This window comes from Mesorhizobium sp. WSM4312 (assembly GCF_002294875.1).
Lineage (GTDB): Bacteria > Pseudomonadota > Alphaproteobacteria > Rhizobiales > Rhizobiaceae > Mesorhizobium.
The window spans coordinates 109,981-328,526 of the sequence record NZ_NSFU01000008.1; the positions used below are offsets into that span (position 1 = coordinate 109,981).

The window sequence follows — 218,546 nt, forward strand, 5'->3', positions numbered from 1 at the left end:
GCTCGCTGCTGCCCTATGGCGCCATAGTGCTGCAGGAGATCATGGCGGCGATGCAGCCGTCGAAGATCATCGTCTCGGCGCTCGGCGTGCGCGAAGGTTTTCTCTACTCGCTGCTCGACGAGGTCGAGCAGAAGGCCGATCCGTTGATCTCGGCGTCCGAGGAACTCGCCCGTTTGCGCTCGCGCTCGGTCACCCATGCGCATGAATTGGTCGACTGGACTGCCAAATCCTTCGCCGCCTTCGGTATCGACGAGACCGAGGACGAGGCGCGCTACCGCCACGCCGCCGCATTGCTGGCCGACATCGGCTGGCGCGCGCACCCCGAATATCGCGGCAGGCAATCGCTCAACATCATCGCGCACGCCTCTTTCTTCGGCGTCGACCATCCCGGCCGTGCCTTCCTGGCTTTGGCCAACGCCTATCGTCACGACGGCATCTTCAACGAATCCATCGCACCTGAAATCAAGGCGCTGGCTACGCCGCGCTATCTCGAGCGGGCTCGCGTGCTGGCGGCGATGATGCGGGTGGTCTACCTGCTGACGGCCTCGATGCCCGGCATCATGCCCAGGCTGAAATGGGAGCAACGCGCCAACGGCGTGCTGGCGCTGGTGCTGCCGGCATCGCTCTCAGATCTCTACGGCGAGCGGCCGGCCGGCCGCCTAGCGCAGCTGGCGCGGATCACCAACCGCAGGCTCGTGCTGGCCGTGGAGGGTGGACCGAGCGTGTCGGTCAAATAGGGCGTTCTGCTGACCGAGGCTCAGGTTACGTCCGCACCGATAGCGAAACCGCGACCGTCGGCCGACCAAGTGCCGGCACCGGCCATCGCCAGCGCCAGGAAGCCGCCTGATATGGCAATGTCCTTCATCAGCATCTGCTGGTGAAGGAAGGCGAGTGTTGCATCGCCGGCCCCTTGGCCGTGATGGCCGATGAAGCCGGCAACGACGCAGAAGGCCGCCAAGAGCAGCGCCACGATCCGGGTCTGAAAGCCGATGAGGATCAGCAAGCCGGCGACCAACTCGAACAGGCCCGTGCCCCAGGCGGCGAGCGTCGGCAGCGGCAGGCCGAGGCCGGCGAAATAATCGGATGTGCCGGCAATGTTGGCGAGCGCCTGGAAGCCGGATGGTACGAACAGCACGGCAAACAGCAGTCGCGAAACCAGAAGCAATGCATCGCGGGTCATGGCCAGCTCCCTTGCCGGCGCCCTTTTGGGCTCGAGCCGGCTGCCTCGAAGTCTACGCCTGTGAGGCCTCCGCCGAAACCGGACCGGCTATTCCGGACAACGAAAAAGCGGCGCGGAAAATTCCGCGCCGCTTCTGTCGAGGCCTGGGAGGAAGGTTCAGCCGCGCTTGGCGTCGATCGAATAGGCGCCGGCGCCCGATGAAGCCAGCAGCAGGAAGCCGCCGGTGATGGCGAGGTTCTTGAGGAACTGGATCATCTGCATCTGGTCGGCCCAGCCGGTATGGGCGACCAGCCCGGTGGCGACGGTGAAGATCGCGAGCACCCAGGCGGCGACACGGGTCTGGAAACCGACGAGGATCGCGAGGCCGCCGAGTAGTTCAATCAAGCCGACGACCACAGCCGTTAGGGTCGGAACGGGCAGGCCGAGGCCGCCAAAGTAGGCAGCAGTGCCAGAAATGGCGGTGAGCTTGCCGAAACCGGAAAGCAGGAAAATGACCGCGAGCAGGATGCGGCCGAGCAGGATGGTGACAGAGCTGTTGGACGCGGTGCCGGCGCCGGCGGCGGAAGTGTTGATGGACATGGTGTCTCTCCGAATGGGTTGAATGACCTTCAGATAGACGATAGCGACTGTTCACCAAAGCCGCCGATGCGGCGACACATTGTTCACAGGCTATACATTTCCGTGAACGGCGAAAAGGCGCGAAATTCGTGTCGGTGATGCGGAGGCGGGAGCAAATTCTCCCGCCGAAAAGCACCTTACCCCGGATGCGTCATGTCCTCCGGCCGCACCAGCCGGTCATAATCGGCCTCGCTGACCAGCCTGGTGGCCAGCGCTTCCTCGCGTAGCGTGGTGCCGTTCTTGTGCGCCGTCTTGGCGATCTTGGCGGCGTTGTCGTAACCGATGGTGGGCGCAAGCGCCGTCACCAGCATCAGCGAGCGGTCGAGCGCCGCCTTGATGTTGTCCTCACGGGCCTCGATGCCGACGACGCAATTGTCGGTGAAGGAGACCGACGCATCGGCAAGCAACTGCACCGACTGCAGGAAGTTGTAGGCCATCAGCGGATTGTAGACATTGAGCTCGAAATGGCCCTGGCTGCCGGCGAAGGTCAGCGCCGCATTGTTGCCGAACACCTGCACGCAGACCTGCGTCATCGCCTCGCACTGCGTCGGATTGACCTTGCCCGGCATGATCGACGAGCCGGGTTCGTTTTCCGGCAGCGACAATTCGCCAAGGCCCGAGCGCGGGCCTGAACCGAGGAAGCGGATGTCGTTGGCGATCTTGAAGAGTGCTGCCGCCGCCGCGTTGATGGCGCCGTGCGAGAACACCATGGAATCATGTGCCGCGAGCGCCTCGAACTTGTTCGGCGCGGTGACGAAGGCGATGCCGGTGATGGCGGCGATGCGATCGGCCACCCGCTCGGCGAAGCCGACCGGTGCGTTGAGGCCGGTGCCGACGGCGGTGCCGCCTTGCGCCAGTTCCTGCAGGCCGGGCAGTGTCATTTCGATGCGCTTGATCGAGGAGGCGACCTGCGCGGCATAGCCGGAAAATTCCTGGCCCAGCGTCAGCGGCGTGGCGTCCTGCGTGTGGGTGCGGCCGATCTTGATGATGTGGTTGAAGGCCCGGGCCTTGGCGTCCAGCGCCTTGTGCAGGTGCTTCAGAGCCGGCAGCAAATCGTGCACGATGCGCTCGGCGCAGGCGATGTGCATGGCCGTCGGATAGGTGTCGTTCGACGACTGGCTCATATTGACGTGGTCGTTGGGATGCACCGGCTTCTTCGAGCCCATGGCGCCGCCCAGCATCTCGATCGCCCGGTTGGAGATCACCTCATTGGCGTTCATGTTGGACTGCGTGCCCGAGCCGGTTTGCCAGACAACCAGTGGGAAATGGTCGTTGAGCTTGCCGTCGATAACCTCTTGCGCGGCCGCGATGATCGACTTGCCGATCGCCGGATCGAGCCGCTTCAACTCCATATTTGCTTCCGCCGCCGCCCGCTTGACGATGCCCAGCGCGCGCACGATCGATGCCGGCTGCTTTTCCCAGCCGATCTTGAAATTGCCCAGGGAACGCTGCGCCTGCGCGCCCCAATAACGGTCGGCGGCAACCTCGATGGGGCCGAACGTATCGGTTTCGGTTCTGGTCTTTGCAGCGGTCACGGGTCTCTCCTTGTCGAAGTCGGCAACGGCGTATCGCGTTGCACAAATGGCTTCAAGCGGAGATTGCGGGTGGGCCGGATGCAAATCGGTTGAAGATGGGCGCATCTCCCATCTCCCCTTGCCGGAGAAGGGAAAGGGCGCATCTCACCCCACCGTATACCCGCCGTCGATCGCGAAGATCCCGCCGCTCGTCCAGGCCGCCTCGGCGCTGGCGAGGTAAACCGCCATCCCGGCGAGGTCGTTCGGGCGGCCGATGCGGCCCAGCGGATAGCTGCGTTCGACATAGGCCTTCAGCTCGGCCTTTGCCTCCGCTGGCAGGTTGTCGACGGTCCTGCGCCGCATGGCGGTGTCGACCGTGCCAGGCGCGATGGCGTTGACGCGGATGCCGCGCGGGCCGAGCTCGAAGGCCAGCGATTTGCTCAGCGAGTTCAACGCGCCCTTGGACAGGGAATAGAGGCTCGATGGCCGCTTCGGGATCATCTTGCTGGCGAAATAGGAAGAGATGTTGATGATTGATGCACCGGCGCCGAAATGCGGCAGCAGCCCCTGGGTGAGGAAGAACGGCGCCGTCACATTGAGCGCGAAGGAGTGCTGGAACTGCGCCTCGCTGACGCTCTCGAACGGCAGGAGGTAGGCGACAGCGGCATTGTTGACGAGAACGTCGAGCGGCTGGCCGGTCCCTTTCACGTGTTCGACAACAGTTGCGATGCCGGAGCTGGCGGCAAGATCTGCGGATAGCGTCTCCACCGCGCCGGGCGAGCCGAGAGCTGTCAGCTTCCGACGCGCGGCGTCGAGCTTGCCGGCGTCGCGGCCGGCGATCAGGACATCGGCGCCCTCGCGCAGGAACGCCTCGGCGATTGCCAGGCCGATGCCGTCCGAGCCGCCGGTCACCAGCGTGCGCTTGTCCAGAAGTCTCATTGGGCACTCCGAGGTCGCCTTGGCCAATGCCAGAGCACTGCATAGTCGCGGCCCTGGTCAAGCAGCCGGCCTATCCCACGGTATGAACTTCGCAGGTTGCCGATGCCCGGATGGGACAGTGCGCCCAGCTGGCAGGCCAGGGCAAGTCTACGCGCCGACGGTTGCAGGTTGGTGCATGGCCAGGCGCGCGGCAACGAAATCCTTGACCTGGCGGATCGCCTGTTCGCGCGAGACGCTGCCTGGTTCCAGGCCGAGCCGCAGCCAAAGCCCGTCGATCAGCGCGGTGACGCCAAGCGCGATGTCGCCGGCATCGCCGGGCGAGGCAAGGCCGTGCAGGCCGGACAACAGGTTCGAACGCATGCGCGCGTGCAGCACCTTCTGGATACGCGCCAGCTTCTCGTCGCGCGGCACCTCGGCGCACAGCGAAAGCCAGGCATGGCAAAGCGGCGGCAGGAACAGATGTTGCTCGAAATTGCCGTCGATCACCGCGTCGAGCCGCTCCATCGGCGTGCGCGCCTGGCGAAGCCGGGCGACGACGGCGTCGCGCAGCACGGCGTTGGCCTCCCGCATCGCATGCTCGAACAATTCCTGCTTGTTGCGGAAATAGTGCAGCACGATGCCCTTGGAGGCGCCGGCGTGGGCGGCCACCTTTTCCAGAGTAGCACCCGCAATGCCTTCGCGCTCCAGCACCGCGAAGGCAGCCTGCCGCAACTCCTTGCGGCGTATGTCGCTGAGGCGCTTGAGTTTCACGGCTTCCATCCAGGTGTTGCGAATCCATGTTGACATTTTCGTCCGCTCAGATCAACAATTGACCATTGGGACAATAAAAAGACCAATTGGTCAATCAAACGATGGCGACCGTGATGACGAGGAGAATCGCAATGGTCCGCTTGCTTGCAAATGGCATCTGTCTTGCGGCCCTGATGTTGGGCGTTCATACGGCTCAGGCGGCCGAGGCCGAGCAGTGCAGGGTGGTCCGCATGGCCGAACCGGGCTGGAACGATCTTGCCTTCACCACCGGCGTCGCCAACGTCCTGCTCGATGCGCTCGGCTACCAGCCGCAAAGCTCGGTGCTGGGCATCAACGTCATCTACGAAGGCATGAAGAACAACGACCTGGACTTGTTCCTCGGCTATTGGGACCCCGCCATGGTCACCTATTACGAACCCTACAAGAAGGATGGCTCGGTCGAGAATGTCCGCGTCAATCTCGAAGGCGCCAAATACACCTTCGCCGTTCCGACCTATGTCTGGGATGCCGGCGTCAAGGATTTTGCCGACCTGCACAAATTCGCCGACAAGTTCGGCAAGAAGATGTACGGCATCGAGCCCGGTTCCAACCAGTTGATGATGGATGCCATCGCCGACCCGTCGCTCGGTCTTGATGGCTGGCACGTGGTCGAGTCGAGCGAGGCCGGAATGCTTTCCGAGGTCGGCTATGAGATCAAGGAAAAGCAGTTCATCGTCTTCCAGGGCTGGGCCCCGCATCCGATGAACACCATGTACGATTTCAAATATCTGACTGGCGGCGACAAGTTCTTCGGTCCGAATTTTGGCGCGGCAACGGTGACGACGCAGGTGCGCAAGGGCTATCTGCAGCAATGCCCCAATGTAGCGCAGTTCCTCAGGAATCTCGCCTTCGACATCGATTTCGAGAATGTCGGCATGGGCTATCTCATCAATGACGGCATGAAGCCGGAGGGCGGGGCGCTGAAGGCGATCACGGCGAACAAGAGCCGCCTCGACGCCTGGCTCGCCGGCGTCACCACCTTCGACGGCAAGCCCGGCCTTGCAGCCGTCAAGGAGAAACTCGGCCTTTGACATCGGTCACGCTGGAAGCGGCCTCGGATCCCTGGGCGGAGCAGAATGCCTGGGCCGGCCGCAAGCAATTCATCAATTGCGGCGGCCTCGAGATGGCCTATGTCGAGATATCAGGCGCCGAACCGGCGCTGGTTCTTGTGCACGGCTTCACCGACACCAGCCGCAGCTTTTCGCTCTTGGCGCCGCATCTGGCCGGCCGCCGGCTGATCATGCCCGACCTGCGCGGCCATGGCGCCTCGCCGGCGGGCAAGGGCTTCGGCATCGCCGACTTTGCCGATGACATTGCGGGCCTGATCCGGCATTTGCACCTCGATCGGCCCGTTGTGGTCGGCCATTCGCTGGGCGCCATGGCGGCCGTCGCCTTGGCTGCGCGGCACAACGACCTCATCGCCGGAATGGTGGTGATGGCCGGCACGTTGAAACCCGATTTCGCATCGGATCATCCCCTGGTCGCGGTGGTGCAGGCTCTGCGCGATCCGATATCGCCGACCGACCCGTTCTATGACTGGTGGCATGACTGCCGGCCCGGCGTGCCCCAGCCGTTTCTCGCCTGCCTGGCGAAAGACGCATCGGCCATGCCCGCGGCGCGCTGGCGCGCCATCGTGGACGAGATCCGCCGCGCCGACCTGACAACTGCGGCACAGGGAGTGCGAACCCAAACACTGATCATCGCCGGCGCGTGCGACCCGCTGTTCGGCGATGAGCACCAACAGGCGCTTTCGCGTTGCCTGTCGGAGGCACGCCTCGTGCGTGCCGAGGCGTGCGGCCACAATCCGCATTGGGAGGACCCGGCCTTTGTCGCGCAGGCCATCACCGGGGCATTCGACGCCTAGCGCCCAACCAGGGATCGCGACGTGGGCGACAGCCGCAAGGTCTCGGTTGGTTTGGTCAGATCAAGCTGAACTGCTCGCAAAAAGCGCTGCCATGCCGGCGCGGCGGCGAGGGCGGCTTCCTGGCTTGCATGCGCCTCGGCGCTGTCGAACCGGGCGACGGAAACGAAGACGTTCTCGCTGGCCCGCACCGGCAGCCGCGGAAAACTGTTTTCGGCATGTTCGGTGACAAAGGCGGCGAGGAGGCGCACGCCGGGCGCCTTCATCAAGGGCGCCGCCTCCGCCGCGAACCGACTGGCGAATTCGGCCTCAGCTCCTGATCGCAAGTGGTGAATTCGGACGACAACAACACCGCCCAAACGGTTCTCATTGCTGGAGTTTTCGTGCTCGGCAGAAAGCGGCCGCTGAAGTCCTGACAGGTCGAAGCCGGCGCTCGGCCATACCGGCTTCAGCAGCAGCACATCGTCCGAATCGATCATCGTCGCATTGGCCGCGTCGCGGTGCGCCGCCCAGATCGTGCCGTCGTAGAAGGCGGCCAGCGCCTCCTTGCGTGTGTCCATGCTGTCGAAGCCGCGCAGCCAGACGAACATGTCCGGACGGTCCAGATCGCGGAACTGGCCGATGATGGTCATTCCAGCCGCCTCCTGGCTTTCGATGAACTCGCGGTCAAACAGGGCAATCAATGTTTCGCGCTGCCCGGGCCTCAACGTGTACTGCCGCAATTCGACGACAGGCGAGGCAAGCATTGCAGCCTGCGGAGCGGCGTTCAGGGGCAGGTTCATCGGAAGTCTCCAAAAAACAGGGTGATCATCCTGTTTATAAACAAACCGGTTGTCCTGTTTTGTCAACATGCTATTCTCTGACTATGTCAGCAGAGACGACCATTCGATCTGGCCCAAGGCCACGAAAGCGCGTCAACGACCCCGAGGGCATGCGCTGCAAAGTGCTCGACGTCGCCGAGGCCGCGTTCCAGGCGCGCGGCTATCACGCGACCAGCTTCGGCGATCTCATGACAGCGGCAGGGGTCAGCGGCGGCGCGTTGCATCATCACTTCCCGACCAAGAAGGCGCTGGCCCTGGCGGTGATCGAAGAGCGTGTGGCGGCAGCGGTCGAGGCGACATGGATCGCGCCGGTAAAGGCAGCGGTTTCTGCACGCAAAGGAGTGCGGGCTGTGTTCGAGGCTGTCGCGGCGGAACTGGAACAGCAGGGTTTCGTGCGCGGCTGCCCGCTCAACAATCTGGCGCATGAACTGTCGCTCGCCGATCCGGATTTCCGCGCTGCCCTTGCCGGCATCTTTGCGGCATGGCGCCAGGCGATCGCCGACAAGATCAGAGCCGACCAGCAGGAGGGCAGGGAGCAAGGCACCGATCCCCAGCATTTTGCGGCACTTGCCGTCGCCAGCTATTCCGGCGCCATGTCGATGGCCAAGACGGCGCAGGACGCGACCATGCTGCGCGACTGTCTGGCGGCACTCGGCCAAGCCTGAGCCGCAGCTAGGCGCGCTTGATGATGGCGTTCGGGGGCGGACCAACCGACCCGCGCTAGAAGATCGATGTTGGCAGAATGAGCCTTTCCGCCGGACGCGGATCTCCCTTCAATCGCCGGATGAGCAATTCCGCGACGGAGCCCTCGCGCTCGATTCCGCCTGGTCTGAAGAAGAGGTGATGGTCAATTCGGACGGCACCTATAGCGTAAAGGCTTCGACCATTCAGGGCTTCTCAACGAGGCCTCGAATGTCATCGAGGGACATCCAAAGTTGGAACTGCAAAGCTACGGTGTCGGACCCAAGCCGATCTCAGGAGACGGCGAGCCGGTCTTCGGCCAGTTGAAGGACATCCAGGGATATTATGTTGCCTTCAGCCATAGCGGCGCAACGCTTGGCCTGATCGCGGGCGAGTTGCTTGCCGGCGAGATCGCCGGCGGCATTGAGCATCCGCTGCTTGCGAACTTCCGTCCAAGCCGCTTTTGAACAGACCCGTCCAAAGGCTTCCTGCGCGCCATGGACCTCTACTCGGCCAGCGGCTTGATCGTCTCGTAGCCGTTGACCGATTCCGCGCTGGTGCCTTCATCATAGCGCCGGGCAAGGGAGGCTTGCAGATCGGGCGCATAGAGCGCGGTGAACGTGTCGAGCGTCTCGCCGGCTCCGTTCTTGAAGGTCTCCTTGACCGCCAGGACGTTGTATTTGCAGCCGCCGAGGCTGAAGGTTTCCTTGCCCTTGACGACCAGGATCAGCGTCTTGGTGGCCTTCGGCTGCTTGTCCGGCGACAGCTCGACGAACTCGATCGTGCTCTTGGTTCCCGCCTTTAGCGGAAACAGTTTTCGCAGGTCGGAAAACGGGATCATTGCCAGCCGGCCGGTGTTGCTGTCGCGAAAAACCTCGATCAGGCCGGCATACAGGAACTGCTTTTGCGGTGATTGCGACTCATAGCTGTTGGCGACGGAGATCATCCCGCCCGCGGCGGGCCGAAACTCGCTTTGGATGCCTGGCCTCGCCAGAATGAACCCGTTTTTCGCGGACTTCGCATCGACGCATGGACCGGCAAACGCAACACTCGCCGGCAGCAGAACCTCCAATGCCATGCCGATAAGCGCGCGCTTCATGACGCTTCTCCGTTTCGTGCGAATACAAGTGCAGGTAGAAATTGACAGACGTTCATGGCGATGTCGATGGTCAAGGCAGTGACGGTATTGCCGAAACTGGACGGACGGACGTCGCCTGTGCTGAAATTCCGCCGATGATGAATCACTGGGCGCCACAATTGCTTTCACGACGCAGCTTTCTGATGCAGGCCGCGGGTCTTGTCGCGGCCGGCGCGCTTTCACGCCCGGCGCTCGGACAGACCGGGCAGCGCATCCAGCCCATCGATGCCACCTTCCTGTTCATCGCCGATGTCCATGCCTGCCGGATGGCGAGCGGCCTCAGCCCCAACTGCCGGCAGGAGGGCAAGACCGACGTCGCGCTGCTGCGCAATGTCGCGGCGCTGAATGCCATCAATGACAAGCACTGGCCGGCCGAGATCAACGGCGTCGCCACCGGCTTGCGTTCGGCCGGCAACCGGATCGGCATGCCGCTCGGTCTTGTCGTCGGCGGCGACATCACCGACGATGGCGGCGGCCAGATCACCCAGCCGAGCGAGGGCACGCAGCTGCTGCAGTTCAGCCAGCGCTATAGCCAAGGCGTTGGCCCGGATCGTGTCCACATGCCGGTCTATGTCGGGCTCGGCAATCATGATCTCGACCAGAACGGTCCGCCGCATCATGTCGATTGGTACCGGCGTGAACTGCGCGACTACGTCGAGGTCAACCACCGCCCCGGCGTGTTCTTCAAACCACCTGTGCCGGCCACCAGCTACGATGTCGACACCGACTGCTATTCATGGGACTGGGGCGGCCTGCACCTTGTCCAGACGCATCGTTTCACCGGCGACATCGGTCATGGCGCCGATTCGAGCCTGCCTTGGCTCAAGCAGGATCTCGCGACCTACGCGGCGGATGGCCGCCCCGTCATCCTGTTCCAGCACTATGGCTGGGACATTTTTTCGACGGAGCGGTGGGATCCTGCCAAGCGCACCTATGACGATGACGGCGCCGGTGCGCCGCACTGGTGGGGCGAGGCCGACAGACAGGCGCTGCTGGCGGCGCTGAAGGGCTACAATGTCGTCGGCATCTTCCACGGCCATCAGCATGACACCCCGCTGATCTACCACCGTGACGGGCTCGACCTGTTCAAGCCGAAGGCCGCTTATATGGGAGGGTTCGCCGTGGCCCGGGTGACCAGCGATGGCATGGACGTGGCGCTGTGCGAGGCGACCGACGACCATGGCGAGGTCACCTTCACCAACGCTTTCAGCAAGGGCTGGAGCACTTGAAAAAGGCGGCCCTGGCGGCCGCCTTTCCGATTGCCACGACATGTCTCGATGCGGGATCAGAGTGCCTTCCTGACTTTGTCCTTCACGTCGCCATAGGCCTTCTGCACCTTGCCGGCGACCTTGTCGGCCATGCCCTCGGCCTGGGTCCGTCGGTTGCCGGTCGCCTTGCCGGCGGCCTGTTTGACCGCGCCCTTGACCTGCTTGGCCAGACGGCGACCTGATCCTTGTTCACCATGTTCCGCATCTCCTGGAAGTTTGAATTCGGGGGAATTCGTCCGCCGCGAACAAACGGGCCGCCGTCGATTAAAATCCAGGCGCTGTTGCGGAATAGGATGACTGCGCGACCCGCTTCCGGTGGCAAGGCTGGCGGGATAGGTTGCGCGGACGCACCGCGCGCATGGAGAGAAAAATGGCGGAGTTCACGCTCTACATCGGCAACAAATGCTTCTCCTCGTGGTCGCTCCGGCCATGGGTGGCGATGAGGCATCTGGAGATACCATTCGAGGAAGGTTTTGTGCGGCTGCGTACGCCCGAGACCTTTGCCAATCTGGCGAAAGTGTCGCCGACCGGTCAGGTGCCCGTCCTGAATCACAAGCCGTTGCAGGGAGGGAGCAGGATCGTCTGGGAAACCCTTGCCATTCTTGAGTATCTCGCTGACCTGTTTCCCGAGAAAAAGCTCTGGCCGACCGGTATCGGCGCCCGTGCCTTGGCGCGCGCGGCGGCGACCGAGATGCATTCCGGTTTTCGCGAGGTGCGCTATGGCTGGCCGATGAATTTGCGGCGGCCGAAGGGGCACAAGCCGCTCGACGCCGAAGGGGAGGTGCAGCGGGCACGCATCGAGGCGCTATGGCGCGAATGCCGCGAGAAATACGGCAAGGGCGGTCCGTTCCTGTTTGGCCATTTCACCGCGGCCGATGCCATGTATGCACCGGTCGTCACCCGCTTCGACACCTATGGCGGCGAGCTCGCGCCCGAGACCAGGGCCTATGTCGACGCCGTGCTGGCAATGCCGGCGATGCGGCACTGGTATGCGGAGGCGGCGAAAGAGCCATGGCCGGAGCCGGGGCCGGACGAATAGACCGAACGACGGACAGCAATCAGGTTTCGCTCCTGGAGGAGGACCGATGGCCAGCAACGAAGCACCACGTGAAGCTGCGACGACAAGGATCTTCCATTGCCGGCTGATCCCGCCGCGGCCGGACTTCGCCTTTACCATGACGGACGAGGAAAGGGAGCTGATGAGCCGGCATGCCGACTACCTGCGCGCCAAGCTGCGCGAGGGCACCATGATCTTGGCTGGCCCGGTCGCCGATCCGGCCGGTCCTTGGGGCCTGCTGATCCTGCGTGCCGGCAGCGAGGCCGACGCAAAGGCGATAACCGATGGCGATCCAGTGGCAAGGTCAGGCCGCGGCTTCCGCTACGAGATCCTGCCGATGATCAGCACGATCATGTAGGGCGACACCGAAAGCTAACGGTCCGGCTCCGGCCACAGCGCCTCCAGCGTGCGAGCCCCGCTCGGCCGCCACCGTGATCCGGGAGAGGGCCTGACACAAATAAGAACGCCCCTCGCACCGGTTATTGTGCGGGAGGCGTCCTTTCGTCAGCATTCCTGAGATCGCTCTCTGAAACTGCTGACCCCAATGGAATGCGCTGGCAGGGGATTGGTTCCGGGGGTGGTGTGATTTTTTTGGGAGGAGCCTGGCCTTTCTGCCGTTCATCGGTTGAGGCTCTATTCGTGTGACAACCTGAAATTGAAGACGGGCTTTTGGAAAACCAGAAATTGACTCGGCGGCAAAAGCAGTCTAAAAGAACTATGTCGATATTTGTTTGACCGACTTTTGTTATCCGCGCACGCATGCGCGCCTTTGACGAACTTCCCCATCAAAAATCGAGACAAAAATCGCTGTGCAGTCGCACCGCGATTAACGAATATTTGCCATGGAAAGGGTTCGTTTATGAGCACCGGCACAGTTAAATGGTTCAACGCCACCAAAGGTTTTGGTTTTATTCAGCCTGACGACGGCTCGGCCGACGTTTTCGTCCACATCTCGGCCGTAGAGCGCGCCGGCATGCGCGACATCGTCGAGGGCCAGAAGCTTGGCTACGAGATGGTCCGCGACAACAAGTCGGGCAAGATGTCCGCCGACCAGTTGAAGGCGGCCTGAAGAACGAATTCAGCCCTCCCGGTGACCACGGATGTACTGGCACCGGTGCAGAGCGAATTCCGACGCGTGGCCCTGGAAACCTGAGTTTCCAAGGCGCATCATGCGCATGAGAGGAGCGTTTCCTGCGGATCCAGCCCTGTGCATCCTTCCGGATGTCACTGGATGCGCGGTACTCCCCAGGGAAGGTCAGGCGGTGCCTGGCCTTTTTCATATTACGCCTGCTGCCGCCGAAAATGCGCTGCGCATCGGGCTGAACGTGCTAAGGGACGGCTTGGCAATTTGAATCCGCCGCCGTATTGCCCCGATGCCGTGTTGCTTTGTGCGTGGTCCCGACCGACGACCCGGTCTCGCCCTACCGGCACCAGGCTCCTGACAGGAGAAAGATTTTGACCGACCATTCGAAGACCGCCGCCGATCCGGCGGTGTCGCTGTTCAGCAAGACGCAAACCCAGTCGATGTCGCTCAACCGCATCCTATCCGAGCGCGACGCCGTCAGCGAGGCGCGGGAAGCCAAGACGGCCCGCTTGCGCGAGCTGCGCCTGGAAAAGGAAGCCGAAGAGATGGCGGCGGCCGCCGCACTTGCGGCGCGCCCGAAAAGAGCCGGAAAACGCTGATGGCCACCAAGCGCGTACCGCCAACGCCGATCGCGGCCGATGCGACCATCGCCGACATGGTCGAAACCCTGGACAAGCCGGTCGAATATGTCCGGCGCGTGCTGGAAAAACTCGAGCGCTGCAAGCGCGCCCATGGCGATGCCCAGGTGCGAGTCGGCGTACGCGGCCGCGCCGAAGCCCCGAACTACCTGATAGAATACGTTCGCGAGGACAAGAAGACCCTGGAGCGGGTCACCTATCAGGATGCCGCCTATAGCGGCAGCACCCATCGCGAACTGGCGCCGCATCACATCGCGGAAGCCAGGAACTGGTCGCCAGAGGAAATGAACATCACGGCGGTTTCGGCGCTGATCGGCCGCTTGCGCAATCCACGCGCCCCATCATCGCGTTTCGCCGACGAGGACTGACATGGCCATAAAATTCTCCGCCAAGGACCAGCCGGCGGCGCCGGCTCCCGCAGCAAAGCCGGCCAAGCCGGCCGCCGCGAAGGCCGGCGAAGCCGCCGACCCCGCGACCGATCTGTTCAAGTCACCGGTCGAAGCGCCGGCGCGCAGGACAGGCAAGAAGAAATAGCGCCTTGCCGCGGGACGCCGATCGCAATCCTGCCGCGCCGGGGCTGCTCGCCCTGGCCGCTGCCGCAAGCCTTTCCTCACAACGTGACGCCTCGCCGCTCTTCGACTGCCAGAGCTGCGGCGCGTGCTGTTCCTATTCGGCCGAGTGGCCGCGTTTCTCCACCGAGGATGACGCGCAGCTCGAACGCATTCCTGAAAAATATGTTGCCCTCGACCTGTCCGGCATGCGCTGCGAGGGCGTGCGCTGTTCGGCCCTGACCGGCGAAGTCGGCAAGTCGACCGCTTGCGGCATCTATGAAACGCGCCCGGATGTCTGCCGTGCCTGCATGCCTGGCGACGAGGAGTGCCTGATGGCAAGGGCCGCGCACGGGCTGGCGGTGGGGTAGTTCCATCCCCCGCTTTGCGGCGCAAGGAAAACACCAATCGCCGTCGCTTGCCTCGACTTGCGCCACCCGATAGCTTCCTTGCCGGGCAGGGCCGTGGAGGAAATCATCGTGAGCATCGAGTTTCTGTTGACGTCGCTGATCGTCGTTGCCTCGCCCGGCACCGGCGTTCTCTACACGCTGAGCGCGGGACTTTCGCGCGGTGCGCGGGCTTCGATCATTGCCGCCTTCGGCTGCACGCTCGGCATCATCCCGCACATGGCCGCTGCCATCACCGGCCTTGCGGCGTTGCTGCACACCAGCGCGGTCGCCTTCGAGACGCTGAAATATCTCGGCGTCGCCTATCTCATCTACATGGCCTGGAACACGCTGAAGGAGAAGGGCGGCCTCAGTGTCGAGGATAATGTCGCGCCGCGCTCGGCCGGCAAGGTGATTGCCACCGGCATACTCGTCAACGTGCTCAACCCGAAACTGTCGATCTTCTTCTTCGCCTTCCTGCCGCAGTTCGTCAGCACCACCGAGCCCAATGCGCTGTCGAAGATGCTGGAACTCAGCTCCGTCTTCATGCTTTTGACCTTCGTGGTTTTCGTCGGCTACGGCATCTTCGCCGCTTCGATCCGCCGCCATGTCGCCTCGCGGCCGATGGTGCTGACCTGGATGCGCCGAACCTTCGCCGGTGCGTTTGTCATGCTCGGCGCCAAGCTGGCATTGGCTGACCGGTAGCGGCGACCGGCCAGCTATCCCTTCACATAGCCCATCGCCTCGACGATGCGTCCGTCCTCTACACGCATGAGATTGACGCCACGGACGGAGTTACCGTCGGCCATCCAGTAGCGCCAGCGGATGGTCGCCCGGTCGCCGGCGACAAAGGTCTCCTCGAGGTCGAAGCGCGTGCCTGGCTGGGTGGCGATCGCCGACCACAGCTGGACGCATGCTTGCCGCCCCGCATGACGCGCGCCATCAGGTGCCGGCACGGTGTTTTCGATGACGCATTCTTCGGCAATCAGTTCGGGAAGTGCGGACGGGTCGTGCAGCTGGAACACGTCGTTGAAGCGCCGCATGATCTCGGCCGTCTGCCCGGAGCGGTCGTCTGGGTTGAGAGTGATAATGCTGTCCTGTTTCATCTCGTGCTCCTGATGTCAGTGTGCCGTGGTGGTGGTTGCGAGGAGCTCGGCCTTGAGCGTGATCGAGGCCACGCCGGCCAGGGCGCGCGAAACGAGGCGTGTCGTTTTCGCCCTTTCCGCGAGGTTCTGGAATTCATCCGGAACAAGCCCCGGAATCTCGGCTTGCGTCTCAAGCTCGATACGGGTGATCGTCGGTCCCGCGGCGGTTGCACCGAGATGCACCTTGGCGACGGTGCTGATGCTTGTCGGTATGTGATGGGCTGTGCCCAGTATGGCGCTCAGGGCCATGGAGAAGCAGCCGGCATGCGCCGCGGCGATCAGCTCTTCCGGGTTGGTGCCTGGACCGTTTTCGAAACGCGAAGGGAAGGAATAGGCGCCTTCGAAGACCCCGCTACCGAGCGTCACCTTGCCCGAACCCTCTTTCAGCGTCCCTTGCCACTTCGCCTGGGCTTCGCGAATTGTCATTGTCGTTCTCCTTTGGTTTGAGGCATCGATTGGTCAGGCGCCGTCGACGACCACTTTTCCGAAGACGTCGCCCTGCTGGAAATGGCGATAGGCATCGCGGGCCTCGCTGAAGGCAAAGACCTTGTCGACGACAGGCCGCAGGCGGTGCTGCGAAACAGCGCGCAGCATGGCTTCGAGATTGCTCCGGTTGCCGACGAAGAGGCGGCTGATGGTGGCGAGGCTGCGCTGGTAGAGTGCCGCCGGGATCTGGATCGATCCGCCTTTCGCATCCTGCAGCGTGAGCAGCACGATGTGTCCGTAAAGCGTGCTGGCGATCAGCGACTGCGCGAAGGTCGCCGGGCCACCGGTCTCGACGACGAGATCGATGCCGCCGGTCTGGTCGCGGACGGCCGCACCCCATTCGAGCATGTCCGACGTCGAGATCACAAGATCGGCGCCCAGCATCCGTAGCCTGTCGGCCTTCTCTGCGCGCGAGGTGACGGCGGCGACGCGGCAGCCGAGCAGCTTGGCGAACTGCAGCGCAAAGAGCGAGACGCCGCCTGAACCGATGACTAGAACCCATTGGCCTGGCTTTGGAATTCCGGCACTCATCACCGCGTTCCAGGCGGTCACGCCGGCGCAGGTCAGCGTCGCCGCCTCACGCCATTCGAGATGATCGGGCAGGCGCGCCGCCCATTGTTCGTCGAGAACCGCGTATTCCGCCAGCATGCCGTCCAGCGTGCAACCGAGCTGGTCGATGAGACCGGCGTTGATGCGGCCGTCGATCCAGCGGGCGAAATAGCTGCCGGTGACACGGTCACCGACGGCGAAGCGGGTGACGGCATCGCCGGTGGCGACAACGTCGCCAGCCCCGTCGCTCAATGGAACGACACCCTGGCGCGGCTGCAGCGGATAGGTGCCGTTGAGGATCATCGTGTCGCGGCGGTTGAGCGAGGCGGCACGGACACGCACCACGATCTCATGCGGTTTTGGCTGAGGCTGTGGCTCGTCCCGCATCACCAGGCATTCTGTCCCGCCCGACCCTTCAAGACGATAGCTGCGCATGGTGTTGCCTCCGATATGTAGACTGATCTACATATTATGTAGACCGATTGTCATATTCTGCGCAAGGCCTATAATGATTGCTGCTGACAGAGGTTGACATGGCGAACGACACCCGCACCCGCATACTCGACACGACCGCGCTGCTGCTCCGGCAGCGCGGCTATCACGGCACATCGCTCAACGACATATTGAGCGCCAGCGGCGCGCCGCGCGGTTCGCTCTACTTCCATTTTCCAGGCGGCAAGGACCAACTGGTGATCGAGGTGACGCGTGACAGCGTTGCCGGGGTGACGGCGAGACTGGGCGAAGCGCTGGCCGCCGAAAGGGATCCGGCGGTGGCGGTCCATCAGATCTACCAGGCGGTGGGGCGCATGCTGGAAGACAACCAGTTTTCGCTCGGCTGTCCGATCGCGCCCGTCGTGCTGGACTCACCGACCGACGTGCCGGAGTTGGCGGATTTGTGCCGCGCGGCCTTCGAGCAGTGGATAGGGCTGTTGCGTGAGGCCTTCGTCAGGGCCGGAGTGCCCGAACGCCGCGCCCACGCTCTGGCGCTGCTGGTCGAATCGTCGCTGGAAGGGCTGATGGTGATCGCCCGCGCCACCCGGGACCGCGCCCCGCTACAGGCGGTGGCGGACGAGGTCGCGGCGCTGATCGAAGCCGCGGTGCTTGCCGGCGAGGTTCAGCGACGCGCGGAGGCCGGTGTCTGAAGTCAAGCGCCCTGGTTCGGGAAGCAGGCGCTGGCGCTGAGGTTCGGGCCGTTAGCCAGCGACGTCAGGAAGGCCGGCAGCACGGTCGTGAATTTGTAGGAAACCTGGACGCTCGAAAAGCCGGACAGGCCCGAGCAGGCGGTGTTGTTGCTGACGGTGATGTTGGCGTTGCTGAGCACGATGCCGTCGGTTGCCGCCCGACTGCTGATATAGCTGATGGCGCTGGCGGCATCGTAGACGCCGTTCTGCGCGCATCCGCTCTGCAGCACGCCGACGCAACGCGCCCCTGCCGCGGCGATTTCATTCAGCACATGCTGGGCCCAGTACATGCGGCCGAACTCGAACGTGCCCATCAGCACGAGCAGCAACGGCACTGACAGCAAGGCGAACTCGACGGCGTTGGCACCGGATCTGTCGCGCAGGAAGGATCGGCGGCGGCTCATTGCGGCTGCGCCACCGACTTGACCGTGATGTTGCCGTTGCTGACGATGCCGAAGCCGCCGAAAAGCGGCGTATAGGGTTTGCTGGCCGTGATCGTTACGAATTTCCCCGCAATGCCGCCGCCACTGCAGATGCTGCCGCATGCCATCGGGGTGCTCCAGGCCACGGCCCCGGAACTGCCCGGGCAATAGCAGAGATCGGCATTGGCGACCGTGCCGCTCTGGGTGGCCGTGGATGTGGTGGCATTGTAGGCAAGTGCCGCACCGTTGTTGATAACGACCTGAATGCTGCCGCCATTGCCGCCCAGACCGCTGGTGACCACCGTCGCAATGTTGCCGGCCAGCGCGCCGCCGCCGGTGGAATTGACCTTGTCGCCATTGAGCAGCGCATAGTTCGAACCAGCCGAAACCGCCGAGCTCAGTTCGAATTTGGCCTTCAATGAGCCGCCTATGTCGACGGTTCCGGCCAGGATGACCAGCAGCACGGGGCTGACCAAAGCGAACTCGACCGCCGACACGCCGGTTTTCTGGCGCCGCAGGAAGTCTGTGAACGCGAAACGCCGGCTGGCGTGGCCGAGGCGTGACTGCTTGCTCATTGCACGAGGCTCACCTTGCTGCTGCCACCGGCACTCGAGGCCGCGATGCATTCCGATGCGGCTGTGGTGCCGCCCGATAGCGTGATGCGTGAGCCGATCATCTGCAGGCACTTGCTCGGGTCGGTGTTCGATCCCAGCACGCTCGAGCCGCCATTCATGATGATCGGGCCATAGGGAAAATAGAATGCGCCCGATATCTGGGCGTTGGAGCTGCCTTCGGCGAAGGTCGCGCCGCCGGTGTTGGAACTGCCCGTGGGGCCGATCACCGCCAGCTTCGCCGTCGCTCCCGACTGGGGTGCGGTGAGCGCGATGTTGCTATAGCCGGCGGCCACGCAGAAAACATAGCCGTTACAACTTCCCGAACTGGATTTGGCCTTGCCTGACAGGACAAGCGTCACATTGGCGCCGCTGACGCTGATCGTGCTGCCGTTGCAGTTGGCGCTGCCGCCGCCATTGCCGCCCAGCGCGAAATAGCCGTCCACGGTGTAGACGCCGGCGCCGAGCAAAATGGCGCCCGAGCCGATGAAGTTGCCGGCGATGTCGTGCTGCGCCGCGACCGGGACCACAAAGCAGCTGCCGCCGCCGCCGCCGTTCACATTGCCGACGACCTGGAAAACGCTGCTGGCGCCCGTCGCATCGGCCATGATCGTTGTCGAACCGCCGCCGAGCGTGATCGCGTCGCCATTGCTGCCTGGCCCGATCTTGTAGGAATTGGTCGTGCCCGAGCCGAAGGTGAGCGTTCCGGTGTTGGTATAGCCGCCGGGGAGCTCGAAAGTGCTCGGTCCACCAAAGGTCAAGGCGGACGCGTTGCAGATGCTGACCTGTCCCGAGCCGTTGCAGGCAGTGTCGCTGCGGCCGATCTTGAAGGTGCCGGCGCCGAAGGTGGTGGTGCCGTAGCCGGTGGTCAGCCCCTTGGCGAAGTTGAACGTGCCGGCGCCAAAGGTCGTTGTGCCGGCGGCGGTCACCTGCTTGCCGAAATTGTAGGTGCCGGCCCCGAACGTCGTGGTTCCGGCCGTGGTGAGGGTCTTGGCGAAGTTGTAGGTGCCTGGCCCGAAATTGGTGGTGGCACTGGTCGTGAGATCGCCGGCGATATTGTAAACTGTCGTTGCCGCGCCGCTTGTAGCGAAGTTGAGGTTGATGCCGCCGCCGATGGTGACGGTGCCCAGGTTGACCGTGGTTTTGCCGCCGCAGTCCAGCGTCCAGGTCGATGACGACGATGCCCAGCTGGCGGTGCAGCCGAGCGCGTTTGCCTGGCCTTGGGTGGGGCCTGTGTTCCAGCCGAAGTCGATGTTGTTGCCGTTGGGAGTGGTTGGCGCTGTTGGCGCGGCTGTCGTCGAAAGCGCCGCAACCGTTGCAATACGGGCCACGGCGGCCGTGACCGCGGCATTGCCGGCCAGCGGGTCGGGGGTGGATTTCTTGGTGATCACCGCGGTCGCCCCGCCTGGGCCGGTGATGCCGTTGCAAGGCTGGCTCGGGGCAGCGGCGGAATTGTAGTTGACGCCGAGCGCCGAAATGCTGGTGCCGCAGGGGACGGTCACCGTGTTGTTGGAAGAGACGGTGCATTTCTGCGCCGAGATCGAGGTACCGCCGCTCAGCGTCAGGCCGGTCTGCGTGCCGTCGAGCGCGAGCATGCATCCGGGCGTTTGCGGCTGCGCACCAAGCTCGGCCACCGAATTGGCATAGATCTGCAATTGCTGGCGATCGTTCAGGACGCGTGCCAGGAACAGCGTCCTGTAGGTGTTGATCGACACCGAAACCGCGTTGACGCCGGTCGTTTTCGGGGAGGCGACCAGGCTCACCTGTACATTGGCGGCGGGAACGCCGTTGAGCACCGCGACGCCGACGGCGGTAGCAGTCATCTGCGAGGTGGACTTGTTCACATTGTAGGCGAGGGCGCCCGCATAGGCCGACAGGTCGGCCACGCGCTGATTGTCGGCGCGCTCGACGAGGGCTGCGCCATATTCGGTCACCAGGGCGGCCATGCCGATCAGGAGCGGCATCACCAGTGGCGAGATGATCAGCACGTTGCCGTCGCGGTTTCGCAAAAATCGCCGGAAAAATTGCATCGATGGTTACCCGACACGCCGCACGCGGAGCAACCTCGCCATGCTCTCGCCCTTTAGTAATCGCGAATGTGTTAAAAAATATTGTCTGACAAATTCACCTAGCGCCATCAAAGCTTAGTCGAAACCTCTGATTTTGCTGGAAAACTGCTCAAGAAAGGGGGCGAGTGCCCCGTCGAGTGGTGCAGACCTCGATGGTCGCTACCGTTGCAGGAGGCAATGAAAAAGGGCGGCATCGCTGCCGCCCTTTCGTATGCATAAGCCAGGTGGCTTGGATTAGAAGTCCATGCCGCCACTCGAGCCCGCTTGCGGGCTCGAGCAATGTAAGTTGATGGGCGTGCTTTATGGACTTCTTAGAAGTCCATGCCGCCACTCGAGCCCGCTTGCGGGCTCGAGCAATGTAAGTTGATGGGCGTGCTTTATGGACTTCTTAGAAGTCCATGCCGCCCATGCCGCCCATGCCGCCGCCGCCCATGCCGCCAGGCATGCCGCCGCCAGCCGACTCCTTCTTCGGAGCCTCCGCGATCATGGCTTCGGTGGTGACGAGCAGGCCGGCGACCGAGGCCGCGTCCTGGAGAGCCGTGCGGACAACCTTGACCGGATCGACGATACCCATGGCGATCATGTCGCCATATTCGCCGGTCTGGGCGTTGTAGCCGAAGGTCGCGCCCTTGTTCTCAAGGATCTTGCCGGCAACGATCGAGGCTTCCGCACCGGCGTTAGAGGCGATCTGGCGGGCCGGAGCCTGCAGAGCGCGACGCACGATGTTGATGCCAGCGGCCTGGTCGGCATTGGCGCCGGCAGCCTTGATGTTGGCCGAAGCGCGCAGCAGGGCCACGCCACCGCCGGCAACGATGCCTTCTTCCACGGCCGCGCGGGTCGCGTTCAGCGCATCGTCAACGCGGTCCTTCTTTTCCTTGACTTCGACTTCCGTCGCACCGCCGACGCGGATCACCGCAACGCCGCCCGCCAGCTTGGCGAGACGTTCCTGCAGCTTCTCCTTGTCGTAGTCCGAAGTGGTCTCTTCGATCTGCTGCTTGATCTGGGCAACGCGGCCCTGGATCTCGGCCTTCTTGCCGGCGCCGTCGACGATGGTGGTGTTCTCCTTGGAGATCGACACCTTCTTGGCGCGGCCGAGCATGTTGAGGCCGACATTCTCAAGCTTGATGCCGAGGTCTTCCGAGATGACCTGGCCACCGGTGAGGATGGCGATGTCTTCCAGCATGGCCTTGCGCCGATCGCCGAAGCCCGGAGCCTTGACGGCGGCGATCTTCAGGCCGCCACGCAGCTTGTTGACGACCAGCGTGGCCAGGGCCTCGCCTTCGACGTCTTCCGAGATGATGAGCAGCGGCTTGGAGGTCTGCACGACGGCTTCGAGAACCGGCAGCATTGCCTGCAGGTTGGAGAGCTTCTTCTCGTGGAGGAGGATGTAGGCGTCCTCGAGATCAGCGACCATCTTGTCGGCGTTGGTGACGAAGTAGGGCGAGAGATAGCCGCGGTCGAACTGCATGCCTTCGACGACTTCAAGTTCGGTCTCGGCGGTCTTGGCTTCCTCGACGGTGATGACGCCTTCGTTGCCGACCTTCTGCATCGCTTCCGCGATCATCTTGCCGACCGACTCGTCGCCATTGGCCGAGATGGTGCCGACCTGGGCGACTTCCTCGGAGGTCTTGATCTTCTTGGCGGCCTTGCCGAGCGCCGCGACGACCTCGGTGACGGCCAGGTCGATGCCGCGCTTCAGGTCCATCGGGTTCATGCCGGCGGCAACCGACTTGTGGCCTTCCTGGACGATCGACTGCGCCAGAACGGTCGCGGTCGTGGTGCCGTCGCCGGCGATGTCGTTGGTCTTCGAAGCAACTTCGCGGACCATCTGCGCGCCCATGTTCTCGAACTTGTCCTCAAGCTCGATTTCCTTGGCGACGGTGACGCCGTCCTTGGTGATGCGCGGGGCGCCGAACGACTTGTCGATGACGACGTTGCGGCCCTTGGGGCCGAGCGTGACCTTCACCGCATCGGCGAGGATGTTGACGCCACGCAGCATGCGCTCACGGGCATCACGGGAGAATTTTACGTCTTTAGCAGCCATTTTTAGCTCCTGGCAGGGGCTTGCGATAAAGCCCGGAATTCAGTTGACGGTGAGGCCGATGATCAGCCGATGATGCCCATGATGTCGGATTCCTTCATGATCAGAAGGTCTTCGCCATTGAGCTTGACTTCGGTGCCCGACCACTTGCCGAACAGGATGCGGTCGCCAGCCTTGACGTCCAGGGGGACCAGCTTGCCGCTTTCGTCGCGCGCGCCGGAGCCGACGGCGATGATCTCGCCTTCCTGCGGCTTTTCCTTGGCCGTATCCGGGATGATGATCCCGCCGGCGGTCTTGGATTCGGATTCGACCCGGCGAACGACCACGCGGTCATGAAGCGGGCGGAACTTCGACTTTGCCATTTTTTCTTCCTCGAATGAGAACGGTGAGAAACAGTTCCTCCGTCCGGCGAAGCCGGACATATAGTTAGCACTCACCAAGGGCGAGTGCTAACGTGGCGCTGAAATAGGCCGCCGACCTGCGAGAGTCAAGGCGCGCGGCAGCCTCGAAAGGCGGTAATTTTTTCCACGGATTGCGGCTTAGAGAAACAACCGCAACTGCGTGTGGATGATCGACCGGTAATCCTCGATGGTCCGGCGGCCTTCCGGCTGGCCCTGCGCGAGCGCCAGGCGCACCACGCCACCGGCGAGCTGGAAGATCAACAGGACCATGCGTTCGAACTGCTCATGCTTGCCCGGCTCGATCAAGGTGGTGACATGGTCGCAGAACATCCTGGCCTGATGCCGGGTTTCGGCGATGTCGAGATTCTTCAGCGCCTTGTCGGCCTGGATGGCGTTCTGCAGGTCCTGGATGGCCGGATCGCCGGCGACGCGGCCGAGGTAGTCGTCAAGCAACCGGTCGGCGGCGGCGATGACGTCCTTGGCTTCGCGGACATCGGCGAGGATATCAGTCAATCGCGCGCGGCTCACCTCCGAAAACCGCTCATAGAGCATCGCCAGGATCGCCGACTTGTTGGGGAAGTAGTGATAGACGGTGGCGATTGGTCCGCCCGCCAATGCGCCGACTTCCTTCATGGTGACGGCGTCGATGCCCTTCTCGCCAATCAGCCGCATGGTCGTCGACAAGATGGCATCGATGCGCTCGCGGCTGCGCTCCTGCTTGGGCTTGCGCCTCGGTTCGGTCGCTGTTCGCCTTGCTTCCACCATACACCGGTCTTTCGCACGAATTGCCAAATTCTGGTTGACAAAAAATATGATCAAGTATCAGTTTCTAAAATACTGACAGATTGTCAGCTTTTTTGTCGTGCGACAAGGGACGTTGGGAGGCGGCTTTGGCATCTGGTGACGCGCATGCCGGAAGCGGCGACTGGCTGGTCGGCAATCCGACCGGCGGGCAGCTTGCCTCGGCGCTGTGGATCGGCTCGGTCGGCCTGCTCATTCTCGGCCTGCAGCCAGTGCTGCTCGGCGCTCTCTACACGGAGGGCCATGTCAGCGGCGACGAACTGGCGCTGGTCGCCACCGCCGAGATGATCGCCATTGCCATCGGTTCGGCGATCGTCGCGATGCTGCTATCGGCCCGCAACATGCGCTGGAAAAGTGCGGTGCTGCTGCTCCTGCTGGCGCTGGCGAATGTCTGGACGGCCTATGCCGCCGGGGCCAATGCATTGATGGCGGCACGCGCCTTGGCCGGCCTTGCCGAAGGCGGGCTTGTCGCGGTCGCCACCGAGCTGATCGCCCGTTCGCGGCGCGCCGAACGCATCGGCGGCTTTTTCGTCACCATGCAGACGCTGGCGCAATGCGCGCTTGCCCTGCTGCTGGCGCTCTATGTCATCCCGGCCGCCGGATCGGCCGGCGGCTTCCTCATTCTCGCGGTCGTCTGCGTCCTGTCGCTCATCGTCGCCTTCGTCGTCCCCACCGATTACGCCATTCTGCCCAAGGACGAGAACCTCGCCAATGTGCTGACGATTCCTTCGATTGCCGCCCTGTTGTGCGTCTTCTGTTATTTCATGTTCTTCGGCTCGGTCTGGGCGTTTCTGGAACCGGTTGGCGCCCAATTCGGCATTGACGGCCGCACAGTCGGCCTGATCGTCTCGGCCAGCCTGGCGGTTCAGGTCCTGGGCGCGATGACGGCGACCGTGTTCGAGGCGCGCATCGATTATCGGGTTGCCATCGCACTCATTGGTACTGTCGCGCTTGTCGCCTCGCTCGTGCTGGCCAGCGGACCTGGCCTCACCACCTTCTGGGTCGCCGCCCTGGTCATGGGTTTCATTCTCCTGTTCATCGTGCCCTACCAGATCCGCCTGGCGATCACGGCCGATGACACCCGCACCGCCGTGCTCCTGGTGCCGGCCGCGCAGCTCTTCGGCCTGGCGATCGGGCCGGTTGCGGCGTCGCTGCTCATCGACGGCAAGGATTTCCGCCCGGTTCCGGAATTCGCTGCCGGCAGTGCCTTGGCCAGTGTGCTGTTGCTCGGCCTGTTCATCCTCGTGGCGCGGCGTCGCCGGGTTGTTGCGTGAGCGCCATGTCGAACATCTGGAGCAACTGGTCCGGTTTTGTCACTGCCGCGCCGCGGCTGATCGCCAGCCCCGCCGATGCCGGCGAAGTTGGTGACCTCGTTCGCAACGCACCCGGCCCGGTCCGTGTCGTCGGTGCCGGTCACTCCTTCACCCCACTGGTGAAATCCGAGGGCACGATCCTGTCTCTGGATAAGCTGGAAGGGCTGGTCTCGCATGACGCTGAAAAGCATCAGGCACGCGTGAAGGCAGGGACGCGGCTTGGTCCGCTCATGCACATCCTGCACGGCATCGGCCAGGGCCTGCCCAATATGGGCGACATCGACCGCCAGGCAATCGGCGGCGCGCTGGGAACCGCCACCCACGGCTCGGGGCCGACGCTCGGCGCCTATCACACGCAATTGGAGACGGTGCAGATCGTCGACGGGCTCGGCAAGGTCCGCGACTTCACCATGGCAGGGGATCAGGACATGATCCACGCCATCGGCGTCGCGCTCGGCGCTTTCGGTGTCTTGAGCGAAGTGACGCTGAACAACATCGCGACCTACCGGCTGCGCCGCCGCAAATGGGTGCTGCCGATCGGTGACATGCTGCGCGATTTCGAAAAGATGATGACCGCGCACCGCTCGGCCGAATTCTACTACATTCCGTTTTCCGGCTACGCGCAGTTCATCGCCAGCGACTTCAGCACCGAGGCGACCACCACGCGCCCGACCGACGATGACGAAGGCTCCTTGCGCACGCTGCGCCGGTTGCGCACCGGGCTCGCCTGGCTGCCGTCACTGCGCCGCCGCCTGATCCTCGGTGCCGTCGCGAAAGTGCCGGCCGAGGATTATGTGCAGGACTGGCTCAACGTCTATGCCAGCGACCGCCAGACCAAGTTCAACGAGATGGAATATCACCTTCCCTTCGAGGAGGGGCCGAAGGCGCTGGCCGAGATCATCGCGCTCACCGAAAAGCACTTTCCCGAAGTCTATTTCCCAATGGAGGTGCGCAGCGTCGCGGCTGATCGGTTCTGGCTCTCGCCCTTCTACAACAGGCCGACCTGTTCGATCGCCGTCCACCACGACGCGGCGAGCGATCCGTTGCCCTTCATGCAGGCGGCCGAGCCGATCTTCCGCAGGTATGGCGGCCGGCCGCATTGGGGCAAGATGCACAGCCTGAAGGCGGCGGATTTCAAGAAGCTCTATCCCCGTTGGGACGACGCCATGGCGGTTCGCCGCGACATCGATCCGCAAAACCGATTCGTCTCGCCCTACATGGCAGGGCTGTTCGGCATTGAACCCAGTCCTTTTGGCATCGAACCCAGTCCTTTTGGCATCGAACCCAGTCCTTTTGGCATCGAACGATGAGTGCCTACTTTGCCGCGCTCTCCGAAGCACTGAAGACCGCCGGCATCTTCCAGCCCTGCCTGCTGCTCGACCTCGACCGGCTGGATGGCAACATTGCGCTGGTCAAGGCCAGGCTTGACCCGAGTCTTGCCGTGCGGCTGGTCGACAAGTCGCTCGCTTGCCTGCCGCTGCTTGCGCATATCGGCAAGACGCTCGGAACCGGCCGCTTCATGACCTTTCATCCACCGATCAGTGAGGCGGTGCTGGAGGCGTTTCCGGATGCGGGTCTCCTGTTCGGCAAGCCGATGCCGATCGGGGCGGCCAGGGCGGCACTGGTGAAGGGTGGCGCCGACTGGTCGCGCGTCTGCTGGCTGATCGACAGTGACGAAAGACTGGCGGAATACGGCGCTCTCGCGATCGAACTCGATATCGAACTGCGCATCGCCTTCGAGATCGATGTCGGGCTGCATCGCGGCGGCTTCGCCAACCCGGAGGCCTTGTCGAAAGCGTTAAGCGCCATGGCGGCCCACAAACGACTGCGCTGCGAAGGCGTCATGGCCTATGAGGCGCACGCGCCGCATATTCCCGGCCTGTTCGGCGGGCCGGCCAAGGCGTTGGCGCAGGCTTCGGAGCGGGCCGCCGCTTTCGTGGCGCGCCTCGGCCCGGACCGGCGCCGCATCCTGAACATTGGCGGCAGCAAGACCGCGCTGCTGCATCACGGCAGCATTGCCAATGAAGTGTCGATGGGGTCGGCCTTCGTGCTGCCCAGCGATTTCGACACGCCTGGCCTCGACGGTTTCCAGCCGGCGGCCTTCATCGCGACGCCGATCCTGAAGATGGCCGAGCCGATGCTGCCGGGTCCGCCGGCTGTTTCCCGCCTGCTGCAGGCGCTCGGCCGGTTCCCCCGCAAGGGCTGCTATCTCTATGGCGGCAAATGGATGGCCGAACCGGTCTTTCCCCAGGGCATGAGGACGAATGGCCTGCTCGGCCTGTCTTCCAACCAGCAATTCATGGGCCTGCCTGCCGATAGCGTCGCCAAACCAGGCGACTACGCGTTCCTGCGGCCGACGCAGAGCGAGGCCGTGCTGCAGCAATTCGGGCCGATCGCGGTGCTTTCCCAGGGCAGGATCGTTGATCGTTGGCCGGTGTTGCCGATGATGTGATCGCGTCGGGTAGGTCGATATAGTTGACTAAGTCAAGTAAATGGTTGATCCTGTGAAGGCAGGAGATGACCATGACGATTCACCATCACCCCAAGAACGAAGCGCCGAACAAGCAGCTGATCGATGCGGTGCGGGCTTTCAACCGCTTCTACACCCGCCAGATCGGCCTGCTCGACGAAGGGTTACTGAAAAGCGCCTTCTCACTGACCGAGGCGCGCGTGCTTTACGAGCTGGCGCACCGCGACGGTTTGACCGCGACCGACCTTGGGCGCGATCTCGGTCTCGACGCCGGCTATGTCAGCCGTTTGCTGAAGAAGTTCGAACGCCATGACCTCATCTCCAGGTCGACGCTGGTTTCGGATGCCAGGCAATCCTCGATTGCGCTGACGCCGGCGGGCAGGAATGCATTTGCGCCGTTGAACAAGGATTCGCATGACCAGGTCGCGGCCTTGCTCGATCGGCTGCCTGTTTCGGAACAGGACCGGCTGGTGAAGTCCATGCGGACTGTCCAGGCACTGCTGGACGAAAGCGCAGAGCCGAAAATTCCCTATCTGCTGCGGCCGCTGCAGATCGGCGACATCGGCTGGATCACCCGCCGGCAAGGGATGCTCTACGCGCAGGATTATGGCTGGGACGAAACCTACGAGGCGCTGGTTGCCGAAATCCTCGCGGCCTTCGTCAAATCCTTCGACCCGAAATGGGAGCGCAGCTGGATCGCCGAGCGCGATGGCGAGGTCGTCGGTTCGGTCTTCGTCGTGCGCAAGTCGCCCGAGGTGGCGAAGCTCAGATTGCTTTATGTTGAGCCTTCGGCACGCGGCCTTGGCATCGGCGGGCGCTTGGTCGACGAGTGCATCGCCTTCGCGCGAGCCAAAGGTTACAAGACGCTGACGCTTTGGACCAACGATATACTGGGCTCGGCGCGCCGCATCTATCAGGCGGCTGGCTTCAAGCTGATCGACGAAGAGCGCCACCATTCCTTCGGCAAGGATCTGGTCGGGCAGACATGGGATTTGGAATTATAGCGCCGATCAACCCTTGATCGGTATCCAGATCTCCAGTCCGCCATTGCCGCTGCGCGGATCGAACTCCGGGCCATAGCGTTCGAATTCCGGCGCGTCCGCTATTTCGTGTCCGGAGCCTGGCAGCCATTTGTTCCAGATCGTGTTGACGGTGCGGCGGATGGTCGAAATGTGCTCGCGATGCGAAAACACCGCATATTTCTGAGCCGGTATGCGCACGCGGCTGAATTCCCCGGGAAGGTCGGAAAAGTCCGAGACCTCGACGCCGGCGATGTAGTCGAAATTGCCGGCATCGTCGCCGTTGACGCAGACGCCATAGGCGACGTCACCGGTCTCGCCCGGAATGTTGCCGATAAAGGGGCTGAAGCGTTGCCATTGCATCGGAATGGCGGCGCTGGTCTCGCAGCTGTAGCGCTCGCCGAGCCCCGCGATGAGGAACGGCCGGCTGGTCTCGAAGCGTGGCGGTTCGAGCTTGGCAAGAAAGGACTGGTCCATCAGGATCGGCTCCACGAGTTCGAGGGTCTTTGTCGAGCCTTGCGCTCGCACCAGTTCCGGCGTCGTGTCGAACTGGTCGCGGAAGGCCCGGGTGAAGGCCTCATGCGAGTTGTAGCCGGCATCGAGCGCCACCGAGAGGATATCGGGCGCCCCGTCGGCGAGCCTGCGTGCCGCCTCGGTCAGCCGGCGCGCGCGCATATAGCCCATGACAGAGCGGCCGGTGGCGGCACCGAAGGCGCGCGTCACATGAAAGCGCGATACACCGCTGCTTTGAGCGACGTCGTCGAGCGAAATCGCCTCCGGCAGATGGCTTTCGACAAACCACAGCGCTTTCTCGGTCGGGTTCATGGGCTTCTCGCATTGGGTCGGACCATCTTGCCGCTTTCTTCCGTGACAATTTGATCGAAATTGCGCAGCGCGCGAATTTCGTCGAACAAAGTCATCGAATCGATTGCGCAAACGTTTCGATGACAATATGCTCTGCCGAAATCCGCCAAAGCCAATGAGAGCGGACTGGACGCATCATCAGGGAGGAGCGCTTGCCAGCACTCCATTTGAGCCGCCATGCCGACAATGGCTGAGGTCGCGCGCCGCGTCGGCGTATCGGTTTCGACCGTCTCGCATGTCATCAACCGCACCCGCTTTGTCTCGCCGGAGAAGGCGCGGCTCATCAATGACGCGATCGCCGCGATGGGCTATCAGCCCAACGAGCTGGCGCGGTCACTGAAAGTGGCCTCGACCAACAGCGTCGGCCTGGCGATCTCGGCGATTTCCAACCCTTATTTCACCGACATCATCTGCGCGGTGGAGGCCGAATGCGCGCGCCTCGGCCTCATGGTCTTCCTCTCCGACACGCAGGAGGATCCCGACCGCGAGCTTTCGGTGGTGCGCGCGTTCCACCAGCGTCGCGTCGACGGTGTCATCCTGGCGCCGTCGGGCGCGCCGCAGCGCGCTATCGATTACCTGGCCGAGAAGAAGCTGCCCTGCGTGCTCATCGACCGTTTCGCCGACGAGCGCTTCGACCAGATCGGCGTCGAGAACCAGTCATCGATGCGCGCGCTGATCGACCATGTCGCCGCCTTCGGCCACACGCGCATCGGCTATATCGCCGGCCAGCCGGGCCTGGCGACGACGCGCGAACGCGTCGAGGCCTTTCGCGCCTCGCTGGTCGCCAATGGACTTGAATGCCTGCCGCACTATGTCTCGCCGGAGAATGTCGACACGGCGAGCGCGACCGCATCGACCCATGCGATCCTGTCTCTGCCGTCGCCGCCCACCGCACTGGTCACGGGCAACAACATGACGACCATCGGGGCAGTTCGCGCCATCCGCGAGAGGGGGCTCTCCATCCCCGGCGACCTCTCGCTAGCCGGCTTCGACGACTTCGAATGGGCCGATTGTTTCGAGCCGCGGCTGACACTGGTCGCGCAACCCTGCACCGAGATCGGACGGCAGGCGGCCGCCCTGCTGTGCGCTCGCATCGCATCGACCGACCTGGAGCCGCAGGCGGTGCGGTTGCGGGCGGCGCTGCAGGTGCGAGAGTCCTGCGCGAGGCCGGCCTCCCATGAGGTCAGCCCCATGAGGTCGGCATGAGCGCGCCGCTGCTTTCCGTCACCGGCGCGGTCAAGCGCTTCGGCGGCGTCCAGGCGCTGCGCGGCGTCGACTTCGACCTCAAGGCGGGCGAGATCCATGCCCTGCTTGGCGAAAACGGCGCCGGCAAATCGACGCTGATGAACCTGTTGTCGGGCGTCTACACGCCGGACGAGGGCACCATCCACATCGACGGCAAGCAGGTAGCCTTCAACAACCCGCGCGAGGCGCAGGCGGCCGGCATCGCCACGATCTTCCAGGAACTCGACCTGGTGCCGACGCTCGACGTCGCCGCCAACCTTTTCCTTGGCCGCGAGTTGATGCGGCCGGGTGGTTTCCTCGACGTGCCGGCAATGCGCAGCGAAGCGCGCAAGCGTCTCGAAGCCATCGAATTGGCCATCGATCCGGCCAGCATGGTGGCGAACCTGTCGATCGGCCAGCGCCAGGTCGTGGCGATCGTCAAGGCGCTGTCCTACGCCTCGCGCGTGCTGATCATGGACGAGCCGACGGCGGCACTCACGGTAGGTGAGGTCGACAGGCTGTTCGACATCATGCGCAAGCTCGCCGCCAGCGGCGTCGGCATCGTCTACATCTCGCATCGCCTAGAGGAGGTACCGCAGATCGCCGACCGGGTGACGGTCATGCGCGACGGTCGCGTCGCCGGCGTCACCGAGCCGCACGCGCCGCAGGCCGAACTGGTCCGGCTTCTGGTCGGCCGGCCGCTGGATGAGCTTTATCCCGAGCGGTCGACGAAGGCCGGCAAGACGCTGCTCAGCTTGCGCGATGCCAGCTTCAGGCTCGCCCATGAAAGCGCCGGCTGGCAGCCGCCGAGCGGCGTCTCGCTCGACGTCAAGGCGGGCGAGATCGTCGGGTTGGCCGGCATCATGGGGGCTGGGCGCACCGAATTGCTCAGCGCGCTCTATGGCACCGGCCTGTCCGGCCGTTGGGAAGGCGAGGTCGCCATCGATGGCCGGCCTGTAAGGCTGGATTCGATCAGGGCGGCCCGCGCGGCCGGCATCGCCTTCGTCACCGACGACCGGCGCGGCAGCGGGCTGATGCTCAGAATGGCGGTGGGCCTCAACCTGGTGATGTCGGTGATCCGCCGCATCTCGCCCCTCGGCCTGATGTCGCAGCGCCGCCAGGCGGATGCGGTAAAGCAGTCCTTCGGCCAGTTCGATATCAGGCCGAAGAATCCCGACATCGCCGTCGGCGCGCTTTCCGGCGGCAACCAGCAGAAGGTGGTGCTGGCCAAGGAGATCCTCGGCAATCCCCGTCTGCTGCTGCTCGACGAGCCGACTCGCGGCGTCGATGTCGGCGCCAAGGGCGAGATCTACGCGCGGCTGAGGCAGTTGGCGGCGCAGGGGCTCGGCATATTGGTCGCGTCCAGCGAGATGCCGGAGCTCATCGGCCTGTGCGACCGGATCGTGGTGCTGCGCCAGGGGCGCAACGTGGCGGAATTCATCGGCGGCGTCGACGAGCACACAGTGCTTGACGCGGCAAATGGCAGGGAGGCCTGATGTCTGACCAGAAGATTTCGGTGGCAGCGAGCCCGGCTGTGCCGGCGGCAGCGCCAAAGCATCGCGATCCGCTCGCCCTTGTGGTGCGCTTCCAGAGCCTGATCGGCCTGGTGGTGGTGGCGATCGGCGGCATCATCTTCTCGCCGCGCCGGCACGGCCAGATCCTGTTCCTCGATCCCGACAACATCGCCAACATCGTGCGCGCCGTCTCGGAGACCGGAATCATCGCCATCGGCATGACTTTCGTCATCATCACCGCCGGCATCGACCTGTCGGTTGGCGCGGTGCTCGGGCTGTCCAGCGTCGTCACCGCATCGATGATGATCTCGGGTGGCTTCGGGCTCATTCCCACCATCCTCGCCGTGCTTATCATGGGCATCGTCTTCGGCGCCATCCAGGGCACCATCTCCACCCGCTTCCGGCTGGAACCGTTCATCGTCACGCTCGCCGGCCTGCAGGCGGCGCGCGGCCTGGCGCTGGTCGTCTCGGGCAACCAGTACATCAACATTTCCTATGGCGACGGACCGGGCCTGGCACCGCCGGTGTTCGCGATCCTCGGCGAGCGGTTGTTCAACAACACCGTGCCGGTCGCCACCATCGTCTTTATCGTCTTTGCCGCGATCGCAACGATCGTGCTCAACACGACGCGCTTCGGCCGCTATGTCTTTGCCGTTGGCGGCAATGAGCGCGCGGCGCGAATTTCGGGCGTGCCCGTTTCGATGGTGAAGATCTCGGTCTATGCCATCACCGGTTTTGCCTCGGCCCTTGCCGGCATCGTCCATGCCGGCCAGTTCAATTTCGGCAGCGCCAATGACGGCATGGGCTACGAGCTCACCGCGATCGCCGCCGTGGTCATCGGCGGCACAAGCCTGTTTGGCGGCGCCGGCTCGATGGTCGGCACCGTTGCCGGCACCATCATGCTCGGCGCGCTCGCCAACATCCTGCAGCTGAACAACATCACGCCCGCCATGCAGTTGCTCGCGACCGCCGCGATCATCGTGCTGGCGGCGGTGCTTCAATCCCTCGTTCGCCGCCGCGAGGGGTTGGGTCGTTAGGAGGAAGGCGGCAACAAAGTCGAAGTCAAACCAAGGTCTGGCCCCCCGGCCCGACGAGGAGGAGAGCGAGTATGAAAACCACAAGACAAGGAACGAGGAACACGCTTCATGCCGTGCTTCTGGCAGGCGCGGGCCTGTGCATTGCAGGAGCCGCCCAGGCCGCCGACCCGATGGTCAAGGCCTGCGCCAAGGACGGCCAGTTCATCATCGGCTTCTCGCAGGCCAACAACGCCGAACCCTATCGCCAGCATGTCAATGACGAACTGACGGCGGCGGCCAAGGCCGTGCCGGGCTTCACGCTGCAGATCGCCGACGGCGCCGGCAACGTCAACACGCAGACCTCGCAGGTCGACAATTTCATCACCCAGAAAGTCGATCTGCTGCTGATCTCGCCCTTCGAGGCGGCACCGCTGACGCCGGCGGTGAAGCGCGCCATGGATGCCGGCATCCCGGTCATCGAGCTCGACCGCAAGACGGTCGGCGATCCCGGCAAGGACTACACCGCCTTCATCGGCGGCGACAATTACAAGATCGCGCTCGAGGCCGGCAAATACACCGCCAAGACCTTGCTGCCGGATGGCGGCGAGGCGGCGGTGCTGGAAGGCTTGCCGAGCTCGACGCCGGCGGTGGAGCGGCTGAACGGCTTCAAGGACGGCGTCAAGGGGAATGCCAAGATCCAGGTCGTCGCCGAGCAGGCCGCCGACTGGGTGCCGGACAAAGCCCAGACCGCCTTTGCCGCCATGCTGCAGGCGCATCCCGACATCAAGGTGCTCTATGCCTCCAACGACATGATGGCGGCCGGCGCGCTGCTTGCCGCCAAGGGAGCCGGCAAGGACGTCAAGATCATCGGCACCGACGGCCTGCCTGGACCGGCCGGCGGCATCGAGGCCGTCGCCAAGGGCGACTGGGCGGCAACCTTCACCTACCCGACGGGTGCGAAGGAAGCGATCGAGATGTCGAAGAAGATCCTGCTCGACTGCTCGACCTCGGTGGAGCCGACGGTAACGGTCGAGACGACGGCGATCACGGCGGAGAATGCCAAGCAGCTGATGGGGAAGTGAGGGGCGATTAGAGCTCGGCGCTGAGGTTGAGACAGCAAGGCCCCGCGCGGGGCCTTGCTTTTTTGCTATTGCTAGATCTGGTCGTGCTCGTGCCAGCTTCGGCCCGCCACCCCAGTCGCTTACTTTGCGTTTAGCCCCGTCATGTAAGGATCCGTAATCCCAAGGGGGCGCGAATGCTGGATAATTACGAGGCCGACCGGTTTGGCGTGATTCACCAGATCGACGTCACACCGATCAAATACGACAAGCAGTACATTTCCTATTACGAGGATCTGAGCGACCGGACCATCAAGCTCGGCTATCAGCGGCTTGGCTGGGTGCTGGGGATCACCGGTGAACTACCGCGGTCCGTGCTGGAGATTGGCTATGGCACCGGCACCTTTGTCGAGGCCGCCAAAATTACCGGGGTTGCCGACTGTGCCGGCTGCGACATCACCAGATTTCCGCTGCCCGAGGGCGTCCGCTTTGTCGATTGGGACGAGGCGCTCGCCGGCTCGTGGGATCTGGTCGCCATGTTCGACGTGCTCGAGCACATTCCGGATCTGGGTTTCCTCGCCCGCCTTCAGACCCGCCACCTGGCCATCGCCGTCCCTTACTGCCGCTGGCGTGAACTCGGCGCCGACGGCGAAGCGTGGTTCCGGGCGTGGCGCATGCGTCTGCCCAACGAGCACCTGCACCATTTCGACCGTGACTCGCTGGTGGCGCTCCTCGCGCATTACGGCTTCGAATGCGTGACGCTGAATTGCTTTGAAGACGGGATCAGACTGCGGCCGGGCGAAGCGGGTCCGAATATTCTGTCAGGCTTTTTCAGAAAGCTATAGGCCGGTTCCTCGGCGACCGCGGCCAGGTGTCGTGCCTCCTGCCTGGTGACCGCTCGCGGCTGAAAACCGCAGCCGCGCCGAAGCCGCATTGCGCGACGACAGGGGTTGACATCGCCGCGAAACATCGCTTCAAACGTAATGTTATTACATATGGGGCATGTGGCGACGGCGTCGCAAAAAACTCATTGCGATGCGATCGACGGAAATCTACGGTGGGTGCGTGATGGTCCCCGCGCCGAAAGGCAAGGGGTGAAAAGGGAACACGGTGAGACCTCAAAAGGTCGAGGCCGTGGCTGCCCCCGCAACTGTAAGCGGTGAGCAAGATCCGACATGCCACTGGCCGGCAAGGCTGGGAAGGCTGGATTGCGCCGAGACCCGCGAGCCAGGAGACCTGCCATCAACTGAGTTGACCGGACGGGGTGTGCCGGGAGGAGGCGTGGACGTCGGTCTTGTCGGCCGGCTCGCCAACATCCTTCCGTCGCCAGTTTTGAAAGTGACGGAAAGTTGGACGGCGCCATCGATCATCGTATCATCGTGTGCACGCTTTGCCGCGACGTTCCGACCGGCATCAGGTCGGGCGAAACCCTGTGCGTCGATTTGCGCTCCCGGCTCGCAGCCTGCCATGAACCCGCCGTGGCGCATGGCTTCACGGTCGAAGGCGTCGAATGCATGGCGGCCTGCGCGCGGCCGCTGACGGTGGCCTTCCAGGCGCCGGGCAAGGCCTCCTATCTCTTCGGCTCCATCGACGCCGAGGCCGACGCCGGCGATCTCCTGCGATTTGCCCGACTTTACGCCTCGCTCGCCGACGGCTGGTGCAATTCCGGACAACGTCCGCCGCGACTGGCCGGCAAGACACTGGCCCGCATTCCCGGGCCGGCCAAGTTTCCGGGCAACAGCCGATGACAATGCCACTCCTCGAAGCGCGCGACCTCAGCGCCATGGTCAATGGCCGGCATCTGGTCCACGCCGTCAGCCTGTCGGTGGCCTCGGGCGATCGCCTTGCCATCATCGGCCCCAATGGCGCCGGCAAGACCACGCTGCTGCGCATGCTGTCGGGCATGCTCAGGCCAAGTGCGGGCGAGGTGAAGCTTGGCGGGCGCCGCCTGGACCGTATCGCGACCGCCGAGCGGGCCCTGCATATCGCCGTCGTCGGCCAGACCGACCAGCCGGACCCGCGGCTGGCGGTGATCGACTATGTCGAGCTCGGCCGCGTCCCGCATGCCGGCCTGAGACGCAGGAGCGAGGAGCGCGACATCGTCGTCGACGCGTTGCGCCGGACCGGCCTGTTGCCGCTGCTTGGCCGCACCATCGGCTCGCTGTCGGGCGGCGAACGCCAGCGCGCCCAACTGGCGCGCGCCATCGCGCAGCAACCGAAAGTGCTGTTCCTCGACGAGCCGACCAACCATCTCGATCCGCGCGCCCGCGGCGAGCTGCTCGAGCTCGTGGCCGGCTTCGGCATGACGGTGATCGCCGTGCTGCACGATCTGGCCCTGGTGGCGCCCTTCGCCACCAGGGTCGCGGTGATGAACGAGGCGCGGCTGCATGCGCTGGCGGCACCCCGCGAAGCGCTGACGCAAAAGCTGATCCGCGAGATTTTCGGCGTCGACGTGTTTCGCCTGCGCCATCCGACCGAAGACCGCGAACTCACGGTGTTCGATGTTCCGAACCGCGCCGCGCCGCCATCCTGATCGAGCCCATCCCTCATCCGACACTGTTCAGCCAAGGAGCAAAATCCGTGAAACGCCTCGCCCTGTCGCTCGTCTTCTTGCTGCTGGCCCCGGCAGCCTTCGCCTTCCCGGTCACCGTCGACAGCTGCGGCAAGCCGCTGACCTTCGACGCGCCGCCCAAGCGCGCCGTCATCCATGATCTCAACATGGCCGAAATGGCCTTCGCGCTGAAGCTGCAGCCGTCGATCGTCGGCCTGACCGGCATCACCGGATGGTACAAGGTCGGCCCCGAGTTCAAGGCCGAGCAGGGTTCCATCCCGGAACTGGCGCCCAAATACCCGACGCTCGAAAACCTCGTCGCCGTCGAGCCCGATTTCTTCTTCGCCGGCTGGTACTATGGCATGAAGCCGGGTGGCGACGTGACGCCCGACACGCTCGCCCCGCACGGCATCAAGACCCTGGTGCTGACCGAAAGCTGCGTCCATCTCGACAAGAACCGTCCGGCCGCCTCGATGGACCTGCTCTATGGCGATGTCGAAAAGCTGGGCAAGATCTTCGGCAAGGACGCGGACGCGGAGAAGCTTGTCTCCCGCTGGAAGGCGCAACTCGCGGAAATCATCGCCAAGGTTGGCGACCGCAAGGGGACGCGGGTATTCCTCTATGATTCCGGCGAGGACAAGCCGTTCACATCAGGCAAATTCGCCATTCCGAGCGCCATGATCGCGGCGGCGGGTGGCGACAACATCATGGCCGACATGGACACCAGCTGGGGCAACACGGACTGGGAAACCGTGGCGTCGCGCAATCCGCAGTTCCTCATCCTGCTCGATTACCAGGATGGCGGCGGCTACAAGAAACTGCTCGATTTCTTGAAGGCGCATCCGGCGATGAAGGAGACGGACGCGGTCAAGAACGAGCGCTTCGTGGCGCTGCGCTATGCCGAACTGACGCCCGGGCCGGCAAACATCGAGGCGATCGGCAAGATCGCCAGGGCGATGCATCCGGAAGCGTTCTGATGCTTGTTGCCCCTGGGCATAAATCCGGCGCGCTTTCGGGACACAAGGCATTCGCGCTAGCGATGGTGGCGGGCACGATGGCGATCGTCGCCCTCGTGCTGCTGTCGATCGCCTATGGTTCGACGCTGATCCCACTCACCGACGTCATCGCCTCGCTTGGCCAGGCCGTTGGATTGAACGAACACCAGGTGTCTGGCCCGGTCGGCAAGATCGTCGTCGATCTCAGGCTGCCGCGCACGATCCTGGCGGTGTGTGTCGGCGGCGGCCTCGGCATAACAGGCGCGTTGCTGCAGACGGTGACCCGCAACGATCTTGCCGATCCCTTCCTGTTCGGCCTGTCGTCGGGGGCGGCGGCCGGTGCCGTTTCCGTCATCACCGTCTTTGGTGACACTTTCGGCATCTGGACCTTGCCGGTCGCTGCCTTCACCGGCGGCACACTGGCCGCCTGCATCGTCCTGCTGCTGGTCGCGCGGGTGAGGGGGCAGGGACCCGAACGGCTGATCCTCGCCGGCCTTGCCGTCTCCTTCCTGTTCACGGCCTTGACCAACTATCTGGTTTTTGCCGGTGACCAGCGCGCCGCCCATTCGGTGCTGTTCTGGACGATGGGCGGGCTCGGGCTGGCGCGCTGGGACAATGTCTGGCTAGGCGCCTTGGGCGCCGGCACGATTGCAGCCTACGGGCTGTGGAACCACCGCAGGCTGGACGCCTTCCTTGCGGGTGAAAGTGCCGCCGAAAGCCTTGGCGTGCCGGTGGCGCGGATGCGCAGGGCGACGTTTCTCGTCGCCGCCTTTTCGACGGCAATTCTCGTCTCGGTTGCCGGCGTCATCGGCTTTGTCGGGCTTATGATCCCGCATCTGTCGCGGCCGCTGGCCGGTCCCTTGCATCTGCGCCTGATCGCCAGCTGTGCGCTGTTCGGGGCGGTGCTACTGCTGGCAAGCGATCTTCTGGCGCGGACCCTGCTGCCGCCGCAGGAACTGCCGATCGGCATCATCACCAGCTCGCTCGGCGCCCTCTTCGTCGTCACGCTGGTCGTGAGAAACCGGCTCTGACCGCAAGAGCAATTCCAGGAAAAGTGTGAAGCGGTTTTCCGTCCGGAATTGCGTTAAAACAAAGAGGCCAGAGCTTGCCGTCTCAGACCGTCCAGAAATAGCGCACGATGTGAAAGAAGATGGGGGCAGCGAAGATCAGGCTGTCGGTACGGTCCATCATGCCGCCATGGCCTTCTATCAGATGGCCCCAGTCCTTGACGCCCTGGTCGCGCTTGATGGCCGAGGCGACCAGCCCTCCCAGAAACCCCATCGAACAGACGACGAAGGCGACACACGCCGCCTGCAGGGGCGTGAATGGCGTCACGAACGACAGCAGAGCGCCGAGCAGGCTCGCCGACACCACTCCGCCGATCAGGCCCTCCCAGGTTTTCGACGGCGATACGGTCGGCGAAAACCGGTGTTTTCCGAACAGCTTGCCGAAGATGTATTGCAGCACGTCGCTGCCTTGCACGACGATGACCAGGAAGGCGATCAGCAACAAATTGCGGCCTTCGAAGCCCGGCACGTCGAGCGTCAGCAGCGCTGGAACATGGCTGACGCAATAGACGGAGATCATCACCGCCCATTGCTGCGCGGCGATCCGCTCGAGAAAGCGTTCGGTGTCGCCATGCAACGCGGTGATGGCCGGCATCAGCAGGAAGCAATAGACCGGAATGAAGATGACGAAGAGCCCGTACCAGGCGGTCCAGACCAGCCAGTACTGAAACGGGATGATGATACCGAACATGCCGAGCAGCACCCAATGGTCGCTCCGGCTCGTGTGCGTCAGCGTCACGAATTCGCGCAGCGAGGCGAAGGAAATCAGCGCGAACAGGATGGTCAGGCCGTACCGGCCGAAGAAGAAGGCGACCGTCATCAGTGCGACCATCACCCACCAGGCATTGATACGCTGGGTGAGATTGACCAGAGTCGAGCTGAGTGGCTTCGGCGCCCGTGCCGAAAGTATCGCGGCCACGATGCTGGCGGTCGTCAGCACCGCCAGCAGGCCGATGATCAGGATGGAGATGTCGTGGCGCATCAATCGTCTCGTTCGGGACGCGGGTTGAGCGCCAGAAGCGTGGCGTGGGCTCGCTCGAGAAAGGCGCGCCGCTCTTCGCCGGGGGCAATCGCCACCGGCGCGCCGAAGACGACGCGGCATAAAAGCGGGACCGGCAGGAACTGGCCCTTGGGCAGCACGCGCGACATGTTCTCGATCCAGCACGGGATCAACTCGACCTGCGGCCGTGCCATCGACAAATTGTAGAGCCCGGAGCGGAAAGGCAGCAGCGGCTCGTCGGTCATGTTGCGGGTGCCCTCGGGAAACAGGATGAGCGAATGGCCCTGGTCGAGAACCGACAGCATGATCTCGATCGGGTTTTCCTCGGGCTTCGTCCATTGCCGGTTGATGAGCACGGACGACAGCATGTCTTCGGCGATGAAGCGGCGCAGCCGCGATTTTCCCCAATATTCGCCGGCAGCCACGGCATGGGTGATCGCGCGCTCCTTTTCGTTGAGGCACGCCGACAAAAGGATGAAGTCGCCATGGCTCGTGTGGTTGGCGAAATAGATGCGCTGCTTGTCCGACGGCAGACTGCCATTCCAGATCGGACGCACCCCGGTCACCACCCAGGCAAGCGCCGAGAGGCCGACGGAGGTCGCCGTCTGCAGCAGGGTGAAGGTCTTGAGCGAGAGCTTGTTCATCGCGGCGCCCAAAATCCGGCCGCCAGAAGCATCGCCACGAACAGGCCAAGGGCTATGCGTTGCCTGGTCAGCAGCCGGCGCGTGCCGGCCATGCGTTCGTCGAGCGAACGTGCGGAAGGCGGCAGCGGCTTCAGGCGCATGCGCGCCAACATGTCATCCACCGCGGCGCCAGCGGAAGCCTCGTCGTCATGGCTGGCCATCAGCCGGAACAGCAGCGCGTCGAATGCCAGCAGGGCCGACAGCGCCAGCACCGCAACCGCGCTGACGGCAGCGAGCGACAGCGCCACGGCCGCGGGCAAGGTCTCGAAGGCGCCGCGCGCCCGGGCGGCCAAGGGCGCCAGCATGTTCGCGGCCAGAACGAGTGCGGCCGGCCACGCGGCCTGCCGCATCAACAGGTGGGCGAAGCGATCGGTGCTTTGCTGATAGGCATTGCCGGTCATGATGCCGCCCGCTCCGTTGCCTCGACAAAATGGACCGGCCGGCCGGCGTCGCTCAGCATCTCGCGGGCCAGGGCCGGTGTCCTGGCCCTGCCGCTCGCCACCAGCCATTCGGCAACGACACCGGCGCTGCGCTGGAAACCGAGCGCGCAGCAGACAAGCACCGTGCCGTCGCGGCGCGCTTTCTCCAGCGCGCCGGCTGCCTGCTGCTGCATCATCAACGGCGGCGGCAACAGGTCGACCATCGGAAAGGCGATCCAGCGGCAAGTCGCTCCCGCCGGCCTTTCAAGTTCGGCGGCGAGGTCGATGACCGTGCCGAAGCCGTTGGCCTCGCTTGCCGTGGGAAAACGCCCGAGAAAGACGCCGTCGGCAACCGCCACCTGCGGAGCAAGATTACGCGTCCAGGCCCGAATGTTTATTCTGGCGCCAAGTCGGTACGGCAAGAGCAGGATGCGGCTTGCGAGCGTGATGCTGCCATCCGCGGATTTCTGGAACACTTTCGGGCCGGCCCCGGCATAGGCAAGCGCGACGATGGCCAGCGGCAAGGCTGGCCAAAGCAGGAAGAGCGCGACGGCTGAAAAGAGCGCGCCGAACGCGGCGGCAGCCAGCGCAAGGACGGCGCCCAGTGCATAGGACAGTGCCAGCCGGCGGGCTTTCCCATCGCTGGTCAGCCGGGCATCTGAAAACGGCAATTCGCCGTTGCGCGGAAACAGCCAGAGCGCGAAAAGACCGAGCAGCGCACCAGTCGGGATGTCGATGAAATGATGCTGCCACGTCGTCAGCACCGAGGCACCGATCAGGAAGCACCAGCCGTGCCAGAGCGGCAGAAGAAGGCGACCGAGCCGGTGGCGCCAATGGTCCCAGATGATCACCAGCAGGGCGATGTGCAGCGAGGGCGCCTGGTTGAACGGTTTGTCGAAGCCGCCAAGCACGGCAAACATGAAGCCCGGCAGGCCGGTCGTTTCCGGCCGCACGAACGTCGCGGTCAGCGGGAACAGGATGAAGCAGGTGACGGCGACGAGTTGCGCTGTGAGATAGCGGCCGGCCAGGCGGTCGACCCCTTGCCGGTTGTCGTTAAGCAGCAGCGACAGGCCGTGGAACAGGTTGATCGACCAGTAGGGCAGGATGGTCCAGGCGACGAACGGGATGCTGTGTTCCCAGGAGAACACGATGCTGCCGACATCGTCGCGCCGCGACGCCAGCCAGTTGGCGAAGCCATAGGTCAGGTAGAAGAACGGCGCCAGGAACGCCAGCCACAATGCAGCCCTGACGACCACACGGCCATAGGGTTCGGCGGCGAGGATGGCTGCGGGTTGCGAAGCGTCGGGGTTAGTCGGCATGCCTCGGCTGGTCCTACAGGCGCCGTGCGACCGAGACGGTGAAGATGCCCCATTGGTCGATGCGCTGGTCGAGCTTCTCGAAACCGGCGGCTTCGACGAGCTGGTCCATTTCGCCTTGCGTGCGCCGGCGCATGACCCATGCCTGTCCGCCGCGATGGGACGTCAGGCTGCGCGCGATCATCTCGAGCTGCGGATGCCAGGGCTGGTTGGTGTAGATGAGCAGGCTGCCCCGCTGCATGGCGCGGGCCAGTCCGCCAAGCGAGCGGGCGATCATGGCATTGTCGGAGAACAGTTCGTAAAGGCCCGAAACGATGGCGAGGTCCGGCGCCGGATCGATAGCGGCGAGCATGTCGGCATCGAAAGCGTCGGCGCGCTGGAACGAGATGCTGGCCGGCAATTGCCGCTCGGCGATCAGCTTGCGGCCAAGCCCGACATTTAGGTCGGAATAATCCTGCAGGCGCACGCTTGCCGGCTGGTCGGGGCTCTTCACGATCGCATCGAGAACATAGCGGCCGTGGCCGGCGGCGATGTCGAGAATGTGGGCGGCGCGGCCGGCGGCCTTGAGTGTCGACAGCGCGGTGCCGATCAGTTCTTCCAGATGCAGCTTGCGCTGACGGATACCGCGCCAGCCGATGGCCTCCAGGAAGATGCGGTCCACGAAGCGGCCAAGCGGCGTCAGCCCTCGCGCGTTGTTCTCGTAGACATAGTCCAGCGTTGAGCCGGAATCGAAGCCGGTGCTGACGCCGGCCTTCATGCCCGACGAGACCCAGGCGCCCATGCGGATGGAGGCGCGGCTGAATGCCCAATAGAAGCCCCTGGGCGACAACAGATCCAGTGGCGATGCAAGCTTGTCGGCCTCGTCGCGCGTGTAGCCGGCGATGTCAGCCTGCTTCAGGTCAACCGGTGCATCGCGCGCCGTGAACTGCCTGGCCAGGAACGGCCGGATCAGGTCGAGGGCCTGCGCCCGGTCGCGCTCGCCCAGCGTGTCGTGGAAGAAACCCGGCAGCACGTGGCGCTCCTTGGTCCGGCTGCCGAGATTGACGAAGAATTCGTGCTGCGGGGCGTGGCGCACCACCCAGTCACTTCCCGAAAGCAGAAGTTGCGTCGGCACGGTGATGGCGCGGGCGTCCGAAACGATGCGGGCGGCATGCTGGTAGAGTTCGACCAGGATGTTGGAGGCGATCGGCCGCGTGATCAGTGGATCGCTCTCGAAGGAGGCGATGCGCACGGGATCGTGGGTCAGTAATTTCGCCTTGACGTAGGAGTTGACGAAAAAACGGCCCTTGAGCTTTTGCCAGAGCGCGATGCCCTCCTTGGCGAAGGGCACGTAGAGCTTGACCGAAAAGGCCGGCGAGGCCAGCACCATGGCGCGCAGTTTCGGCGCATAGTCGTGCACCCAGGCGGCGGCAAGCACGGCGCCGAAGGACTGCGCGATCAGCGCGATGTCCTGCGTGGCGAAGCCATCCCTGGCGGCGATCTCGCGCATGAAGCAGTCGATGTCGCGCACCAGCGCCGAGAAGGACGGAGCATAGCCGCGTTCGCCGGACGAACGGCCATTGCCGCGGGCATCCCAGGCATAGAAGGCATGATCCGGCATCTGCAGTTCGTCGACGAGATGGGCCATGCGGCCGCCATGTTCATGGCCGCGATGGAAGAGCACCACCGCGCCCTTGGCGTCGGCGGAGGCCGCCGGCCAGAACCGGTAGAAGATTTCCGTTCCGTCATGGCTGTGGAAGACACGCTCTTGTGCCTGCCGCCCAGGGCTCTCCGCAACCGCTGCAATTGGTCCGTGCATCATCGTCTTCCCCTCTGGCGGCATTGCGAGCCCCCGGTGCTCAGCTGGCGCTGCCAATAAGACCGGCGCGTATCCGGTTTATGGCGGTCAGCAGCGAAAGCGTTGCCATGGCCGGAAACACAAAAGGCGCGATGGATACCGGCCACAGCCCGGCAGCGCACAGGACCGCCACCACGCCCAGCGCCAGCGCCCTGTCGCTCTTGCCGAACGGACCGGCATAGTTGCGTCCGATCCCGGCGGCGATGCCGAGCACGCCGGCGAACTCGGCCAGCACCGCGGCGATGGCGAAGGCGATGACGCCCCATGCGCTGAACTGCGCAAAGGCCGCGAAAGGCAGGGTGAGTGCCAGGTCCGAAACGACATCGCAAATCTCGTTCAGATACATGCCGAGCGTCGAAGCCTGGCCATGTTCGCGTGCCAGCATGCCATCCACCGCATTGAGCGCCATGCGCACGAACAGCACCACGGGAATGAGCAGCAGCAGCCAGCGCCATTCGTGCAGGGTCGCGATGGCCGCTCCAGCCACGATCGACATCAGGGCCGCCAGGATGGTGATGCTGTTTGCGGTGACGCCGTTCGCCGCCAGCTGGTTGACCAACGGCCGCAGTCTTCCCTGGAAAGCCGGCTTGAGCGCGTAAAGCGTCGGCATGGCGTCGATCCCCCGATCCTGACCTGCGGCTGTACATCAATATGTCATATGCGACCAGCGGCTGCAGCGCCCAAAACAGCGACTCTCGCTGCCCGGCTGCCGCGCATCGGTTGCTGAGGCGTCGACCAATCGTCGAACGGTCACGATGGGCATGCACATTCGCCGGCTTTTGAACGACGCGGTGCTTGAATAGTAAGCACGCTTATTATATATACCGCTCATGGTTTCCGACGGCATCGACAGATTGGGATTTTTGATCCACGACGTGCAGCGCCTGATGCGCAAGCGTTTCGAGACGCGTGCCAGCGGGCTCGGCCTGTCGTCGGCGCAATGGCGCCTGATGGTGCGCGTCGCCAAGGAAGAGGGCGTTACCCAGGCCCGTCTCGCGGAGTTGCTCGAAATCGAGCCGATCAGTGTCTCGCGCCTCGTCGACCGGATGGAGGAGGGCGGCTGGATCGAGCGCCGCGCCGACGCCGCCGACCGCCGCGTACGCATGATCTTTCCGACGGCCAAGGCGAGCGCCGCCTATGCCGAGGTCAAGAGCCTGGCCGGCGAGGTCTATGAGGAATCGCTCGTCGGCGTTTCGCCGGAGGACCGTCGCGTCCTGATCGGGGCGCTCGATGCGATGGCGCAGAACCTCGCCGACGGCGATACCTCGGAAAAAATCGAGCCTACGAAAGGCGCAGCAGCATGAACGCGGTAGCCAAAGTCGACGAAAACGCCGCCAAGGTCGAGATGGAAGCCCCGGCCCAGCCGGCCGCCGCTCCCGTCGCGGTAGCTCCGCCCGCGGAGTCGGTTCCGGCGCCGAAGAAGAAGCGCCGCATGGGCCGCTTCCTCCTGATGCTTGTCTTGCCGGCGGCGCTGGTCATCGGTGGTGGTTATGTCTGGGTGACCGGCGGCCGCTATCAGGGGACGGAGAACGCCAATCTGCAGCAGGCCAAGGTGTCGATCGCCTCGGACACGGCCGGCCGCATCGTCCAGGTTGCCATATCAGACCATCAGATGGTCAAGCAGGGCGACCTTCTGTTCACCATCGATCCCGAGCCTTACCGGATCGCGCTTGCCCAGGCCGACGCCGCGGTTGCCGCCGCGCGGCTCAATGTCGAGCAGCTGCGCGCCGCCTACAGCCAGTCGATGGCACAGGAGAAGTCCGCCGGCAGCGAGGTCGACTACGCCCAGTCGCAGTATGACCGCGCCGCCGATCTCGCGCAGAAGGGCATCAACGCCAAATCGTCTCTGGACGAGGCCCGCAACGACCTCGACAAGGCAAAGCAGCAGGTCGCCGTCGCCCAGCAGGGCATCATCAGCGCCAAGGCCGCGCTCGGCGGCAACCCCGATATCGAAACCGACAAGCATCCGACCGTGATGGCCGCGCTCGCCGCTCGCGACAAGGCCGCCTACGACCTGGCGCGGACCACGGTGAAGGCGCCCGCCGATGGCGTCATCTCCCAGGCCTCGTCCTTCAAGGTCGGCCAGTTCGTCGGCTCCGGCACGCCGCTGTTTTCGCTGGTCGAGACCAACGACACCTGGATCGATGCCAATTTCAAGGAAACCCAGCTCACCAACATGAAGCCGGGCCAGAAGGCTGAGATCGTCGTCGATACCTATCCGGGCAAGACGTTCGAGGCGACGGTCAAGGCGATCGGTGCGGGAACGGGGGCAGAATTCTCGCTGCTGCCCGCCCAGAACGCCACCGGCAACTGGGTCAAGGTCACGCAACGCATCCCGGTGCGACTGGAACTGACCGATCCCGACGCCAAGATGGCGCTGCGGACCGGCATGAGCGCCTCGGTCACCGTCGATACCGGCGTTGCCCGCGGCTTTCCCGCCATATTCGGCCACGCCACGGCTGGCGAGGTCGTGCAGTAAGTCGGCGGAAGTCCGCGGCGCCAGGCAGGTGAAGCGGACAGCCAAGGATTGGTCTGAGGGGAGGAGTGAGAAGGATCAGCGTTCGGTTCAAGCCGCGTCGCGGCCTGGCTGAAATCTGAATTCTTCGACACGGACCCTTCGGTCCTCGTGTTTCCGGGCGGCAGGCATCCGCTCATCAGAGACTTTCGGTCGATGTAACCCCCACATCGATAATCGCGTCCCACCGCGATGAAGGTCTCTCAACGGAAGGCTTTTGCCGCCCGGAAACCCCTGTGTACACGGTTTTGTTACCTGCTGGAAGTTCCGCATCATGAGCACGCCAGAGCCATTTCGAGAAGTGCCGCATCGCGGCCTGATCACGGTTGCGCTCATGCTGGCGACGATCATGCAGGCGCTCGACACCACCATCGCCAATGTCGCGCTGCCGACCATGACAGGCGACCTCGGCGCCTCCCCGGACAACATCAACTGGGTGCTGACCTCCTATATCGTCGCCGCCGCCATCATGACGCCGGTCACCGGCTGGCTCGCCGACCGCTTCGGCCGCAAGGAATTGTTCCTGACGGCGGTGGTCGGCTTCACCATCTTCTCCATGCTGTGCGGCCTGGCATGGAGCCTTGAAACCATTGTGCTGTTCCGGCTGATGCAAGGCGTGTTCGGCGCCGCCATCGTACCGCTGTCGCAGACATTCCTGCTCGACATCAATCCCAAGGAGCGCCACGGCCAGGCAATGGCGATCTGGGGCGCCGGCATCATGCTGGGGCCGATCCTGGGCCCGACGTTGGGCGGCTGGCTGACCGAGAATTTCAACTGGCGCTGGGTGTTCTTCATCAACCTGCCGGTCGGCATCGTCGCCTTCCTTGGCATGGCGGCTTATCTACCGGCCATTGCCCGGCGGGTGCGCAGCTTCGACTTCTTCGGCTTTGCCATGATATCGCTCGGCGTCGGCGCGCTGCAGCTGATGCTGGATCGCGGCGGCGAGGTCGACTGGTTTTCCTCGGTCGAGATATGGATCGAACTCGGCTTGGCCATCACCGGCTTCTGGGTGTTCATCATTCACACGATGACCGCGGAGCATCCTTTCATCGATCCGAAGATTTTCCTCGACCAGAATTTCGTGACCGGGCTGGCGTTCATCTTCGTCATGGGTGTGCTCATCCTGGCCTCGATGTCGCTGCTGCCACCGATGCTGTCGACCATCTTCGGCTATCCGACCATCACCATCGGCATCGTCATCGGTCCGCGCGGTATCGGCACGATGATCTCGATGCTCGTCGTCGGGCGCATCATGGGAAAGATCGACGCCAGGATTCTCGTCGTCATCGGTTTTCTGCTGACCGCGCAGTCGCTCTACACCATGGCGAGCTTCACCCCGCAGATGGATAACTGGCTTATCATCAGCTCCGGCGTGATCCAGGGCCTGGGCATGGGAATGGTGTTCGTGCCGCTGTCGACGGTCGCCTTCGCCACGCTCGACGCGCGCTACCGCACCGACGCAACCGCGCTCTTCAGCCTGGTGCGCAATCTCGGCTCGTCGATCGGCGTCTCGGTCGTGACGGTGCTCTTGGTGCGCAACACGCAAATCAACCACGCCGAGCTTTCGGCCTTCATCAGTCCGTTCAATCCCAATCTCTGGGCCGTCTCGCCGGCCGCCGCGGGCGGCGATCCGATGGCGCTGTCGGAGGTCGATCGCATGGTCAATCTCCAGGCTATGATGATCTCCTACGTCAATGACTTCAAAATACTGATGGTGATGACGCTGGCCGCCATCCCGTTCGTCTTCCTGCTGCGCAAGCCAAAGGCTGGTCCGGCCGGCGGCGCACCTGCAGCGCATATGGACTGAGCCGTGGGCGGGCGGTCCGCCTGCCGTCTAGATGGACTGGGATTGGCGTGCCGGTTGGTGCTGGCGAAATAGCCGAAGCGGCCTTGGCAAGACGCTACCTGCCGAGCACCAGCGACCAATAGCGCAGGTTGGGATCACGTCCGTCGCGGACATAGGCGAGCCCGAAGCGGCTGAAATCCTGATCGAGCATGTTGCGTCGGTGGCCCTGCGAATGCATCCAGATGTCGAACAGTTTTTGCTGGTCGAAGCGGCCTTCGGCGATGTTCTCGGCCGCAGCGCCCCGCACGCCATTGTCCTTCATCCGCGATGCGAAATCCTTGCCCCAGCCCGTGGTGTGGCTCATGCGCTCGCGCGACGCCATATAGCCGGCCTGCTGCAGCGCCGCCTGTTCGAGCTGGGCGTCCGGCGTCAGCGGGCCGAGCCCGGCTGAGGCGCGCAAGCCCGACAGAGTAGCCGTGGCGGAGGAAGAGACGCCGGCACCTTCGCCCGTCGGTACAGAGACGGTGCTGCAGGCGGAAAGCGCGGCAATGGCTGCAAGGCCGGCGACCTTGAGCAACGTGCGCCAGTTCGGATGCGGGATTGGGGAGTTTGCAGTTTTCGCGATTATCATGCCCACCTGACATAATGGCGATCATGGCTTTTGCCGGGCAGGGCCGTAAAATCCGAGATGGAAATGCAGGTTGGCCTCTCATTTCACAAGCGTGATGAGGCGGCTGGCATACATCTCGCGATTTCCAAACACGGCGGTGCAGTCGGTTTTGATGGATGAGTTTCCGGTCATCTGCACGGTGGAGCCAACAAGCCTCAGACAATCGCCCTGACCGCTCATATCCGAGTTGCCGACAAAGGATATCGCCGCGTCCGGCGCATAGACGAACCCGCTGATCGCGGAATTTGCACCGCCATTCAGCGTCAGGGCCGAGGTGTTGCCGCTGTTCTCGAAAATGGTGATGCCGGCGTAGGGACCGCTGGTGGGCGGGGACAGGTTCACCTGTTCATTGGCATTTATGATGATCTGTGAGCCCTCCACGAGGAATAAGGTCACGCCCTGACCGGTCAGGCTGCCATTGCCGCCGGGTTTTAGGGTGACGCCTCGGAAGATGTAGACGCCCGGATTGAGCGTGATGTTTCCCGACAACGTCTTGTCGCAATAGGTTCCAGGCGACAGCGTATAGGTTCTGCCGTTCGGGACCGGCAGGCACAATGTGTAAGGGGGAGGAACAACGTCCGCCAGAGGATCGAAAGATGCATATTGATGTTCGAGCGGGGCTCCGCAGGTGAGATTGGCGCTGGGCGGCGAAAGCCCGTAAGTGCCGCCGACGGTCGAGACGCAGCCCGCCGAAATCTGCGCGGAACCGCCCCTGCTGACAGCGTCGGACGCATCCGAGTTTGCCGCGATGACGCAACTGCTCATGGAGACATCGGTCGAGCCCTGTAGGCTTACCGCGGCCGACGCATGTGGATCGAGCGCCAGAACGCAGGCCTGCGCACCGGGATTCATCTTGACCGTGGCCGAGCGGTGAGCTGGCCACGGGGCCGCGCCATTGATGAAGCTCGGACGGTTGATGCTGGACGAAAGCGAGATGTAATAGGCGCTCGGGTCGCCGCTGGCGGTTGCCGAAAAAGCCGAGACGCTGTCTGCGTATTCCTGCTGGTCGGCGAGGCTCAAATTGGCCGCAAAGAATGTCGACCCAAGTGCCTCGACATCACTCGCGGCCATGCTGGGCAGGTACTTCGTGCCGACGGCAAGTCCAGCCGCGTCCAGCGAGTTTTGCAATTGCGCGGCGTCGTCACTCGTGCCTGTCAGATCGATCGCGCCGGCCACCACAACCATTATCGGCAGCATCGCTATGGCTGTCGCCATGGCAAAGTTGCCGCGCTTCGAAAGCCAGAAGCCTCTCAATGTGAACATCGTCCGCCGCCAAGGTTTGCAATGCCCAGGTGATACGCTCGGGATATCTAAGAGTAATTTAAGCAATTACTAAAATGCATGGGTTCTAAAATGAGGCGAGGCGGCTCGCCAAACGTGGCCCTCAAGGGCACCATGATTTCCGGATGTTCGGCCGTCTGGTTGAACACGTTCCGTGAATTGAGCACTGGCTGCCGCCACAAACGAAGCGGTCGACAGCAGCCAAGGACAAGGATTTTCCAGGACATGCTGCACCACGTCTCTTTCGGCGTCTCCAACATCGAGCGCTCGGCGGCCTTCTACGACGCCGTGCTGACGCCATTCGGCTATGTCAGGGTCTGGGATGATTTGAGGCCCGGCGAACCCGACCAGGCGGTGGGCTACGGGATTCCTGGCGGCGGCGACAAGCTGGCGATAAAACTTCGCCCGAAAGGGCAGCGCCCGCCTGGTCCGGGTTTTCATCTGGCCTTCGCCGCCCCGGATCGTCAAAGCATCGCGCAATTTCATGCGGCGGCACTTGCTCTTGGCGGCCGTGACAACGGCGCCCCGGGCCTGCGGCCTGACTATGGTCCGCATTATTATGCCGCCTTCGTCGTCGACCGGACGGCCATCATATCGAGGCGGTCTTCAACGCGCGGCAGTAGGTTCCGCGCGGCCGGCTTTTGCCGGCAGGCGATGACAATCCCGTGAGGGCCCGACCAAGATCATCGATTCGGCGACAACCCCTGGCAAATCGGCTATGCTGCCACATCTACTAGTGGCAGCTGCGGGCGGCCATCACGGCGGTGACCGCCCCCGACACACGGGAGGATGGTTATGGCCGGCTTTCATGTCATGGCGGACGCCCACGGGATGCATGTGCAGCCCGCGGTGCGCCGCATCACCACGGCGGATCTCTGGGACGCGCTCAGGCTCGGCGCCGGGGATTTCTGGGCAAAACCGTCCCACTACGTGTTCCTGTGTTTGATCTACCCGATCGTCGGCTTGATCCTTACCCAGTGGAGCTCGGGTTCCAACGCCATTCAGCTCGTCTATCCCCTGATGTCGGGCTTTGCCCTGGTCGGGCCCTTCGCCGCGATCGGACTCTACGAAATCAGCCGCCGGCGCGAACTCGGCATGAACACGAATTGGCGCCATGCGCTGGATGTGCGCCGTTCGCCGGCATTGCCGTCGATCGCGGTCATCGGCGTCATGCTGTTTGCGCTGTTTCTATTGTGGCTGTACACCGCACAATCGATCTACACCGGCCTGTTCGGCGACCAGCCGCCGGCCTCGATCGGCGCCTTTGTCCGCGACGTGCTGACGACGAGCAAGGGCTGGACCCTGATCTTGCTTGGCAATGCGGCCGGTTTTGTCTTTGCAGTGGTGGTGCTGGCCACGACGGTGATCGCCTTCCCGTTGCTGCTCGACCGTGATGTCGGTGCCGTCTCGGCAATCGAAACGTCGGCCCGGGCGGTGATGGCAAACCCGTTGCAGATGGCGCTGTGGGGCCTGCTGGTTGCCGTGCTTCTGGTGATCGGCTCGATCCCGCTGTTTGCCGGTCTGGCGGTGGTCATGCCCATCCTGGGCCATGCCACCTGGCACCTCTACCGCAAGGTAGTCGAGCCGGCGCAGATCCGGCCGATCCGCCGGCCGATGTAGGGAACCATATCTCCGGCAACCAGGCGGACGCCCAAGTCTGTAACGTCGGCCAAGGGCGTCGCTGGCACCCAATGGCCGGAGTCTGCCGATGGCACGCAAGATGCTGGGGCTCGTGAAAAGAATCGTTTGGCTGGCCTGCTTCGGCATCGCAGGGCACAACGCCGCGCATGCGGATGCCAGCCAGATGGTGCAATTTGAAAGTGCCGCGATAACGCCAACGCCTTTTCAGGTGCGCAATGCCCAGGCAAGCGGCAAGGTCCTGGAAGCTGTTCCCGGCACGCCGCTTAGGGGGTATTTGACGCAACCTCAGGGTAATGGACCGTTTCCTGCGATAGTACTTCTCCACGGCTGCGCGGGTGTGCTCTCGAATGACAGGCAAACTTGGCCTGACCGACTGTCCTCCTGGGGTTACGTCGTACTCGTTGTCGACAGTTTCAGCACGCGCGGCATTCACGAGACGTGTGATCGCGGCGTGCTTGCTGATCGTGTCTACGATGCCTACGGGGCCGAGGAGTTCCTGTCGAAACACAGTTTTGTCGATCCGCGGCGTATAGCCTTGCTGGGATTCTCCGCTGGCGGGATAGCAACGCTCGAGGCCGTGCAACTTGGTGGCGCCGAGCGGCTGGCGGAACGCAAATTCAAGGCGGCGATTGCCTACTATCCAAATTGTTCCGTAGCAAATGGCGACATGGCGGTCCCGACCTTGATTCTGGCCGGTGAGCTTGACGATTTCAGCCCCGCCGAGAAGTGCCGAGAGATGATGGCTCGGCGCAACGGCAAGGGAAGCCCGGTCCTTCTGAACGTCTACGAGGGGGCTCGCCATGCATTTGATGCCCCGGAGTTCAAGGTCGGAACCGAGGCCTACGGCCATCGGGTGGAGTACAACGCGGCCGCGGCCGATCGATCCATAAACGACGTTCGTGCTTTTTTGAAAAAAGCCTTCAGCGGCTAGGAACGAGGCCCGGCGCCTGGATATCAGCGCTGTGCGTCGGTCGCCATCTTCAACGCCAGCGCCGTCAGCACGCCTCCCATCATCCAACGCTGGATGACCAGCCACAATGGCCGTCCGGCAAGGAAGGTGGCGATCGAACCGGCCGTCACCGCGATGATGGCATTGACGGTGAGGCTGATTGAGATCTGCGTCGCGCCCAGAACCAATAGCTGCGACAGCACATGGCCTTTGCCGATGTTGATGAATTGCGGCAGCAGCGACAGATAGAGAACGGCCACCTTGGGGTTGAGCAGATTGGTCATCAGCCCCATGGCGAACAGCTTGCGCGGCCGGTCTTTCGGCAGATCGCGCACCTGGAACGGGGAACGTCCGCCCGGCTTCACCGCTTGCCAGGCAAGCCACAGGAGATAGAGCACGCCGGCAAAGCGCAGCGCGTCGTAGGCATAGGGCACGGCGAGCAGCAGCGCGGTGATGCCGAACGCCGCCGACAGCACATAGAACAGGAAACCGACCGCGACCCCGCCAAGCGAGATCAGTCCAGCCTTCGGCCCTTGCGACAGCGAGCGCGAGATCAGGTAGATCATGTTCGGGCCTGGCGTCAGCACCATGCCGAGGCAGACCAGCGCGAAGGCGATATGGTTGGCGGTATCCGGCATTGTTCGTCCCCAAGCACGCCCGCGATCGATGTGCCATCCCGCGAGCAGCCAATATCTGCGTGTCACGGCAGGCGCCCGCAAGGGCTTGCCGGCATCAGGCGTTACGCCAGAGAAGCGGTTGCTGCATGTCGTTTCAAGTGCCTCCGGTTTCGGGACAACGACATGCATGAAGAAGGACCCAAAGCGCCGTTCGACGCGGCGCCTTAGCCGACCACCCGCAGGTTAGACAGTTCGTTGCCGATTTCCTTGAAGTCGTTCGACAGGCTGGCGCCGGTCGCATTCCAGAACAGCTTCGCCGGTTTGCTCGGATCCGTCGGGTCCTTGCGGAAGCGCGAGTCCGACGAGCAGGATTTCAGCGCATCGATCGCCAGCTTGTCGCTGGCCTTGGTCGTCGACAGGTCGAGCGCTACCGTCATCACCATGATGTTGGCCGCCTTGGCGTTGTTGCAAAGCGTTGCCATCTGCTCGTTGAGCGCATTGGTGTAGTTGCCATTCGAATAGTCGAACTGACCGATGGCGCCCGACGTGCCCATGAACATGCGGCCGACCGAGGTGCCGTTGTAGCCGGGGTTGAGATAGCCGTAGGACGCATAGGTCGATTTCGAGTCGGCGGGGTCCGAATAGCCAAGCGAGGACGGCGTGTAGTAGGTGTTGGCGCCGTCGGTCAGCACGATCACCACCTTGTCATTGCCTTTTTCCGTTTCCTGGCGCCCTTGCGTGAACGGTTCGCCGCTTGAGACCACCCGCCAGCCCCACGCCATGCCCTCGGGAACATTGGTGCCGCCATTCGGCTGCATCAGGTCGATAGCCGCCTTGATCGCGGTGGCCCCATCGGCGACGCTCACATCGGTCAGTGGTGTGATCGGATTGGTGGTGCAGCTGTAGTTCGGGCCGTTGCCGGCGGGCAGCGCCGGCGCATCGATCGGCCGCGGCTGGAAATATTTGGCCATGTTTCGCAGCCGCGCTTGACCGGTGCTGCTCGTAGGATCGTCGTTCCACCAGCTGTTCACCGAGCCGTAGGTCACCGGGGCGGCCTCGTCGGGATCCTGCGTGAGCTTCCAGTGGTTGCCGGGTTCGTCCGGAGCGAACATCGGCACGAACATCGTTGCCGGATCGCCGACACCTATGCCTGTGGTGGCCGAGCCGCCGGACGGCGAAGCGTCGTTGACATTGTAGGGATAGGGCCGGGCCTCCACGCAGCCTTGCCAGCTGGCGAACGGACCGTAGGAATCGATGTAGTCATATTCGTCGTGGCTGCGTTTGCAGGTGTTGTTCGAATTGTACTCGTCGCAAACCACCCGCTTGCTGTTGACGACACGCTCGTGGTTGGTGACGACCTTCATGTCCCGGTAGAGTGAAAACCGGGTCAGCATCTGCCCTTCCTCGCTGCCCCAGCCGGTGCCACGTTTGTACCAGATGCCGTTGGTCTGCTGGGCATATTTGTTCGCCGCGTTCAGGGTCGACCAGTCGAAATTCTCGTTCGACACCGGCGACAGGCCCTCCGTGTCCATCCACGAGGCGTTGCCATTGGCGGGGCCGACATTGACCGAAGCGGCAAAGGGCACGAGGCCGAACTGTACCGGCTTGTCGACCTGCTTGATCATGACCGCCTGTTGGGCCAGCGTGTCGACCAGTTGTTTGGCCGCGGTCTTGAGAAGGTCGATGCGCTTTTGCCCCGAGCCCGTGCCGAGCGTGGTCATCGATCCGGAATTGTCGAGCACCAGGGCAACTTCCAGCGTGTTCTTCAGCCTGACCTGAGAGGTGACCCTGAAGTTGATCTTCTGGTTCGCATCGGTTGCCGATTTGCCGACGAGCTGGGCGAAGGCAGGATAAAAATAGGGCTTGTAGGCCAGCTGCGCCGTCATAGTGAGCAGGCCGCCGCCGCTGGTGTTGCTGGGCAAGGTGACGTTGAGCGTCGCGCTGGCCGGATCGATATCGTTCAGATTGGCATTGAAGAAGTCGAGCGCATAGGCTCTCAGCTGGTCATCGGTCGCGCCTTCCGTCAGCCGGCGCGCCGTAGCGAAGTTGGCGGCGTCGAGCGCATTCGTCACCATCTGCTTTTCGCGGTTCATTTCCGTGAAGTCGACCGCGATCGCCAGGCCACCCATCAGCGGCACCATCGCCACAACAGTCATGAGAGCATAGTTGCCGCGCCTGTCGCGGCGGAACTGACGCCAAAGTTCATGCATGACTTGCAGCGGCCCCCGCCTGCGGATTCTCGATTGACGCCAGCTTTTCACAAAACGCTGAAGGACGGATTTGGGAAACCGCTCTATTGCTTGGTCGGCGCTTCACCAACCGCTAACCAATGCAGGCCTGCGGCCCCGATCCGATCTAAGGCGAACGCCCATCGGGGAGGGCGTTCGCGGCCTGGCGATCAGCTGACGATGCGCAGGTTGGACAGTTCGTTGCCGATCGCCTTGAAATCGTCGGAGAGTGTCGCTCCGGTCGAATTCCAGAACAGTTTCATCGGCTTGCTCGGATCGGTCGGATCCTTGCTGAAGCGGGAATCCGACGAACAGGCCTTCAGCGCATCCATCTGTGTTTTTTCCGCCGTATTGCTAGAATCCAGGTCGAGCGCGATCGTCATGACCATGACGCCAGCCGTCTTTGCGTTGTTGCAAAGCGTGGTGAAATGCTCGTTCATCGCCTTGCTGTAGTTCGAATTGGAATAGTCTGTCTTGCTTATGCTGCTGCTGGTACCGAGGAACAGCCGGCCATATGTGTAACCGCTGCTGAAAGGCAAGATATAGCCGAGCGACGAATAGATCGCTTTGCTGCCCGCCAGGTCGTTGCCGCCATAGGCCCAATTGGTTCCTGAGTAGGTCTGGGCCGTCACCGAAGTTGGTGTGTAATAGGTGTTCGCACCATCGGTTAGGACGATCAGAACCTTGTCGTTGCCTCGTTCCGTCTCGGGCCGCCCATCGGTGAAGGGAGCGGTGCTGGAAAGGGTTCGCCAGCCCCAGGCCATGCCTTCCGGCACATTGGTGGCGCCGTCGGCGGCCATGGCGTCCACAGCCGCCTTCACCGACGTCGCGCCGGCTGTCGTGGAAACATCGGTCAGCGGCGTGATCGCCGTGGTGCTGCAGCTCGTATTGGGGCCGGCATCCATGCCATAGGCCGGCGTAACCGTGTTGCCCGGAGAGGCGAAATATTTCGGCATGTAGCGCTGACGTTCCGCGCTGGTGCTGTTGCCGGGCGTGGTGTCGGTACGCCAATTGTTGTTGGCGGGACGGCTGCTGGTGTCGGTGAGGTCGGTTTCATCAGGTGCGAACATCGGCACGAACAGGGTTGCGGGCGTTCCGGTCGAAGCTGGCGTATCCTGGATATTGTAGGGGTAGGGACGGGACTCGACGCAACCGCCCCAGTTGGCGACGGTGTCATAGGTATATGTCGCGTTCGAAGCGCAACTGCCGTCCCAGTTCTTCGAACTGCACGCCGAAACCCGTTTCATCTGCTTGTAGAGCGAAAACCGTGTCAACGGCAGGTCTTTCTGGGTTGCGTCCCAACCATTGCCTTTCGCATACCAGACGCCGGCGATGTTCTGGGCATATTTGGTGGACGAATAGGAAGAGCTCATGGTCGTCCAGTCGAAATTCTCATGATGGATCGGCGAGATGCCGGTCGTGTCCATCCATGCCGCCGAGGCATTGCCCGAGCCGACATTGACCGAGGCGGCGAAGGGAACCAGACTGAACTGGACCGGTTTGGTAACCTGCTTCATCATCTGCGCCTGGCCGGCCAACTGGTCGACCAGCTGCTTCGCGGCACTCTTGAGGAGATCGAACCGCACCTTGTTGGACCCGTGGCCGAGTTCCGTCATCGAGCCGGAATTGTCGAGCACCAGCGATACTTCCAGCGTATTCTTCAGGCGGACTTCCGAGCAGGCATCGAAGCTGATGTCGCTGTTGGCGGCGCTTCCGCCTATCAGCATTTTTGCCGTTGGCAGGAAGTAGGGCTTGTAGGTCAAGGTGCTACAGAGCTTCAAGGTGCCGCCGCCGGTATTATTGTTGGGCAGCGTCACGGCCAGCATGGTGTTGGCCGGATCGACATGTGCGAGATTGGCTTCGAAGAAATTCTTGGCGTAGGCCTTGGCATCGGCATCGCTGGCGCCGGCAACGATCTGCTGGGCAGTGGCGACGCCGGCAGCGTCCAGCGCGTTCAAGGTGGTTTGTCGCTGCCGCGTCATTTCCGTATAGTCAACGCCGATTGCCAGGCCACCCATGAGCGGTACCATGGCGACGACGGTCATGAGCGCGTAATTGCCACGCCGATCGCTTCCGAATCTCCGGATCATTGCTTCAAAATTCCCCCGCCAAATCGATAATCGGTGGGGATCGTGTCATAAATCGTTAAATTTCACATTGCCGTAATACCTGCAAGGTCGAGCCGCCCTTTCAACGCGCGTTAACCAAACGCTGTCCAGTGGTGGCTCGGGCGCCAACAGATAGCGCCGTTTGCGCGCATAGGGGCGCCTTCGCGTCGATCTCCAGGTGAAAGCTGGTGACAGCGTGGATCGGTTCGGATAATTCGAATCCGCTGCGGCGAACCGTCGGCCGCGGCACTCGCAACGCTCATATTGAAGGAAACGGCATGGCGGATTCGCCTGACATCGTCGGCTCGCTCGAAGACGTCTCAGAAGCCTATTCGGCAATTCTTTGCGATGTCTGGGGCGTGGTGCACAATGGCGAATGGCATTTCCCGGCGGCCGCGGTGGCGCTGGCCAGGTCAAGGGCAGCCGGCATTCCCGTTGTTCTCATCACCAATTCGCCCCGCCGCAGCGCCGATGTCGTGGCCCAGATGAGTGTGATCGGCGTTCCGCCGTCAGCTTACGACCGTGTGGTGACCTCGGGCGACGTGACCCGCGACCTGATCGCGGAAGGCCCGCGCAAGATCTTCCATATCGGCGCCGACCGCGATCTGACCCTCTATGACGGCCTCGATGTCGACCTCGTCGAGGAATTCGAGGCCACCGGCGTCGTATGCACCGGGCTGTTCGATGACGAGGTCGAGAAGCCTCAGGATTATACCGACCTTCTGCGGCGATTGCGTGCCAGGAACCTGCCATTCATCTGCGCCAATCCCGATATCATGGTGGAGCGCGGCGAACGCATCATCTGGTGCGCCGGCGCGCTGGCGCGCGACTATGCCCAGCTCGGCGGCCGTACGCTGATTGCGGGAAAGCCCTATGCGCCGATCTACGACCTTGCGATGAAGGAGGTGGCCGAGGTGCTTGGCCGGCCGGTCGAGCGTTCTCGGGTATTGGCCATCGGCGACGGGATGATGACCGATGTGAAGGGCGCGGCCGACAATGGTTTCGACGTTCTCTATGTCTCCGGCGGCATCCATGCCCGCGACTATGGCAATGCATCCCGGCCGGATCCGGCCAAGCTCGGGCTCTTTCTGGAGCGGCACGGCTATCGTCCGGTGGCCGTCATGGTCAGACTGCAGTAGGTGGCGATGGTAGGCTTCCAGCATCTCACCGCGACCGCGCCGCTGCCCGCCGATCTGCGTGGCGGCGTTGTCGCGATCGGCAATTTCGATGGCGTCCACCGTGGCCATCAAGCGGTGCTCGAACGGGCGTTGGCCGAGGCTCTGCGGCGTGATGTGCCGGCCTTGGTGCTGAGCTTCGAACCGCACCCGCGAAAGGTGTTCAGGCCCGACATGCCGCTGTTCGTGCTGACGCCGCCGCCGATGAAGGCGCGGCTCTTGTCCTTGCTGGGTTTTGCCGCGCTCGTCGAGCAGCCGTTCACGCGCGACTTCGCTTCGCTGTCGGCGGAAGCTTTCGTCACCGACGTGCTGGAGAGGACGCTCGGCATCACCCACGCCGTGACTGGTTTCGATTTCCATTTCGGCAAGGACCGCCAGGGCGGACCGGCCTATCTGATGGCAGCCGGCGAACGCCATGGCTTTGGCGTCACGCTGGTCGACGCTTTTCGCGACGAGGGCGCCGAGGTGGTTTCGTCGAGCCGGATCCGGGCCCTGCTCTGCGAGGGCGAGGTAGTCGAGGCCGCCGGTCTGCTCGGCTATCGCTTCACGGTCGAGGCCGAAGTGATCGGCGGGCAGCAACTCGGCCGCACACTGGGCTTTCCCACCGCCAATATGAGGCTTTCACCGGAAGCGACCCTGAAGGAAGGGATTTATGCCGTCCGCTTCCGCCGCGCCGACGGCACGCTGCATGACGGCGTCGCCAGCTTCGGCCGCCGCCCGACCGTCGACGACAATGGCGCACCGCTTCTGGAAACCTTCGTCTTCGATTTTTCCGGCGATCTCTACGGCGAGACCTGCGAGGTCTCATTCTTCGGCTTCCTGCGCAGCGAGATCAAATTCGACGGCCTCGATGCATTGGTGGTGCAGATGAAGCGCGATGAAGCCGAGGCCCGGGCGCTGCTCGCCGGCGTCAAGCCGCTGTCACAGCTCGACGCGGCCATTGCGTTCTAAGGCATGATCCCGAAAAGCGGATACCGGTTTTCTCGGACAAACGGTTTCCGCTTGCCCACAGATCATGCTCGGCAAGACTCTACTTTTTCAGCGCCAGGCCGACCGCGATGAAGGTCCAGCCCTGGAAGATCAGGTCGATCGCCAGGAACAGTCCGAGCACCCACAGGCTGTTGACCGGCCACCCCATGGCGATGATCAGGCCGGCAAGCACGCTGATGAGGCCTGCCGCGACGATCCAGCCCCAGCCCTGTTCCGGACGGTGGCTGTAGCCGACCCAGGCCCGCAGCGCGCCGGAGGCGACGAGCGCGACGGCCAGCAGGAAGGTCAGCACCGCCGAGGCCAGCAGCGGATTGTCGAAGGCGAAAAATCCGGCGACCGCGTAAAGCAGCCCGCTGAGCAGCCAGTAGAGGAAGCGGCTCCAGGTCTTGACCCCGAAAGCATGCATGATCTCGATGATGCCGGCCACCAGCATCAGCCAGCCGACGACATAGACGGAAGCCACTGTGGCGATGAACAGATTGCCGAAAGCAATGCCGCCGAGGATCAGCAGCACCACGCCCAGGCCGACAAACCATCCCCATTTTTCCCGCGTCAGGCCGATCGCGTTCTTCAGTGTATCGCCGTGCAAGGTCATGATCCATCTCCCTCCACATCTGGCCGCGCATCCTGCGGTTGAAGGAAGGTAATCCCAATGGCACTACCCGTCCAGCGCGGTGGCTATTGCAAAGGCGCGGCGAAGCTGGTGTCATCCCGCTTTGCATCAGGGAGGTATGACAATGAAGCGATCCCATGGGCTCGCCCTGTTTTCCTCAACTCTCGCCCTGTTCGCTGCCACTGCGGCTTCCGCATTCGCAGCGCAGCCCGGCGAGCCGCCGGATGGCATCACCAAGATAGAAACGGTGGTCGTCATCTTCGCCGAGAACCGCGCCTTCGACAATCTCTATGGCCATTTTCCCGGTGCCGAAGGCATCGACAAAGCCAGCCAGGAAAGCCTGCAGCAGCGCGACCGTGACGGCTCGGTGCTGTCCGAACTGCCGCCGGTGTGGGACGGGCTGACCGCCAAGGGCGTCACGCCGCCGGTGACGCAGGCGATGACCGAGCACCTTCCAAACGCGCCGTTCACCGTGAACGACGCGAAGGGTTTCAACGTGCCGCTCAGCGTCACAACGCACGATCTCTGGCATCGCTACTACCAGAACCAGATGCAGATCAACGGCGGCAAGAACGACATGTTCGTTGCCTGGGCCGATTCAGGCGCCATGCCGATGAGCAACTGGGACGCTTCCAAGACCGACATGTGGGCGATCGCGCAGAAATACGTGCTGGCCGATCATTTCTTCATGGGTGGGTTCGGCGGCTCGTTTTTCAACCACCAATGGCTGATCTGCGCTTGCGCGCCCTACTACGCCGATGCCGACAAGAGCCCGGCCAAACCGTCGATTTCGGTGACGGATGAGAGCGGCACAGCGCTGAAGATCGCCGACAATTCGCCGAAATCGGCGCGCGACGGCATTCCGAAATTTGTCTCCGATGGCAATCTGACGCCGGACTTCCACGTGGTGAACACGATGCAGCCGCCTTACCAACCAAGCGGCAACGATCCGGCGCCTGGCGGCGATCCGCTCCTCGCGGATCCGGCCAAGCCCACCACGCTGCCGCCCCAGACGGAGCCGACCATCGGCGACATGCTTAGCCTCAAGCACATCACCTGGGCATGGTATTCGGGCGCCTGGCAGTACACGCTCGACCACGGCAACAACTCGCCGGTTCCGAATTTCCAGTATCACCACCAACCGTTCAACTATTATGCCAATTACGCGCCGGGCACCGAAGCCAGGCGCGAACATTTGCGCGACGGTGGGCTGGGCGGCGTTAGCTTCATCCAGGCGATCGACGACGGCGCCCTGCCACAGGTCTCCTTCTACAAGCCGCAGGGCAATCTCAACGAGCATTCCGGCTATGCCGACATCGAGGCTGGAGATCGCCATGTCGCCGACGTCGTCGCCCATCTGGAGAAAAGCCCGCAATGGCCGCATATGCTGGTCGTCGTCACCTATGACGAGAATGGCGGCATCTGGGATCACGTCCCTCCGCCCAAGGGCGACCGCTGGGGGCCGGGCACACGCGTCCCCGCCATCATCGTTTCGCCCTTCGCCAAGCACGGCTATGTCGATCAGACGCCCTATGATACGACTTCGATCCTGCGCTTCATCACCGAGCGCTTCGAACTGCCGGTGCTGCACGGCATCGTGGTTCGCGACCGGGCCGTCGCCGCGCATGGCGAACCGCAGCTCGGCGATCTTACCGCCGGGCTCGACCTCAATTGAAGGCCCGTGTCCGTAGGAAAACGATGAACGCTGACGGGATCGTCGCCCTTGTCACCGCTGCCGGCATCGAGCTTACCGACCGCCGCCGTAACGCCAAGGGCGACGGCTGGTCGCTAAGCTTTGCCAACGGTGCAACGGTGGAGGTGGGTGACGACGGATCGGCGCGCATTGCCGGCAAGGGCAGCAAGGCCGTGAGAGGGCTGCTGGACCTGCCGACCGCGCCGCGCCGCGCCTGATCCGGCGCGGCCGGACACTAAGTTGGCCGACTCAACTGTTACCGATGTTAAGTCAAATTTTACCGAACTGGCGCCATGGCTTGAGCGATGCCGGGTGTTTGTTCCGGCGTGTTTCGCGTATGGGGTATCGATGCGTATTGTCCGGGCGATTCCGCTGCTTCTGACCGCCTCCTTGCTGGGCGCTTCCGCGGCCGAGGCCGGCGACGGCCCTTTCGGCTGGCTGTCCGGCGACTGGTACCTGACGGTTGGCGCCACGGGCATGGTCGCGCCGAATTTCGAGGGCGGCAAGAAATACATGCTCAGCGCCAAGCCCATCATCTCCCTGGGCAAGGCCGGTCCCCAGGCTCGCTTCACCTCGCGCAACGACAATATTTCGCTGGCGCTGGTCGATGATGGCGGCGTTCGCGCCGGCCTGACCGGCAAGTTCCTGTTCTCGCGCGATGACAGCGATGCCGACGAGCTCAAGGGTCTCGATCCGGTGCGCTGGGGCGGCGAAGTCGGCGGCTTCTTCGAATTCTATCCGACGGACTGGATGCGCGCGCGCGCCGAATTGCGCCACGGCATCCGTGCCCATAACGGCTTTGTCGCCGATATCGCCGCCGACGCTTTCTACGATGTGACGCCAACCGTCAGGATTTCGGGCGGCCCGCGCGTGTCCTTTGCTTCGGCGAACTATTTCGACGCCTACTATGGCGTCAATGCGCAGGAGGCGGTGGCCTCCGGCCTGAGCCAGTACAATCCCGGTGGCGGACTGAAATCCGTCGGCCTCGGCGGCGCGGTGACCTGGAAGGTGACCGATCCGATGACCGCCAGCCTGTTCGGCGAATATTCGCGCCTGGAGGGGCCGGCAGCCGATTCCAGCCTGGTCAGGGAGCGCGGCGACCGCAACCAGTTCATGGTCGGTGTGTCGACCACCTATCGCTTCGACTTCAAGATGTAGGCGAATTGAACGAGACGCTTTATTCCTGCGTCCATCTCCGCTAAAAGCCACGCCATGATGAGCTTTTCGCGCCTTTTCGCGATCGCGATACGAATTACTGGCCCGGTGTTCCGGGTGGCCTGAGCGCCGCCGGAACCGCCGGGAGTTTCGCGCGCGCCCTCGCGCTTTTTTCAGAACATCGACGCATATCGCCCAAAGGTGGGATCCGGTTTTGGGAAAACGATATGCGCCAATCAAAGACCTCAACGCCCGGGCTTTGTGCCGACGGGCTACGCAGATGGCAGATCAATGACCGACACTGTTGAAACGATCGACTATTCCAAGACGCTTTATTTGCCGCAGACGGATTTCCCGATGCGCGCCGGCTTGCCCGAGAAGGAGCCGGTGCTGGTCAAGCGCTGGCAGGACATGGACCTCTACGCCAAGCTGCGCGAGAGTGCCGCCGGCCGCACGAAATATGTGCTGCATGACGGCCCGCCCTACGCCAACGGCAATATCCATATCGGCCATGCGCTGAACAAGATCCTCAAGGACGTCATCACCCGCTCGTTCCAGATGCGCGGCTACGATTCGAACTATGTGCCTGGCTGGGACTGCCACGGCCTGCCGATCGAGTGGAAGATCGAGGAGCAGTATCGCGCCAAGGGCAAGAACAAGGACGAGGTGCCGGTCAACGAGTTCCGCAAGGAATGCCGTGAGTTCGCGGCGCACTGGATCACGGTGCAGGGCGGTGAGTTCCAGCGGCTTGGCGTCATCGGCGACTTCAAGAATCCCTATACGACGATGGCTTTCCATGCCGAGTCGCGCATCGCCGGCGAATTGCTGAAATTCGCCATGTCGGGTCAGCTCTATCGCGGCTCGAAGCCGGTGATGTGGAGCGTCGTCGAGCGCACCGCATTGGCCGAGGCCGAAATCGAGTACCAGGATTATGAGTCGGACACGATCTGGGCGAAGTTTCCGGTGGCCAATCTTGTCGTCGCCAATATCGTGGACGGGCAGCCGGCGGAACTCAATCCAGACCTGAGCGGGCGGTCGCTGGATTTGCTGGACGCCCATGTCGTCATCTGGACGACGACGCCGTGGACCATCCCGGGCAACCGCGCCGTCAGCTATTCGCCGCGCGTCGCCTACGGGCTCTATGAGGTGACGGCGGCCGAGAATGCCTTTGGCCCGCAACCAGGTGAGAAGCTGATCTTCGCCGACGCGCTGGCCGAGGAAAGCCAGGCCAAGGCCAAGGTCACCGTGAAGCGCCTTCACGGCGTCAGCACCGAACAGCTTGGAAACCTTGTGCTTTCGCACCCGTTCAAGGGTCTCGGCGGCGGTTACGAGTTCCCCGTGCCAATGGTTGCGGGCGATCATGTGACCGACGATGCCGGCACCGGCTTCGTTCACACCGCGCCTGGCCATGGCCGCGAGGATTTTGACGCCTGGATGGACGCCGCGCCACAGCTGCGCGCACGTGGCATCGACACGGTGATCCCCTTCACGGTCGACGATGCCGGCTTCTTCACCAGGGACGCGCCAGGCTTCGGCCCGGATCGCGAGGGTGGAGCCGCGCGTGTCATTGACGACAATGGCAAGAAGGGCAACGCCAACCAGGCTGTCATCGACGAGCTGATCAAGCGCAACGCGCTCTTCGCGCGCGGCCGCCTGAAGCACAGCTACCCGCATTCCTGGCGGTCGAAGAAGCCGGTGATCTTCCGCAACACGCCGCAATGGTTCGTCTACATGGACAAGGACCTCGGCGACGGCACGACACTGCGCAGCCGCGCCCTGAAGGCCATCGACGACACGCGCTTTGTGCCGGCTGCCGGCCAGAACCGCATCCGCGCCATGATCGAGGAGCGCCCCGACTGGGTGTTGTCGCGTCAGCGCGCCTGGGGCGTGCCGATCGCCGTTTTCGCCGATGAGGACGGCAACGTGCTGAAGGACGCGGCGGTCAACCTGCGCATCATGGACGCCTTCGAGGAAGAGGGCGCCGACGCCTGGTTCGCCGCCGGCGCCAAGGAACGCTTCCTCGGCAACCACGATGCGTCCAAATGGAAGCAGGTGATGGACATCCTCGACGTCTGGTTCGATTCGGGCTCGACGCATGTCTTTACGCTGGAGGATCGCCCAGACCTGAAATGGCCGGCCGACGTCTATCTCGAAGGGTCCGACCAGCATCGCGGCTGGTTCCACTCCTCGCTGCTCGAAAGCTGCGGCACCAGGGGCAGGGCGCCTTACGACACCGTCGTCACCCATGGCTTCACCATGGATGAGGACGGACGCAAGATGTCGAAATCGCTCGGCAACACGGTGGTGCCGCAGGACGTCATCAAGCAATCCGGTGCCGATATCCTGCGCCTGTGGGTGGTGACGACGGATTATTGGGAAGACCAGCGGCTCGGCAAGAACGTGCTGCAGACCAATATCGACGCCTACCGCAAGCTGCGCAACACCATCCGCTGGATGCTGGGCACGCTCGCCCATGACGATGGCGAGACCGTACCGCTGGAGGCGATGCCGGAGCTGGAACGGCTGATGCTGCATCGGCTGGCCGAGCTCGACGAGGTGGTGCGCCAGGGCTACGACGCCTTCGAGTTCAAGCGCATCACCCGCGCGCTCGTCGATTTCATGGTGGTCGAGCTGTCGGCCTTCTATTTCGACATCCGCAAGGACGCGCTCTACTGCGACGCACCGTCGAGCGTGAAGCGCAAGGCCTCGGTGCAGGTGGTGCGCCATCTTTTCGACTGCCTGGTGAAATGGCTGGCGCCGATGCTGCCCTTCACCATGGAAGAGGCCTGGCTCGACCGTCATCCCGATGCCGTTTCGCTGCATCTCGACCAGTTCCCGGAAATCCCGGCGGATTGGAAGAACGAAGCGCTGGCGGAAAAGTGGCGCAAGGTGCGGCAGGTGCGCCGCGTCGTCACCGGCGCGCTCGAGATCGCGCGTGCCCAGAAGGTGATCGGCTCCTCGCTGGAAGCGGTGCCGGTCGTCACCATCAACGACGCAGCGCTCGAAGCGGCGATATCGGACGTCGACATGGCCGAGATGGCGATCACCAGCGACCTCGTCATTGCCCATGGCCAGGCGCCTGAAGGCGCCTTCACCCTCGACGATGTCAAGGGCGTCGCCGTAGTGGTCGAGAAAGCCGAGGACCGCGGCCTCACCAAATGCGCGCGTTCCTGGCGTTACACGGCCGATGTCGGGCAGGATCCCGCATTTCCCGATGTCTCCGCACGAGATGCCGCCGTTCTGCATGAGCTGAAGGCGCTCGGTCGGGTTTAGGTCGACGTCGCCGAAGAGCGTGCCGCGGTTCTGGGAAACGACGTGCACCCGATCAACAGTGCACAAATGCCACGCCGGGCGGTGCAAATCCGCCCGTGCGTTGCCCTTAAAGAGCGGTTGAGGTAAACACGCGAAACTCCGGAAGACAAATTGTCGCCGGATTTCCGTCGCAAGTGCTTGGACGATGGGGACCGGTCACAGGACCGGTGGCGATCGAGAGGCTGTCTAGAGTGGGACTTTTTGGCATGACCGAGAGATATAAGGCGCGCCTTGCGCTGCTGGCGCCGCTTGTCGCATCGGGCCTCGCTCTATCCGGCTGCATGGGCTCTCCGACCTATGGCACCGACAAGACCGCTGCCGAACAGCTGGCCGGCGATCTCTCGGGCGCCGTTTCCTTCGCGCCGAAGCGCAAGGATCCGATCGACTACAAGCCGCGCCCCACCTTGGTGAAGCCCGCTCCCGGACAGAAGGAAGCGCTGCCCGCACCGCAGGAAAGCATCCAGACGGCAAGCGCCGAATGGCCCGAATCGCCTGAACAGCGCCGCGCGCGCCTGCGCGCCGACGCCACCGCCCATCAAAATGATCCGGGCTATCAGGCTGAAGTCGTCGACGACGTGCAGACCGATCCGGCCTCGGTCAAGAAGGCGATGGCGGATTCAGGCTCCAGCCACCCGCCGGCCTGGACACCCGCTGATTCCGACAAGGGCCGCGCCGCCGAGATCCAGCGTCGTCTTGCCGCGAGCAAGCAGGGCGACCCCAACACCCGCAGATATCTGAGCGAGCCGCCATTGGCCTATCGCGTCGCGGCCGGCACGGCGCCGCAGAACGAACTCGGCGAGGACGAATACAAGAAGGAACGCCGCCTGAAGAAGGAGGCGGAAGGCAAGAAGTCCGGCTGGTTCGACTGGTTGCCGTCCCTGTAAGAACGCCCGCGCTGCCCTTTCGGGCGGCACATCGCGGTTCAGTCGCGACGTTCCTTGAAAAAATCCTTCAGCAGCAGCGCAGCCTCCGTCTCGCCCATGCCCGGATAGATGTCGGGCGTGTGGTGGCAGGTCGGCGAGGCGAAGAAGCGTACTCCATTGACCACCGCGCCGCCCTTTTCGTCGGCGGCGCCGAAGTAGACACGGCGTAGCCTGGCGAAGGAGATGGCGCCGGCGCACATGGCGCAAGGTTCCAGCGTCACATAGAGATCGTGGCCGGTCAGCCGCTCGCTTGAGAGTTTCCCGCAGGCTTCGCGAATGACAAGCATTTCGGCATGCGCCGTCGGGTCGGCAAGCTCGCGGGTGCGGTTGCCGGCTTTCGCAACGACCGTGCCGCCGTTGGCGATGACGGCGCCGACCGGCACTTCGCCACGCAAGGCTGCCGCCTCGGCCTCCTTGAGCGCCACCGCCATGAAATCCGGCCGCTTCACGCGGTTTCCATTCCGATTATCTCCTCGCCACTCAGGCGTGATCCTGTTATGGAGCGCATCAACCCGAAAATCGGACTCGATTTTCGGAAAAGATCATGCGCCAAATCAAAGTGCTACAGCGTTCGTTGCGCGCCCGAAAGGATGCGCCACGCTGTAGCAGCGCAAACGGACAAAGGCCACATGGACGACAACGACAAGAAATCTCCGCGCCAAAAAGGACCGGGCAAGAAACCTGCGGCTCCGCGAGGCGATAGGAAGCCATCCTTCGGCGCCAAGAAACCCTATGCGCCGCGCGGCGATCGGCCGATGGCCGCCGAGGGCGAACGGCCGAAGCGCGACTTCAAGGGCGGCGACAAGCCATTCAGCAAGGGGCCACGCGCCGCGGGCAAGGCCTACGAGAAGCGCGAAGGGCCACGCAAACCCTACGCGCCAAGGGGAGACCGTCCGACGGCGGCCGAAGGCGAACGCAAGCCGTATGAGAAGCGCGAAGGGCCACGCAAACCCTATGCGCCGCGTGGCGACAGGCCAATGGCAGCCGAAGGCGAACGCAAGCCGTATGAAAAGCGCGAAGGGCCGCGCAAACCCTATGCGCCGCGCGGCGACCGTCCGGTTGCCGCGTCGGCGGAGGGCGGCGGTAAGCGTTTCGACCGTCCCAAGCGTGATTTCGGCGATCGCCCGAAGCGCGACTTTGCCGACCGTCCCAAGCGCGACTTTGGCGGTGACCGCCCCAAGCGTGATTTCAGCGATCGGCCCCAAGGGGCATCGGCCGGCTTCAAGCCGCGCCCGCGTCCGACGGAGGCCACGGAAGAGGCCGGCGAACGCATCGCCAAGCGGCTGGCGCGCGCCGGGCTTGCCTCGCGCCGCGACGCCGAGGAGTTGATCGCCGCCGGCCGCGTCAAGGTCAACGGCCGCGCCCTGACTTCGCCGGCCTTCAACGTCATGCCGGGCGACATCATCCATCTCGACGGCATGGAGATCCCGCCGATCGAGCGCACGCGCCTGTTCCTGTTCCACAAGCCCGCCGGCGTCGTCACCACCAACCGTGACCCCGAAGGCCGCAAGACTGTCTTCGACGTGCTGCCGGCCGAATTGCCGCGGCTGATGACCATTGGCCGCCTCGATATCAACACCGAAGGCCTGCTGCTGCTCACCAATGATGGCGGCCTGTCGCGCGTGCTCGAACTGCCCGCCACAGGCTGGCTGCGCCGCTACCGCGTGCGCGTCCACGGCAAGGTCGAGGAAAGCGCGCTTGCGGGCCTGCGCGAAGGCATTGCCGTCGACGGCGTCTTCTACGGTGCCATCGAAGCCAGCCTCGACCGCGAGCAGGGCTCCAATGCCTGGCTGACGATCGGCCTGCGCGAAGGCAAGAACCGCGAAGTGAAGAACATCCTCGGCGCGCTCGGCCTCGACGTGACCCGGCTGATCCGCATTTCCTATGGCCCGTTCCAGCTCGAGGATCTCCCCGAGGGCCACGTGCTGGAGATCAAGGGCCGGGTGCTGCGCGATCAGCTGGGCGAGCGCCTGGTGGAGGAATCCGGCGCCAACTTCGACGCCGAGATAGCAAAACCCTTCTCCAACAAGCCGGTGCGGCGCACCGAAGTTCGCGAAGCGGAACCCGAGCGGCCGAAATTCACGCGCGACGGCGAGCGGCGGCCGATCGGCGAGGGCGGGCTGATCAAGAATCGCAAGCGCCGGGAAGGCAGCCGCGACGAGGCATTGGGCAAACTGTCGACCAGTCCCGACAGAGGCGAGCGGCCGGAAAAGAGCTTCGGCGAACGCGGACCCCGGCCCGAACGCGGCGGCTTCGGCGACAAGCCACGTGGCAGTTTTGGCGACAAGCCGCGTGGTGGTTTTGGCGGTAAGAAATCCGAGCGCGAGCAGCGGCCGATCGAGCCGCCCGGCCAGCGCAAGGCCAATGTCTGGATGGCGCCAGGAGCCCGGCCGATCGGCAAGGGCAGGGCGGAAGCCGACGCCGCCAAGGCGGCGGAGGCCAAGGCGCGCAAGGCCTCGTTCAAGCCGTCCTATGGCAAACCCGCTGGCAAACCGGGCGGCGCAAAGCCTTTCGGCAAGCCGCGTGGCGAGCGTCCGGCTGGCGGTGAACGGCCGCGTGGCGGCCCCAAGGGTCCCCGCACAAGATGAGGATCGTCGGCGGTGAGTTTCGTGGGCGCCCGCTGGCGACGCCCCGCGGTAGCGCCATCCGTCCGACGACCGACCGCACCCGCGAGGCCGTCTTCAATGTGCTGGCGCATCGCTTTGCCGAACAGCTGGACGGCGCGCGCGTGCTGGATCTGTTCGCCGGCACCGGCGCGCTTGGTCTGGAGGCGTTGTCGCGCGGCGCGTCCTACGGCGTCTTCATCGAGGAATCGGCCGAAGGCCGCGGCCTGATCCGCGACAATGTCGAGGCCTTCGGCCTGACCGGGCGCACCAAGATCTTTCGCCGCGACGCCACCGGCCTTGGCGAGGCGGGCACGCTGGCGCCGTTCGGCCTGGTCTTCGCCGATCCGCCCTACGGCAAGGGGCTGGGCGAGCGCGCCCTGCAATCGGCGAAAGCCGGCGGCTGGCTGCGCCCCGGCGCGCTCTGCGTGGTCGAGGAGGCGGCGGCGGTTCCCTTCGAGCCAGGCCCCGGCTTTTCGGTGCTGGACGAGCGCAACTACGGCGAAACCATCATCCGCTTCATCGAAGCCGCCTGATCGCCTGCGTTCATCGGTGGCCTCTTTGCCGCCGCCTTTGCCGGCAACAACAATTCACTTTGCTTGTCGCAAGCACCTTGCCTATCGTCTTGAAGAGAAAACCGGAGCCATTGATGACATCCAGGGCTGAATGGCTGCGGACGACACTGCTGGCAACCTCGCTGGCCTTCACGCTCACCGGCCCGACGCTGGCCGACAGCGCCGCGTCGCCCAACACGAAGCCGGCCGAGTTCAAGGTGACGGATTTCCTGCTCGACAACGGCATGGAGGTGGTCGTCATTCCCGACCATCGCGCGCCGATCGTTACCCATATGGTCTGGTACAAGATCGGCAGCGCCGACGAGCCGCCCGGCAAATCCGGCATCGCCCATTTCTTCGAACATCTGATGTTCAAGGCGACGACAAATCACGCCGCCGGCGAGTTCGACCGCGCCGTCTCCGACATTGGCGGCTCCAACAACGCCTTCACCTCCTACGACTACACCGCTTTCCACGAGACGGTGGCGCCCTCGGCGCTCGAGCAGATGATGGGCTTCGAGGCCGACCGCATGCGCAACCTCATCCTCACCGATGACGTCATCAAGACCGAGCGCGATGTGATCCTCGAGGAGCGCCGCTCGCGCATCGACAACAATCCGCAGGCTGTGCTCGATGAGGAAGTCGATGCCACGCTGTGGCAGAATCAGCCCTATCGCATTCCGGTCATCGGCTGGATGCAGGAGATGGAGCAGCTCAACCGCACCGACGCCGTCGCTTTCTATGACAAATACTACCGGCCCAACAATGCCGTGCTGATCGTGGCCGGCGACGTCGAGCCGGAGACGGTCAAGGCGCTGGCCGAAAAGACCTACGGCAAGGTGGCGCGCGGCCCGGACCTGCCGCCGCGCATCCGCCCCGTCGAGCCGGAGCAGAACACAAAGCGCACGGTCACGCTCACCGACGCCCGCGTCAGCGTGCCGAGTTTCTCGACGCAATGGGTGGTGCCGTCCTATCACACCGCCAGGCCGGGCGAGGCCGAGGCGCTCGACCTCCTGGCCGAGATCCTCGGCGGCGGCAACCGCAGCCGGCTCTACCAGGCGCTGGTGGTCAAGCAAGGCATCGCTTCCAACGCCGGCGCGTATTTCCAGGGCACCATGCTCGACGACACCAATTTGACCGTCTATGGCGCGCCGCGCGGCGACGCCAGGCTGGCCGACGTCGAGGCCGCGGTCGATGCGGAGGTGGCGCGCGTCGCCAGCGGCGGCGTCACGCCGGATGAGCTGGAAAAGGCCAAGGACCGCTACATCAGGTCGATGGTCTTTGCCCGCGACAAGCAGGACTCCATGGCCGAAATCTATGGCTCGACGCTGGCCACCGGCGGCAATGTGCAGGATGTCCAGCAATGGCCGGACCGCATCCGCAAGGTCACGGCGGACGAGGTCAAGGCCGTCGCCGCGCGCTATCTGGTGTTGTCCCGTTCGACGACCGGCTATCTCTTGCCGCAGCAACAGGCGGGGAATTGATGATGACGAACCAGCACCGCGTCTCTGTCCCTTCTCCCCTCGTGCGGTCCGAAGGCCGGGGTGAGACCCGTGGCTCGCCCCAGGGCGGTGGCCTCGCGAAGCGAGGTCGGATGAGGGGTGTTCCAGCTTGGCAAGAACGGCGATCCTTCACCGACCCCTCAACCGTCTCGGCGCTGCGCGCCGATCCACCTTCTCTCACAAGGGGAGAGGGGAAGGCCCTGCACGCCCTCGCAACCCTCTTCCTCTCCATCCTCTTCCTGATCCTGCCCGCACTGGCCGCCCGCGCCATGGACATCCAGCAGGTGACCTCCTCCAAAGGCATCACCGCCTGGCTGGTCGAGGATTATTCCGTACCGATCGTCGCCGTCCGTTTCGTCTTCGGCGGCGGTTCGACGCAGGATCCGGTGGGCAAGGAGGGCGTCGCCAATCTGATGACCGGCCTGTTCGACGAGGGCGCCGGCCCCCTCGATTCGGAAGCCTTCCAGGTCAGGCTCGACGATGCCGGCGCCGAGATGAGCTTCGAAGAGACCCGCGACGGCGTCTATGGCTCCATGCGCATGCTGGCCGAACAGCGCGACGAGGCCTTCGATCTGTTGCGGCTGGCGGTCAACGAGCCGCGCTTCGACCAGGCCCCAATCGACCGCATCCGCGCCCAGATCCTGTCCGGCATCATCGCCAACGAGAACGATCCCGACACCGTGGCGCAGAACAAATGGGCGCGCGCCATCTATGGCGACCATCCCTATTCGCGCTCCGACCAGGGCACCAGGCAGAGCATCGCCGCCATCACGCAGGCCGATCTGAAGGCCCTGCACAAGGCGGTGTTCGCGCGCGGCGGCCTGCATGTCGCCGTGGTCGGTGCCATCGACGCGCAGACGCTGAAGAAGAAGCTGGACATGGTGTTCGGCGACCTGCCGCAGACCCAGGCGCTCGCCCCGGTCGCCGATGTCGAGCCGAAGCTGGCGCAGCGCGTCGAGGTCAATTACGACCTGCCGCAGACCTCGCTGCAGCTCGCCTGGCCGGGCGTGAAGCGCAAGTCGGCGGATTTCTTCCCCGCCGTGCTGATGAACGAGATTCTTGGCGGCGGCACCTTCACCTCGCGCCTGTTCGAGGAGGTGCGCGAAAAGCGCGGGCTGGCCTACAGCGTCAATTCCTCGCTGGTAAACCAGGACCATGCCAATGCGCTGATCGTCACCACCGGCACGCGCTCCGACCGCGCGGCCGAGACGCTCGGCATCGTGCGCGATGTCGCCAGGCGGTTGGCTGAGGATGGTCCGACCGAGGCTGAACTGGCGGCGACCAAGAAATATTTGATCGGCGCTTATGCCATCACCAATCTGGACTCTTCGAGTTCCATCGCCGCGACGCTGGTCGAATTGCAGCTCGACGATCTCGGCATCGACTACATGCAGCGCCGTGCCGGTTACATCAACGCGGTGACGCTCGACCAGGTCAAGGCGGCGGCCAAAAAGCTGCTGACGGCCGAGCCGACCATCATGGTGGTCGGGCCGCCGCTGGCCGGAGCCGGCAAGGGATGAGCCCAACTTTCGGCATAGCTTTTGGCGGCGGCGGCGCGCGCGGCCTGGCGCATATCCATGTCATCGAGGCGCTGGACGAACTCGGCATCAAGCCGGTGGCGATCGCCGGCTCGTCGATCGGCGCCATCATGGGCGCCGGCATGGCCGCGGGCATGACCGGCAAGGAGATCCACGACTATGCCCGCTCGATCCTCGGCCGCCGCGCCGAAGTGGCGAGCCGCATGTGGCGCGCGCGGCCTGGCACGATCGCGGAGGCCATGCAGAATGGCATCCGGGTCAGCCAGTTCAATGTCGAGCGCATCCTGAAGGCGTTCCTGCCCGAGGCCATTCCCGAAACCTTCGCCGAGCTGAAAATCCCGCTGAAGGTGACCGCGACCGATTATTTCGGCCACAAGCTCGCCGTGTTCGATGAAGGCGATCTGCACTCGGCCCTGGCCGCCTCGGCCGCCATCCCCGCCGTGTTCCGCCCGGTGACGCGCGACGGCAGGCTGCTGATCGACGGCGGCATCTACAACCCCGTGCCGTTCGATCTCATCGAGAACGACGCCGACATCATCATCGGCGTTGACGTCGTCGGCGCGCCGGAAGAGGCTGACCGCAAGCACCCCACCTCCGTCGACCTGATGTTCGGCGCCACCCAGTTGATGATGCAGTCGATCATCGCCAACAAGCTGAAACAATGCCGCCCCGACATTCTGGTCCGCCCGGCCGTATCAAAATACCGCGTGCTCGATTTCCTGAAGATCGACGCCCTGATGAACGAGACGGCGGACATCAAGGATCAGCTGAAGCGCGAAGTGGCGAGGGTGGTTGAGGCGCGCAATGGCGCTGCCATCAAGGGGAGGCGAGGGAAAAAGGCCGGTTGAGTGACGGGACGCCGCAATTGGCAGTCCTGTGTCGAACTCTGTGTCATCCAGCCTGGAAAGCCCGCTATGACTTCGCCGTCACCGGCGCATACTCCAGCGCAACAACGCCGTTGCTGAAGGGCGTGGCCGAAATCAGCTCGAGCGGCACTTGTTCGCCCGGCGGGAACAGCGGCTTGCCCTGGCCGACAGCGCCGGGATAGCTGAGCAGCCTGACGCGGTCGACCAGCCCGTGGCGCAGCAGGTCCTGCGCCACGCTGAGGCTGCCATGCACATAGATGTTGCCGCCGCTGCCTTGCTTCAGCGTCCTCACCGCGTCCGGCAGCGAGCCTGTGAGCAATTCGGCCGGTTTCCAGTCGAGCGCCTTCAGGCTGGTCGAGGCGACGTATTTCGGCAGCGCGTTGAACCGGTCGGCAAAATCCCCGGTTTCCTTGGGCCATGAGCCGGCAAAGATCTCATAGGTCGTGCGCCCCAGAAGCATGGCGCCGCTGTCGGCGAGTTCATCCTCCTTGAACCTGTTCATCTCGTCGTTCCAGGTCACGCCAGGCAGTTTTTCGACCTCGGCAATGCCATCGACGCTGATGAATTCGGTGACGATGAGTTTTCGCATGGCATTCTCCTGCTTCGCTCAAAGGACGAACCGCATGGGCCTTTTGCTACATGCTCTGGAAAAATCGCGGGTGGTTTGTCACAGAAGGAGTTTCCCTAGCCTAAACCAGGCTCCAAAGTCGAATTTTGGTGCTACATCTCAGCCGATATTCCCAAAGCTGCAGGAAGATCATGGGGTTCGGGGTATTCGTCCACCGCTCTGATTCGATCTACGATGACAGCCCCGCTGAGCGATATCAGTTCCCCAGCCAGTATCTGCGCCGTGTGGAAGCATGTGTCGGCGATTGGATCATCTACTATGAACCTAGCAAGGTAGAAGATACTCGTGGCTATTTCGCCCTGGCGAAAGTCCAGCAGGTTATCCCTGATCCCGTGGCGCCTGGTATGTATCTCGCTTTGATCGAGCCGGGATCATACCTCGATTTCGCCAATCCCGTTCCATTCAATGGGATGGACGGGCTCGCTGAGCGAGGTTTGCTTAACGACCAAGGACGGATTTCTGGTCGCGCTCAATCGGCCGTCCGACCGGTCAGCCCGAGCGACTTCAACCGCATCCTCGATCTGGGCCTTGACGCCCGTGAGCCACTGCTGCCGCGCGTCGATGAGATCGGCATTTCATCCGGGTTTCGGGATGAAGAAGCCCCGTTCCAGTTTGAGCACAGCCGCGACCGCATAAGTTACATCGGATCGCGAATCGTGCGGGACCGCATTTTCCGTCGCATCGTCTTGCGCGCTTATGACGAGCGTTGCGCGATCACGGGACTCAAATTGATAAATGGCGGTGGTCGGGCGGAAGTTGCCGCGGCACATATTAGACCCGTCGAAGCGAACGGGCCCGATGTCGTCAACAATGGGCTCGCACTATCAGGTACGGCGCATTGGATGTTCGATCGTGGATTGATCAGCCTCTCCGACGATCTGGAAATCCTGATCTCGCGGCAGGTCAATGACCTCGAGAGCGTGCAAGGGTTCATAAACAAGACCCGCCGCGCGCTTCCGCCTCGCCGACAGCTCGAACGCCCGCATCCTCATTTCCTGCAATGGCACCGCGAGCACTGCTTCAAGCAGTGAGGTGACGAGTAGTTTCCGGCCTGGGGCTGGCAGAGTGGAGAGTCCCCCTCAGTCCTTCGCCCGCTCCACATAGGACCCATCGGCCGTCATCACCACCACGCGGGTGCCGGGCGCGATGTGCGGCGGCACTGCGGTGCGCACGCCGTTGGAAAGCACGGCGGGCTTGTAGGAGGACGATGCCGTCTGGCCCTTGGTCGTCGGCTCGGTCTCGACCACTTCGAAAGTGGCGCGCTGCGGCAGGACCAGGGAAATCGCGATGCCGTTGAACTGGGAAACCTGCACCGGCATGCCTTCCTGCAGATAGGGTGCCGCGTCGCCGACCACGGCTTCGCTCACCGCCACTTGGTCGTAGGTTTCCGGGTTCATGAAGTGAAAACCTTCGCCGTCGGCGTAGAGGAAGGTGTGCTCGCGCTCCTCGACATAGGCGCGCTCCACCTGCTCGGTGGTGCGGTAGCGCTCCGAAACCTTCACCCCGTCGCCGATGCGGCGCATGTCGAGCTGCGTCACGGGCGTGCCCTTGCCTGGGTGGATGTTTTCGGCAAAGAGGATCACATAAAGCTTGCCGTCCTTGTCGACGACATTGCCTTTGCGGAGCGAACTGGCGATGACTTTCACCACGGTTTTAAATCCTGCGAGAGTTAGTGGGCGTTTGCCGGCTTGTGCGGCGCTGGATGGGGGCCTAGCGCATCTTGGCGCGAACCGCCAGCCCCCCAGGGGCCTCGGCACGCCTTCAAATCGCCCATGACCGCCGCTTCGCCCTGGTGGACGCCGCATGTCCACGCCGACCGCCGCCCGCGCCTGATGCTGCGCAATGGGCTCACGTCAGCCTTGCGCGAGTGGTTCGCTCGTCACGATTTTGTCGAGGTGGAAACCGCGGCGCTGCAGGTCTCGCCCGGCAACGAGGCGCATCTGGCGGCATTCGCAACGGAAGCGGTCGGGCCTGATGGCGCGTGCGCGCCGCTCTATCTCCACACCTCGCCGGAATTCGCCTGCAAGAAGCTGCTCGCCGCCGGCGAGAACAGGATTTTCAGCCTCGGCGCCGTCTGGCGCAACCGCGAGCGCGGCCCCTTGCACCATCCCGAATTCACCATGCTCGAATGGTACCGGGTGGGCGAGACCTATGAGAGCCTGATGCACGATTGCGCCGACCTGCTGGCGCTGGCCGCGACGAGGGCAGGGGCCACGCGCTTTTCCTTCCGGGGCCGCGAGTGCGATCCGTTCGGTGAGCCGGAACGGCTGACGGTGGCGGATGCCTTCTTGCGCCATGCCGGCATCGATCTGCTGGCCACGGTCGCCGCCGATGGCGGCACCGACCGGGACGCGCTCTACGCCGCGCTGGTTCGGGCAGGCCTGCGCACGGCGCCCGACGATAGCTGGGCCGACCTGTTCAGCCGGGTGATGGTGGAAAAGATCGAGCCCAATCTCGGCCTTGGCCGCGCCACCATTCTTTGCGAATATCCGGTCGCCGAGGCGGCGCTTGCCCGGCCAAGCCCGTGCGACCCGCGCGTCGCCGAGCGCTTCGAGCTCTATTGCTGCGGCGTCGAACTCGCCAACGGCTTTGGCGAACTGACCGATGTCGAGGAGCAGCGCCGGCGCTTCATGCTCGAAATGGACGAGAAAGAGCGCATCTATGGCGAGCGTTATCCTCTGGACGAGGATTTTCTCGCCGCGCTTGCCATCATGCCGCAAGCCAGCGGCATCGCGCTCGGCTTCGACCGGCTGGCTATGCTGGCCACTGGCGCGCAGAAAATAGAGGACGTGATCTGGACGCCGGTCGCCGGCTCTTGAGCCACGGGCCTCGTGGTGCCCCGTCTTAGTGCGCGAAAACCTGCTCCAGCGAGCGGAAACCCTTGAATTCCAGGGCGTTTCCGGAGGGATCGCGGATGAACAGCGTCGCCTGTTCGCCGGGCTCACCCTTGAAGCGGACCATCGGCCGTTCCAGCCAGTCTATATCGTCGCGCGCTTCCAGCCGGGTCGCCAGGCGCTGCCAGTCATCCATCAGCAGCACGGCGCCGAAATGCGGGATCGGCACCAGAATGCCGTCGACCTTGCCGTCGCTGGCGGCTTGCGTGGCCTGCGGCCGCAAATGCGCCGACATCTGGTGGCCGTAAAGATCGAAGTCCACCCAGGTCGCCGACGAGCGGCCGATCGCGCAGCCCAGCACTTCGCCATAGAAAGTGCGGGTTTCATCGAGATCACGGACCGGGAAGGCGAGATGGAAAGGCGTCATGAAGGATGCTCCGTGCGGGCTGCGGCCTGTTTTTGCGTCACAGGGTTCGCGATGGGAACCATGTAGTGGTGCATTTTGATTGAAGCCTATGCCATTGCACAAGCCGGACCGGAACAATAGATGGGTGGGCGCGGCCGCAAGCTGGCCGCGACAAGCAGGATCACAGGCATGGCCGACACATCAGACGCTAAAAAACTGACCGACCGCGTCGCGGCGCTGGTCGAGGCCGCCAAGAAGGCCGGCGCCGATGCCGCCGACGCGGTCGCTGTGCGCGGCCGCTCCACCGGTGTGTCGGTTCGGCTCGGCAAGGTCGAGGCCACCGAATCGTCGGAGGCCGAGGATGTCTCGCTGCGCGTCTTCGTCGGCCGGAAAGTGGCGAGCGTCTCGGCCACTGCCGCATCCGATCCGGCGATGCTCGCCGAGCGCGCAGTTGCCATGGCGAAAGTCTCGCCCGAGGATCCCTATCAGGGTCTCGCCGATCCCGCGCTGCTGGCCAAACAGACACGCGATCTCGACCTGTTCGACGCCACCGACGTGTCGGCCGACCAGTTGAAGGAAGCAGCCCTTGCGGCCGAAGCGGCGGCACTTGCCGTCAAGGGCGTGACCAATTCGGCCGGCAGCGGCGCCAGTGCCGGGCTGGGCGGTATCGTGCTGGCCACCTCGCACGGCTTCATCGGCCACTATGTCGGCTCGCGCTTCTCGCGCTCCGCCAGCGTCATCGCCGGCGAGGGCATCGGCATGGAGCGCGACTATGAATTCTCCTCGCGTCAGCACTTTGCCGATCTCGACGCGCCGGAGGATATCGGCCGCAAGGCCGGCGAACGCGCCGTGCGCCGCATCGGCGCGCGCAAGGCGGCGACGGGGCCGGTCGACGTGGTGTTCGACCCGCGCGTCGCGCGCGGCATCGCCGGCCATCTTGCCGGCGCCATCAACGGCGCGTCCGTCGCCCGCAAGACCTCGTTCCTGCGCGACATGATGGGCAAGCAGGTGGCCGCGTCCGCAGTCACCATCACCGACGACCCGCTCAGGCCGCGTGGCCAGGCCTCGCGCCCCTTCGATGGCGAGGGCGTCGAGGGCGAAAAGCTTCTCATGGTCGAAAAGGGCGTGCTCAACCACTGGTTCCTGTCGACCTCGGCCGCGCGGGAACTGGGATTGATCACCAACGGCCGCGGATCGCGCAGCGGCTCCTCCGTGTCACCATCCTCCACCAATCTCGCCATCGAACCGGGCGAACGCTCGCCGGAGGATTTGATCAAGTCGCTCAAGAGCGGCTTCTATGTCACCGAAGTGTTCGGCCAGGGCGTCGACATGGTGACCGGCGAATACAGCCGCGGCGCCTCGGGTTTCTGGATCGAGAACGGCGAACTTGCCTATCCGGTCGCCGAAGTCACCATTGCCTCGAACCTGAAGACCATGTTCCTCAACATGGTGCCGGCTGATGACCTCGACCGCAATTTCGGCACCGCCGCGCCGACGCTCCTGATCGAAGGCATGACCCTTGCCGGAGCCTGAACTGACCGCTGCCTCTTCCGGCGCCATTGGCGATCTGCCGTTGCTGCGCGACGCCGCCCGCGAGGCGGGTCTGATCGCCATGCAGTACTTCGGCAACAGCCCACAAGTCTGGATGAAGGGCGGCACCTCGCCGGTCAGCGAAGCGGATCATGCCGCGGACGCCTATCTGCGCCGCACGCTGCTGGCGGCGCGGCCGGACTATGGCTGGCTGTCGGAAGAGACGGTCGACGATCCAGCGCGGCTTTCGGCGCGCCGCACCTTCGTCGTCGATCCGATCGACGGCACGCGCGGCTTCCTCGAGGGACAGCGCACTTGGTGCGTCAGCGTCGCTGTGGTCGAAGCGGGCCGCACGCTTGCCGGCGTGCTCGAATGCCCGGCGATGGACGAGACCTACTGGGCGCTGCCCGGCCAGGGCGCGTTCCGCAACGGCAAGCGCATTGGCGTGCGCACGCTTGGCGACAAGGCCGAGATTTCAGGGTTGAAGCAGCTGATCGAGCTGGTGCCGGCTGGCTGGCAGAAGCGGCTGGTGCGTGCGCCCTACAGCCCTTCGCTCGCCTACCGCCTGGCGATGATCGCCAACGGCGCGCTCGACGCCACCTTCGTCAAGCCGAACGCGCATGACTGGGACATCGCCGCCGCCGATCTCATCCTGCGCGAGGCCGGCGGTCGGCTGCTCGACCCGCATGGCCGCGCGCCGCTCTATGCCGGCGAGGTGACCCGCCACGGCGCGCTCGCCGCCGGCAGCGGTGAATTGCTGGCGGTGCTCGTCGATGTCATCGCCGGGCTGGATGCGTGAAAGCACATTCGCAGGTTCCAAAGTCGGCGGCTTTGGTCTAGACCTGTCACAAACTCACAATATGTGAAGGACCGACATGACCGCGGAAGACGGGAAGAAACAGCTTTTGCATCTGGTGTTCGGCGGCGAACTGAAGAAGCTTGGGAGCACCGAGTTCCGCGATCTCGACGGGCTCGACATTGTCGGTATCTATCCCGATTATCAATCCGCGCACACGGCGTGGAAGGCCAAGGCGCAAGCCAGCGTGGACAATGCCCATATGCGTTATTTCGTCGTTCATCTGCACCGTCTGCTTGACCCCGACAACAAGGCTGCCGGTTGACTTCGATGGAGCATGACCTGGCGAAAGGGCCAGCCAGCGACACCGCGCCGACTCGCAGGGGCGGCAGCCGCGCGACCAAAACGTTCTGGCGCAAGGTGCGCGAACCGCTCGCGCAGTCACGATTCGTCAAGAACGCCATTGCCAGCCTGCTCGCGCAGTTCGTACGGCTGGTTCGCCTGACCAGCCCGCTGGTCGCCGGATCGGCGCGCTTTGCGGGCGGCGCCTATGCCGAATTCGAGCCCGGCATCATCGCCCTGTGGCACGGCCAGCATCTTTTGACGCCGGCCTACTACCCCAAGCGCAAGCCGCTGGTCGCCATGGTGTCGCGCAGCGCCGATGCCGAGCTCAACGCGCTGATGCTGGAGAAATTCGGCATCGAGGCGGTGCGCGGGTCCGGCGGGCGCGACAATGCCCGCCATCTCGACAAGGGTGGCGCCAAGGCCCTGATTGCCCTCAAAAAGTCGCTCACCGCCGGCAAGAACGTCGCCATGATCGCAGACATTCCGCATGGCACGCCGCGCGACGCAGGGCTCGGTATCGTTCTCCTGGCGCGCCTCTCGGGCCGGCCGCTGCTGCCTGTCGCCATCGCCACCAGCCGCCGCAAGGTGCTGGAAAAGAGCTGGGACAAGACCACCATCAACCTGCCTTTCGGCCGGTCCGCCGTGACCATCGGCGCGCCGATCTTTGTCGCGGCCGACGCCGATGACGCCGAAATGGAGCGCAAGCGCCAGGAAATCACCACCGCGCTCAATGCCGCGACGGCAGAGGCTTATCGTCTCGTGGATGGCCGGCGATGAGCGGTCGCTGGGCGCGCGCCATGCTGACCGCATACCGTTTCGCCGGTGCCGCGGCCTATCCGCTGGTCGGACCCTATGTCGCCTGGCGCACCTCGCGCGGCAAGGAAGACCGCCACCGTCGCCGCGAGCGCTACGGCGTCGCCGGTCGCCCGCGGCCCGAAGGACCCGTGATCTGGATCCACGCCGCGAGCGTCGGCGAGACCCTGGCCGTGGTGCCGCTGGTCGAGAGCATTCTCGATTATGGCGTCAACATCGTGCTGACGACCGGCACGGTGACATCGGCCCAGGTCGCGGACGAGCGGCTCGGCGACCGGATCATCCACCAATATGTGCCGCTCGACCTCAAGCCGGCGGTCAGCCGGTTCCTCGATCACTGGCAGCCGGACCTTGCGATCATCGCTGAATCCGAGATCTGGCCGATGACCATCCTCGAGCTTGGCGCGCGCCACGTGCCGCAGGTGCTGGTCAATGGCAGGCTGTCCGACCGCTCTTTCACCTCGTGGAAGAAGCGCGCCAACATCGCCGAGGCGCTGTTCGAGAATCTCGCCCATGTCGTTGCCCAGTCCGATGTCGACGGCGAGCGTTTTCGCGTGCTTGGCGCCCGGCCGGTCACGGTGTCGGGCAACCTCAAGGTCGACACCAACCCGCCGCCCGTCGACGAACGGGTGCTGGCCGGCTTGCAGCGGCAGGTCGGCGGCCGCCCGACCTGGGCGGCGATCTCGACCCATGACGGCGAGGAAGTGGTGGCAGCGGAAGTCCATGCGATGCTGCACAAGCGTCACCATGGTCTGTTGACGATCGTCGTTCCGCGCCATCCTGATCGCGCCGAAAGCCTTGCCGCGCAGATTTCCGGCATGGGGCTGAAGGTCGCGCGCCGCAGCAAGGGCGACCGTATCGGGCCCGACACCGATATCCTGCTCGGCGACACGATCGGCGAGATGGGGCTCTATCTCCGGTTGACCGAAATCGCTTTCGTCGGCCGCTCGCTGACCTCCGAGGGCGGGCAGAATCCGCTCGAGCCGGCCATGCTCGACACAGCGGTTCTAGCCGGCCGCAATGTGCAGAATTTCCGCGAGGCCTATCAGCGCCTGATCGACAGCGGCGGCGCCAAGCTGGTGCGCGATCGCGACATGCTGGCCGGGGCCGTCAACTTCCTTTTGACCAACGAAGTGGCGCGCCATGAGATGATGGCGGCCGGTGTGGCGACCGTCGACGAGATGCGCGGCGCGCTGGCGCGCACGCTGAAATCGCTCGAACCCTATATCCAGCCGCTGGTCGTCAAGTCGCGCCTGAAGGGCGCCAACGGGCGCTAGCGTGGCCTCCGAAGCACCACCATTCTGGTGGGAAGAGCCGGACTGGAAAGTCCTGGCGCTGTCGCCGCTGTCGGCCGTCTATGCGCTCGTTGCCGGCCGCGGCATGCGGCGGGCCAGGCGTGAGAAGATCGAGGCACCGGTCCTGTGCGTCGGCAATTTCACCGTTGGCGGCACCGGCAAGACACCGGTCGCCATCGCGCTCGCCCAACAGGCCAAGCGCATGCGGCTGAAGCCCGGCTTCCTGTCGCGCGGCCATGGCGGTTCGTTCGCCGAACCGCATGTCGTCGATATCAATCACGATGCCGCCAAGCATGTCGGCGACGAGCCGCTGCTGCTGGCCGAACACGCCCCGGTCGCGGTGACGCCGAACCGCGCCGCCGGCGCCCGGCTGCTCTTGGCAAAGCATGGCTGCGATTTCCTGATCATGGATGATGGCTTTCAGAGCGCGCGCATCCATATCGACTATGCGCTGATCGTCGTCGACGCCCGCTACGGCATCGGCAATGGCCGCGTCATTCCGGGCGGCCCGCTCAGGGCAAAGATCGTTGACCAACTGGTCTTCACCAGCGGGCTGTTGAAGATGGGCGAGGGCACCGCCGCCGATGCCGTGGTGCGCCAGGCGGCGCGTGCCGGTCGGCCAATCTTCGAGGCGCACACGGAGCCCCGCAGCAAGACCGGGCTTGCCGGCAAGCGGTTCCTGGCCTTCGCCGGCATCGGCCATCCCGACAAATTCTTCGACACGGTGCGCGAGGCCGGCGGTGAGGTGGTCCTCTCAAAACCCTTTCCGGACCATCATTTCTACGCCGAGGACGAACTCGGCGAACTGGCGGTGACGGCGCGCGCCGAAGGGCTGGGGCTCATCACCACGGCCAAGGACGCCGCCCGGTTGCGCCACGGCGCCTCGCAGGACTTTCTCGACAGGCTCGAGGTGCTGGAAATCGACACGGTTTTCGAGCTCGACCATGTGCCCGAGCGCATCATCGAGGAAACGCTCGATGCCTGGCGGCAGCGCAGGCTGAGAAGCTAGCTACGCTTGCGCAGCTCCGGATGCATCTCGATTTCGCGGCGCAGCGAAGCGGTGGCGTTGACGTAGGGCTCCTGCCTGGCGACGCTCCAGTATTTCAGCTCGTCCAGGGGAATGTTTTCCCCGGTCACCGCACAGCGCACGAACGAGCCGGGACTGGTGACCTGGAAATCGCCATCGAGATAGCGGATGCGGGCTTCCTTGCCGCCCGGGCCTTCGAAACGGTTCATCATGCGGTGGTGCCAAGTGTCATACAGATTTCATCGCCACAAATCCGCGGCCGGGTCAAGCTTGCGACAAGCCTCGGACAAATGCTGAGGCACTAGGACAGGTGCGAAAAGCGCTTTTATCGGGGGCATGATGGATATTTCTTCCGCCCGCCTGGCTTCCTTGCTCAAGGAGGCGATGACGCCGCAACCCGTGCCGTCGGCGAAGGCCGATCCGGTCAGGACGGCGCTGGTCAGGGAACTGGTCCAGCCCGCCGCGCCCTCTTTGTTCGCGCAACGCACGGCGCCCGCTTTGCTGGCGATGCCGGCGGCGCCGATGGCCGTCAAATCGCAGCAGATTGCTTCTTCCGGCATCGTCGAGGCCTATCAGGCCCAGCTCGACACACGGGACGAGGCGGTGTTGGCAACGGTACTGGCGAGGAGAACAGCGCCCGAAGCCGAAACGCAGCGCGGCGCCGTGCCGCCTTCGGCAACGGCCAATGACAACGCGCCCGCCAGGGCTGCCGGGGTGTCCTTGTTGTCGTTTATCCCGTCGCAGGTTCCGGTGCCGCAAAACGCCGCCATGGGGATGTCGTCGGGACGGCGAAGGCCAGCCAATCAATCTCACGCCGCCACCGTACCCAATCCCGAGGGCCTGCTGGTGAGAATCGGCTTTGTTTCGATCATGACCGGTTTGCTGGCAACAATGATGTTCGGATTCGTTCTGCTGCTGCTTCGCTGAACGAATCGAAGATAGGCCGGGAGACCTATCGCTCCGCTTCGATGAACGCCTCGATCTTGTCCGGCGCCAATCCGGCCTGCCGCGCGATGCGGCGGGCAAGGTCGGCCGCCGCCGTGCGCGGCCGCCCCAGCGGCCGGTCGAGCCAATAGGAAACCGGGTTGCGCGCGGTACGCTCGTCGACCGCGGTGATGCGGCCAGACTGCAGCTGATGTCCGGTCAGCGGCGGACGCGCCAGCGCGATGCCGAGCCCATAGGCTGCGGCATCGAGCACCAGGTTGTAGTCCTCGAAGCGGCGATCCTGCGGGCGCGGGCGATAGTCCATGCCTTGCGCGGCGAACCAGGCACGCCAGCCGGAGGCGTCGGAATCGTTGATCAGCGGAAATTTAAGCAGCCGGGCCGGGTCGCCGCGCCCGATGTCCCGTGCCAGCTCGGTCGATGCGACAGGGAAGACATGTTCCTCGAACAGCTGCACCGAAACACGGCCCGGAATGACTCCACGGCCACAGCGGATCGACAGATCGATGCCTTCATCGGCAAGGTCGGCCTGGCGGATGTCGACATCGAGCACGATGCGCAGCTTGGTCGGATTGTTCTCCAGTGCCGCCATGCGCGGCATCAGCCACAGCCCGCTGACCGAGGGGATCGAGGTCAGCCGCACCACCGCCGTGCCGCGCGGCTCGACCCAGCGGTCGGAATGGCTCGAAATCAGCGCGAAAGCCTCCGACGTGCGCAGATGCAGCCGGTTGCCTTCGATCGTCAGCGTCACGCCGCGCGCGCCGCGATCGAACACTTTCAGGCCCAGCCAGTCCTCGAGCTTGGCGATCTGACGGCTGATGGCCCCGTGGGTGATGTTGAGCTTTTCGGCGGCCGCGGAAAAACTGCCGGTTCGCGCCGCCGCGTCGAAGGCACGCAGGGTTTCGAGCGGCACCATTGTGTCTGAGCTGTGATCCATAGTCACAGGTGATCCTCGATTTGGTCGTTTGTCAACAGGCGGGAAAAGTCGTTTTGTGGCCTCCAGGACGGGAACAGCATGAGGACGGTGAGATGAGCGCGATGACGGGCACGTTGAATCAGACACAGCGGATGGACACCACGGCCGCCATCGCCGTGGCGCTGACGGTGGTCGGCTGGGCCTCTGCTTTTCCGGCCATCCGCGCCGGCCTTGCCGCCTTCGGGCCGCTGGAACTGGGCTCCCTGCGCTTTGCCATCGCCGCGGTGCCGGCGGCGATCTTCCTTGCAGTCAAGCGTCCGGCGCTGCCCAGGCTCGACGAGGTGTGGCGCCTCGTCTTTGGCGGGGCAATTTTCGTCGCGCTCTACACCGCCATGCTCAATTTCGGCGAGCTGACCGTCTCGGCTGGAGCCGCCGGCTTCATCATCAATGTCAGCCCGATCTTCACCGCCATCATGGCGATGGCGCTTCTGGGCGAACGCTTTTCAAGGTGGGCCTGGGCTGGCACGGCGATATCCTTCGCCGGCATCGGCGTCATAGCAATGGCAGACGGACAAGGCTTGCATTTCAATGCTGGCGCACTGCTCGTGCTTGGCTCCGCGCTCTGTTCGGCCGTCAACACCATCGTCCAGAAGCCGCTATTTGCCCGCCATCACCCGCTGACCATCTCGGCCTCCAACATGGTGCTCGGAGCACTTTGTCTGTCCCCCTTTCTGCCGAGCGGCTTTGCGCAGGCTGCGGTAGCCAACACCGCCGGTCTCGGCGCCGTCATCTTTCTTGGCATCGTGCCCAGCCTGATCGCCTATGCCGCCTGGGCAACAGCGCTATCGCGTCTGCCGGCCGCACGAGCCTCGAACTTCCTCTATCTGGTTTCGCCGATGTCTGCCCTGATCGGCTTCTTTTGGCTGGGCGAAGTGCCGACACTGCTCGGCATCCTCGGCGGCGCGCTGGCACTCGGCGGCGTCATCGTGGTGAATTTGAAGAGGTGATGCGAGCGGTACTTGACTGTTGGCGGGGTACTCAGCTGACTAGAGATACGGGCGCAGCAGCGAGTTGAGAATGCCGAAGACGTTTTTTCGGGACGCATCGACGTTTCGCCCGATCGCGATTGGCTACGGCAGCTGTATTGCTGCTGACCGGATCACCGTGGACGGCGCGCAAGTCGGCTATCTCTACCGCGAAACGCCAGATCATCCGGCCGACAGCGGTTGGCGCTTTTTCGCCGGTGATGAATCTGACGAGTACACCGATAACCCAAATAATTTTGGCTTGTACGATGTCAATACAATTGCGAATTACGACCCGCTTATAGCGTCCTGCTTAGAAGCTCCTTTCGGAACTGCCTTTTTTAGAGTCGAAGGAAAATTCGTCCGTGAGAAGTTCGAACCTCTGGACGAAGTTTGAATTCGTAAACGACCGAAGAGAAGCACTGCGGCGAGCATCCACCTACCGTCGCCCGAACAGCCGCTCGATATCCGCCAGCTTGAGCTCGATATAGGTCGGGCGGCCATGGTTGCAGGTGCCGGATCCCGGCGTCGCCTCCATCTGGCGCAGCAGCGCGTTCATCTCCTCGGCCTTGAGCAGGCGTCCTGAACGCACCGAGCCATGGCAGGCCATGGTGGCGGCGATCTTGTCCAGCCTTTCCCTGAGTGTATCGACCGTGTCGTTGTCGGCGATCTCGTCGGCGAGGTCGCGCACCAATTGCTGGACATTGGTCTCGCCCAGCATTGACGGCGTCTCGCGCACCGCGACGGCGCCCGGGCCGAAACGCTCGATGCCGAGACCGAAGCGGGCGAGCGTTTCGGAATGCATGGCGAGCCGCTCGGCGTCCTCTTCCGGCAGATCGATGATCTCCGGCAGGAGCAGCATCTGCGAGGGCACGGGGCGCGAATGCAGGGCGTTCTTCAGCGCTTCGTAAACCAGCCGCTCATGCGCCGCGTGCTGATCGACGATGACGAGCGAATCCCTGGTCTGGGCAACGATGTAATTCTCATGCACCTGCGCGCGTGCCGCTCCGAGCACCGTGCCGAGCAGCGTCTCGGCCGCCTCGCTCTGCCCGGCGCGCGCGTCGGCGCTGGCAAGCGCGCCGGTATCGAACGCCGCCTGATCGGGTTCGCCAAACCCGCCATGCCTTTTGCCGGCGCGCTCGAAGCCCGCACCTTCGAATTGCATGTCCAGCGGCCGCTGCGGCGAGCGCGAGGGATCGAAACCGGAGCCGGATGCATGGAATGATGCTTCGTAGCTGCGATGGCCATTGGCCGGGCCGCCATGATTGTAGGGTGCGGCACCCGGCCGGAACGCCGCCATCATGCCCGCGGCTCCCGTCGTGGCTGAGCGGATGCCGGCATCGGCCAGGGCCTGGCGGATGGCGCCGACGATCAGCCCGCGCACCAGGCCCGGATCGCGGAAGCGCACATCGGCCTTGGCCGGGTGGACATTGACGTCGACGATGGCCGGATCGAGCGAAAAAAACAGCACCGTCACCGCGTGGCGGTCGCGCGGCAGCACATCGGCGAAGGCGCCGCGGATGGCGCCCGCGATCAGCTTGTCACGCACCGGCCTGCCATTGACATAGGCATATTGCTGCAGCGCGTTGGCGCGGGTGAAGGACGGGATCGACACATGGCCGGTCAGGTGTACGCCTTCGCGCATCGCGTCGATGGCGATGGAATTGTCGGGAAACTCGCCCCCCATCACCTGGGCGACGCGGCGCAGGCTGCCTTCCGGACTGTCATCGGTCGCCGGCAATTCCAGGGTCGAGCGGTCGGAACCGGTTAGCGTGAACCGCACGGCCGGAAAGGCGATGGCGATGCGTTTGACGACATCGCTGGTCGCCGAGCTTTCAGCCCGCTCGCCCTTCATGAATTTGAGCCGCGCCGGCGTGGCGAAGAACAGATCGCGCACCTCGACGGTTGTGCCGCGGTTGGCTGCCGCCGGTCTGACGGGCAGCACGCGGCCGCCCTCTATGCCGATCTCGGCGGCGCTGTCGCCCAAAGCCGTGCGCGAGCGGATCGACAGCCGCGATACCGAGCCGATCGACGGCAGCGCCTCGCCGCGAAAGCCGAGCGAGCGGATGTCGTTGATATCCTCGGCGAGTTTGGAGGTGCAGTGGCGCGCGATCGCCAGCGAAAGCTCCGGCTCGGGGATGCCGGAACCGTCATCAGTGACGCGGATCAGGTTCAGCCCGCCACCTGAGGTGACGATTTCGATGCGTGATGCGCCAGCATCGAGCGCATTCTCGACCAGTTCCTTGACCACGCTCGCCGGACGCTCGATGACTTCGCCGGCGGCGATCTGGTTGATCATCGTTTCGGAAAGCTGGCGAATGGGCATGGCGACAGTATAGGAGGATTCGTGTCGTGCGGGCGAGGGCGAACTGCGGTGGAACGGTGAAACGGCTTTATGCCTGCGCCGCCAGCCAGTCCCTTACCTTGCGGACATTGTCGCTGAGCTCCCGGTTCTTCGGCCACACGACGTAGAACGCCTTGCCGGTCTTGAGCACGTGGTCCGTCACCTGCACCAGCAGTCCCGTCGCCAGCAGCCGCTCGGCAAGGTGCCGCCAGCCGAGCGCGATGCCTTGCCCCTCCATCACGCCCTGGATGACCAGGCCATAATCATTGATGCGCAGGCCGCGCGCGGCGTCGCCGAGGCTGCCGCCGGCCGACTGGAACCATTCGTCCCAACTGGCCGCCTCGCGATACGGCTCCTCCAGATGGATGAGACGGTGCTTGGCCAATTCCCCGACGGTCTTCGGCATGCCGAACTTGGCCAGGTAGCTGGTTCCGGCGACGGGGAAGATCTCCTCATCGGCAAGCGGCAACGAGTGGTAGTCCGGCCAGTCCCGGGGCTCGCCGCCGCGCACGGCGAGCGGGATGCCTTCGGCGATGATGTCGAGGTCGCGGTCGGCGGTCTGGATGCGCAGATCGATGCCCGGCAATTCGTCACGGAACTGCTGCAGGCGCGGCATCATCCAGAACGAGCCGAAGGCGGTCGATGCGGCAAGCGTCACATGGCCGCCCGTCGCCTGCAGGCGCAGATCCTCGGCCGACTTGCGGATATGCGATAGCCCCAGCGAGACATCGGCGTGGAAGCGTTCGCCGGCTTCGGTCAGGCTGACTTGCCGGTGGCGGCGCTGGAACAGCTTGGCGCCGAGCTGCTCTTCCAGCCCGCGCACCGCGTAGGAGACGGCGGCCTGCGTCATGCCGAGCTCGCGCCCGGCGGCGGTGAAGCTCGACAGCCGGCCGGCCGCCTCGAAGACGATCAGGCTGCCGGCGGAGGGCAGGAGGTGGCGCAGGCTTCGCATAAGCACAGCTTATACAGAAGATCAGGATTTTCCAGCGTCACAGCCATATTTCGGGTCGCTAACGTGGTGGCCGGAAGAAGGAGGCTCCATGAACGTACCGGCCGTCGAATTGACCGAACAGACCCACCGCCGCGGCGGTGGCCGTGTTGGCCGCAAGGCGCTCAGAAGCGCGCCGATCGCTTCCTTTCCGACCTTGGTGCGCAACATCCCCGTCTATGAGATCGTGCCTAACGAGGCGGTGGAACTGATCCACGAGGAATCGCTCAAGATCCTCGAGGAGGTGGGCTGCGAATTCCGCGACGACGGCGCGATCGAGCTCTGGAAGGCGGCCGGCGCAGATGTCAGGGAGACGCGTGTCCGCATCGACCGCGCGCTGCTGATGGAGCTCGTCTCGAAGGTTCCGTCGGAGTTCACGCTCAATGCACGCAACCCCGAGCGCACCGTGCGCGTCGGCGGCAAGAACTCGATTTTCGTGCCGATGTATGGCGCGCCCTACGTCCGCGACCTCGATAATGTCAGGCGCTATGGCACGCTCGCCGACCTCAACAATTTCCACAAAATGGCCTACATGGCGCCGGCGCTGCATTCCTCGAGCTCGGTTATCTGCGAGCCGATGGAAATCGCGGTGCCGAAACGGCATCTGCACATCATCCACTCGGCGCTGAAGCATTCCGACAAGCCGTTCATGGGCATCGTGACGTCGAAGGAGCGCGCCGAGGACACGATGGCGATGGCCGGCATCGTCTTCGGCGAGGCGTTCGTACGTGACAACCCTGTGCTGGTGGCGATCACCAACTGCAATTCGCCGCTGGTATGGGACGCCACCATGATCGACGCCATGCGGGTCTACGCGAGCCACAACCAGCCGCTGATCCTGGCGCCTTTCGCGCTGTGCGGCGCTTCGACCTCGGCTTCTGCCGTCGGCGCGGTGGCGCAGGTCAACGCCGAGGCGCTTGCCGGCGTGGCGCTGACCCAGCTCATCCGCCCAGGCTCGCCCCAAATCTACGGCCAGTTCATGGTCACGGTCGACATGAAGACCGGCGCGCCGATGGGCGGCACCCCGGAGGCCGCCCAGATGATGTATCTTATGGGCGCGCTGGCGCGGAAATACCGGCTGCCGTGGCGCACCTCGGGATTCCATGTCGGCTCGAAGCTGAACGACGCTCAGGCGGGTTACGAATCGAACATGCTCATGCATGCCGCCATCCTGTCCGGCGCCAACTACATCTGGCATTCCGCCGGCTGGCTGGAAGCCGGCCTGACTTGCGGCTATTCGAAATTCGCGACGGACTGCGAGCAGCTCGTCGGCTGGTACAAATACGCCGGGGGGGTGTCCTTCGACGATTTCAAGGAGGCCATGGCGGCGATCCGCGAGGTCGGACCGCAAGGCCATTTCCTCGGCACCCAGCACACGCTCGAACATTTCGAGTCCGCCTTCTTCATGCCCTCGATCATGGACTTCAACTCCTACGAACAATGGAATGCCGAAGGGGCGAAGGACCACGACACGCGCGGCCGCGAGAAGGCGCGCAACATGCTCGCCGATTACGAGGAGCCGAAGCTCGACGAGGGCATTGCCGAGGGTCTCAGGGATTTGATCGCGCGGCGCGAGGAGAAGCTGCCGGATACGGTGAGTTGACGCAAAGGGCGAAGACCCGACGGGAACCATAAGGGAGGAAGAAAATGACACTTTTCACAAGCAATGGCGATCGCGTCCCCAGCGCTATCGAGGCCATGGCGCAGGAGGCGCGTGCCGGCCGCATGGACCGGCGTGAGTTCCTGGCGCTGGCAAGCGCCTTCGGTGCGTCGACGGCTCTCGCCTATGGCATGATCGGTCTTGCCGCGCCACGACAGGCCCAGGCTGAGGAGCCGAAGAAGGGCGGCACGCTGCGCGTCTCGATGTCGGTCAAGGCGCAGAAGGACCCGCGCACCTACGACTGGGTGGAACTGGCCAACATTTCGCGCAGCTGGCTGGAGCCGCTGGTGCGCTACACCAGGCAATTCACCTTCGAGCCGGTGCTGCTCGAAAGCTGGGATATCAACGACGACGCCACCGAATATGTCCTGCATGTGCGCAAGGACATCACCTGGAACAATGGCGATGCCTTCAATGCCGATGACGTCGCCCACAATCTGGCGCGCTGGTGCGAGAAAGGCGTCGCCGGCAATTCGATGGCCGCACGCGTCGGCGCGCTGATCGACGCAAAAACCGGCAAGGCGAGGGACGGCGCGATCACCAAGGTCGACGACCACACCGTCAAGCTGAAGCTTAGCGAACCCGACATTTCGCTGATCCCGAACTTCACCGATTATCCCGCGCTCGTCGTCCACCGCAACTTCGATGCCGACGGCGCCGATCCGGTCAAGAAGCCGATCGGCACGGGTCCGTTCGAACTCGTCTCTTACGATGTCGGCCAGAAGGCGGTGGTGAAGCGCCGCGAGAACGGCAAATGGTGGGGTGGCGAGGCGCCTCTCGATGGCGTCGAATTCGTCGACTACGGCACCGACTTCAATGCCACGGTGAACGCTTTCGATTCCGGCGAGATCGACCTCAATTTCGAGAGCCCGGCCGATTTCATCGACATTCTCGACAAGATGGGCCTGCAGAAATCCGAGGTTGCGACGGCAACGACACTAGTTGCCCGCACCAACATCACGCACAAGCCCTATGACGACAAGCGGGTGCGCAACGCTCTGCAGATGGCCGTTGACAACAATGCCGTCTTGCAGCTCGGCTATGCCGGGCGCGGCACGGTCGGCGAGAACCATCATGTCAGTCCGATCCATCCGGAATATTATCCCCTGCCAAAAAAGGAGCGTGACGCTGCCGGCGCCAAGAAACTGATGGCGGAAGCCGGTCAGGCCGACTTCGAGCACGAACTGATCACCATCGAGGACGATTGGCAGAAGAACACCGGCGACGCGATCGCCGGTCAATTGCGCGACGCCGGCATCAAGGTGAAGCGCACGGTGCTGCCGGGGTCGACCTTCTGGAACGACTGGACGAAATATCCTTATTCGATGACCATCTGGTACATGCGTCCGCTCGGCGTCCAGGTGCTGGCGCTGGGTTATCGCAGCGGCGAGGCGTGGAATGAGTCGGCCTATTCCAATCCCGATTTCGACGCCAAGCTCAAACAGGCGCTCTCGCTGATCGACGTCGCCAAGCGCAAGGAGGTGATGAAGGATGTCGAGCAGATCCTGCAGGACTCCGGAGTCATCATCCAGCCGTTCTGGCAGAAGCTCTACAGCCACACCAGCAAGAAGGTGAAGAACTACGGCGTCCACCAGACCTTCGAGATGGACCTCCAGAACGTTTGGCTCGACGGCTGAAAGGAGGCCGGGCAGGGGCTTCATGAGCGGCAAAAAAGCCGGTATGCAGGATGCGTGGTATTGATTGCGACAAGCCATCAAAAGCCGGAGATTCTGCATGAGACGGACAGTGCTCCTTGCCGCCCTCGCGATAGCCTTACCCGCGGCCGCCTTCGCCGGACCGGCGTCGGACGCCGTGAAGTTCTTCTATGTTCCGGCGGTCAAATTCGAGGCCGATGCACAATACCGGGATCGCTTCACCGTGCCGGTGACGAAACTGTTCGATCTCAATGACCAGGCGACCAAGAAGAATCCCGACCAGGTCGCCTGCATCGACTTCGACCCCGGTCTTGATGCGCAGGATTTCGATCAGAAGACGGTCTCCAAGACCCTGAAATTGTCCGAGACGGTGGATGGCGACACGGCACAAGTGGTGGCAAGCTTCAAGCTGTTTTCGGACGGTGACGATTCGCAACGCGAAATGCACTGGTCATTGAAGAAGGTCGACGGCAAGTGGAAGGTATCGGACATTGCTTCGAAGACCAGCGACTGGACGCTGAGCCAGCTCGAATGCATGGCGGGCCAAGATCCGGAGTGATGCCATGGGCCTTGGCCGTTCCGGCCGGGGTGTCGAATCGACGGTTTCGTGTCGCCACTCGGCATCCCCGACGCGCGAAGCTTTCTAAATTTCGTGGAACGCCAAGCACTTCGAATGTAGTGTGAAGGCGATGTAACAATGGCATGATGGCGGTTGCGTAGCTTGGCGGATCGCCACGCGCACGAGAAATTCAAATCAGCGATCCGGTTTTGACATCACGTTGCTTTTGACAAGGCGAAGCGCTAGACTTCCTCCGCTTGGTTGTGAACGAATCTCTTGTTCCATTTAGGGGGAATGATCATGAAAATTCTGGGCTACCTATTATCTTCGCTGTTTCTCGCCTTGGCGACGGCGGTGATCGCCACGCCGGCTTCCGCTCAAGCGACCCGGACCTGGGTTTCCGGCGTCGGCGACGACGCCAATCCGTGCAGCCGCACGGCGCCTTGCAAGACCTTTGCCGGCGCGATCTCGAAGACGGCCGTCAGCGGGGAGATCAACTGCCTCGATCCCGGTGGCTTCGGTACGGTGACAATCACCAAGTCGATTACGATCGACTGTGTCTATACGGAAGGCGGGGTTCTCTCCGCCGGAACCAATGGTGTCATTGTCAACGCTCCGGCTGGAAGCGTTGTGCATCTCAGGGGGCTGGATATCGATGGCGTAGGCACAGGCCTAAATGGCGTACGCTTCCTTGGTCAGGGCCAACTGCATATCGAGGATTCGATCATCCAGCGGGTCACTGGCCAGGGCGTGGAAGTCGCGCCGAACGGACCCACCGAAATCTATATCAGCAATACCCGGATATCCGAGGCAGCCACGAATGGCATCCTGATCAAGACGACTGGCGCCGTTGGGATAAATGCTGCGTTCACGCGAACGGAGGTCACAAACAACGGCGCCGGTATCACCGTCGATGGCACGGGTGACACCCTGGCCATAAATATGGCGTTGACAGCGAGCCTGGTCAGCGGGAACGGCGGCAACGGCGTGACCGTGAAGACGGTTGCCGCAGCCTCCCAGGTCCGCGCCACGGTAACAAATACGACGGTGTCGTCCAATGCCGGCGTGGGCGTGAATGCCAATGGTGGGGCTGCCAGCGGCGCCGGCAGTTCGATCGTCACTCTTGGCGGATCGACCGTGTTCGCCAACGTGACCGGTGTCGGCTCTAGCGGATCGGGTGTGGTGCAGTCTTTCAAGAACAACATGATTTCCGGAAATGTCTCGGATGGCACGCCGCTGACGGCATTCCCTGGACCTGGAGGCGCACCGCTGCAATAAGCGCTCTGTTGCATGACACACCATTCCACCGGGCCGTGCTCGCTGTCCGGTGGAATGCAGTAAGACCTGAAGACCAAGCTTTCCACGGACTTTGGGCGTGCTTCAGCTAGCCACGCGGTGTCGGTGTTGCATGGCGCCGCGCTGGCAGCCTTCAGGCTGCCTGGCCGCAAGCAACATCTTGAAACCCGATCGATCGCGTTTCGCCGGCGACCGGCAATCAACCCTGAAGCGATTGCAGGATAAATGGAACCATACCGGCGCGCGGCTTTCCCTGATAAAAGCAATGATATGAAGGCCTGAGATAGGGACCGCCAAAGATTGCCTCGTATTCGCTGGCAAAAGCCTCCCACCTGTTTTTGCCCGAGGTCGCCACGGAATCATGGACCTGGTGAAACGTCCCCTCGCTGAGCAGGCAGACATTGCGCGCGTCAGGGCGCGTCACGTAGCGACGAAATATCTCGAGATTTGCCAAGCCGCCGCCTGGGGACGTGAAACGTTCGTCGAAGCCGCCATGTCGGTCGAACAATGTGCGGCTTATCGAGAAAGAATTGCTTTCCGTGATGCCGCCGAAGAAACCACTGCTTGAGGAGCCGGCAAATACCGAAATCCCGAACAGCCCGTCCGACTCGTCGGGCCAGCGCACGGCACGGATCAATCCATCTTCGATCTCCGCCCCATATCCTTCCGGCACCGACTGCATCTGCACCTTGGGACCAATGTGCCAGGACAGCGAGAACACAAAGGCATCCTCCATCCTGCCATGAGCTTTTACACTCTCATCGATCAGTCGTTCGGAGAATATGCGGGCACCATCGATGGCAAACAACAAAATATCCCCCTTGGCGATTTCGCGCGCAGCCCAATTCAGAGCAAACACCGGGGATTGCCTGGGGTCTGGTGCTCTTACGATTTGCGCATTTGGCGGCAGATTTTCGTATGTGAGCGGCGTGCTTGAGCCGTTGTCGACGACGATGACTTCGTATTCATCCGACCTCAGTCCCTTCTGATAGGGAGCGGTCGCGGACAGGATCGTGCGGGGTGCCTCGCGCGCCATCTCGTAGGCACAGATGATGACCGAGAGGCGCGGCCTGCGCTGCGACAATGCTGGCACCACGCGCCGGTCCGATTGCATCGAAGCCTTGGTCGCGCGCTGTGCCGCGATGATCCCAAGATCGTTAGCCAACAGATCCGTGGCGCGTGGTTGCATGTGGTCGCGGATGGCTGCGACGGTTGGAAATGACCACTTCCCAGCCAGTATCTCGGCTTCGATGGCGCCATAGTTGGCGGTGAGCACGTCCGACGACGGATCGAGCCGGGTCACCAGGCCGAAACCCTTCATGTCGACATCATAAACCCGAATGTCCAGATCGGGCCGGTAGTGGCGAAGAATAGGTATCAGGCGATAGACATCGCCAGTCCAGATCGTTGTATTGCGTTGCCGTGACGCGTAATCCATGTGCTGCGGCAGCAGGTCATTAATGACAATGACGCTGTCTGGGCTGGCATGCTTCTCCAGATTCATGAAATCGCGCAGTGCGAATTCGACAAGATGCAACCCGTCGATGAACGCCAAATCGATGGGTGCCCCGAGAATTTGCGCCACGTCGTCGCGTGCGAAGAAACTGTCGCTGGTGGTGTTGAACAACCGCGTGGGGGCGGTCAACGCGACCTTGATCTCGTAGTCGGGATCTATGCCTATGGCCGGAACTCTTGACAGAGCCAGGCTATAGCCCAGTCTGCAGCCGATCTCGCAATAGTTGGCCGGCCGAAGCGTTTCATGGGTTAGCCCCAAGGCGTCTAGATAGTTCAAGAGACGGTCTTCCTTGTTGACGGAACCTGCCAGGGTACTGGCACAATATACGCAAACCCGCCAGCCAGACATGGCTGTAGGTTTCTTGGTGCCGGCAGGCATTGGCGTCGTTTGCGTTGCCGATGATTCGCCGATGATCTGCCGATAGTTCCGCTGAAACGATTGTTCTTGAACGGTTGGCGCGGGCAGCCGCGCGAACCGTTCGCCTCGAAGTGCTTGTTGGCTTCCTCAAATTCTGCATCTTTGTGACTAGGTTTCGACGACCAAAGGCTGGACATTCCGCCGGCCTGAACGCATGACCTTTCGAAGCCTGGAGTGATGCGATGGCCCGTCTTATGGCCCTGGTGATCGTGTGCGTTTTGACCTGCGCCGCCGCCGCTCAAGGTCTGTTCGGCTCACCGCCGCCGAACGCGCCGTCCGCCGGCGGCCAGCCTCCAGACAGCACCGCTACGCCTCCTGCCGCAACGCCGGCGCCGCAGGAAAAGCCGGTCGAGTTGCCGCCGGCGGCGCCCGTTCTGCCGGGATCGCCGACGGCAGTGGTGAAGCCCTTTTACGAACATCCCGGGCTGGAACTCGATCCAGCCCAACGCAAGAACTTCATCGATCCAGCGAAAACCGTGCTCGACAAGAGTGACGCGCTGCGCGCTTCGGGTGAGGGCGAATGCCTCGACCCCAACATGGCACTCGACAACGCCGACTATGACAAGCTCGCCGTCGACCGGAGTCTGCGTTCGGTCGAGGCCGTCAACGACGACGAGGCCAAGGTGGTCGTCGCGTTCGTTGTCGAAGGTCACCAGCACCGTCTCGAATGGAAGCTCAAGAAGGTAGCCGGTGACTGGAAGATTTCCGATCTTCTGTCGGTGACCGGAGAATGGGCGCTCAGCCAATATCAGTGCGAATGAGGGGCTCAGCCGCGCCCGCGATAGGGGGCGACGCCCGTGTCCGGCAGCCAGGCGCCTTCAGGTGGAGCGCCGGTCTGCCAGAAAACGTCGATCGGAATGCCGCCGCGCGGATACCAATAGCCGCCTATGCGCAACCACAGCGGCTTGGTTGCTGCCACGATGCGGCGGCCGATCATGACGGTACAATCCTCATGGAAGGCACCGTGGTTGCGAAACGAGGTCATGAACAGCTTCAGCGACTTCGATTCCACCAAAGCCGCATCGGGTGCGTAGTCGATGACGATATGGGCGAAATCCGGCTGGCCGGTCACCGGGCACAGCGAGGTGAACTCCGGGCAGGTGAAGCGCACGATCGCCGGCGGGCCGTCGCCGCGCGAAAACGGCACGGTTTCCAGGACCGCTGCTTCGGGGCTCTGTGGCGTCTCGACGTGCGCGCCGAGCTGGGTAAGGGTTTTGGTATCGATCATGGGCAGGGTTCCTTCGAATTTTCCGCTCATTAGCATCGGACCGAAACGTGCGCAGCGGTTTTCAGACGAATCCGATGCTTAAATTAGGGAATGCTGCAGCACCTGCTCCAGCGCAATTTGAAACCGCAGGAAGACGATGACCAGCAACGACCCGCTTCTTCAGCCCTACCAGCTCAAGCATTTGACGCTGAAGAACCGGGTGATGTCGACCAGCCACGAGCCGGCCTATTCCGAGGACGGTATGCCGAAACAACGCTATCGGCTCTACCATGCCGAGAAGGCCAGGGGTGGCATGGCGCTGACCATGACCGCCGGCTCGGCCATCGTTTCGCGCGACAGTCCAGCGGCCTTCGGCAATCTGCATGTCTATGATGACCGCATCGTGCCGTGGCTGGCCGAACTCGCCGATGCCTGCCACGAGCATGACTGCAAGGTGATGATCCAGATCACCCATCTTGGCCGCCGAACCGGCTGGAACAAGGCCGACTGGCTGCCGGTGCTCTCGGCCTCGCCGGTGCGCGAGCCGGCGCACCGCGCTTTCCCAAAAACCATCGAGGACTGGGACATCGAACGCATCGTTGCCGACTATGCGTCGGCTGCGCAGCGCTGTCAGGCCGCCGGCCTCGACGGCATAGAGTTCGAGGCCTACGGCCACTTGATGGATGGCTTCTGGTCGCCGGCCACCAATCATCGCGATGACGAGTATGGCGGCTCGCTCGACAATCGCCTGCGCTTCACCAACATGGTGCTGGATGCGGTGCGCGCGGCAGTCGGCGAAAAGTTCGTCGTCGGCATCCGCATGGTCGCCGACGAGGATTTTCCGCAAGGCCTGTCGAAGGAGGAAGGCGTCGAGATCGCCAGGCGGCTGGCCGGCTCCGGCAAGGTCGATTTCCTCAACATCATCCGCGGTTCGATCGAGAGCGACGCGGCATTGACCAAGGTTATTCCGGTGACCGGCATGCGGTCTTCGCCGCATCTCGATTTTGCCGGCGAGGTGAGGGCCGCGACAAAGTTCCCGACCTTTCATGCGGCGCGCATCTCCGATGTCGCCACCGCGCGCCATGCGATCGCTACCGGCAAGCTCGACATGGTCGGCATGACCCGTGCGCATATCGCCGATCCGCACATCATCAGGAAGGTGATGGAAGGCCGCGAGCACGAGATCCGCCCCTGTGTCGGCGCCACCTATTGTCTGGATCGCATCTACGAAGGCGGCGAGGCGCTCTGCGTTCACAACGCGGCGACCGGCCGCGAGGCCGAGATTCCGCACATCATCGTCAAGACCGAAGGGCCGAAGCGGAAAGTGGTCGTCGTCGGTGCTGGGGCCGGCGGACTGGAGGCGGCGCGTGTCGCAGCCGAGCGCGGCCACCAGGTCACGATCCTGGAGGCATCCTCGCAAGCGGGTGGCCAGGTCCGTCTGGCAACGCAGAATCCGCGCCGCAAGGAGCTGATCGGCATCATCGACTGGCGGCTGGCCGAACTCGATCGGCTCGGCGTCGAGATCCGCTACGACACCTGGGCGGAAAAGGACGATGTTCTGGCACTGGCGCCCGATGTTGTGGTCGTCGCCACCGGCGGCCTGCCGCAGAACCCGCCGTTGACGAGCGGCGACAATCTCGTCACGTCGAGCTGGGACATCATGGCCGGCAGCGTCAAGCCGGCCGAAAACGTTCTGCTCTTTGACGACAATGGCGGCCATCAGGGCATGGGGGCGGCCGAGCTGATCGCCAACAGCGGTGCGAGGCTGGAGCTGGTCTCGCCGGAGCGTTTCTTCGCCCCCGAAATGGGCGGCATGAACCACGTGCCGTATATGCGCGCTTTCCAGGAGAAAGGCGTCACCATCACCATCAACACGCGCCTGCGCTCGGTGCGGCGCGAGGGCAACCAACTGGTCGCCGAACTCGCTTCGGACTTTGCCGATGGTTGGCGCGGGGAACGCAGGGTCGACCAGGTGGTGGTCGAGCATGGCACGGCGCCGCTCGACGATCTTTACCTCAGCCTGAAGCCGCTTTCGAAGAATGGCGGCGCGATCGACTATGAACGTCTGGTCGCCGGCGGCGACATTTTCCCAGCACGCAACCCCGAAGCAGGCTTCGTGCTGTTGCGCATCGGCGATGCGGTCGCTTCGCGTAACATTCACGCCGCCATCTATGACGGCATCAGGTTCGGCTTGCGGTTCTGATGCAAGGCCAGCTCGGGCTGGCGCAATTTGTGGTGTTGGTGGCGCGCGGTCGGACCTGCATACGAGAGCCCATGTATGCCGGCCTGGCCGCGCGCCCGCACGTCACTGGCTCATCGCCGGGCAACGTGCGATCTCGGAGCTTTTTGGCGTGGACGGTGCTCAGACCATCCTGGCGATCGCCATGCACAGCACCGTGACCACCAGCAGCCACGCAGCGATGCGTTCGCCCAGGGCCATTCTGGCCCGCAGTTGCGTTTCGATTTCCGCATTGGCGCCGGCAAGCCGCCGGCTGGGCGCCCTGACCATGGCGCCGAGCACGCCGGCGGCGGCGAAAGCGGCCAGGATACCCAGCGCCAGCACCATTTCCATCGAGCCGAAATAAGCGCCATGGAAGAAATACCACAGCAGCGCCCCGGTCAGGAAAACCATGCCGGCCGCGCCCATCTGCGGCTGGATGAAGCGTTCCGCCTTGATCTCGGGATCGCGGGCAAGCGTGATGGTGGTGCCGGCCCAGAACACCCCTGTCATGACGTGAAGACCGATGACGACGATGTAGACATATTCCATGACGGCTCTCCTCTCATCTGTGGGGGGTATCTAACAATTAGATATCTAACAGTTAGATGTCAATGTATAAAGCGGGAGTCAGTTCCATCTGGGAAAAACACCGTCTAGTGTCCGGCAATGACGCCCTTTGAACGCCCGCCAATCGGCATGAACCTCGGCCGCACCGCCAAACTTGTCGCCCAGGCCTTCGACGCCGCTTTGGTCGAAGCGGGCGGCACCTTGCCGGTCTGGCTCACGCTGCTGTCGGTCAAGTCGAGCGAGCTCGCCAATCAGCGCGAACTTGCCGGCATGATCGGCATCCAGGGGGCGACGCTGACCCACCACCTCAATGCGATGGAAGCGCAGGGCCTGCTGACTCGCCGACGCGATCCCGTCAACCGCCGGGTCCATCAGGTCGAACTGACGCAAGCGGGAGAAGCGCTGTTCGAGACGTTGCGGCAGGCCGCGCTTGCCTTCGACAGGCGGCTTCGCACAGGGCTGCCCGACGAGCGCCTGGCGGAGTTTGCGCAGGTACTGGCGGCGCTACGCGACAATGTCGAAAGCTAGGAATACCGGACCATCGGCTCAGTTGTCATAATTCGGGATCGCTCCGAAGGCGTAATGGCGCAGCTTCAGCGCGGTGACCAGGTCGGTAAGCTTCGTCTTGCCGTCAAAGCCGTCCTGGAACATCTCGTCATGCATCAAGAGGATCAGCCTGCCGGGCTTGTCGAAGTGGCCATAGCCGAACAGATGATCGATCTCGCTGACCAGATGATCGACGCTCTGCACCGGCTCGCCGTTGTCCTTGTGCACCCATTCATGATCCCAGCCATACAGATAGAAGCCGGAAGCGGCGACGAACTCGTAGTCGGGGTCCTCGCGGCCGGCTTGCGCGGGTCCGAGCGAGTTGTCGTCCTTTGACATAGAGGGCAGCCGGAACACATCGCGCCCCGGCAGTCGTGCATGCACCGCAGGCTTCAGGCCCAGCACGGCATTCGCCATGAGCATGTCTGCAACCACCCCTTCCGTATCGCCATAGAAGTGCCGGTAGTGATTATAGGCGTGGCTGTAGCTGTGGTTGCCGATCGTCACCAGCGGCATCGCCTTGGCGCGCCGCACCAGCGCCTTGGTGGACGCACTGGCCTCGGCATGCATGCCGACCATGAACAGTGTTGCCGGAACCTGCTGTGCCTGCAGCACGTCGAGGATGTTGCTGGTGCCGTTCAGCGGGCCGTCGTCGAAGGTGAGATAGATGATGCGGTCCGCCCCATGGGCCGGCAGCGCGGACATCAGAATGGCCGCCAGGACAAACCGAAAGAATGTCATAAGCTCCAGCGATCCGGTTGCACTTGCCGCAGGCCGCCATTTCGGCGGCTGATTGTCAAGGCGGGCAGTTACGCCAGGCTGCCCTGCAAGACCCGCAGTTTGGCCTTCTTCGGCATGCGGGCGGTCAGCCATTCCAGCGCCTTGTCCTGCGGCATCGGAAAGGCGATGGAATAGCCCTGTACCTGGTCGCAGCCGATCGCCATCAGCGAGTCGAGTTCGGCCTCGGTTTCAGCACCCTCGGCGACGATGGAGATGCCCAGCCCCCGGGCAAGCTCGGTGATGGCGCGCACGATCTTCGAGTTGTCGCCATTCTCATGGATATTCTGGACGAAGCGGCGATCGATCTTGAGCCGGTCGATCTCATTGGGATTGACGTGGCTGAGCGACGCATAGCCGGTGCCGAAATCATCGAGTTCCAGGTGGACGCCGGCTGCCCTGATGTGACGCAGTTTCGCCGCGATGCCTGTCTTCTCATCGTCGAGAATGACGGATTCGACGATTTCCAGCGACAGTTTCTGCGGCGGCAGTCCGGCCTTTTCCAGCGTCTCGAACAGAAACGCATCGAAATCGTGCTCGCGCAGCTCGGTGCCCGAGACATTGACGGCAAGCCGTCCGAAGGCAATCCCGGCGCGGTTCCATTCGGCGGCTTCGTTGATCGCCTTGCTGATGACGATGCGGCCGATCTCCGGCATGAAGCCGCATTTCTCGGCGACCGGAATGAATTCGCCCGGCGAGATCATGCCGCGCTCGTGATGGTTCCATCGCACCAGGGCCTCGATGCCGCTGATCGTGCCGTCGGTCAAGGAAACCTGCGGCTGGAAATAAACCTGGAATGCCCGCTCGGAGATGGCGACCTTGATGTCGTGTTCGAGCTGCTTGCGGTAGTCGAGCTCGCGGCGCAACTCCTCCGAGAAGAACGAGAAGTTGCCGCCGCCCATTTTCTTGGCGGAGTATAGCGCCAGATCGGCATGGACGAGCAGGTCCTGCGCGTTGTCGGCGTCGATCGGATAGACGGCGATGCCGCCGCTGGCGCCCGGAAGGATGGTGGTGCCCTGGAAGACGATCGGTTCGTTGATATGCGCCAGGATGCGCCGCGCTAGCATGTTGATGTCCTCGGTGCTGCCCGCTCCGTTGAGGATCATCACGAATTCGTCACCACCGAGCCGCGCGCACAGATCCGACGCCCGGCAGGAATCGCGCATGCGCTGGGCTGTGACGACCAGGACATAGTCGCCGGCGGCGTGGCCGAGCGTATCGTTGATCTGCTTGAAGCGGTCGAGGTCGAGCTGGACCACCGCCAGCCGTTCGCGCCGGCGGTGCGCGCCCTTGATCAGCGTGTCGAAATGATCGGTCAGGAAGGTGCGGTTGTGCAGGCCGGTCAGGCCGTCATGGACCGCGATGAAGGCCATCGAATTGCGCGCATCGACCAGTTCACGTGTCTTGCGCAGGATCGCGTTGGACATCGGCCTGAAGATGAACAGCGCCACCAGCAGGATGACGCCGAGGGTGGCGTAGAACAATGTGCGGTGGAGCGCGAGCAGCTTTTCGGAGCGCTCGTCGGCATCGGCGCTGATGCGCTGTCCGAGCGCGGCATAGCCCGACAAGGTGGCGTTGGCGACCGAGGCATCGAGGTTGACGCGTTCTGCGCTGCCTTTGTAGCCGTCATTGTCGAGATTGAGTTGCGATTCAAGGGCTGAGATCAGGCGGTCGCCATTGGCGATCAGCCCGACCGAGAAATAATCGAGATGGAAGGGTTTGGCGAAAAGCACGCTCTCGATCGACTTCGCATCGAACTTGGCCGGCGATTGCGGATCCGCACCGGTCTGCTCGAGCAGCAGATCGTAATTGGTCTCGAACTCGGCGGTGGCCTGCTTCAGTGCGCTGACCAATGCCGGCCGCTTGTCGCGCGAGGCGGCACCGGTTGCACCGGCCAGGAAGACGATGCGCTGCGACAAGGTCTTCTGCGTGCCGACAATGTCGAGCAAGGTGTTGTTGTGCTGCTGCGTGGCCATCGTCTGCTGCAGCAAGACGAAGGACGCCGCCACCATGGCCGCAATGATCAGCAGCGCCAGCCAATAGCCCGCCTTGATCAGCAATATGAGCTTGCCTGAAACGGTTTGCACCGGCTGCTGCGACATGTTCGGGGGCGGCCCTTTTGCCAACGGATTCCTGTATGACCACCATTGAGCCGCAAACGTTAACAGGACTGGAAACCGACAGCCTGACGGCAAGGGGAAGATGCGGAAAGATCGCGAAATGGTTATCGGCTCCTTTCGCCGCCGGCCCGCATTTGAACATTGGTTGGCGCGAGTGTTCCCAACTGGTGGCCTGGGCTGTACCCGTGCGTCTCATCCGATGCTGCCCGGCCACCCCATCCGGTCGCTTTTGCGATGGATTTTTTGCGCGGGCCGGACGACAGTCTGGCCACGTCAAACGAGGCCCGATCATGACCGCAGCATTTCTCTCCCATATCGACAGCGAGCTTGCCGGGCTCAAATCGGCCGGCCTCTACAAGTCCGAGCGGGTGATTTCCTCGATGCAGTCGGCCCAGATCGAGGTCGGCGGCGAGAAGGTGCTGAACTTCTGCGCCAACAACTATCTCGGCCTCGCCGATAGCGCCGACCTGCGAAAGGCGGCCGCGCAGGCTCTGGATCGCTATGGCTACGGTATGGCGTCGGTGCGCTTCATCTGCGGCACGCAGGTGGAACACAAGGAGCTCGAAGCGACGATCTCATCCTTCCTTGGCCTGGAAGACACCATCCTCTATGGCTCCTGCTTCGACGCCAATGGTGGCTTGTTCGAGACGCTGCTTGGCGAGGAAGACGCGATCATCTCGGATGCGCTGAACCATGCCTCGATCATCGATGGCGTCCGGCTGTCGAAGGCCAAGCGTTTCCGTTATGCCAACAACGACATGGCCGATCTCGAGGCGCGGCTGAAGGAAGCCAGGGATTGCCGCTTTAGGCTGATCGCCACCGATGGCGTGTTTTCGATGGACGGCATCATCGCCAACCTGAAGGGCGTCTGCGACCTCGCCGACAAATACGATGCGATGGTCATGGTCGACGACAGCCACGCTGTCGGCTTCGTCGGCAGACAAGGCCGCGGCTCGGCTGAGCATTGCGGCGTCGAGGGCAGGGTGGACATCATCACCGGTACGCTGGGCAAGGCGCTCGGCGGCGCTTCGGGCGGCTACACCTCGGGCAAGAGGCAAGTGGTCGACTGGCTGCGCCAGCGCTCGCGACCCTATCTGTTCTCCAACACGCTGATGCCGGCGATCGCCGGCGCCTCGATCAAGGTGTTCGAGCTGATCCGCAATGGCGACGCCTTGCGCGAGCGCCTCTATGCCAATGCGGCGCGGTTCAGGTCGCAGATGGGCAAACTCGGCTTCACGCTCGCCGGGGCCGACCATCCTATCATTCCGGTGATGCTGGGCGATGCGACGCTGGCGCAGGAGATGGCGGCGCGCATGCTGAAGCGCGGCATCTATGTCATCGGCTTTTCCTTCCCGGTGGTGCCGAAAGGCCAGGCGCGTATCCGCACGCAGATGTCGGCGGCGCATTCCAGTGCCGATATCGACAGGGCGGTCGAGGCCTTCGGCGCGGTCGGCAGGGAGCTGGGCGTGATTTCGTGAGCGGCCAGCGCCGAAAAGCGATTCCGGATCAAGAGATTCAAGGGACAAAAGAATGTCGAACATGATGAAGGCGCTGGTAAAGGCCAAGGCCGAACCAGGCATCTGGATGGAAGAGGTGCCGGTGCCGGAGATCGGCCCCAACGACGTGCTGATCAAAGTGAAGAAGACGGCGATCTGCGGCACCGACGTGCATATCTACAATTGGGACCAGTGGGCACAGAAGACAGTGCCGGTGCCGATGGTGACCGGCCATGAGTTTGTCGGCACGGTGGCGGATTTCGGCGCCGCGGTCACCGAATACAAGGTCGGCCAGCGCGTCTCGGGCGAGGGCCACATCGTCTGCGGCCACTGCCGCAACTGCCGCGCGGGGCGAGGGCATCTGTGCCGCAACACGCTCGGCGTCGGCGTCAATCGTCCCGGCGCCTTCGGCGAATATCTGGCGATCCCGCAGCACAATGTCGTGCCGATCCCCGACGACGTGCCGGACGAGATCGCGGCGATCTTCGACCCCCTGGGCAATGCGGTGCATACGGCACTGTCCTTCGATCTTGTCGGCGAGGATGTGCTGGTCACCGGCGCGGGGCCGATCGGCATCATGGGCGCGCTCGTCGCCCAATGCGTGGGCGCGCGAAAAGTAGTCATCACCGACATCAACCCGGTGCGCCTGGCGCTGGCGAAAAAGCTCGGCGTCCAGCATGTCGTCGACGCCTCGAAGGAAAAGCTGCGCGACGTCATGCCGGCCCTCGGCATGACCGAGGGCTTTGACATCGGCCTGGAAATGTCGGGCGCTGCCCCCGCCTTCCGCGACATGATCGACACCATGAACAATGGCGGCAAGATAGCCATTCTCGGAATCGCGCCGACCGGCTTCGAGATCGACTGGAACAAGGTCATCTTCAAGATGCTGCATCTCAAAGGCATCTATGGCCGCGAAATGTTCGAGACCTGGTACAAGATGATCGCACTGGTCCAGGGGCCGCTCGACGTGACTGGCCTGATCACCCACCGCATCGGCATTGACGATTTCCAGACGGGCTTCGATGCGATGAGGAGCGGCAGTTCGGGCAAGGTGGTGATGGATTGGTAGGCGCTAAGCCGGTTGCTTGTGGGGGGCCAATATGGCGGAAAACGAGCACGGACGTATCATCGCCTCGCAGGCAAAGACCGTATTGCAGCCCGCCGGATTTCGGCGAAAGGGTCAGTCACGGATCTGGATGGCTGACCGTGGCTTCTGGCTAAGCGTAGTCGAGTTCCAACCCAGCTCTTGGTCGAAAGGCTCTTACCTGAACGTAGCCGTTCACTGGCTCTGGGGTTCGCTCCCAGAAACACTTACCTTCGATCGCGCTGAGCGCATTGGAGACTTCGCTCAGTTCCAGAGCCCGGCACAGTTTCTGCTCGCGGTCGATCACATGGCCAAGAAGGCAGTCGAAATCGATCAGTTTCACCGACTGACGTTTCCTTCTGTGCAGGCGACTGCGACGATCCTCTTGAATGAATTGCGACCGGGCGCGTACGGCGAATGGGCAGCTTTCCACGCCGGGGTAGCGGCAGGCTTGGCTGGTGACTTTGAATCGGCAAGTCGGCTGTTTAAAAGCGTTCGAAGACACGCGGCTTCGAAGGTGCGGTCGCTCCTAGCTGTCGTTGACGACCCGGTGCGGTTCCGAAGCCATGTACTGGGCATGATCGAAGCGGAGCGCGCCTATTTCAAGCTAGGGGCATTGCCGACCAACGTTGGAATCTAGTTCTAAGATTGATCGACAGGCGATGCCCGGCGTGGGCCTATGCCTTGCTCGGGGGTCAACTTTGCCTCCAGCGCCGTCACGCCGCTCACAATGGCCGCACGTTCCTCTGCACCCAGTCGACCCAGCAACTCCCGCTCGAACGCTATCGCCAGCGGCACCATCTCGCGGTAGGCGGCAAGCCCCGCTTTGGTCAGTGCAAGGTGCTCGACCCGGCGATCATTTTCGTCAGGCGTGCGCGTCAGCCAGCGCCGCCGCTCGAGCTCGGCCACCGCGCGCGAGACCTTGGTCTTATGCATGGCCGACTGCTCGCCGAGCTCGGTCGCGGTCATCGTGCCGCGCTGGCCGAGGCCTGAAAGCGTGCGCCACTCCGGTCGCGTCAGGCCGTGGCGATCCCGGTAAATCCTGGAGAATTCGCGGCTGACGGCATCGGCAAGCCGGTAGAGACGGTAGGGCAGGAAGCTTTCCAGCTCGAGAATGTCGGGTTCCATGACGTGCCGTGGCCGTTGATAGTTACATTTTCGATGGTTACAAATGAAACCAGTTTGGTCAATATCACCGGCAGACTTGGCTTTGTGAAGCTTGGAGCCGAGATCAGGGAGGATCGGATGGCCTTTTCCTACATGCCGGGTTTCGGCAACGATTTTGAGACCGAGACTTTGCCCGGCTCACTGCCGCAAGGCCGGAACTCTCCGCAGCGGCCGGCCTACGGCCTCTATGCCGAGCAGCTTTCCGGCTCGCCCTTTACCGCCCCGCGCGGCACCAATGAGCGCTCATGGCTCTATCGCATCCGGCCGAGCGTCAAGCACACCGGCCGTTTCAAGGCGGCGACCTATCCCCTGTGGAAGACAGCGCCGAATGTCGGCGATCACGAACTGGCGCTTGGCCAGTATCGCTGGAACCCGGTGCCGATGCCGAAGGAGCCGACCGATTTCATCAAGGGCATGCGTAGCATCACCACGGCCGGCGACGTGCTCGGGCAGACCGGCATGGCGGCCCATGTCTATGTCGCCAACACATCGATGGTCGACGATCATTTCTTCAACGCCGATGGCGAGTTGCTGGTTGTCCCGCAGGTCGGTGCCTTGCGTCTGATCACCGAAATGGGTGTCATCGAGCTTCGGCCCGGCGAGATCGCCGTGCTGCCGCGCGGCCTCGTCTTCAAGGTCGAACTGGTCGATGCTGAAGTGCGCGGCTATGTCTGCGAAAACTACGGCGCCAAGCTGACCTTGCCCGACCGCGGCCCGATCGGCGCCAATTGCCTGGCCAACCCGCGCGACTTCAAGACGCCCTGCGCCTGGTTCGAGGAGAAGGAAACGCCATGCCGGCTGATCGTGAAATGGTGCGGCAATTTCCACGTCACCGAGATCGGCCACTCACCGCTCGATGTGGTCGCCTGGCATGGCAACTATGCGCCCTACAAATATGATCTGGCGACGTTTTCGCCGGTCGGTGCCATCCTGTTCGATCACCCCGATCCATCGATCTTCACCGTGCTGACGGCGCCGAGCGGCGAGGAAGGCACCGCCAATATCGACTTCGTCATCTTCCCGCCGCGTTGGCTGGTGGCGGAAGATACGTTCCGTCCGCCCTGGTATCACCGCAACATCATGAGCGAGTTCATGGGGCTGATCCACGGCCAGTACGATGCCAAGGAGGAAGGCTTCGTTCCCGGCGGCATCAGCCTGCACAATCTGATGCTGGCCCATGGCCCGGATGCGCCTGGCTTCGAAAAGGCCTCGCGCGCGGAGCTGAAACCGGTCAAGCTCGACAACACAATGGCCTTCATGTTCGAGACCCGTTTCCCGCAGATGCTGACCCGCTACGGCGCCGAACTGGAAACGCGGCAGGACAATTACATCGACTGCTGGGCCGACCTGAAGAAGCGCTTCAATGGCACGCCCGAGGGCGACTGGTCTTGAGCGGCAAGCCAATGCCGGACCGGCTGGTGCTGCTGGGCTCGAAGGGCGGCCCAGCGCTGCGGCCAGGCGGACCGTGGCCGAGTTCGTCGCTGCTTGAGATCGGTGGGCGGACTATTGTCGTCGACTGCGGGCTTGGCGTGACGCGCGCTCTGGTCGATGCCGGGATCAGCCTGAAGGCGCTCGACCTGATCTTCATCACCCATCTGCATTCCGACCACGTGCTGGAACTCGGACCGCTGGTTCACACCGCCTGGACGGCGGGGCTGGCGACACCGGTCAGCGTGTTCGGCCCGCCCGGCACCGGCCATTACTGGCGGCGCTTCTGTCAGGCGATGGAGTTCGACATCGAAATACGCATCCTCGATGAGGGCCGGCCTGACATTCGCGAACTGGTTTCGGTCAGCGATTTCGCCGAGGGCCATGTGCTCGACCAACGCGGCCTGAAGGTTTCGGCGCTTCGCGTCGATCATCCGCCGGTGACTGACTGTTTTGCCCTGCGCTTCGACCAACGCGGCAAAAGCGTGGTTTTTTCCGCCGATACGGCTTTCTTTCCGCCGCTCGCCGATTTCGCCAAGAGTGCCGACATTCTCGTCCACGAAGCCATGCTGGAGGAGGGCATTGAGCGGCTGGTTGCCAGAACCGGCAATGGCGCTCGGCTCAAGGAACATCTGCTCGCCAGCCACAGTCTTGCCGAAGACGCCGGGCGTATCGCCAGCGATGCCGGCGTTAAGAGGCTGGTGCTCAACCACCTCATTCCCGCCGACGATCCCGAGATCGGCGAGGCCGACTGGCTTGCTGCTGTCGCGAAAACATGGGCCGGCGACTTGACGATCGCCCGCGACGGCCTTGTTGTGGCGCTAGCATGATCCCGAAAAGAGGAAACCGGTTTTCGCTGGAGATCATGCGCAAGACAAGAAACTAAGCAGTGTGAAAGCTGCACAAGGAGAGGAAACCGCATGAAGCTTGCCACACTGAAGGACGGGACGCGCGACGGGAAACTCGTCGTCGTCTCGCGCGACCTGACGCAGTACACCGACGCCTCCTTCCTGGCGCGCACGCTGCAGGCGGCACTCGACGATTGGCGCCGGATCGCGCCGCACCTATCGACAATCGCGGAATCGCTGGAGAACAATGCGGTGCCGTCAGCCCGCTTTCACGAGCACGACGCGCATTCGCCGTTGCCGCGCGCCTATCAATGGGCCGACGGGTCCGCCTATGTGAACCATGTCGAACTGGTGCGCAAAGCGCGTGGCGTCGAGATGCCGGCGAGCTTCTGGACCGACCCGCTGATCTACCAGGGCGGCTCGGACTCCTTCATTGCGCCGCGCGATCCGATCCGCATGGCCGACGAAGCCTTCGGCATCGACATGGAGGCGGAGGTCGCCGTCATCGTCGACGATGTGCCGATGGGCGCAAGCCTTGATGAAGCGCGTGCCGCGATCCGGCTGGTCATGTTGGTCAATGATGTCACGTTGCGCGCGCTCACCGGCCCGGAACTGGCCAAGGGGTTCGGCTTTTTCCAATCAAAACCCTCCTCGGCTTTTTCGCCGGTCGCGGTGACGCCGGATGAGCTGGGCGACGCCTGGGACGGCGGCAAGGTCAGCCTGCCGCTGCTTGCCGACCTCAACGGCAAGCCGTTCGGCCGCGCCAATGCCGGCGTCGACATGACCTTCGATTTTCCGGCGCTGATCGTCCATGCCGCCCGCACAAGGCCGCTGGTATCAGGCACCATCATCGGCTCGGGCACGGTTTCCAACAAGCTCGACGGCGGGCCGGGCAAGCCTGTCTCGGCCGGTGGCGCCGGCTATTCCTGCGTCGCCGAACTGCGCATGATCGAGACCATTGAGAATGGCGAACCCAGGACGCCATTCCTGCGCTTTGGTGACACCGTGCGCATCGAGATGAAGGACAGTACGGGCCATTCGATCTTCGGCGCCATCGAGCAGAAGGTCGAGAAATACCAGGGATAGGGGATACGGAGGTTTCAGCGGTGAATCTTCTGGATCATCTGCGCCGCATGGCCGGCAACAATCTGTGGTCGAACGACCGGCTCTATCGCGCCGTGCTCGCGCTCAAGCCGGGTGAGTTCGAGGCCGAACGCACCAGCTTTTTCCCGTCGATCAAGGCAACGCTCAACCACATCCTCGCGGTCGATTATCTCTATCTCGATTTTCTCGAAGAGGGCGGCGTCGGCGCCGCGGCCCATGATGATTTTGCGCCCTTCGACGAACCGCAGCCGCTGTTTGCCGCTCAGGTGGCCGCGGACCGGCGGCTGATCGCCTTCTGCGATGGCCTGTCGGAAGCCGATCTCGATCGCCGTGTCGTCACCGACCGGCGCGAGGACGGTATGATCCCTGAAAGGATCGGCGACATCCTCGCCCATGTCTTCCTGCACGACATCCACCACCGCGGCCAGGTGCACGCCATGCTGTCCGGCACATCGGTTGTGCCACCGCAACTGGACGAGTTTTTGCTCGATTATGATTTGAAGCTGAGGAAGGCGGAGGTCGAGCGGCTGGGACTTTAGTCGCCAATTTTCATCTTAAATAGTCGGCCCATCAACAGCTGAACTGGTGCCGATGCGTGGCAGAAGGCACGCCCTCACCGGAGGCGGGAGGAGACGCGCTACCGGCTTGCCGCGTCGGGTGATCACGATCTCCTCGCCGGCCTTCGCGCGCCTCACGAGTTCCGGCAGTCTAGCCCTGGCTTCGGTTATGGAGACGTTCTCGGCTCGACCTCTTATGATCGGAACTTAAATCAAAGCCGATCGAGCCGCAAACGAGCTTGAGATTTCAGGCCGCCTTGCCATCCACCTTGATCACGCCGCGCTTGATCTGGTCCTGCTCGATCGATTCGAACAAAGCGCGGAAATTGCCCTCGCCAAAGCCTTCGTCGCCCTTGCGTTGGATGAACTCGAAGAAGATCGGGCCGATCACGGTTTTGGAAAAGATCTGCAGCAGGATCTTGGTCATGCCGCCATCGACCACACCTTCGCCGTCGATCAGGATGCCGTGTTTCTTCATCCGCTCGATCGGCTCGTCATGGCCGTTCACCCTGGCATAGGACATGTCGTAATAGGTCTCCGGCGGGCCCGGCATGAATTTCAGCCCGTTGGCGGCCAGCTTGTCGGTGGCGGCATAGATCTCGTCGGTGCCGACCGCGATGTGCTGGATGCCCTCGCCATTGTACTTCTTCAGATACTCAGCGATCTGGCTGGTCTCGTCCTTGGATTCATTGAGCGGAATGCGGATCTTGCCGCAGGGCGAGGTGATGGCGCGGCTGACCAGGCCGGTGATCTTGCCGTCAATGTCGAAGAAATGGATCTGCTTGAAGCCGAACAGTTCGCGGTAGAAATCCCACCACTTGTCCATCTGGCCGCGATAGACATTGTGGGTCAGGTGGTCGAGATAATAGAAGCCGACGCCTTGCGGCCGCGGATCGCGCGCGCCGAGCCATTCGAATTCGGCGTCGTAAGCCGAGCCCTTCTTGCCATAGGCGTCGATGAAATAGAGCAGCGAGCCGCCAATGCCGACGATTGCCGGCACCTCGAGCGCCTTATCGGCGCCTTCGTAAGGCGTGGCGCCCTTCGAGACGGCATGATCGAACGCATGCTTGGCATCGACCACGCGCCAGGCCATCGAGGCGGCACACGGGCCGTGCTTGTCGGCGAACTTCATCGCATGCGAGCCCGGCTCGGCGTTGACGACATAGTTGATGTCGCCCTGGCGCCAGACGGTGATGTTCTTGGTACGATGCCTGGCCACCGCCACATAGCCCATGCGGGTGAACAGTTCTGCGAGCTTTTCCGGCTCCGGATGCGCGAACTCGACGAACTCGAAACCATCGGTGCCGGCAGGATTGTCCTTGCTGATTTTGGCGGGCGGGGCGTCGTGCGGGAAGGGACCCATGGCATTCCTCCAAAGCTGGCTTGGCCTGAAAAGGCCATCTGAAGCCATCATAGCGCGGAGCCGGCGCATGGTGCTTGCATTCAAACGCTTGAAATGATGATCTCATGCGTGAAGCATGCATGTTGAGAGACAAAACCATGGATGAGACGCGCATTGACCAATTTGACCGCAAGATAATGGCGCTACTGCAGGGCGATGCGCGATTGACCAACAACGATCTCTCGGAGCGGGTAAATCTGTCGGCCTCGCAATGCTCGCGCCGCCGCCAGCGGCTCGAAGAGGACGGCTTCATCAAGGGTTATCGGGCAGTGCTCGACCGCGACAAGCTCGGCTTCTCGCTGGTAAACGTCATCTCGGTGACCCTGGCCACCCACAACCGCGACAATGCGCGACGCTTCGGCGAACTGGTGGCACGGCTGCCGGAAGTGCAGGAGGCGCACGCGCTGACCGGCGAGATGGACTACATCCTGAAGGTGGTGACACCCGACCTGAAATCGCTGTCGGAGTTCGTCAACGGCGTGCTCTTGCCGCACGAATCCGTGCAGCATGTGAAGACGGCGATCGTGCTGGAGACGCTGAAGGAGACCGGCGCGCTGCCTATTTAGCCCTTCGACTGCTGGATCAGCCCGTACAGATTCGTGCAACGCGCGCCGGAGCGGCAATAGGCGAACACCGGACCTTCCAATTCGTCCAGCGCCTCGGCCTGGTCCTCGACATTCTCTTTCGTGATCTGGCCGCTGATCACCGGGATGTAGCGGAAAGCGAGACCGGCGGCTTCGACCGCCGATCCGATGCTTTTGGCCGAAGGCTGGCCGGGCTGCTCGTCATCCGGCCGGTTGCAGATGACGGCCTTGAAACCGGCTTCCTTGATGGCGGCGACATCTTCGGGCTGGATCTGGCCAGAGACCGAATAGTCGTCGCTGATTTCACGGTATTCCATCGCAGCATCCTCGCAATCTGATTTGCGGGGAGTCTTGCCACTCCCCGACGTAGCCGGCAATCCGCCAGCGGAAATCGTTCTGCAGAGATAGACGTTTCCGGCGAAGATTCCAACTCAAGCCGCCCAGTCCTGGAACGGATCGGGCAGACCGCGCCACAGGTCGGGCCGGAAGTCCTGGGCCGAAAAGGGCAGAGACCGCCTTTGCCTTTCCGAGAACGGCGCTCCTCAGCTGCCGAGGATGGCACCTTTGATCTGACGGATGTTGTTGTGCATCATGTCGATATAGGTCGAACCTGGGCCATCAGGCTGTGACAGCGCATCCGAATAAAGCGTGCCGCCCACCTTGATGCCGGTTTCGCTGGCGATCTGTTCGATCAGGCGCGGGTTGGTGATGTTTTCGACGAAGATCGCCGCCGCCTTGTGCTGCTTGACCTGCTCGACCAGCTTGGCGACATCGGCGGCCGACGGTTCGGAATCGGTCGAAATGCCTTGCGGGGCGAGGAAGGTCAGGCCGTATTCGTGTTCGAAATAGCCGAAGGCGTCATGCGAGGTGATGACGACGCGCTTGGCCTCCGGGATCGACTGGATCGCCGCCTTCACTTCGCCTTCCAGCGCGTCGAGCTTCTTGGTGTAGGCGGCGGCATTGGTCTGGTAGCTGACGCAGCCCTCGCTGTCGGCCGCGCAGAAGGCCTCGGCGATGTTCTTCACATAGATCTTGGCATTGGCGATCGACTGGAAGGCGTGCGGGTCGGTCACCGTCTTGCCGCCGCCGGTACCGGCGCCCTCGGCCGCATCGGCGTCGGCGAATTCAGGCTTGAAGTCGATCGGCGTCACGCCCTTGGTCAAGGTGACGATCGAGGCCTTGGTGGCGCTGGCATCGACAAGCCGCTGCAGAAAGCCCTCGAAATGCAGCCCGTTGACCAGCACGATATCGGCCTTGGCCATGGCCACCGCGTCGGCCGGGCTCGGCTCATAGACATGGGCGTCGCCATCCGGGCCGACGATGGTGGTGATGTCGACACGATCGCCGCCGACATTCCTGGCGAAATCGGCAATGACGGTGAAGCTGGCGACTACTTTCAGCGGCGCCGCGAAAGCCGACGATGTGCCAAAGGCAGTTAATGTTATAACGCTCATCATCAGGGCGGCGCGGATGGATCTCAGCATAGGCGGGGGACTCCTTTCGAGGGGCGGGGATCAGGCCGTTCTGTGACGGTGATGGATGATGCGGGCGCGCAGAATGCCGCGCGTGCCGAACAGGATCGAGGCGAAGTAGACGACGCCGGCCGACAGGATGATGGCCGGGCCGGACGGCAGCGAGGCGTGATAGGACAGAAGCAGTCCGGCGACGCATGAGGCAAAGCCGATCAGCACGGCCAGCACGCACATCGGCTCGACGCGCACGGTCCAGAAGCGGGCGGCGGCTGCCGGCAGCATCATCAGCCCGACCGACAGAAGCGTGCCGAGCGCCTGGAAGCCGCCGACGAGGTTGAGCACGACCAGACCAAGGAAGATGAAGTGCACCGGGCTGCCCATCCGGCTGACCGACCGCAGGAACAGCGGATCGAGGCATTCGGCGACCAGCGCCCGCCAGAAGATGGCGAGGCTGACCAGCGTCACCGCGACGATGCCGCCGATCAGCGTCAGCGCCTCGTTGTTGAGCGCCAGCACCGTGCCGAACAGCACATGCATGAGATCGACGCTGGAGCCGCGGATCGACACCATCAGCACGCCGATGGCCAGAGAAATCAGGTAGAAGGCCGCCATCGAAGCGTCCTCGCGCTGGATGGTGAAGCGCGAGACGGCACCGGCGCCGAGCGCGACGATGATGCCGGCGATCAGGCCGCCAATGGTCATCGGCAGGATTTCCAGCCCGTAGAACAGGAAGCCGGCCGCCGCACCCGGCAGGATGGCGTGTGCCATGGCGTCGCCCGACAGGCTCATGCGCCGCAGCATCAGGAAGACGCCGATCGGGCAGGCGCCGAGCGACAGCATCAGCGAGCCGAACAGCGCCCGCTGCATGAAACCGAAATCGGCGAACGGTGCGATGAACAGACCGTAGAGCGCGTCCATCAGGCAGCCCTCGGACCGGCGCCATGGTGATGGTCGTGATCGTGGCCATGATCATCATGGCCATGGTCATGGTCATGACCATGCTCGTCCGGTTCGCACCAGGGCGCGTTCTCCTCCCAGGCTTCATGGAAGCGACGGGCTCGCAGCAGGTTTTCCGGCTTCAGCGTCTCGCGCGTTTCGCCCCAGGCGATCGGCTGGCGGGCAAGCAGCAAGGTTTCGGGAAAATTCTGCCGCACCAGATCGAGATCATGGACGACGACCATGATGGTGCGTTCCTCGCCGTGCCAGCGCTTGATCAGGGCGATCAGGTCGCCGACCGTCTTGGCATCGACGGCATTGAATGGTTCGTCGAGCAGGATCAGGTCGGCATCCTGCAACAGCACGCGGGCAAACAGCGTGCGCTGCAGCTGGCCGCCTGACAGCGTGTCGATCGGCCGCTTTTCGAAGCCGCCGAGACCGACGGCCATCAGCGCCTGGCTGACCGCCGCGCGATCCTCCGATGTGTAGCGGCCGAGCATGCCGCGCTTCGGCCAGAGGCCGAGCGAGACCAGGTCGACGACGCGCGCCGGGAAGGAGCGGTCCAGTTCCGATTGCTGCGGCAGGTAGGCGGCGCGCACGCCTGGCGCGCGAACAACCTCGCCGGCCATCGGCTTCAGCACGCCGACAATGCCCTTCATCAGCGTCGACTTGCCGGAGCCGTTGGCGCCGACAACGGCGGTCAGTGAGCCCTTGCGGATCGTGCCGTCGAGATGGTGGATCGCCGGGTGGCTGTTATAGCCCAGCGTCAGGTCACGGAATGTCAGGCAGGTCTGGGTCATGTCGTTCCGTGGAGCAGCGAAGTCCGGCCGCGGGCAAGGGCCGACTGGATATGTGATGTTATTACATTAGTCAACAAGCCAATCGGGCGGAATTGCGACCGGCGGCTCAACTTGCCGTGAGTCCTTTGCGCACTGGTCCAAGGGGATTTGGCGCCGGCGGCCTTGCCCGAAGCGAACCGCAACTCTAAACAGTCGCAACCCGTAACAGGAAGGAACCTCCCATGAGCATTCGTCGCATCGATGTTGGCCCGCGCATGAGCCAGATTGTCATCCACGGCAACACCGTCTATCTGGCCGGCCAGGTCGGCGAGCCCGGAGGCAACGTCGCCTCGCAGACCCGCGACATCCTGATGACCATCGACGAATTGCTGGCCAAGGCCGGAACCGACAAGACCAAGATCGTCCAGGCGATCATCTGGCTGGCCGACATGGGTACCTTCGCAGAAATGAATTCTGAATGGGACAAGTGGGTGCCGCAGGGCCACACCCCCGCCCGCGCCACCGGCGAAGCCAAGCTCGCCGGCCCGGAATATCTGGTCGAGATTATCGTTACGGCGGCGATTTAAGGCACGGCCGGCCTCCGACCTCCCCCTTATGGGGAGGTCGGACCGCAGGTCCGGGTGGGGGGCTGGCGCCGCCCCCACCCCGCTGCTTCGCAGCGACCCTCGCCACAAGGGAGGGTAAGAGGTGCTTACCCCTGCGATGGCGTGAATCTTGCCACCAGCGTGTGACTTTCCGCCGGATAGATAAACCGCACATGCGTAACCGGGCGTTCAGCACTCCAGGTGCGGCGCTCGACCACCAGGCAAGGCGCGCGCGGATCGATGTCGAGCGCGTCGGCGATAGCCTCATCGGCGGCCATGGAACGGATGCGGTGCTCGGCCTCGCTCCATGGTACGCGGCCGATCAGCCAGGGGCCGGCGGCGATCTCCAGAAACTCTTCGTCCCCGGCTTCCGGCACCGCGGAAAGATTGATCAGGCGCTGCTCGAGCGCGAATGGCCGTTCGCCGGCAAAATGCAGGCCTTCGACCCATAGCACCGACCCTGCGGCGGATAGCCCGAGAAGCGCTCTGTCCTCCGCGTTGCTGCGGCGCTTCAGCTGTTCCAGCCGCTCGTAGCGATAGGGCAGGCCAAGCGCTTCGACCTCGATCCTGATGTCGTGCAGTTCCAGCACCGCTGCCTGCGACTGCGGCCGGCGGACGAAGCTGCCCGAGCGGCGGCGGCGTTCGATCAGCCCGGCCTTGGCCAGCTGCGACAGCGCCTTGTTCACGGTCATGCGCGAGCAATTGTACTCGGTCGTCAGTTCGTGCTCGAACGGGATGCGATGTCCGGGCGCCCAGGCGCCCGACAGGATCTTTTCCCTGATGTCGGACAGGATGCGCTGATGCAGCGAGATGCTCTCTGCGCCGTCAACATCGTCTGTCTCGATCAAGCTCATCAAACGTCCTGCTTCAATTCTGCGACAGGTCGGTCATGACTTTGCGGAATCGCTCGGCGATTGCCGAGCGCTTGGCATGCCTGCCGCCGCTGACCTGCTTCTTGCCGTGCACCCAGACGCAATCGATCGTGCTGCCATTGGCGAAGATCCAGGCATCGAGGATGGCGTCGCCGGTCTTGCCGGCCAGCGAAGGATGGCCGGCGTCGAGTGAGACGAAATCGGCCGGACCGCCAATGGCGATCTGCGAGGCGCCGGCACCGAGCGCAACGCTGCCGCCATCGAGCGCGGCATCGAACAGCGCCCGCCCGGTCGAACCACCGGCCACGGCCAGCACATTGCGGGCGCGGTGGGCGAGGCGCTGCGAATATTCGAGCTGCCTCAGCTCATCCGGCAGGCCGATCAGCACGTTGGAATCGGAGCCGATACCGAAGCGGCCGCCGTGCTCCCTGAAAAGCGGTGCGGCAAACGTGCCGTCGCCGAGATTGGCCTCGGTGATCGGGCAAAGGCCGGCGATGGCGCCGCTCTTGGCCAAGGCGATCGTCTCCGCATCGGTCATATGCGTGGCGTGGATCAGGCACCAGCGCTGGTCGACCTCGGCTTTGGCCAGCAGGAATTCGACCGGGCGCGCGCCGGACCAGGCGAGGCAGTCCTCGACCTCCTTCATCTGTTCGGCGACGTGGATGTGGATCGGCCCATTCGGCGCCAAAGCAGCAACTTGGATCAATTCCTCCGGTGTGGCGGCACGCAGACTATGCGGGGCGACGCCAACGACAGCCTGATTCAACGCGCGAACCGATTCGCTGGACTTCTCAACAAGCCGGGAGAACCGATTCACATCGTTGATGAATCGCCTTTGGCCTTCGTTCGGAGCCGCTCCGCCGAAAGAGGAGTGCGCGTAAAACACCGGCAGCAGCGTCAGGCCGATGCCCGTTTCGCCGGCGGCGGCGGCGATGCGCTCGGCCATCTCGGCAAGATTGGCGTAAGGGTTTCCGTCGCGGTCGTGGTGCAGATAGTGAAATTCGCCGACGCGGGAAAAACCGGCCTCCAGCATCTCGACATAGAGCTGCGCGGCGACCGCCTCGACCTGATCGGGCGTCATCGACAGCGCGAAGCGGTACATAACCTCGCGCCAGCTCCAGAAACTGTCGGCGGAGGGGCCGCGAAGCTCAGCCAGGCCGGCCATGCCGCGCTGGAAGGCGTGGCTGTGCAGATTCGGCATGCCGGGCACGAGAATGGCGCAGCGCTCGTCGCCGGCCTGCGGAATGGCGGTCGCTTCGACAGAGGCGATGCGGCCGCCATCGAGCGTGATCCTGACATTGCCTTGCCAGCCCTTCGGCAGCAGCGCCTGTTCCGCAAAGATCACCGTCACGTCTGTCTCCAAATATGCATGCCCGGGCGACGAGACCACTTGCGTCGCGTTCCAATATGTATATACATAATTGCCATCCTTTCAAATGGAAAAGATGATGGGTGGAGCAAACGGGAAGAGCGGCCATCGTGTCTGGCGCAATGCGCGCCTGGCGACCATGGCCGACGGTGTGGCTGGTCTCGGCATTGTCGAGAAAGGCGCGATCGCCGCGCGCGATGGTCTCATTGTTTATGCGGGCGCCGAAGCGGACATGCCGGCTTTGGCGGGGCAGGGCGCCGAGACCATCGATTGCGAGGGCCGCTGGATCACGCCGGGTCTGATCGATTGCCACACGCATCTTGTCTATGCCGGCAACCGTGCCAACGAATTCGAGATGCGGCTGGCAGGTGCTACCTATGAGGAAGTCGCCCGCGCCGGCGGCGGCATTGTGTCTTCGGTCAAGTCGCTGCGCGCGGCTAGCGAGGATGAGCTCGTTGCCCAGACGCTGCCGCGCCTCGATGCGCTGATGGCCGAAGGTGTCACGACGGTCGAGGTCAAATCGGGCTACGGCCTCGATCTCGACAATGAGAAGAAGTCATTGCGTGCCGCCCGCCGGCTAGCCAATGAGCGCCCCGTCACCGTCCGCACGACGTGCCTTGCCGCGCACGCGCTGCCGCCCGAAGCCCATGGTGACAAGGACGCCTTCATCGATCTCGTCGCCGGCACGATCCTGCCGGACGTCGCCGCTGAGAAACTTGCCGATGCCGTCGATGGTTTTTGCGAGGGCATCGCCTTTTCGCCGGAGCAGATGGCGCGCGTCTTCGACAAGGCGAAAGCGCTTGGGCTGCCGGTGAAACTCCATGCCGACCAGCTTTCGAATCAGCACGGCGCCGCGCTTGCCGCCAGCTATGGTGCGTTGTCGGCGGATCATCTCGAATACACCGACGAGGCAGGCGCTGCCGCGATGGCGAAGGCCGGCACGGTGGCGACGATCCTGCCTGGCGCCTATTACTTCATCCGCGAGACCAAGAAGCCGCCTGTCGAGCTGTTCCGCCGCCATGGTGTGAAGATGGCGGTGGCGACGGACAGCAATCCCGGTACTTCGCCGCTCACCTCGCTGTTGCTCACCATGAATATGGCGGCAACGCTCTTTGGCTTGACCGTCGATGAATGCCTTGCCGGCGTCACCCGCGAGGCCGCGCGGGCGCTTGGCCTTCTCGACAAGGCCGGCACGCTGGAATCCGGCAAATCCGCCGACCTGGCGATCTGGGACATCGAGCGCCCCGCCGAACTCGTTTACCGCATGGGCTTCAACCCGCTGCATGCCCGCATCTGGAGAGGACAATGACCGAACTGACCCTGAAGCCCGGCAATGCGACGCTGGCCGACTGGCGCGCCATCTACCGTGGCGCCGTGCCGAAGCTGGATGAGGCCTGTCGTCCAAAAATCAAGGCGAGCGCCGAGGCTGTCGCCAGGATCGTCGCCAAAGGGGAGCCGGTCTACGGCATCAACACCGGCTTCGGCAAATTGGCCAGCGTGCGCATTCCCGCCGGCGACCTCGAGACCTTGCAGCGCAACATCGTGCTGTCGCACGCCGCCGGCGTCGGCGAGCCGATGCCGGTTGCAATTGCCCGGCTGATGATGGCGCTGAAACTTGCCAGCCTGGCGCAGGGCGCCTCCGGCGTGCGGCCCGAAACCATCAATTTGCTGGAAGCGATGCTCGCCAACGACGTCATCCCGGTGGTGCCGGCCCAAGGCTCCGTCGGCGCGTCCGGCGATCTCGCACCGCTGTCGCACATGACGGCGGTGATGATCGGCGTCGGCGAATGCTTTACCCCGCATGGCCGGTTCCCGGCCAAGGTCGCCTTCGTCTCGCACGGCCTCGAGCCCGTGACGCTGGGCGCCAAGGAAGGCCTGGCGCTGCTCAACGGCACGCAGTTTTCGACCGCCTACGCGCTCGCCGCTTTGTTCGAAGCCGAAGTGCTCTACCAGTCGGCGCTGGTTGCCGGCGCGCTGTCGACCGATGCCGCCAAGGGTTCCGATGCGCCTTTCGATCCGCGCATTCATCTACTGCGCAAGCATCGAGGTCAGATCGAGACGGCGGAGGCGCTGCGCAATCTGATGGCCGGCAGTGTCATCCGCGAATCGCACCGTGTCGGTGACGAGCGTGTGCAGGATCCCTATTGCCTGCGCTGCCAGCCGCAGGTCATGGGCGCCGCCCTCGACGTGTTGCGCAAGGCTGCCGATACGCTCGGCACCGAAGCCAATGGCGTGACCGACAATCCGCTGATCTTCGCCGAGGATGACACGGCGCTCTCCGGCGGCAATTTCCACGCTGAGCCGGTGGCTTTCGCCGCTGACATGATCGCGTTGGCCGTCTGCGAGATCGGCTCGCTGTCGGAACGCCGCATCGCCATGCTGGTCGATCCGGCGCTGTCCGGCATGCCGGCCTTCCTGACGCCCAAGCCCGGCCTCAACTCTGGCTTCATGATCCCGCAGGTGACGGCGGCCGCACTCGTTTCGGAAAACAAGCAGAAGGCCTATCCGGCCAGCGTCGATTCGATCCCGACCTCGGCCAACCAGGAAGACCACGTCTCGATGGCCGCGCACGGCGCGCGCCGGCTGATCGGCATGGTCGAGAACGCCACCGCGGTGATCGGCATCGAATTGCTGGCCGCCGCGCAAGGCTGCGATTTCCAACAGCCGCTGGCGTCGAGCGCTGCGCTGGAAGCGGTGCGCAAGCTGGTCCGGGCCGAAGTGCCGCATCTCGACAATGACCGCCACTTCCACCCCGATATGGAAAAGGCAATCGCCATGGTGCGCAGCGGCGCGACCGTCAGGGCTGCCGGCGCGGTGGCGCTGCCGTCGATTGCGGGAGCGGCGTGATGGCCGCCACACCCTGGCTCACCGTCAGCCGAGGCACAGCACCGCTGCTGGTGTCGATCCCGCACACTGGCATCGACCTCGCTGGCCTCGAACCCCGGCTGGTGTCGCCCTGGCTCGGCCGCCGCGATTGCGACTGGTGGATCGACAAGCTCTATGACTTCGCCAACGACCTCGGCGCAACCGTCGTGCACACCGCCATTTCGCGCACCGTGATCGACGTCAATCGCGACCCGTCAGGCGTTTCGCTTTATCCCGGGCAGACCACGACCACGCTTTGCCCGACCGACACATTTGACGGCGATCCGCTTTATCGCATGGGCGAGGAACCGACCCCATCCGAGATCGATCAGCGTCGCGAGAGCTATTTCAAGCCCTATCATTCCGCCTTGCAGGCCGAGATCGACCGGCTGCGCGGCATGCATGAAAAGATCGTGCTCTACGACTGCCATTCGATCCGCTCGGTGCTGCCGCGCCTGTTCGAAGGCACGCTGCCGGTCTTCAATCTCGGCACCAATGACGGCAAGAGCACCGATCCCGTTCTTCAGGACAAGGTCGCCGCCATCCTCGCCGCGACCGGCGAGACCTGGGTGGTCAACGGCCGCTTCAAGGGCGGCTCGATCACCCGCGGCTTCGGCCAGCCGCAGAACGGTGTTCATGCGCTGCAGATGGAGCTCTCCAACCGTGGCTACATGCGCGAGCCGTCGCAGAAGGGGTCGCCGGAGAACTGGCCGGTCCCTTATGACCCCACCTATGCAGCGCCGATCCGAGCGACGCTGAAGACCATCCTCGAAACCGCGATCGACTGGGCAAGGCGCTGACGCGTCGCCCGTCTTGCTGAAAGGGACAATGATGAACAACCCTCGCCACAACATCCGCGAAGTGCGAGCGCCGCGCGGCGACAAGCTCAACGCCCGCTATTGGACGACCGAAGCGCCGCTGCGCATGCTGATGAACAATCTCGACCCCGATGTCGCCGAGAACCCCAACGAACTGGTCGTCTATGGCGGCATCGGCCGCGCGGCACGCACCTGGAACGATTTCGACCGCATCGTCGCCTCGCTGAAGACGCTTGGCGAGGACGAGACGCTGCTGGTGCAGTCGGGCAAGCCGGTCGGCGTGTTCCGCACCCACGCGGATGCGCCGCGCGTGCTGATCGCCAACTCCAACCTGGTGCCGCACTGGGCGACCTGGGATAAATTCAACGACCTCGATAAAAAGGGCCTGATGATGTACGGCCAGATGACGGCCGGCTCGTGGATCTACATCGGCACGCAGGGCATCGTGCAGGGCACCTACGAGACCTTCGTCGAGGCCGGCCGTCAGCACTATGGCGGCAATCTCAAGGGCAAATGGATCCTGACCGGCGGCCTCGGCGGCATGGGCGGCGCCCAGCCGCTGGCCGCCGTCATGGCCGGCGCCTGCTGTCTGGCCATCGAGTGCAACCCGGACTCCATCGATTTCCGCCTGCGCACCCGCTATGTCGACGAGAGGGCCGAGACGCTCGACGAGGCAATGGAGATGATCGAGCGCTGGACCAAGGCCGGCGAGGCGAAGTCCGTCGGCCTGCTCGGCAATGCGGCAGAGATCGTGCCGGAAATGTTCAGGCGCGGCATACGCCCCGATATGGTCACCGACCAGACCTCGGCCCACGACCCCATCAACGGTTATCTGCCGAAGGGCTGGACGATGGCCGAATGGCGCGAGAAGCGCGTCAGCGACCCGAAGGCGGTCGAGAAGGCGGCTCGCGCGTCCATGCGCGAACACGTCGAGGCGATGGTGGCGTTCTGGAACGCGGGCGTGCCGACGCTGGATTACGGCAACAACATCCGGCAGGTCGCCAAGGAAGAAGGGTTTGAGAACGCCTTTGCCTTCCCAGGCTTCGTGCCGGCCTATATTCGCCCGCTGTTCTGCCGCGGCATCGGTCCGTTCCGCTGGGCCGCGCTCTCCGGCGATCCCGAGGATATCTACAAGACCGACGCCAAGGTACGCGAACTCACGCCGGGCAACACCCATCTGCACAATTGGCTCGACATGGCGCGCAAGCGCATCTCGTTCCAGGGCCTGCCGGCGCGCATCTGCTGGGTCGGTCTCGGCGACCGCCATCGGCTGGGCCTCGCCTTCAACGAGATGGTGGCCAAGGGCGAACTCAAGGCGCCGGTCGTCATCGGCCGCGATCACCTCGATTCCGGCTCGGTCGCCTCGCCGAACCGCGAGACGGAAGCGATGAAGGACGGCTCGGACGCCGTGTCCGACTGGCCGCTGCTCAATGCGCTGCTCAACACGGCGTCGGGCGCCACCTGGGTGTCGCTGCATCATGGCGGCGGCGTCGGCATGGGTTTTTCCCAGCATGCCGGCATGGTCATCGTCGCCGACGGTACGCAGGACGCCGCCAGGCGCCTGGAGCGCGTGCTGTGGAACGATCCGGCGACCGGCGTCATGCGCCACGCCGATGCCGGCTACGACATCGCCATCGAGTGCGCCAAGGAGCACCAGCTCAATTTGCCCGGCATTCTCGGCTGATAGGCTGAAATCATGCGCATTCTTCGTGCCGCCGACTACCGCGTCATGCCGTGGAAGAACGGCGGCGGCACGACGACCGAAATCGCCGTCTCGCCCGACGGCGCCGGCCTTGACGAGTTCGACTGGCGCGTGTCGATGGCCCGCGTCGAGGGCAGCGGGCCGTTCTCCAGCTTTGCCGGCATCGATCGCACGCTGTCGGTGCTGGAAGGCGATGGCGTCGTGCTCGATGTCGCCGGCCGGCCCGCGGTGCGGCTGATCCCGGCTTCCGCGCCTTTTGCCTTTCCAGCAGACCTGCCGACCAGTGCCGCGCTGATCGCCGGCCCTATCACCGACCTCAACGTCATGACGCGCCGCGGCCGCACGCTGCATTCGGTCGAGCGCCTGGCGATTTCGCAACCTGTGGACATCGCGACCCGGGCCGGTTCGACCCTCATCCTTTGCCACAAGGGCGAAGCTGTTTTCCCCGAGGCCGGGTCAATTCGCCTCGGGCCGCTCGACACGCTGCTGATCGGGCCGGAGACTTCTCATCTGAGGGTTGAGCCGGCGCGGGATACGACGCTGTTCGTGGTCCGGATAACCACCGCCGCCTGACGCTTTCGCGCCAACGGTTACCGCGTGTTTCCAAACATGATCGCAATGCCGGCGAAATATAGCGTAAGCTCCTGCCGGGATCACGAAAAAGCCCGAATCCTCTCCGTCGATCGATCCTGACGAGAGCGAGGGGCGCTCGTCTTTGAGTTTGGTCGAAAGATGACGCTCTGTCGTGGTGCGGAAACAAACTTTCGGCATAGGGGTTGATGCAACCAATTGCATTTGAACCGGTTTTAGGGCCATTGCCGTGGCGGTGACGCCGCTGAGTGCCCGCTTACGGAATTTTCAATGAATATTCAGACGAATCCTGCCCAGATCGAGAAGACAAGCGCGAGCTTCCCGGCCATCACGGAAGAGCCGATAAGGTCGACATTCCTGCCGGAGGAGCGCCTGAGGCTGCTCGGCGAAAGCCTGGCAAAGGGCGATCTCGCCGACCTGTTCGGCCTGATTCCATTCGATTTCCAGGCCCGCATCCGTGACAGCGCCAAGAAGATCCTCGAAGTCTACCGTTCGACCAATGCGGCGCAGGCAAAGGGTGAAACGATCACTCCGGCCGCGCAATGGCTGCTCGATAACAACTATCTGGTCGAGGAGACCATTTTCCAGGTCAAGCGCGACCTGCCGCGCCGCTTCTATCGTCAGCTGCCGACGCTGAAACTGCCTGACGGCGGCACCGTGCCGCGCGCGCTGGCGCTGGCCTGGACCTATGTGGCGCATTCGGACAGTTCCGTCTCGGCGACCATGTTCAAGTCCATCGTCCAGGGTTTTCAGTCGGTCGAGCCGCTGAAGATCGGTGAACTCTGGGCGCTGCCGTCGCTTTTGCGCTTCGTGCTGATCGAAAATCTCCGCCGGCTGGCCGTCAGGGTCAATCGCACCCGCCAGATGCGCCAGATCGCCAACGATGTGGCCGACAAGGTGCTGGCGACCGACGAGAGTGCCGACCGCCAGGCGATCCTGGCCAATTTCAGCACTCACGCGCAGGACACAACCTTTGCCACGCAGCTTCTCTACCGCTTGCGCGATGGCTCGCAGAATGCCGGCAAAGCCCTGGAATGGCTGGAAGGCGAGCTCGAAAAGACTGGTTCCGATGCCGAGGAGATCATCATCTCCGAGCATCACACGCTGTCCAGCGGCAATGTGACGACCGGCAACATCATCCGCGGCCTGCGCCTCATCAACGACGTCGACTGGACGGTGTGGTTCGAAGGCGTCAGCCGCATCGACACCGTGCTGCGCGAGCGCACCGATTTTGCCGCGCTCGACTTCTTCTCGCGCGACCAATACCGCACCGCGATCGAGGAACTGGCCCGCCGCTCGAACCTGTCGGAATACCGCGTCGCCGAAAAGGCGATCGAACTGGCCGGCCAGGCCGCTAGCGAACACGCCGCCAGCGAACACGTATCGGCCGGCGATGGCGACGATTCAGCTCCGGCTCCGTCCGCGCATACCGATGTCGGCTTCTTCCTCGTCGGTCCGCGCCGTCTGGAGCTGGAAAAAGCGATCGGCTATCGGCTCACCATCAGCCAGACGGTCAAGCGGACCTTCGCCAAGACCGGATGGTTGGGCATCGTCCTGCCTGTTTTCGCACTGACGGCCTTGCTTCTTGTCGTCACCGGCAACGCGTTGGCCAATCTCGGCCTTTCGGTGGCCTCGATCGTCCTGATGCTGGCGCTGTTTGCCGTGCCGGCGAGCGAGGGCGCGCTGGCCTTCTTCAACACGGTTGTCTCGCTCTTCCTCAAGCCGACACGCCTGATCGGCTACGACTACAGGCACGGTGTGCCGCCCGAGGCGCGCACGCTGGTGGTTGTGCCATCGCTCATCGGCTCGCGCGACGATGTCGAGGAAAACATCCGCAACCTCGAAGTCCATTACCTTGCCAATCTGGTGGACGAGATCCATTTCGCGCTGCTGTCGGACTGGCCCGACTCCAAGATCGAGATCGATGCGGCCGACACCGAGATCCTCGAATATGCCCGTGCCGAGATCGCCCGTCTCAACGCCCGCTATCCCACGGAAGGCGCGCCGCGCTTCTACATCCTGCATCGCCGCCGGCTCTTCAACGCCGCTCAAGGGGCCTGGATGGGTTGGGAGCGCAAGCGTGGCAAGCTGCATGAGCTTGACCTTTTGCTGCGTGGCGACAGCGACACGACTTTCCTGCCGCTCGACGTGCCGCTGCCGGAAAAAGTCGTCCATGTGATGACGCTCGACGCCGACACGCGCACCACGCGCGATGCGGTGGCGAGCCTCGTCGGCAAGCTCTGCCATCCGCTCAACCGCCCGCATTTCGACGCCGCCAGGCGCGTCGTCACCGCCGGCTACACGATCCTGCAGCCGCGCATCACCGCTTCGCTGACATCAGGCGACGAGGCCTCGTTCTTCCAGCGTGTGTTCTCGGCCAATCGCGGCCTGGACCCCTATGTCTTCGCCGTCTCCGACCTTTATCAGGATGTCTTTAGCGATGGGTCCTTCACCGGCAAGGGCCTCTATCATGTCGATGCCTTCGAAGCCGCGCTGCAAGGCCGCATCGAGGAAAACACCGTCCTCAGCCACGATCTACTCGAAGGCGCGCTGGCGCGCGCGGCACTGGTCACCGACGTCGAACTGGTCGAGGACTATCCGACTCGCTACTCGGTCGACGCCTCGCGCCACCATCGCTGGGCACGTGGCGACTGGCAGCTGCTGGGCTTCATCCTCGATCCTCGTTCCGGTGTTCCGGCCCTGTCGCGCTGGAAGATGGTCGACAATCTGCGCCGCTCGCTGACGCCGACCTTCTGGGTGATGGCGGCGATCGCCGGCTGGACCCTGCTGCCCTTCACACAGGCCGCGCAATGGCAGGCACTGCTGATCCTCAGCCTGTTCATGGCGCCGACCTTCGATGTCGTCAACGCCATCCTGCCCAAGAGCGGCGACCAGACACCGCGCGGCCATTTCTCGGCGCTGGCGCGCGATGTCGCCTTCGGCACCGCCATGGTGGCCCTGAAGATCGTGCTGATGGCGCACAACGCCTGGATGATGGGCGACGCCATCGTGCGCACGCTCTACCGGCTGTTCGTCAGCCGCCAGAATCTCCTGGAATGGCGCACCGCTTCCCAGGCCCACAAGGCCGGCGACAACGATGTCGGCTCCTATTACGGCATGATGTACGGCGCCGTGATCATCGGCTTCGTCGGCCTGGCCATTCCGGTGCTGGCCGATTCCACCGGCGCCTTCGTCGCCTTCTTCTTCGCCCTGTTCTGGATAGGCTCGCCGGCGATCGCCAGCTGGATCAGCCGCTCGGCCGAAACCGAGGACCGGCTGCGCATATCGCAGGCCGATATCCACACGCTGCGCACTATTGCGCGGCGCACCTGGCACTATTTCGAAAGCTTCGTCACGGCGGAGCATCACAATCTGCCGCCGGACAATTTCCAGGAAAGCCCGGCGCCGGTCGTGGCGCCGCGCACGTCGCCGACCAATGTCGGCGTCTATCTCCTGTCGGTGGTCTCGGCGCGCGATTTCGGCTGGATCAGCCTGTCGGATGCCATCACCCGCATTGACGCCACCATGACGACCATAGAGAGCATGCCGCGCCACCGCGGCCATCTCTTCAACTGGTACGACACCACGACGCTGAAGCCGCTCTACCCGCTCTACATTTCGGCTGTCGACAGCGGCAATCTCGCCGGCCATCTGGTGGCTGTGGCGGCTGCCTGTGCCGAATGGGCGGAAGCGCCTTCCGTTCACCTCCAGGGCGATTTCGAAGGCATTCTCGACACGGTCACCATCCTGAGCGAAAGCCTCGATGAGTTGCCCGACGACCGCCGTCAGCTCAGGCCTCTGCGCCAGCGTCTCGTCGATCGCCTGGACGGCATGCGGCGCGCCGTCGAGACGATCAAGGCGCAGCCGGAAATGGCCTCGATCCGCACCATCAACCTCGCCGTGCTGGCGGGCGAGATCCGCAAGCTGGCCACCGCCATCCACACCGAGGCGGCCTCGGCCCAGAGCGACGTCATCGTCGACTGGGCGGCGAGGCTGGAAGCCACATGCGAGGCACATGTCCATGATGCCCACAGCGACGACAACGCTGTCGAAGCGTTGCGTGCCAAACTGCTAACCTTGCGAGAGCGCACCCGTCGTTTCGCCTTCGAGATGGAATTCGCCTTCCTGATGCGGCCGGAACGCAAGTTGCTGTCGATCGGCTACCGGGTCGAGGAACACCAGCTCGACGAAAGCTGCTACGACCTTCTCGCCTCCGAGGCGCGGTTGACCAGCCTGTTCGCCATCGCCAAGGGCGACCTGCCGACCGAACATTGGTTCCGGCTCGGCCGTCCGATCGTCGAGATCGGCTTCCAGGGCGCGCTGATGTCCTGGTCGGGCTCGATGTTCGAATATCTGATGCCGCCACTGGTGATGAAGGAGGCGCAGGGCTCGATCCTCAACCAGACCAGCAAGCTGATCATCAAGCGCCAGATCCAGTATGGTCGCCAGAAAAACGTGCCCTGGGGCATCTCGGAAGCGGCCTACAACGCCCGCGACCGCGAACTGACCTACCAGTACACCAATTTCGGCGTGCCCGGGCTTGGGCTGAAGCGCGGTCTTGGCCAGAACACGGTGATCGCGCCCTACGCCACCATAATGGCGGCGCAGTTCAACCCGCGCGAAGCCGTGCAAAATCTCGCGCGTCTGCGCGGCATCGGTGCGCTTGGCCCGCATGGCTTTTACGATGCGGTCGACTTCACGCCGCAGCGCGTGCCTGAAGGTACCAACCACGCGGTCGTGCTGAATTACTATGCGCACCATTCGGGCATGTCGATCGCGGCGGTCGCCGACGCGATCTTCGAGGGTCGTCTGCGCGACCGTTTCCACAGCGATCCGGTCATCGAATCGGCTGAACTCCTGCTGCAGGAAAGGGCGCCGCGCGACATCCCGACCGCGACCGTCAGGACCGAAGCGGACGAGCGCGCCAAGGACGAGACCGAAACCGAGAGCCCCGACACACGCATCGTGCTCGATCCGCTGCGGGCGCTGCGTTCGACCAATGTGATGTCGAACGGCCGCTATTCGGTGATGGTGACGGCAACCGGCTCCGGCTACAGCCGCTGGGGCGACCTTTCCGTTACGCGCTGGCAGCCGGACCCGGTCGAGGATCGTCTGGGTTCCTACATCTTCCTGCGTGACGTCAGCACTGGAGACTGGTGGTCGGCAACGGCGGAGCCAAAGCGCGCGGCCGAGGAGAAGGTGCAGACCCTGTTCTCCGACGACAAGGCGAGCTTCGTCAAATTGGTCGGCACGTTGCGCTCCGAGGTCGAATGCATCGTCGTTTCCGAAGGCAATGGCGAGGGCCGTCGCATCACGCTCTACAATGAAAGCACGTCCGATCGTTTCATCGAGGTGACGTCCTTTGCCGAACTGGTGCTGGGTTTGGAGGCCTCCGATTACGCGCATCCGGCCTTCTCCAAGATGTTCGTGGAGACTGAAATCGCCGCCAACAACGGAGCGATCTTCGCCACGCGCCGCAAGCGCGAAACCAGCGAGCCCGATATCAACCTGGTGCATTTCGTCACCGATCCGTCGGGTCCGGCGCGCGATGCCGAGGCCGAGACCGACAGGCGCGCCTTTATCGGCCGTGGCCGCTCGATCGTCGATGCCGCCGCTTTCGATCCGGGCGCCAGACTTGGCGGTCATTCCGGCTTTACGCTCGATCCCATCGCCTCGCTGCGCCGTCAGGTGCGGGTGCCCGCAAACAAGAAGATATCCCTGACCTTCTGGACCGTGGTCGGGGCCAACCGCACCGAACTGGAAGAGGCGATAAACCGTCTCGACCATCAGGAGAGCTTTGCCCGTCAGGCCATGCTGGCCTGGACGCGCAGCCAGGTGCAGACGCGCCATATGGGCCTCAGCCTGACCGACGCCGCCAATGTGCAGAAACTGGCGCGCTACCTGATCTATCCCGACGCGTTCCTGCGCTTGCCGGCCGAATCCATCGCTTCGGGCCTCGGCAAGCAGTCGAGCCTGTGGCCGACCAGCATTTCGGGCGATTTTCCGATCTTCCTGGTCAGGATCGGCGACGTCGCCGATCTGGAGATCGTCGCCCAGGCGCTGCGCTTCCAGGAATATATGCGCACCCGCGGCATGATGATCGACTTCGTCGTCGTCAACGAGCAGGCCTCGTCCTATGTCCAGGATCTGCAGCGCGCGGTCGAGACGCTGTGCGAAAACAGCCGTCTGCGCGGCAAGGAACTCGGTCCCCGCCAGCACATTTTCGCGGTGCGCCGCGACCTGATGGAAGAGACCACCTACAAGACGTTGCTCGCCGTCGCCCGGGTGGTGCTGCATACGCGCAACGGCACCATCTTCGATCAGATCGAACGGGCCGAGGCGGCTGCCTTGCAGGCGCGCGACGGCCTGCCGTCCATCGGATTGCCGGCTCCACGCGAAATCCCGGCGGCGCATGCCTTTGCCCCGCAGAACGTGGCGGATGTCAGTGCCGATGGCTCTGGCCTCAGCCAATGGAATGGCTTTGGCGGTTTCGACGGCGACGGACGTCACTATGTGGTGCGCCTGGCCGGCCGACGCACCACGCCGCAGCCCTGGATCAATGTCGTCTCCAACGCCTCGTTCGGCTTCCATACGTCGGCCGAGGGGGCAGCCTTCACCTGGAGCCGCAACAGCCGCGACTACCAGTTGACGCCGTGGTCCAACGATCCGGTCTCGAACCGGCCGGGCGAGGGCATCTATATCTACGATCAGGCCAGCGGCAGGGCGTTCTCGCCGATCGCCGCGGTGGTGCGCGATCCCTCGATGACCTACGAGGCCTGGCATGGCCAGGGCTTCTCCACCTTCCGCTCGAAGCGCGGGCCGCTATCGATGGACCTGACCCATGTGGTCGACCCCGTCGATCCGGTGAAGATCACGCGGCTGCGCATCCAGAATTCTGGCCCGGTGCCGGCGCGGCTGCGCGTCTATGCCTATGCCGAATGGGTGCTTGGCGGACATCGGTCGCGGACGGCCGCCACCATCGTCCCATCCCGCGACGGGGCGACCGGCGCATTGCTGGCGCAAAACCCCTATGGGCTCGATTTCAGCGAGCGCGTCGCCTTCCTGGCCGCCGACGCCGCTGTCCATTCGGTGACATCGGATCGGTCGGAGTTCCTCGGCCGGCACGGGTCCAGCGAACTGCCGCAGGCTGTGCTGACCGGCGCGGCCCTGTCGGGCCGTGTCGAGGCCGGCGACGATCCCTGCGCGGCGATCGCCCGCGACGTCGAGATCCCGGCCGGCGGCGACGTCACGCTGCTCTGGCTGCTCGGCGATGCCGACACCCCGGCGCAGGCAAGCGCGCTGGTGCAGACGCATCGGGGCAAGGATTTCGATCAGCGTCTGGCCGACAATGAGCGCGAGTGGCGCGGTTTCCTCGACACCATTCAGGTCGAGACGCCGGACAAGGCGCTCGATGCCATGGTCAATCACTGGCTGCCCTATCAGAGCCTTGCCTGCCGCATCCGCGCCCGCTCGGCCTTCTACCAGGCAAGCGGCGCCTTCGGCTTTCGCGACCAGTTGCAGGACACGCTGGCGCTGCTGGCGCATGATCCGACACTGGCGCGCGATCAGATCCTCAACGCCGCGCGGCGGCAGTTCCCTGAAGGCGACGTGCAGCATTGGTGGCTGCCGCGCACCGGGGCCGGCGTGCGCACATTGATTTCCGACGACGTGGTCTGGCTGGCCCACGCCACGGCGCGCTATCTCACCGTGACCGGCGACGCCGCCATCCTCAAGGAGCAACTGCCCTTCATCGACGGGCAGGCGCTGGGGGAGGGCGAGCATGACGCCTTCTTCACTCCCGAAATCTCGAAGAAGACGGTGTCGCTTTACGACCATTGCGCGCGCGCGCTCGACCTGGCCATCAAGCGCAGCAGTCCTGCCGGCCTGCCGCTGATCCTTGGCGGTGACTGGAACGACGGCATGAACCGTGTCGGCGAGCACGGCAAGGGCGAGAGCGTGTGGCTGGGCTGGTTCCTGCTGAAGACGCTGGGCGACTTCACCGCCGTCGCCAAGGGCGAGGGCGACAACAAGCGCGCCCAGGCCTGGGCAAAGCATGCCGAGGCGCTGAAGCGGGCGCTCGAGAGCACGGCATGGGACGGCGAGTGGTACCGGCGCGGCAGTTTTGACGACGGCACGTCCTTGGGATCGCGCACCTCCGAAGAGTGCAGGATCGATTCCATCGCCCAGTCCTGGAGCGTGCTTTCAGGCGAGGGCGACCCGGCGCGGTCGACGACGGCGATGCAGCAGGCGACCAGCCTGCTCGTCGACGACAAGCTCAAGATCGTCAAACTGTTCACGCCACCCTTCTCGAAGACGCAGAAGGACCCCGGCTACATCAAGAGCTATCCGCCCGGCGTGCGCGAGAATGGCGGCCAGTACACGCATGCGGCGACGTGGTTCGTCATCGCGCTGGCCGAGATGGGGCAAACCGACGAAGCCTATCGCTGCTTCTCGATGCTGAATCCGGTCAACCACGCCTCCGACGAGGCCTCGGCCGAGCAATACCGCGTCGAACCCTACGTGGTGGCCGCCGATATCTATGCCGGAGACGACAAGGGCGGGCGCGGCGGCTGGACTTGGTACACCGGCTCGGCGGGCTGGCTCTATCGGGCAGCGGTCGAAGGCATCCTCGGCATCGAACGGCGCGGCAAGCAGATCACGTTTCGGCCGAAACTGCCCAGCCATTGGGATGGCTACCAGGCTTCCCTCAAGATGCTGGGCGCCGAGATCAAGGTTCACGTCGTTCGCGACAAAAAAACCAAGACGATCTCGCTCGAAGTCGATGGTTCGAAAACAAAGTCCGCCTCCTTCGAACCGAAAGCCGGCACCCAGACTGAGGTCGTGGTCAAGATACCGGCGTAAAATCAACGTCTTAGGTCGATAGATCGCGCGTCCTTCGGGACGCGCGATGCCGCGAATGTTTACTTGCGTGCGGTCGCTGACGGCGTCCGCCAGGGTCCGCCAGGCGTCGCCTGACACTTCATGCAAGCCTGCCGTGATTAAAAATGTGGCAGCGCTCGGCCACTGCCATGATTTTGCCGCAAGGCTGACATTTCACCTTTTATCTCAAACCGTTAGGTGATCACGTCAGATTTCGCATCGTCGTCATCTTTTGTTCGCTAAATGGGAACGGAAGCGATAGACGGGCATTGTTTTGCGACGCGTCAACCGTTACGTGTCAAGCAATGGTGCAGTGCACAATACCGCATTGAGCACAGTAGAGAATTGGCGGAGTAGCTGAAGTGTCACTTCTGCAGATCTATTGGAGAGCGCTGGGCTATCTGGCCGCCGACAAGAGGCGCGTCGCGCTGATTTGCGGCGCCAATGTCGCACTTGCCGCCATCGCCATCCTGGAGCCGATCATGTTTGGCCGGGTGATCGATGCCATCTCCGCGCATGGGTCGGTATTCTCCACGCTTGCCGTATGGGCCGGTTTGGGCGCCTTCAACGTCATCGCTTTCGTCCTGGTGGCGCGCGGCGCCGACCGCTTTGCTCACGCCCGGCGCAGCGAAGTGCTGTGCCAGTCGTTCGAGCGCGTCATCACCATGCCGCTCGCCTGGCATCATCAGCGCGGTACGTCCAACGCCCTGCACACGCTGCTGCGTGCCGTTGAGACGCTGTTCAGCCTGTGGCTCGAATTCATGCGCCAGCATCTGTCCACGGCTGTCGCGCTCGTCCTGCTCGTGCCGACGGCGCTCAGCATGGATGTGCGTATGTCGATGGTGCTGCTCGCGCTTGGCGTGCTCTATGTCGGCATCGGCCGTCTGGTGATGAAGCGCACCAAGGGGGGCCAGGCCGCCGTGGAGCGCCATTATCACAAGGTGTTCGCCCATGTGACGGACTCCGTGAGCAACGTCGCCGTTCTCCAGAGCTACAACCGCCTTGGCCATGAGGCCGAGACTCTGCGCCGCTATGTCAAGAACCTGCTCGACGCCCAGAACCCGGTGCTCGACTGGTGGGCCATCGCCAATGCGCTCAATCGCCTCTCGTCGACCATCTCGATGATGGTGGTGCTTCTGATCGGCGCCTATCTGGTGACCCATGGCCAGCTGCGCGTCGGTGATGTCATCGCCTTCACCGGCTTCGCCACGCTGCTGATCTCGCGGCTCGACCAGATGTCGGCTTTCGCCAACCAGATTTCGGAGGCTCGCGCCAAACTCGAGGAGTTCTACAAGCTCGAGGACTCGGCCGCCGATGCCGCCGAGCCGGATGGCCTGCGCGATCTCACCAATGTCACCGGCCATGTCCGCTTCGAGGATGTCTGCTTCGAATTCGCCAATTCGGGACAGGGCGTCAGCGACGTATCCTTCGAGGTTCAGGCCGGCCAGACCGTCGCCATTGTCGGACCGACGGGTGCCGGCAAGACCACGCTGATCAATTTGCTGCAGCGCGTCTTCTCGCCGTCCAGCGGCCGCATCCTGATCGACGGCATCGACACCCGCACCGTGACCCGCAAGTCGCTGCGCCATTCGATCGCCACGGTGTTCCAGGATGCCGGACTGCTCAACCGCTCGATCGAGGACAACATCCGCGTCGGCCGTGCCGAAGCCAGCAATGACGAGATCCATGCCGCGGCCGTCGCGGCTGCCGCGCAGGACTTCATCCTGGCCAAGAGCAATGGCTACGACACGGTGGTCGGCGAACGTGGCGGCCAGCTGTCGGGCGGTGAGCGCCAGCGCATCGCCATCGCTCGCGCCGTGCTGAAGGACGCCCCGATCCTGGTGCTCGACGAGGCGACCAGCGCGCTCGACGTCGAGACCGAGGACCGCGTCAAGGAAGCGATCGACGAATTGCGGCGCGACCGCACCACCTTCATCATCGCCCACCGCCTGACCACTGTTCGCGACGCCGATCTGGTCGTGTTCATGGACAAGGGCAGGGTGGTCGAAATGGGTGGCTTCGCCGAACTGTCGCTGCGCAACGGCCGCTTTGCCAGCCTGCTGCGCGCCGGCGGCCTGCTCAACGACGAGGAAGTCCGCCGCCTCAGCCGCTCCGTGCAGGGCGAGGCCGCTTAACTAGGCGGCCTGGTTCCCGCAATTAAAAGGCAACGGAGATACGGCGATACCTAGTAGTTGTCCGGTCGGATGCGTGAGGTTGGCTCACCGAATCGGGCGGTGACGTTGAATATTTCTTAGAACGCCTTCCCCATTCCTGACTCGTTGCTCTATTGTAGCCCCATGGGGGGACTATGAACGACGATCACTTGGATAAGGAAACGTCGGTTTCTGCCGAGATAACACCGACAGGTGTCAAGGCCAGTGCCAAGAGCCGGTTCGTGGCTGCCGTTGACCGTCTGGGTGGCAACATAGTCGAAACGTTGAATGTCACGATCGAGGCACGGACTGCGGAGAAGCGAGCAGTAACCGATGGGCGGGTCAAAGCAATCGAAGCCATAACTGCGATGGGATTGGAGCGATTGAAGACCGATCCAGAGTTCGCGGAAAGGGCAATGCACGGTCACCTCGGCTCGGTGTTTGCAAAGCAAACAAATAAGGATGCTGTGGTAGATAAAGCTGTAGAAGATCTCCGCCGGCAACCACCGTCAGAAAAAGACTCAGCTTCCGGCGGTGACAAACTCGATGATGCATTCATCAATCGATTTGAACGCTATGCCGAAGAAGCGACCAGCGACGAACTTAGGGAAAAATGGGGAAGGGTCCTTGCGGCCGAAATTCGTAAACCAAATACCTTTTCTGGAAAGGTGTTGCGAGTAATCGACGAATTGGACCCGCAAACGGCGAAGTTGTTCGAGCGTCTCTGCGAATGTCGTTTGTACAATGTCATTCCCAAGATCCTCTTTGGTGAATTGTTGTTCACAGAGAGCGTAAACCTCACCAGCGCTGGTCTGATAGTTGAAGTCGGATTGGGGCAAATTCGCCGATCGAATGAAATCGTGGACGGAGGTGGTGTGCCGCTATGGTTCTGGAATTTTGACGCATCGGCAGTCGCACTTTCGAAGACTGACGCGTTCCCTGAGATTTCTGGGCCAAACCCCATATTTCAACTTGATGAGGGCAAACTCACCTTACCAATCTATGTGCTGACCGACGTTGGGTATGCGATCTCTTCGATATTGCCCGACCATTCATTCAAAATGATCAACCAACTCGTCGATAAATTGTCGACGGCGGCTCCACGGTCAGAGGCCCGCCTGTATGTCAGGGAGCCAAATTCTACGGAATGGATAGTAATGCGAATAGTCCCTCCCGCTCAACCCTCGGGGTGATTACCTTCGTTCCTCGTGCAACCGCTCATTTGCAAACAGGTGGTCTTCTCGACGCAGTTGTTGTCCAAAAGAGAAGATTGAAAATGACCGTCAACAGGGGGCAGTCCAGTCATCCTTCTGGTGGACATCCAAAGGCGGTTTCACCGGCCTGCGACACCACCGCTCGATTGCCCCAATCGCGCCGGCGGTCTATGTAAAGCCGCATGAGCGATACGACTTCACGCCTGACTGGCTGGATGGACCTTGCCAACCCGACACGCTTCGTTGGGCTGGCCGACAAGGTCGTGCCGTGGCTGGCGACGATCGCCGCGCTCGTCCTTGCCGTCGGGCTTTATATGAGTTTCGCCGCGCCCGAGGACTTCCAGCAAGGCATCACCGTGCGCATCATGTACATCCATGTGCCCTTCGCATGGCTCGCCATGATGTGTTACTCGCTGATGGCGGTCTCAGCCCTTGGCACGCTGGTCTGGCGGCATCCGCTGGCCGATGTCGCGCTGAAATCGGCGGCCCCCATCGGCGCCGTCTTCACCGCACTGGCGCTGATTACCGGTTCGATCTGGGGCAAGCCGATGTGGGGCACCTGGTGGGTCTGGGACGCGCGCCTGACCTCGGTCTTCGTGCTGTTCCTGATGTATCTCGGCATCATCGCGCTGACCCGTGCGCTCGACGACGCCAGCCGCGCCGCGTGGGCCGCCGCCATCATCACGCTGGTCGGCTTCATCAACATCCCGATCATCAAATTCTCGGTCGACTGGTGGAACACGCTGCACCAGCCGGCCTCGGTGTTCCGCCTCGGCGGCCCGACCATCGACCCCAGCCTGCTCTGGCCGCTGCTGGTCATGGCCGTCGGGTTCACGGCGTTGTTCTTCACGCTGCACCTGATGGCGATGCGCACCGAAATCCGCCGCCGCCGGGTGATCGCCATGCGGCGGGTAGCGGCTCGGCAGGCGGAGCGGCAACCGGCCTGAAACCCACCTGTCACTGGACCGTAGGCGGTCAGGCCATCAGCCCGCGCGCTGCCACCGGCAACGTTTCGAGCACCTGCTCGCCGTCGATCAGGTTGACCTCGTTGAACAGATTGGTGACGACGCAGCAATGGTCGGGCACCACGCGCACGCGCTCGCCGATGCGCAGCTTCGCGTCGCCGGAAAGCGTGACAGTGCCATGTTCTTCGCTGAGCCCGGTGACCCTTGCGTCGGGAGCGCCGAGGAGCTCGCCAAAATCTTTCAGCCCCAGCGTGTCACTGGACAGCGCCTTGCTGCCGGCATCGAGGATGGCGCGGGTTGCCGTCGGGTGGCTGACCACCGTCGACAGCACCGTCAGCGCGCAATCGCTCAAGGTGCCCACGCCTTTGGCGACCTGGTAGCGGTCGAGATAGATGTAGGTGCCAGGACGATATTCGGTGACGACCGATGCATCGCTGGAGCGCCACATGTCCGGGGTGCCGCCGCTGGAGATGCGTTCGCAAGCGAGGCCTGAAGCGGCCAGCACCTGCTTGGCTTTCGCAAGCCAGGCTTCGGCCTCGGCCGCGCGGCCAGCGGCTGGATAGGTCATCAGCCCGCCGAAGGCGAGGCCACCGGCCTTGTCGATCAGCCTTGCCAGCGCAACCGCCTCATCAGCCGTTTGCACGCCGCAGCGGCCCATGCCCGTGTCGCATTCGACCAGAACCTGGAGAGGATGGCCGGTATCGGTGAAAGTGGCCGCCAGCCCTTCCAGCGTGTCCATGCTGTCGGAAGTGACCGACAGAGTTACGCGGCCGTGCAGCGCCTTCAGCCGTTCCAGCTTGGCGCGGCCGAGAATGTTGTAGGGTAGAAAAATATCGGACAATCCGGCATCGGCCATCACCTCGGCCTCGCCGATCTTCTGGCAAGTTATGCCGACGGCACCCGCCGCGACCTGCTTCTTCGCCCAATAGGGCAGCTTGTGCGTCTTGATATGCGGCCGCAGCTTCAGTCCGTTCCTGTCGGCGTGGGCCTGTGCGCGGGCAATGTTGGCTTCGGCGCGAGCGGCGTCGATCAGGATCGACGGCGTATCGAGATCGTGGACGGTCGGCATCTTCTATCCCTGTGAGAATTCGCAGGGTTTATGAGCCTGAAAGTGCTTGATGTCATGCGGCCAGCGGACCGGACCGCTGGGCCATCCGCGAGTAGCGCAGGCGCGGGCACGGCGAGATGGATCGACACCGCAGCGGCGTTCGGCTATGCGATTTGTCTAAAAAATCCACACGAAGGGTCACGATCATGAAACGCTCCGCCATCAACGACATCATCCGCGAAGCCGACGCCTTCATCCGCTCGTTCGGCTATATCATGCCGCCCTTCGCCTATTGGTCGCCCGAGGAGATGAAGGCGCGCCAGGTCGATTCCTCGGCGATCTATACCTCGCGACTCGGCTGGGACATCACGGATTACGGCCAGGAAAAATTCAACGAGCTCGGCCTGTTCCTGTTCACCGTGCGCAACGGCCGCTACGAGGACATGAAGAAGGGCATGGGCATGCTCTATGCCGAGAAGATCATGATCTCGCGCAAGGACCAGCTGTCGCCCATGCACCGCCACAACATCAAGGCCGAGGACATCATCAACCGTGGCGGCGGCAAGCTGGTGCTGGAACTGTTCATGCACGACCGCGACGGCGGCATTGATCTCAAGGCCGAGGTGTCGGTGCCCGTCGATGGAACCATCCACCGGCTGCCGGCTGGCGGCCTGCTGAAGCTCGACCCGGGCCAGAGCGTCACGCTGCTGCCGGGCGTCTGGCATGCCTTCTGGGCCGAGGGCAAGGATGTGCTGATCGGTGAGGTGTCGACCGTCAACGACGATCTCACCGACAATGTTTTCCGCGAGCCGATCGGCCGCTTCTCCAACATCGACGAAGATGTCGCCCCGGTGCACCTGCTGGTGGCCGACTATGAGAAGTGGCTGAGGTAGGGCAGGCCTCGCTGCCTCCTTATTCCTGACGATCGAGGATTCCGCGAAGTCTGCGGACTTCGGCCACAAGGCGAGGGATGTCCTGGCGTGCGGCTGCTATGAAATCCTGGTCGGCGACAGTAGCGCCGCTCAGCTCGATATCTTCGCCTCGGCCAGCTCCTGCCCCGATTTGAATGAAATTCGATCCGCTTAGAAAATCCCGGCCTTCGATCCATGACTTCCACGGTCCGGGCTGGGCCATGGCCGCCCGGGCCTCCATTTCCTGGAGTTCGAGGTCGGATGGCGATGTGTTCATGGCAGTCCCGCAGGCTGTAGGTTGCTACCGCGCATACTTGTCCGCCTTGCGGTTGCCGAGCAGCAGCTTGCGCTCGAGATGCGCCCTCAGATCACCGTAGTAGGCGGTCAAAAAGGCCTTCGAATCGATCGGCTCGATCCTCGCGCCGATCTTGCGGCCGATCGTTTCCGCCACAGCTTTCATCGCAGAATAATCGTCGCGGCGCAGCACTTCTTCCAGCTTGTGCAATTCGGCGATGCCATAGGCGTCGAGCTGCGCCGGGCTGAAAGGGAAGCGCTTGGCGACCGGATCCTTTCGCTGCGAAAGGTCCTCGACCAGCTTGAATTTCGGCGTCTCCACCACCCAGGTTCCGGCAAGCAGGTCGCCAATGCGCAGCCGGTCGTGGTTGAACAGTAGAAACAGCGAGAACAGCAGCGACCACACCAGGCCGAAAATCGTCGACAGCGTGTCGGCTACGCCGGCGCCGCCGCGCGCGGCGATGATCGACAGCGGCAGGAAAACCTCGATCTCGCGCATCAGGTTGCGCGCGATCACCTGGTCGATGGTGAGACCCGCGCCGCTGCGCGAGGCGACCCGCACGCCGACGATCCGCTTGCCGGGCGTCGCGGCCCGCCGGCCCGCCTCGAAGGTGATGAAATAGACGTTGCGCAGCAGGAAGATGAAGATGATCCAGACGATGAAGAGCGGCTCCGCCTCCTTCACGCCAAGGCCGCCGAGGCCGAAGATGACGACGAGGGTGACCGCAACAGCGGCCGCGACGATGATCACCACATCGAGCAGGAAGGCCGAAGCCCGCGTACCGGCGTCCGCCAGCTTGATCCTGAGGTCGACGCCTTCCGGCGTGATCAGTGGCCTTGTCAGCTCGGCAGGGTTCCTAGCCGTTGCCATGTCGCACCATCCGGAACAGGTAGAAATAGGCGATCCACAACGTCAGCATGCCGCCGCCAATGGCGTAGCGCGTCGCATCGCTGGTGATCGTCTGCCGGCCGATGCCTTCGAGCAGGCCGGCAAACAGAAGCATCATCATCACGCCGACCATCACGGTCGCCGCCACCCGCCCGGCCTGGGCGGCGGCAGCCATCCGGGTCAGTTCGCCGGGGAAGGCGATGCGCGTGCCGATGCGCATGCCGGCCGCGCCCGCCAGCGCAATGGCGAACAGCTCCGTCGTGCCGTGGATCGACAGCCAACCGCCAAGCTCCAAGCCCAGCCCCTTGGCCGCATAGACCTGGAACAGCGCGCCCAGCATGCATCCGTTCATCAGGATGATCAGAACGCTCGGCACCGCGAAGGCGAAGCCGAGAGCAAAGGCCAGGATCGCCACCTGCGTGTTGTGGGTGAACAGATAGGCGGCAAAGCCGGACAGGAAATGGCTGCTGCCGCCATCGTAGAGCACGCTGCGCAGCACTTCGGTCGACGAATCCGGATTGCGCCCGCCGGCAAGGCTGGGTGCGATGATGGCGTCGTACCAGCGTTTGTCGGAGGCCACCAGCCAGTAGCCGGCAATGGCGCCGATCACCGTCAGTGCGACCGACACCCAGGTCTCGCGCCACAGATCGCGGATCGCCGCCGGCCAGTCACGCAGGAAGAAATCGCCGATGCGCTCCCTCAAACTTCGTCGCGCGCCATAGAGATAGAAATAGCCGCGCAGGCTGAGCGCCTCCAGATAGGCGATCAGCGCGCTGTCGAGCGATGTCGCACGGGCCACCGAGAGCGAGGACAGCGCCGAACGGTAGAGCAATGGCAGCGACAGCAACTCGTCTTCAGAAAGCGTGCGCGGCGCGCGTCTTTCGACGCGGGCCAGCAGCGCCTCGAACGCCTTCCAGTCGGCCTCGCGCTCCTGGCGGAAGCTTGCCAGCGACTGGCGTACGGCATCGGTGCCGGCGGGCAGCGTCATAGGAGGTTCTCCTCCTTGAGCTGGATATAGCGCTCGACCAAGGCCGGACCGAGCCGCTGATGGTCGGCCTCGATCACATGCGCGCCCAGCAGCCGCAGTCGCCCGATCACCACTTGCCGTTCCCGAAGCAGGCCACCCGCGGTGACCGCGCGGGCCACATCCTCGGGTTTCGCGGGCTGCATGTCGGCCAATGTCTCCAGTTCGACATCCTTCATCAGCATGAACAGCACCAGATGCCGCTCGGTCAGCCGGCCGACGGTGCGTAGCATCAGTTCGGCGCTGATCGGGTCGACGAAATCGGTGAAGACGATGACCAGCGAGCGACGGTCGAGCTTGGCCGCCAATGTCGTCAGCGCCAGCGTGAAATTGGTCTCTTCGCCGGAATAGTCGATCTCGGCGGCGCGCTTCTGGATCATCGTGAAACTCGGCGAGCCGCGCACCGCGCCGCTCGAGACGCGGGGCGTGGCATCGAAGGAGAACAGGCTGACGAGGTCGCCGCCCTTGAGCGCTATGAAGGCCGACAGAAGTGCCGCCGTCACCGCCCGGTCGACTTTCGGCACGCCGTCGACCGGCTCGCACATCAGCCGGCCGCTGTCGATCGCCAGCACGATGTTGTTGTTCGCCTCGATCCTGAACTCACGCGCCAGAAGCTTGCCGTGGCGGGCGCTGCGCTTCCAGTCGATCATCCGCCGGCCCATGCCTGGCTGATAGTCCTTCAGCGCCTCGAACTCGCGGCCCTGGCCGGCTCGCCTCTGCGCGTGGCCGTCGGCCAGCGCGGAGCGCTGCAGCAAAGTGATCGCCTCGTCGCGCGCGCTGCTGACGTCGGGCAGTACCGCCACCTTGCGGTCCATCGGCAGCACGACCTGGCTCCAGGTCAGCCCGAACGGGCCGTTCCAGCGCAGCCAGACCTGGTCGAAACTGGCAATGCCGCGCCTGCGCGCCGTGAATTCGAGATCGAGCGTGCCGCCATTCGCCGGCAACGCGCCGCCTGTGCGGCCGACCGGCTCCACACGCTGATCGTGGCCGACACGCGCTTGCAGCACGCGCGCCTGCTGGCCGAGGCTGGCCGCGACATGCACGGTAAAGCGCCCGCCGACGCCGACCTGCGGTGGCGCCGAGAGACTGGCGCTGAGCGAGGCACGCCCACGCCCGGCCGCCGCGTCGACCGCGAGAAATGCAAGCAGCACACAGATCCACAGCAGGCCCAGGTACCAGACATGCGGCAGCGCAAGCGCGATGAGGAAGGCAGGGATCGCCCCCGCCGCCGCTGCCCACACCGCTTTGCCGGTCGGGTAGATCAACGCGGCGCCTCCGTCTGGTCGACGAGGTCGGAAACGATCTGCTCGACCAGCCGCCCATCGATCTCCGCCGCCGGCGACAGGATGACGCGGTGGCGCAGCGCTGGTATGGCGAGCGCCTTGACGTCGTCGGGGATGACATAGGCGCGGCCGTCGAGTGCCGCCCTGGCGCGTGCGGCCCGGGCTAACATGGCGCCCGCCCGCGGGCTGGCGCCGACCTCAAGGTCCGGGCTTTCGCGCGAGCGGCGAACCAGGGCCGCTATATAGCCGACGACATCGTCGACCAGCGTCACGTCACCAACCGTGGCAAGTGCTGTTTCCAGCGTCTTGCGGTCCGTCTGCGCGTTGATGCCGTATTGCGCAATATCGTGCGAGGCGGTGCCGCCGCCATGATGGACGATGATGGCCCGTTCCTCCTTGAGATCGGGATAGCTCACCCGATGCTTGAACAGGAAGCGGTCGAGCTGTGCCTCGGGCAGGGGGTAGACGCCCTGATGCTCGATCGGGTTCTGCGTCGCCACCACCATGAAGTTCTGGCTGAGCGCATGCGTGGTGCCGTCGAAAGTGACGGCGTGTTCCTGCATGGCCTCCAGAAGGGCGGCCTGCGTCTTCGGCGGCGTGCGGTTGATCTCGTCGGCAAGCAAAAGGTCGCAGAAGATCGGCCCGCGCGTCAGCGTGAACTGCCCGCTCTGGAAATTGTAGATGTTGGAGCCGACGATATCGCCAGGCATCAGGTCGGGCGTGAACTGGATGCGGCCATAGGCGACGCCAAGCGCTTGCGCGAAGCATCGCGCGGTCATGGTCTTGGCGGTTCCCGGCGGGCCTTCCAGCAATATGTGACCGCCGGCGAACAATGCCGTCAGCATCAGATCGACCGTGTCGCGCTGCCCGGTGATTGCTTTCGCCACTTCTTCCCTGATCGCGGTCGCCAGGGCCTTCACATCATCGACGTTCACCGAGCCTCCTTGTCGTCCAGTCATGCAGCGCTTCCGCTGCTTGATGCATTTGCGCCAGATTCCTGGCTTCGCTCGCGGCCTTGAAGCGACGGCTGAAGCCCTGCGTTTCGCTTCGGTCGCGAGAATCGAGCCAGCGGTCGAGCGCTTCGCCCGGCAAGCCTTGCGGCGCGCCGAGCAATGCGCCGGCACGCGCCCGCATCAGCGCCGCATACCGATCGCCGAGCTCCCCGAGCCGCCCGGCGCGCTTCAAGAGCATCGCCGTGCTGTCGACCAGCGCCCGCTTGCCGAAGGCAATCGCCCGGGCCTCGGTGCGCGGCGGCCCGAACCGGCCGAGCCCATGCAGGAAGGCGAGGGCCGCCGCCGCCAGCACCGACAGCGTCAGCGCCAGGAAGGGCGGCTCGACCAAAAGCTTGGCAAGATCGTATTTCTGCCCGACGCCATGCAGCGTCAGGTCGAACATCACCGCGCCCTTGCCGGGCTCCAGCATGGCGATGATGTCGAGTGCCGCCGCCGCCTTTTGCGGATCCTTCAACGCCGCGTTGTTGATAAGATCGGGGTCGGTCAGGATGTAGAACGGCCCTTCGTCGAGCTCCGTGAGAACGGCCTTGCCATTGCCCGCCGCGATCAAGGGGTGATCGTCCGCGACCCATTGCAGGTCTTCCGGCGCGGCGACCATGCGGCCGGCGACGTCGATCTGCCCGACCGAACTCTTGCCTTCGCCAAGCTTGGCCTTGGCGATGCGCCCGAGCCAGTCATTGACGGCGGTATCGGGCAGCCGTTCGAGCTTCATCTCCCAGCCTTCATGGTCCTGCAACGGCAAGGTGATCCATTTGGGCAACACGAACAGCGTGGCCTTGCCCGAGCGAAGCTTGATGATTCTTGCCAGCGCGCCCGGGTCGCTGTTTGGCGCGATGGTGACGATCAGCAGGAATTCGGACGCCAGGCCGGAGCTGAGCGCTTCCTCGCTGCGCGCCATCGGTGGCGCCTGTCCATTGGCGAGTTTCAGCCATTCGACGAGCCCGGCATAGCCGGAGCCGCCCTTGGAGAGCGGCGTGCCGCCGCCTTCCGGCTGGCGAAAATCCGGCGCGTAGGTCGACAGCAGGAAAAATCCCGCCGCCGCCAACAGGCTGGCAAAAATGCCCCAGAACAGGGTTTTGCGGTTGAACGGTTCCTGCGCGGCCTCGACCGCCGGCGCGCTCATGTCCAGGCATCCCTGAAGGCGAAGCGTTCATAGGCGCCGCGCGCCTGCTGCCAGCCATCGGCTCCGACCGGCCGGCGGGCAAACAGCGCTGCCTCGACGATGCGCGCGATCTCGCTGAAGGGGCTGCGTGCCCGCGCCGGCAACGATGTGGCGCTGGCGATGTCGCGCGAGGTGAGCGACGGGCGCAGAAAGTCGGGCAGCCGCCCTGCAATGTCGGCGACGCTGCGGCGAAGCAGAAGATGCACCGCTTCGTCATAGTCGCCGCGCGCGGCGAGCGCGTCGGCCTCGGACAGCAGGATCTGCGCGGCACCAACATCCGGGCGCCATGCCTCTTCCGCCTCTGCCTGCTTGCGGGCGCGCCGCCACGGCAGGCGCCATGCCACGCCCTTGGCCTCCAGGGCAACGAGAAGCGCGATGACCGCGACGCCGACGATCACCGCGCCCCAGAACAGGTAGATCATGTAAGGGCCGATCTTCGCCAATGCTTCCAGGAAAGGCCGCAGCCATTCCGGCGGCTCGGGCTGCACCAGCGTCGGCAGGTCAAACTGGATGGAATCGTCCGCAAGCAACTGCTTGTGTATCTTTGCCAGCCATTCGGCGTCCTGCGGCTGTGCGACTGTCACCCGCTCGCCCCTCTGCACCTGCGGTTTGGTGCCGACACTGGCAATACGCCTGGACAATTGCAAGGCCACTGGACGAAGCCTTTTAATCTTGCCAGATTTACTTTCGAGGTTGGTTGTTTGGACGTTGCGGCGGCTCGGGGGAATATCATGACCACTGCGACATTGGGACAACCCGGCCGATTCGAGATCGGCAGGGTGTTCAACAACACCTTTGCCGTCATCGGCCGCAACATCGGGCTTTGCCTTGGCCTTGCCGCGTTGTTCGCCGGCGCGCCGACGCTGCTTGTCCGGTTGTGGACCCAGCCTCAGGTCGACGCGATGTTGCATGGCGATCCGGGCGCGATGGCGGATCCCCATGCGATGTTTCGCAATTCCTACCTCAGCCTCGTCGCCGGGCTGGTTTCCTTCGTTTTCACCATGCTGCTTCAGTCGTCACTGGTCCGGGCGACGATCGAGGACCTGAACGGCAGGCGGCCCTCCTTCGGCGACTGCATTCAGATTGCGATCCGCTTCCTGCTGCCGACGCTGGCGATTGGCTTCCTCGTCGCCTTTGGCTCGGTCCTTGCCATGCTGGCCCTGATTGTGCCCGGCATCATCTTGTGGCTCGGATGGTCGATGTCGGTGCCGGTCCTGATTCAGGAGCGGCGGGGCGTTTTCGGCTCGATGTCGCGCAGCCGTGCCCTGACCAAGGGCAACCGCTGGTCGCTGTTTGGCCTGTTTCTCATATTGATGATCATCGCGATGGTCATCCAGTGGGGGATATTGCTGGTTTTCGTCCTGTTTGGCGGGATTCTCGCGCATCTGGGCGCCGCGCTGGTGCAGACCGTGGTCTCCATGGTGCTGTCGATCGCCGCCGCGGTCAGCTATGTCGAGCTGCGCCAGGTCAAGGAAGGCGCAAGCATCGACGAACTGGCGCGGATATTCTCGTAGCGGACGGCGCCATCACATGAGGGCTACAGCTGCCGAGTCCGACACCTTCGCCGCAGCGTCATCAAAATGGATGGCGACTTTCGTCCGCGCCTGTGGTGGCATCGAGCCCAGGTGGAGAGCGGCCCCCCGAGCAACAGGTGATCCTATCTTCCGGTGAGTGGGCCAACTCCCTCATTAAGCGGGCCTCTTTGTAGGCTCCGACCGAGGACAGTCGATATGCAAGATCCCGCCGAGCGGAACAAAAGGCCGCCTCATACCCAACCAGCCGAAGATGAGCGCCTGGCGCGGCTCGAGAAAACAGCCAGGCTCAAACGGCTTCGGTCTTACGCTTCCTGGCTTGCACCTGATGCATGCGCCCAATTTCATGATGAGATCGACTGCTCCGCACTAATTGAGGAAAGCCGTTCCTTCAGCCTGGCCTGATCGGCTGATGCCGCCGCGCTGCCCGGTCCGTGCTGTGGCGGCTCGGGCTTCCATCGCCTGAAGATCTTCTGAAGAAACATCCTCAGATCGGAATCTCAGTGACAACAACCGCGCTGCACGCTCGTCCGGCACAGGCATGACGAGCTGATCGCCACATCCGCCTTGGCCAGCGCCGTGGCGAGCTTTGCCTGCAGGGCCGGCAGCTCCTCGCTCTCGCCACGCCGCCTCAAACATTCAACCAACCCATGCAGCGCCCAGACATTGTCCGGGTGCTGGGCGCAGCGCTGCACCTTGCCGCTGATGCCGAGATCGTCGCGATAGACCCGCTCGGCCTCTTGCACGTGGCCCCGGTCGAGAAGCAAGGCCGCCAGCGCATGGCGGGGAGGGTGCATCCACGCCCATGGCTCGGTGTAGGAGAGGTTGTCATCCAGCTCGACCGCCTGGCGCAAATGGGCGTAGGCCTCCTCGTGTCGGCCCTTGTGGTAGGCAAGCTCACCGTCGAGCAAGGCGACACCGACAGCGAGCGAGGCGCGGGTCGGGTTGCTGAGGAAACGCCGTTCGGCCGGAATGGTCTCCATATGCCGGTGGAACCGGTCGCGCTCGCGCTCGGCTTCCGTGAATTGCCTCAGCGTCGCATGCGCGACGCCCTTGGCGTAATGCTGCATGGCCGCAGTCAGCACATAGAGGCCGGGCTCTTCGACCGCCGGTTCGTCGATGATCTCCTGCCAGCGGCCGAAGCGCACCTGCACGTGCGATTTCATCGCATGGTAGCCCTCCACCGTTTGCGTCAGTTTGGGCCGGTCCAGGATGGCGACCACGTCTCGCGTCACCAGGCTGCGCACCTTGTCGGCGGCCCACAGCGCCGGCCGGTACTGGCCAAGGAACATGCAGGTGAACATCATCAGATGCAGGTCGTGGCAGCAGCCGAGCAGGTAATAGGTCGGCTCGTCCGCATAGGCGAGATAGAGGTCATTGGCGCGGACCGCCTTTTCGCTGGCGATCCTCGCCTTCTCATAGTCGCCGCACAGCACGTAGATATGCCCCGGCATGTGGTTCATGTGCCCGGCATCGGGACACATTTCGCCGAGCCGGTCGGCCGAGCGCAGGCCGCGCTCCGGCATGGTGGACATTTCCAGGAGATGGATGTGCAGGTGCAGGATCGCCGGATGTTGCGCCGCGCCTGCCTCGTCGGCAAGCCGGATCGACCGCTCGCAAACCTCCAGCGCTTCAAGCACGTCCGAATTCGGCGCCGGCTCGCCGGTCTTGAGGTTCCACAGCCGCCGCACCGTGCGCATCATCAGCGCCTCGACCAGCAGCGCCATCACATCATGGTCGTCGGGAAAATCCTGGTAGACCCGCCGCATCGCGGCGGCATAGGTATCATCCCATCGTTCGAATTCCTGCGGGCTGACCTTGTGCGGCTTCTGGAAGCGAGAGGCCAGCGCCTCGATCAATCGCCGTTCGACATCGCTGGCGCCGGCCGCGTGGGCACGCGCAAGCCGGACATGCTGGAAGCAGCGCCTGGTCGCGCTGTTGACCTCGACCTCACCATGTTCCTTCCAGGTCAGATTGTAGAAAGGCCCGGCGGCATAGGCGATGCCCCAATGCACCATCGCGCAGCCGGGATCGGTCTCCAAGGCCTTCTCAAAGCACTTGATGCCTTCCTCATGGTTGAAGCCGTAGCACCAGTTCAGCCCGATATCGAACCAGCGCTGGGTCTCAGTCGAGCGGGTGGAGATCGGGCGGCGATAGGTGCCAAGGTTGAAGCGGTCCATTTCCCGGCTCGTCTGACTCATTGTCTTCGTCAGACAAGCGCAGTCGGTGTGCCCAATGCTTTCTGACCTTCAGCACAATCCAGACTAACTTGCAATTTGGCTATTTTAACCCGCATATCCGCATCACCCTATATGGCACCACTATATATCGTGGCACCACTGTACGGAACACGCACCGATATTTGGAACTGCTGAGCGGGTGACCTGAAAAACAGGATCTGCAAATCAGAATTTATAGGCGATCCCGATTCGGACCTCGTTGGTCTTGAGGTGTTCGTGCTCTTCCCAACCCGAGTCAGTGTTATCGGTTGCAGTCGTAACCTTGCCGAAATCTGTATAGCGATATTCGGCCTGGCCGACCCAGTTCTTGTTGAAAGCGTAAGCGAGACCCGCGCCGACCGTCCAGCCGGCCTTGATGGTAGACTTGGAATCCGTTGCCGGCCCGTCTTCGAACTTCGTATGAATGTCTCCCAGCGCCAAACCGCCGGTGACATAGGGTAGCCAGTTGTCAAAGGCATAGCCCAGGCGCCCGCGCAACGAACCCTGGGCATCGACATGGGTATTGTCGTCACTTCCGAACGGCCAGTCCGGGTTGTGGCCGACAATCCCGGAGGCCTCGATATCGCCTTCGACGCCGCCGACGATATTGCCCCATTGCATATTGTAGCCGGCAAAAATACCGCCGGTGACCCCACGGAGCCTGAAGCTATCCGAATAATCTGAATCGCCGCTGGCGATGTTCTCGTCCTGGATATGGTCCTTGCCCCACGCGTAACCGATCTGGCCGCCGATATAGGCGCCTGTCCAATCGTACGTGGAAGCGACCGGAAGCTCGTTCACAACATCTGCCGCCATGGCCGAAGTAAGGGTGGCGCCCAAAAATGCTGCTGCCAAAAGGTATTTCATGGCCTGTCCCCGCATGGAGCTATGCCTAATCCTAGCTCTGTGTATCAGTATCACAGGAGTTCCCTTACGGAAGGCAATTGCAGGGTCGAGGCGCACACTTTTCCCAAAGCATGTTGCGACGGCGCAACAAAAGGGTGTTTTGGAGGGGCGTTTGGCCTGTTTCCGAACGATTGTCGCTCCGATCTTCGAGTTCGCGGAGGACCCGCGTCGCCACGGTGAGCCAGCCGCGCCTGGATTCCTTCGCCATCAATGTGTGCCTCCAAGCATTGCAAACGCCATGGTTGCACCGCCGCTGTTTAAGAGGGGTAGGGCTGGCGTCGATGACAAAAAAGCCGCCCTGCTTGTGCCAGCCTGGGCGGCTGTTGAAAATGTAGCTCTGAATGGGAATTGAACCCATTACGTCGGTTTTGCAGACCGATGCGTCACCGTCCCGCCCTCAGACCGTGCTGGTCTTAAGGCCGCCCCACCAACACGCGTCAACCTGTTCTGTCGGCGTGCCCCTGCGCGGTTTGGGTGACGATACGGGGACTGTCGGTGGCGCGCCGCCCTTAATTGGTCCCGTCGTGCGGCCCTTCGTTTTGCCAGCCGGCCAGCTCCGGCAGGTCGTCGAGCCAACTTTTCTCGCTCCTCAAAGTATCTCGGGCCTGCGGTGCGGCCTCCATGGCGTTTCGAATCAGCCAGTCCACCCACTTCCGATAGGCGACCGGATCCAGTTGCGGCGGCAGCACCTTGGCCTTGGCCAGCATGCGTTTGCGGAAACTGGTTTGCCTGCGCAGTTTGGTCGTCGTGAACTTGATGACCTTGCCTTGATAGTCGATCGTCCAGCGATCGCCTCCAAGACTGACAAGGCTGTCGATGGAGAAACCGGCATCGACCGGCCTGTCCCGCCAAGGCAGTTCGACGGCCTTCTTCCTCAACTCGATGGCCCATCGCCTGTAATCGGCCCCGGCACGCTGGGGCGGCAGTACGCCGGCCTGTTCGAGTATCTTCCTTCGGAAGGTCGGTTGCTTCTTGAGCTGGCCGGTCGTGAACTCGACGCGATGCCCACGAAACTCGACATGCCAACGGATCCTTCCGTTGCCGACATATTTCACCAGCCTGTCGATGAGGAATTCGCCATTGGCAAGCGTCACGCAGCCTTGGCTGATGCTTTCGTGAATGAACTCGGTGTCGGTGACCATTATCCGGCCTCGTGCAGAACTTCAGGCAGCTTAGCCATTGGAACGCACCTGCCACCATCAATCTTCTTCACTCGGGAAATATCACCTTCCTCGAGCCGCCTAAAGAGTGACGCGCCGCTTGCTGCCGGCTGCCTCGAACCTTCCATCCTGACAAGAATATGCAAACCGTCGTGTTACAGTCAGATGGTGTCATGTCATCGATCGCATGGCGATCGAAGCAAATGGGAGAGTTCGCCACGTCCAGGATCAACCGCCGCGCCTTGCTTTTCCACTCCGGCAGCGCAGTCGTCACCTCGACGGTTGCGGCAACCGCACGCGGCACAGGGTCGCCGGGCCAAGACCAGGAACCGTCCGATAGACTGCGAGAGCTGATCGAGGCGCACAGGACGGCATACGCGGCGTTCGGCAAGGCGCTGCACGACTTAGGCGGCGACTCCGACAGGGCCAGCCGGGAGGAGGAGAGGGCGCTGCTCGCCATCTGCGGCCATGCCGCGGTTGAGGAAGGCGATCGCCTGGCCAAGGCCCGATATCTTTTGGAGACAGAGGCGCGCGGCGAACTCGACCTCGCAGAGCATATGCAGGCTGTTCTTCGATCGACGATGTGGAAGGCATGAGGCGACCGGCGTGCAACCACGACAGTATCCGGCAAGGGAGGTTCGCCAAATCCTTCCGTTTTCGAGAAACGAAAGGATTTGTCTTCTGCCTGCGGCCGACGGGCGGAGCTGCAGCCATATTCATGTCGCGACAGCAGCCTCGCCGCCCGACGAGAAACCTTTTAGCCAGCAGCCCTACGCCGGCTTGGCGTATTGCTCGGCGCTCATGACCTCGATGCAGACGAAGCGTTCGTTGCCTTCCACCCAGGCGTCGTGGCCGGGCGGGATCGTATAGGACGTACCCTTCGTTAACGTCTTCTGGGTCCCGTCGTTCATCTTGACGGTGATGGTTCCGGAAACGACGTAGCCGACATGCGATACCTGACAGCTATCCGTCTTGACGACCGGCTTCACGCATTCGGACCATTTCCATCCCGGCTCCATGTTGAGCCGCCCGAGCGTAAAGCCTGGAAGCCGCACCACCTCGACACGTGTCTTGTCGGGCGAGCGAACCTCATCCGGGTTGTCGTGAGATTTGGATTCAAGTTTGGTGACATTTATTCCACCATCGGCCATGGCATCCTCCCATACGCGACGCGGAGCCCGATGCTGTCACCTTTTCAATATATTAGCAATTGCTTTTATATCTCGCGAAGGTCGACCACAGCCGCGCTCACCACCTGAACGGGTGACCTGGAATGGCCTGCATCAGGACATAAGGTTCTGTGTAAGCTGCTGATTGAAATTATGAATAAACTTGGCTGGGGTTCTTGGAAGCTTTTCGAACTTTCTGCCTTGCACCTCCGGCCGAATTGCGCGTGCTCATGGCTGAGATCGGGATATCAGGAGGCGCTATGGGGCAAGCTTGATCAGCACGTCCGCATGTGCCCGTCCCTCAACTGACCTCAACTGAGGAGTATGGCATGGAGACTGCGCGGTTACTCACATCACCATGGCACTGATCTTGCGGAAACGCATGACGGACAGGGCAAAGAATCCGCCGCCGACCAGGCCAACAACGGCAAATTGCGGCCACACGACGTCAAAACCAGCACCGCGATAGAGGATTGCCTGGGCGAAGCTGACGAAATGGGTCGATGGTGACAACTGCATCACCGCCCGCAGGAATGCTGGCATGCTGTCGAGCGGCGTATTGCCACCGGAGAGGATGTTCATCGGCAGGGCGATCAGGATGAACAGGAGCCCTAGCTGCGGCATTGAGCGGGCGACCGTGCCCAGGAAGATACCGATGGCGGTAGCAAAGAACAAATAGAGCATGACGCCTGCCATGAATAGCGGAATGGATCCGACGATCCGAATTCCGAGCAATGTCTCTATCACCAGCCAAAGCGACAGGCCGACCGCGACGGTGATTACCAGGCCGTTCGCCCACACCTTGGCAGCTGCGATCTCGAGAGGCGTAAGCGGCATGATCAGCAGATGCTCCAGGGTGCCGTGTTCACGCTCGCGGATGATTGCAGCGCCCGCAAGTATGATGGCTAGCATGTTGACATTGCCGATGATGGCCATGACGGCATTGAAAAGTTGCGTGGTGAGGTTGGGATTGAAGGCGACGCGGACAGCGAGATTTGCCGGGTCGTATCGTAACGGTTTGGCATGAGCGGCAGAGCGAGCGATTTCGCCGGCGATGATCTGCTGCAGATAACCAGCGCCGATGCCGGCTTGCATCATAGCGGTGGCGTCGACATTGACCTGGATAGCCGGCCGGCGCCCTGCCATGACGTCGCGCTCGAAATAGGGCGGGATGTCGAGGACAAACGTACTGCGGGCGGCGCCCATCAGCTCGTCAACCTTGCCGGCTGCTACCTCGGTTGGACGGCTGAAATAGGGCGGCAGCAGAGCCGTGGCGATCGAGCGCGAGAGGACCGAGTGGTCCTCGTCGACGATAGCGACGGCAGTGTTGTGGATCTCCTGTGCGGGACTCTCAGCCTGCGTATAGACCGCCAACGAGAAGGAGTAGACGACGAAGCCGAAGAGTACGAAATCGCGCGAGAAGCTCCGCAACTCCTTGACGCCGAGCCAGAAGATGTTCGCCATGTGCTGGGTCACGTCACCGCTCCTGCCGGCGGAGGAATGCCAGGCTGATCAAGGTGAGAAGCGGGATGAAGACCGCAAGTGCCAGCAGGTTTCCGGCAAGCTCTTGGAAGCCCAGCGCCTTGGTGAAGGTGCCGACCGAGATGCGCAGGAAATACATCGCCGGGAACGTGTGGGCCATGAAGGCCGGAAAACCCGCCAGGGAGGAGACGGGCGTCAGCATGCCTGAGAACTGCACGGCCGGTAGAGAAGTCATGATGCCGGTGGCGAAGATGGCAGCGATCTGGGTGTTGGTGAAGGTCGAGATCACCAATCCGTACCCGGTCATGGCGGTCACATAGAGGACCGCGCCGACCAGCAGCGCGAGCAGGCTGCCCTTGAGCGGCACGCCGAACAGGAAGATCGCCATGGCAAGCAGACTCAAGAAGCTGACGAAGGCGACCACCACATAGGGGAGTTGCTTGCCGAGCAGGAATTCCAGGCGACGGACCGGCGTTACATAGAGGTTGGTGATCGAGCCGAGCTCCTTCTCGCGCACCACGCCCACGGCCATGAGGATAGCCGGGATGAAGGCAAGCAGCATGGCGATGGTGCCGGGAACCATCGCGTAGATGCTGTCGAAGTCCTGGTTATAGCGGAAGCGCGTCTCGATGCTGGCCGGAGCCGCCGCTGACGGGCCGTTCGGCTGCAGACGCGCCAGATCGGTCAGGTATTGCTGATGTACGCCGCTCACATAGGCCCGCGCTGTCTCGGCTCGGAACGGCATCGCGCCGTCCACCCAGGCGCCAATCTCGGCGGAAGTCCCTCGCCGCACGTCGCGGCCGAAACCGGGTGGCACTTCGATGGCCACCGTCACAATGCCGCTCCTCAGGCGATTTTCCAGGTCGCTGTAGTCGGCGAGCACCGATTTCTCGGTGAAATAAGGCGAGCCGCGGAACTCTTGCAGATAGGTGCGGCTCTCCGGCGTGTTGTCGCGATCTAGCGCCGCGAAGCTCAGTTGGTTGACGTCGGTGTTGATGCCGAGCCCAAACACAATCATGAGGAAGGCCGTGCCGAGGAGTGCGAAGCCGAGCCGGACAGGATCCCGCCACACCTCCAGCGCTTCGCGTAGCGAATAGGCGAGGAGCCGCCCGAGGCTGAAGCCCCGCCGTGGCGTAGCGCGCACCGGGCCAACGGCGGGGGCGACTGCCTGGCGGGCCGGCGAGGGCCGGGGCGTTTCTCTTTCACCGGCTTCAAGATAGGCGACGAAGGCGTCCTCGAGATTGGCCGCACTCGTGGCGGTGACCAGTTCGGCAGGCGTTCCGGTGGCCAGCACACGCCCCGCTTGCATGAGCGCGAGACGATCGCAGCGCGCCGCTTCGTTCATGAAATGGGTGGAGACGAAGATGGTGACCCCGTGACGGCGCGACAGATCGACGAGAAGTTCCCAGAAGCCGTCACGAGCGAGTGGGTCGACCCCCGAGGTTGGCTCGTCGAGAATAAGGAGTTCCGGCTCATGAACCACTGCGACAGCAAGCGAGAGCCTCTGGCGGATGCCAAGAGGCAACTGCGCTGCCCGCTGATCGATATGGGGTCCTAGGCCGAAGCGCTCGACCAGTTCCGCAATGCGGACTCGCGCCTTGTTGGCGGGCAGGTGGAAGAGCCGTGCGTGCAGGTCGAGGTTCTGCCGCACGGTGAGCTCCGTGTAGAGCGAGAAGGATTGCGACATGTATCCGACGCGTCCGCGCAGGCGCATGTCGGTGCCGTCGATCGGTTGCCCGAACAGCCAAGCCGTGCCACTGGAAGCTGGCAGCAGCCCGGTCAGCATCTTCATCGTCGTGGTCTTGCCGCAGCCGTTCGAACCGAGGAAGCCGAAAATCTCGCCGCGCTCGATGGTGAAGTTCACGCCGTCGACAGCGACGAAGTCGCTGAAGCGCCGGGTCAGGTTGCGGGCGACTATCGCCGCCTCGCGCTCGCCGGACGGACGCGGTGGGACGGAGAGCGTCCGCCGCCTGGCGCGGACTGCCTCGGGCAGGAGCGCGATGAAGCTTTCTTCCAGGTTAGGCTGTCCTGTGCGCGCCTTCAACTCGGCCGGCGAGCCTATCGCGAGGATGCGGCCGGCATTGATGGCGATGATTTCGTCGAAGCGCTCTGCCTCCTCCATATATGCGGTGGCGACAACCACGCTCATGCCAGGGCGTGCGGTGCGCATGCGCTCGATCAGTTCCCAGAACTGCCTGCGCGACAAAGGGTCGACGCCGGTGGTCGGCTCATCGAGGATGAGGAGATCTGGGTCGTGGACGAGGGCGCAGCAGAGGCCGAGCTTTTGCCGCATGCCGCCGGAGAGCTTCTTGGCCGGACGGTTGGGAAAAGGGGCGAGGCCGGTCGCCTCGAGAAGGGCGTCGATACGTCGATGGCGCTCGAGTGCCGGCTGGCTGAATAGGCGGCCGAAAAAGTCGATGTTCTCCCGCACGCTGAGATCGGGATAAAGATTCTTGCCGAGGCCTTGCGGCATATACGCGATGCGCGGGCAAGCGGCGACGCGGTGGCCGCGGTCCGCCATATCGCCGCCAAGCACCGCCACACAGCCGCTCTGGACGCGCTTTGCACCGGCGATGAGGCCGAGCAGCGTCGATTTCCCGACACCGTCCGGGCCGATCAGCCCGACGAGTGCGCCGGCCGGGAGGGCGAGCGTCACGTTGTCAAGCGCCAGTGTCCGGCCATAGCGGTGCGATAGCCCGTCGACGGCTATGACGGGATCATCGGGACTGTTCATCGGTCCGGCCTGCAAGCGAAATCGGCCATTCCGTGCCCGGATCGACTCGAACATAAGCCAAGCCTGGAAGACCGGAGCCGACCTCTGCCGAGTGGGCGCGCAGATAGTCGGCGTCCACCCGCACGCGGACCCGAAACATCAACTTGTCGCGTTCCGCCTTGGTCTCTACCGCCTTCGGCGTGAATTGTGCTTGGTCGGAGACGAAGACCACCTTGGCCGGGATTGGTGCATCAGGCCTGGCGTCGAGCACCACACGGGCGTCGCTGCCCATCATCGCGCGACCGGCTTGTGCCGTGGGCAAGAAGACATCCATATAGACATAGCCGGTGTCGAGCATGGTCAAGACCTTGCCGCCGGCGCCGATCACCTCGCCGACATTCGCGAGGCGATATTGGATGCGACCAGCGCGCGGCGCGACGAGCGAATTGTCAGCGATGTTGATGTGATAGAGGTCGACATCGTGGTTGGCCGCAGCCAGTGTCTGTTCGGCCTCGCCGACACGCGCGTTGGCTGCCGCAAATGCAGCGTTGGCGGCGTCCAACTGTTGGTGGCGCTGGTCGAGGATCTCGGTCGTCGCATAGCCTTTGTCGGCAAGGTAGATTGCGCGGGCGAGCTGCTGCTCAGCGAGCTTCACCTGTGCCTTCTGCTGCTCGACGCTGGCGCTCGCCTCGTCGAGCATGCGGCTCGCTCCGAGCATCTGTGCCTCGGCCTTGTGGAGCGACGTTTCGAGGTCTTGCGTATCCATCCGAGCGACTACCTGGCCGGCGCGGACGCCGTCGCCCTCGTCGGCAAGGAGCGCGGCGATGCGGCCGCCGAACTTGGCTGCGATGTCGATCTCGTCGGCCTCGACCCGGCCGTTGCCGAAGGCGATGCCTGCTGGAAGTCCAGGCTCGGCATGCTGCCACCAATATCCGCCTGCCGCGGCCGCGGCCGCGGCTAAACCCAGCGCCAACCCAAGCCAAAGCCGGCGGCGCGGTCTCACGGCGGAAGCGACAGGTTGCAGAGGAGTAGGCTCGGGTAAACTCGGCACGAGCATTCGGCTCACCGAACGGTCCTTCGGGGGGATCAACTCGGTACTGCCTGCGTCAATGAAATCGGTGTTTTGCATTCGTCGATCCAATCAGCCAGACTTAACTTCGCCCGAATGCGGCGACCGGACGTTGATCTGTGTCAAAAGTAGTTGGCAGGCGCGCAGACGGTTCTGTCAGCAAGTTACGAATATGAAGGCGGCAAAGCCTAGGAAACGTACCAAAGTGCCAGGAAACCAGCTAAACGGGGCCAGGAAGATTGGGACAAAGCCAATCACATCCAAGTCCAGGTCTGGCGACGCGGCTTTCGGCCACCAACCTCGAGCACGCAATCATGGGCGCGTCGGGCGGCTTCGATTCCACGAAGGCGCTGATCGTGGCGGCGCGCGCCATGGACCTGGTCGGCAGAGCGCATCAAAGGCGTGCTGGCGAAGCACTTCGGCGAACGATCGGCTTCGAGATCGGCATCAAACAGGTTGAGGACCGTATCTGGCTTCGATGATGATGCATGCAGGCTCGAACCACTCCAAACCCGTTCGGGCCAAGAGTGTTACCCATGCCTCCGGTAAAAACCGTAATCCACGTGCCAGGAACGGACCTAAAGATATATGGCTGGGGAACCTGGATTCGAACCAGGACTAACGGAGTCAGAGTCCGTGGGTCTACCGTTAACCTATTCCCCAGCAGGCGCGGTATGAACCGCGCGGGCCGAACGGCTGAGCCGCTTGAGCGCTGCCTTGTAGCCACCAGCGGAAAATAGTCAAGCCTGCTCTGCGGTTCAATCGCTACGTTTTGACAGCTGGGTTTCATACGCCGGGGTTCAGGTGCGCGGGGGCGGGCACAAAATCCAATCCGCGCCTCAGCTCTCCGTCCGGCTGAACTGCGAACGCTCGAAGAACAGCACCACGCCCAGGCCCAGAATCAGCGGGATGATCAGGTAAAACAGCCGGAACACCAGCAGCGCCGCCAGCACGCCGACCGGCTCCATGTCGGAAAGCCCGGTGAGGAACACCACCTCGAACACGCCAAGGCCGCCCGGCGCGTGCGAGATCTGGGCGACCGAGAAGGAGACGAGGAAGACGCCGAGCACGACGAAATAGCCGGGATTGTGCGCCTCGGGCAGGGCGAAGAAGATGATCGCCGCGGCGGCAATCAGTTCGATCGGGCCGATCAGCAATTGCCTGGCGACGATCGGCAGTGCCGGATAGTGCAGTTGGAATCTGGCGATCTTCAACCGGCGCAAATGCAGCCAGCTGCCGAAGATGTAGGCGGCGACGAGGAGCAGCATCGCGATGCCCGCCGCTTCCGACAGGCCATGATGGGCGATGCCAGAGAAGCGATCGATGATCTGAGGCTCGAACACCAGCACGAGGCCGGAGGCGAGAATCGTCGACAGCACGAAGGTGATCCAGCAGATCGCCACCAGCACGCCGACATCCTGACCGGTCAGCCCCCTGGTGCCATAGGCGCGGTAGCGGATGACGGCGCCCGAAAACACCGATCCGCCGATATTGTGCGACAGCGCATAGGTGGTGAAGGAGCAAAGGGTCACGAACAGCCACGACACACGCTTGCCGATATGCAGCAGTGCGATGTGGTCGTAGCCGGCGAGCGCGGCATAGGCGATGACGGAACTCAGCGCCGCCAGCACCCAGCCGCGGGTTGGGATGGCGGCGAGCCCATCCCAGACATCGTCGAGCGAAATACCGCGCAGTTCATGCCAGAGCAGCAGCAGCGAGAAGATCACCGCGGCGATGCCGACGACCGGCCAGAAATAGCGTTTCCAGTTCATTGCCTGACTGCCATGCGCTGCGTGCCCGCGTCCTTTTCGCTTGATGGTGGGAGGCCGGCTGCCCGGTGACTTCCATTCATTTCAGAAATGCCTCATCGAAGCCGGCTATTCAACCGCGAACACTCGTGGCGCCGGCCGCCGGCAAGATCTGCTCGCACCGAGGCGGCGCAAACGGCGGGGATAACGCATCGGCTTCGACCAGCATTGTCCTCGCCGGCATCCGCGCTACCAATCCAGCCTTGCCGGTACATTACGCGCTAGCTTAAAAAGGCCGTCCGCGCCCAGCCGGCAAAATTCGGCATGCGGCTCTTGGTGATCGGCCACGGCACTGTTAGTCTGGCGGCAACTTGAAACATGCCAAAGCGCCTGCTGCGTCCTTCACCGGTTCGCGCGGCGCCGGAAGGAACGACAGTGGAAGACCGCGACACCGGCGCAGGCGCGTCGGAGGTGGGCGCGTCCAGCGCTTCCCCAGGGCCATCGGGCTCGGGGACAGCCGGTTGGCAGCAACGCCGCCCGACGGAACCGCGCTCCGCCGGTGGGCAGGCGGGTGACGCGACCCATCACCAGAAGGGCAAGCCCAAGAAGCGGCGCAAGCGAAGGCGCGGGCGCAAGGTTTTTGCGCGCGACGAAACGCAGGGCAATCGAGCGCCGGTGCCAGGCCAGGCTGTTCCGGCTTTGGAAGCGAAGCTGCCGACGGCGCCGGCAGTCTCCCCCACCCCGTCCGCGCCACGCCCCGAACAGGGCACGCGCCGGCCGCCGGTGCATGAGCTACCGGTCTTCGCGGCCCTTGACCTCGGCACCAACAATTGCCGGCTGCTGGTCGCCGTTCCCACGCGGCATGGCCAGTTCCGCGTCATCGACGCCTTCTCACGCATCGTCAGGCTGGGCGAGGGGCTCACCGCCAATGGCCGCCTCGGCCAGCCGGCGATGGATCGCGCCGTCGAGGCGCTGAAGATCTGCGGCGACAAATTGCGCGGCCGCAAGATCAGGAAGGCCAGGCTGATTGCCACCGAAGCCTGCCGCTCGGCGGAGAACGGCGTCGAATTCCTCGAACGCGTCGAGCGCGAGGCCGGCCTGAAGCTCGAGATCATCGACCGCCAGACCGAGGCGCGGCTGGCGGTTTCCGGCTGCGGCTCGCTGGTCGAGCGCGACACGCAGGGCGTCGTCCTGTTCGACATCGGCGGCGGCTCTTCGGAGATCGCGCTGATCGATCTCACTGGCCGCCGTTCGCCGCGGCTCGCCAATCATATCGTCTCGTGGACGTCGCTGCCGGTCGGCGTCGTCTCACTGGCCGAGCGCTTTGGTGGCCGTACCGTGACGCGCGAGATCTTCGGCGCGATGGTCGACGACGTCGCCGGCCGTTTGGCGAGCTTCGACGGCCGCGACCGGCTGAGCCACCTCAAGGCCAACCCGAATTTCCATCTGCTGGGCACGTCCGGCACGGTGACGACGTTGGCCGGCGTCCACCTCGATCTCGAGCGTTACGACCGTCGTCGGGTTGACGGGCTGTGGATGGACCGCGACAGCGTCGACCGCATGGTGGAGCGACTGGTCGGCTGGGATTTCCAGCAGCGCTGCGCCAACCCTTGCATTGGCGCCGACCGCGCCGATCTGGTGCTGGCCGGCTGTGCCATCCTCGAAGCGATCCGCGCCGTCTGGCCTTCGCAGCGGCTGCGCGTCGCTGACCGCGGCCTGCGCGAAGGCATATTGAGCGAGCTGATGGCCGATGACGGCGTCTGGCGCAACGATGGGCGTGGCCGTCAATGACCAAGAAACCGGAAAATCCAGGATCGGCCGGCATTCGCGTGCTGAAGACGCGGATCAAGAAAAAGAGCGGCCTGAAGGAATCGTCGCGGCGCTGGCTGCAGCGCCACATCAACGATCCCTATGTCCAGCGCTCGAAGGCTGACGGCTATCGCTCGCGCGCGGCCTACAAGCTGATCGAGATCGACGACAAGCACCATTTGCTGAAGCCCGGCATGAAGGTGATCGACCTCGGTGCCGCCCCCGGCGGCTGGTGCCAGGTCGCGGCCGCGCGCACGAAATCGACGGCGGAAAATCCGCATGTCGTCGGCATCGACTATCTGGAAATGGATGCCGTGCCCGGCGCACCGGTGCTTTTGATGGATTTCCTGGATGCGGATGCGCCGCGCAAGCTCGCCGAGGCGTTGGGTGGGAACCCGGATGTCGTGCTGTCCGACATGGCGGCACCAACCACCGGCCACAAGCGCACCGACCACATCCGCACCATGCATCTGTGCGAAGTGGCGGCCGATTTCGCGCTGTCCGTCCTGAAGCCGGGCGGCCATTTCCTCGCCAAGACTTTTCAGGGCGGCGCCGAGAACGAACTGCTGTCCATGCTCAAGAAGAATTTCCGCTCCGTCCACCACGTCAAGCCGCCGGCCTCGCGCGATGAATCGGTCGAGCTTTATCTGTTGGCAAAGGACTTCAAAGGGCGAGAGTCCGTTCCGCCATCAGGCGGATCGGAACGTCCAGTGGACGTTCCGAAGGACTCGAGCGCCCGGAGCCATAGCGAAGGGCCGGGGGACGCTGACCGCTGAGCTGGCCCTCACTCGCCCGGCGATCTCGCCGGTTCCAGCGTCTTGGGCGTCATCAGCCGGCCATGGCCGGAGACGGCATTGCCGGCATCGGGCGCCAGCCGCATGAATAACAGCGACGCCGCCGCCGATACGGCCGCCACGATGAAGAAGGCGATGTGGAAATCGCCCAGCGTCAGCGGGCCGCCATGGATCGAGGTCGAGACTTCCAGGATGCCGCCGGCCAGCGCCACGCCAAGCGCGATCGACAGCTGCTGGAACACCGCCGTGATCGGCGTTGCCTTGCTGGTGTCTTCGGCCGACACTTCGGCATAGGAGAGCGCGTTGACCCCGGTGAAAAACATCGAGCGGATGAAGCCGCCGACCAGCAATATGGCCAACATCAGTGCGTAAGGCGTTTCCGGGGTGAAAAGGCCGTAGATGGCGATCGATGCGGCGGCGACCAGCGAGCCGACGATCAGCACGCGGCGGAATCCGGCGAGGCGAAAAATCAGTGCGGTGACGAATTTCATGCCGATGGCGCCGACCGCCGAGACAAAGGTGATCATGCCGGACTGGAACGGCGTCAGCCCGAAACCGATCTGGAACATCAGCGGCAGCAGGAACGGCACTGCTCCGATGCCGATGCGAAACAGCGAGCCGCCAAGCACCGATGAGCGGAACACCTGGTTGCGGAACAGTTCGAGCGCCAGCAGTGGATTTTTGGCGTGCCGCGCATGCATGAGGTAGAGTGCGCCCGACAGCAGCCCGACCCCCACGGTGATGAATCCGGTCGCAGGCGGCAGATAGGGCAGGCTGACCACCGACAGGCCGAAGACCACGCCGGATGCCGCAAGCCCGCTCAGCACGAAGCCGATGAAATCGAGCGGCGGCGTCTCCATCGATTCGGTTTCCGGCAGGAAGCGCGTCGCCAGCCAGATGCCGACCAGGCCGATCGGCAGATTGATCAGGAAGATCCAGTGCCAGGTGAAGTAGGTGGTGATGAAGCCGCCGATCGGCGGGCCGACAAGCGGTCCGACCAGCGCGGGAACGGTCAGCCACGACATGGCGGCGACCAGGTCGCTCTTGGGCGTGGCCCGCACCAGCACCAGGCGCCCGACCGGCGTCATCATGGCGCCGCCAATGCCTTGCAGGAAGCGCGACACCACGAAGGCCGGCAGCGAACCGGACAAGGCGCAGGCGACCGAACCGACGATAAACACCGCAATCGCGGCGCGAAAAATGTTCTTGGCGCCGAAGCGGTCGGCCATCCAGCCGCTGATGGGAATGAAGATCGCCAGCGACACCAGATAGGCCGTCAGTGCCAGCTTGAGCGCGATCGGGCTGGTGTGGATGTCGACGGCGATCGCCGGCAGCGATGTCGCTATGACGGTCGAATCCATGTTTTCCATGAAAAGTGCGACCGCCAGGATCAGCGGAATGGTGCGATTCACGAGCGTGACCGTTTCAAATTTTCTCTTCGGCCGGGGGCGAACCGATACAGGGGGCGGTTATCATGGCTAGACACCCATGTCGTGTTAAATTGCTGTCACTTTTGTGCGACCGCAACCGTGGGTGGCTGTTGTGCAATGCAACGATCGGCTTTTCATCCGCGTCGCGACGTGTTACCAGCCAGCGCCAATCCTGAAAGGGAAGATGAGAGTCGGCGCTGTCCATTCCGGTCCAGCGCTTTTTCCGCATTCTAAAGGGCTGGCCATGGCAAAAATCATCGAAACGTCCACAGGCGCACTGGCGCTGACCTTTGACGACGTGCTTTTGCAGCCGGGTCACTCCGAGGTCATGCCCGGCGAAACCGATGTCCGCACCCGCATCGCGGGCGACATCGATCTCAACGTGCCGATCCTCTCCGCCGCGATGGACACCGTCACCGAGGCGCGTCTTGCCATCGCCATGGCCCAGGCCGGCGGCATCGGCGTCATCCACCGCAATTTCTCGCCGGCCGAACAGGCCGAGCAGGTGCGGCAGGTGAAGAAATTCGAATCCGGCATGGTGGTCAATCCGGTCACCATCGGTCCGGACGCCACGCTCGCCGATGCGCTGTCGCTGATGCGAACCTATTCGATCTCGGGCATTCCGGTGGTCGAGAATGGCGGCACTGGCGGCCACAAGACCGGCAGGCTGGTCGGCATCCTGACCAACCGCGACGTGCGCTTTGCCTCCGACCCGGCGCAGAAGGTCTATGAGTTGATGACCCGCGAGAACCTGATCACGGTCAAGGAGAATGTCGACCAGGACGAAGCAAAGCGGCTTCTGCACCAGCACCGCATCGAAAAACTCGTCGTCGTCGACAAGCAGGGCAATTGCGTCGGCCTGATCACCGTCAAGGACATCGAGAAGTCGCAGCTCAACCCGCACGCCACCAAGGATGCGCAGGGCCGCCTGCGCGCGGCGGCCGCCACCAGCGTCGGCGACGATGGCTTCGAGCGCGCCGAGCGCCTGATCGACGCCGGGGTCGATCTTCTGGTCATCGACACCGCGCATGGCCATTCGCAGCGCGTACTCGACGCGGTCACGCGCGCCAAGAAACTCTCCAACTCGGTGCGCATCCTGGCCGGCAACGTCGCCACCGCCGAAGGCACGCAGGCGCTGATCGACGCCGGCGCCGACGCCGTCAAGGTCGGCATCGGCCCGGGCTCCATCTGCACCACCCGCATTGTCGCCGGTGTCGGCGTGCCGCAGCTTTCAGCCATCATGTCCGCCGTCGAGACGGCGCATAAGTCGGGCGTCTCGGTGATTGCCGACGGCGGCATCAAATATTCCGGCGATCTCGCCAAGGCGCTCGCCGCCGGCGCCAGTGCCGCCATGATCGGCTCGCTGCTGGCCGGAACCGATGAGAGCCCGGGCGAGGTCTATCTGCACCAGGGTCGCTCCTTCAAGGCCTATCGCGGCATGGGTTCGGTCGGCGCCATGGCGCGCGGCTCGGCCGATCGCTACTTCCAGGCCGAGGTGCGCGATACCCTCAAACTGGTCCCGGAAGGCATTGAGGGCCAGGTTCCATACAAAGGACCTGTGTCTGGCGTGCTGCACCAGCTTGCGGGCGGGCTAAAAGCCGCTATGGGTTATGTCGGTGGCCGCGACCTTGCCGATTTCCGCGAGCGCGCCACTTTTGTGCGCATATCCAACGCCGGACTTCGTGAAAGCCACGCCCATGACGTCACGATTACCCGCGAAAGCCCGAACTATCCCGGCGGAGCCTGAACAATACGGGCTCGGGCGGAGCCTGACCGCGACGGTCCTGCGGCTGCCACGCCACGCGGCCGCACTGTGTTTCCTGTCGGCGGCGGTTTTCATCGCCATGACGGTGATGGAATTCTTCTATTTCCGCCAGTTGAGCGGCGGCCTGCCGTCGCTCGACATGCGCTATTTCGGCTTCACGCCCGACGAAGGCATGGCCTGGCTGACGGCGCTCGGACGGCGCGGCGGCGAGATCATTCTGGTCTGGCACTATCTGACCTTCGATCTGTTGTTCCCGGCGCTGCTGTCGCTGACCTTGGTGAGCCTGGTCCTGGCCAGCGGCCGGCGCCTGCAGAACTTCCGCGAGCTTCCCGGGCAGGTGCAGTCGATCTTCGCCCTGGTTCTGGTGCTGCCCTACACGCTGGCCGACTATGCCCAGAACATCGCCGTGGCGCGGCTTCTGTCCGATTTCCTGTCGGCCAACCCGGATTCACTGTCTTTCGCTTCTGCTCTGATCGTCACCAAATTCGCGCTTCTCGCCATCCCGGTGGTCGTCATCGCCGCTTTCTGGCTGGTGGGCCAAAGACGCCAGGCCTGAAGCCGGACAGAGCAGGGGAAATATCCATGAACCAGACGACGATCTTCTGGCCCGTTCTGGCGCATGTGGCTCTGGTCTACATCGTCTACGGCGTATTGGGGCGCCGCAGAAATGGCGCAATCAGATCAGGTGAGGCCGAGGTCGGACAGTACAAGGCCCGCTCGACCGAGCCGGCGTCCAGCATCACCGTTGCCGCCAATCTCTGCAACCAGTTCGAACTGCCGGTGCTTTTCTATGTGCTGTGCCTGACGCTCCACGTCACCAACGGGGTCAACTATCTGACCTTGGCGCTGGCGTGGATTTTCGTCCTGACGCGTTATTTTCATGCCTGGGTTCACCTGACCAGCAACAATCTGCGGCTGCGCAGCCGCTCTTTCTTCGCCGGTGCGGTGGTGCTGGCGCTGGCCTGGATCTGGTTTGCGCTGCATTTGCTCGACATCGTCTGAGGCAGGGTCATGCGGGGGTTGCGGCCCTCGACATCAAGCGCGCCGCATGGATTTCGATCCTCCGCCGAAATCTATGCTCGACCGCCCACGCGACGAATGCTGCAAGGGCGACCACGGTGCAGAACGCTATGCCGATCCGAAGATACGGGGAGGCGATCCACGGAGCCAGCCATCGTATGATCGCGACACCGACATTCTGGTGCAGAAGATACAGAGGATAGCTGATCAAGCCGATGTAACTCACGCTTCGCCAGATCTTGATATCGCGCAGCTGGACGCCGATGACCCCAAGAATTGAAAGCGCGATCACCCAGGCACTGAATGCTGAACCGCCCCACAGCTTGACAACAACCACCAGGCATCCGGCTGTCACGACCGTCTGCACAGTTCGGGTCGATCGCCTCGCCGCGATGCCCATCAAGAAGAAGAGGCTGTAGGGGAACAGAAAATACGGCATGGCGACGCCCTTGAAGGGGTAAATCAGAGCCTGATGGTCTCTCCACAACCCTGAAAACTGTGCAATTGCGCCCAGAACGGTAAAGCCGGTGAAAAGGACGAGAACGCGATTTGGCCAGAGATAGAAGATGAGGCCGAACACGAAGTAGAATTTTGCTTCCGCAAGCAGTGACCAGTAGGCGCCGTCGACAAGCGGCGTTGGAGCGAACAGGGTTACCCAGCTTGCGTTTTTCAGTCCGTCGAGCGCTGAAACCTCCCTACCCGGAAGACCCAGAGCCGCAACCACGACAAGCGTGATCGAGATACAGGCGATGAGCGCGGGCTCCAGCCGCGTAAATCTCTGCAGCCAGAACATCCACACGGTTCCAGACCGCTCTGCTGTCATCGCGATGCAGTAGCCGCTGATAATGAAAAAGAGAAAGACGCCAACTATCCCTTGCCATGGCAGCGTCATCTGGTGGTCGAACCCGATGTAGTCGGCGGGAAAGCGGGACGTATAGTGGAAGATCAGAACCAGCATCACGGCAATCGCACGCAATGCGTCGATCGCTTCGTATCGCCGGTTCTCGTCCTGATCCGAACGCATCGGCTAGAAAGCCTCTAGAGGTCGAACACCGCTATTTTACGCTTGTCGAACTTTATCCCGATCTCGCCGCGCACCAGCTTCAGCGCCGCTTCGCCGAACACGGCGCGCCGCCAGCCCTGCAGTGCCGGCACATCGGCGTCCTCGCCTTCGGCGGCGATGCGGTCGATGTCGTCGCTGGAGGCCAGCACCTTCGAGGCCACGCCCTGCTTTTCGGCGACGATCCTGAGCAGCACTTTCAACAATTCCGCGGCGGCGCTCGAGCCTTCCGGCGGCTGGAAATTCTTCGGCAGTTTCGGCATCTGCTCCTTGGGCAAGGCCAGCGCGGTATTGACCGCCCCAAGCAGGGCCGTCGCCGTCGAGGAGCGCTCCCAGCCCTTGGGCGTCGTGCGCAGCTTGGCGAGGGCAGCCGTGTCGCGCGGCGCCTGCTGCGCCACCTCATAGATCGCGTCGTCCTTGAGCACGCGGCCGCGCGGCACGTCGCGCTCGCGCGCCTCACGTTCGCGCCATGCCGCCACGGCTTGCACGATCGCCAGTTCCTGCGGCTTGCGCAGCCGCATCTTCAGCCGCTTCCAGGCGTCTTCGGGATGCGGATCGTAGGTCTCGCGCGAGGTCAGGACGTCCATCTCTTCGTTCAGCCAGTGGGCGCGGTTCTCCCGCGCCAGTTCGGCGCTCAAATGCTGATAGACCTCGATCAGATGGGTGACGTCGGCGAGCGCGTAATCGAGCTGCTTGTCGGACAGCGGCCGGTGGCGCCAGTCGGTGAAGCGAGACGACTTGTCGAGCCGCGCGCCGGTGATGCGCTGCACGAGCTGATCGTAGGAAACGCTGTCGCCGAAGCCGCAGACCATGGCCGCGACCTGCGTGTCGAACACCGGGTGCGGCACGAGATCGCCGAGATGGACGATGATTTCGATGTCCTGGCGCGCTGCGTGGAAGACCTTGACCACGGCCTCGTTGGCCATCAGCCGGAAGAACGGGGCGAGGTTGATGTCGGGCGACAGCGGGTCGATCAGCGCGGTGACGCCGGGCGCCGCCATCTGGATCAGGCACAGGATCGGCCAGAAGGTCGTTTCGCGGATGAACTCGGTGTCGACGGTAACGAAATCCGACTTTTCGAAAGCGGCGAGAACGGTCTCGAGTTCTTTCTGGGTGGTGATGACGTGCATCAAATCGCTTTTGGCAGGAGTAAGGTCTTCCTAGATTTCAGCCGGGAAGGCTTTCGTCAAGCTTTGGCGCCGCCATCATGCGCTTCCCGGGCCATCGGCATCGCCATTGCGCCTGGCCAGCCGCGCGAAGACGGTCGACGTGCGCAACAGCGCGATGAAGCGGCTGCGCTTGCCCACGGGCACGCCGGAGCGTGCCTGCATCCGGTAGAGGATGACGGCGATGAAGATCGCATAGACGGTGGCGCTGAAAACGAACAGCGCGCTCGGCCCGAAATGCTGCATCACTGTCGAGGCGGCGAAAGGGCCGCCGATGGCGCCGAAGGAGTAGAAGAGCATCAGCGCCGCATTGATCAGCACGAACTCGCCCGTGCCGGCGCGGTCGTTGGAATGCGCCGCCGACAGCGAATAAAGCGGCATGGCGAAACAGCCGAAGATGAAGATGATGATGAAGTTGAGCAGGGGATTGCTGCCGGCGATGAACACCAGCGCCAGGGCTGAAAGCATCGCGCAGCAGGTCGTCAGCAACAGCACCCGGCGCCGGTCCCAGCGGTCGGAGAGGTAGCCGAGCGGATACTGGATGATGGCGCCGCCGAAAATGCCGACGCTGACGAAGGTTACGACATCGGCGACCGACATGCCGATCTGTTCGGCATAGACCGGCGACAGCGTGCGAAATGCGCTGTTGGTGACGCCGACTGCGATGCAGCCGAAGCAGCCGAGCGGCGAAATGCGCCAGACGCGCGCCAGGTCGAGCTTGACCTCCTCCGGCGGTGTCGGGTTGGAGCGGTCGCCGAGCGAGACCGGCACCAGCGACAGCGTTATCATGATCGACATGATGGCGAAGATGGTGAAGCCGCCGGCGCCGAAGACCGGGATCAGGAACTGGGCCGATGTCACCGAGCCGGTGTCGACCATCCGGTAGATCGCCAGCACGCGGGCGCGATCCTTGTTGGTAACGCCGGAATTCAGCCAGCTTTCGACGATGGTGAACAGCCCGGCGAAGCAGAAGCCGCCGGCAAAGCGCGCGGCGCACCACATCACCGGATCGAGCACCAGCACCAACAGCAGAGTGCCGACCGATGCAATGGCGGCCAGCGCCGAAAACGCCCTGATATGGCCGACCGCCTTCATGATGCGGGTAATGGCCAGGCAGCCGAGCAGGAAGCCGGCGAAATAGAAGGTGCCCATCAGGCCAATGTCGGAAGCGGAAAACCCCTCCTGCGCGCCGCGCAGTGCGATCAGCGTGCTTTGCAGCCCATTGCCGCCGAGCAGGATGCCTGCGGCGAGAAGAAGCGGGATCAGCGGGCGGATGGAGGACATGAAAAGGCGATCACGTATCGGTGATCCCTTCTTGAACCATTACCCTCGTCAATGCCAGCGGCAAATCTAGGCCGGCATTGAGGGGGCAGGCCGTTGCATTCCATGGCGAATTCGTCCCGGCTTGGGACGCAGTCGTTCAATCCATGCTGGAATTTAGCAGTTTCAGCGATGCAGCATGTGCGACGGCGTCCCCAATATCTTCGGTGTCCATGCCCGGTTCGGCCTGGAACAAGGCCATTGGCTTGTCGCCCTGAAGCATCAGTTCCAGCTCGCGGCCATTGTGTGGCCCAATGCCCGGCGGGAGAGTGCGTTTTGGCACTGGGCGTCTCCAGGTCGCTTGATACCAGATCGCTTGATAGAGGCGTTGTCTCAGGAAACACGTCCAGCGGCAATGCGTGGAGGCCGGCAAAGACTTGAGCCCTGACGGTCGAACCTGGATACGGCCCAACGTCTCCTTGCCTTGACAAATCCGGCCTCCCATGCGCTTTTCGCGCAAATTTTGGGCCGGGCTTCGATGCTTTGGCCTGCCACCCAGCACCCCGGACTTTACCAATGACAATGCACCGTTACCGCAGCCATACCTGTGCCCAGTTGAGAAAGAGCGACGTCGGCTCTTCCGTTCGCCTGTCGGGCTGGGTGCATCGCGTGCGCGACCATGGCGGCCTGCTGTTCATCGACCTGCGCGACCACTATGGCCTGACCCAGATCGTCGCCGATCCCGATTCGCCGGCCTTCAAGGTCGCCGAGACCGTGCGCGGCGAGTGGGTCATCCGCGTCGACGGCGAGGTCAAGGCGCGCTTGCCCGAGACCACCAACGCCAACCTGCCGACCGGCGAGATCGAAATCTTCGCCCGCGAGATCGAGGTGCTGTCGGCGGCCAAGGAATTGCCGCTGCCGGTGTTCGGCGAGCCGGACTATCCCGAGGACATCAGGCTGAAGTACCGCTTCCTCGACCTGCGCCGCGACACGCTGCACAAGAACATCGTGGCGCGCACAAAAATCATCGCCGAGATGCGCAAGCGCATGAACGATGTCGGCTTCACCGAATTCTCGACGCCGATCCTGACGGCTTCATCGCCCGAGGGGGCGCGCGACTTCCTGGTGCCGTCGCGCATCCATCCTGGCACGTTCTACGCGCTGCCGCAGGCGCCGCAGCAGTACAAGCAGCTGATCATGGTGTCGGGCTTCGACCGCTATTTCCAGATCGCGCCGTGCTTCCGCGACGAGGACCCGCGCGCCGACCGTCTGCCGGGCGAATTCTACCAGCTCGACCTGGAAATGAGCTTTGTCGAACAGGACGACGTGCTGTCGACCATGGAACCAGTGATGCGGGGCGTCTTCGAGACCTTCGCCAACGGCAAGCCGGTGACGCAGAAGTTCCAGCGCATTCCCTACGATGTCGCTATGCGCAAATACGGCTCCGACAAGCCAGACCTGCGCAACCCGATCGAAATGCAGGCCGTCTCCGATCATTTCCGCGATTCCGGCTTCAAGGTGTTCGCCAACATCCTGGCCAACGACCCGAAGGCCGAGGTGTGGGGCATTCCGGCCAAGACCGGCGGCAGCCGCGCCTTCTGCGACCGCATGAACTCCTGGGCGCAAGGCGAGGGCCAGCCGGGGCTGGGCTACATCTTCTGGCGCAAGGAGGGCGACAAGCTCGAAGGCGCCGGTCCGCTTGCCAAGAACATCGGCGAAGAGCGCACCGAGGCGATCCGCCAGCAGCTCGGCCTTGCCGACGGCGATGCCGCCTTCTTCGTTGCAGGTGATCCCAAGAAGTTCGTTTCTTTCGCTGGTGCGGCCCGCACGCGCGCCGGTGAGGAACTGAATCTCGTCGACCGCGAGCGCTTCGAATTGTGCTGGATCGTCGACTTCCCGTTTTTCGAATGGAACGAGGAGGAGAAGAAGATCGACTTCGCCCACAACCCGTTCTCGATGCCGCAGGGCGGTATCGATGCGCTGAACGGCGAGGACCTGCTCGGCATCAAGGCCTTCCAGTACGACATGGTCTGCAACGGTTTCGAGATTGCATCAGGCGGCATCCGTAACCATCTGCCCGAAACCATGGTCAAGGCGTTCGAGACGGTCGGACTGGACCGTGCCACCGTCGAGGAGCGCTTCGGCGGCCTCTATCGCGCCTTCCAGTATGGCGCGCCGCCGCATGGCGGCATGGCGGCCGGCGTCGACCGCGTCGTCATGCTGCTGGTCGGCGCCAAGAACCTGCGCGAGATCACCATGTTCCCGATGAACCAGCAGGCCTACGACCTGTTGATGAGCGCGCCGTCGGAAGCAAGCCCGCAGCAGCTTCGCGAACTGGCACTGCGTGTCGCCCCGACCAGGAAGGACGCCTGATGGCGAGGTTCGGGCGGTACTTTAAAAACCCGCCAGAACCGATTCTTTCGACTCGATAATCCAAAAAAGCATCGCTGCCGGGCTATTTTTGTATTCTGAGGCCGTTCGATCAGTCTTCGTTCGCCTTGACGCTGATGCCGAGCGTCTTCGGCAGGTCGAGCGGGTTGGACATGGCGCCGGCCATGATCAGCGCGAACGGCACCGAGGCCGGCGGCTCCGCCGAGATTTCGAGGCTCTTCGGGTCGTCGAGATATTTGCTGACCGCCGCGGTCACCTGCGCCGTCAGTTCCGGATTGTTGAGCTGCGCCATGCCGAAGGGCACGATCGCCTTGGCCTGGTTGGCGATGTCCTTGGCCGACATGCCTTGCTGCTTGCCGACATATTCCAGCACCTTGCCGGTCAGCGAATCGTCGTCGAAACGGATCGAGGCGCCGTTGAACGACAGCTGCTGCAACAGGCCGAGCATGGCCATACCTTGCGCCGAATTGTCAGCGCCTTCAGGCTGCGCGGCCATCTTCTTCTGCATTTCCTGCAGCGACTTGATGAAGTCGATCGTGTAGCCGCCGAGGTCGAAGGTCATGCCGAGCGTGCCGGCATTATCGACGGAGATGTCGTATTTCGACAGTTCCATCTTGCCGTCCGAGGGCTGCCAGGTGCCAGCCATTGCGAGATTGCCCGAAATGTTCTGGTAGCCCAGCGCATCGATGACTTCCTTGGACTTGGGGTCGTCGACCAAAGAGAGATCGGCCGTGAATTTTTCCGTATTGCCGGTGAATTCCATCGCCTTGCCGTCCGCGGGCGGCGTGATCTGGATGGCAAGCCCGTCCATCGAGAAGGCGGTCTTGTCGGCGACCTTGACCGTCATGTTGGCGAGTTCGGCGGATTTGTACATCATCAGCGAGCCCAGCGGGCCGGTGGCGCCATCGGCCGGAACCACCATGTCATGGATGACGAAGGGGCTGAGGTTGAGGGTGACGCCGTCCTTGGCGTGCTCGAAGGCCGAGGTCGAGACGGTGCCGATATCGAATCCACCATTGGCCGCGGTCACGTTCTCGAGTTTGACGTCGCCGATGGTGAGGGCTTCCTTTTCCGCCGCCGGCTTGATCGCAACGCCCTGCAGCACCATGCTGGTGTTGTCGCCGGTCACCCCAGTCCAGGAGATGTTGACGCCCTGGGCAGCCAGCGCGGCCTTCAGCCGGTCGGCAACTGCGGCATCCTGGGCAAGGGCCGCATTCAGCGGCAGTGTGAACAAGAAGGTCGAAAGAGCGAATTTCCGGAGAGTTGAGCGTTTGATTGTCATCGCAAGGTCCCTGAGAGTGTCCTGAAATTGTTTTTCAATTCTTCGCGCCATCACCATTCCGTGACGAACTGGACGGGAAAAAGGCGTGTCCCGGTACCATGGTCGAAAATCACGGTGAAAGGCAAACTCGATCCCACCGTCTTGGCGCAAACCGGTGAATTTGTCATGAAGAGCCGGTTGCCCGATATCATCACGCTTGGCCATAAAGGCCTGATGTAACAGGCTGATGTTGGTCGACATCCCCAGGCATACGGTTTCATGTTGCAGAACGGCGGGTATATCTGTCGGCCTCTTGCCGCGAATCGCCCGCTCGGCTAGTTCCAGCCCATGGGAAAAAGGCTTTTGCCGCCTCAGGATGGCGGTGGCGATCACATTGAACCGGTCGATCTGAAGAAGGCGCTGGAAGAGCGCTATCTCGCCTATGCGCTGTCGACCATCATGCACCGGGCGCTGCCCGACGTTCGCGACGGGCTGAAGCCGGTCCATCGCCGCATCATGCACGCCATGCGGCTGCTCAGGCTCAACCCCGACCAGGGTTTTGCCAAATGCGCCCGCATCGTCGGCGAGGTCATGGGTAAGTTCCACCCTCATGGCGACCAGTCGATCTACGACGCGCTGGTGCGGTTGGCGCAGGATTTTTCGATGCGCTATCCCTTGGTCGACGGGCAGGGTAATTTCGGCAACATCGACGGCGATAACGCCGCCGCCATGCGCTACACCGAAGCGCGTATGACCGATGTGGCGACCGAACTGTTGTCCGGCATCACCGAGGATGCCGTCGACTATCGGCCGACCTACAATGAAGAGGACGAGGAGCCGGTGGTGCTCCCCGGCGCCTTCCCGAACCTCTTGGCAAACGGCTCGTCCGGCATCGCGGTCGGCATGGCGACATCGATCCCGCCGCACAATGCGGCCGAGCTTTGCGACGCCGCATTGCACCTGATCGAGCATCGCGATGCGCCGGTGTCGAAGCTGATGGATTTCGTCCAGGGTCCGGATTTCCCGACCGGCGGCATCATCATCGACAGCCGCGCCTCCATTCTCGAGGCCTACGAGACCGGCCGCGGCGGTTTTCGTGTGCGCTCGAAATGGAGCCAGGAGGACCAGGGCAGGGGCACCTGGAGCATAGTCGTCACCGAAATCCCCTATAGCGTGCAGAAGGCGCGGCTGATCGAGAAGATCGCCGAACTGCTGATGGCCCGCAAACTGCCGCTGCTCGAGGACATCAGGGACGAAAGCGCCGAGGATATCCGCGTCGTGCTGGTACCGAAGAGCCGTTCCGTCGATCCGGGCATCCTGATGGAATCGCTGTTCAAGCTCACCGAGCTTGAAAGCCGTTTCCCCCTCAACATGAATGTGCTGTCGCGCGGCAAGGTGCCCAACGTGCTGTCGCTGAAGGGCGTGCTGCAGGAATGGCTCGACCACCGCCGCGACGTTCTGATCCGCCGCTCGAAACATCGCCTGGGCGAGATCGAAAGACGGCTGGAGATCCTTGCCGGCTACCTGATCGCCTATCTCAACATCGACGAGGTGATCAAGATCATCCGCGAGGAGGATGAGCCCAAGCAGGTGATGATGGCCCGCTGGTCGCTCACCGACAACCAGGCCGAGGCAATCCTCAACATGCGCCTGCGCGCCTTGCGCAAGCTGGAAGAATTCGAGATCCGCAAGGAATTCGATGGCCTGAGCGCCGAGAAGAAGCAGATCGAGGCGCTGCTGGCGTCCGATGCCAAGCAATGGTCGACGATCAAGTGGGAAGTCACCAACATCCGTGACAAGTTCGGCCCGGAGACCGAACTCGGCAAGCGCCGCACCCAGTTCGCCGATGCACCCGAGCACGACCTGACCGACATCGCGCACGCCATGATCGAGCGCGAGCCGGTCACCGTGGTGGTTTCGGAAAAAGGCTGGCTGCGGGCGATGAAGGGGCATCTGGCCGACCTTTCGACGCTGACCTTCAAGGAAGGCGACAGCCTCAAGCTCGCCTTCCACGCGCAGACCACCGACAAGGTGCTGGTCTTCACCACCGGCGGCAAGTTCTACACAATCGGCGCCGACCGGCTGCCCGGCGGGCGCGGCCATGGCGAGCCGATCCGCATCATCGTCGACATGGACAATGACCAGGACATCGTCACCGCCTTCGTCCACGATCCGAAGCGCAAGCTGCTGCTGGCCTCATATGACGCCAATGGCTTCATCGTGCCGGAGGAGGAAGTGGTCGCCAACACCCGCAAGGGCAAGCAGGTGATGAACGTCAAGGCGCCGGACGAGGCCAAGCGCTGCGTGCCGGTCACCGGCGATCACCTCGCCATCGTCGGCGAGAACCGGAAAATGCTGGTGTTCGCGCTTTCAGAAATTCCCGAGATGGGCCGCGGCAAGGGCGTGCGGCTGCAGAAATACAAGGATGGCGGCCTGCTCGATCTCAAGCCGTTCAGCTTGGAGACGGGCCTGTCCTGGCAGGATTCGGCCGACCGCACCTTCACGAGGTCGCGCGAGGAACTGGCCGAATGGATCGGCGCCCGGGCATCGGCCGGCCGCATGGTGCCGAAGGGTTTCCCGAGGACGGGCAAGTTCGGGTAGCTGCTCTCCCCCTCGAGGGGAGACGTCGCCAAAGGCGACAGAGGGGTCGGTTCGACCGGACCGGCCTCCGGCTTCGACCGGACGCGACCTAATACTTTGAGCAGAGAACGCTGGCGCTTTACGCGCGGCAACCCCTCTGGGCTGCCGGCCACCTCCCTCAAGGGGGCCGATTCCAGGGCATTTGGAGTATCGTCACGATTGCTGCACTATATCAGTGCATAACGGGGAAAGGTGTTTGGGAGAGACGGGCGTTTGAAAGAATCCAGGATCCAGAAACCGGAACGGCAGCAGCGCCTGTTCGGCCTGTCGACGCCGCTGCGGTCGGCCGTCATTCCGCCGCTGTCGGCGGCGCGCTGGCTGCTGGTGCTGATCGTCGCCGCCGGCGTCTATTTCTTCCACGGTTTCCTGTTCCCGGTGCTGGCGGCACTTGTCATCGCTTTCGCCAGCTGGCCGCTTTACCAGCGGCTGCTGGCTGGTGTCGGCGGCAACCGCACTATCGCCGCCACTCTGGCCATCCTGTTCATCCTCGCCTTCCTGGTGATACCGATCGCGCTCGCCGGCACCTACGCCATCAACGAGGTGCGCGAGTGGGTCGGCTGGGCGATCGAGACCAATCGGCATGGGGCCGTGACGCCGCACTGGATCGCGACCATGCCTGTCGTAGGCGACTGGCTGAACGAGCAATGGACGACCAATTTTGGTCATCCGGGCGGCATTGGTGAACTGATCCAGCTGATCAGCGGCGCAAACATAGGCAGCATCTATCGCGGCGCGCTCGCCGCCGGCGGCAGTGCGTTTGGGCTGCTCCTGACGCTGCTGTTCATGATGATCGCCCTGTTCTTCGCCTATCGCGACGGCGAGCATTTTGCCGGCCAGGTCGATCGCCTGGGCGAACGCATCCTGCCGACGCGATGGGAGCGGATTTCGCGAGTCGTCCCGGCGACCATTTCCTCGACGGTGACCGGCATGACCGTGATCGCCATCGGCGAGGGGCTGGTGCTGGGCATCGCCTACTGGCTGGCTGGCGTGCCGTCGCCGGTGACGCTTGGCGCCCTGACCGGCGTCATGGCGCTCATCCCCGGCGGGGCGCCTTTGTCCTTCACCCTTGTCTCGATTTATCTGGCCGCCAGCGGCTCGCCCATGGCCGGTCTGGCGCTGTTCCTGTGGGGCGCGGTCGAACTGTTCATCGTCGACAAGACACTGCGCCCGAAGCTCGTCGGCGGGCCGATAAAGCTGCCCTTCCTGCCGACCTTTTTCGGCCTGATCGGCGGCGTCAAGACGATGGGGTTCCTCGGCCTGTTCATCGGCCCGGTGCTGATGGCGCTGCTGGTCGCCATCTGGCGCGAGTGGCTGCGCGAGGTGGAACTGGTCGACGAGTTGACCGCCGACTCGGCGGCCGAAATCGAAGGCGGGCCGCCGCAGATCGAAATCCTGCCGGAACCCGGCGTGGCGAAGAAAGCCAGCGCCTGATCCCGAAACGCGACTTGCGCCGGCACATCAATTACAAGTCAGACCGGATGGTGCACCGCAAGGTCACCCCGCTGCCTACGGCCGTCATGCAGTTGCCAGAGCGAATGGGCGACCAGCGTGACGATCAGGATCGCGCCACCGATCAGACTGTTGCGGGTCGGTGTCTCGGCAAAGATCATCCACACCCAGACCGGCGCCAGCACGGTTTCGAGCAGATAGAACATCGCCACTTCCGGCCCCGAAATGTATTTCGGCCCGGCGGCGAGGCAGAAGAACGAGATCGGCATGATGACGGCGCCGTTGAAGATGATCCACCAGGGCGCGTTCACGTGAAAGCCGGTCTTCGAGACCATGAACACCGCAACGATAAGCGGCAGGATGACGCCGATCAGAGCCGTGAAACCCATGTCCTTGCCGCTGGCGCGCGAGATGGTGATGGCCGAAGCGATGCAGAAGGCCGAACACAGCGCCATCAGGTCGCCGAAGAGATGTCCCGCGCCGATCGAATCGCCGACGATGATGGCCACGCCGAAGATCATCAGCGCCAGCGCGGCGAGCGTCGCAGGCCGCGGCCGCTCCTTCAGGAACAGCCATGACAGCAGCGCGGAGAACATGGTGGTGAAAGCCAGGATGAAGACGAGATTGGCCGTCGAGGTATTGAAGACGCCGGTGATGAAGGCGATCGAGCCAAGCCCGTAGAACGCGGCGACGACGAGTCCTGTCCAGCCTGGAATGAGTTGCGGCGCGTTCTTGCGCAGCGAGCGCCAGACTGCCCAGATGACCAGGGCAGCCATGAAAGTGGTGCCGGTGCGCAACATGAGGATCGTCCATGCGCCGCCATCGGCGAGGCGGATCAGCGGAATGTCGACGGTCAGTGTCAGGCCGCCAATGGCGGTTATCAAGAGGCCCTTCTGGTGGTCGCTGTGAGAGGACATGCAGGAACTTTCGTAATGAAATGCAGGCCGAGGGCTGAGCGGTGCAATGGCGCACTCTCTCTAGCCGACCGGCTGAAAGACCAGCATCCCCTGCCTTGAAACTGTTTAAGCGCTGATCGTGGAAAAACTCAGCGTGAAACCGCTTCGTTGGTGTAGCGCTCCCAGCCCTTGGGGCCGAGATGCTCCTGCGGCATGAAGCGCATCTTATAATTCATCTTGCGCGAGCCGTTGACCCAGTAGCCGAGGTAGACATGGGGCAGGCCCATCGCCCTGGCGCGGGCGATGTGATCGAGGATCATGAACGTGCCGAGCGAACGCTCCTCGAAATCGGGATTGAAGTAGGAATAGACCATCGACAGGCCGTCGGCCATTTTGTCGGTGAGCGCCACCGCGATGAGTTCGCCCTGACCCTTGCCGGTGATGAAGGTGTCGGGCCCACGCCGCCGGTACTCGATCACCTTGGTGTCGACGTGGGTATCCTCGACCATCATGGCATAGTCGAGCACCGTCATGTCGGACATGCCGCCGCGACGGTGGCGGGCATCGAGATAGCTGCGGAACAGCGAATATTGTTCCGTCGAGGGCTCGGCATTGTGCATGGCGCCGACGAGGTCGGAATTGTGCTGCAGCACACGCTTCATGTTGCGGCTGGCGGTGAATTCCTGGGCGAGGATGCGCACCGAAACGCAGGCGCGGCATGTCTCGCAGGCCGGGCGGTAGGCGATGTTCTGTGAGCGCCGGAAGCCGCCTTGCGTCAACAGGTCGTTCATCTCCGACGCCTTGTCGCCGACCAGGTGCGTGAACACCTTGCGCTCGAACTGGCCGTCGAGATAGGGGCACGGCGACGGCGCTGTCAGGAAGAACTGCGGCGACTGGGTCGGATGCTGCGTCATTTACGTCTTGGAAACGCTCCTTCGAGTCGCTCTACCTTTGGCGCGGAAAGCGAAAAATTCAACAGGATTGTGAAGGCGCAGGCATGCGAACGCCTTCACATTTGCGCCGACAAGGCAGAAGCGCTCCCGAAAAACGCCCTTAACGGTCGGTGCGGCTGACCACCGTGCCAAGCAAAAGGTCGTGCAGCGTGCGCTTGCGGTCGGAGAACAAGGTCACCAGCAGGACCAGCGGCGACAGGATCACGTTGCCCGCCCAGAACAGCACGGAATGGACGACCGCGGTCAGGCCGTCGATCGGCCGCCCGTCGAGACGATCGAGGCGGATACCCATCATCTTCATGCCCGTGGTCGCCTGGTCGGCGCTGCCCAGCGTGTTCCAGATGTAGAGGATGGCGACGGCCGGCACCAGGACGCCGAACAGCATCCAGCCGAGACCGAGGGTCAAAAGCCCGAGGAAGAACACCAGTATGGCGAAGGGAATGGTGAGCAGAGCAACGATGATGTAGTCGAGCACGAAGGCCAGGATGCGCCGTGTGCGCACGCCTTCATAGGCCCGGACATCGTCAAGCCGGGTGTTGATGATTTCGCCGTCAAGAACGCGCGCGTTCATGTCATTTCCTCGTAACAAGGCCCAACATAGGGTGCGGGCCGCACGCCAATGAAATGGTGAAGGCCTGTGTCGGAATCAAGGTCGGGATCCCGTCGGGGGGCGCAAGGCGCGAGCGACACAGGACACGATCCGAATCGGTTGAATTTGCCGGGCGGATGGCATTAGCTTGCTGCGGCGCAACAAATGCGCCCAGGGGCAGAGGGACGGGGCACTATGGACTATGACATGCTGGTCATCGGCAGCGGCCCCTCCGGCCGCCGCGCCGCCGTGCAATCGGCCAAGCTCGGCAAATCGGTGCTGGTGGTCGACCGCGGCCGGCGCCTCGGCGGGGTCTCCGTACACACCGGCACCATCCCCTCGAAGACGCTGCGCGAAACCGTGCTTAATCTCTCGGGCTGGCGCGAGCGCGGTTTTTATGGACGCGGCTACAGGGTCAAGCAGGACATTTCCGTCGGCGATCTGATCGAACGCCTGCACAAGACGCTCGATCACGAGGTCGAGGTGCTGCAGCACCAGTTCATCCGCAACACCGTCAAGAGCGCCCGCGCGGCGGTGAAATTTCTCGGCCCCAACAAGGTCAGCCTGACATCAGACAATGGCGATTACAGCGAAGTCGGATTCGCCAACGCCCTGGTCGCGGTCGGCACCAGGCCGCACCGGCCGCGCGATGTGCCCTTCGACAAGACCCGCGTCTTCGACAGTGACGAGATGCTGGAACTCGACCGCCTGCCGCGCACGCTGACGGTGATCGGAGGCGGTGTCATCGGCGTCGAATACGCCACGATCTTTTCCGCGCTCGACGTGCCGGTGACGCTGGTCGAGCCGCGCAATTCCATCCTCGATTTCGTCGACCGCGAGATCGTCGACGATTTCATCCACCAGATGCGCGATCGCGGCATGACGATAAGGCTTGGCAGCGCGGTGAAGGAAATCCGCTCCAAGCCCGAAGCCGCCGAAGTGGAACTGGCCGATGGCCGCACCATCCGTTCGGAAGTCGTGCTCTACGCCGCAGGCCGCACCGGCAATGTCGGCAGCCTGGGCCTCGACGTGGTCGGAATCGAGGCAGACTCCCGAGGCCGCATCAAGGTCGATCCGCAGACCTTCCAGACCAGCGTCCCCAACATCTACGCCGCCGGCGACGTCATCGGCTTTCCGAGTCTAGCCTCGACCTCGATGGAGCAGGGCCGGGTGGCCGCCTGCCACGCTTTCGGCGTGACGCTACCGCCGCCGCCGGAAACCTTCCCCTATGGCATCTATGCGGTGCCGGAGATCTCGACCGTCGGCCAGTCCGAGGAACAGGTGCGTGAAAGTGGGGCCGCCTATGAGGTCGGCGTGGCGCGTTTCCGCGAGACCTCGCGCGGCCACATCATGGGCGTCAACACCGGCTTCCTCAAGCTGTTGTTCTCGATCGAAACGCGCCGCCTGCTCGGCGCGCACATCGTGGGCGAGGGCGCCACAGAGCTCATTCACATCGGCCAGGCCGTCATCAATCTGGGCGGCACCGTCGACTTCTTCGTCAACAACACCTTCAACTATCCGACGCTGGCGGAAGCCTACAAGATAGCCGGGCTTGATGCCTGGAACAGGATGGGGCGGTAGGCTCCAGTCCTTCTGTCGATTGCCGGAGCGCAGGCACGGGTCGCGGCCTGCGATTGGACCTACGCCACGGCAGCCGATCCCACCAGCCATTGCCTGACTATGTCCGCGTCCGGATCGCCGATTTCATGGCCCGAGGGAATGATCCGGGCGTCGATCTCGGCGCCGTGGCGGCTGAGCAGCGTCACCAGCGCCGGCGCGAACGGTCCGTAGGTCTCGTCGGCGGCACCGGCGATGATCAGCGTCCTTGTTCCCGCCAGGTCCGTCGCGGGCACATGGTCGAGGACGGGCATCGGTCGCAGCAGTGCCGCCTGGCGGACGATGCCTGGATGGAGCAGCATCAGGCTGGAAACCAGATTGGCGCCGTTCGAATAGCCGAGGTACGTTGCGCGATCGGGATCGAGCCCATGGCGTCTGGCTGCCTCGCTTGCGAATGAAGCGAAAGCCGCCGTCTCTACGAGGATGCTCTTCTGTTCGAAGCGCGTCGGGTTTATCCGCTCGAACCAGCGAAAACCGTCCTCCTGGGGGATGCGGCCACGCGCCGCGACCAGCGTGACGCGGGGCGCGATCCGTCTTGCCAGCGGTATTAGGGTCGTCTCGTCGACACCCGACCCATGCAGCAGGAACAGGCACTCACGGCTGTCTCTGCCAGCGGCCATGAGGCGATAGGCAAAGGCCATATCCGTGACCAGGGGGGCGTTTTCGGGGTCGTCGCCGATCATCCCGCATCCTCTTGATTATATGAGGTTCCGCTCAATTTGCCGGCTTCAAAACGCAATATTTTCATGCTCCGCGAAAGTTGATTGAACCGGGCGCATTCCGGCCCGTTTATGCGCCGATATACTCCGCGTGGGAGGAATCGAAGCGGTGCGCCGGGGGTCGCATTGCTGGACATGAACAACCAGCTTTGAGGCCTTTTGTCGATGACTACCCCTATTTCGCCCCAACGCGATACGCGTATCGATGTGCTGCGCGCGCTGGCCCTGATCATCATTTTCATCGACCATGTGCCCGGCACGGCTTTCGAAACCCTGACCTACAAGAATTTAGGTTTTTCGGACGCGGCCGAGGCTTTCGTGCTGATTTCCGGCATCTCGGTCGCGCTCGCCTACGGCACCAAGTTCCGGCCGGGTGGTCGGCTTCTGGCCACGTTGAAGATGTGGCGGCGCGCAGCCGTGCTCTACGTCGCCCACATCGTCACCACGATGGTGGTGATCGGCTTGTTCTGCACCGTGGCGGTGTTCGCCAGGCGCCCGGAGCTGCTGAAACTGATCAACATCGAGCCATTGATGAAGAACACGCCGGAGGTGCTGGTCGGCATCGTCACGCTCGGCCATCAGCTTGGCTACAACAACATCCTGCCAGTCTACGCCGCGCTGCTCTTGATGGCTCCGGCCTTCGTCCTGCTCATCAGCTACCGGCCTGCCGCGGCACTTGCCGCGTCCGGTGCGCTGTGGCTCGTCGCCGGCATCTGGCAGATCGCTCCGCCCAATTATCCCGAGCCCGGCTTCTGGTTCCTGAACCCGCTGTCCTGGCAGTTCCTTTTCAACATCGGCCTTGCGGCCATGCTGCATGTCAGGCGCGGCGGAGTCATTCCGGTCAACCGCTGGCTGGTCGGCGCGGCCGCGGCCTATGTGGCGACGGCGCTGGTCTGGGTGCACAGCCCGCTTTGGGGGCAGATAACCTGGTTCAAGCTTCCCGTGGTGCTCGGTGGCTTCGACAAGACGTTCCTGTCGCTGCCGCGGCTGTTGCATATACTGGCGGTCAGCTACCTCATCGTCGCCTTGCCGGCGCTGTCGAACCTGTTCCGCACCAGCCCTGATCACCCGCTGGCGATACTCGGCAAGCGCTCTCTGCCGGTCTTCATCGCCGGCACGGTGATCGCCATGGTCGCGCAGGTGATGAAACTGATCAATCCGGGCGGGCTTGCCTATGACACCCTGCTGCTGTCGGCCGGCATCGCCATGCAGTTCGCGCTGGCCTTCTATCTCGAATGGCTGTCGGCCATCGGTGGCTTGGACAAGGTTCGCGCGCCGCAAAAGGACATCACGCCGGTGCGTGCGTCTTTCGGCATCTCGGCGGTAGCAAGGGCCAATCGCTGAGGGGCGGTTCAGCCGCGCGGGGGAGCCGACGAGGCGCGCACGATCAGCTCGACCGGCAGCAATTGCCGGCTGACCTTGCCGTCGCTCTCCAGGATCGCCTTGACGGCAAGGCGGCCCATTTCGGCGATCGGCTGGGCGATCGTGGTCAAGGGCGGCTCCGACATGGCGGCTTCCGGAACACCGTCGAACCCGACGATGGAAACATCGTTTGGGACGTTGAGCTTGCGTGCGCTCAGCCATTCGAGCGTCACCAGGGCTATCTTGTCCGACATCGCCAGGATGGCCGTGGGCGGCTCCTTGGCGGCGAAGATGGTTTCGAGCGCCGCTTTCGTGCTGGCCGCATCGTTGGCGGTCTCGTAGACGGGCACCTTGGATGTGTCGATGCCGACCCGCGAGAGTTCCTGGAGATAGCCGGTGAGACGGTCGCGCGTTCCCGCATAGGTCGCGGATCGAACCTGCTCGGGTGAAACGAGCCCTGTCCTGCCGTCGGCAAAAGGCAGTGCCAGGACGGCGAAGCGGCGATGTCCGAGATCCGTCAGATGGCGAGCCGCCAGGCTGGCGCCGGCGATGTTGTCGACGCCGATCGCCGCAACCGCCCCATCCTCGGAGTCCAGGTCGAGCGCCACGAAGGGCAATTTGCGCTCGCGTGCCAGTTCCACGAGGCGCGAGCCGCCTTCGATGCAGAAGACGATGAAGCCGTCGACCAAGGCGCTCTGGATGTTCCAGGCCAGTTGTTCATTGTTGGCGGCCGAGACCAGGGAGATGCCGGCTCCCGTAGCGTCGCAGGCCTGCGAGATGCTCGCCATCATGACGCGCGCGAAGGGATCGTCGAAGAAGTAGGAGAGGGGTTCGGCCGTGGCAACGCCGATGGCGTTGACCTTGCCCGCCCGCAACAGGCGGCCCTTGGGATCCGGCCCGCCATAGCCCATCGCCTCGGCCGCCGCCTTTACCCTTTCGCGGACTTCCTCGCGCACGATCTCCGGGCGGCTGAAGACATTGGATGCGGTGCCGTGCGAAACACCGGCGGCCTTGGCGATGTCGGCCAGCCGGACGGGTCTTCGATTGCCTGCGGTGAGTGACGCCATTGTGCGTGCCTCCTGACATGCATTTAGCACGTTCCGGATTTGCATCTAGCATTTTCGTTGGATCGATTCAAATTTTGCTTGACCGAAGATGCCTTGAAGACTATGTTTGAATCGATCCAAACTGCAGATTTGCCTCTGCTGAGTGACAAGGAGGAGGTAGCCATGCATCCCGTCAATTATCTGTTCGAAGACATCTACCGCAACGGCTGGCGGATCGGATCCGCCAACAGCTCCAGGCGCCGGGGCAGGACCGGCCCTTGGATTCGCGATCTTCGCTTCCTTGTGGAGCGCAAGTGCAGCTAAGCGACGCATTTTTTGCTCACTGATTGGATCGATTCAATTCAAAGGGAGAAGAACCATGCATCCCATCAAGCATTTGTTCGAGGACATCTATCGCAACTACTGGGGCATCGCCCCGGCCGCCGAGCGGCCGAGGGTGCGGCGCCTGACGAAGCCGGCCGCGCGCAATCGCGATCTTTGGGTACGTACCGAACGTCCCAAGGATTGATACCCGCGTAGTCGGTCTCAGGAACGCGGACGCACCAGGGCGGAGATCGCTATCCCCAGCCAGCCGGCGATGAGCAGGGTGCCTCCGATTGGCGCCGACATCGGAAACAGTCTCGATCCGAGGAAATCGCGGGCGAGGAGATCGCCCGCGAAAAGCAGGAGCCCGGCAAGCAGGACGAGGCTCGCGATCCGCAGGCAGCGATTCGCGCCGATGAGGCCGACGGCGAGGAAGACAGGCGCGTGCATCAAGAGGAACGACGCGGCCGTGCCGGTAAAGGCGCCGCCGCGGTGCGCGGCCGCTGCCGACAGCGCCACGCCCGCCGCGCCGGAGAGACCGCCGGCAAGCACGAGGAGACGGCTGGCGCTTGGTTCGGCGGAATTCATGTCGGCCAGCTCCCTCTAACGCTCTCAGGACTCACTTGCTTCCAGCGCCATATGCCGTATGCGCCGCGACTGGACGATCCAGTTGTAGACGGCGCCGCCGCCCATCAGCGCCGATGTGCCGAGAAACACCGCCCGCATGCCGAAATGACCGCCGACGAAGCCGCCGGTCAATGGTCCCGCAACCTGCCCGACATACTGCGCCGAGATCGCCAGGCCAAGCACATTGCCGCCGACGCCGTCCGGGATGTTGTGGCGGATGACGCTGGTGATGCAGGGCAGCAAGCCGCCGAGCGCCAGACCCATCAGGAAGCGCAGGCCGATCAGTTGCCAGCCATTGGTGACGAAGGCTTGCGGTATCAGCAGCAGGGCCGAGACGGTCAGCGCCCCGACGACGACGTTCCAGTGACCGACGCGGTCAGCGAGCTTGCCGAGCCAGGACGCCGACAGGATGGTGCCCAGCGCCGCCGCCGACATCACCACGCCGGCGACCATCGTCACCCGGCTCTGATCCTCGATGAGCTGCTGCACATAGACGGTGATGATCGGCTCGATCGACATGTTGGCGAAGGCCAGCAGCATACCGGTTATCAGCATGGCCACGACCGGGCGCTTGTCTGGAATCCGTGACCAGCCGCTTTTCGGCCTAGCGCCAGATCCCGCCTTTACCGGCTTCGGGCGCGGGGTCTCCTTGATGAGGAAGGTCGTTGCCAGGAAGGCAAGGAAGATGACGCCGCCGGACAGAAGGAAGGTGGCGCGAATGCCGATCACTGGCGGCAGCGCACCGCCAAGCAGGGGCCCGACCAGCGAGCCCGCCGTTATTCCCGCAGACAGCACGCCCAGCGCCCAGCCGGAACGGTCCTTGGGCGTCTGCATGGCCACCAATATGGTCGACCCCGAGGAATAGCCGCCGGCAAAGCCGATCAGCAGGCGCAGCAGCACCAGTTGCCAGACCGTCTCGACCATGCCTGTCAGCGACATGCAGATCGCCATGCCGAAGCTGGCGCGCACCAGCATCACCTTGCGGCCGTAGCGGTCGCCCAGCCGTCCCCACAAGGGCGCGACCAAGGCCGCGGCGAAGAAGGTGGCGCCATAGGCGATGCCGGACCATTGCACGATGGCGGCATGGCCTTGCGCGCCGAGCTGTTCGACGTAAAGCGGCAGGAAGGGCAACAGCAGGGTCATGGCGATGAGCGTGCTGAACGAGCCACCGAAACAGACGGCGAGATTGCGCCGCCAGTGGATGTTGTAGCCGCTCTGTTGCGTGTCTTCCTGTGTCATGTCCTGCCTGCCCGATATCAGCGCTTGTTGCGGATACCATTTTGGGATACCAAACTGGTATCCGTCATGAACTCCAACCCGGCTGCTGTCAATGCGGCTTCGGAACAAGGAAGCGCTATGTCGCAGATGCAGAATGTCGAACGGCAGTTGCGCGAGATGATCCTGGGGCTTGAGATCGGTCCAGGCGAGAAATTGACCGAGCGTTGGATCGAAGGCCGCTTCGGCGCCTCGCGCACGCCGGTCAGGGCAGCACTTCTGCGGCTGGAGACCGAGGGGCTGGTCGGCAGGGATGGCCGCGGCTGGACGGTATCGCCCATCAACCTTGCCGAGCTCGAGCAGATCGCGGTCTATCGCGAAGCAGTCGAGGTCGCGGCTGTCCGGCTGACATGCACGCATGCCGAAAGCAGCACCATCGACGTGATCGAGGCGATGCTCGATTCCTGCGACGACAATACGCCGCGCGAGGAGTGGCATCGTGTCGGCATGGATTTTCACATCGAGCTGGCGCGCCTGTCCGGCAACGAATTTCTGTTCAGGGCGGTGCGCGATGCCATGACGCGCCTGTCGCGCGCTCGCTGGCTGGAAGTGCGTGACGAAGCGGCCCTTGGTCGCGCCTGGGCCGAACACCGCGCCATTCTGGCCGCGGCACGCCTTGGCGATGCCGATGAAGCGGCCCGCCTGCTTTCTGCGCACATCGTCGGCAGCCGCGACCGGCTGGTGACGTCGCTCGCCAACGACCGGCGCGGCCTTCGCGCCAGGGGATTTGCCGTCGTCGCTGCTTAGCACCGCTATGGGGCAGGGCGCTCGCCGGCAAAAACAGGCGACGCCTCGCGCCAAGCGCACTTTCGGCCTCGCTTCACGGACGCCGATGGCGTAAGAGCGGCGATGGAAAACAACCGATTTGAAACACCAGTGACCGTCAAGTCCGTCACGGCGGGAAGCACCCAGCTCTTGCGAACGGCCCGCGAGGCATCCGAATATCTACTCAACAGCTGGCCAGGCAAGCGCAGTCCCAAGCATCGCGCGGCGCTGCAGGCCTGCCACGACGCACTGGCCGGCGACAAGCCGGCGATGAACGCGCGGCGCGCCTTTATCGCCGCGGCGCGCGAAGTGGACGTTTTTGTCAGCGACAAGGCTCCTGCCTGACGCAGGACCACAGCCTGGATTGACGCGAGGCCCGCATATGCGGGCCTTTTGCCGTCATTCCGCCGTTTCGTTTTCGATCTCTGCCTCGGGCTTGGAACGTTCGCGCGCGGCAACCTTGGCCGCCAGCTTTTCGGCTTTCTTCGCCGCCTTCTGCCGGTCGCGTTCCTTGCGTTCCTGATCGTAGTTTGGTGCTCGTGCCATATCGGCTCCTTTTGATCTGCCTTGCGGCTCCGACCCTGCCTAGGAGCATTAGCCGTCAAACACAACAGCTGAAACGACAGTGCACGGGCGCGGCCCCGGAGATCGAGGGGCTTGCCAGATCGGCGCCATAATGATGTAGGAAACGCGGGGCGCCAGCGTATTTGAGTGCTGCCCGTTTGTTTTGACCAAGTGAATCATGGCTACAATTGCGCGGACGTCGGCACGGGTTTTCTACTATGCGCGAAACGTCGTGCGCGATGTCATTCCCCAAGCCCTGTTCCGCCGCAGGCTGGCTGCTCGCCTCGAACAGGCCATGCGTTCCGACGAGGCGGCGCGGCGGCGGTTGAACTACTACAACAAGCTGCAGGACGGTTTCGCGCCAAGCGCCAATGCGGTGCGCATCAGCAAACTGCCGTTCACGCCGACCATGTACTATTACGACCTGAAGGAATTCGCCCGCTATTTCGATCCCGGATTGCTCATCGACGTCGAATTCGGCGACGTCAGGGACGTGCCGAAGGTGCCGACGATCGTCAAGGATAGGCCGATTCGTGATGACGACCAGAACGCGGTCATCATGAAGCTCGACAAATTCCGTCACTTCCAGATGCCGGCTGACACCATCTCGTTCGCCGACAAGTTGCCTATGGTGGTCTGGCGCGGTGATCTCAACAATCCGATCAGGACACGGTTTCTGCAAGCGGTGCGCGACCTGCCATTCTGCGATGCCGGCTCGCACAAGCCGAACGCACCGGCCGAATACGCCAAGCCCTTTCTCAGCATCAGCCAGCACCAGCGCTACCGCTACATCGTCTCGCTCGAGGGCAATGACGTGGCGACCAACCTCAAATGGATCTTGAGCTCGAAGTCGCTTTGCCTGATGCCGCCGCCGACATACGAGACATGGTTCGCGGAGCGCCAGCTCGAGGCCAATGTCCACTATGTGCCGCTCGATCCGGATTTCGCCGATCTCGGCGAAAAGGTGCGCCATTTCGAACGACATCCGGCGCAGGCAGAGCGCATCATTGCCGCGGCCAATGCCTATTGCCGGAAATTCTCCAACGAGCGAGACGAGCAGGCGATCTCCCTGCTCGTGCTCTACAAATACTTCGTGCTCAGCGGCCAGATCGAGCCCGATCCCGAGCTCTGGCGCTTCATCGAGGGCAAGCGCGCCTCCGCCTGATGGTCAGATGACGCTGCGGTCGAGAACCGTGTCGGCAGGGCCGAAGCGATCCTTGGCCGTCAATTGCTGGTGCCAATAGGGGTAGAGCACGGGCGGCCGGCTGACCGCGTCGAGGCGCTGGCGTTCCTCAGGGCTGAGCGCCAGGCTTGCGGCCGCGAGATTGTCCTTGAGCTGGGCATCGTTGCGGGCGCCGATCACCAGCGAGGAGACAGCGGGACGGCCGAGTAGCCAGGCCAGCGCCACCTGCGCGGCCGATACGCCGCGAGCCTTGCCGATCTCGACCAGCACATCGACGATCCGCCAGAGCCGGTCCTCGTCGCGGATCGGCGGCTCGGACCAGCCGGCGAGTTGCCGTGCGGTCGGGCTGTCGCGGTGGTATTTGCCGGACAGCAGGCCGCCGGCGAGCGGGCTCCAGACCAGCACGCCCAGCCCCTGGTCGACCGAGATCGGCAGCAGTTCATATTCCGCCTCGCGTGCCTCCAGCGTGTAGTGGATTTGCTGGGTGACGAAGCGCTGCTGGTGACGGCTGTCGCTGACGGACAGCGCCTTCATCACCTGCCAGCCGGACCAGTTGGAGCAGCCGATATAGCGCACCTTGCCCTGGTTGACCAAAGTGTCGAGCGCCGCGACCGTTTCCTCGACCGGGGTAAGCCCGTCCCACTGGTGGACGAAATAGATGTCGATGACGTCGGTCTTTAGCCGCTTCAGGCTCTTCTCGCATTCGCGGATCAGGTGGTGGCGCGACAGGCCTTCGTCGTTCGGTCCACTGCCGATCCGCATGCGCGCCTTGGAGGCAATCAGCACGTCGTTCCTGCGCTTGCCGCCGAGTGCCTCGCCGATGATCTCCTCCGACAGGCCGTTGGAGTAGACATTGGCCGTGTCGATGAGATTGATGCCGGCATCGATGCACATGTCGATCATGCGCTTGGCTTCGCCAAGATCGCTGTTGCCGACCGCGGCGAAGGGCCCGGTGCCGCCGAAGGTCATGGTGCCCAAAGTCAGTGTCGAAACCTTCAGGCCGGAACGGCCAAGGATGCGGTATTCCATGTCAGTCCTCGCGATTGCGTTAAATGGGGGCGGGGCCAAAGGGCAGCCCGGAATGCGACAGAGGATTTGTAGGACAATTCGGCCGGCTTGTCGCCATGCCATGGCGATGGATCGATTGGACATGGCGGACGCCGCTGCGGCCGCTATAGCGTCCGGCTGCAATAAAACCGTCATTGCCGCTCTATATTGAAGTCGGCTCAAGTGTTTCCCTTCCAGGCCGCTAGCCAGCAATTTTGGCGCCGTATGGGAACCGACAGGGCTTGCAAGCGGAGCAGTGCAAATGACTGAGCAAAGACAGAATTCTCCCGCCAAGGATTGGCTCGAAGCCGAGCTCGCCGACACGCTCGACGAAGACTATGAGCTCGAAATGTCGGAGCCGGCGCTGTCGATGGAGATCGCCAAGATCTACAAGAACGCGCATCCGCCTTCGATCGACCGCATGCAATATTTTCGCGACCTGATCACCTTGCAGTCCGAACTGATCAAGCTGCAGTCCTGGGTCGCCTATCATAAGAAGAAGCTGGTGGTGATTTTCGAGGGCCGTGACTCCGCGGGCAAGGGTGGCGTCATCAAGCGCATAACCCAGCGGCTCAACCCGCGCATCTGCCGTGTCGTGGCGCTGCCGGCGCCGACCGAGCGCGAGAAGTCGCAATGGTATTTCCAGCGCTATGTCCCGCATCTGCCGGCGGGCGGCGAGATCGTGCTGTTCGACCGCTCCTGGTACAACCGCTCCGGCGTCGAGCGGGTGATGGGCTTTGCCGATGCCGGCCAGGTCGAGGAATTCTTCCGCGACGTTCCCGAGTTCGAGCGGATGCTGGTGCGCTCCGGCATCACCGTGGTCAAATACTGGTTCTCGATCACCGACGAGGAGCAGCAGATGCGCTTCCTGATGCGCATCCATGACCCGATGAAGCAGTGGAAACTGTCGCCGATGGATCTGCAGTCGCGCGTGCGCTGGGAGCAGTACACCAAGGCCAAGGAAGAGACCTTCGCCCGCACCAACATTCCCGAGGCGCCCTGGTTCATCGTCGAGGGCAATGACAAGAAGCGGGCGCGGCTGAACTGCATCGATCATCTGCTCAAGCAGATGCCGTATGAAGAGGTGCCGCACGAGGAGATCACGCTGCCGGAACGCGTCTTCAACCCAGAATACGAGCGCCAGACGCTGCCGCGCGAGCTCTACGTGCCGGAGAAGTATTGAACACCTTTTCCTTCTCCCCGTTTCACGGGGAGAAGGTGCCCGAAGGGCGGATGAGGGGCGGCGCTGACTTCGATCGTTGGCGTTGCGCAGCCAATCCTGTTCTGATGAAATTGCCGCTGGCGGGGAGAAAGCGCTGTAACTACGCCCGCTTGATCACCACATGCGTGGCAAGCGCCGTCGCCACCTGCTCGGTGCATTGATAGCCAAGCCTCAACATATCCAGGCCGGCGAAGAGGTGCTCGCCCTTGCCAAGCAACACCGGCGAGATTGCCAGATGCATCTCGTCGATCAAGCTCTCCTGCAGATATTGCCGGATGGTGGCGACCCCACCACCGATCCGCACATCCTTGCCGCCGGCCGCCGCCTTCGCCTGCTCGAGCGCCGAATGGATGCCGTCGGTCACAAAATAAAAGGTCGTGCCGCCTTCCATCGTGATGGGTGCCCGCGCGTGGTGCGTCAGCACGAACACCGGCACATGGTAGGGCGGGTTGTCGCCCCACCAGCCCTTCCAGCTGTTGTCAGGCCATTCGCCGCGGATCGGCCCGAACATGTTGCGGCCGAGGATCCAGGCGCCGACATTTTCGAAACTGCGCGCCGCGAACGCCTCGTTGATATCGGTGGTGCCGCCCTCTTGCCCGAGCACCATCTCACGGAAGGTGCGGGTGTCGATAAACCACTTGTGCAAGGATTTCCCGCCGATGCCGAGCGGATTTTGCAGATCCTGATCGGGGCCGGCGCCATAGCCGTCGAGCGATAGGGTGAATGCGTTGACACGCAGCATGGACATGAAAGCCTCCTCGATAACCAGTTGCGTTTTGCAATCGGTTGTTGTTTAGCAAACCAATTGCAAATTGCAAGCGCTATTTTCCAAGGGGAAAAAGACACATACCCGGATCTCGCCTCCAAGCGATGTCCCTATCGTTTCGTGACGATCGATTCGGATCACAACCGGCCGCTGGGACGGCCGCCGATCGCCCGACGGGTGAAGCGGGTCAGGACGTATCCTCTGGAGGCGTTCGCCATGCCTCCTGGCGACGTGCGGGCTGCCGGCCGTCTCCGGCCGTGCGGCTATCATAGCCGGGGCTGCCGGTTTTTGTCTGCGGGAATTCGAAAGAAATGCCGACCGGTCGAAAGATTGGTGACGTCTACTGAAAGGCTTTGCCGGCCAGGCCGGACTACCCCTTCAGCATTTCGGCCACTTCGGGCGCGAAATAGGTCAAGATGCCGTCGCAGCCGGCGCGCTTGAAGGCGAGCAGCGATTCCAGCATCGCCTTCTCGCCGTCGATCCAGCCATTGGCTCCCGCCGCCTTGATCATCGAATATTCGCCCGACACCTGGTAGGCGAAGGTCGGCATCTGGAATTCGTCCTTGAGCCGGCGGATGATGTCGAGATAGGGCAGGCCGGGCTTGACCATCAGCATGTCCGCGCCCTCGGCGATGTCCTGCTCGGCCTCGCGCACCGCCTCATCCGAATTGGCGTGGTCGATGTAATAGGTCTTCTTGTCGCCCTTGAGCAGGCCTGCGGTGCCGACGGCCTCGCGATAGGGGCCGTAGAAGGCCGAGGCGAACTTCGTCGCATAGGACATGATCGCGACGTCCTGAAAACCGTTGGCGTCGAGCGCGTCGCGTATGGCGCCGATCCGGCCGTCCATCATGTCGGATGGCGCGATGATGTCGGCGCCGGCCGCTGCCTGGATGACGGCCGCCGCCGCGACCTGTTCGACCGTTTCGTCGTTGACGATGATGCCGTCGCGCAGGATGCCGTCATGGCCGTGGCTGGTGAACGGGTCGAGCGCCGCGTCGGTGATGATGCCGATCCCGGGCACCGCGTCCTTGATCGCGCGAGTGGCGCGGTTGATGATGTTTTCCGGGTCGAGAATGTGGGAGCCGGTCTGGTCGCGCAAGGCCAGTTCGACATTGGGGAAGGTGGCGAGTGCCGGAATGCCGAGCTTGGCCGCGCGTTCGGCCTCCTTGACGGCAAGATCGACCGACAGGCGGAAGACGCCAGGCATGGCGGCGATCGGCTCGCGCACATTCCTGCCCTCGACAACGAAGATCGGCCAGATCAGGTCGTCGACCGAAAGCCGGTTCTCCTGGACCAGGCGGCGCGACCAGTCGGCCTTGCGCATGCGGCGCAGGCGGCGGCTGCCGGTCACGTCGTCGACGCTGCGCGCGCCGGCTGGCTTTGTCGGGGTGAATTTGTTCATGGCCAATACTCCGGATCAGCAGGTTTTATCACGAGCCCTTGCCGCTGACCAATGCGACACGATTGTGCCAGGCCGAAGCCGCCAATCTCCGCCTTGTGGGCAGATCGGCAAAGCCGAGATGGGCGCGTCCCGCCATATCTATCCGGTCAGGGCTGCCCATTACCCGAAAGAACCTGCGCGGCGCCGCCAATTGCCACGCGGAACGCCTCGTCGAAGCTGACGCCACGCACCCGCCAGCGATAGGTCTTGCCGTGATCGGCCAGGCGCCAATCGGCGATCCACCCGAGATCCTTGTCGCTCCAGACGATGCTGCCAGCGAGCGCTTGCGCGCCACCGGCCTGTTTGGCCAGCAGATCCAGCCTTGCCATGTCGTCGGTGCGCAGCCCTTTTTCGCCCAGCTCGGCCAGCTGTACCGCCTTCGGAAATACGACATGCATCAACAGCGGATCGGTGGCATTGGCGAAAGACTCGCGCATCGTCTTGCCACGCTCCTCCTCGGCGCTGAGCGCGAAATGCCTCGCGCCCTGTTCGACGGTGAGAAAGACGGCGAGCGTTGGCCGTTCGCCAAGCCAGGGCTTGCTGCCAAGCTGCGCGAGCAGCTTGTTGACCGTGGCGGGCTTGTAGAGACAGGTCAGATCATGCGGCCGGTCATGCGTGCCTTGCTCGTCATGGATCGGAATGCCCTCCAGCCGGTCATGGTAGCGGAAGGAGTCGACAAAATCGCCTGCCTTGTCGCGCAGAGCCGCCATTTCGGGTTTCTCCAGCAGGCGTTGATCGCCTGAAACCCCGACCAGAACCCGGTCCAGGCAATCCTTGAAGCCTATCCGGCGGTTCACCTCGCCCTGGCCGGTGACGATGGTCCGCGACTGGTAGAGATCGTCGGTCGTGATGGCCAATGCGGCACGAGGCGCCAGGCCAACGATCATGACCCCGATCGTCAAAAGCACGGCACGAAGAAATCCGGGCATGGCCAGCTGTTCCCCGACGCCGTCTGTGCGCGATATCGGCGCGTCGCTTGCAACGGCGGCGATCTTCGTAGCACCGCCCGCCGCCGGTCGCCAAGACCACGGCGCGGAGGCTGCTGCCATTGACGCACCCATGCGCCGCCTTTAGCACTTCAGTCCCGCAGGCGCGGGGGAGGGATTCTCTGGCGATGGATTTTGATGGAGGCGACGAAATTCGCTTCGAGCGCTTGGGCAGGGCCGGTGTCGTCACGCTGACGCGACCGCAGGCGCTCAATGCCGTCACCCATCGCATGGTCAGGGCGCTGGGCAGGGCCCTGCATGCCTGGGAGCGCGACGACGGCGTGGACGTCGTCCTGGTCAAGGCCGAGGGCAGGGCGTTTTCGGCTGGAGGCGACATCCTGCACATTTATGAAGCCGGCCGGGCTGGAAAGCTGCCGGTCGAGTTCTTCGCCGACGAGTATAGGCTCAACGCCCGCATCAACAGCTTCAAGAAACCCTATGTGGCGCTCATCGACGGCATCGTCATGGGCGGCGGCGTCGGCGTTTCCTTTCACGGCTCGCACCGGGTGATGACCGAGAATGCCCAGTTCGCCATGCCGGAGGTCGGCATCGGCTTTTTCCCGGATGTCGGCGCCAGCCATCTGTTGCCCGACCTTGGCGGCTCGTTCGGCATGTATCTGGCCCTGACCGGCAACCGCATCCGCCATGGCGATGCACTGTGGTCGGGGCTGGCCACCCACACCATCAAGGCCGAGGACCAGGCCAGCTTTCTTGATCGGCTGGTGCTTACCGGCGATCCGGAATCGGTGCTGCGCGGTTTCTTCGTCCCGGCAAAGCGGGAGACCGACAGGCCGACGCTGGAAGCGATCTCCCGCCATTTCGCCCAACCGTCGCTGCAGGATATCATCGATAGCCTGGACCGCGCGGCGGGCACCGACGAATTCGCGGCAAAGACGCTGGCGACGATGCGCACGCGCTCGCCCACCAGCCTTCGCGTCGCCTGGCGGCAGATCAGCGCCGGGCAGACCTTGTCGATGGACGAGTGCATGAAGATGGAGTTCCGCATCCTCAACCGCATGCTTGCCGGCCACGATTTCTACGAAGGCATCCGCACCGCCATCATCGACAAGGGATCGAAGCCGCAATGGCGGCCGGCAACGCTCGATGCGGTCGGCGAGGCGGATGTCGAGGCCTATTTCGCCCCGCTCGGCGAACGGGAACTCCCGCTATGAACGAGGTGACGTCGAGACGCGTCGTCCTGCAGCCCTCGACGGTCGAGGTGATCTTCGCCTGGTTCCAGCGCGTCATATCAGGCTACTGCCTGCTGTTCGGCATCCTGTACTGGATCAAGCTGATCGGCTTCTATCCGGGCCCGCTGTGGCGCTTCGACCTGATGCCGGTGCATTGGCAGGTGGCGGCGGTGATGCTCGCCGTGTTTTTCCCCTTTGCCGCGGCGGGGTTGTGGATGCTGGCCTCGTGGGGCCCGGTGATCTGGTTCATCTGCGCGGTCACCGAGACCGTCATGTATGCCGGGTTTCCCGAGCTTTTTGGCCATCGGCCGCTGATCGTCGTCTCGCATGCGGCGGTGGCGCTGCTCTACATCGTCTTTCGCGTCGTCATCTGGCTGCAGAAACGCCCCGTCCGGCACTAAGCCGTTGAGGCCGTTGACGACTTGGCAAACGCCCGGATTGAGCCCTGCGATAAGTGCCTAAGCCTTTAGGTTAATTATCCTTACTCGGGTGACCGTTCGTTAAGCCTCTTCCGAAACCTCTTACCGGTAAGCTCTTGTTAGCCCTAGCGTTTAAGTCGAATTTTATGAGTATTCGATAGTGTCGCGATCAAGGTGAAAAACAAAAAATCACCAGGGCGACAAACGAGAGGCAAAGACAATGATCAATTCGCGTCCGGCGGCGAAGACCGCCAACGTTTCCGACGACCGCCGCGAGGCTATCCGCTCGCTGTACATGGAATCGCTGCAGCTCGTCGAGCGGCTGCACCGCCGTCTGCTTGATGTCATCAAGGACGAATTCGACCGCAACGGCCGTTCCGACATCAATGCCATCCAGGCGCTGCTGCTCTTCAACATAGGCAACTCCGAGCTGACCGCCGGCGAACTGCGCTCGCGTGGCTACTATCTCGGCTCGAATGTCTCCTACAATCTGAAGAAGCTGGTCGATCTCGGCTTCATCAACCACCAACGCTCGCGCATCGACCGCCGTTCGGTCCGCGTTTCGCTGACCCCGAAGGGCAATGAGGTGGCCGAGGTCGTCGCCGGTCTCTATGAGCGCCATGTCGGCTCGATCGAGCAGGTCGGCGGCATCAACACCGACGAGTTCAAGCAGATGAACCGCGCCTTGCAGCGCCTCGACCGCTTCTGGAACGACACCATCGCCTACCGGATGTAAGCCATCCACATCAGATCTGGCCCGCGCCACAGAAGCGCGGCCGAAATGTCGACCTCTGGTCAAGGCTGGTGCCGAAAGGCATCGGCCCTTTTTCTTTTCCTGATCCCGAAGCCCAGGCGCCCGGTCGGCACTATCCCGCCAGGTTTGCTTTCGCTGCAGCAGTGCCTAATGTCACGGCTGGGAGGCGCGCGCATGATGGGTCTGGGAAAACGCTCGAGGACTTGCTCGGTTGCCGCAGTGCTTTTGCTGGTCCCGCAAACGGCCTTCGCCGAGGAGTGGTGGAAGGGTTCTTTCGCAGCGGAAGGCAGTTCCCCATGTGACCACAATGACTCGATCGTGACGTATACCGACAAGGCAGTGGAGATGTGGGAGGTGGGCTGCACGTTGGACAAGGTGCAGAAGATCAACCGCCTGGATGTCGTCATCCTGGACATGTCGTGTACGGATGGTGAAAGCACGGATGAGAGACGGGAACTGTTGCTCAAACTGGAGGATAACAAGGTCCTGCGCTATCCTCAGCATGAGGTGTTGCAAAGATGTTCGGAATTGAGGGCGCAGCCAAGTCCGGACCCAAATGTTGCAACTCCACGCTGAGGGATCGTGCGATTAGTCAGCCAGATAGGATTACGGCTTCAGCGGACAGAATTTCTCGTGGAAATAGGTAAGCGCCTGTTCGGCCGGGCCTGGTTCGCCGAAGAACGGGCCGATTGTTTCGGGTTCTCGCGTCAGGTCGCAGCTGCCCTCGGTGTCGGTTGAGCAGGATTTCACCAGTCCCTTGAGCGAGATGGTTGAAGGCGGACTGTCGAACGACAGGGCGGTCACGTTACCAAGCCGCACCTCGTAGGTCAGGCGGTAGTAGATGGCGCCGTCCTCCTCGAACTGCTGTTCTGCCTTGTAGGTGCAATCGTCCAGCCTGGTGACGATGAACCTGAGCGTTTCGGTTTTGTCGCCGACCTCGTTCGGGCCCGTGCTGGTGAAGATAGCCGGCGATCGGGACACCTGCTTCATCGGTTCGTCGGCCTGCTGCCCGTATTTGGGGATCGCGCCCTGTTCCAGGCCGTGCACGAAATAGGCGACCGTCTCCTCCGGCGTTGGACTGCTGCCGTTTGGACCTCCGGCCAAAGCGAAGGCCGCGACGACTGAAAGGACACCAGGCATGGTCTCATTCCTCGCTTTGGACTGGCTTGTCAGTGTATCATCATCGGCCTGCGGTTCATCGGTCGATGTCGCGGCCGCCGATCGCGCGTCGGTACCGAAAAGGCACGGGCTCTTCATTTCGCTGCGTCGCCCGATGCAAATCGCGGGCCAAGGCCACGTTGCCGCCATATTCCAATGGAACCGAGGATGCCGGTGAAGCTGCGGTCAAGGCTGTGCGTTCACCTGGAACCGGACGGTGCGTCACGCGTTTGTGGCCGAACCGATGCGGACATGGTTGGCTAATTGTTAAGATTGCCAACTTTAGAGTGCGGGCAAAATCGCCCCTGATCGAATGCTACAAGAATGTCTGGAACGTCCATGAGAACCAGCCGCCGCTTTTTCCTTTCCGGAGCCTCGTTGCTCGCCGCCGCCATGGTGGCCGGCCGTGCGAGCGCGCAGGATGTGATCGGGGATATCCTGAAATCCTCGGCCCGCGGCAATTGGGACGACCAGTTCGACGCTCGCGCCAGCGAAGGCGGCAAAGTGGCCTCGACGCTGCCGATCTTCAGCCCGCAGACCGTCGCCTTCACCGAGCAGGCGGTCGCGCAGTACCAAAACATCGTCGGGCAGGGCGGCTGGGCAGAGGTCCCCGCGACCAAGAAACTGCAGCTCGGTGTCGATGATCCGGATGTCGTGCCGCTGCGCAAGCGTCTGATGGCCGCGGGCGATCTGTCGCAGAGCGCCGGCATCTCGACCGCCTTCGATTCCTATGTCGACTCCGCGGTCAAGCGCTTCCAGTTGCGCCATGGCCTGCCGGCCGACGGCTCCATGGGCAAGTACACCTATGCGGCGATGAACGTTTCGGCGCAGATCCGGCTCGGCCAGTTGCAGACCAACCTGCAGCGGCTCAAGGAGAAGGCCGGGACGCTCGGCAGCCGCTACGTGCTGGTCGACATTCCGGCCGCGCAGATCGAAGCGGTCGAGAACGACCGTGTCGTGCTCCGCCACACCGCGATCGTCGGCAAGATCGATCGGCAGACGCCGATCGTCAATTCCAAGATCAACGAGATCATCGTCAATCCGTACTGGAACGCGCCGGTCTCGATTGTGCGCAAGGACATCATTCCGCTGATGCGCAAGAATCCCGATTATCTGAAGGACAGCCATATCCGCCTGTTCGCGCCGGACGGCAGCGAGGTCGATCCGCTCACTGTCGACTGGTCGACCGACGACGCCGCCAAGTATCGCTTCCGCCAGGATCCTGGCGCGGGCAACGCGATGGCCTCGGTCAAGATCAATTTCCCCAGCCCCGACGGCGTCTACATGCACGATACGCCGCAGCAGAGCCTTTTCGGCAAGATGATGCGTTTCGATTCCTCGGGCTGCGTGCGCGTGCAGAATGTGCGCGACCTCGTCACCTGGATCCTGCGCGACACGCCGGGCTGGGACCGTCAGCATTTCGAGGCGGCGATCAAGACCGGCGAAAACACGCCGATCCAGGTCACCAACCCGGTTCCGGTCCACTTCCTCTATCTCTCGGCCTGGTCGACGGCCCCGGGCGTCGTGCAGTTCCGCGACGACGTCTACGCGCTCGACGGCGCCAGCGAACTGCAGATTACCTCTTCACTCTAAGAGACTGACAATTTTGACGAAAGGCCGTTCGAAGGGGCGGCCTTTCGTTTGCAGGGTGGTTAGATCAGCCGTTGGTTGACCAACCGCGCCATAGCTTGCGCGCGGTTGACGGCGCCGAGTTTGCGACATTGTCGACGCGGAAGCGGACGGTCGCTTGGGCAACGCCTTTTGCATGGACGGCCTGCCGTCCGCGCGGTCCGCTTTTTCTGTACCGCAAACATAGGCCGGCCTCGGCCATCGCCGTTCCGGCGCTGTCTGGACGCGAGGACGACGATTGCGCATGGTTCGCAAAACAGCCGGAATCGTGCCATGCAAGCCGCTATCTTCGTCCTCGTCGTGCTGGTCTTCGTCGCTGTTTCCGGCGCGCTGGTGCGGCTGGTGCGGGTGCCGCTGCCGGTCCTGCAGATCGCCATAGGTGCTGCCCTTGCCTGGCCGGTGCGCGGCATTCATGTCGAGATCGATCCGGAGCTGTTCCTGCTGGTGTTCATTCCGCCGCTGCTGTTCAGCGATGCCTTCGGCGCGCCCAAGCGCGAGCTGATGGCACTGCGCGGGCCGATCCTCGACCTTGCCATCGGCCTCGTCTTTTTCACCATTGTCGGTTTCGGCTATGCCTTGCACTGGCTGGTGCCGAGCATTCCGCTGGTCGTGGCCTTCGCGCTCGCGGCCGTGCTGTCGCCGACCGATGCGGTGGCCGTCTCCTCGATCGTCGACAGGAACGTCGTCCCGGCGCGGCTGATGCACATTCTGGAAGGCGAGTCCATGCTCAACGATGCGTCGGGCCTGGTCATGTTTCGCTTTGCCGTCGCGGCGGCATTGACCGGCAGTTTTTCCTTTGCCGCCGCTTCGCTGAGTTTTGTCTACGCAGTGGCGGTCGGTATCCTGGCCGGCGTGGCGGCCTTGTTCGTCGCCGCCAAGGCGCTGCAACTCCTGAACCGCATAGGCGGCGTGCCCGCCGAGGCGCAGGTGCTGATCACCGTCCTGCTTCCCTTCGTCGCCTATCTCGGCGCCGAGCATTTCGGGGCCTCGGGCATCCTGGCCGCGGTGACCGCCGGTCTCTTGACCGGAAGCACCGGCATATTCCGCTTTCTCGGCGTCTCGGCGCGCATGCAGACGATCTCGCTGTGGACGACGTTTTCCTTCGTCTTCAACGGCGCGCTGTTCATAGTGCTCGGCCTGCAGCTTCCCGAAATCATCCGCAAGGTGCCACCGGAGCTGTCCAGCCGCCATTGGCTGCTCGAGCCGGTGCTGACTGTCCTTCTGCTGACCCTTTGCCTGATCGCGCTCCGCTTCGTCTGGATTTGGATCGGCGACATCTCGGCGGGTTTTGCGGCGCGGCTCGGCAAGCGTAAGACCGAACCGCTCGGCCTGCGCGTGCGGCTCGCCGGTTCGGTCTCGGGCGTGCGCGGCGCCATCACGCTGGCCGGCATATTGTCGTTGCCGCTGGCCCTCCAGGACGGTTCGCCATTCCCCGCGCGCGACCTGGTCATCTTCCTCGCCGCCGGCGTCATCATCTGCTCCCTTGTGATCGCCAGCCTGGCCTTGCCGGTGATCGCGCGCGGGCTGGTCGAGCCCGGCGAAGACGCCGGCGCCGCCGAGGAACGCATGGCTCGCGTTGGCGCTGCGAAGGCGGCGATCGCCCATCTCGAAAGCATCGCCCAGACGGATGAAGAGGAGGGCGATGTGCCCGGCCTCAAGCTCGCCGCCGCCAACGGCATTGTCGCGGCCTATCGGCGCCGCATCGCGGCGTCCGACGAGGCCGATGAGGCGCGCGCCGAAGTGCGGGAGGCGGGAAGGCTGGAGATCGATCTGAGGCTCGCCGGCATCGCCGCCGAGCGTGGCGCCTTGCGCGCCATGCTTCGCCGCGGCGAGATCAACGACCACACAGCGCGGGCGCTGTTCACCGAGATCACCCTGACGGAAGCCCTTTTGAACGGCAGGCAGACACGGAAATAGCACCGGCGGTGCTCGGCGGCTGCGGATTTGCAGTCTCTGCCGCAAACCGGCCAGCAAATTTCGCGCCGCAAACGTGGCGGGTCGAAAACAACTGTGTTAATGGCGCGGCAATGCGTGTCGCCCAAAAGTGTGCAGCGGTTTTGGGGCAACGATAAGCATAAACAAATTGCCCCGAACCGGAGGATTTCAGGCCATGGCAACAGCAGCGGCAGCGTCGAACAAATTCGAATCCTTCTTCGAAACCACGCTGGAAGACGCCGATCCGGAGATTTTCGGTGCCATCCGCAATGAACTCGGTCGCCAGCGCCACGAGATCGAGCTGATCGCCTCGGAAAACATCGTTTCGCGCGCGGTGCTCGAGGCGCAGGGGTCGATCATGACCAACAAATATGCCGAGGGCTATCCGGGCAAGCGCTACTATGGCGGCTGCCAGTTCGTCGACGTGGCCGAGGAACTGGCCATCGAGCGGGCGAAGAAGCTGTTCGGTTGCAATTTCGCCAACGTCCAGCCGAACTCCGGCAGCCAGATGAACCAGGCGGTGTTCCTGGCGCTGCTGCAGCCCGGCGACACCTTCATGGGCCTCGACCTCAATTCCGGCGGCCATCTCACCCATGGCTCGCCGGTCAACATGAGCGGCAAGTGGTTCAAGGTCGTCTCCTATGGCGTGCGCAAGGAAGACCATCTGCTCGACATGGACGCGATCGAGAAGACCGCGCATGAGACCAAGCCGAAGCTGATCCTGGCCGGTGGCACAGCCTATTCGCGCATCTGGGACTGGAAGCGCTTTCGCGAGATCGCCGATGCGGTCGGCGCGTATCTGATGGTCGACATGGCGCACATCGCTGGCCTGGTCGCGGGCGGCGTGCATCCCTCGCCATTGCCGCACGCCCATGTGGTGACGACCACGACGCACAAGTCGCTGCGCGGCCCGCGCGGCGGCATGATCCTATGCAACGACGAAGAGATTGCCAAGAAGATGAATTCGGCGGTGTTCCCCGGCCTGCAGGGCGGCCCGCTGATGCATGTCATCGCCGCCAAGGCGGTGGCCTTCGGCGAGGCGCTTAAGCCGAGCTTCAAGGTCTATGCCGAGAGTGTGGCCGCCAACGCCAAGGCGCTGGCTTCGAGCCTCAAGGAGACGGGCCTCGACATCGTCTCCGGCGGCACCGACAACCATTTGATGCTGGTCGATTTGCGCCCCAAGAACGCCACCGGCAAGCGCGCCGAGGCAGCCCTTGGCCGCGCCAACATCACTTGCAACAAGAACGGCATTCCCTTCGATCCGGAAAAGCCTTTCGTCACCTCGGGCGTGCGCCTGGGCACGCCGGCCGGCACCACGCGCGGCTTCGGCCAGGCCGAATTCCGCGAGATCGGCAAGCTGATCGCCGAAGTGCTGGATGGTCTCAAGGTCGCCAATTCGGACGAGGGCAATGCCGCGGTCGAGGCGGCGGTCAAGGCCAAGGTCGTGGCGTTGACCGATCGTTTTCCGCTCTATCCGTATCTCGGCTGACCATCCTTATCGATTGACCAGGCGCGAAGCGTCATCTTTTATCCGCCGGCGGTGCGCCACCCTGATCGGGTGGCGCATGGAACTGGAGAAACGATGATGGGCAATTTTCGTATCGCGTTACTCGGCGCTATCGGCTGGCTGGCCGTCTGTGGGCCCGCTTCGGCGCAGACACAGCCCGCTCCGGACATGCCTGCCACGAGCACCTTCGGCCGATGGACAACCATGGTCGATACACTCGATACCGGCCAGGATGCGCACAAGACCTGTGCGGCTTCGACGGCGTTCTTCGACGCGAATGGCAATTCAGGCACGCTGACCTTGTCGATCTCGACCGGCGATGCGCTGCCGCCTGATGCCTATCCCGCCATCATGCTCACCGTCGACAACAAGCAACTGCCGACCGGCAAGAAGATCGCGGCGACGTTCGGCGATCCCGGCGTCAAGGTTTCGGCAACGGTCTATTCCAACGATGCCGGCATCGGCCGTCCGAGCTGGACGGTCGACAACCAGGCCAAGACCAGTCTCGCGCTGCTGCGAGCCATGCGTCAGGTCGTCTCGCTCGACGTGACTTTCGGCAAGCAGGCCTTCGCCAGCATCCCGATGGACGGCTTCACCAAGGCCTACCGCAACCTCGGAACGTCTTGCGGCTTCCCGACCAAGGATGTCGCGCCGTGACGGCTCGGTCGCAGTAGGGACCGCGGATGGACATTGTCTGGAAGGGTGTGGTCGGCGGGCTGGTGACGGCGCTGATCGTCTGGGCGTCCAAGCGGGGCAATGTCCTGCCAGGTATCCTGCCGCTGGCGCCGACCTTTGCCGTCATTGCCTTGCTCGCCGTCGGCGCCAAGGGCGATCCGGGCGGTTTCCGCGATGCCTGCCTTGCCGGAATGAAGACAATTCCCGCCTATCTTGCCTTCCTCGGCGCCTGCTGGTTGTTCATCGACAAGGTCGACTATCGCCTGGCTGTTGCCGGCGGCATCGCCGTCTGGCTGGTTGCCGCGCTGGCAATCTTCCTCGCGCCTCGCTATCTCTGATGCTGCAGTCCGTTGAAGAGACGGAACGGCTTCAATCCCGGTCGGAAAGGCTCTAAGCCTTTCGCCTCACCAGATTCGCGAACCCAAGGCTCTCCATGCGCTGTCCCTATTGCCAGTCCGAAGATACGCAGGTGAAGGATTCGCGCCCCGCCGAGGATGGCGCGGCGATCCGCAGGCGGCGTGTCTGCCCCGATTGCGGCGGCCGGTTCACTACCTTCGAACGCGTCCAGTTGCGCGATCTGGTCGTGGTCAAGAAGTCGGGCCGTAAAGTGCCGTTCGACCGCGACAAGCTGCTGCGCTCGGTCGAGATCGCGGTGCGCAAGCGCAATGTCGATCCCCAACGCATCGACCGCGCCGTGACCGGCATCGTGCGCCAGCTCGAAAGCTCCGGCGAGACGGAAGTGGCCTCCGGCGAGGTCGGCCGGCTGGTCATGGAGGCGCTGAAGTCGCTCGACGACGTCGCCTATGTGCGTTTTGCCTCGGTCTACCGCAATTTCCGCGAGGCCAAGGATTTTCATGAACTCCTGGGCGAGCTGAAGGGCGACGAAGACAAGAGTGAAGAGGACGCCGGCTGAGCATGGCAGCATCGCAACTGAGCGAGGCCGAACAAGCGGCCCTTGATCGTCGTTTCATGGCCGCCGCCTTGCGGCTTTCGCGCAGGAATGCCGGCCGCACCTCCACCAATCCTTCCGTCGGCACGCTGATCGTGCGAGATGACGGCGCGGGGCCGATGATCGTCGGCACCGGTGTCACCGCGGTCGGCGGCCGGCCGCATGCCGAGACCGAGGCGCTGGCCGAGGCCGGCGCGCTCGCGCGTGGTGCCACCGCCTATGTCACGCTAGAACCTTGCGCGCATCACGGCCGCACCCCGCCTTGCGCCATCGCGCTGGTCAATGCCGGCATTGCGCGCGTCGTGGGGGCCGCCAGCGACCCTGATCCGCGTGTCTCCGGCAAGGGCTATGCCATCCTGCGCGCCGCCGGCATCGAGGTGGTGGAGAAGGTCCTGGCCACGGATGCCGCCGAGCAGATGGCGGGTTATTTGATTCGATCTCTGCGAAAACGTCCGGAAGTGACGCTGAAGCTTGCGCTTTCGAGCGATGGCCAGATCGGCAGGAAAGGCGCCGGCCAGGTCGCGATCACCGGCGAGATCGCGCGCCGCGACGTCTATCTGATGCGCGCGGAGTCCGACGCCATACTGATTGGCATCGGCACGGCGCTGGAAGACGATCCGGCGCTGACCGTGCGCCTGCCGGGGCTGGAGAACCGTTCGCCGGCGCGCATCATCCTCGATCGCCAGATACGGCTCCCGGAAGCCTCGAAGCTGGTTTCCGGTGTCGACCGCGTGCCGCTTTATGTCGCTGCCTGTCTTGAAGCCGATCCGCACCGTCGCGCCGCGCTCGAACGCGCCGGCGTACGCTTCATCGGCACCGAAACCCATGACGGCGTCGTCGCCTTGCCGGAACTGCTCGAAGACCTGGCGGCGCTCGGCATGGCAAGCGTGCTGGTCGAGGGCGGCGCCCAGGTCGCCAAGGCATTCCTCGACGAAGATCTGGTCGATCGCATCGTGTTGTTCCAGGGGCCGGAGGCTATTGGCGAGGATGGCATTGCATCGCCGGTCGATGCCGACCATATCCCGGCAGGCTTCCGCAAGTTGCGCGAGATGCGCTTCGGCGAGGACAGCTACGCCGAGTGGGTAAGGGACCTCTAGGGATCAGCATCGATGTTTACCGGAATTGTCACCGATATCGGCACCGTCGCGGCCATCAAGCCGCTTAGCGAAGGCGTCGGCTTGCGCATCGATACCGCCTATGACCCCGAAACCATCGCCATTGGCGCCTCGATTTCTTGTGGTGGCGTCTGCCTGACGGTCACGGCGCTGCCCGAACATGGCTCGAACGCGCGCTGGTTCGAGGTCGAGGCCTGGGAAGAGGCCTTGCGGCTGACCACGGCGTCGAGTTGGAAATCCGGCACCAAGGTCAATCTCGAACGGGCGCTGAAGATAGGCGACGAACTCGGCGGCCACATCGTATCGGGCCATGTCGACGGCGGCGCCGAGATCGTCGAGCGCAAGGACGAGGGCGACGCGGTGCGCTTCACGCTTGAGGCGCCGCGCCATCTGGCCAAATTCATCGCGCCAAAGGGCTCCGTCGCGCTCGACGGCACCTCGCTCACCGTCAACAAGGTCGAGGGCACCCGCTTCGACGTGCTGTTGATCCACCACTCGCTGACCGTGACCACGTGGGGCGAGCGCAAGGTCGGCGACCGCGTCAATCTCGAGATCGACACCATGGCCCGCTATGCGGCACGACTGGCGGAGGCGGCGAAAGAGGGGCTCTAGAAAGTCTGCCGGACCGGCCGGTCCAATGCGTCTGACACACTCCAGCAATCTTCCGCTTGCGATCAATCCGGCTTCGGCCTAAGTCACCGGCAACCCCCCGGAGACTTTTATGGCTGGTACATCCCAACACGGCAAAGCCTTCATTCGTCCGAAGGCGAAGGCGCATCTGCTGATTGTCGAAGCGCGCTTTCACGACGACCTTGCCGACGCGCTGCTCGACGGCGCGACGAGCGCGCTCGATGAAGCGGGCGCGACTTACGACGTCGTCACCGTTCCAGGTTCGCTCGAAATTCCCGCAGTGATCACCTTCGCGCTGGACGGCGCGGCGGAAGGCGGCACCAATTACGATGGGTTTGTCGCCCTCGGCACGATCGTCCGTGGCGACACCTATCACTTCGATATCGTCGCCAATGAATCCAGCCGCGCGCTGATGGACCTGTCCGTGCAGGACTCGGTCTGTGTCGGCAACGGCATCCTGACCACCGAGAACGACGCCCAGGCATGGACGCGGGCCAAGCGCTCGGAAGGCGACAAGGGTGGCTTTGCCGCGCGTGCGGCGCTGACCATGATCGCGCTCAAGGAACAATTGGGAGCGCGATCGTGAGCGAACCCGCTTCGCCCGGACAGCCCGCTGTGCGCCATGCCAACAAGCGTGGCGCGGCCCGTCTGGCCGCTGTGCAGGCGCTCTATCAGATGGATGTCGCCGGCAGCGGTGTCTTCGAGATCACCGCCGAATATGAGGCGTTCCGGCTTGGCAAGGAAGTCGACGGCGCGCTCTATCGCGAGGCGGATGCGCAATGGTTCCGCGCCATCCTGACCGGCGTCGTCGAGAACCAGAAGACCATCGATCCAGTCATCCGCCAGGCATTGACCGATGATTGGCCGCTGTCGAGGCTCGATTCGACGCTGCGCGCCATTATGCGCGCCGGCGTCTATGAATTGATGAAGCGCGAGGACGTGCCGGTGGCGGTCATCGTTTCGGAATATGTCGACATTGCCAAGGCCTTCTACGAGGAAGACGAGCCGAAACTCGTCAATGCCGTGCTCGACCGCGTGTCACGCCGGGTGCGCGGCGAGGGGCGGGGCAAGGACGCATCGTGACGGCCATCGCCATCGAGACGGGCAGGGAGGCGCGGCGCACCGCGCTGATCCTCGCCGCCTCGCAGGCGATTATCGGCTCGGCGGCACCCATCGCCATTTCGATGGGCGCGCTGGCCGGCCAATACCTGCTCGGTGCCGACAAATCGCTGGCGACGGCGCCGATCACCGGCTTCAACATCGGCGTCGCGCTCGGCGCCTTGCCCGCCGCGGCCATTATCCGCCATCTGGGCCAGCGCGGCGGCTTCATGACCGGAACCGTCGTCACCGCGCTTGGCGGCCTGATTGCCACACTGGCGCTTTTCCACGGCAGTTTCTGGTTGTTCGCGTTCGCGCTGCTGGTGATCGGCATCGGTGGCGCCTTCGTCCAGCAATTCCGCTTCGCAGCCGCCGACAATGCGCCGCCGCAGTTCAAGGCGCGCGCCATCTCCTTCGTGCTGGCCGGCGGCATTGTCACCGCCATCCTCGGGCCGCAGATCGTCATCTTCACCCGGGAACTGTTCGCACCGGTGATGTTTGCCGGATCGTTCGCCTCCATCCTGCCGCTGGCAGCCGTCGGCGCGATGATCCTGTCGTTTCTGCGCCTGCCGGCGAAGGCGGCGAGCAAGGTTGACGTTTCCGGCGGCGATGCCAGGCCCCTGTCCGAAATCGTCACCAGGCCGCGCTTCGTCGCCGCGCTGTTCTGCGCCGTCGGCAGTTACGCGCTGATGAGCTTCGTCATGACCGGCGCGCCGCTGGCCATGGTCGGTTGCGGCCTGTCGGAGGACGATGCGACGCTGGGCATTTCATGGCACGTCATGGCGATGTTCGCGCCGAGCTTCTTCACCGGCTCGCTGATCCATCGCTTCGGCGCCGAGCGCATTGTCGCCATCGGCCTGATCATGCTCATCGGCTGTGCTGCCGTTGCCTTGTCGGGCCTGGCGCTGTGGCAATTCTGGACCTCGCTGATCCTGCTCGGCCTTGGTTGGAATTTCGGCTTCATCGGCGCCACCGCCATGGTCGCGGCCAGCTACCGGCCGTCGGAAAAGGGCAAGGTGCAGGGGTTCCACGACTTCGTCCTGTTCGGCTCCGTCGCCTGCGCGTCGCTGCTGTCGGGCATGGTCTACAACGCCTGGGGCTGGGAGATGCTGAACTGGATGATCTTTCCGGTCACCGTTCTGTGCTTCGTGGCCCTCGGCGCGCTCAAGTTGACGGCTCCGCGCAACGCGCGCACCTGATCCCAAAACTGCTGTCGAACTGGCATGATGCTGTCAGGATTGCTTCGGTTGAATTTGCCGATCTGAAACAAAATTATTGCGCCTGTGCCTATTGTTATGAAACCGTGTGCCCCGACTGGCCGTTGAAGCCATGCTCATATGCGGCCGCCGCATTCCGGTTCACAGCAAAGGGTTTTCACGATGTTTTCAGTCAAGGTTTTCGCCGGCGCGGCATTGGCGCTGGCCATCACGGCAGCTTCCGCCAGTGCTCAGGTGGTGGTCTCCTCGAAGATTGACACCGAGGGTGGCGTGCTCGGTAACATCATCCAGCTCGTTCTCAATGCCAACAACATCAAGACATCGGACCGCATCCAGCTCGGCGGCACGCCGGTGGTGCGCAAGGCGATCACCGCCGGCGAGATCGACATCTATCCCGAATACACCGGCAACGCCGCCTTCTTCTTCGAGAAGGCCGACGACCCGGTCTGGAAGGACGCCGCCAAGGCCTATGAGACGGCCAAGAAGCTCGACTACGACGCCAACAAGATCGTCTGGCTGTCGCCGGCGCCGGCCAACAACACCTGGGCGATCGCCCTGCGCAAGGAAGTGACGGACCAGAACAAGCTCGTGACGCTGTCGGACTTCGGCAAATACGTCGCCGGCGGCGGCAAGGTGGTGCTCGCGGCTTCCGCCGAGTTCGTCAATTCGGCGGCCGCCCTTCCGGCCTTCCAGACCACCTACGGCTTCACGCTGAAGCCGGACCAACTGATCACGCTTTCGGGCGGTGACACCGCGGCGACCATCGCCGCGGCCGCCAACCAGACCAGTGGCGCCAACGCCGCCATGGTCTACGGCACCGATGGCGGCATCGCGCCGTCGGGCCTTGTCGTGCTCGAGGACGACAAGGCCGTGCAGCCGGTCTACCAGCCGGCGCCCATCATCCGCGAATCCGTGCTCAAGCAACATCCCGAAATCGAGGCGCTGCTGAAGCCGGTCTTCGCCAAGCTCGACCTGGTCACGCTGCAGGAACTGAACGGCCGTGTGCAGGTTGGCGGCGAGCCGGTCAAGGGCGTCGCCGAGGACTTCCTGAAGAAGAACGGCTTTCTGAAGTAGGACGATTCCGGCGCGCCGCTCGCGTGGCGCGCCGGAACGACCGACGGGGGAGGGCGTGAACATCCGTTTCGACAAGCTCGGCGTGGTCATTGCCGCGATCGCGGCCTATGCGGCGTTCCTCGCTCCCTTCGCCACGTTCCGCGCCAATCGGATCGTTCCGGGCCAGGCGCGCTCGATTCTCGAGGCGCTGCCGGCAACCGCCGGGCCATTGCTGATGGCTATCGTGATCGTCGCGGCGCTCACAGCGCTCTTCAGGACACCGCTTATGCTGCGCCTTGCGTCCAGTGTCGTGGCGCTTGCCGCGCTCGCGCTGCTCGTCGGCGTCGCTGGCACATTCTTGACGCCGGCCGGCAATACCCTTGCCAGGGTGTCGCCGGCCTCCGGTTTCTGGGTACTCATCTTTGCCTTCACGCTTTTGCTGGCGGACGTGCTGACGAGGCTGAACCTGTCGCCATGGGCCCGTGTCGGTGTGCTGGTTGCCGCCGCCGGGGCCATTGGGCTGCTCTTGGTGTCGGGGGCCTGGAACGACCTTTCCATCCTCAAGGAATACGCCAACCGCGCCGACAGTTTCTGGGTCGAAGGTTCCAAGCATGTGACGCTGGCGCTTGGCTCGCTGCTTGCGGCGGTCGTCGTCGGCCTGCCGCTCGGCATACTCTGTCATCGTGTCGAAAGGCTGCGGGCCGGTGTGCTCAACGTGCTCAACATCATCCAGACCATTCCTTCGATCGCGCTGTTTGGCCTGCTGATCGCGCCGCTCGGCTGGATCGCCACGCATGTGCCGGGAGCGGCCGCGCTCGGCATCAGAGGCATCGGCACGGCGCCGGCCTTCGTCGCCCTGTTCCTCTATTCGCTGCTGCCGGTTGTGGCCAACACCGTGGTCGGCCTCGCCGGCGTGCCGCGCGCCGCCAACGACGCGGCGCGCGGCATGGGCATGACCGACCGCCAGCGCCTGTTCGGCGTCGAATTCCCACTGGCCTTTCCGGTGATCCTCACCGGCATCCGTATCGTGCTGGTGCAAAACATCGGCCTTGCCACCATCGCAGCGCTGATCGGTGGCGGCGGCTTTGGCGTCTTCGTCTTCCAGGGCGTTGGCCAGACCGCGATGGACCTGGTGCTGCTCGGCGCGGTGCCGACCGTGGCGCTCGCCTTCGCTGCCGCCATCATCCTCGACGCAATGATCGAAATGACCGCCACCAAGCGCAGGGTTGACACGGCATGATCGAGATCGAAGGCATCACCAAGCGCTATGACACGACCACCGTCGTCGACGACGTCTCGATGGTCATCGAACCACGTACCATCGCCGTCATTGTCGGCACCTCGGGCTCGGGCAAGACGACGCTGCTGCGCATGATCAACCGGCTGGTCGAACCGACCGCTGGCATCATCAAGCTAGACGGCGCCGACAATCGTTCGGTGCCGGGCTACGAACTGCGCCGAAGCATCGGCTATGCCATCCAGGGCCACGGCCTGTTTCCACATCGCACCGTGGCGCAGAACATCGCCACTGTGCCGGTGCTGCTTGGCTGGGACAAGGATCGCATCAAGGCGCGCGTCGATGAGCTGATGACACTCTACCAGCTCGACCCCCAGGAATTCGGACCGCGCTATCCGCACGAACTGTCCGGTGGCCAGCAGCAGCGGGTCGGAGTGGCCCGCGCGCTCGCCGCCGAACCCAACGTGCTGTTGATGGACGAGCCGTTCGGCGCGCTCGATCCGATCATCCGCACCAAGGCGCAGGAAGATCTGCTGGCGATCCAGAAGCGCTTCGGCACCACCATCATCCTCGTCACCCACGACATGGAAGAGGCCGTGCACATGGGCGACAAGATCGCCGTCATGGATGCCGGCAAGCTCGTGCAGTACGCCAAACCCGCCGAGATCCTGGCAAACCCGGCCAGCAGCTTCGTCGAGACCCTGGTCGGCGCCAGCGAAAGGCCGTTCAGGCTGCTGTCGCTGGGACGGGTGCGTGACGCGGTGGAGATCGGCGCCGCCGAGGGCGAAGCCATCCCCGGCGATGCCAGCCAGCGCGATGCGTTGGCTGAACTCCTGTGGACAGGCCGGCCAGCTCTGCCGGTCAAAGGCGCCGACGGCAAGCCGCTCGGCCGCGTTACGGTGGATGGGCTGGTCAAGCGGGCGGCGAGGCCGGCATGAAAGCCTGGCTGCCTTTGCTGCTCAGGCTTGCGCTGGTGGTGTTGCTTGTGGCGTTCGTCACCAGTCCGGACTGGTTTGAGCCGCTGCTCAAGCCGCTGACCGAGAACAACGCGCCGGTGATCTACAATCAGGGCAGCCTGCTGACGCTGACGCTGCTGCATCTGCGCATCGTGCTGAGCGCCACCGTCGCTGCGACCATCGTTGCGGTGGCACTGGCCATCCTCGTCACCAGGCCGGCTGGCGCCGAATTCCTGCCGCTGTCGCGCAGCCTGGTCAATATCGGCCAGACCTTCCCGCCGGTGGCGGTGCTGGCGCTCGCCGTGCCGGCTGTCGGCTTCGGCGAGAAGCCGACGCTGATCGCTCTGTTTCTCTATGGCCTGCTGCCGATCTTCGAGAATGCTCTGACCGGGCTGACGACGCTGCCGGCCAATGTCGTCGAGGCGGCGCGCGGCGCGGGCATGACCGGCTGGCAAAGGCTCACCAAGGTCGAGCTGCCGCTCAGCGCGCCGATCATCCTGGGCGGCATCAGGCTCTCGGTGGTGATCAGCCTGGCCACCGCCACCATAGGCTCGACGGTTGCCGCCAAGACGCTGGGCGAGGTGATCATTGCTGGCCTTCTGTCCAACAACCTTGCTTTCATCCTGCAGGGCGGCCTGATCGTGGCGGCGCTTGCCGTGCTGATCTACGACGGATTGTCGGCGATCGAGCGCTATGCGGCGCGGCGCATGGGGCGCGAGGCGGAGTAGTCCTTTGGAAGCTGATGGCTTTGTCGGCACGATCCCCTTGCGTCATTTCAATCGATCTAAATGAGGGCCACGCCAGGCAGGGTCGTCGCGACTTTTGTCTTTTGGGCGAAAGCCGGGCAAAAACTGAACAATATCTTGACGTTCGCGGCACTGTTTCGCATACACCGATGCGAAGAGGCGGATTCCGTACGCGGGATTCCATCTTTATCTCATCGGCCCAGGGAGGGGTTCATTTGGGCCAACAATCGAGGAAAAATCGGCAATGACCATTATTTCCGCCGTCATCGCCTGCGGCTTGCTTTCTGTCCTGTACGCTATCTGGGCGACACGTTCGGTCCTTGCGTCCGACCAGGGCAACGCACGCATGCAGGAAATCTCCGCCGCCATCCGCGAAGGCGCGCAAGCCTATCTGGCGCGCCAGTACACGACCATCGCCACCGTCGGCGTGGTCGTGCTCTTGCTCGCCTGGTGGCTGCTTTCGATCACCGCCGCGATCGGCTTCCTGATCGGCGCCGTCCTGTCGGGCGCTGCCGGCTTCATCGGCATGCATGTTTCCGTGCGTGCCAACGTGCGCACTGCACAGGCGGCCTCCAACAGTCTGGCCGCCGGTCTCGACATCGCCTTCAAGTCGGGCGCCATCACCGGCATGCTGGTGGCGGGCCTGGCGCTGCTCGGCGTCTCGATCTACTACCTCATCCTGACCGGTCCCATGGGCCTGCAGCCCAATGACCGCATCGTTATCGACTCGCTGGTCTCGCTCGGCTTCGGTGCCTCGCTGATCTCCATCTTCGCCCGTCTCGGCGGCGGTATCTTCACCAAGGGCGCCGATGTCGGCGGCGATCTGGTCGGCAAGGTCGAAGCCGGCATTCCCGAGGACGATCCGCGCAACCCGGCCACCATCGCCGACAATGTCGGCGACAATGTCGGCGACTGTGCCGGCATGGCCGCCGACCTGTTCGAGACCTATGCGGTGACGGTCGTCGCCACCATGGTTCTCGGTGCCATCTTCTTCGGCGGCACCGCCGTTCTCGGCGCCGCTATGCTCTATCCGCTCGCCATATGCGGCGCCTGCATCCTGACCTCGATCGTCGGCACCTTCTTCGTCAAGCTCGGGGCCAACGGTTCGATCATGGGTGCGCTCTACAAGGGCCTGATCGTCACCGGTCTGTTGTCGATCGCCGGCCTCGGCGTCGCCACCTCGGTATGCCTTGGCTGGGGCGAGATCGGCACGGTCGCCGGCATGGTCATCACCGGCAAGAACCTCTTCATCTGCGGCCTGATCGGCCTTGCGGTGACGGGTTTGATCGTGGTGATCACCGAATACTACACCGGCACCAACAAGCGCCCGGTCAACTCGATCGCCCAGGCGTCGGTCACCGGCCACGGCACCAACGTCATCCAGGGCCTCGCGGTCTCGCTGGAATCGACGGCGTTACCGGCCATCGTCATCGTCGGCGGCATCATCTCGACCTACCAGCTCGCCGGCCTCTACGGCACGGCGATCGCCGTCACCACCATGCTCGGCCTTGCCGGCATGATCGTTGCGCTCGACGCCTTCGGCCCGGTCACCGACAATGCCGGCGGCATTGCCGAAATGGCCGGTCTGCCCAAGGAAGTGCGCCACTCCACCGATGCGCTCGACGCTGTCGGCAACACCACGAAGGCCGTGACCAAGGGCTATGCCATCGGCTCGGCAGGTCTTGGTGCATTGGTGCTGTTCGCCGCCTACTCGAACGACCTGAAGTTCTTTGCCGCCAACGGCGACAAATATCCCTACTTCCAGGGCATGGGCGAGATTTCCTTCGATCTCTCCAACCCCTACGTCGTCGCCGGCCTGATCTTCGGCGGCCTGATTCCCTACCTGTTCGGCGGCATCGCCATGACGGCCGTCGGCCGCGCTGCGGGTGCCATCGTCGAGGAGGTGCGCAAGCAGTTCCGCGAGGATCCCGGCATCATGGCCGGCACCTCCAAGCCGAACTACGCGCGTGCCGTCGACCTTCTGACCAAGGCGGCGATCCGGGAAATGATCATCCCGTCGCTGCTGCCGGTGCTGGCGCCGCTCGTCGTCTATTTCGGCGTGCTCTTGATCTCGGGTTCGAAGGCCTCGGCCTTCGCCGCCCTCGGCGCCTCGCTGCTCGGCGTCATCGTCAACGGCCTGTTCGTCGCCATCTCGATGACTTCGGGCGGTGGCGCCTGGGACAACGCGAAAAAGTCGTTCGAGGACGGCTTTGTCGACAAGGACGGCGTCAAGCATCTCAAGGGTACCGAGGCGCACAAGGCTTCGGTGACCGGCGATACGGTCGGTGATCCCTACAAGGACACTGCCGGCCCCGCGGTCAATCCGGCGATCAAGATCACCAACATCGTGGCGCTCCTGCTTCTGGCCGTGCTCGCGCACGGCTGACCCTGGCCGTCAGATAGAAACCCGCGGGGAGCGATCCCTGCGGGTTTTTGTTTGGCTCCGTCAGGTTCCACCGCCACTTCAAACCCGAAGATCCGCTCGATTTAGAGCGGGATGGGATTTGTAAGAGTCGTGGGATTCCCAAATCATCTTGGTTCTGATTCAACATTGATGCTGGGTAGGAGGCCGGCATGAATGGCAGGATATTCGATGGACCTTCGCGAGCGGGTTG

Annotated in this window: 206 protein-coding genes, 2 tRNA genes, 3 pseudogenes and 1 riboswitch (1 of these 212 running past the window's edge); of the genes and pseudogenes, 122 read left to right on the top strand and 89 right to left on the bottom strand. The window is 63.5% G+C overall.

What is annotated here, in order from left to right:
• Positions 1-737: the 3' end of an exopolyphosphatase gene (gene ppx / locus CK228_RS14940; RefSeq protein WP_095788333.1), read on the top strand. 799 nt of this gene lie to the left of the window's left edge; only the last 737 of its 1,536 coding nucleotides appear in the window; its start codon lies beyond the left edge, outside the window; the stop codon is at positions 735-737.
• Between the two features lie 20 nt (positions 738-757).
• On the opposite strand, the gene CK228_RS14945 is transcribed toward ppx, so the two are convergent.
• The 5 genes from CK228_RS14945 to betI all read right to left on the bottom strand — a co-directional run bounded on the left by CK228_RS14945 (position 758) and on the right by betI (position 5,037).
• A complete protein-coding gene (locus CK228_RS14945) occupies positions 758-1,180 on the bottom strand; it encodes a DoxX family protein (protein ID WP_095770598.1) in 423 nt (140 codons plus the stop codon).
• 156 nt (positions 1,181-1,336) lie between these two features.
• Positions 1,337-1,759: a DoxX family protein gene (locus CK228_RS14950; protein ID WP_095788334.1), complete on the bottom strand. Its 423-nt coding sequence runs from the start codon at positions 1,757-1,759 to the stop codon at positions 1,337-1,339.
• Positions 1,760-1,935: 176 nt separating this feature from the next.
• Positions 1,936-3,333 (bottom strand): class II fumarate hydratase, encoded by a 1,398-nt coding sequence (gene fumC, locus CK228_RS14955; protein ID WP_095788335.1) that lies wholly within the window; start codon positions 3,331-3,333, stop codon positions 1,936-1,938.
• A 144-nt stretch (positions 3,334-3,477) separates the two neighbouring features.
• Positions 3,478-4,251: an SDR family oxidoreductase gene (locus tag CK228_RS14960; RefSeq protein WP_095788336.1), complete on the bottom strand. Its 774-nt coding sequence runs from the start codon at positions 4,249-4,251 to the stop codon at positions 3,478-3,480.
• A 147-nt stretch (positions 4,252-4,398) separates the two neighbouring features.
• Positions 4,399-5,037 (bottom strand): transcriptional regulator BetI, encoded by a 639-nt coding sequence (gene betI, locus CK228_RS14965; protein WP_095788337.1) that lies wholly within the window; start codon positions 5,035-5,037, stop codon positions 4,399-4,401.
• A gap of 95 nt (positions 5,038-5,132) precedes the next feature.
• Between betI and choX the strand changes: the two genes are divergently transcribed.
• Together choX and CK228_RS14975 are read left to right on the top strand one after the other, a co-directional pair.
• Positions 5,133-6,071 carry a choline ABC transporter substrate-binding protein gene (gene choX / locus CK228_RS14970; RefSeq protein WP_095788338.1) on the top strand — a complete coding sequence of 313 codons (939 nt, stop codon included), beginning with the start codon at positions 5,133-5,135 and terminating at the stop codon, positions 6,069-6,071.
• Entirely contained in the window at positions 6,068-6,904 is an 837-nt protein-coding gene (locus CK228_RS14975) for an alpha/beta hydrolase (RefSeq protein ID WP_245438035.1), read from the top strand. Before choX ends, CK228_RS14975 begins: the two co-directional genes overlap by 4 nt.
• Here the strand turns inward: CK228_RS14975 and CK228_RS14980 are convergent.
• Positions 6,901-7,752 carry an NIPSNAP family protein gene (locus tag CK228_RS14980; RefSeq protein WP_348629234.1) on the bottom strand — a complete coding sequence of 284 codons (852 nt, stop codon included), beginning with the start codon at positions 7,750-7,752 and terminating at the stop codon, positions 6,901-6,903. The two genes, CK228_RS14975 and CK228_RS14980, sit on opposite strands and share 4 nt — an antisense overlap.
• An 80-nt stretch (positions 7,753-7,832) precedes the next feature.
• Here CK228_RS14980 and CK228_RS14985 point away from each other — a divergent pair, with 80 nt between their 5' ends.
• The gene (locus tag CK228_RS14985) at positions 7,833-8,387 is read left to right on the top strand and encodes a TetR/AcrR family transcriptional regulator (RefSeq protein ID WP_143750586.1); all 555 of its coding nucleotides are present in this window, start codon (positions 7,833-7,835) and stop codon (positions 8,385-8,387) included.
• Positions 8,388-8,520: 133 nt separating this feature from the next.
• Positions 8,521-8,870 (top strand): annotated as a pseudogene (locus tag CK228_RS14990) (D-amino-acid oxidase); the annotation flags it as partial.
• Between the two features lie 38 nt (positions 8,871-8,908).
• Here the strand turns inward: CK228_RS14990 and CK228_RS14995 are convergent.
• Entirely contained in the window at positions 8,909-9,502 is a 594-nt protein-coding gene (locus tag CK228_RS14995) for a hypothetical protein (protein WP_095788340.1), read from the bottom strand.
• Positions 9,503-9,636: 134 nt separating this feature from the next.
• On the opposite strand from CK228_RS14995, the gene CK228_RS15000 reads away from it, so the two are divergent.
• Complete coding sequence (locus tag CK228_RS15000; RefSeq protein ID WP_095788341.1) at positions 9,637-10,770, top strand: metallophosphoesterase; 1,134 nt, start codon at positions 9,637-9,639, stop codon at positions 10,768-10,770.
• A gap of 56 nt (positions 10,771-10,826) precedes the next feature.
• On the opposite strand, the pseudogene CK228_RS15005 reads toward CK228_RS15000, so the two are convergent.
• A pseudogene (locus CK228_RS15005) lies at positions 10,827-11,014 on the bottom strand (CsbD family protein).
• Positions 11,015-11,179: 165 nt separating this feature from the next.
• On the opposite strand from CK228_RS15005, the gene CK228_RS15010 reads away from it, so the two are divergent.
• The 8 genes from CK228_RS15010 (at position 11,180) to CK228_RS15045 (ending at position 15,227) form a co-directional block, all read left to right on the top strand.
• Positions 11,180-11,848: a glutathione S-transferase family protein gene (locus CK228_RS15010; protein WP_179295919.1), complete on the top strand. Its 669-nt coding sequence runs from the start codon at positions 11,180-11,182 to the stop codon at positions 11,846-11,848.
• 46 nt (positions 11,849-11,894) lie between these two features.
• Positions 11,895-12,224 (top strand): YciI family protein, encoded by a 330-nt coding sequence (locus CK228_RS15015; RefSeq protein ID WP_245437705.1) that lies wholly within the window; start codon positions 11,895-11,897, stop codon positions 12,222-12,224.
• Positions 12,225-12,725: 501 nt separating this feature from the next.
• Positions 12,726-12,935 carry a cold-shock protein gene (locus CK228_RS15020; RefSeq protein WP_010915421.1) on the top strand — a complete coding sequence of 70 codons (210 nt, stop codon included), beginning with the start codon at positions 12,726-12,728 and terminating at the stop codon, positions 12,933-12,935.
• Between the two features lie 386 nt (positions 12,936-13,321).
• A complete protein-coding gene (locus tag CK228_RS15025; protein ID WP_095770917.1) occupies positions 13,322-13,549 on the top strand; it encodes a hypothetical protein in 228 nt (75 codons plus the stop codon).
• A complete protein-coding gene (locus tag CK228_RS15030; RefSeq protein WP_010915422.1) occupies positions 13,549-13,956 on the top strand; it encodes a hypothetical protein in 408 nt (135 codons plus the stop codon). Before CK228_RS15025 ends, CK228_RS15030 begins: the two co-directional genes overlap by 1 nt.
• A 1-nt stretch (position 13,957) precedes the next feature.
• The gene (locus tag CK228_RS35310; protein ID WP_095788343.1) at positions 13,958-14,122 is read left to right on the top strand and encodes a hypothetical protein; all 165 of its coding nucleotides are present in this window, start codon (positions 13,958-13,960) and stop codon (positions 14,120-14,122) included.
• A 4-nt stretch (positions 14,123-14,126) separates the two neighbouring features.
• On the top strand, positions 14,127-14,507 hold the full coding sequence (locus CK228_RS15040) for a YkgJ family cysteine cluster protein (RefSeq protein WP_095788344.1): 381 nt from the start codon (positions 14,127-14,129) through the stop codon (positions 14,505-14,507).
• Positions 14,508-14,615: 108 nt separating this feature from the next.
• Positions 14,616-15,227: a LysE family translocator gene (locus CK228_RS15045; protein ID WP_095770916.1), complete on the top strand. Its 612-nt coding sequence runs from the start codon at positions 14,616-14,618 to the stop codon at positions 15,225-15,227.
• 14 nt (positions 15,228-15,241) lie between these two features.
• Here CK228_RS15045 and CK228_RS15050 read toward each other — a convergent pair whose 3' ends face one another.
• The 3 genes from CK228_RS15050 to CK228_RS15060 are packed head-to-tail and all read right to left on the bottom strand — an operon-like array spanning position 15,242 to position 17,137.
• Positions 15,242-15,628, bottom strand: coding sequence for a nuclear transport factor 2 family protein (locus CK228_RS15050; protein WP_095770585.1), 387 nt, complete (start codon positions 15,626-15,628; stop codon positions 15,242-15,244).
• 15 nt (positions 15,629-15,643) lie between these two features.
• Positions 15,644-16,093, bottom strand: a complete 450-nt coding sequence (locus CK228_RS15055) for an OsmC family protein (RefSeq protein ID WP_095788345.1) — start codon at positions 16,091-16,093, stop codon at positions 15,644-15,646.
• A 33-nt stretch (positions 16,094-16,126) separates the two neighbouring features.
• A complete protein-coding gene (locus CK228_RS15060) occupies positions 16,127-17,137 on the bottom strand; it encodes an NAD(P)-dependent alcohol dehydrogenase (RefSeq protein WP_095788346.1) in 1,011 nt (336 codons plus the stop codon).
• Between the two features lie 98 nt (positions 17,138-17,235).
• Here CK228_RS15060 and CK228_RS15065 point away from each other — a divergent pair, with 98 nt between their 5' ends.
• Positions 17,236-17,844, top strand: a complete 609-nt coding sequence (locus CK228_RS15065) for a TetR/AcrR family transcriptional regulator (RefSeq protein WP_095788453.1) — start codon at positions 17,236-17,238, stop codon at positions 17,842-17,844.
• 2 nt (positions 17,845-17,846) lie between these two features.
• Here CK228_RS15065 and CK228_RS15070 read toward each other — a convergent pair whose 3' ends face one another.
• The 6 genes from CK228_RS15070 to CK228_RS15095 form a co-directional block, all read right to left on the bottom strand.
• Positions 17,847-18,287, bottom strand: coding sequence for a TadE/TadG family type IV pilus assembly protein (locus CK228_RS15070; RefSeq protein WP_095770582.1), 441 nt, complete (start codon positions 18,285-18,287; stop codon positions 17,847-17,849).
• On the bottom strand, positions 18,284-18,880 hold the full coding sequence (locus tag CK228_RS15075) for a TadE/TadG family type IV pilus assembly protein (RefSeq protein ID WP_095770581.1): 597 nt from the start codon (positions 18,878-18,880) through the stop codon (positions 18,284-18,286). The genes CK228_RS15070 and CK228_RS15075 overlap by 4 nt, the downstream gene beginning before the upstream one ends.
• A complete protein-coding gene (locus tag CK228_RS15080) occupies positions 18,877-20,946 on the bottom strand; it encodes a TadE/TadG family type IV pilus assembly protein (protein ID WP_245438036.1) in 2,070 nt (689 codons plus the stop codon). Before CK228_RS15080 ends, CK228_RS15075 begins: the two co-directional genes overlap by 4 nt.
• Positions 20,947-21,373: 427 nt before the next feature.
• Positions 21,374-23,029, bottom strand: coding sequence for a chaperonin GroEL (gene groL / locus CK228_RS15085; RefSeq protein ID WP_095770579.1), 1,656 nt, complete (start codon positions 23,027-23,029; stop codon positions 21,374-21,376).
• A 62-nt stretch (positions 23,030-23,091) separates the two neighbouring features.
• Positions 23,092-23,388 (bottom strand): co-chaperone GroES, encoded by a 297-nt coding sequence (groES, locus tag CK228_RS15090; RefSeq protein ID WP_010915433.1) that lies wholly within the window; start codon positions 23,386-23,388, stop codon positions 23,092-23,094.
• A 177-nt stretch (positions 23,389-23,565) separates the two neighbouring features.
• A complete protein-coding gene (locus CK228_RS15095) occupies positions 23,566-24,192 on the bottom strand; it encodes a TetR/AcrR family transcriptional regulator (RefSeq protein ID WP_095770578.1) in 627 nt (208 codons plus the stop codon).
• A 125-nt stretch (positions 24,193-24,317) separates the two neighbouring features.
• Between CK228_RS15095 and CK228_RS15100 the strand changes: the two genes are divergently transcribed.
• The 4 genes from CK228_RS15100 (at position 24,318) to CK228_RS15115 (ending at position 29,015) form a co-directional block, all read left to right on the top strand.
• Entirely contained in the window at positions 24,318-25,502 is a 1,185-nt protein-coding gene (locus tag CK228_RS15100; RefSeq protein WP_095788347.1) for an MFS transporter, read from the top strand.
• 5 nt (positions 25,503-25,507) lie between these two features.
• Positions 25,508-26,851: a D-arabinono-1,4-lactone oxidase gene (locus tag CK228_RS15105; protein WP_095788348.1), complete on the top strand. Its 1,344-nt coding sequence runs from the start codon at positions 25,508-25,510 to the stop codon at positions 26,849-26,851.
• On the top strand, positions 26,848-27,993 hold the full coding sequence (locus CK228_RS15110; RefSeq protein WP_095788349.1) for an alanine racemase: 1,146 nt from the start codon (positions 26,848-26,850) through the stop codon (positions 27,991-27,993). Before CK228_RS15105 ends, CK228_RS15110 begins: the two co-directional genes overlap by 4 nt.
• A 71-nt stretch (positions 27,994-28,064) precedes the next feature.
• Complete coding sequence (locus tag CK228_RS15115) at positions 28,065-29,015, top strand: bifunctional helix-turn-helix transcriptional regulator/GNAT family N-acetyltransferase (protein WP_095788455.1); 951 nt, start codon at positions 28,065-28,067, stop codon at positions 29,013-29,015.
• A 6-nt stretch (positions 29,016-29,021) separates the two neighbouring features.
• Here CK228_RS15115 and CK228_RS15120 read toward each other — a convergent pair whose 3' ends face one another.
• Complete coding sequence (locus tag CK228_RS15120) at positions 29,022-29,855, bottom strand: AraC family transcriptional regulator (protein ID WP_095788350.1); 834 nt, start codon at positions 29,853-29,855, stop codon at positions 29,022-29,024.
• A 216-nt stretch (positions 29,856-30,071) separates the two neighbouring features.
• Here CK228_RS15120 and CK228_RS15125 point away from each other — a divergent pair, with 216 nt between their 5' ends.
• The 9 genes from CK228_RS15125 (at position 30,072) to CK228_RS15165 (ending at position 39,283) form a co-directional block, all read left to right on the top strand.
• Positions 30,072-31,100: a LacI family DNA-binding transcriptional regulator gene (locus tag CK228_RS15125; protein WP_095788351.1), complete on the top strand. Its 1,029-nt coding sequence runs from the start codon at positions 30,072-30,074 to the stop codon at positions 31,098-31,100.
• Positions 31,097-32,614 (top strand): sugar ABC transporter ATP-binding protein, encoded by a 1,518-nt coding sequence (locus tag CK228_RS15130; RefSeq protein WP_095770572.1) that lies wholly within the window; start codon positions 31,097-31,099, stop codon positions 32,612-32,614. Before CK228_RS15125 ends, CK228_RS15130 begins: the two co-directional genes overlap by 4 nt.
• Complete coding sequence (locus tag CK228_RS15135) at positions 32,614-33,669, top strand: ABC transporter permease (protein ID WP_095788352.1); 1,056 nt, start codon at positions 32,614-32,616, stop codon at positions 33,667-33,669. The genes CK228_RS15130 and CK228_RS15135 overlap by 1 nt, the downstream gene beginning before the upstream one ends.
• 71 nt (positions 33,670-33,740) lie before the next feature.
• The gene (locus CK228_RS15140) at positions 33,741-34,730 is read left to right on the top strand and encodes a substrate-binding domain-containing protein (RefSeq protein WP_095788353.1); all 990 of its coding nucleotides are present in this window, start codon (positions 33,741-33,743) and stop codon (positions 34,728-34,730) included.
• Between the two features lie 173 nt (positions 34,731-34,903).
• Positions 34,904-35,551 (top strand): class I SAM-dependent methyltransferase, encoded by a 648-nt coding sequence (locus CK228_RS15145; protein WP_095788354.1) that lies wholly within the window; start codon positions 34,904-34,906, stop codon positions 35,549-35,551.
• A 207-nt stretch (positions 35,552-35,758) separates the two neighbouring features.
• A riboswitch (cobalamin riboswitch) is annotated at positions 35,759-35,965 on the top strand.
• A gap of 90 nt (positions 35,966-36,055) precedes the next feature.
• On the top strand, positions 36,056-36,454 hold the full coding sequence (locus CK228_RS15150; protein WP_095788355.1) for a DUF1636 family protein: 399 nt from the start codon (positions 36,056-36,058) through the stop codon (positions 36,452-36,454).
• Complete coding sequence (locus CK228_RS15155) at positions 36,451-37,239, top strand: ABC transporter ATP-binding protein (protein ID WP_095788356.1); 789 nt, start codon at positions 36,451-36,453, stop codon at positions 37,237-37,239. The genes CK228_RS15150 and CK228_RS15155 overlap by 4 nt, the downstream gene beginning before the upstream one ends.
• Before the next feature lie 47 nt (positions 37,240-37,286).
• Positions 37,287-38,234 (top strand): ABC transporter substrate-binding protein, encoded by a 948-nt coding sequence (locus CK228_RS15160; protein ID WP_095788357.1) that lies wholly within the window; start codon positions 37,287-37,289, stop codon positions 38,232-38,234.
• Entirely contained in the window at positions 38,234-39,283 is a 1,050-nt protein-coding gene (locus CK228_RS15165; protein ID WP_179295920.1) for an iron ABC transporter permease, read from the top strand. The genes CK228_RS15160 and CK228_RS15165 overlap by 1 nt, the downstream gene beginning before the upstream one ends.
• A gap of 82 nt (positions 39,284-39,365) precedes the next feature.
• Here CK228_RS15165 and CK228_RS15170 read toward each other — a convergent pair whose 3' ends face one another.
• Genes CK228_RS15170 through CK228_RS15195 form a run of 6 tightly spaced genes read right to left on the bottom strand, consistent with a single transcriptional unit; the run spans position 39,366 to position 45,184 of the window.
• Positions 39,366-40,301 (bottom strand): phosphatidate cytidylyltransferase, encoded by a 936-nt coding sequence (locus CK228_RS15170; protein WP_095770564.1) that lies wholly within the window; start codon positions 40,299-40,301, stop codon positions 39,366-39,368.
• A complete protein-coding gene (locus CK228_RS15175) occupies positions 40,301-40,963 on the bottom strand; it encodes a lysophospholipid acyltransferase family protein (RefSeq protein WP_095770563.1) in 663 nt (220 codons plus the stop codon). The genes CK228_RS15170 and CK228_RS15175 overlap by 1 nt, the downstream gene beginning before the upstream one ends.
• Complete coding sequence (locus CK228_RS15180) at positions 40,960-41,403, bottom strand: hypothetical protein (RefSeq protein ID WP_095788359.1); 444 nt, start codon at positions 41,401-41,403, stop codon at positions 40,960-40,962. The genes CK228_RS15175 and CK228_RS15180 overlap by 4 nt, the downstream gene beginning before the upstream one ends.
• Positions 41,400-42,740, bottom strand: a complete 1,341-nt coding sequence (locus tag CK228_RS15185) for a phosphatase PAP2/dual specificity phosphatase family protein (RefSeq protein ID WP_095788360.1) — start codon at positions 42,738-42,740, stop codon at positions 41,400-41,402. Before CK228_RS15185 ends, CK228_RS15180 begins: the two co-directional genes overlap by 4 nt.
• Positions 42,741-42,753: 13 nt before the next feature.
• A complete protein-coding gene (locus tag CK228_RS15190) occupies positions 42,754-44,535 on the bottom strand; it encodes a bifunctional alpha/beta hydrolase/class I SAM-dependent methyltransferase (RefSeq protein ID WP_179295935.1) in 1,782 nt (593 codons plus the stop codon).
• 40 nt (positions 44,536-44,575) lie between these two features.
• On the bottom strand, positions 44,576-45,184 hold the full coding sequence (locus CK228_RS15195; RefSeq protein WP_095770559.1) for a CDP-alcohol phosphatidyltransferase family protein: 609 nt from the start codon (positions 45,182-45,184) through the stop codon (positions 44,576-44,578).
• A gap of 220 nt (positions 45,185-45,404) precedes the next feature.
• Between CK228_RS15195 and CK228_RS15200 the strand changes: the two genes are divergently transcribed.
• The 3 genes from CK228_RS15200 (at position 45,405) to CK228_RS15210 (ending at position 48,896) form a co-directional block, all read left to right on the top strand.
• Complete coding sequence (locus CK228_RS15200; RefSeq protein WP_095788362.1) at positions 45,405-45,878, top strand: MarR family transcriptional regulator; 474 nt, start codon at positions 45,405-45,407, stop codon at positions 45,876-45,878.
• Positions 45,875-47,053, top strand: coding sequence for an HlyD family secretion protein (locus CK228_RS15205; RefSeq protein ID WP_095770557.1), 1,179 nt, complete (start codon positions 45,875-45,877; stop codon positions 47,051-47,053). Before CK228_RS15200 ends, CK228_RS15205 begins: the two co-directional genes overlap by 4 nt.
• 310 nt (positions 47,054-47,363) lie before the next feature.
• Positions 47,364-48,896: a DHA2 family efflux MFS transporter permease subunit gene (locus tag CK228_RS15210; protein WP_095788363.1), complete on the top strand. Its 1,533-nt coding sequence runs from the start codon at positions 47,364-47,366 to the stop codon at positions 48,894-48,896.
• A gap of 94 nt (positions 48,897-48,990) precedes the next feature.
• On the opposite strand, the gene CK228_RS15215 is transcribed toward CK228_RS15210, so the two are convergent.
• A complete protein-coding gene (locus CK228_RS15215; protein ID WP_095788364.1) occupies positions 48,991-49,506 on the bottom strand; it encodes a CAP domain-containing protein in 516 nt (171 codons plus the stop codon).
• 78 nt (positions 49,507-49,584) lie between these two features.
• Positions 49,585-50,808: a TadE/TadG family type IV pilus assembly protein gene (locus CK228_RS15220; protein WP_095770554.1), complete on the bottom strand. Its 1,224-nt coding sequence runs from the start codon at positions 50,806-50,808 to the stop codon at positions 49,585-49,587.
• Between the two features lie 243 nt (positions 50,809-51,051).
• On the opposite strand from CK228_RS15220, the pseudogene CK228_RS15225 reads away from it, so the two are divergent.
• From CK228_RS15225 to CK228_RS15235, 3 genes and pseudogenes are all read left to right on the top strand, one after another.
• Positions 51,052-51,449, top strand: a pseudogene (locus tag CK228_RS15225) (VOC family protein).
• 172 nt (positions 51,450-51,621) lie between these two features.
• A complete protein-coding gene (locus tag CK228_RS15230; protein WP_095788456.1) occupies positions 51,622-52,446 on the top strand; it encodes a DUF2189 domain-containing protein in 825 nt (274 codons plus the stop codon).
• Between the two features lie 88 nt (positions 52,447-52,534).
• The gene (locus CK228_RS15235) at positions 52,535-53,398 is read left to right on the top strand and encodes a dienelactone hydrolase family protein (protein ID WP_245438037.1); all 864 of its coding nucleotides are present in this window, start codon (positions 52,535-52,537) and stop codon (positions 53,396-53,398) included.
• A 23-nt stretch (positions 53,399-53,421) separates the two neighbouring features.
• On the opposite strand, the gene CK228_RS15240 is transcribed toward CK228_RS15235, so the two are convergent.
• The 3 genes from CK228_RS15240 to CK228_RS15250 form a co-directional block, all read right to left on the bottom strand.
• Entirely contained in the window at positions 53,422-54,054 is a 633-nt protein-coding gene (locus CK228_RS15240) for a LysE family translocator (protein WP_095788365.1), read from the bottom strand.
• A gap of 203 nt (positions 54,055-54,257) precedes the next feature.
• Positions 54,258-56,243 (bottom strand): TadE/TadG family type IV pilus assembly protein, encoded by a 1,986-nt coding sequence (locus CK228_RS15245; protein WP_179295921.1) that lies wholly within the window; start codon positions 56,241-56,243, stop codon positions 54,258-54,260.
• A 188-nt stretch (positions 56,244-56,431) separates the two neighbouring features.
• Positions 56,432-58,351, bottom strand: coding sequence for a TadE/TadG family type IV pilus assembly protein (locus tag CK228_RS15250; RefSeq protein ID WP_095788366.1), 1,920 nt, complete (start codon positions 58,349-58,351; stop codon positions 56,432-56,434).
• A gap of 296 nt (positions 58,352-58,647) precedes the next feature.
• On the opposite strand from CK228_RS15250, the gene CK228_RS15255 reads away from it, so the two are divergent.
• Both CK228_RS15255 and CK228_RS15260 read left to right on the top strand, forming a co-directional pair.
• Positions 58,648-59,508 carry a TIGR01459 family HAD-type hydrolase gene (locus CK228_RS15255; RefSeq protein WP_095788459.1) on the top strand — a complete coding sequence of 287 codons (861 nt, stop codon included), beginning with the start codon at positions 58,648-58,650 and terminating at the stop codon, positions 59,506-59,508.
• 6 nt (positions 59,509-59,514) lie between these two features.
• Positions 59,515-60,495: a bifunctional riboflavin kinase/FAD synthetase gene (locus CK228_RS15260; protein WP_095770912.1), complete on the top strand. Its 981-nt coding sequence runs from the start codon at positions 59,515-59,517 to the stop codon at positions 60,493-60,495.
• Positions 60,496-60,574: 79 nt separating this feature from the next.
• Here the strand turns inward: CK228_RS15260 and CK228_RS15265 are convergent, their stop codons facing one another.
• Entirely contained in the window at positions 60,575-61,129 is a 555-nt protein-coding gene (locus CK228_RS15265; RefSeq protein WP_095788367.1) for an HdeD family acid-resistance protein, read from the bottom strand.
• A gap of 136 nt (positions 61,130-61,265) precedes the next feature.
• Between CK228_RS15265 and CK228_RS15270 the strand changes: the two genes are divergently transcribed.
• The 5 genes from CK228_RS15270 to CK228_RS15290 all read left to right on the top strand — a co-directional run bounded on the left by CK228_RS15270 (position 61,266) and on the right by CK228_RS15290 (position 68,191).
• The gene (locus CK228_RS15270; protein ID WP_245438038.1) at positions 61,266-62,822 is read left to right on the top strand and encodes an acid phosphatase; all 1,557 of its coding nucleotides are present in this window, start codon (positions 61,266-61,268) and stop codon (positions 62,820-62,822) included.
• 23 nt (positions 62,823-62,845) lie between these two features.
• The gene (locus tag CK228_RS15275; protein ID WP_095770545.1) at positions 62,846-63,058 is read left to right on the top strand and encodes a hypothetical protein; all 213 of its coding nucleotides are present in this window, start codon (positions 62,846-62,848) and stop codon (positions 63,056-63,058) included.
• Positions 63,059-63,188: 130 nt separating this feature from the next.
• A complete protein-coding gene (locus CK228_RS15280) occupies positions 63,189-63,998 on the top strand; it encodes a MipA/OmpV family protein (protein ID WP_095788369.1) in 810 nt (269 codons plus the stop codon).
• 288 nt (positions 63,999-64,286) lie between these two features.
• Entirely contained in the window at positions 64,287-67,268 is a 2,982-nt protein-coding gene (gene ileS, locus CK228_RS15285) for an isoleucine--tRNA ligase (protein ID WP_095788370.1), read from the top strand.
• A gap of 245 nt (positions 67,269-67,513) precedes the next feature.
• Positions 67,514-68,191, top strand: coding sequence for a hypothetical protein (locus CK228_RS15290; protein WP_095770542.1), 678 nt, complete (start codon positions 67,514-67,516; stop codon positions 68,189-68,191).
• A gap of 38 nt (positions 68,192-68,229) precedes the next feature.
• Here the strand turns inward: CK228_RS15290 and CK228_RS15295 are convergent, their stop codons facing one another.
• Positions 68,230-68,679, bottom strand: a complete 450-nt coding sequence (locus CK228_RS15295) for a nucleoside deaminase (protein WP_095770541.1) — start codon at positions 68,677-68,679, stop codon at positions 68,230-68,232.
• A 180-nt stretch (positions 68,680-68,859) separates the two neighbouring features.
• On the opposite strand from CK228_RS15295, the gene CK228_RS15300 reads away from it, so the two are divergent.
• The 5 genes from CK228_RS15300 (at position 68,860) to CK228_RS15320 (ending at position 75,275) form a co-directional block, all read left to right on the top strand.
• Positions 68,860-70,818 carry a pseudouridine synthase gene (locus CK228_RS15300; protein ID WP_095788460.1) on the top strand — a complete coding sequence of 653 codons (1,959 nt, stop codon included), beginning with the start codon at positions 68,860-68,862 and terminating at the stop codon, positions 70,816-70,818.
• Positions 70,815-71,369: a 16S rRNA (guanine(966)-N(2))-methyltransferase RsmD gene (gene rsmD, locus CK228_RS15305; RefSeq protein WP_095788371.1), complete on the top strand. Its 555-nt coding sequence runs from the start codon at positions 70,815-70,817 to the stop codon at positions 71,367-71,369. Before CK228_RS15300 ends, rsmD begins: the two co-directional genes overlap by 4 nt.
• 113 nt (positions 71,370-71,482) lie before the next feature.
• Entirely contained in the window at positions 71,483-72,871 is a 1,389-nt protein-coding gene (locus tag CK228_RS15310) for a pitrilysin family protein (RefSeq protein ID WP_095788372.1), read from the top strand.
• Positions 72,872-72,981: 110 nt separating this feature from the next.
• On the top strand, positions 72,982-74,409 hold the full coding sequence (locus CK228_RS15315) for a pitrilysin family protein (protein ID WP_095770538.1): 1,428 nt from the start codon (positions 72,982-72,984) through the stop codon (positions 74,407-74,409).
• Positions 74,406-75,275 (top strand): patatin-like phospholipase family protein, encoded by an 870-nt coding sequence (locus tag CK228_RS15320; protein ID WP_095788373.1) that lies wholly within the window; start codon positions 74,406-74,408, stop codon positions 75,273-75,275. Before CK228_RS15315 ends, CK228_RS15320 begins: the two co-directional genes overlap by 4 nt.
• A 64-nt stretch (positions 75,276-75,339) precedes the next feature.
• Here CK228_RS15320 and CK228_RS15325 read toward each other — a convergent pair whose 3' ends face one another.
• Positions 75,340-75,882, bottom strand: a complete 543-nt coding sequence (locus tag CK228_RS15325) for a dihydrofolate reductase family protein (RefSeq protein WP_095788374.1) — start codon at positions 75,880-75,882, stop codon at positions 75,340-75,342.
• A gap of 170 nt (positions 75,883-76,052) precedes the next feature.
• On the opposite strand from CK228_RS15325, the gene CK228_RS15330 reads away from it, so the two are divergent.
• On the top strand, positions 76,053-76,952 hold the full coding sequence (locus tag CK228_RS15330; RefSeq protein ID WP_095788375.1) for an HNH endonuclease: 900 nt from the start codon (positions 76,053-76,055) through the stop codon (positions 76,950-76,952).
• Positions 76,953-77,000: 48 nt separating this feature from the next.
• Here the strand turns inward: CK228_RS15330 and efp are convergent, their stop codons facing one another.
• Positions 77,001-77,570: an elongation factor P gene (gene efp, locus CK228_RS15335; RefSeq protein WP_010915481.1), complete on the bottom strand. Its 570-nt coding sequence runs from the start codon at positions 77,568-77,570 to the stop codon at positions 77,001-77,003.
• 123 nt (positions 77,571-77,693) lie between these two features.
• Between efp and epmA the strand changes: the two genes are divergently transcribed.
• Complete coding sequence (gene epmA, locus CK228_RS15340) at positions 77,694-78,740, top strand: EF-P lysine aminoacylase EpmA (protein WP_095788376.1); 1,047 nt, start codon at positions 77,694-77,696, stop codon at positions 78,738-78,740.
• A gap of 25 nt (positions 78,741-78,765) precedes the next feature.
• Here epmA and CK228_RS15345 read toward each other — a convergent pair whose 3' ends face one another.
• The gene (locus CK228_RS15345) at positions 78,766-79,182 is read right to left on the bottom strand and encodes a VOC family protein (RefSeq protein WP_095770533.1); all 417 of its coding nucleotides are present in this window, start codon (positions 79,180-79,182) and stop codon (positions 78,766-78,768) included.
• 168 nt (positions 79,183-79,350) lie between these two features.
• Between CK228_RS15345 and CK228_RS15350 the strand changes: the two genes are divergently transcribed.
• The 6 genes from CK228_RS15350 (at position 79,351) to lpxK (ending at position 84,949) form a co-directional block, all read left to right on the top strand.
• Positions 79,351-80,694, top strand: a complete 1,344-nt coding sequence (locus CK228_RS15350; protein ID WP_095788461.1) for a TldD/PmbA family protein — start codon at positions 79,351-79,353, stop codon at positions 80,692-80,694.
• Positions 80,681-81,490: a 3'(2'),5'-bisphosphate nucleotidase CysQ gene (locus CK228_RS15355; protein WP_095788377.1), complete on the top strand. Its 810-nt coding sequence runs from the start codon at positions 80,681-80,683 to the stop codon at positions 81,488-81,490. The genes CK228_RS15350 and CK228_RS15355 overlap by 14 nt, the downstream gene beginning before the upstream one ends.
• Before the next feature lie 76 nt (positions 81,491-81,566).
• Positions 81,567-81,812, top strand: a complete 246-nt coding sequence (locus CK228_RS15360) for a DUF4170 domain-containing protein (protein WP_095770531.1) — start codon at positions 81,567-81,569, stop codon at positions 81,810-81,812.
• Between the two features lie 5 nt (positions 81,813-81,817).
• Complete coding sequence (locus CK228_RS15365; protein ID WP_095770530.1) at positions 81,818-82,609, top strand: lysophospholipid acyltransferase family protein; 792 nt, start codon at positions 81,818-81,820, stop codon at positions 82,607-82,609.
• Positions 82,606-83,922: a lipid IV(A) 3-deoxy-D-manno-octulosonic acid transferase gene (gene waaA / locus CK228_RS15370; protein WP_095770529.1), complete on the top strand. Its 1,317-nt coding sequence runs from the start codon at positions 82,606-82,608 to the stop codon at positions 83,920-83,922. Before CK228_RS15365 ends, waaA begins: the two co-directional genes overlap by 4 nt.
• Position 83,923: 1 nt before the next feature.
• Positions 83,924-84,949, top strand: a complete 1,026-nt coding sequence (lpxK, locus tag CK228_RS15375) for a tetraacyldisaccharide 4'-kinase (protein ID WP_095770528.1) — start codon at positions 83,924-83,926, stop codon at positions 84,947-84,949.
• Here the strand turns inward: lpxK and CK228_RS15380 are convergent.
• Positions 84,946-85,179, bottom strand: a complete 234-nt coding sequence (locus tag CK228_RS15380; protein ID WP_095770527.1) for a DUF2093 domain-containing protein — start codon at positions 85,177-85,179, stop codon at positions 84,946-84,948. The two genes, lpxK and CK228_RS15380, sit on opposite strands and share 4 nt — an antisense overlap.
• 157 nt (positions 85,180-85,336) lie before the next feature.
• Between CK228_RS15380 and CK228_RS15385 the strand changes: the two genes are divergently transcribed.
• Positions 85,337-85,894: a hypothetical protein gene (locus CK228_RS15385; RefSeq protein WP_245438039.1), complete on the top strand. Its 558-nt coding sequence runs from the start codon at positions 85,337-85,339 to the stop codon at positions 85,892-85,894.
• Positions 85,895-85,919: 25 nt separating this feature from the next.
• On the opposite strand, the gene CK228_RS15390 is transcribed toward CK228_RS15385, so the two are convergent.
• Entirely contained in the window at positions 85,920-86,846 is a 927-nt protein-coding gene (locus CK228_RS15390) for a LysR family transcriptional regulator (protein ID WP_095788378.1), read from the bottom strand.
• 92 nt (positions 86,847-86,938) lie between these two features.
• On the opposite strand from CK228_RS15390, the gene CK228_RS15395 reads away from it, so the two are divergent.
• Positions 86,939-87,832, top strand: coding sequence for a DMT family transporter (locus CK228_RS15395; protein WP_095788379.1), 894 nt, complete (start codon positions 86,939-86,941; stop codon positions 87,830-87,832).
• 70 nt (positions 87,833-87,902) lie between these two features.
• Positions 87,903-88,247 carry a DUF2185 domain-containing protein gene (locus tag CK228_RS15400; RefSeq protein WP_095770523.1) on the top strand — a complete coding sequence of 115 codons (345 nt, stop codon included), beginning with the start codon at positions 87,903-87,905 and terminating at the stop codon, positions 88,245-88,247.
• Between the two features lie 42 nt (positions 88,248-88,289).
• Here CK228_RS15400 and mutL read toward each other — a convergent pair whose 3' ends face one another.
• Complete coding sequence (gene mutL, locus CK228_RS15405; protein ID WP_095788380.1) at positions 88,290-90,176, bottom strand: DNA mismatch repair endonuclease MutL; 1,887 nt, start codon at positions 90,174-90,176, stop codon at positions 88,290-88,292.
• Positions 90,177-90,243: 67 nt separating this feature from the next.
• Positions 90,244-91,146: a LysR substrate-binding domain-containing protein gene (locus CK228_RS15410; RefSeq protein ID WP_095788381.1), complete on the bottom strand. Its 903-nt coding sequence runs from the start codon at positions 91,144-91,146 to the stop codon at positions 90,244-90,246.
• Between the two features lie 88 nt (positions 91,147-91,234).
• On the opposite strand from CK228_RS15410, the gene CK228_RS15415 reads away from it, so the two are divergent.
• The 4 genes from CK228_RS15415 (at position 91,235) to CK228_RS15430 (ending at position 96,334) form a co-directional block, all read left to right on the top strand.
• Entirely contained in the window at positions 91,235-92,785 is a 1,551-nt protein-coding gene (locus tag CK228_RS15415; RefSeq protein WP_095788382.1) for a trimethylamine methyltransferase family protein, read from the top strand.
• A 44-nt stretch (positions 92,786-92,829) separates the two neighbouring features.
• The gene (locus CK228_RS15420; RefSeq protein WP_095788383.1) at positions 92,830-94,479 is read left to right on the top strand and encodes an ABC transporter substrate-binding protein; all 1,650 of its coding nucleotides are present in this window, start codon (positions 92,830-92,832) and stop codon (positions 94,477-94,479) included.
• A gap of 97 nt (positions 94,480-94,576) precedes the next feature.
• Positions 94,577-95,056, top strand: a complete 480-nt coding sequence (locus tag CK228_RS15425; protein ID WP_095788384.1) for a DUF3828 domain-containing protein — start codon at positions 94,577-94,579, stop codon at positions 95,054-95,056.
• 294 nt (positions 95,057-95,350) lie between these two features.
• The gene (locus CK228_RS15430; protein WP_179295922.1) at positions 95,351-96,334 is read left to right on the top strand and encodes a right-handed parallel beta-helix repeat-containing protein; all 984 of its coding nucleotides are present in this window, start codon (positions 95,351-95,353) and stop codon (positions 96,332-96,334) included.
• Between the two features lie 217 nt (positions 96,335-96,551).
• On the opposite strand, the gene CK228_RS15435 is transcribed toward CK228_RS15430, so the two are convergent.
• Positions 96,552-98,144 carry a class I SAM-dependent methyltransferase gene (locus CK228_RS15435; RefSeq protein ID WP_179295923.1) on the bottom strand — a complete coding sequence of 531 codons (1,593 nt, stop codon included), beginning with the start codon at positions 98,142-98,144 and terminating at the stop codon, positions 96,552-96,554.
• Between the two features lie 323 nt (positions 98,145-98,467).
• On the opposite strand from CK228_RS15435, the gene CK228_RS15440 reads away from it, so the two are divergent.
• Positions 98,468-99,046 (top strand): hypothetical protein, encoded by a 579-nt coding sequence (locus CK228_RS15440; RefSeq protein WP_095788386.1) that lies wholly within the window; start codon positions 98,468-98,470, stop codon positions 99,044-99,046.
• 5 nt (positions 99,047-99,051) lie between these two features.
• On the opposite strand, the gene queF is transcribed toward CK228_RS15440, so the two are convergent.
• Positions 99,052-99,513, bottom strand: a complete 462-nt coding sequence (queF, locus tag CK228_RS15445) for a preQ(1) synthase (protein ID WP_010915503.1) — start codon at positions 99,511-99,513, stop codon at positions 99,052-99,054.
• Between the two features lie 136 nt (positions 99,514-99,649).
• Here queF and CK228_RS15450 point away from each other — a divergent pair, with 136 nt between their 5' ends.
• Complete coding sequence (locus CK228_RS15450; RefSeq protein WP_095788387.1) at positions 99,650-101,695, top strand: NADH:flavin oxidoreductase; 2,046 nt, start codon at positions 99,650-99,652, stop codon at positions 101,693-101,695.
• A 159-nt stretch (positions 101,696-101,854) separates the two neighbouring features.
• On the opposite strand, the gene CK228_RS15455 is transcribed toward CK228_RS15450, so the two are convergent.
• On the bottom strand, positions 101,855-102,262 hold the full coding sequence (locus CK228_RS15455; RefSeq protein ID WP_095788388.1) for a hypothetical protein: 408 nt from the start codon (positions 102,260-102,262) through the stop codon (positions 101,855-101,857).
• A 117-nt stretch (positions 102,263-102,379) separates the two neighbouring features.
• Between CK228_RS15455 and CK228_RS15460 the strand changes: the two genes are divergently transcribed.
• Complete coding sequence (locus CK228_RS15460; protein ID WP_095788389.1) at positions 102,380-102,808, top strand: MarR family winged helix-turn-helix transcriptional regulator; 429 nt, start codon at positions 102,380-102,382, stop codon at positions 102,806-102,808.
• Positions 102,809-102,826: 18 nt separating this feature from the next.
• On the opposite strand, the gene CK228_RS15465 is transcribed toward CK228_RS15460, so the two are convergent.
• Together CK228_RS15465 and CK228_RS15470 are read right to left on the bottom strand one after the other, a co-directional pair.
• Positions 102,827-103,531 (bottom strand): polysaccharide deacetylase family protein, encoded by a 705-nt coding sequence (locus tag CK228_RS15465; protein WP_245317978.1) that lies wholly within the window; start codon positions 103,529-103,531, stop codon positions 102,827-102,829.
• A 104-nt stretch (positions 103,532-103,635) separates the two neighbouring features.
• Entirely contained in the window at positions 103,636-105,705 is a 2,070-nt protein-coding gene (locus CK228_RS15470; protein WP_095770511.1) for an EAL domain-containing protein, read from the bottom strand.
• A 308-nt stretch (positions 105,706-106,013) separates the two neighbouring features.
• On the opposite strand from CK228_RS15470, the gene CK228_RS15475 reads away from it, so the two are divergent.
• Genes CK228_RS15475 through CK228_RS15485 form a run of 3 tightly spaced genes read left to right on the top strand, consistent with a single transcriptional unit; the run spans position 106,014 to position 108,943 of the window.
• On the top strand, positions 106,014-107,201 hold the full coding sequence (locus tag CK228_RS15475; RefSeq protein ID WP_095788390.1) for a glycine C-acetyltransferase: 1,188 nt from the start codon (positions 106,014-106,016) through the stop codon (positions 107,199-107,201).
• 52 nt (positions 107,202-107,253) lie between these two features.
• Positions 107,254-108,288: an L-threonine 3-dehydrogenase gene (gene tdh / locus CK228_RS15480; protein WP_095770509.1), complete on the top strand. Its 1,035-nt coding sequence runs from the start codon at positions 107,254-107,256 to the stop codon at positions 108,286-108,288.
• 31 nt (positions 108,289-108,319) lie between these two features.
• Entirely contained in the window at positions 108,320-108,943 is a 624-nt protein-coding gene (locus CK228_RS15485; RefSeq protein ID WP_095791644.1) for a DUF4304 domain-containing protein, read from the top strand.
• A 2-nt stretch (positions 108,944-108,945) separates the two neighbouring features.
• Here the strand turns inward: CK228_RS15485 and CK228_RS15490 are convergent, their stop codons facing one another.
• Positions 108,946-109,431 (bottom strand): MarR family transcriptional regulator, encoded by a 486-nt coding sequence (locus CK228_RS15490; protein ID WP_095788392.1) that lies wholly within the window; start codon positions 109,429-109,431, stop codon positions 108,946-108,948.
• A 117-nt stretch (positions 109,432-109,548) separates the two neighbouring features.
• Between CK228_RS15490 and hmgA the strand changes: the two genes are divergently transcribed.
• The 4 genes from hmgA (at position 109,549) to CK228_RS15510 (ending at position 113,389) form a co-directional block, all read left to right on the top strand.
• The gene (gene hmgA / locus CK228_RS15495) at positions 109,549-110,862 is read left to right on the top strand and encodes a homogentisate 1,2-dioxygenase (RefSeq protein ID WP_095770907.1); all 1,314 of its coding nucleotides are present in this window, start codon (positions 109,549-109,551) and stop codon (positions 110,860-110,862) included.
• A gap of 11 nt (positions 110,863-110,873) precedes the next feature.
• Positions 110,874-111,728, top strand: a complete 855-nt coding sequence (locus CK228_RS15500; protein WP_179295937.1) for an MBL fold metallo-hydrolase — start codon at positions 110,874-110,876, stop codon at positions 111,726-111,728.
• A 90-nt stretch (positions 111,729-111,818) separates the two neighbouring features.
• Positions 111,819-112,832 (top strand): fumarylacetoacetate hydrolase family protein, encoded by a 1,014-nt coding sequence (locus CK228_RS15505; RefSeq protein WP_095770506.1) that lies wholly within the window; start codon positions 111,819-111,821, stop codon positions 112,830-112,832.
• A 20-nt stretch (positions 112,833-112,852) separates the two neighbouring features.
• Positions 112,853-113,389 carry a DinB family protein gene (locus CK228_RS15510; protein WP_095770505.1) on the top strand — a complete coding sequence of 179 codons (537 nt, stop codon included), beginning with the start codon at positions 112,853-112,855 and terminating at the stop codon, positions 113,387-113,389.
• 15 nt (positions 113,390-113,404) lie between these two features.
• Here the strand turns inward: CK228_RS15510 and CK228_RS15515 are convergent, their stop codons facing one another.
• Together CK228_RS15515 and hppD are read right to left on the bottom strand one after the other, a co-directional pair.
• The gene (locus tag CK228_RS15515) at positions 113,405-113,608 is read right to left on the bottom strand and encodes a type II toxin-antitoxin system prevent-host-death family antitoxin (protein WP_348629130.1); all 204 of its coding nucleotides are present in this window, start codon (positions 113,606-113,608) and stop codon (positions 113,405-113,407) included.
• A 46-nt stretch (positions 113,609-113,654) separates the two neighbouring features.
• Complete coding sequence (gene hppD, locus CK228_RS15520; protein ID WP_095788394.1) at positions 113,655-114,770, bottom strand: 4-hydroxyphenylpyruvate dioxygenase; 1,116 nt, start codon at positions 114,768-114,770, stop codon at positions 113,655-113,657.
• A gap of 137 nt (positions 114,771-114,907) precedes the next feature.
• On the opposite strand from hppD, the gene CK228_RS15525 reads away from it, so the two are divergent.
• Complete coding sequence (locus tag CK228_RS15525) at positions 114,908-115,375, top strand: Lrp/AsnC family transcriptional regulator (RefSeq protein WP_023762149.1); 468 nt, start codon at positions 114,908-114,910, stop codon at positions 115,373-115,375.
• Here CK228_RS15525 and CK228_RS15530 read toward each other — a convergent pair.
• The 4 genes from CK228_RS15530 to aztA form a co-directional block, all read right to left on the bottom strand.
• Entirely contained in the window at positions 115,372-115,710 is a 339-nt protein-coding gene (locus CK228_RS15530) for a TIGR01244 family sulfur transferase (protein ID WP_095788395.1), read from the bottom strand. The genes CK228_RS15525 and CK228_RS15530 overlap by 4 nt on opposite strands.
• A gap of 225 nt (positions 115,711-115,935) precedes the next feature.
• Entirely contained in the window at positions 115,936-116,877 is a 942-nt protein-coding gene (gene aztC / locus CK228_RS15535; protein WP_095788396.1) for a zinc ABC transporter substrate-binding protein AztC, read from the bottom strand.
• Between the two features lie 30 nt (positions 116,878-116,907).
• The gene (gene aztB / locus CK228_RS15540; RefSeq protein ID WP_095770500.1) at positions 116,908-117,783 is read right to left on the bottom strand and encodes a zinc ABC transporter permease AztB; all 876 of its coding nucleotides are present in this window, start codon (positions 117,781-117,783) and stop codon (positions 116,908-116,910) included.
• Positions 117,783-118,601 carry a zinc ABC transporter ATP-binding protein AztA gene (gene aztA / locus CK228_RS15545; RefSeq protein ID WP_095788397.1) on the bottom strand — a complete coding sequence of 273 codons (819 nt, stop codon included), beginning with the start codon at positions 118,599-118,601 and terminating at the stop codon, positions 117,783-117,785. Before aztA ends, aztB begins: the two co-directional genes overlap by 1 nt.
• Positions 118,602-118,822: 221 nt before the next feature.
• On the opposite strand from aztA, the gene CK228_RS15550 reads away from it, so the two are divergent.
• Positions 118,823-119,167 (top strand): RidA family protein, encoded by a 345-nt coding sequence (locus CK228_RS15550; RefSeq protein WP_095770498.1) that lies wholly within the window; start codon positions 118,823-118,825, stop codon positions 119,165-119,167.
• A gap of 125 nt (positions 119,168-119,292) precedes the next feature.
• Here CK228_RS15550 and hutC read toward each other — a convergent pair whose 3' ends face one another.
• Together hutC and CK228_RS15560 are read right to left on the bottom strand one after the other, a co-directional pair.
• Positions 119,293-120,039: a histidine utilization repressor gene (gene hutC, locus CK228_RS15555; protein WP_095788398.1), complete on the bottom strand. Its 747-nt coding sequence runs from the start codon at positions 120,037-120,039 to the stop codon at positions 119,293-119,295.
• A 13-nt stretch (positions 120,040-120,052) separates the two neighbouring features.
• Complete coding sequence (locus CK228_RS15560; protein WP_095788464.1) at positions 120,053-121,408, bottom strand: formimidoylglutamate deiminase; 1,356 nt, start codon at positions 121,406-121,408, stop codon at positions 120,053-120,055.
• Between the two features lie 97 nt (positions 121,409-121,505).
• Between CK228_RS15560 and hutI the strand changes: the two genes are divergently transcribed.
• From hutI to CK228_RS15605, 9 genes are all read left to right on the top strand, one after another.
• Complete coding sequence (gene hutI / locus CK228_RS15565; RefSeq protein WP_179295925.1) at positions 121,506-122,735, top strand: imidazolonepropionase; 1,230 nt, start codon at positions 121,506-121,508, stop codon at positions 122,733-122,735.
• Complete coding sequence (hutH, locus tag CK228_RS15570; protein ID WP_095788399.1) at positions 122,732-124,273, top strand: histidine ammonia-lyase; 1,542 nt, start codon at positions 122,732-122,734, stop codon at positions 124,271-124,273. The genes hutI and hutH overlap by 4 nt, the downstream gene beginning before the upstream one ends.
• Positions 124,273-125,091: an N-formylglutamate deformylase gene (gene hutG / locus CK228_RS15575; RefSeq protein WP_095788400.1), complete on the top strand. Its 819-nt coding sequence runs from the start codon at positions 124,273-124,275 to the stop codon at positions 125,089-125,091. Before hutH ends, hutG begins: the two co-directional genes overlap by 1 nt.
• A gap of 28 nt (positions 125,092-125,119) precedes the next feature.
• Entirely contained in the window at positions 125,120-126,793 is a 1,674-nt protein-coding gene (gene hutU, locus CK228_RS15580) for a urocanate hydratase (protein WP_179295926.1), read from the top strand.
• A gap of 12 nt (positions 126,794-126,805) precedes the next feature.
• A complete protein-coding gene (locus tag CK228_RS15585) occupies positions 126,806-127,384 on the top strand; it encodes a HutD family protein (RefSeq protein WP_095788401.1) in 579 nt (192 codons plus the stop codon).
• Positions 127,385-127,672: 288 nt separating this feature from the next.
• Positions 127,673-136,264 carry a glucoamylase family protein gene (locus CK228_RS15590; protein WP_095788402.1) on the top strand — a complete coding sequence of 2,864 codons (8,592 nt, stop codon included), beginning with the start codon at positions 127,673-127,675 and terminating at the stop codon, positions 136,262-136,264.
• Positions 136,265-136,644: 380 nt separating this feature from the next.
• A complete protein-coding gene (locus tag CK228_RS15595; RefSeq protein ID WP_095770491.1) occupies positions 136,645-138,417 on the top strand; it encodes a glucan ABC transporter ATP-binding protein/ permease in 1,773 nt (590 codons plus the stop codon).
• A gap of 173 nt (positions 138,418-138,590) precedes the next feature.
• Positions 138,591-139,628 carry a DUF2806 domain-containing protein gene (locus CK228_RS15600; protein ID WP_095788403.1) on the top strand — a complete coding sequence of 346 codons (1,038 nt, stop codon included), beginning with the start codon at positions 138,591-138,593 and terminating at the stop codon, positions 139,626-139,628.
• A gap of 203 nt (positions 139,629-139,831) precedes the next feature.
• Positions 139,832-140,596, top strand: coding sequence for a heme ABC transporter permease (locus tag CK228_RS15605; protein ID WP_095788404.1), 765 nt, complete (start codon positions 139,832-139,834; stop codon positions 140,594-140,596).
• 28 nt (positions 140,597-140,624) lie between these two features.
• Here CK228_RS15605 and CK228_RS15610 read toward each other — a convergent pair whose 3' ends face one another.
• Complete coding sequence (locus CK228_RS15610) at positions 140,625-141,683, bottom strand: D-TA family PLP-dependent enzyme (protein ID WP_095788405.1); 1,059 nt, start codon at positions 141,681-141,683, stop codon at positions 140,625-140,627.
• A 185-nt stretch (positions 141,684-141,868) separates the two neighbouring features.
• Between CK228_RS15610 and CK228_RS15615 the strand changes: the two genes are divergently transcribed.
• Positions 141,869-142,555, top strand: coding sequence for a D-lyxose/D-mannose family sugar isomerase (locus tag CK228_RS15615; RefSeq protein WP_095770488.1), 687 nt, complete (start codon positions 141,869-141,871; stop codon positions 142,553-142,555).
• A gap of 19 nt (positions 142,556-142,574) precedes the next feature.
• On the opposite strand, the gene CK228_RS15620 is transcribed toward CK228_RS15615, so the two are convergent.
• The 7 genes from CK228_RS15620 to CK228_RS15650 are packed head-to-tail and all read right to left on the bottom strand — an operon-like array spanning position 142,575 to position 148,822.
• Positions 142,575-142,850 carry a hypothetical protein gene (locus CK228_RS15620; protein ID WP_179295927.1) on the bottom strand — a complete coding sequence of 92 codons (276 nt, stop codon included), beginning with the start codon at positions 142,848-142,850 and terminating at the stop codon, positions 142,575-142,577.
• Between the two features lie 24 nt (positions 142,851-142,874).
• Positions 142,875-143,738, bottom strand: a complete 864-nt coding sequence (locus CK228_RS15625) for an RDD family protein (RefSeq protein WP_095770487.1) — start codon at positions 143,736-143,738, stop codon at positions 142,875-142,877.
• Positions 143,725-144,744: a stage II sporulation protein M gene (locus CK228_RS15630; protein WP_095788406.1), complete on the bottom strand. Its 1,020-nt coding sequence runs from the start codon at positions 144,742-144,744 to the stop codon at positions 143,725-143,727. Before CK228_RS15630 ends, CK228_RS15625 begins: the two co-directional genes overlap by 14 nt.
• Positions 144,741-146,045, bottom strand: coding sequence for a DUF58 domain-containing protein (locus CK228_RS15635; RefSeq protein ID WP_095788407.1), 1,305 nt, complete (start codon positions 146,043-146,045; stop codon positions 144,741-144,743). Before CK228_RS15635 ends, CK228_RS15630 begins: the two co-directional genes overlap by 4 nt.
• Positions 146,042-146,998 (bottom strand): MoxR family ATPase, encoded by a 957-nt coding sequence (locus tag CK228_RS15640; RefSeq protein WP_095788408.1) that lies wholly within the window; start codon positions 146,996-146,998, stop codon positions 146,042-146,044. The genes CK228_RS15635 and CK228_RS15640 overlap by 4 nt, the downstream gene beginning before the upstream one ends.
• Positions 146,985-148,199: a DUF4350 domain-containing protein gene (locus tag CK228_RS15645; RefSeq protein ID WP_095788409.1), complete on the bottom strand. Its 1,215-nt coding sequence runs from the start codon at positions 148,197-148,199 to the stop codon at positions 146,985-146,987. Before CK228_RS15645 ends, CK228_RS15640 begins: the two co-directional genes overlap by 14 nt.
• A complete protein-coding gene (locus CK228_RS15650; protein ID WP_179295928.1) occupies positions 148,196-148,822 on the bottom strand; it encodes a DUF4129 domain-containing protein in 627 nt (208 codons plus the stop codon). Before CK228_RS15650 ends, CK228_RS15645 begins: the two co-directional genes overlap by 4 nt.
• 147 nt (positions 148,823-148,969) lie before the next feature.
• On the opposite strand from CK228_RS15650, the gene CK228_RS15655 reads away from it, so the two are divergent.
• The gene (locus tag CK228_RS15655) at positions 148,970-149,752 is read left to right on the top strand and encodes a hypothetical protein (RefSeq protein WP_095788410.1); all 783 of its coding nucleotides are present in this window, start codon (positions 148,970-148,972) and stop codon (positions 149,750-149,752) included.
• 518 nt (positions 149,753-150,270) lie between these two features.
• Here CK228_RS15655 and CK228_RS15665 read toward each other — a convergent pair.
• The 4 genes from CK228_RS15665 to CK228_RS15680 all read right to left on the bottom strand — a co-directional run bounded on the left by CK228_RS15665 (position 150,271) and on the right by CK228_RS15680 (position 154,037).
• A complete protein-coding gene (locus tag CK228_RS15665; RefSeq protein WP_095788411.1) occupies positions 150,271-151,950 on the bottom strand; it encodes a hypothetical protein in 1,680 nt (559 codons plus the stop codon).
• A 225-nt stretch (positions 151,951-152,175) separates the two neighbouring features.
• On the bottom strand, positions 152,176-152,856 hold the full coding sequence (locus tag CK228_RS15670; protein WP_179295929.1) for an outer membrane protein: 681 nt from the start codon (positions 152,854-152,856) through the stop codon (positions 152,176-152,178).
• 372 nt (positions 152,857-153,228) lie between these two features.
• Positions 153,229-153,299: transfer RNA gene (locus CK228_RS15675), tRNA-Cys, on the bottom strand.
• A 105-nt stretch (positions 153,300-153,404) separates the two neighbouring features.
• Positions 153,405-154,037 carry a hypothetical protein gene (locus CK228_RS15680; RefSeq protein WP_095788412.1) on the bottom strand — a complete coding sequence of 211 codons (633 nt, stop codon included), beginning with the start codon at positions 154,035-154,037 and terminating at the stop codon, positions 153,405-153,407.
• A 158-nt stretch (positions 154,038-154,195) separates the two neighbouring features.
• Here CK228_RS15680 and CK228_RS15685 point away from each other — a divergent pair, with 158 nt between their 5' ends.
• Positions 154,196-154,651, top strand: a complete 456-nt coding sequence (locus CK228_RS15685) for a hypothetical protein (RefSeq protein ID WP_245438040.1) — start codon at positions 154,196-154,198, stop codon at positions 154,649-154,651.
• Positions 154,652-154,825: 174 nt separating this feature from the next.
• Here CK228_RS15685 and CK228_RS15690 read toward each other — a convergent pair whose 3' ends face one another.
• The 4 genes from CK228_RS15690 to CK228_RS15705 all read right to left on the bottom strand — a co-directional run bounded on the left by CK228_RS15690 (position 154,826) and on the right by CK228_RS15705 (position 160,548).
• The gene (locus tag CK228_RS15690; RefSeq protein ID WP_095770476.1) at positions 154,826-155,206 is read right to left on the bottom strand and encodes a cupin domain-containing protein; all 381 of its coding nucleotides are present in this window, start codon (positions 155,204-155,206) and stop codon (positions 154,826-154,828) included.
• A 366-nt stretch (positions 155,207-155,572) separates the two neighbouring features.
• Positions 155,573-156,700 carry an ABC transporter permease gene (locus tag CK228_RS15695; protein ID WP_245438041.1) on the bottom strand — a complete coding sequence of 376 codons (1,128 nt, stop codon included), beginning with the start codon at positions 156,698-156,700 and terminating at the stop codon, positions 155,573-155,575.
• A 1-nt stretch (position 156,701) separates the two neighbouring features.
• Positions 156,702-159,440 (bottom strand): ribosome-associated ATPase/putative transporter RbbA, encoded by a 2,739-nt coding sequence (gene rbbA / locus CK228_RS15700; RefSeq protein ID WP_095788414.1) that lies wholly within the window; start codon positions 159,438-159,440, stop codon positions 156,702-156,704.
• Positions 159,424-160,548: an HlyD family efflux transporter periplasmic adaptor subunit gene (locus CK228_RS15705; protein WP_245438042.1), complete on the bottom strand. Its 1,125-nt coding sequence runs from the start codon at positions 160,546-160,548 to the stop codon at positions 159,424-159,426. Before CK228_RS15705 ends, rbbA begins: the two co-directional genes overlap by 17 nt.
• 254 nt (positions 160,549-160,802) lie before the next feature.
• Between CK228_RS15705 and CK228_RS15710 the strand changes: the two genes are divergently transcribed.
• Positions 160,803-160,970 (top strand): hypothetical protein, encoded by a 168-nt coding sequence (locus CK228_RS15710; protein ID WP_179295930.1) that lies wholly within the window; start codon positions 160,803-160,805, stop codon positions 160,968-160,970.
• Positions 160,971-161,077: 107 nt separating this feature from the next.
• Here CK228_RS15710 and CK228_RS15715 read toward each other — a convergent pair.
• Together CK228_RS15715 and CK228_RS15720 are read right to left on the bottom strand one after the other, a co-directional pair.
• Positions 161,078-161,151 (bottom strand) — tRNA-Gln (locus tag CK228_RS15715).
• Positions 161,152-161,327: 176 nt separating this feature from the next.
• On the bottom strand, positions 161,328-162,260 hold the full coding sequence (locus tag CK228_RS15720; protein WP_095788416.1) for a lysylphosphatidylglycerol synthase domain-containing protein: 933 nt from the start codon (positions 162,258-162,260) through the stop codon (positions 161,328-161,330).
• Between the two features lie 411 nt (positions 162,261-162,671).
• Here CK228_RS15720 and CK228_RS15725 point away from each other — a divergent pair, with 411 nt between their 5' ends.
• Together CK228_RS15725 and CK228_RS15730 are read left to right on the top strand one after the other, a co-directional pair.
• On the top strand, positions 162,672-164,027 hold the full coding sequence (locus tag CK228_RS15725; RefSeq protein ID WP_095788470.1) for a Ppx/GppA phosphatase family protein: 1,356 nt from the start codon (positions 162,672-162,674) through the stop codon (positions 164,025-164,027).
• Entirely contained in the window at positions 164,024-164,821 is a 798-nt protein-coding gene (locus tag CK228_RS15730; RefSeq protein ID WP_095788417.1) for an RlmE family RNA methyltransferase, read from the top strand. The genes CK228_RS15725 and CK228_RS15730 overlap by 4 nt, the downstream gene beginning before the upstream one ends.
• A gap of 8 nt (positions 164,822-164,829) precedes the next feature.
• Here CK228_RS15730 and CK228_RS15735 read toward each other — a convergent pair whose 3' ends face one another.
• The gene (locus CK228_RS15735) at positions 164,830-166,251 is read right to left on the bottom strand and encodes an MFS transporter (RefSeq protein ID WP_095788418.1); all 1,422 of its coding nucleotides are present in this window, start codon (positions 166,249-166,251) and stop codon (positions 164,830-164,832) included.
• A 262-nt stretch (positions 166,252-166,513) separates the two neighbouring features.
• Between CK228_RS15735 and guaB the strand changes: the two genes are divergently transcribed.
• The 3 genes from guaB to CK228_RS15750 are packed head-to-tail and all read left to right on the top strand — an operon-like array spanning position 166,514 to position 169,036.
• Positions 166,514-168,016 (top strand): IMP dehydrogenase, encoded by a 1,503-nt coding sequence (gene guaB / locus CK228_RS15740; RefSeq protein ID WP_010915551.1) that lies wholly within the window; start codon positions 166,514-166,516, stop codon positions 168,014-168,016.
• Complete coding sequence (locus CK228_RS15745) at positions 167,967-168,590, top strand: hypothetical protein (RefSeq protein ID WP_095770470.1); 624 nt, start codon at positions 167,967-167,969, stop codon at positions 168,588-168,590. The genes guaB and CK228_RS15745 overlap by 50 nt, the downstream gene beginning before the upstream one ends.
• Before the next feature lie 26 nt (positions 168,591-168,616).
• The gene (locus CK228_RS15750; protein ID WP_095770469.1) at positions 168,617-169,036 is read left to right on the top strand and encodes an MAPEG family protein; all 420 of its coding nucleotides are present in this window, start codon (positions 168,617-168,619) and stop codon (positions 169,034-169,036) included.
• Positions 169,037-169,043: 7 nt separating this feature from the next.
• Here CK228_RS15750 and CK228_RS15755 read toward each other — a convergent pair whose 3' ends face one another.
• The 4 genes from CK228_RS15755 to CK228_RS15770 all read right to left on the bottom strand — a co-directional run bounded on the left by CK228_RS15755 (position 169,044) and on the right by CK228_RS15770 (position 172,883).
• Positions 169,044-170,078, bottom strand: a complete 1,035-nt coding sequence (locus CK228_RS15755; protein ID WP_095788419.1) for an acyltransferase — start codon at positions 170,076-170,078, stop codon at positions 169,044-169,046.
• A 14-nt stretch (positions 170,079-170,092) separates the two neighbouring features.
• Positions 170,093-171,244 (bottom strand): ribonuclease D, encoded by a 1,152-nt coding sequence (rnd, locus tag CK228_RS15760; RefSeq protein WP_032929849.1) that lies wholly within the window; start codon positions 171,242-171,244, stop codon positions 170,093-170,095.
• A gap of 75 nt (positions 171,245-171,319) precedes the next feature.
• Positions 171,320-172,564: an MFS transporter gene (locus tag CK228_RS15765; RefSeq protein WP_095788420.1), complete on the bottom strand. Its 1,245-nt coding sequence runs from the start codon at positions 172,562-172,564 to the stop codon at positions 171,320-171,322.
• Between the two features lie 136 nt (positions 172,565-172,700).
• Positions 172,701-172,883 carry a hypothetical protein gene (locus tag CK228_RS15770; RefSeq protein WP_245438043.1) on the bottom strand — a complete coding sequence of 61 codons (183 nt, stop codon included), beginning with the start codon at positions 172,881-172,883 and terminating at the stop codon, positions 172,701-172,703.
• Between the two features lie 239 nt (positions 172,884-173,122).
• Here CK228_RS15770 and aspS point away from each other — a divergent pair, with 239 nt between their 5' ends.
• Positions 173,123-174,913 carry an aspartate--tRNA ligase gene (gene aspS / locus CK228_RS15775; RefSeq protein ID WP_179295939.1) on the top strand — a complete coding sequence of 597 codons (1,791 nt, stop codon included), beginning with the start codon at positions 173,123-173,125 and terminating at the stop codon, positions 174,911-174,913.
• Positions 174,914-175,022: 109 nt separating this feature from the next.
• On the opposite strand, the gene CK228_RS15780 is transcribed toward aspS, so the two are convergent.
• Positions 175,023-176,213: a hypothetical protein gene (locus CK228_RS15780; RefSeq protein WP_095788422.1), complete on the bottom strand. Its 1,191-nt coding sequence runs from the start codon at positions 176,211-176,213 to the stop codon at positions 175,023-175,025.
• 327 nt (positions 176,214-176,540) lie between these two features.
• On the opposite strand from CK228_RS15780, the gene parC reads away from it, so the two are divergent.
• Together parC and CK228_RS15790 are read left to right on the top strand one after the other, a co-directional pair.
• A complete protein-coding gene (gene parC, locus CK228_RS15785) occupies positions 176,541-178,793 on the top strand; it encodes a DNA topoisomerase IV subunit A (protein WP_095788423.1) in 2,253 nt (750 codons plus the stop codon).
• 252 nt (positions 178,794-179,045) lie between these two features.
• The gene (locus CK228_RS15790) at positions 179,046-180,263 is read left to right on the top strand and encodes an AI-2E family transporter (protein ID WP_095770461.1); all 1,218 of its coding nucleotides are present in this window, start codon (positions 179,046-179,048) and stop codon (positions 180,261-180,263) included.
• A 38-nt stretch (positions 180,264-180,301) separates the two neighbouring features.
• Here CK228_RS15790 and CK228_RS15795 read toward each other — a convergent pair whose 3' ends face one another.
• The 3 genes from CK228_RS15795 to CK228_RS15805 all read right to left on the bottom strand — a co-directional run bounded on the left by CK228_RS15795 (position 180,302) and on the right by CK228_RS15805 (position 182,701).
• On the bottom strand, positions 180,302-181,198 hold the full coding sequence (locus tag CK228_RS15795) for a DMT family transporter (RefSeq protein WP_095788424.1): 897 nt from the start codon (positions 181,196-181,198) through the stop codon (positions 180,302-180,304).
• 128 nt (positions 181,199-181,326) lie between these two features.
• Entirely contained in the window at positions 181,327-182,091 is a 765-nt protein-coding gene (locus tag CK228_RS15800; RefSeq protein ID WP_019857587.1) for an arginyltransferase, read from the bottom strand.
• A 139-nt stretch (positions 182,092-182,230) separates the two neighbouring features.
• Positions 182,231-182,701, bottom strand: coding sequence for an RDD family protein (locus tag CK228_RS15805; RefSeq protein WP_095788425.1), 471 nt, complete (start codon positions 182,699-182,701; stop codon positions 182,231-182,233).
• Positions 182,702-182,914: 213 nt separating this feature from the next.
• Here CK228_RS15805 and sthA point away from each other — a divergent pair, with 213 nt between their 5' ends.
• On the top strand, positions 182,915-184,300 hold the full coding sequence (gene sthA / locus CK228_RS15810) for a Si-specific NAD(P)(+) transhydrogenase (RefSeq protein ID WP_095770458.1): 1,386 nt from the start codon (positions 182,915-182,917) through the stop codon (positions 184,298-184,300).
• 59 nt (positions 184,301-184,359) lie between these two features.
• Here sthA and CK228_RS15815 read toward each other — a convergent pair whose 3' ends face one another.
• A complete protein-coding gene (locus tag CK228_RS15815) occupies positions 184,360-185,019 on the bottom strand; it encodes an alpha/beta hydrolase (protein ID WP_095788426.1) in 660 nt (219 codons plus the stop codon).
• 201 nt (positions 185,020-185,220) lie between these two features.
• Here CK228_RS15815 and CK228_RS15820 point away from each other — a divergent pair, with 201 nt between their 5' ends.
• A complete protein-coding gene (locus tag CK228_RS15820; protein WP_095788427.1) occupies positions 185,221-186,399 on the top strand; it encodes an OpgC family protein in 1,179 nt (392 codons plus the stop codon).
• Positions 186,400-186,407: 8 nt separating this feature from the next.
• On the opposite strand, the gene CK228_RS15825 is transcribed toward CK228_RS15820, so the two are convergent.
• The gene (locus CK228_RS15825) at positions 186,408-187,484 is read right to left on the bottom strand and encodes a substrate-binding domain-containing protein (protein ID WP_095788428.1); all 1,077 of its coding nucleotides are present in this window, start codon (positions 187,482-187,484) and stop codon (positions 186,408-186,410) included.
• A gap of 78 nt (positions 187,485-187,562) precedes the next feature.
• Between CK228_RS15825 and CK228_RS15830 the strand changes: the two genes are divergently transcribed.
• Entirely contained in the window at positions 187,563-187,787 is a 225-nt protein-coding gene (locus tag CK228_RS15830; protein WP_142887622.1) for a hypothetical protein, read from the top strand.
• Between the two features lie 55 nt (positions 187,788-187,842).
• A complete protein-coding gene (locus CK228_RS35315; protein ID WP_095770454.1) occupies positions 187,843-187,992 on the top strand; it encodes a hypothetical protein in 150 nt (49 codons plus the stop codon).
• A 17-nt stretch (positions 187,993-188,009) separates the two neighbouring features.
• Here CK228_RS35315 and CK228_RS15840 read toward each other — a convergent pair whose 3' ends face one another.
• Both CK228_RS15840 and CK228_RS15845 read right to left on the bottom strand, forming a co-directional pair.
• Positions 188,010-188,375, bottom strand: a complete 366-nt coding sequence (locus tag CK228_RS15840) for a DUF423 domain-containing protein (RefSeq protein WP_095770453.1) — start codon at positions 188,373-188,375, stop codon at positions 188,010-188,012.
• Between the two features lie 24 nt (positions 188,376-188,399).
• Complete coding sequence (locus tag CK228_RS15845; protein ID WP_095788429.1) at positions 188,400-189,653, bottom strand: multidrug efflux MFS transporter; 1,254 nt, start codon at positions 189,651-189,653, stop codon at positions 188,400-188,402.
• Positions 189,654-189,770: 117 nt separating this feature from the next.
• Between CK228_RS15845 and CK228_RS15850 the strand changes: the two genes are divergently transcribed.
• Positions 189,771-190,436 carry a GntR family transcriptional regulator gene (locus CK228_RS15850; RefSeq protein ID WP_095770451.1) on the top strand — a complete coding sequence of 222 codons (666 nt, stop codon included), beginning with the start codon at positions 189,771-189,773 and terminating at the stop codon, positions 190,434-190,436.
• 102 nt (positions 190,437-190,538) lie between these two features.
• Positions 190,539-190,799, top strand: a complete 261-nt coding sequence (locus tag CK228_RS15855; protein ID WP_010915577.1) for a DUF982 domain-containing protein — start codon at positions 190,539-190,541, stop codon at positions 190,797-190,799.
• 54 nt (positions 190,800-190,853) lie between these two features.
• Here CK228_RS15855 and CK228_RS15860 read toward each other — a convergent pair whose 3' ends face one another.
• Entirely contained in the window at positions 190,854-191,000 is a 147-nt protein-coding gene (locus CK228_RS15860) for a hypothetical protein (RefSeq protein WP_019857598.1), read from the bottom strand.
• Between the two features lie 196 nt (positions 191,001-191,196).
• Between CK228_RS15860 and CK228_RS15865 the strand changes: the two genes are divergently transcribed.
• The gene (locus CK228_RS15865) at positions 191,197-192,183 is read left to right on the top strand and encodes a glycosyl transferase family 90 (protein WP_095788430.1); all 987 of its coding nucleotides are present in this window, start codon (positions 191,197-191,199) and stop codon (positions 192,181-192,183) included.
• Positions 192,184-192,186: 3 nt separating this feature from the next.
• Here the strand turns inward: CK228_RS15865 and CK228_RS15870 are convergent, their stop codons facing one another.
• Positions 192,187-193,230, bottom strand: a complete 1,044-nt coding sequence (locus CK228_RS15870) for an aldo/keto reductase (RefSeq protein WP_095770449.1) — start codon at positions 193,228-193,230, stop codon at positions 192,187-192,189.
• A 280-nt stretch (positions 193,231-193,510) separates the two neighbouring features.
• Between CK228_RS15870 and ppk2 the strand changes: the two genes are divergently transcribed.
• A complete protein-coding gene (gene ppk2 / locus CK228_RS15875; protein ID WP_095770448.1) occupies positions 193,511-194,431 on the top strand; it encodes a polyphosphate kinase 2 in 921 nt (306 codons plus the stop codon).
• A gap of 139 nt (positions 194,432-194,570) precedes the next feature.
• Here the strand turns inward: ppk2 and CK228_RS15880 are convergent, their stop codons facing one another.
• The 3 genes from CK228_RS15880 to CK228_RS15890 form a co-directional block, all read right to left on the bottom strand.
• On the bottom strand, positions 194,571-195,218 hold the full coding sequence (locus CK228_RS15880) for a dihydrofolate reductase family protein (protein ID WP_095788431.1): 648 nt from the start codon (positions 195,216-195,218) through the stop codon (positions 194,571-194,573).
• 388 nt (positions 195,219-195,606) lie between these two features.
• Positions 195,607-196,638 carry a porphobilinogen synthase gene (gene hemB / locus CK228_RS15885; protein ID WP_019857603.1) on the bottom strand — a complete coding sequence of 344 codons (1,032 nt, stop codon included), beginning with the start codon at positions 196,636-196,638 and terminating at the stop codon, positions 195,607-195,609.
• Positions 196,639-196,784: 146 nt separating this feature from the next.
• Positions 196,785-197,606, bottom strand: coding sequence for a DUF2066 domain-containing protein (locus CK228_RS15890; RefSeq protein WP_095788471.1), 822 nt, complete (start codon positions 197,604-197,606; stop codon positions 196,785-196,787).
• A gap of 185 nt (positions 197,607-197,791) precedes the next feature.
• On the opposite strand from CK228_RS15890, the gene CK228_RS15895 reads away from it, so the two are divergent.
• The 4 genes from CK228_RS15895 to CK228_RS15910 all read left to right on the top strand — a co-directional run bounded on the left by CK228_RS15895 (position 197,792) and on the right by CK228_RS15910 (position 200,602).
• Complete coding sequence (locus tag CK228_RS15895) at positions 197,792-198,835, top strand: enoyl-CoA hydratase/isomerase family protein (protein WP_095788432.1); 1,044 nt, start codon at positions 197,792-197,794, stop codon at positions 198,833-198,835.
• The gene (locus tag CK228_RS15900; RefSeq protein ID WP_095770445.1) at positions 198,832-199,254 is read left to right on the top strand and encodes a DUF6163 family protein; all 423 of its coding nucleotides are present in this window, start codon (positions 198,832-198,834) and stop codon (positions 199,252-199,254) included. Before CK228_RS15895 ends, CK228_RS15900 begins: the two co-directional genes overlap by 4 nt.
• 238 nt (positions 199,255-199,492) lie before the next feature.
• Positions 199,493-200,008, top strand: coding sequence for a winged helix DNA-binding protein (locus CK228_RS15905; RefSeq protein ID WP_008875359.1), 516 nt, complete (start codon positions 199,493-199,495; stop codon positions 200,006-200,008).
• A 192-nt stretch (positions 200,009-200,200) separates the two neighbouring features.
• Positions 200,201-200,602 carry a hypothetical protein gene (locus CK228_RS15910; RefSeq protein WP_245317963.1) on the top strand — a complete coding sequence of 134 codons (402 nt, stop codon included), beginning with the start codon at positions 200,201-200,203 and terminating at the stop codon, positions 200,600-200,602.
• Between the two features lie 30 nt (positions 200,603-200,632).
• On the opposite strand, the gene CK228_RS15915 is transcribed toward CK228_RS15910, so the two are convergent.
• A complete protein-coding gene (locus CK228_RS15915) occupies positions 200,633-201,166 on the bottom strand; it encodes a hypothetical protein (protein WP_143750589.1) in 534 nt (177 codons plus the stop codon).
• A gap of 357 nt (positions 201,167-201,523) precedes the next feature.
• Here CK228_RS15915 and CK228_RS15920 point away from each other — a divergent pair, with 357 nt between their 5' ends.
• From CK228_RS15920 to CK228_RS15995, 16 genes are all read left to right on the top strand, one after another.
• Complete coding sequence (locus CK228_RS15920; protein WP_095770442.1) at positions 201,524-202,777, top strand: murein L,D-transpeptidase; 1,254 nt, start codon at positions 201,524-201,526, stop codon at positions 202,775-202,777.
• A gap of 309 nt (positions 202,778-203,086) precedes the next feature.
• Positions 203,087-204,730 carry a Na+/H+ antiporter gene (locus CK228_RS15925; protein ID WP_095788435.1) on the top strand — a complete coding sequence of 548 codons (1,644 nt, stop codon included), beginning with the start codon at positions 203,087-203,089 and terminating at the stop codon, positions 204,728-204,730.
• A gap of 193 nt (positions 204,731-204,923) precedes the next feature.
• The gene (gene glyA, locus CK228_RS15930; protein ID WP_095770440.1) at positions 204,924-206,237 is read left to right on the top strand and encodes a serine hydroxymethyltransferase; all 1,314 of its coding nucleotides are present in this window, start codon (positions 204,924-204,926) and stop codon (positions 206,235-206,237) included.
• 222 nt (positions 206,238-206,459) lie between these two features.
• Positions 206,460-206,912, top strand: a complete 453-nt coding sequence (locus tag CK228_RS15935) for a hypothetical protein (protein WP_245317961.1) — start codon at positions 206,460-206,462, stop codon at positions 206,910-206,912.
• Positions 206,913-206,938: 26 nt separating this feature from the next.
• Entirely contained in the window at positions 206,939-207,268 is a 330-nt protein-coding gene (locus CK228_RS15940; RefSeq protein ID WP_019857610.1) for a GlpM family protein, read from the top strand.
• A gap of 95 nt (positions 207,269-207,363) precedes the next feature.
• Positions 207,364-207,843 carry a transcriptional regulator NrdR gene (nrdR, locus tag CK228_RS15945; RefSeq protein ID WP_095788436.1) on the top strand — a complete coding sequence of 160 codons (480 nt, stop codon included), beginning with the start codon at positions 207,364-207,366 and terminating at the stop codon, positions 207,841-207,843.
• Between the two features lie 2 nt (positions 207,844-207,845).
• A complete protein-coding gene (gene ribD / locus CK228_RS15950; protein ID WP_179295931.1) occupies positions 207,846-208,976 on the top strand; it encodes a bifunctional diaminohydroxyphosphoribosylaminopyrimidine deaminase/5-amino-6-(5-phosphoribosylamino)uracil reductase RibD in 1,131 nt (376 codons plus the stop codon).
• 12 nt (positions 208,977-208,988) lie between these two features.
• Positions 208,989-209,606 carry a riboflavin synthase gene (locus CK228_RS15955; protein WP_095788437.1) on the top strand — a complete coding sequence of 206 codons (618 nt, stop codon included), beginning with the start codon at positions 208,989-208,991 and terminating at the stop codon, positions 209,604-209,606.
• Between the two features lie 109 nt (positions 209,607-209,715).
• Positions 209,716-210,210 carry a 6,7-dimethyl-8-ribityllumazine synthase gene (gene ribH, locus CK228_RS15960; RefSeq protein WP_095770437.1) on the top strand — a complete coding sequence of 165 codons (495 nt, stop codon included), beginning with the start codon at positions 209,716-209,718 and terminating at the stop codon, positions 210,208-210,210.
• Positions 210,207-210,707: a transcription antitermination factor NusB gene (nusB, locus tag CK228_RS15965; RefSeq protein WP_019857616.1), complete on the top strand. Its 501-nt coding sequence runs from the start codon at positions 210,207-210,209 to the stop codon at positions 210,705-210,707. The genes ribH and nusB overlap by 4 nt, the downstream gene beginning before the upstream one ends.
• Positions 210,704-211,921, top strand: a complete 1,218-nt coding sequence (locus CK228_RS15970; protein ID WP_095788438.1) for an MFS transporter — start codon at positions 210,704-210,706, stop codon at positions 211,919-211,921. The genes nusB and CK228_RS15970 overlap by 4 nt, the downstream gene beginning before the upstream one ends.
• Positions 211,922-212,101: 180 nt before the next feature.
• Complete coding sequence (locus CK228_RS15975; protein ID WP_095788439.1) at positions 212,102-213,013, top strand: ABC transporter substrate-binding protein; 912 nt, start codon at positions 212,102-212,104, stop codon at positions 213,011-213,013.
• 55 nt (positions 213,014-213,068) lie between these two features.
• Positions 213,069-214,232: an ABC transporter permease gene (locus CK228_RS15980; protein WP_095788440.1), complete on the top strand. Its 1,164-nt coding sequence runs from the start codon at positions 213,069-213,071 to the stop codon at positions 214,230-214,232.
• Positions 214,229-215,167 (top strand): ABC transporter ATP-binding protein, encoded by a 939-nt coding sequence (locus CK228_RS15985; RefSeq protein ID WP_095788441.1) that lies wholly within the window; start codon positions 214,229-214,231, stop codon positions 215,165-215,167. The genes CK228_RS15980 and CK228_RS15985 overlap by 4 nt, the downstream gene beginning before the upstream one ends.
• Positions 215,164-215,913 (top strand): ABC transporter permease, encoded by a 750-nt coding sequence (locus CK228_RS15990; protein WP_095788442.1) that lies wholly within the window; start codon positions 215,164-215,166, stop codon positions 215,911-215,913. Before CK228_RS15985 ends, CK228_RS15990 begins: the two co-directional genes overlap by 4 nt.
• Before the next feature lie 262 nt (positions 215,914-216,175).
• Positions 216,176-218,317, top strand: coding sequence for a sodium-translocating pyrophosphatase (locus CK228_RS15995; protein ID WP_095770431.1), 2,142 nt, complete (start codon positions 216,176-216,178; stop codon positions 218,315-218,317).
• Positions 218,318-218,546 lie beyond the last annotated feature (229 nt).

Coding starts and splice junctions, on each gene's coding strand:
- rsmD (WP_095788371.1), top strand. CDS start 70,815: ATGAGGATCGTCGGCGGTGAGTTTCGTGGGCGCCCGCTGGCGACGCCC.
- CK228_RS15205 (WP_095770557.1), top strand. CDS start 45,875: ATGAACGCGGTAGCCAAAGTCGACGAAAACGCCGCCAAGGTCGAGATG.
- CK228_RS15280 (WP_095788369.1), top strand. CDS start 63,189: ATGCGTATTGTCCGGGCGATTCCGCTGCTTCTGACCGCCTCCTTGCTG.
- mutL (WP_095788380.1), bottom strand. CDS start 90,176: ATGCCCATTCGCCAGCTTTCCGAAACGATGATCAACCAGATCGCCGCC.
- CK228_RS15230 (WP_095788456.1), top strand. CDS start 51,622: ATGGCCGGCTTTCATGTCATGGCGGACGCCCACGGGATGCATGTGCAG.
- CK228_RS14980 (WP_348629234.1), bottom strand. CDS start 7,752: ATGTTGACAAAACAGGACAACCGGTTTGTTTATAAACAGGATGATCAC.
- CK228_RS15530 (WP_095788395.1), bottom strand. CDS start 115,710: ATGGAATACCGTGAAATCAGCGACGACTATTCGGTCTCTGGCCAGATC.
- CK228_RS15815 (WP_095788426.1), bottom strand. CDS start 185,019: ATGATCGGCGACGACCCCGAAAACGCCCCCCTGGTCACGGATATGGCC.
- CK228_RS15745 (WP_095770470.1), top strand. CDS start 167,967: ATGACGTCACGATTACCCGCGAAAGCCCGAACTATCCCGGCGGAGCCT.
- CK228_RS15610 (WP_095788405.1), bottom strand. CDS start 141,683: ATGCCGACCGTCCACGATCTCGATACGCCGTCGATCCTGATCGACGCC.
- CK228_RS15145 (WP_095788354.1), top strand. CDS start 34,904: ATGCTGGATAATTACGAGGCCGACCGGTTTGGCGTGATTCACCAGATC.
- aztA (WP_095788397.1), bottom strand. CDS start 118,601: ATGACCCAGACCTGCCTGACATTCCGTGACCTGACGCTGGGCTATAAC.
- CK228_RS15685 (WP_245438040.1), top strand. CDS start 154,196: ATGCAAACCGTCGTGTTACAGTCAGATGGTGTCATGTCATCGATCGCA.
- ribH (WP_095770437.1), top strand. CDS start 209,716: ATGGCTGGTACATCCCAACACGGCAAAGCCTTCATTCGTCCGAAGGCG.
- CK228_RS35310 (WP_095788343.1), top strand. CDS start 13,958: ATGGCCATAAAATTCTCCGCCAAGGACCAGCCGGCGGCGCCGGCTCCC.
- CK228_RS15845 (WP_095788429.1), bottom strand. CDS start 189,653: ATGACACAGGAAGACACGCAACAGAGCGGCTACAACATCCACTGGCGG.
- CK228_RS15330 (WP_095788375.1), top strand. CDS start 76,053: ATGGGGTTCGGGGTATTCGTCCACCGCTCTGATTCGATCTACGATGAC.
- CK228_RS15430 (WP_179295922.1), top strand. CDS start 95,351: ATGATCATGAAAATTCTGGGCTACCTATTATCTTCGCTGTTTCTCGCC.
- CK228_RS15020 (WP_010915421.1), top strand. CDS start 12,726: ATGAGCACCGGCACAGTTAAATGGTTCAACGCCACCAAAGGTTTTGGT.
- CK228_RS15465 (WP_245317978.1), bottom strand. CDS start 103,531: ATGTCCGCGCTGCCGGCCCATGGGGCGGACCGCATCATCTATCTCACC.
- CK228_RS15585 (WP_095788401.1), top strand. CDS start 126,806: ATGCGCATTCTTCGTGCCGCCGACTACCGCGTCATGCCGTGGAAGAAC.
- CK228_RS14960 (WP_095788336.1), bottom strand. CDS start 4,251: ATGAGACTTCTGGACAAGCGCACGCTGGTGACCGGCGGCTCGGACGGC.
- CK228_RS15935 (WP_245317961.1), top strand. CDS start 206,460: ATGGTCGATACACTCGATACCGGCCAGGATGCGCACAAGACCTGTGCG.
- CK228_RS15275 (WP_095770545.1), top strand. CDS start 62,846: ATGAACGCTGACGGGATCGTCGCCCTTGTCACCGCTGCCGGCATCGAG.
- CK228_RS15730 (WP_095788417.1), top strand. CDS start 164,024: ATGACCAAGAAACCGGAAAATCCAGGATCGGCCGGCATTCGCGTGCTG.
- rbbA (WP_095788414.1), bottom strand. CDS start 159,440: ATGAACAGTCCCGATGATCCCGTCATAGCCGTCGACGGGCTATCGCAC.
- CK228_RS15120 (WP_095788350.1), bottom strand. CDS start 29,855: ATGAACCCGACCGAGAAAGCGCTGTGGTTTGTCGAAAGCCATCTGCCG.
- CK228_RS15525 (WP_023762149.1), top strand. CDS start 114,908: ATGGATGAGACGCGCATTGACCAATTTGACCGCAAGATAATGGCGCTA.
- CK228_RS15365 (WP_095770530.1), top strand. CDS start 81,818: ATGGAGCATGACCTGGCGAAAGGGCCAGCCAGCGACACCGCGCCGACT.
- hutU (WP_179295926.1), top strand. CDS start 125,120: ATGATGAACAACCCTCGCCACAACATCCGCGAAGTGCGAGCGCCGCGC.
- CK228_RS15955 (WP_095788437.1), top strand. CDS start 208,989: ATGTTTACCGGAATTGTCACCGATATCGGCACCGTCGCGGCCATCAAG.
- CK228_RS15665 (WP_095788411.1), bottom strand. CDS start 151,950: ATGGACCGCTTCAACCTTGGCACCTATCGCCGCCCGATCTCCACCCGC.
- CK228_RS15030 (WP_010915422.1), top strand. CDS start 13,549: ATGGCCACCAAGCGCGTACCGCCAACGCCGATCGCGGCCGATGCGACC.
- groL (WP_095770579.1), bottom strand. CDS start 23,029: ATGGCTGCTAAAGACGTAAAATTCTCCCGTGATGCCCGTGAGCGCATG.
- CK228_RS15055 (WP_095788345.1), bottom strand. CDS start 16,093: ATGACAATTCGCGAAGCCCAGGCGAAGTGGCAAGGGACGCTGAAAGAG.
- CK228_RS15065 (WP_095788453.1), top strand. CDS start 17,236: ATGGCGAACGACACCCGCACCCGCATACTCGACACGACCGCGCTGCTG.
- CK228_RS15110 (WP_095788349.1), top strand. CDS start 26,848: ATGAGTGCCTACTTTGCCGCGCTCTCCGAAGCACTGAAGACCGCCGGC.
- CK228_RS15985 (WP_095788441.1), top strand. CDS start 214,229: ATGATCGAGATCGAAGGCATCACCAAGCGCTATGACACGACCACCGTC.
- CK228_RS15485 (WP_095791644.1), top strand. CDS start 108,320: ATGGCGGAAAACGAGCACGGACGTATCATCGCCTCGCAGGCAAAGACC.
- CK228_RS15450 (WP_095788387.1), top strand. CDS start 99,650: ATGACCAGCAACGACCCGCTTCTTCAGCCCTACCAGCTCAAGCATTTG.
- CK228_RS15350 (WP_095788461.1), top strand. CDS start 79,351: ATGGCCGACACATCAGACGCTAAAAAACTGACCGACCGCGTCGCGGCG.
- CK228_RS15800 (WP_019857587.1), bottom strand. CDS start 182,091: ATGACGCAGCATCCGACCCAGTCGCCGCAGTTCTTCCTGACAGCGCCG.
- CK228_RS15720 (WP_095788416.1), bottom strand. CDS start 162,260: ATGAACTGGAAACGCTATTTCTGGCCGGTCGTCGGCATCGCCGCGGTG.
- CK228_RS15975 (WP_095788439.1), top strand. CDS start 212,102: ATGTTTTCAGTCAAGGTTTTCGCCGGCGCGGCATTGGCGCTGGCCATC.
- CK228_RS14945 (WP_095770598.1), bottom strand. CDS start 1,180: ATGACCCGCGATGCATTGCTTCTGGTTTCGCGACTGCTGTTTGCCGTG.
- CK228_RS15500 (WP_179295937.1), top strand. CDS start 110,874: ATGCCGGACCGGCTGGTGCTGCTGGGCTCGAAGGGCGGCCCAGCGCTG.
- CK228_RS15240 (WP_095788365.1), bottom strand. CDS start 54,054: ATGCCGGATACCGCCAACCATATCGCCTTCGCGCTGGTCTGCCTCGGC.
- hmgA (WP_095770907.1), top strand. CDS start 109,549: ATGGCCTTTTCCTACATGCCGGGTTTCGGCAACGATTTTGAGACCGAG.
- CK228_RS15475 (WP_095788390.1), top strand. CDS start 106,014: ATGACCGCAGCATTTCTCTCCCATATCGACAGCGAGCTTGCCGGGCTC.
- CK228_RS15710 (WP_179295930.1), top strand. CDS start 160,803: ATGGGCGCGTCGGGCGGCTTCGATTCCACGAAGGCGCTGATCGTGGCG.
- guaB (WP_010915551.1), top strand. CDS start 166,514: ATGGCAAAAATCATCGAAACGTCCACAGGCGCACTGGCGCTGACCTTT.
- CK228_RS15415 (WP_095788382.1), top strand. CDS start 91,235: ATGAACGTACCGGCCGTCGAATTGACCGAACAGACCCACCGCCGCGGC.
- betI (WP_095788337.1), bottom strand. CDS start 5,037: ATGTCAACATGGATTCGCAACACCTGGATGGAAGCCGTGAAACTCAAG.
- CK228_RS15420 (WP_095788383.1), top strand. CDS start 92,830: ATGACACTTTTCACAAGCAATGGCGATCGCGTCCCCAGCGCTATCGAG.
- queF (WP_010915503.1), bottom strand. CDS start 99,513: ATGATCGATACCAAAACCCTTACCCAGCTCGGCGCGCACGTCGAGACG.
- waaA (WP_095770529.1), top strand. CDS start 82,606: ATGAGCGGTCGCTGGGCGCGCGCCATGCTGACCGCATACCGTTTCGCC.
- CK228_RS15755 (WP_095788419.1), bottom strand. CDS start 170,078: ATGCGTTCGGATCAGGACGAGAACCGGCGATACGAAGCGATCGACGCA.
- CK228_RS15080 (WP_245438036.1), bottom strand. CDS start 20,946: ATGCAATTTTTCCGGCGATTTTTGCGAAACCGCGACGGCAACGTGCTG.
- CK228_RS15895 (WP_095788432.1), top strand. CDS start 197,792: ATGGATTTTGATGGAGGCGACGAAATTCGCTTCGAGCGCTTGGGCAGG.
- CK228_RS15175 (WP_095770563.1), bottom strand. CDS start 40,963: ATGAACAAGCTCTCGCTCAAGACCTTCACCCTGCTGCAGACGGCGACC.
- CK228_RS15940 (WP_019857610.1), top strand. CDS start 206,939: ATGGACATTGTCTGGAAGGGTGTGGTCGGCGGGCTGGTGACGGCGCTG.
- CK228_RS15780 (WP_095788422.1), bottom strand. CDS start 176,213: ATGACAATCAAACGCTCAACTCTCCGGAAATTCGCTCTTTCGACCTTC.
- CK228_RS15820 (WP_095788427.1), top strand. CDS start 185,221: ATGACTACCCCTATTTCGCCCCAACGCGATACGCGTATCGATGTGCTG.
- ileS (WP_095788370.1), top strand. CDS start 64,287: ATGACCGACACTGTTGAAACGATCGACTATTCCAAGACGCTTTATTTG.
- CK228_RS15460 (WP_095788389.1), top strand. CDS start 102,380: ATGACGCCCTTTGAACGCCCGCCAATCGGCATGAACCTCGGCCGCACC.
- CK228_RS15270 (WP_245438038.1), top strand. CDS start 61,266: ATGACAATGAAGCGATCCCATGGGCTCGCCCTGTTTTCCTCAACTCTC.
- epmA (WP_095788376.1), top strand. CDS start 77,694: ATGACCGCCGCTTCGCCCTGGTGGACGCCGCATGTCCACGCCGACCGC.
- CK228_RS15300 (WP_095788460.1), top strand. CDS start 68,860: ATGGACGACAACGACAAGAAATCTCCGCGCCAAAAAGGACCGGGCAAG.
- CK228_RS15900 (WP_095770445.1), top strand. CDS start 198,832: ATGAACGAGGTGACGTCGAGACGCGTCGTCCTGCAGCCCTCGACGGTC.
- CK228_RS15290 (WP_095770542.1), top strand. CDS start 67,514: ATGACCGAGAGATATAAGGCGCGCCTTGCGCTGCTGGCGCCGCTTGTC.
- CK228_RS15195 (WP_095770559.1), bottom strand. CDS start 45,184: ATGCCGACGCTTTACGCGCTCAAGCCGGCTTTCCAGGGAAGACTGCGG.
- CK228_RS15345 (WP_095770533.1), bottom strand. CDS start 79,182: ATGACGCCTTTCCATCTCGCCTTCCCGGTCCGTGATCTCGATGAAACC.
- CK228_RS15070 (WP_095770582.1), bottom strand. CDS start 18,287: ATGAGCCGCCGCCGATCCTTCCTGCGCGACAGATCCGGTGCCAACGCC.
- CK228_RS15170 (WP_095770564.1), bottom strand. CDS start 40,301: ATGCGCCACGACATCTCCATCCTGATCATCGGCCTGCTGGCGGTGCTG.
- CK228_RS15600 (WP_095788403.1), top strand. CDS start 138,591: ATGAACGACGATCACTTGGATAAGGAAACGTCGGTTTCTGCCGAGATA.
- CK228_RS15855 (WP_010915577.1), top strand. CDS start 190,539: ATGGAAAACAACCGATTTGAAACACCAGTGACCGTCAAGTCCGTCACG.
- CK228_RS15360 (WP_095770531.1), top strand. CDS start 81,567: ATGACCGCGGAAGACGGGAAGAAACAGCTTTTGCATCTGGTGTTCGGC.
- CK228_RS15325 (WP_095788374.1), bottom strand. CDS start 75,882: ATGCGAAAACTCATCGTCACCGAATTCATCAGCGTCGATGGCATTGCC.
- CK228_RS15105 (WP_095788348.1), top strand. CDS start 25,508: ATGTCGAACATCTGGAGCAACTGGTCCGGTTTTGTCACTGCCGCGCCG.
- hutG (WP_095788400.1), top strand. CDS start 124,273: ATGGCCGCCACACCCTGGCTCACCGTCAGCCGAGGCACAGCACCGCTG.
- CK228_RS15680 (WP_095788412.1), bottom strand. CDS start 154,037: ATGGTCACCGACACCGAGTTCATTCACGAAAGCATCAGCCAAGGCTGC.
- hppD (WP_095788394.1), bottom strand. CDS start 114,770: ATGGGTCCCTTCCCGCACGACGCCCCGCCCGCCAAAATCAGCAAGGAC.
- CK228_RS15645 (WP_095788409.1), bottom strand. CDS start 148,199: ATGAGCGCGCCGGCGGTCGAGGCCGCGCAGGAACCGTTCAACCGCAAA.
- CK228_RS15920 (WP_095770442.1), top strand. CDS start 201,524: ATGAGAACCAGCCGCCGCTTTTTCCTTTCCGGAGCCTCGTTGCTCGCC.
- CK228_RS15130 (WP_095770572.1), top strand. CDS start 31,097: ATGAGCGCGCCGCTGCTTTCCGTCACCGGCGCGGTCAAGCGCTTCGGC.
- CK228_RS14985 (WP_143750586.1), top strand. CDS start 7,833: ATGCGCTGCAAAGTGCTCGACGTCGCCGAGGCCGCGTTCCAGGCGCGC.
- CK228_RS15440 (WP_095788386.1), top strand. CDS start 98,468: ATGGCCCGTCTTATGGCCCTGGTGATCGTGTGCGTTTTGACCTGCGCC.
- CK228_RS15990 (WP_095788442.1), top strand. CDS start 215,164: ATGAAAGCCTGGCTGCCTTTGCTGCTCAGGCTTGCGCTGGTGGTGTTG.
- CK228_RS15250 (WP_095788366.1), bottom strand. CDS start 58,351: ATGATCCGGAGATTCGGAAGCGATCGGCGTGGCAATTACGCGCTCATG.
- CK228_RS15380 (WP_095770527.1), bottom strand. CDS start 85,179: ATGATGAACCGTTTCGAAGGCCCGGGCGGCAAGGAAGCCCGCATCCGC.
- CK228_RS15320 (WP_095788373.1), top strand. CDS start 74,406: ATGAGCCCAACTTTCGGCATAGCTTTTGGCGGCGGCGGCGCGCGCGGC.
- CK228_RS15690 (WP_095770476.1), bottom strand. CDS start 155,206: ATGGCCGATGGTGGAATAAATGTCACCAAACTTGAATCCAAATCTCAC.
- CK228_RS15315 (WP_095770538.1), top strand. CDS start 72,982: ATGAGGGGTGTTCCAGCTTGGCAAGAACGGCGATCCTTCACCGACCCC.
- aztB (WP_095770500.1), bottom strand. CDS start 117,783: ATGGACGCGCTCTACGGTCTGTTCATCGCACCGTTCGCCGATTTCGGT.
- tdh (WP_095770509.1), top strand. CDS start 107,254: ATGTCGAACATGATGAAGGCGCTGGTAAAGGCCAAGGCCGAACCAGGC.
- CK228_RS15670 (WP_179295929.1), bottom strand. CDS start 152,856: ATGAAATACCTTTTGGCAGCAGCATTTTTGGGCGCCACCCTTACTTCG.
- CK228_RS15765 (WP_095788420.1), bottom strand. CDS start 172,564: ATGTCCTCCATCCGCCCGCTGATCCCGCTTCTTCTCGCCGCAGGCATC.
- CK228_RS15180 (WP_095788359.1), bottom strand. CDS start 41,403: ATGACCGGCAATGCCTATCAGCAAAGCACCGATCGCTTCGCCCACCTG.
- CK228_RS15155 (WP_095788356.1), top strand. CDS start 36,451: ATGACAATGCCACTCCTCGAAGCGCGCGACCTCAGCGCCATGGTCAAT.
- CK228_RS15190 (WP_179295935.1), bottom strand. CDS start 44,535: ATGCACGGACCAATTGCAGCGGTTGCGGAGAGCCCTGGGCGGCAGGCA.
- hutH (WP_095788399.1), top strand. CDS start 122,732: ATGACCGAACTGACCCTGAAGCCCGGCAATGCGACGCTGGCCGACTGG.
- hutC (WP_095788398.1), bottom strand. CDS start 120,039: ATGAGCTTGATCGAGACAGACGATGTTGACGGCGCAGAGAGCATCTCG.
- CK228_RS14950 (WP_095788334.1), bottom strand. CDS start 1,759: ATGTCCATCAACACTTCCGCCGCCGGCGCCGGCACCGCGTCCAACAGC.
- CK228_RS15390 (WP_095788378.1), bottom strand. CDS start 86,846: ATGGATCACAGCTCAGACACAATGGTGCCGCTCGAAACCCTGCGTGCC.
- CK228_RS15615 (WP_095770488.1), top strand. CDS start 141,869: ATGAAACGCTCCGCCATCAACGACATCATCCGCGAAGCCGACGCCTTC.
- sthA (WP_095770458.1), top strand. CDS start 182,915: ATGGACTATGACATGCTGGTCATCGGCAGCGGCCCCTCCGGCCGCCGC.
- CK228_RS15200 (WP_095788362.1), top strand. CDS start 45,405: ATGGTTTCCGACGGCATCGACAGATTGGGATTTTTGATCCACGACGTG.
- ribD (WP_179295931.1), top strand. CDS start 207,846: ATGGCAGCATCGCAACTGAGCGAGGCCGAACAAGCGGCCCTTGATCGT.
- hemB (WP_019857603.1), bottom strand. CDS start 196,638: ATGAACAAATTCACCCCGACAAAGCCAGCCGGCGCGCGCAGCGTCGAC.
- CK228_RS15625 (WP_095770487.1), bottom strand. CDS start 143,738: ATGGCAACGGCTAGGAACCCTGCCGAGCTGACAAGGCCACTGATCACG.
- CK228_RS15265 (WP_095788367.1), bottom strand. CDS start 61,129: ATGACCTTGCACGGCGATACACTGAAGAACGCGATCGGCCTGACGCGG.
- CK228_RS15410 (WP_095788381.1), bottom strand. CDS start 91,146: ATGCGAAGCCTGCGCCACCTCCTGCCCTCCGCCGGCAGCCTGATCGTC.
- CK228_RS15400 (WP_095770523.1), top strand. CDS start 87,903: ATGCCGAAGACGTTTTTTCGGGACGCATCGACGTTTCGCCCGATCGCG.
- CK228_RS15630 (WP_095788406.1), bottom strand. CDS start 144,744: ATGACGCTGCCCGCCGGCACCGATGCCGTACGCCAGTCGCTGGCAAGC.
- parC (WP_095788423.1), top strand. CDS start 176,541: ATGGGAAAAAGGCTTTTGCCGCCTCAGGATGGCGGTGGCGATCACATT.
- CK228_RS15655 (WP_095788410.1), top strand. CDS start 148,970: ATGACCACTGCGACATTGGGACAACCCGGCCGATTCGAGATCGGCAGG.
- CK228_RS15620 (WP_179295927.1), bottom strand. CDS start 142,850: ATGAACACATCGCCATCCGACCTCGAACTCCAGGAAATGGAGGCCCGG.
- CK228_RS15850 (WP_095770451.1), top strand. CDS start 189,771: ATGTCGCAGATGCAGAATGTCGAACGGCAGTTGCGCGAGATGATCCTG.
- CK228_RS15135 (WP_095788352.1), top strand. CDS start 32,614: ATGTCTGACCAGAAGATTTCGGTGGCAGCGAGCCCGGCTGTGCCGGCG.
- CK228_RS15220 (WP_095770554.1), bottom strand. CDS start 50,808: ATGTTCACATTGAGAGGCTTCTGGCTTTCGAAGCGCGGCAACTTTGCC.
- CK228_RS15870 (WP_095770449.1), bottom strand. CDS start 193,230: ATGGAATACCGCATCCTTGGCCGTTCCGGCCTGAAGGTTTCGACACTG.
- CK228_RS15490 (WP_095788392.1), bottom strand. CDS start 109,431: ATGGAACCCGACATTCTCGAGCTGGAAAGCTTCCTGCCCTACCGTCTC.
- CK228_RS15210 (WP_095788363.1), top strand. CDS start 47,364: ATGAGCACGCCAGAGCCATTTCGAGAAGTGCCGCATCGCGGCCTGATC.
- CK228_RS15140 (WP_095788353.1), top strand. CDS start 33,741: ATGAAAACCACAAGACAAGGAACGAGGAACACGCTTCATGCCGTGCTT.
- CK228_RS14995 (WP_095788340.1), bottom strand. CDS start 9,502: ATGAAGCGCGCGCTTATCGGCATGGCATTGGAGGTTCTGCTGCCGGCG.
- aspS (WP_179295939.1), top strand. CDS start 173,123: ATGCACCGTTACCGCAGCCATACCTGTGCCCAGTTGAGAAAGAGCGAC.
- CK228_RS15165 (WP_179295920.1), top strand. CDS start 38,234: ATGCTTGTTGCCCCTGGGCATAAATCCGGCGCGCTTTCGGGACACAAG.
- CK228_RS15215 (WP_095788364.1), bottom strand. CDS start 49,506: ATGATAATCGCGAAAACTGCAAACTCCCCAATCCCGCATCCGAACTGG.
- CK228_RS15000 (WP_095788341.1), top strand. CDS start 9,637: ATGATGAATCACTGGGCGCCACAATTGCTTTCACGACGCAGCTTTCTG.
- CK228_RS15925 (WP_095788435.1), top strand. CDS start 203,087: ATGCAAGCCGCTATCTTCGTCCTCGTCGTGCTGGTCTTCGTCGCTGTT.
- CK228_RS15260 (WP_095770912.1), top strand. CDS start 59,515: ATGGTAGGCTTCCAGCATCTCACCGCGACCGCGCCGCTGCCCGCCGAT.
- CK228_RS15860 (WP_019857598.1), bottom strand. CDS start 191,000: ATGGCACGAGCACCAAACTACGATCAGGAACGCAAGGAACGCGACCGG.
- CK228_RS15880 (WP_095788431.1), bottom strand. CDS start 195,218: ATGTCCATGCTGCGTGTCAACGCATTCACCCTATCGCTCGACGGCTAT.
- CK228_RS15750 (WP_095770469.1), top strand. CDS start 168,617: ATGAACCAGACGACGATCTTCTGGCCCGTTCTGGCGCATGTGGCTCTG.
- CK228_RS15805 (WP_095788425.1), bottom strand. CDS start 182,701: ATGAACGCGCGCGTTCTTGACGGCGAAATCATCAACACCCGGCTTGAC.
- rnd (WP_032929849.1), bottom strand. CDS start 171,244: ATGCACGTCATCACCACCCAGAAAGAACTCGAGACCGTTCTCGCCGCT.
- CK228_RS35315 (WP_095770454.1), top strand. CDS start 187,843: ATGCATCCCATCAAGCATTTGTTCGAGGACATCTATCGCAACTACTGG.
- nrdR (WP_095788436.1), top strand. CDS start 207,364: ATGCGCTGTCCCTATTGCCAGTCCGAAGATACGCAGGTGAAGGATTCG.
- CK228_RS15050 (WP_095770585.1), bottom strand. CDS start 15,628: ATGAAACAGGACAGCATTATCACTCTCAACCCAGACGACCGCTCCGGG.
- CK228_RS15905 (WP_008875359.1), top strand. CDS start 199,493: ATGATCAATTCGCGTCCGGCGGCGAAGACCGCCAACGTTTCCGACGAC.
- CK228_RS15795 (WP_095788424.1), bottom strand. CDS start 181,198: ATGTCCTCTCACAGCGACCACCAGAAGGGCCTCTTGATAACCGCCATT.
- hutI (WP_179295925.1), top strand. CDS start 121,506: ATGGGTGGAGCAAACGGGAAGAGCGGCCATCGTGTCTGGCGCAATGCG.
- groES (WP_010915433.1), bottom strand. CDS start 23,388: ATGGCAAAGTCGAAGTTCCGCCCGCTTCATGACCGCGTGGTCGTTCGC.
- glyA (WP_095770440.1), top strand. CDS start 204,924: ATGGCAACAGCAGCGGCAGCGTCGAACAAATTCGAATCCTTCTTCGAA.
- CK228_RS15255 (WP_095788459.1), top strand. CDS start 58,648: ATGGCGGATTCGCCTGACATCGTCGGCTCGCTCGAAGACGTCTCAGAA.
- CK228_RS15115 (WP_095788455.1), top strand. CDS start 28,065: ATGACGATTCACCATCACCCCAAGAACGAAGCGCCGAACAAGCAGCTG.
- CK228_RS15825 (WP_095788428.1), bottom strand. CDS start 187,484: ATGGCGTCACTCACCGCAGGCAATCGAAGACCCGTCCGGCTGGCCGAC.
- CK228_RS15550 (WP_095770498.1), top strand. CDS start 118,823: ATGAGCATTCGTCGCATCGATGTTGGCCCGCGCATGAGCCAGATTGTC.
- ppk2 (WP_095770448.1), top strand. CDS start 193,511: ATGACTGAGCAAAGACAGAATTCTCCCGCCAAGGATTGGCTCGAAGCC.
- CK228_RS15425 (WP_095788384.1), top strand. CDS start 94,577: ATGAGACGGACAGTGCTCCTTGCCGCCCTCGCGATAGCCTTACCCGCG.
- CK228_RS15310 (WP_095788372.1), top strand. CDS start 71,483: ATGACATCCAGGGCTGAATGGCTGCGGACGACACTGCTGGCAACCTCG.
- CK228_RS15095 (WP_095770578.1), bottom strand. CDS start 24,192: ATGGTGGAAGCAAGGCGAACAGCGACCGAACCGAGGCGCAAGCCCAAG.
- CK228_RS15505 (WP_095770506.1), top strand. CDS start 111,819: ATGAAGCTTGCCACACTGAAGGACGGGACGCGCGACGGGAAACTCGTC.
- CK228_RS15915 (WP_143750589.1), bottom strand. CDS start 201,166: ATGCCTGGTGTCCTTTCAGTCGTCGCGGCCTTCGCTTTGGCCGGAGGT.
- CK228_RS15060 (WP_095788346.1), bottom strand. CDS start 17,137: ATGCGCAGCTATCGTCTTGAAGGGTCGGGCGGGACAGAATGCCTGGTG.
- aztC (WP_095788396.1), bottom strand. CDS start 116,877: ATGCTGAGATCCATCCGCGCCGCCCTGATGATGAGCGTTATAACATTA.
- CK228_RS15075 (WP_095770581.1), bottom strand. CDS start 18,880: ATGAGCAAGCAGTCACGCCTCGGCCACGCCAGCCGGCGTTTCGCGTTC.
- CK228_RS15395 (WP_095788379.1), top strand. CDS start 86,939: ATGAGCGCGATGACGGGCACGTTGAATCAGACACAGCGGATGGACACC.
- CK228_RS15840 (WP_095770453.1), bottom strand. CDS start 188,375: ATGAATTCCGCCGAACCAAGCGCCAGCCGTCTCCTCGTGCTTGCCGGC.
- CK228_RS15235 (WP_245438037.1), top strand. CDS start 52,535: ATGGCACGCAAGATGCTGGGGCTCGTGAAAAGAATCGTTTGGCTGGCC.
- CK228_RS15890 (WP_095788471.1), bottom strand. CDS start 197,606: ATGCCCGGATTTCTTCGTGCCGTGCTTTTGACGATCGGGGTCATGATC.
- CK228_RS15015 (WP_245437705.1), top strand. CDS start 11,895: ATGGCCAGCAACGAAGCACCACGTGAAGCTGCGACGACAAGGATCTTC.
- CK228_RS15605 (WP_095788404.1), top strand. CDS start 139,832: ATGAGCGATACGACTTCACGCCTGACTGGCTGGATGGACCTTGCCAAC.
- CK228_RS15590 (WP_095788402.1), top strand. CDS start 127,673: ATGAATATTCAGACGAATCCTGCCCAGATCGAGAAGACAAGCGCGAGC.
- CK228_RS15705 (WP_245438042.1), bottom strand. CDS start 160,548: ATGCAAAACACCGATTTCATTGACGCAGGCAGTACCGAGTTGATCCCC.
- choX (WP_095788338.1), top strand. CDS start 5,133: ATGGTCCGCTTGCTTGCAAATGGCATCTGTCTTGCGGCCCTGATGTTG.
- CK228_RS15125 (WP_095788351.1), top strand. CDS start 30,072: ATGCCGACAATGGCTGAGGTCGCGCGCCGCGTCGGCGTATCGGTTTCG.
- CK228_RS15245 (WP_179295921.1), bottom strand. CDS start 56,243: ATGCATGAACTTTGGCGTCAGTTCCGCCGCGACAGGCGCGGCAACTAT.
- CK228_RS15010 (WP_179295919.1), top strand. CDS start 11,180: ATGGCGGAGTTCACGCTCTACATCGGCAACAAATGCTTCTCCTCGTGG.
- CK228_RS15185 (WP_095788360.1), bottom strand. CDS start 42,740: ATGCCGACTAACCCCGACGCTTCGCAACCCGCAGCCATCCTCGCCGCC.
- CK228_RS15995 (WP_095770431.1), top strand. CDS start 216,176: ATGACCATTATTTCCGCCGTCATCGCCTGCGGCTTGCTTTCTGTCCTG.
- CK228_RS15470 (WP_095770511.1), bottom strand. CDS start 105,705: ATGTCGCAGCAGCCGGTGCAAACCGTTTCAGGCAAGCTCATATTGCTG.
- CK228_RS15865 (WP_095788430.1), top strand. CDS start 191,197: ATGGCTACAATTGCGCGGACGTCGGCACGGGTTTTCTACTATGCGCGA.
- CK228_RS15910 (WP_245317963.1), top strand. CDS start 200,201: ATGATGGGTCTGGGAAAACGCTCGAGGACTTGCTCGGTTGCCGCAGTG.
- CK228_RS15455 (WP_095788388.1), bottom strand. CDS start 102,262: ATGGAATATGTCTACATCGTCGTCATCGGTCTTCACGTCATGACAGGG.